This is a genomic window from Wolbachia endosymbiont (group A) of Pipizella viduata (assembly GCF_964028555.1).
Classification (GTDB): domain Bacteria; phylum Pseudomonadota; class Alphaproteobacteria; order Rickettsiales; family Anaplasmataceae; genus Wolbachia.
Genome location: NZ_OZ034787.1, coordinates 461,371 through 692,056 on the forward strand (window position 1 = coordinate 461,371; position 230,686 = coordinate 692,056).

A 230,686-nucleotide genomic window follows, 5' to 3' on the forward strand; every position below is an offset into this window, starting at 1 on the left:
AAAAATTAGATATGCTCAGGCTTATAGCTTTAAATATAGCCCAAGACCAGGTACACCAGGAGCAGAAAGAAAAGATCAAGTACCAGAGGAGGTTAAAACAGAACGCCTTCTTCGTTTACAGAAATTAATTAGTAAGCAACAACTTGAGTTTAACCAGAGTATGGTAGGCAAAACTATACCTGCTTTGTTCAGTGATAAAAAAGGCAAACACCAAAACCAAATTATTGGTAAAAGCCCATATATGCAATCAGTGTGCATTGATGATCCTGAAGGGAAGTATAGAGATAAAATAGTAAATGTGAAGGTATTGGAAGCTCGGCAGAATAGTTTGTTGGGGTGTGGTGCAGGATAGCTCTGTTGGACATCCGTCAGAGAATTATTTTGATTGAGAGAAAGTACCCCTATAGAACAAGATAGAAGTACTTCACGTAGTTTATTTCAAGTTTATCAACTATAGCTAAAGTAATTTAGGCTTACCGACAACCGTCATCCCGCTACTTGTTAGCGGGATCTAGAGATACCGTGACGATATGACGGTTAAGCTGAGATACCGCGAATGAATCGCGGTATGACGTGGGATTGTGTTAGCTATAGGGTGTGGGGTGCAGGAATAAGTTTGTTTCTTTTTGCATTTGTAATTTTCTAGAAAGCCCTATATTCTTTGGCTTTATCTGGTCAAAATGAACATGAAGTCAAAGCATTATCCTGATACAGTAAGTAGTCCTGATTTTTCGTCGTTAGAAAAAGAAATCATAAAATTTTGGCAGGAAAATAAAGTTTTTGAGCGGTCAGTTGGAGAACGTTCCAAGGATAATTGTTTTGTGTTTTATGATGGGCCTCCGTTTGCAAATGGACTTCCACATTATGGACATTTACTCACTGGTTTCATCAAAGACGCATTTGCAAGATATCAAACTATGCTTCAAAAAAGGGTTGAACGTAGATTTGGTTGGGATTGCCATGGATTACCGGCTGAGATGGGTGCAGAAAAAGAACTTGGAATATCTGGTAGAACTGAGATAGAAAAATTCGGCATTGAAAAATTCAATAACCATTGTCGTACTTCTGTAATGAGATTTTCATCAGAGTGGGAAAAATATGTCAATAGGCAGGCAAGGTGGGTGGATTTTCATAATGACTATAAAACCATGGATAAATCATTCATGGAGTCGGTCATGTGGGCATTTAAACAGCTTTATGATAAGGGTCTAGTGTATGAATCAGTACGCGTTGTTCCATATAGCTGGGCGTGCGAAACTCCATTATCCAATTTTGAAACAAGGCTTGATAACGCGTATAGAGAAAAGACTAGCAAAGCTGTAACTGTTGCATTTGAGCTTTTAGAAAACCCACAGCAGTTTAAAAGTGTTAAACAAAAATGTAAATTACTTGCTTGGACTACAACTCCTTGGACTCTTCCTAGCAATCTGGCATTGGCGATAGGAAAGGACATCAAGTATTGTGCAGTGTCAGTCCACTCTTTGGTGTCATTCCAGCGCGTGACGCTGGAATCTATTTCTGGATCCCAGTGTCGAAGCACTGGGATGAAAGAAGTTAATGAAAGGAGTTCAGTAAACAGTGAAATTTATATTTTCGCTGAAAGCTACCTAGAAAAATTTATCAGCCACTCTGAACAAAACAATATTCCATATGAAAACTGCAATATAAAACTTAAAGCGAATGATCTTGCAGGCCTTTCCTATAAGCCGCTGTTTGATTACTTTAAAGATACAAAGAATGCATTCCGTGTTTTTGTTGCTGATTATGTTACAGGAGAAGATGGTACTGGCGTTGTACACACTGCTCCTGGATTTGGTGAGGAAGATTTTTACCTTTGCCAAAGCCATGATATTCCAGTTATTTGTCCAATTGATAACAGTGGAAAATTTACTGCTGAAGTTTCAGATTTGGCAGGGGTTCATGTTTTTGATACCAATGATACAGTAATAAAAAAATTGAAAGAACAAGGAAACTGGTTCAAAACTGAACAATATATTCACAATTATCCACACTGCTGGAGAACTGACACTCCTTTGATCTATCGCACTATGCCTTCTTGGTATGTTGCCGTTACAAAATTCAAAAGCAGAATGGTAGAGCTAAATAAGAGAGTTAATTGGATACCAAACCACATTAGAGATGGTCAATTTGGAAAATGGCTTGAAGGGGCACACGACTGGTCAATTTCACGCAATCGATTCTGGGGTAATCCGATTCCTGTGTGGCAATCAGATGATACAAGATATCCAAGAGTGGATGTATATGGTTCGATAGAAGAACTAGAGCGAGATTTTAATGTTAAAGTAGATGATTTGCACAGACCATTTATCGATACTTTAACGAGGCCAAATCCTGATGATCCAACAGGAAAATCAGTTATGCGTCGTGTGCCTGACGTATTTGACTGCTGGTTTGAATCTGGCTCGATGCCATTCGCACAAGTCCACTATCCGTTTGAAAATAAGGAGTGGTTTGAAACTGCAGATTTTATCACTGAATACATAGCGCAAACCAGGGGGTGGTTTTATACGCTCTTTGTATTGTCCACTGCTTTGTTTGATAGGGAACCATTTAAGAACTGCATATGCCACGGTGTTGTTTTGGATGTAAAAGGGCAAAAATTGTCCAAGCGTTTGAATAACTATGCAGATCCCATGGAGGTTTTTGATAGATACGGTTCTGATGCACTGCGTTTTCTTATGCTTTCTGGATCTATTGTTTGTGGTGGTAATTTGCTACTCGATAAAAAAGGAAACTCAATACGAGATGTTCTGAAAAACGTAATAAAACCTATTTGGAACAGTTATCACTTTTTTACCATGTATGCAAATGCAGATGGAATTAAAGCTGAAGTTTGTAAGGATTATCAAAGTACTATTGATCGCTACATGATTTCCAAATGTTTTGAAGCTGTAGAAAGTATCCAAACTTCTATGAAAAGCTATAACTCCCAAGAGGCTTGCAAAATTTTGATGAACTTTTTTGAAGTGCTAAATAATTGGTATATTCGTCGCAGTCGCGAGCGTTTTTGGAAAAGTGATTTGGATCAGGATAAAACTGATGCTTATAATGTTCTATATACGGTTTTTTATTACATACTAAGAGCTGCAGCCCCTTTGTTGCCACTTATAACAGAGAATATATGGCAAGGGCTTAAGTATGAAGAAACATCTGTTCATTTGGCTGATTTCCCACAATTAGAGAAGTTTGATAGTCAGCTCATTGCCAAAATGGATCTAGTGAGAGAGATATGTAACTCTGCACTCTCTATTAGAAACACTTTTAATATACGTATCAGACAGCCACTTGGCAGTATGATCATTTATCATCAGTCTTCCTGTAGTTTTCTTGAAGGTGAGCCGTTTTCTGTCATCCCAGTGCGTGACACTGGGATCCAGTGTGCTGAAAACTCAAATGAGTACCAAGAGATGATAAAAGATGAGGTAAATGTAAAAAAACTGAAGTTAGTAAACAGACTTGAAGATATTGCATCACTAGAGTTAAAACTCAACTTCCCTGTGCTTGGAAAAAGAATTCCGGAGAAGATTAAGACACTGGTTCAATATGTTAAACAAGGAAAGTGGAAACAAGTTGAATCCGGTGTCATCCGAGTAGCTGACACTGGGATCCAGACGCAGATTCCAGCGTCACGCGCTGGAATGACAGAAAGAGGTCTCATATTTTTGGGGGACGAGTCAGAAAATTATATCATAGAAAAAGGCGAATATGAACTATTATTAAAAGCAAACAGTGAATTCTCCTCTGTATTTGATAACAACAAAGGGGTTGTTATCCTAAACACTACTTTAAATGATGAATTGATTCTAGAAGGGCTTGCAAGAGATTTAGTGAGGCTCATTCAGGAAACTAGGAAACAAGCTGATTTTCATATGTCCGATAGAATCAGAGTAATAATCAAAACAGAAGATGAGAAAATTAAGGAAGCAATAAATACGTGGATTGAATATATAAAAGAGCAGACCCTTGCCTTATCTTTGGATATTAATACAGAAATTGGAACTAACTTTTATTCTAAGGAATATCAGGATTTAAATGTTAGCATTGAGCGTTAGATTTTTAATAAAGTTGCAAGATTGTCAGTATTTATGCTATACTTAAGGTAATTGGATAAGGTTATGGTATGAATGCTGTTGTAGGTTGTGAGGAAGTTGTTGACTTAAATAACAATAGTGGTGATTTAGATGCATTAAATGGACAACCTAATTTACAAAGAGAATCTTTTGCTACTTCAGAAAAACAGGAAGGACCTGTTGCTACTTTGGAAGAGCAAGAATCTGTTAGTAATTTAAAAAAAATAGGTGCTGATTTTAGCATTCCACTAAGTATATTTCATTATAAAGGTTACGGCTCCGATTTTTTTACTTCCTGGTATAATATATCAAGCGAAATATTTAAGGAAATAAACAGAGCTTGCCTGGAGAAGAAAGTATTAAATTCAGCTCTATCAGTTTTAATGTTTCCTTATGTTGCTTCTGTTGCATTGGGGTTAGTTATATATAAAACAAACAGTAAAACACAAACCAGTTCAGAGGAAAGTAAAACAAAAAAGAGTGAGGTAAGTACAGCAAAAAGATTGGCATATGGCGTTCTTGCTGCAATTGCAATTCTTGTTGATATAGCTGTGCTTATAGCCTTAATTATTCCTGCAACACCCGCCTTAGCTACTTTTTATCTTACAAACAGAAAGTTATCTCATTCTTTGGTTGCTGCTCTAAAAATAAGTAATGGGTTATATCAGAATGAACACCAGAATATTGAAGTGTCTTTTCGTGAAATAGATGCTGGTAAGTCAGACATTAAGTGGGATATGGAAGTTAAGTTTCCACCGCAATTTGAACAATTACTTAGAGATTTATATGAAGATAAAGATGGTAGTTGGTTTAATGTTGCACGTGATTCAGAACATAATACCATACTGAAATTATCAGCTAATATCAATTTAAAAAACGGCCTTAGGCCTTTACGTAATGAGATCAAGAATGTGCTTGCAATTTCGATTCAGGAATTCGCAAAGACTATGGAAGAGCTAATGAAGCTAGAAGGAAAAGATATTACATATGATAAGCTGAAGGAACTGTTGAACGAATTCAGACTGAAAGTGGTGGATAGTGTAGATTCTAAACTGGTGAATTACTTAATACAAAATGCTTATCGAGTTGCTTTTATACAAGCAATTAAATTTGCACAAAAAAGAAGAGAGGAAAAGGAAGATTTTTCATTAGAAGAAAGACTGAAAGAGGTATTAGTGGAGCAAGAACTGAAAAGCCAAGGTAAGGAATTGCCGACTGAAAAGGAAATGATACTAGAAGATCTAAAAAAAGCAGGAGCAAAAGTACCAGATGACTTGGACGATAGAGGGCTTCCTATGTTTAAAGCAAAATGGAAACAGCTTATAAAAGAAGGGAAAATAGCTGAAAGGACAATAATTAATACTTATGAAGATATGTACCCTCAAGAAACAAAGAAAGCTCTAGATAATGCTGAAAGAGAGATTAAGGATTTAAGAGAAATAGGACAGAAAAGATATAATGGGATATGTGAAAAATTAAAAGAGATGCATAAAAATAGGAAAAACGGTAACTTAAAAGATGGTGCTTTAAAAAGGAAATTAGAAGATCTTTTTAAATTTGAATATGATGATCAAAAAGTTGAGGAAAGGCTAATAGAATCGAGAATAAGGACTATTAAAACTCTACTGAGTAAGTCAGATAAAAAAATAAAGCAATGTGAATTAAATGAAACAAGGACTTCGGATAAAGTGAATGACTTTGTAGAGAAGATGTATTTAGAAATAACAAGATGTAGAATTCAAGAGTTATTTGAAAAGCAAGGGGAAAGTATAAAGAATGTAGAAGATAATAAGGACATGCTATTCAATGGAGAAGATGAAAAACGTCTAGTAAACAAGATTGTTTCTTATCGAAAAGAAATTGGAGAATATTTTACGCAACCTACAAGACTGAAGGAAATAATAGGAAAGCAGAATGAGGATTTGGATGTTGAGAAAAATAGTAAAGAAGAGAAATCTTCAAGTATGGAGTTAATAAAGTTATGCTTGCAAAATAACCAAGAAATTTTAGAAGCATTAAAACAATTAGAGTTAAAAAAAGAAGGATTGTTGATAAATGAAGAAACAAAAAATAATTATAGAGAAGAGCTGGAATCTCGTGAAAAAATAAAATTTGCAATAATAGAAGATAAGTTGTTGGAGGCGCTCAAGGAAGAAAATTTTGATGAAGCAAAAATCAAGGAGTTGCTGGAGAAAGCAGAACTTGAATACTGTTTAGCAGAGAAATGCATCAAATATCCTGTGATTAAAACGAAAGATAATATCAAGCATTTTTGTCAAGATTTATTGTCTCCTTTAATAGACAGACTGGTGAAAAATATAATAAATAGTGTGCCAAAAAGTGGTAAGAGTCCACTTTTGCAACCTGTGAAATCTTTTTGGACATGTTGGGGGTATATTAAGACGGGCTTAGTTACTGCAATGTGCGGGGATGAGAGCACAGAAGGAAAAGCGTTGAGTGTGGCACATGATACTCATAAGGAAATAGAGACATTTCTTCAACATTTTCATTCAAATTATGAAGGATTTGGAGCTTTTTTAGGCAGTGTGTTTTCTGATGATGGAGAGACATTTAAAAATGATGTATGGCCTAAAGTAGAAGAGCATTTGCGTGGAATGTGGAATAGATTTTTTAAGGATGTTGAATTCAAGATTGGGAATAGATTGGATGAAGTAAGTGTGACACAGCAAAAGCAGAACACTATGATTGCGGCTTAATGATGAGTTCTCAAAGTTCCTCCGGTATTTTTATATACCAAATTGACTATAGCACTTGATTCTTTTTGGATCTCTTTTTCAGTTAAAGTGTGGATTGGAGAGCAGAAAGTAACTGACAATGCTATAGACATCTTATTCGGTTCTATATTGTTTCCATGGTATACGTCAAATACTAAAACTTCTGTGATGAGCTCTGAGCTTTTTTTTACCACATTGATTATGTTACCTACTTCCACATCCTTATTTACAATAAATGCAAAATCACGTTTTACACTTTGGTATTTATAATCGATAAATTTCTTTCTACTTACAGGTAAATTTTCAATATTTTCTAGTATTACCTCAAAACCTACAACTTTTTGCTTGATGTCAAAAAGATCTAATATATTAGGATGCAACTCTCCAAAATAACCTGCTACTTTATTCTTAAAAGAGAGAGTGCCTGACTTTCCTGAGTGGTAATGTTCTTTTTCTGCTCTCTCTATCGTTAAATTATCGCAATTGACGTTAAAAAACTCCAAAGCTGCTATGCAATCAGCCTTTGCGTCAAAAACATCTACTTTCCTATCAATATTATAATGGTTTCGCGGTAAATTATTTCCTGTTCTTATTCCACTTAAGACATGTTTAGACTGAGCTTCACCATCGTAAATCGGCCCAATTTCGAAGATTGCAAGATCAGATACTCCATGGGCAATATTATCAGCAGTGACTTGCAATAAATTTGGCATAATACTTGGTCTCATCATATTAAAGTTATTGTTAAACGGATTATCGATGATAAATAACTTATTCGAGTAACCAAATTTTTCAGCTGTTGATTCACTCATAAACGACCAGGTTAGCACTTCATGAAACCCTCTGTTTGTCATCAAAATACGCAAATTGTCGTATGTACTATCTACTTCTTCAACATTATTTGGTAGTGGTTCTTCTTTTATTTTGTCATAGCCGTATATTCTTGTTACTTCTTCAATTAGGTCAGCAGGTATAGTCACGTCCGGTCTCCAGCTTGGTACTTGTACATTCCAATTGCCTTCGGTTTTTTTATCAATACTAAACCCTAGTTTCGTTAAGATATCGAACGTCTCATCAGGTGATACAGATACACTTCCAAACTTGTTTATATCTTGGTAATCAAGGCTTATCTTAGCATCATTCCGGCATGGTTTTTTCTGGATCCCAGTGTCAGCTACTTGGATGACAGAGGTGTATTCTTTATCTAGATTACCGGCAGACACTACGCTTGAGACTTCTCCACCACATAAATCCAAAATCATTTTGGCTGCAAGATTGAGTCCATCAAGGGTAAATCCAGGATCGATTGAACGTGCAAATCTGTAACTAGCGTCTGTGGAGATGCTGAGCTGTCTTGAAGATTTAGTGATAGAGATTGGATCGAGCAAAGCTAATTCCAAAAAAATATTGGTGGTTTCAAGAGTACATTCACTGCACTTTCCACCTATAATTCCAGCAACTCCATGAATATTTTTACTATCAGAATAAATGTTTATATTATTGTCCAGTAAATATTCCTTACCATTTAAAGCAAAGAAGCTTTCTCCATCATTTGCTTTTCTTATTGTAAGTTTGCCATCTACTTTGTTTGCATCAAACGCATGCATTGGACGATTAAAAGATATCATAATATAGTTAGTAATGTCAACTATTGTAGAAATGGAGCGCATTCCTATCGATTCCAATTTATCTTTTAGCCACTTTGGGCTTTCTTGATTTTTTACATTGGCGATGTATATTCCACTAATAAAACTTTCTCCGTCAGTCACTTCAACATCGATTGGTGAATTTATGGAGCTGGTAAGTTGTGGAATGCTTAAAGTCTTTAATGTCCCAATTCCAGTTGCAGCAAGGTCGCGAGCTATTCCATAAATGCCTAAGCAATCTCCACGGTTTGGAGTAACATTTATATCAATTACAGGGTCACAATTGAAAAATTTATCCCCTACTTTATAATCATCGGAAAGCTCGATTATTCCTTCACTTTCCTCTTGAACCAGCGCAAGTTCAGAAGCAGAGCAGAGCATCCCTTCACTTAGCACTCCTCGTATTTTTGTAGGCTTGATTGTGAAATCACTTTCTGGCAATGTGCTACCAAGAGATGCAAGCACAGTTTTCATACCTTCTCTAACATTGTTTGCTCCGCAAACTATTTGTAGAGTTTTACTTCTGTCATCTACTTTACATAATTTTAATTTATCGGCATTTGGATGAGGTGCAACTTCTAATACTTTTGCAACAATAAAACCAGTCAATCTGGAATTATCGATCACATCTTCTACTTCTAACCCTATGTGAGTTAATTTATCGGTAATTTCTTCTAAACTAGCATTGGTTTCTAAGTACTCTAATAACCAAGATAATGTGAATTTCATGGACCTAAAAAGAAGTGAAAAAGTTATTGTAATGTAAAATGTAGTGATTTTAAAGCTTATTGTAGTGAAATGAAAAGTGACTTCTGTATCATGAGCAATGATGCAGAAGTTTTTGTAACTTTATATCTTCTTGATATCACCTTTTAAATCTATCTCCGTAAAGAATTTAAGATTCATATTGTGGTTATCTGCATGGAAGCTATGAATGTAGCCATCTATAGTTAAGTCTCCTATCATATTATGGCTTTCATCTAGTATTTCGCTTCCTATTTGATAATGGCCAGTATATTCGTTAAAGGAACCATCTGTTAGTTTAATGTATCCACTACCAAATTCCTGCTCTAAATTTAAAGGATGATTAGTGTTAATAAAATCTATTTCGTTCATAATAATACCTCACTAAAAATTAAATTATAATTAAAATAAGATGTTAAGTCAAGATATTGAATGATTTAATAAGATTAGTAAGTTTTAAAATACAGAGCTGACTGTAATTAACACTCTAATTACATATTTTGTTAATGTATCAATGTTATAATGATACAGGGCTTTATCTTAATTCTTGACTTTGTCCTATAAAATTCATACTTTATTTACTGTTTATAGTTCAGATTAAAATGGCATTAAATCCACTGGAACAGTTTAAAGTATATACAATAATAGAGTTACCTAGGTTATTTGGGTATGACGTAAGCTTTACCAATTCATCTCTTTTCATGATGATTTCGGTGATATTGGTGATACTCTTTTTGCTTTTTGGAATAAAGAAGGGGTCAGTAATACCAGGATATTTGCAAGCTGCAGTTGAATATGTATATGATTTTGTTGTTTCAATAATAGAAAGTAACACTGGAAGCAAAGGCTTGCAGCACATTCCATTGATATTTACAGTGTTTATTTTCATTTTATCATGTAATTTGGTTGGTGTTCTTCCTTATAGTTTCACGGTCACAAGTCATGTGATAGTCACCTTCGCTTTATCGATGGTGGTTTTTATTTATATAACGATTGTTGGATTTAAAGAAAGGGGAGTAGAATTTTTACGCATATTGCTACCAAAAGGAACTCCTTCGTGGCTTGCACCTATAATAATTATTATTAAGTTGTTTGCTTATTTAGTAAGGCCGATTAGCCTATCAATAAGGCTTGCAGCAAATATGATTGCGGGTCATACAATTATCAAAGTGATAGCAGGGTTTATTGTAAATATGAACATATTTCTCACTCCTGCGCCGTTTTTGTTCATAATTGCATTGATAGGGTTTGAAGTATTTGTTGCAGTTTTACAAGCTTATATATTTACTATATTAACATGTGTATATTTGTCAGATGCAGTAAAGTAATTGACTTCCTTGCAGAATATTTTACAATTATATTATAAAGAAATGTTTAAAGGTAATATATGGATTTAGTAGCTTTAAAATTTATAGCAATTGGTTTAGTTGCGTTTGGAATGCTCGGTGCTGGTTTAGGTATAGCTAATATCTTTTCTGCTATGCTGAATGGGATTGCGAGGAATCCTGAATCGGAAGGTAAAATGAAAACTTACGTTTATATTGGTGCTGCTATGGTTGAAATAATGGGATTGCTTGCGTTTTTACTTGCAGTATTATTAATATTTGTTGCTTAACACATGCCACAGCTTGATGTTTCAACCTTCTTTTCTCAAGTTTTTTGGTTTTTAATTTTTTTCTCTTCACTTTTTTTCTTAGTAAGTTGTTTATTTTTACCAAAGTTAGATGAAATAATAAGCACTAGAAGTAAAAAAGTATTGGATTCTTTTAATAGTTCTGTTCATCTTTTAAGACTCACGGAAGAGCAGATTGCCAAGTATAATGCCGCTTTAAACCAAGCTAGAATACAGGCAAAAAGGATCATAGATGATGCACTTGCTCAGGTAGAAGAAATGAGAGCTAATGTTAAGAATATATTAGAAGAGGAAGACAAAAAAAAGAGCAAGCTTATTGAAGAAAAAGTGGCAGAATTTAAATCTGAATATACTGATCAGTTAAAACAAATGGCTACTAGTATTGCTTTAATTTATTATACTAAATTGACCAATTCTGAAATTGAAGAGGAGTTTGTTGCTGACTTGGTGTCCAAAGAATTTTAGGGGTTTTTATGTCTACATCACTGATTATCGGTCTTGCCTTCTTGGTAAGTTTTGTCCTTTCGTATAAATTGCTAAAGAAAGTGATAAAAAATGCGCTTAACAATAAGCGTAACAAAAGCAAATTTTCAAGTGAAGAAACTGAAAAATTCAGGAAAGATATGTTGGAGTATTACAAAAAATCTTCTGAAAAATACAAAGAATTAGATGCAGAAGTTAATAAAATGATGAATGAAGCACTTGATAAAGCTAATAGTATCATTAAGCACAATAGACAGCAGCTAGATCAGACATTAGATGACAATGCCCATTCTAACTTGAAGAAAGTCACTGACCAAGTTGAAAAAGCTCTTGGAGACTTACAGGCTAACACAGCGAATATAGCTGCTGATGCTGTAAAAAAAATAATGCATGAACGTAAAGATGATAAGCGTAGTAGCGAGGTCATATCTTCATTTTCACGTGACTTAAATAAAAAATTGCATTAGGTTTAATGGAACAATTGCCTATACTTCAAGCTGATAATGTAGAAAAAATTAAGTTTGATTCTAGTTTATGCAAAGAGCAAGAGAAACTTTTTTACTATAAATTTAATATAATTCCTTGGCAAAAATTAAATGATACTACTTTTTTTATGGTGGAAGACACAAGCCGAGATATCAACCGTTGGGTCGAAGCTCATTACGGTATTGACTATGTATTAATAAAAGTGGATAGCGAACAGATTTTAAATCTTCTTAACTCGCACTTTGGTATTTCAGAATTTGCAAGCAACTACTTATATTACAAGAATGCTAATTTTTCAGCTAAAAGCATTAAACTAAGCTCAATATTTTTTGCTTCTTTCTTTGTTGTAACTTCAATTTTAACACTAACAGAGAAATATACATATTTTGCTTTGATGTTGATATTTATAATCGGATGTTCTAGTTATTTATTCAAGTTTATAGCTACAATTTTTAACTTATGTGAAACCTCCAACCAAAAAGTGGATTATAGTAAGCTGAATGAAGAAGATTTTCCTATATATACTATTTTATTGCCTGCTTTTAAAGAAAGTGCAGTGATAGAGCAATTGATCGAAAGCATTGAAAGTTTGGATTATCCAAAATCGAAATTAGATGTGAAGCTTCAGGTAGAAAGTGATGACCAGGAAACGCTAGCAGCTATAGAAAAGTACACTTTACCACAGTATTTTGAAGTAATAAAAGTGCCTCATTCTTTGCCTAGAACAAAAGCCAAGTCATGCAATTATGCTATGAGCTTTGCTAGAGGAAAGTATGCAGTAATATGTGATGCGGACGATAAACCAGACCCATTGCAGTTAAAAAAAGCACTGATTGAATTTAATAAGGGCGACGATAAGCTTGCCTGTGTACAGGCGAAATTAAATTACTATAATTGTGATTATAATTTTCTCACAAAATCCTTTTCTCTGGAGTATATGAACTGGTTTCAATACTTATTGCCTGGATTCCAAAAAATGAACATGCCAATGCCTTTGGGTGGTAGCAGTAATCATTTTTCAGTAAAAATTCTAAAAAAATTGTTTTTCTGGGATGCTTATAGTGTTACCGAAGATGCTGACCTTGGTTTGAGACTTGCGCAAATGGGATATAAAACCAGGATGATTGACTCAGAAACATTGGAAGAGTCACCAATTGCTGTATTTGCTTGGATTAAGCAAAGAGCGCGCTGGATCAAAGGCTATATGCAAACTTATATTGTTCATTTAAAAAATATAAAGTCTCTTTATAAACACACTGGATTTAAGGGAATTTTGCTATTGAATCTTTTTGTTGGCTCTGCAGCTTTTATATTTTTTACTACTCCATTTTTACTGCTTTCATTGATATTAACTAAAGTTTTAAATGAGTTATTTTTGTACTACTTTGTAGTGGTATACGTTACTAACCTGATTCTTTTGGTAATAGCTGTCAAACAGCAAAAGATGCCTTTTTATTTTTATATAGTATCGATATTTTTTCCGGTCTATAGTCTGCTACATAGTGTTGCAGCTTTTCTTGACTTATGGGAATTTATTCTTTACCCTGAGAGATGGAACAAAACTCAGCATGGTTTATGGAACAAAAGCAATCAAAACCTGTAGCTATTTGGCTTTTTCTCTGCTGTATTATGGTAATTCTCATGGTGGGGATTGGTGGATTTACCAGACTTTCAAAAGCAGGATTGTCAATCACGGAGTGGAAACCCATCACTGGAACATTGCCACCACTGAGTGGACAAGATTGGCTACAAGAAAAATTAAAATATGAAACTACACCTGAGTATAAAGCATTCAACTATGGTATGAGTATGGAGGAATTTCAGGCTATATACTTAATAGAATATGTACACAGATTGGTTGCAAGACTAACAGGTTTAGTTTTTGTCCTGCCATTTATATATTTTACATTAAGAAGAAAAATATCTAAAAAGGTAGTAATAAGGCTATTTATGGCATTATTATTTGGAGCTTTACAAGCTTTTGCTGGTTGGTATATGGTTAAAAGTGGTTTAGTAACTGAACCTCATGTTAGCCACTATAGGCTTGCACTTCACTTATTATTAGCATTAATTGTCTTTGCATTATTGTCATATCAATTTTTTGATTACCAAATCAGGCCAAAGCAAACTAAACTTAAGATTAGTAGTGAAACTATATACTACACAGGGATGATTTTGGCCCTAATTGTAATACAAATAATTTTCGGTGCGTTTGTTGCGGGATTAAATGCTGGTTTGATTTACAATACCTTTCCACTAATGGACGGACAAATCGTTCCAGAAGATTTATTTTTCTTACACCCTATATGGCTGAATATCTTTGAGAACAGAGCAACAGTGCAATTTATACATCGAGCACTGGCATTGCTAATACTAGCTTTGGTAGTAATACTCACAGTAAAAAATGCTAGCGTAAAACCGGTATATATTATGTTGCTCTCCGTTATCATTCAGATCATTTTGGGTGTAATTACTCTATTATTGCACATACCAATAGCCATTGCCATAGCTCATCAAGTGTTTTCATTTATCTTGTTTGGGTCAAGTTTATACTTCTTGTGTGATTTAAGAAAGCAGAGCTAATACTATATCACCAATCTGCACATTTTTTCCTTCTTGAACGAGAATATTTTTTATCACCATTGCTGCTTCAGCACATATGATATTTTCCATTTTCATTGCCTCCACCACAAATAAAGGTTGTCCTATTTCCACCTGATCTCCTATATTTACGTGCAACCTAACTAATAAGCCAGATATTGGGGATTTTACAGCATCTGCTGAAATCCCTTCTGTTTCATTATTTAGCATTAACCTACTTAATTCAGCTACATGAGGCTTAAATATACAACACTCAGCTTTCATGCCTGCATGTCTTATGAAGTATTTGCTGCCTTGTTTTTCTACTTTAAATGTTATATCAGCATCATCATTAATTGTAATATATAGTAACTTATGACTTGATTTCCACTTGCCTACTACAGAGTATGTATTGTGGTTATATACTGTTGTTAATATATTATCTTGATATCTTGCACTTACGGAGTACTCATTGTCATTTATATTCACTATGAATAAATCTCTTGCACGGTCACCTGCCATCCGAGTAGCTGATACTGGTGACCCTTCTTTTTTACTAGATTCCAGTGTCACGCACTGGAATGACACCTGAGGTGTTTCATTCACTGCTTTATGATGGTACCTTTCTTCATTTTCCAAATGAACATATAACGCAGTGAAAATAAATATTTTAATATACTCCTCTGTAACAAAATCGCCGTGAAACCCACTAGGGTAATGGTCTGGAATGAATCTCGTATGGAGCTTTGCTGCAATAAAATTTGGGTGATGGAAGATGGATTCTAGAAATTCTATATTATTTGTTACTCCTTCTATATAGCATTCAGACAATGCTTTTTGCATTCTACTGATCGCTTCTACTCTATCTTTTCCATATGTTATAACTTTTGCAATCATTGAGTCATAGAACGTGCTAATTTCTGAACCTGCAGCAACTCCATCATCTATTCTTACATAATCATTTTCATCTGGTTTATCGTAATATTTTATTCTTCCGCTGGAAGGGAAAAATTTCTTCGATGGGTCTTCAGCGCAAATTCTACTTTCTATTGCAGAACCAGTAAGTTTAATATCATCCTGATTGAATCTCAATTTCTCTCCACAGGAAGTTCTAATCATTTCTTCTACTATGTCTATTCCAGTTATAAATTCTGTTACTGGATGCTCAACTTGCAATCTCGTATTTACCTCAAGAAAATAGAAGTTTTGGTCTTTATCTACAACAAACTCAACAGTGCCTGCTGAAAAATAGCCAACTTGCTTTGCCAGAGAAACACATTGGACATACATTTTTTGTCTTACTTCTTCACTAATGAATGGACTTGGCGTTTCTTCCATTATTTTCTGGTTATTCCTTTGTATCGAGCATTCTCTTTCTCCAAGACACACTATATTGCCATATTTATCTGCTATGATTTGTATTTCAATATGTCTTGGTAGTTCTATATATTTCTCTATAAAGATACTGCCATCCTTAAAACTTTTCTCTGCTTCATTTGTTGCTGATGTGAACGCTAGTTCAATTTCTTTTTTGGAATTTACAATTCGCATTCCTTTGCCACCACCGCCTGATGCAGCTTTTAGCATAACTGGAAAACCAATCTCTTCAGCAACGATGGCTGCATGAGCGACATCTTTAATCTTGCCCATATATCCTGGTACTACATTTACTCCAGCCTTTCTTGCCTCTTCTTTTGCCGTTATTTTATTGGCTGTAACTTCTATTGTTTTTGCACTTGGCCCGATGAAATCTATGTTGTGTTTTTGCAGAGCACGTGGAAAATCTGGATTTTCCGCTAAAAACCCATAACCAGGATGAACTGCCTGTGCACCTGTTTCGACTGCTACCTCGCATATTTTTTCGATGTTTAAGTAACTAAGGCAAGAAGGCGAAGGGCCAATATACCTCGACTCATCTGCTTGCCTTACATGCACAGAATTTATATCCGCATCCGAATATACGCATACACAAGATATACCCATCTTATGGGCAGTTCTGATAATTCTGCAGGCAATCTCCCCTCTGTTTGCTATTAAAATCTTACTGTACTTCTTTTCTGTCATCGTATAAATATACTTTCTTAAGAATCACTCTTAAGAAAGTACATTCCTATATAATTGCCTGCAAGTAATTTCTAGCTTCATCAAACACCCAAACCTTCTCCTGCAAGTTGTACATTAGTTTCCACTAAAGTGCTTTCGTTATGCAAGGCATGTATCTCGTTACATGCCTTAACTGACAGGTATGTGACTCCGCCAGAAGCTATTGCAACCATCGAGCTTAGTGCAAAAGTCTGAGAAGATAGATACAGAAAATATAAAGATAAACACAAGGCAGCAATACACGCTATAGCCCCTACTATATATAAACACAGGTGAAACTTCTGATTACATATAAAGCTGTCTTTTATGTCTGCGATTTGCTTAATTTCTTTCTGTTGTGCAGCATCTAAGTAATAAAGAGGAGTTTCCCTTTTCTTATTAAAAGCATGGTCTTTACTGCAGAGCGCATCTTTAATATATTTTTTATTACATTTGAGTTCCTCTTTCAATCTGCTTACTTCTTTCCGATCTCCAGCTTCTTCTGCTTTTGTAATTTTGTTATCAGCTTCCGTCTCTAAGTAATGCACAATCTCTTTTACTGCAGGCAGCAAAATCCCACTCCTTGCTGCTTCATGAAATGGATTATTTCCGTCTTCGTTACGCGCAGTTACGAGAGCAATGTTCTTCTTGCAAATGTCTACAAATTTATCTTTATTTTTTATTTTTGCAGCTAGATGTAAGAGATTATCTACTCTCACTATTTGTTTTGTTTTATCATATGGACCAACATAACAGTAACTAACATTAGCTTCATTATCTGAAAGCAATTTTGCTATATCTACAAGTCCATCCATAACTCACCTCGCTATATTCAACCAATAATAAATTATACAACATAACTTATGAAAAACAAGTAAATCTTATCTCTCAGAATAAATAAATTCTACATTGTTACAAACGTGGATTTTGGGTATCATAGCCTATACTTTACTGTAATAATAACATGCCAGACGTAGTCACGAGATTCGCTCCATCGCCAACAGGGTTTTTGCACATTGGAGGGGCTCGTACTGCTTTATTTAATTGGCTCTACGCGAGGCACCATGGTGGTAGGTTTTTGCTAAGGATTGAGGACACCGACAGAAAACGTTTAACACAAGAAGCAATTGATGCAATTATAGAAGGGCTGAAATGGCTTGGAATAAACTATGATGGAGAAATAATATATCAATCGAGAAGAATAGCTAGACATATTGAAGTTGCAAATCTTTTAGTTGAAAAGGGTAGGGCGTATCACTGTTATTGCCCTGAAGATGAAGTTGCAGAAAAGAAAATAAAAGCAAGAGAAGAGGGCAAGATATACAAGTATAAATGTACTACAAAACCTCCTTCTTGTCATCCCAGTGCTCGACACTGGGATCCAGAAAAAAATATGTGGTCACGCGCTGGAATGACATCGGGTGTGAGGTCAGTTATCCGTTTCAAAGTGCCAGACTCGCAAGAGATCGTCATTGATGATAAAATATACGGCCAAATCAAAGTAAGTAGCGAGCAGCTTGATGATATAGTGATCTTACGCTCTGATAACACTCCAACATATATTTTTGCCGTAGTGGTTGACGATCATGATGCTGGAATAACTGATGTAATACGTGGCTCTGACCATCTCACTAATACCTTTAAACAGATGCTAATATACCAGGCTCTTGATTTTGACATTCCACGCTTTGCACACGTACCGCTTATCCATGGGGAAGATGGGAATAAGCTATCCAAAAGGCACGGTGCCACAAGCGTTTGCGATTATGAAAAGATGGGAATATTGCCAAAAGCGATGCGTAATTACTTGCTGAGACTTGGCTGGAGTCACGGCAACGATGAGATTATTAGCGATGAGCAAGCAATAGAGTGGTTTAATTTAGAAAGTATTGGTCGTTCACCTGCACGGCTCGATTTCAAAAAACTGGAGCATTTGAATAACCACTATATTAGTAATATGAGCAATGAAGATATTCTGACTCTAATGCTTAGAGAAAATACTCTAACTGACAAAAAAAAGGGCTATTTACTGCAGGGACTGACAGAGCTGAAAGAAAGAGCAAACTACCTGACCGAATTATTGGATTTAGCAAAATTTTATATTCAAGATCCGCCACTTGATTTAAGTGAAGAAGCTTGTCAAATTGTCAAATCTAACCTCAATATAATTAAGTTACTCGCATCATTTCTGTCAAAGATCGGTGATGAAAATTGGAATAAGGGTTTTTTATCTTCTCAGATCAAGGAATGTGCAAAATCACATGATATGAAAATAAGCAGTGTATACCACTCATTACGTGCCCCTATAACTGGAGTAATGGATGCACCTGGAATCATCGATATCATGGTGATTCTTGGTAAAGACGAGTGTATAAGAAGGTTACAAGCAATTTAAATGAAATAAGAAAATTCCTTGACAAACTCCGCCAGCCCCCTTACTATGAAAATAAGGGTATTTATGACTCAAAACTTGTTTTTGACCTGCAGGCTCAATGACAAAATTCAGTAAAAAACTCAGGGTATTTATTGGCGGATTACATAAAATTATAGCGGCTGCATGTCTTTTTTATTTTTTCTACATTCAGCCAAATCGCGCTTATTTTAAGCGTTAGCACATTATTACAGCGCCAGTTTAAATTATTATAGGGTCAAAACTCGCACCACGGGGCTTCTTTTGCCTTTTTTTTCGTTTGGTAAATTTCTTAAGGTTTGTAGCTAAAGCAATTTAAGGGACCGAAAATGGTGTTATTCCAGCGCGTGACGCTGGAATCTAGTCTTTATTATGCAGCCACTTATTTAAAGTTAAGTTTCCTGGATCCAAGTAGTCAAGCTACTCGGATGACACCTTGACAATCGTCATCCCGCTACTTGTTAGCGGGATCTATGTGAGATACCGTGAATAAATCACGGTATGACGTAGAAGCTATACTTTTATACTCACCAGCTCAGTGTCCAATCTGGATCCAAGTAGTCAGGGCACTGGGATGAAAGGGGAAGGAGGCTACTTGAATGACATCCTACCTTGTGGACTCAAATCACAACGTTCGTACAGTTATGGTGGTATGATATGGAAAAATCTCTAGCCATAAGACACAAAGCCTAATGGAAAAAACTGCGAACGCCAGTGAAAAACATAGCAATTTTATTTTCATTTGCAGCTTTTATCACATCTTGATCTTTCAGCGAGCCACCAGGCTGAATTATAGCTGTAATTCCATGTTTTGCACTTTCTACTATGCTATCTGGGAATGGAAAAAATGCATCTGAAGCAAGCACTGCACCTTTACATTTTTCACCTGCTTTTTTTACTGCAATGTTCACACTATCTATTCTGCTTGTTTGCCCTGCACCGATGCCAATAGCACAACCATCTTTTGCTATAACTATTGCGTTGGATTTCACATGTTTACATATTTTCCAGGCAAAAATAAGATCTTCCTTTTCTTTTTCTGTTGTAGTGCATTCTGTTACTTGTTCTGCTTTTATTGTGTGGTCATTATTTTCTTGCACCAAAAACCCACCAACAACATTTTTAGTTTGGTATTTCACATTTTGTTGGAAAGATTTATGAATAATCACTCTTAAATTTTTCTTTCTTTGCAAAATTTTTAGTGCTTCATTGCTGACTGAAGGTGCTATCACTACTTCCAAAAATATCTCGTTTAATTTTTCTGCTAGCTTTAAATCTATCTCCCGATTTAAAACTACTATACCACCAAAACTGCTTACTTCATCACACGATAGGGCCTTTTCATATGCCTCCAAAGCATTATCACTAACAGCAGTGCCACATGGGTTATTGTGCTTTATTATCACTGCTGCAGGCTCTTTAAACTCAGAAATTATGTTAAGTGCGGACTCTATATCTACTATATTATTATAACTCAACTCTTTCCCATGTATTTTTTCTAGCGGATATTTGGTAAATTGATTACTATAAAATGCAGCTTTTTGATGGGGATTTTCACCATACCTGAGTTCTTGTACTTTATGTCCATATAGTGCAAAAAACTCTGGCAACTCATTATTTTTACTCTGGGATAAAAACCAACTGTGAATATTAGAATCATAATGTGCAGTGAGAGCAAATGCTTTGGTTGCTAAATGTTTTCTATATTCCAATGTTGTTTCATTGTTATTTTTTATCATCTCAGCTTTTAGTGCTTCATAGTCTTGAATGCTAGAAATAACTGAAGTAAAACAAAAGTTTTTTGCTGCAGCTCTAATTAACGCCACTCCGCCGATATCAATTTGTTCTATAATTTGATCTTCATTTGAGCCGCTACTTACTGTCTCCCAAAATGGGTATAGGTTAGTTATAAGCAGGTCTATTGGCTCAACACCTAGATTTTGCATTTCCGTTTTGTGCTTTTCTCTATTGCAAAGTATTCCTCCATGAATTTTAGGGTGTAAAGTTTTTACTCTACCACCCAGTATCTCTGGAAATTGTGTGTAATCTGAGACCTCTTGTGTTTTTATTCCGGCATCAGATAGTGCTTTATAAGTATTTCCCGTTGAGAGAATTTCTATTTGTTGCTGCATTAAAAACGATGCAAGATCAATTATATTCGTTTTGTCGTATACTGATATTAAAGCTCTTTTTATTTTCATTTTTGTACGGAAAGTTTTTTAAGATTATATCTAAGAAAAGGAAATTTAGCTATTGTATTTCTACACTAATTTAAAGCAGTCTATTCTATAAATTTTTTTACCATGCTTGATTTCAAGCCACGAATAAAATCTTCAATACTGCAAGGATTTCTCCCTTCCATTTGTACAACTTTAGGAATTAAAGTGCCACCTTTTAAACTTATGTGCATATTATCGTTAACAATCTTACCTTGTTCTGAAGCGAGAGCTTCAAAGTCAGCATCAAGTATCCTGATACGTTTATTCTCTATCTTGATGAACGCTTTTGGGTAAAACGCTTTAACCTTTCTATAAGCAACCTCACAAGCATCACTTGCATAAATTTTATAGTCTTCCACTTTGTCAGCGTAACATGCATCATTATCGTTCTGTTTTAAGGGAACCTGTTTTTCAATTTCGTTTAGCACTTTCAGCAGTAAATCACTGCCTAATTCAGACAATTTATCATGCAATGTCTTGTAGTTATCGTTCTTTTCGATAAGAAATTTTTCCTGTTTTAAAATAGGGCCGGAATCTAATCCTTCATCCAATTGCATAATGCTAACCCCGGTTTCTTGATCTCCGGCTAAAATTGTGTGCTGTATCGGAGCTGCACCACGCCACCTTGGTAGTAATGAAGGATGAATATTAATACAACCATATTTAGGAATATTCAAAATTTTTCTTGGAAGTATCAATCCATACGCAGCAACAACTGCAACGTCTGGTTTGAAATTTCTAAATTTTTCTTGCTCTGCCAAAAACTTTAGAGAGATAGGAGTACATACCTCTATGTTACTTTCTTCAGCGATAACATGTACTGGAGATTTCGTTGGCTTCTGTCCACGTCCTGAAGGTTTTGGAGCCTTGGTGTATACTGCTACCACTTCGCTCTTTGATTTCAGTAACAAGCTCAGAGAATTAACAGCAAATCCTGGTGATCCCATGAAAATAATTCTCATGCTTTCAAGTGTTTTTGCTTTAAGAATTCTCCGCTAATTTACCACTTACAGCTTCTACTAATTTGGCAAAATCATCCTTATAATTAACGGCCATCTCAGCAAGAATTTTTCTATTTAAATCAATGCCGGCAAGTGTAAGACCATGCATAAACCTACCATAAGTAAGCCCATGCTCTCTTGCTGCTGCATTAATACGTATTATCCATAAGCTACGAAAATCACGTTTACGGGTTCTTCTGTCTCTGTAAGCATATTGCAGTGCTTTTTCAACTCTTTGTAATGCAATTCTATAACAGCTTTTTGCACGTCCTCTATAACCCTTTGCCAGTTTCAATATTTTTTTATGACGAGCGTGAGTAGTGACTCCACGTTTTACCCGAGCCATTTTATTTTACCTCCATTTTGTTAAATACCATAAGGCATATAAAGCTTAACTATACGCGAGTCAGATTTACCAAGAATCGTTGTACCGCGCTGATTACGAATATTAGATTTACTTCTCTTTACCATGCCATGCCTTTTGCCTGACTGAGTAGAAATGACTTTACCCTTAGCTGTAAGGTGAAAGCGCTTTTTAACAGAAGATTTGGTTTTTAATTTTATTCTCTTCATATTCCAAATAAATTTACAAACACTACTATTGAGTTCTTTAATAGTAATTAAGCATTAGTATAAATAATTTTATTAAAGAATCAAATTAAAATTGTATATTAAAGGAGTTTAAAAGTAATTACGCCCAATATGTGTGTTATACCTTCTTTATTCCCAAGTGGCAACAATACTTGCCTCATTTTAACACTTTCACTTTCTTCCTCTTCATTGATTGGGCATTTACTCTCTATTACAGCATCAAGTTTATCAATAACTGCATCTATTTTATATAGTCGCAAAAATGGTGCATCAATTGCATACTTATTATCAATGCGCGTCTTTTTCTCAAAACCATAGAATTCAACAGCCTTTTCTCCTGCATTTTCACAAATATAACCTTGATCCTTGACTTCAATGATAAAACAATGCTGCCATGACTCCATTATTTCTGCAGTGTCTATTTCGTGCCTTTCTGGCCAATCTCTGTCTGGTCCTTTTATGTCACTCCAGTGCTCAGTTACCACATTTGCTATTCTTTTTTCTTTGCCTACATAAATTTCCATTCCAATTTCCACATATAAAACACAGATATGAGGTAAATTTATCGTGAATATATTGATTTTTCCTTACCACAAGGTGCATATCACTAGAAGTTCTGAGATCTAGAGAGTGGTGGTATTGTAATTGATTTTATTTCCATTGCAGCTTATTATTCATGAATAATCTCAATAAAAATAATGAAGTTAAGTGAGATCAGAGAAAGATTTATAAAATTTTTTTTAAGTAATGACCACGAGCAGGTTTCTTCTTCTCCTTTGATTCCAGAACATGACCCAACGCTCATGTTCACAAATGCTGGTATGGTGCAGTTTAAAAATATTTTTACTGGTGCTCAAAAAACTGAAATGAAACGTGCTGTCTCAAGTCAAAAGTGCCTAAGAGCAGGCGGTAAACACAACGATCTTGAAAATGTTGGCTATACAACTCGGCATCACACATTTTTTGAAATGCTCGGAAATTTTAGCTTCGGTGATTACTTTAAGGAAACTGCGATAGAATTTGCGTGGAAATTTATCACTAAGGAGTTATCTCTTGATAAAAACAGACTATCCATAACCGTCTACCATACTGATGATGAGGCGTACGAGATTTGGCGTAAGATAAGTGGCTTTTCAAGTGATAAAATCATAAGAATTACAACGGATGATAACTTTTGGAGTATGGGAAGCACTGGTCCATGCGGTCCATGTTCTGAAATTTTTTATGACCATGGGAGTCCTAATTTACAAGATGACGATAGAATTGTTGAAATCTGGAATCTGGTATTCATGGAGTTTAACAAAGATGAAGAAGGTAATTTACACAAATTGCCAAAAAAATGCATCGATACTGGAATGGGTCTTGAGAGAATAGCTACTGTAATGCAAAATGTCCATGATAACTATGATATTGATCTATTTTCTGCTCTGATCAATAAATCTCAAGAGTACTGTGGAAGAACGGAAAATAAAATAGCGCATAAGATCGTAGCAGATCATCTTCGCGCGGCTGCATTTCTCATCGCAGAAGGAGTGCTTCCTGGAAATGAGTCCAGGAATTACGTATTACGCAGATTAATTAGGAGAGCCGCGCGTTATATCCACCTGCTTGGATATAATGATTCTCTACTCCATCGCATTTTTCCGGCGCTGATAGATAGCACGAGTTCGGCTTATATGGGAGATGTTTATCCTGAATTAGTCAGAGCCAAAAGCTTAATAGAAACGACGTTAAAATCAGAGGAAGAAAACTTTAAAGACACTTTGATGAAAGGTATCAATCTTCTGGAGAAATTCACTACAGATTTAAAATCGGGCGATACTTTACCTGGAGAATCAGCATTTAAGCTATATGACACCTATGGGTTTCCTTTGGATATTACACTTGATGTTTTAAAAGAGAAAAAAATAAATTTTGACCAGAAGGGTTTTGATGATGCAATGGGAGAACAAAAAGAGAGAGCACGTGCTAAATGGGCTGGATCTGGTGAAAAATCTGTTGAGCAAGTATGGTTTGATTTGATCAATAAATTTGGCAAAACAAAATTTGTTGGTTATGAGTTCAATGAAGTAAGTGATGCGAAAATACTAGCTATAGTTTCCTCTAAAAATGAAGTAATTGATTCTGCAAAGGAGGGAGAAAAGATAACCATTATACTTGATAAAACACCTTTTTATGGCGAGTCAGGTGGACAGGTGGGGGATACTGGAAGTTTCATTGTCCCTTCTGTCATCCAAGTAGCGGACACTAGGATCCAGAAAGAAGAAAACACGTGGTCACGCGCTGGAATGACGACAGATCGCATTGCTGGAAGTATGGTTATAGTGGAAAATACCAATAAGATTAATGACCTATGTTTGCACAGATGCATAGTTAAATTCGGCTCAATTTATAAAGGTGATGTAGTTACAGCAAGCATCGAAAAGGAAAGAAGGCAACCCTTAAGAAGAAATCATTCGGCTACGCATCTTCTGCACTTTGCATTGAGGAAAATCTTGGGTGATCATGTCACTCAAAAAGGTTCCCTAGTTGCACCAGATAGACTGAGATTCGACTTCAGCCATAACACTCAAGTGACTCAAGATCAGTTATTCTGGGTAGAGGATATGGTAAACTCTCTAATCAGAGAAAATCTTTCTGCATCTACAAAAATTCAAAGCATGAATCAGGCAATAGACGAAGGAGCCATGGCGTTGTTTGGTGAAAAATATGGTGATCAGGTTAGAGTTGTAAATATTGGAGATTCGAAAGAGCTATGTGGTGGCACGCACGTTGAACATACTGGAGAAATTGGTTTATTTAAGATAGTAACAGAAAGTTCTGTTGCTTTTGGAGTGAGGAGAATTGAAGCTTTAACTGGTCAGGAAGCAATCAATTATGTACGTGATAATGAAATTAACTTAAAAAAAGTTGCAGAATTCGTAAAAGTGCCAGTAAGTGAAATAACAAGCAGATTAAGTGTTTTAAGTCAAGAACACAAAAAATCCGAAACCAAAATAAGAAACCTATATAAAAAGCTTGTGAGTGCAGAGAATATAAAAAGCATTGAAATAAATGGAATAAATTTTATAAGCCACACTTTCACTGATATTCCAGCAAATGTAATAAGAGAGTTTGTTTTGCAGCAACAAAAACCAAAAACGGTAATAGCTTTCACGGCAACAGAAAAAGATAAAACAGTCTTGATTATTAAAGTAAGTAAAGACTTAATCAATAAGATTAGCGCAAAAGAACTAATATCAATAGCAGTTGAAAAGAACTGTGGTGGGAATGCTGAACTTGCACAAACAGGCTGTGATAGCAATAAAATAGATAATGCTATTACAGCCATTTATAGCAAAATAACTGCTTCTAAGCACTCTACATCATACCGCCGCGGTATCTCTAGATCCCGCTAACACGTAGCGGGATGACGAGATGCTGCCGCGAACCGTCATACCGCCGCAGACCGTCATACCGCGATTCATTCGCGGTATCTCATCCGCTAACACGTAGCGGGATGGCAGCAGTCCTACGTCATGCCGCCGCGAACCGTCATACCGCCACAGACCGTCATACCGCGATTCATTCGCAGTATCTCATCCGCTAACACGTAGCGGGATGACAGCAGTCCTACGTCATGCCGCCGCGAACCGTCATACTGCCGCAGATCGTCATACCGCGATTCATTCGCGGTATCTCTTAGCATAGATCCCGCTAACAAGCAGCGGGATGACGGTTGTCATAGTGTCATGAAAGTAGCTGACACTGGTTTCTATCCAAGAGGGTGTCATCCGAGTAGCTTGACTACTTGGATCCAGAAAACTTAACTTTAAATAAGTGGCTGCATAATAAAGACTAGATTCCAGCGTCACGTGCACAACTTTACGAACGTTGTGATTTTGGCCCATCAGGAGGGTATCATCCCAGTGCTTGACACTGGGATCCAGGAATTTTAATTGTAAGTAAGCATACTGAGTTGATAAGTATAAAAGTAGCTAGAAAATAAACATTTTTGATGAGATTATATGGAAAACTGGATTCCAGTGTCAAGCACTGGAATGACAAGAAGAGGGTACTTGGATAAGAGGCATTGCCCTTCTGGTAGGCCCAAATCACAATGTTCGTACAGTTATGCGTTATGCGCTGGAATGACAACGTAAGGTAAATTTTTCAACATCTAAAAATTACAGAATTTAGTCTGTTTAATTAAGTGTGAACTGTTACACGAAAATTTTGTAAACAGATTAATATGCCCTGTTTTTGCTATTCATCTAAAAATGGAGCCATAGAGTACGTTGATGAGCATAAGCAAATTTTAATGCAAAAATTACTATCAGAAAATAGATTATGCAAGAGGTCTAATTATTCTGCCGCAATTTTGCTCTATCACACTTGCCACATTTAATATTCCAGCTTCGTCATAATAATTTCCAATCACTTGCAAGGCAAGTGGTAAACCCTCATTGGAAAGCCCAACAGGAACAGAAATAGCAGGCAATCCTGCAAGGCTTGCTGGCACGGTAAACACATCATTGATGCACATAATTAGCGGATCTGGCTTTTCATTTAAGCCAAAAGCTTCTGTTGGAGCAGATGGCACAAGTATGTAATCTATTTTTTCAAACGCTTTTATAAAATCATTTCTGATTAATGCTCTAATGCACTGCGCTTTTTCGTAATATTCATTATAATGACCTGAAGAAAGCGCATAAGCGCCAATTAAAATTCTTCTTTTCACCTCTTTACCAAAACCTTCTGCTCTTGTTAGTGAATACATTTCTTCAAGGGTATCAGCATCAACCCTTAATCCATAACGCACACCATCGTAACGAGCAAGATTGGATGAAGTTTCAGCAGAACAGATTAAATAATAGACCGGTATTGCATATTTAGTATGTGGCAGAGTAATGTCAACAACTTCAGCGCCATTTTCTTTTAAATAGGAAGCAACTCTTTCCCAATTATGAACTATTTCCTCTGAAATTCCATCCATCCTATATTCTTTTGGTATACCAATACACTTATCCTTGACATCACCATTTATAAAGCTAGAAAATTTAGGCACTGGCTTTTCGCTCGATATTGAATCTTTTTTATCATAGCCACAAATTGCTTCCAGCATTAATGCTGAATCAGAGACAGAACGAGTAATGACTCCTGCTTGATCCAGAGAACTCGCAAATGCAATCATACCAAAACGCGAGCATCTTCCATAAGTTGGCTTTATTCCAACTACTCCACAATAAGCTGCTGGTTGGCGTACAGATCCACCGGTGTCGCTTCCTAACGCTCCAGCGCATAAAAATCCAGCAACCGATGCTGCAGATCCACCAGATGATCCACCAGGAACAACTTTTTCCCCATCACTTTTTCTAATCCACACATTTTCAACAGGGCCAAAATAGCTGTTTGTGTTCGCAGAACCCATAGCAAATTCATCCATATTAAGCTTACCGAGCATGGCTGCTCCACTTTTTAAAAGCAAGTCAGACACCGTAGACTCGTAAGTCGGAACGAAATTTTCCAGCATTTTTGAGCATGCTGTTGTTTTTATTCCTTTTGTACAGAATAGATCTTTGATGCCAACTGGTATACCCATGAGCGGCGAGATTAAATCATCCTTTTGCCTAGAGAAATGTTCATCTGCAGCTTTAGCAGCTTTCATTGCTATCTCTGGGGTTTTTGTTATAAATGCATTTAATTTCTCATTTTCAACCGCACTGATGTGCGCCTCCACGAGTTCAACAGAGGAAAAACTCCTTTTTTTGAGCCCGTCATGCATTTGTGTAATACTTAACTTTTTTAGTTCATTCATCAATATTTAATTTTTAGCAAGACATTAATTATAACATGGCACGATAAAAAATCCATACATTTATAGTTACAGCTAGAAATATAGCTAAGAACCTGTACATAATTGATGCTCAGAGTGTGAAGAACGCAGATACTGCTGAAGAAAAAGGCTATGACGCTGGTAAAAAAATCTCAGGGCCATATCGCAGTTGATACTCAAGATTTACCACATGCAATTTATGTAACAACTGCAGGAACAACTGACTGCAGCAGTGCTGTGAGAATGGTCAACAATGCAAAAGAAAACCTTTCTGGAGTTAAAAATATACTGGTTGATGCGGGCTATACAGGAGAGAATTTTGCAACTCAAATAAAAGATATTATTGGTGCAACTGTTGAAGTAATAAAGCGAAGTGAGTTTGAACAGGCTCTTACAAAGTATACAAAAAACGTTTACAATCAACGTTCAACGTGATAAATTAAAGACGGTTTATTCCTCGGTAGCTCAGTGGTAGAGCAGTTGGCTGTTAACCAATTGGTCGCTGGTTCGAATCCGGCCCGGGGAGCTCTTCTCTGTGAAATTCTAGTGTTAATCTTATATGGGCATTAAATCAGTTGTTTTATGTATACTAGATGGCTGGGGAAATGTAGTAGAAAGCAGTAAATATAATGCTATTAGCAACGTAAATCCACCCTGTTGGCAATATATTAGCTCTAATTATCCAAAATGCAGTTTGTCCGCCTGTGGAACTGATGTTGGGTTACCTGGTGGTCAAATAGGTAATTCAGAAGTTGGCCATATGAATATTGGCAGTGGTAGAGTAGTAATGCAAAGCCTTCAGCGCATTAATCAAGAGATTGGAACAATAGAAAACAATGTAAATCTACAAAGTTTTATTAGTAATCTAAAAAGTAAGAACGGAGTATGCCATATAATGGGATTAGTGTCAGATGGAGGTGTTCATTCGCATCAAAAGCATATTTCGACTTTAGCAAATAAAATATCACAGCATGGAATCAAAGTGGTGATACATGCATTTTTAGATGGCAGAGACACATTACCAAATTCAGGAAAAAAATGCATTCAAGAATTTATAAAGAGTATAAAGGGAAATGACATAAGAATTGCTACTGTTTCTGGGCGTTACTATGCTATGGACCGTGATAACAGGTGGGAGAGAACAATTGAAGCTTATGAGGCTATCGCATTTGCAAAGGCACCTCGTCATGATAATGCAGTATCGTTGATTGATGAAAATTATCAAAATAACATAACTGATGAGTTTGTCAGGCCCGCAGTAATAGGTGACTATCAAGGTATAAAACCAGAAGATGGAGTGCTGTTGGCTAACTTTCGTGCTGATCGAATGATACAATTAGCAAGTATTTTACTAAACCAATCAGGTGTCATTCCAGCGCGTGACGCTGGAATCTATGGTCAAACTACTCGTACGACAGAAGGTCGTAAACGAAAACCATTTTCTTCAATTCTAAGTATGATGAAGTATAAAGAAGATCTTAAAATTCCTTATATTTTTCCTCCTATATCTTTTGCTAACACTTTAGGACAAACAATAGAAGACAATAAATTGCAACAATTACGCATCGCCGAAACCGAAAAATACGCTCATGTGACTTTCTTTTTCAATTGTGGAAAAGAAGAACCTTTCTCTGGTGAAGAAAGAATACTCATTCCCTCACCAAAAGTTCAAACTTATGATTTGCAGCCCGAAATGTCAGCCTTCAAGCTCACAGAAAAGCTTGTAGAAAAAATTCACTCCCAAGAATTTGCACTGATAGTTGTAAATTACGCTAATCCTGATATGGTAGGGCATACAGGTAATATAAAAGCAGCCGAGAAAGCTGTGCTAGCTGTAGATGATTGTCTTGCGAAAGTGCTGAGTGCTGTTAAAAAGTCAAGCAACACTGCATTAATTGTTACTGCAGACCATGGTAATGTGGAATGTATGTTCGATGAAGAAAATAATACACCTCATACAGCGCACACTCTAAATAAAGTGCCATTTATTGTGTCTTGCGATAATCTAAAACTAAGAGACGGAAGGTTATCTGATATTGCCCCTACTATTTTACAGCTACTTGGAATTAAGAAACCGGATGAAATGACAGGCAGTTCGTTGATTTCTTGCATTACCCTCTGTCATTCCAGCTAGGCAGCGTCATGCGCTGGCAAATAGATGTGTTTTAACTTAACCCAACTTTTAAATTTTTCGCTGTTAGTACTAATGATTCATTAAAGAAGCTGTCTATATCACCAATATTACCTATACTTTTTGTACTGATAGATTGGTCAATTCTTTTAACTAGATTAGATAAAACTTTATTAGGGCCAATTTCAACAAATTTGTTAATGCCACGGCTTGCCATATACAAAACCATTTCTCTCCATTTCACTCTGCTTATGACTTGTTTAGCAAGTAAAGCTTTTATAACTTTGGGATCACTCTCCTCTTTAGCTGTAACATTTGATATCAAAGGAACTATAGGACGGTTTATTTTAATACCCTCCAAAAATTCCAAAACTTTTTCATCAGCAGGTTTCATAAGAGATGAGTGAAAAGGTCCACTAACCTGTAACTTAACTAATCTCTTGATGTTCAAGTTCTTGAGCAAATCGGGTAATATTTCAAGACCCTCTCTAGTACCACTTATAACCACTTGTCCGCCACCGTTATCGTTTGCAATTTCACAAATTCCGTCAATTTGAACTGATTTCAATATATCTTCCACTTCATTTATCTCTGCTCCAAGCAATGCAACCATTCCCCCTTCACATTTCAAAGAAGCTTCATGCATTGCTTCGCTGCGAACTTTCAGCAGCTTGATTGCAGACTCAAGAGTCAATGCCCCTGCAGCACATAGCGCTGTATATTCACCGACTGAATGCCCACAAACATATTTAACATTATGACCAGAAAAAAGAGATTCACCAAACACATGCTCGATAACACGTAGCGTCGCGATTGACACTGCCATTATAGCTGGCTGAGCGTTTTCTGTAATGGTTAATTCTTCAATAGGACCGTTGAAGATTAAATGAGACAGCTTTCTACCCAATATGCTATCCACTTCATTAAATACTTGTCTTGCAACGGAAAACTCACTATATAAGCTCTTTCCCATTTCTACAAACTGAGAGCCCTGACCAGGGAAAGCGAAAATCATGATAACTATTATTTATTCCTTATTAAATATACTACTTTATTTATTTTTTGTCAATATTTTAGAATAATGATTGACTTAGTGAATTAAGTTCACTAGAATATTAGCTGACTAAAAGTTTATAAGCAACAATGGCAGAAATTGATTATCATAAGGTTACTATAGTCATGACAGATGGTCAAGAGTTTAAAACTCGTTCCACTTATGGAAAGGAAGGTGATAAGATAAAACTTGATAGGGATCCTCTCACTCACCCTGCATGGACTGGAAGTTTGACAAGCGGGTCAGCAAGTAAAACTAGCAAATTAGCTAAGTTTAACGATAAATATGGGGATATTTTCTAGTTTTTCGCTTCTTTTTCAGAGTGAAGCATGCATAAATACAAAAATATAGGCTATATCGCTTCTGAGTCACCAAAATCGCAGGAAGTATCTAAACTATTAAAGAAACTTAATTTTATCAATATAACAGAAGAAAATAAGTTCGAAATCGATCTATTGATAGTTGTTGGCGGTGATGGCTTTATGCTACGCACCTTGCATAATTACGTTATAGAAAACAAAAACACACACGTATACGGAGTAAACACTGGCAATGTTGGGTTTTTGATGAATAAATGCTTTAGCCGCAGTGAAGATTTAATTGATCATATAGAGCACGCAACTTCAACTCAGTTAACTTTACTAAAAATGGAAGCAACAGACACAAGTGGCAAGAAATACAACTATATAGCGGTAAACGAAGTGTATGTTTTTAGGAAAGCAAACCAAATAGTAGAGATGAATATTACTATTAATGATAAACTAAAAGTAGAAAAATTTAGAGGGGATGGAGTAATATTATCTACTCCCACAGGCAGCACTGCATATAACTTCTCTGCCGGTGGCCCAATCTTGCCACTAAATTCAAACTTACTTGCACTGACCTCCATCAATAGCTATTACCCAAGGCATTGGAATGGAGCACTAATCTCAAATGATACGATCGTACAAATTGACATTAACGACACAAAAAACCGTCCAGCGCTTGTAGTATCAGATTACAAAGAGTTTCATAATATATCACAGATAAAAATACAAAAAGACCATGAGAACACAATCACTCTGCTTTTTGACAAAGATGACTCACTCAATGAAAGGATCTTTGATAGACAATTCCTATATTAAGCTTTTCTAGAGTTATCCATAAACTGGTATTTACTATATCTTAATAACTATAGCGTAATTAACCAGCATAGTAATTAATTTTGGAGGATAAATATGCCAGGAACACAAGATCAAGATACAGTAAAAATGCTTTCTTATATACCAATAGGTGAAGATGGCAAAAAAGCTCCATCATCGCCTGGAGAAGGAGAAAATCCTATCTCAAGTGTAATGAATGCAGCACCACTGATTCCGCCAAAAAATCAAGCTTTACTTAGTCCTAATACTACAGGATCAGAAGAACATGCCTATGCAGAGTTGAATTTACCTCTTTCAGAAGAATCAGTCCACGGTGGATCAGGAGAACCTATTTATGCAGTTATAAATCCGAGTAATAAAACTCCCAAAGAGAGTTGTGATAGTGGAATAAGCTATGGAATGAAAAGATCAGTTTCACAAGGAACGGAATTTAGTGACCCTTGGGATAGGGAAAAAAGTGAGAAAGATATGTTAGAAAAATTCAATAATAGTTTAACTCCTTCTCTACTTGAAAGTGATGATACCGATAGTGAAATGGATTCAGAAATTCCTTTAATCAGCCCAAGCAAGAAAACAAACAGATTCTTGCCAAGGGCAAAATATGCTATGCAGCAGAAGGGTTTTGTAATTTTTGGTGCAAGTGCTATTATACTCAGCACATCTGCAGCTTTAGTATATTTACAAGATAAAGCAAAATTTATTGCATTTTTTACAAACAGCCCAAAATATATCACTATACCAGTTATCGCACTTGCTGCGTTGCTTGCAATTAGTCCAATATTTTTTGCAATAAAACAGTTTAGAAATACTGAAGAACATTCCATTCAAAAAGAAGATGCGAATGAAATTTTAGCTGATGTGTTGGAGCATCAGCCAAAAAATAAAGCTATAAAATCTGTAAGACTGGAATATAGCAATGGCACTCATTCAAATTTTGTACTTAATGCTTGGGAAGCTAAAAACAACTTCATTAACATTGACGAAAAAGTAGTTGGTAGAACTAATAAAATAGAATCAGTAATTAACAATAGGCCACTATTTACTGCATTACTGACCGGTGTAGTTGCTGCAAATATAGCACTTCCTTTATTGCTGTATGCGGAAGGTGGTGTTAATAATATACAAAAATTTTACCAAAACCCTTTGACTAATAACATAGGATTATCATTACTTATAGGTTCTGGTATACTTGCATTATCAATTATATGTCTTGGCGTGCATTATTATAGAAAAACAAATTGCACTAACCTTATATATTCTCAGGAAAAGATTGACACTGAAAGCGTTAACAAGAAATTCATTGAAGAAATAAAACAAGAAAGAACAGAGGTTCTTGGAGAAAACCACAGTAAAGACGCTAAACGCAGCAGCTTAACGCTTGAGCAAGTTGTAGTCCAATCTCATAATTGTAAGGATGTTGTTTATAGTGTCGGTTAATAAAATGCATGATATAGCTAGTGCAACTCTACGTCATACCTCCGCAGAATAATTAACCGTCATACCGCCGCGGTATCTCAGCCGCTAACAAGAGATCCCGCTAACACGTAGCGGGATGACGAATATACCGCCGCGGTATCTCTTAGCCGCTAACAAGTAGCGGGATACTTAACCATCATCTACACCGTCATACCGCGATTCATTCGCGGTATCTCGCTAACACGTAGCGGGATGACAGCAGTCCTACATCATATCGTCACGGTATCTCTTGGCATAGATCCCGCTAACAAGCAGCGGGATGACGGTTGTCGTTTAGCTACAAACGTTAAGAAATTTACTAAACGAAAAAAAAGGCAAAAGAAGCCCTAGTCATTGTCTATTTTCAGTATTGGCGTTTTTTAAGCCTTAAACACTGCAATTTAGCTGCTTTTAAATGCAACTAACCTTAGTTTAAATGTTTAAGAAATTTACCAAGCAGAAAAAAAGGCAAAAGAAACCCCGTGGTAATTAGTGTTCACTCTCTAATCCTGCAAATTGGCGTACTATACTGTCTTAAACGACTTATAAGCGCGTTTCAGCTTATGTAGGTAAAAACCCAGAAATGTTGTGAAGACATAAGGTGCACATAGTGCAAAAAATTAAAAATAAGACGCCAACTACGTTGTTTTTTTGCTGTTTAATCTGCACAGATGAAGATAACTGAATACCTTCAGTTTCATGATATGTATAACAATGTTACAAAAAATAATATCATAGAATTCAATAGGATAATTCCTAGAAAACCCCTACATACTAAAAAAAGCAAAATGCTGTTAAAATGAGCTTAAGAATAAATAGCAAACATCTAACATAACAATTCTATTTGTAAATCAGGTGAGACTTATCCTATAGAAAGCTTTCGAACTACGCAAGCGTATCTTTTGCCTTTAGTATTTCTTTAAACCTGCTGCAAAAGAGTAGGAATGGTTATAAAATAGGGAGGTATAGCAAGAGAATAGAGAGGGAAGATGAGCTTAAACTACCATAATCTAAAAGAACATCCGAGAAATTTTCGAGATGTAACAGGTTTGAAAATAGAAGAATTCGAAAAGGTTGTAGAAAAAGTGCGCCCAGAGTGGGAAAAAGTTCAAGAACAGAAGAAATGCCATGGAAGAACGTCAAGATTGCCTGTATTGGAAGATAAAATACTCTGTATAATTCTATAGACCTGCTGCAAAAGAGGAGATATTTAAAGAGAGATGTAGCAAGAGGGAATGAGCTTAAATTATCAAATTAACGTTATTCTACTTTACCTCACTAGCATTTTCCTTACCTTGAGCCTTACTATTACTCACAAATATAAACGTTCGTTACATAGCTCTTAATATGTCTACAGAGACGAAATTTCCCGAATTATTTATAATGGACCCTTACGATCACATTCTGGGGACGTACATCAGAAAACTTTTATATTATTAGTTTTGTAGTAAAATTATATGAGTACATCGTATCTATTAAATCAGAAGCTTTATGGATTACAGATTGAGAGCTTATTTGTTTGGGGTTATCTGGTTTATACTTAGCTTACTTAGTAGTGTAGCTAATGATACTATATCAAAATATCTAAGTTTACATCTTCAGAGTTTTGAAATAATTTTTTTCCGCTTTCTGTTTACCACTATTACCCTTGTACCTTTTATGTTTTACTATGGAATAGAAGCTTTTAAAACAAGTCAAATATCTATTCAAATAACTAGAGGAGCACTGTTGTTTTGTGGAATGGTCTTATGGACCTATGGATTGAGTACTTTCCCCATAGTAACTGCAACGATTATAAGTTTTTCTATACCATTATTTGTTATATTTCTTGCAATCCCTTTACTAAACGAAAATATAATTTGGCAAAGATGGATAGTAACTATTATTGGTTTTGTTGGTATTGCTATTACTATCAAAGCTCATAGTGAAGACTTTAATCCTAAAATTCTTATTTTTATTGTATCTGCATTAATCTTTGCTATATTAGACATACTTAATAAGAAACTTGTGATAAAAGAGTCAGTAATAAGTATGTTATTTTATTCAGCTCTAATGACAACTGTTTTTTCTACTCCACCTTTGTTATTTTATTGGCATATGCCTTCCTTGTTGGAATTAGTATTACTGCTGATTTTGGGAATTAATTCAAATCTAATTTTGCTCTTTATGTTAAAAGCTTTTACTCTTACTGATGCTACTGCACTTGCACCTTATAGGTACATAGAGCTAATAATTTCTGCAATAGTAACATACGTTATATTTAATGAATTACCTGATAAAAGTGTTTTACATGGTACTTTGATATTAATACCGTCAACCTTATTTATAGTTTACTCGGAAGGTAAGGCAATTAAGAAAAATAATGTAACAACAAAAGTTTATGACTCTCATTGTTAATGGTATTTATTTTAGATGCTAAGCTATATTTTTAAGGTGATAATAAAATGCACATAACTATTATAGGAGTAGGGTATGTAGGCTTAGTATCTGGTACAATGTTATCGGAGCAGGGCCATAAAGTTGATTGCATTGACATAAATACTGAGAAGATTGAACTTTTGAAATCAGGGAAAATTCCTCTATATGAACCTGAATTAGCAGATTATTTAGAGAATAATATAAAGTCACAAAGGATAAGATTTTTCGATTCGTATTTTCAAATAAATCCCAATACAGAAGTAGTATTTATAACTGTAGATACTCCATCAGACTCCCTAGGAAATGCAAATTTAAAGAATGTATATAATGCAGTAAGTGAAGTTTCTGAGAGAGTTAATCAAGATTGCTTAATAGTGATAAAGTCAACTGTTCCTCCTGGTACTGCAGAAAATATATATAATTATTTATCTAATAAGGGCTATAACTTTGATTTGGGGGTTAATCCAGAGTTTCTCAAGCAAGGCTCTGCAGTATCAGATTTTTTATACCCAGATAGGATAATAATAGGAGTAAAAACTAAGCTAGCTAGGGCAAAACTAGAAGTTATATATAGATCATTTATAGATAAGAATATTCCGTTAATAGTCACTGATACAGTTACTGCTGAAATGATTAAATATGCTTCTAATGCTTTTCTAGCAACAAAGGTTGCTTTTATCAATGAGATGGCAGATTTATGTGAGCTATTAGGAGCAGACATTGACCTTTTAGCTAACAGTATGGGAATGGACCATAGAATAGGTAAGGAATTTCTCAAAGCTGGTCCAGGATTTGGAGGATCATGTTTTCCTAAAGATTTATCGGCCTTAATAAGGCTTGCTGAAGATCACAATGTCAAGCTACAAATTTTAAATTCAGTTAAGGAATCTAACTATAATCATATAACAAACATTGCTAAAAAGGTAGAATATCTATTAAATGGAGTCCAAAATAAAAAAATAGCAATATGGGGGCTAACTTTTAAGTCTGGTACTGATGATGTAAGAAATAGCCCAGCTATAGATATTGCACAATTGTTAGTGAATAACAAGGCTAAAATTACTGCATATGACCCAATGGGGATGGATAATGCTAGGCAAGTTCTAAAGGATATAGAGTACGCGGACAATGCTATAGGGGCTGCAAGGGACGCGGAAGCCTTGTTATTGTTAACGGAGTGGAAAGAATTTAAAAATCAAGATTTTGCAAGTTTAAAGAGTATTATGACTGCACCTAATGTTTTTGATTTCCGTAATTTATTAGATAGCGAGCTGTTACTAAGATATGGTTACCATGTTTATTCCTTGGGTAAAAAATCTATCTACAAAGTTTAACTGTTGAGAAATATTTTTTACACCGCTTTACTTAGTTTTTTAAGGTCTTTGCTTGATAATATGGAAAAGCAAACGAGTGCAACAACAGAGCAAATGGAAAAAAATGAAAACATAATACTGTTACCACAGTGCTTAACAAGTACTCCTAAGAGCACGCATGAAAATATTGAACTTGCAATATACCCAAATAATCCTGTTAAGCTTACAATTGCACATACATTATTTTGTGAAGCAATTTCTACAGCTATAACACCTGTCAGTACTTGAACTCCAAATATAAAGAATCCTGATAAGATTGCACCAAGGTTCATAAGAATTATGTTTTGACCAAAGTTCATTGCAATAAAAGTGAGTGCTATACCCAACATGTAAAGTAATGCCAGCAAGCTTCTATTTTGAAAGAAGTACATATCACTAATTCTTCCTGTGATTAAAGTTCCAAGGATTCCACCTAAATCATATACACCTGTTATTAGTGAGGATTGTACAAGAGAAATTTGTAATTTATCCCTTAAAATTATAGGAAACCAAAAGAAGATTCCCATTTTTATAATATAAGCACAAAAAGTAGCACAACATAGAAACCATATGGAACTTGTTACCTTGATACCTATTTGAGATTTATGCACCTTATAATAGGTAGTAAAGTTGGCACTTTCTTTGTAATATGCTTTTAATATTATATAAATTCCAAAAAGTAAGCATAAGAGACCAGAGTACAAAAATGCACTCTTTGCATCATACATTTTTATTATACTTGGTAATACAATTAAAGTAATACAAGAACCAAGTTGCTGAGATGCGCTCATAACTCCCCATGATGATGCAATTGAAGAGAGGCTAGAGTTTGTAACCATAAACTTGGTAATAGCTGGCCAACCTAACCCTTGTGTCCAAGCTAATAATATTAATGTTAACAGTAATAAAGTTAGATTATTATATGATAAAGTTATACCAATGGTTAATAATCCAGTTGCAATATTGCATAGCCCAAACATAAATAGTGGATTATTTTTGGAGTCCATGACTATTCCATTAACGAATTTTGATACTCCATAAAAAAAAGAAAAGCAGGCAAAAAAATAGCTTAATTTTACATGGTCAGTATCTATTAACAGTGGTAGAGCAATTGGTATACTTTGTCTTGATAAATAAAGCAGCATATATCCACAGAAGAATAGTAAATATTGAAAGAAGACAAAGTTCACACCTATTCCCAAATAGCTCTATGCAGATGCCAGCATAATACTATATTGGTATAATATTATTTGACAAGAAGTTTGCAAACAATTAGTGCAGAAAATTACTTACTTAGTATCTTTCTTATAGCAGATACAGTAATATTAATATCTTCATAGCTTATATCTCTATGTGTTATAGCTCTGATTTTACCTTTGATGTTAGCCATTCTAATTCCATAATTTGTTATTAGTACGTTTATTAATTCTTGAGTAGATATACAATTATTACGTAATGAGAAATACGCTATATTAGTTTTATATAGGTCAATATCAATTATAACTTGATCTATGGAGTCTAGGCCTTCTATAAGGTGCTGCATTTTTTTATGATCTTCTTCTAAAGAATTTACATTATTACGTAGAGCATATAAACATGCAGCTGAAATAATGCCAGCTTGGTGCATACCTCCGCCAATTTGAAACTTATAGTACCAAGCTTTTTCAATAAACTCTTCACTTCCAAGCAATATTGCGCCCATTGGAGCACCTAATCCTTTACTAAAATCAATGAATACCGAATCAAAATAACTTGCATACTCTTTTGGAGATATTTTAGTATGAGCACAAGCGTTGAACAGTCTTGCTCCATCTAAATGAGTGAATACGTCATTCTCTTTGCAGAGACTTGAGATCTCTTGAATATATTCTAAAGGCCACACAGCTCCACCACCAAAATTTGTCGTTTGTTCGATAGAAACAAGCCCAACTCTCGGAATATTTCTTAAACTAGGACGAGTAATAAACTCAACAATTTGTTCTCCAGTAAATATTCCTCTCGTACCTTTGATGGGCAAAGGAGTGGCATGTGCCTGGGCTGCGATCAAGCCAGATTGTACTATGAGCGGATGTGAAGTTTCATCAAGCAGCAAGTAATCACCAGGTCTTTGAATGTGTACTTTATAAGCAATTACATTGGACATCGTTCCTGAAATCAAAAAGATTCCTGCAGGTTTACCTAATATTTTACATGCGGTTGCCATTAATTCGTTCACAGTTGGATCTTCACATGCAGCTTCGTTTCCAACTTTTGCTTTAGCCATCGCTTCCCTCATTTTAGCTGAAGGGTCAGTGTTTGAATCGCTAAAGAAATCTATTTTTATTCTCATATTAAATTTAACACAACCTCCTTTATAATTTCAGCAGCTTTCATGATGTCTATTTCCTTTGTGCCAAGATGGGTAACTGCTCTTATATGAGACTCGAGCCAAGGAAAAAGCAATAAACCATAAGCTTGGCACTTACTCAAGAAAACCTCATTAGTTACATTTAGTGCTTTTATACTAAAGCTTACTATATTAGTTTCTGGATAAGGTCGTACCAGTTTTATGTGTGGAATTTCTTTAATCTTATCTGCAAACAATTTAGCGAGCTTATTATCTTCTTTAAGCCTAGAGATATTATTCTGTAGTACGTATTTTGCTGCATTAGCACAATACCCTATCTGATGATAACCACTACCTAGCCAAACCTGTAGCTTTTTAGCCCTTTCAATTATCTCTCTTTTACCCATAAGCATTGAACCAAAAGGAGCGCCAAGTCCTTTAGTAAAAGAAAAGCTCATTGTATCCACATATTTAGCATAATCTGCTAAAGCAATATTTGTTTCGATATGAGCATTAAATATTCTTGCACCGTCTAAATGAAGATTTACATTGTGAGCTTTTAAAAAGTGATATAACTCGACTTGTTTTTCAAAAGGATAAATTTTACCATTAAACCCATTTATACTATTTTCTATAGAAACAAGACTCACCTGAGCAAAAATTTTATACCTCGGCTTAGAATTAATAGCATATTCTACTTCATCAACATCTAAGATTCCGCTATTATTTCTAATACAATTAAATACGATATTATTTACTTTTGCATTGCCTGCGCTATCGAAAAAATTAACGTGATAATTATAATGAGTTATTAGTTCATCACCAGGACTTGTTTGACTGGCAATGGCTAATCTATTTGCAAGCATACCGCTGGTTACAAATAATGCTTCTTCTACTTTGAATAATTGTTTGCAATATTCTGATAAGTCATTACAGCTTTTGTCTTCACCATAAGCAAAATCTCCAACAGTTGCATTACTTATTGCATGTATAACGTTGGAGCTCTGCAGAGTTGTAGTGTCGCTTCTCAGATCAATAATTTTTTCCATCTTCTTTTTTGCCATTCAAACAACCAATTTGAGCATTCCAAAGTTCTTTATAAAGACCGTGTTTAGAAACTAGTTCAGCGTGTTTACCATCTTGGACAATTTTTCCTTTGTTAAATACTATAATTCGGTCCATGTGTAAAAGTGTAGAAATACGGTGTGCTATAGTAATCGTAGTTTTATTTTTCATCAATTTGAATAAACTCATTTGAATTGTTTTTTCTGTTATAGAATCTAACTGACTAGTTGGTTCATCGAGAAATAATATTGGAGCGTTTTTTAAAAATGCCCTTGCTATTATTATTCTTTGTCTTTCTCCTCCAGATAGTTTGATGCCTTTTTCTCCGACTGTAGTTCCATATTGATCTGGTAGAGTCATAATGAAATCGTGAATACTAGCCAGCTTTGCAGCTCTCATTATTTCTTCGATAGTAGATTGAAGTCTACCATATATGATGTTTGCTAAAATAGTATCATGAAATAACAATGGGTCTTGAGGTATTACAGATATTTGTTGCCTCAAAGAACTCTGTGTAACTTCTGATACTATTTGATTATCAATCTCTATATTACCTTTTTTAACATCAAATAGCCTTAGGATTAAGTTTATAAAAGTAGATTTACCACCTCCAGAATAACCAACTAGACCTACCTTTTCGCAAGGATTAATGGTAACTGAGAAATCTTGAAATAATGGCTCCTGACCTTCATAAGAAAAAGAAACATTGTTAAACGTTATTCTTCCACTTAATAAATTTAATTCTTTAGCATTTTCCTTATCTTGAATTTCTGGTACGGTATTCAAGATTGGCAATGCATCTGAAACTTTGCCGAAATGAGTAGAAAATTGGGTAAGATTTCTAGTTAGATGGTTAAGAAACTCTATAATCGATATATTAATTCCAAGTACAAGGGCAATATCTCCTATTGCGATCTTGTTCAATTGATAATCATGAATTAAAAAATACAAGTTTACTGCTTGGAGTATATCAAATGAATAGCCATATATAAACCAAAGCCAAAAGTATGCCCATTGTAATTTTCTCTCTGCAATAGTTCTTTTCTTGCATATTTGAAAAAATTTGTGTCTCTCATGTGCTTGCTGAGAAAATAACCTTACTGATATAACATTTAAAATACTATCTGCTATACTAGCTATTACTTTTGAATTTTGTTTAGAGTAATTATCAGCTAGTTCAGTAAGTACACGAAAGCTGAAAATCGAGACTAAAATAAAAATGCTTACCCAAGTGAATGTAGCGATTGCAAACTTTATGTTTACTAATGATAAGGTATAAATAGCTAAGACTAATGCTATACTGTAACCGAAAAAACAATCTATAAGCAATCTTATTAACTCTATCACACTATCCATTAAGCTACTGACCTTATGTACTAAGCTTCCAGATAAATTGTTCTGATAATAGGAATGGTCTTGTTGGAGTAGCCTACAAAAAGATATATCAGCTATTTTTTGACGCATTAAGGTAAACATTCGAATGTCAACAAAATAGCCATAGAATCTAAAAGCAGTAGTGATAAGTAATGCCATGCCAAGATAAGCGCTTACAGGTAATAAAAGATTTTCAATTACATTACCTTCCTGATATTTTACAGCTGTATCTAGAATATTTTTTACTAAATACTTTCTAAAAGACAAATCAACAGCTACCACCAGAGCAACTAAAGACATTATAAGTACATTAAGCTTGAATTTAGATACTATATTCAAGATGAACATCAATACACATTTGAAGCTATCAACTCTACTTCTGTTCATTTACAATGCTAGCTCCACTACTTTGACTTTTTTATTGAGAAATACAAGTAGTGAAAACCATAAATTTTTGTATATTTTTCCTGAGATGTCTCCAGCATCATGTAGTGCTGATGCTTGATTTAGAATAAGCAGCTTATATAAATCTCGCTTAGCCTCAGTAGTGTCGATCTCAGAGATATTTTTAGTTGTGTCTGCAATAAAGGCTAACCAGCTCTTGATAAGTTCTTCCATGTTTTTTGCTTTTATACTTTCCTGGTAGCCAAACAATGACAAGCATTCTCTCAGTATAGATTCTGTTAACTCACCACAATTGAGTATACCAAAAACTGAAGGCTGAGGTTTTGGCACATAGGGAAGGTCTTGATCTTTTATAATCCACCTTGTTACATAAGCAAATCTATCTTTAGCATCTGTATTCTTATCACTACCATGCCATAACCGGGAATCAAAAACTATTGCATCTCCTGCTGAAATAGGTAGTGACTTAATTTTGTAATTTTCTCGGTTATTTGAGTGCTGATCAAAAAAATATGGGTACCAAAAATCAACTAAAGGCTGTATTTCCCATTTATGACTGTTTTCTATAATTTGTAGTGCACCTGAAGTTTCACTGACATTATTCAAAGCTAACCAAACGGAAAAGTGGTAAGGATCATTAAAACTATAGGAGATGTCTTGATGGAAGGGAACTGCATCTATTAAATCAGCAGTTTTACATATAACATTTGATTTTTTCTGCAGTATATGACACTGAAGTGATTTTTCAAGGTAATTTTTAATAATTTTATCTAATGCTTGAGAGATAATTCTAGTTACTTGAGATGACGTGCCCCATCTGCCGGTACAGTTTAAGTAGTCAGAAGTTGAAACACTTAGTTCTTGGGATAGCTTTGATATCTTATTTGTTATATCACTTAAAGACTGAGTTATTAGCTCTAAAGGAACCAGATTTTTGATAATAAAAAAACCATTTTTTTGTAATGTTTCCATATGATTAACACCTGACATCAATAACTGATAAGTAATCTGTTAAAGATATAACAGCAAAAATTTTGAATCCTTTTACTTGTTTGAGTATTTTTTCCCAATCGCTTAATGTTCTTAGTTTACCTCCTGTTTCAACCATTACATTAATATCTACAGAGCCTCCAGCTGGAGAGCGGTAATCTAAAATAGTTTCTATCAATAAAACACGAGATATTCCTTTGACCAATTTTAAATAAGATAATACTTTATCATCATCATAATGCTGTAGAAAGCGGCAAAAGACACCTAATTCATAATTTGTAGCTGATAGTTCTTCCTGAGTTATAAGTTTGACTTTTAAATTTTCTACTAACTGTCTTGGCACTTTATGTTCGTTATATAGGCCTATGGAACCTTTATTGTGTATATCAGAATAAGCAAGAAATAAAGAGTGTACACCAAATAGCAATATATTCTTAGCACCATCTATATTAATCCTAGAATTAAACTCTTTAGTATCAAACCTAGAATATCCTAGCAATGCTTGGTAAAACGCTATTTTCTTATCTTCTGATGCTTCTCTTTCCTTAAAAGATTCAAATGAAGAGATTGACTTCTGTTTTAGTATATCGGCAATCTTTAACCAATTCTTTTCAGCGGCAACTCTCGCCCACATTATTGATGCTTTTGGCAAAAATGGTATTTCCTTAAAACACTTACCTTTTAATGATAGTTGCCACAAGTCGTTGTTCTTATCATAATCAATAAACCCTACTTCCCACAACGCCCTTAACAGCCTTTCTAGATTTGGTACGATAATGTTTAACTTTTTAGATAAAACCGGCATAGTTGCAGGTAAAATATTTAACAAATCAAGTTCAATAGCAACGCTTGTTAGGTACGTTTTCCAAAAGGCTGAAAGTTCTGCAGAAATCCTATGCACTTGAGATTCTTTACCTAAATCAAAAATACTAAACTTTACATTTCCGGTAATATCGATTTGTCCTAACACACCTTCAAAAGTTTCAACTTTTGCCATGCCATTATAGAATGCTTCTACCATTTTAAATCTCTGCTGGTAAACAGGATTACCATTAATATCTATATGAAACCAACCATGTTGATCTTCTGCAATAGAATATCCTTTATGAAAAACATTAAGTTTTTTATACCATTTATTATGTACTAACTTTCCATGATGATTAATATGTGTAGCTTTACCATCCTTATAGACTACAGCGATACCATCCTTAAAATCTCCAACATAATCATATTCCTCCTGATAAATCCTGTTGCCATTTAAATTAATATGAAAACATTTATCATGTCTTCTAACTATACAAGCATCTTCCTGATAATTTCCAATCCATTGATACGACTGTTTGTATACTCTACATCCAGATGAATCAATATGGTAACACCCTGTATCATCTTCTACGGCCGCTCTATTAAAGTAGAATCCAAAAGTTTTTAGAAATCTATTATGATAAACTGCTTCTCCTCTTACATTGATATGATAAGCACCTGTCTGATCATAAACCGGTGCAAGACCGGGCTCATGAAATTTACCAACCTTTATAAACCTATTTTCATACAAAGGATTTCCTAGTAATTCGTGAAAGCTCTCACACGGTGAAATTTTAATAGATTTAAGATTATCTTTGATTAATTGATCAAAGGTTTTCTCATGTTGCATGTTTTGCATAATTTATAATTTAAATAATTCTTTTGTAAGCTTAGGTACTCACTACTCTGCCATATTTCCTCGAGTTTAACCTCATTAACATTACCAAAATTTCCTAATGTCTTACGGAGTTCATCTGGAGCACAGCAAGGACTAAACTTTCCTTCATTGTTTATCCATGCTTCTTTACCTAAAAATGGGCATTGACCACCTGGAGCCAAATCCTTAATACCTTCTTGAGAAAGGATTGTGAAATTTTCTAATTTTATCTTTTTACCATTTGGCAATAGCATATTATCTCTAAGTTCGTATAACCTTCTCACCTCCGTGTTCCATCTACTAATTGCTAACTCATCTCTTCTCATAGATAGATCCTTAATTTCCTCAAAATGTGCCCAAAGATGATGTCCTTTAACTCTATCTATGCCGTTTTTTATGGCCATCTTAACTATGTCATAGAGTTCATGTAAATTACTTTCCAAAAATGTTAATTGTAAAGTAACGGTACACCTTTCACCTGTATCGCTAAAGTATTTATCTCTAACTTCAAGGAAAGTTTTTAAGTTTTCTGTCACTACTTCCCATTTTGAACCTTTCATGATTCTTTCATGAGTTTCTTTAGTTGCCCCATTCCAGGAAATCTTAACATCAGATAAAATTGGTACCAATAGTTCAGCCCATTTTCTAGCTCCTTTAATGGGAAAAGAACCATTGGTCGTGAGGTTAAGCTTCAGGCCGAACTCATGGCACAAATTGATTATTTCATCAAAGCTTTTGTACATTAAAGGCTCACCCATAGTAGAAGGAATGATTTCCCTTAAAGGTGTACCAGCTGCTTCTTTAATTACTTTTCTGATAGTTTCTATTGATAGTATCTTAGGTTTTATTCCTTTAGCTTTCTTCTCTTCTTTAACTTTACTGTATGGTGAAAAACATTCGCACATTATACAAGAAAAATTGCAGTAATCTGGATTAGTATCAAAAGTAATTCTCCAAGGACCGGGTTTAACAGCTACTGATTTGCCTTTCTTTTCAATAGCATTACGGTAAATCTTGTTAAGTTTTTCAGTATGCTCACTTATAGAAGGTATATTTCCATTTTCAGTATAAGGATAGCCTTTTTGGGTAAGTTTATTGTATAACTCCTGATTTGTAGATAGGACTTGCATTTTTTCTGATAAACTACTTGCATCTCTGTGCTTAAACAATAGTCCATCTCTTACATATTCTGCCATGCCACCATAATCGGCTGTTATAACTGGTATTCTAAGTTGCTGTGCTTCATGTATTACTAACGGTGAATTTTCACCCCAAATTGAAGGAACGACTATTGCATCAACTTTATTAAATACGTCAGTAACTATATTCTTATTATCATAACTTCCCATCCACTCTATTCTTTCTTTAACAACAGGTGAAAACTGATTGGCAATCGCTTTTAAGGCTTTAGTTTCTTCTCTTGCTGCTCCCCAAATTCTAAGTTTTACTTTAGATGATAAGTGAGAAAAAGCTTTCAATAATAGATCAATACCTTTTTCGGGAGTATGAGTACCAATATAACCGAAAATAAACTCTTTTTCTTGTGCTCTATTTCTATTCTTAAGACGATTGAGATCAAAACCATAATCAAGATAAGAAATTTTGTTTATCGGAACATTAAAATCCTGAGTAAATTTGTCCATCAAGAATTTCGATGGGGAAATAAAGTAATCTATATAGTCTATTATTTTCCTTGTGTGCTTCATTCTAGTTGCAACCCATTGTTCCCAATAATTTATGTCTAAATTCAGGAATTCTTTATCTCCTGTAAAATATCCTTTGTAACATTGGGTTGCACATTTTTGATCCTTTTGTCCATCACAAAGCCGTAACAAATCTTCAGAATTGCGTTGAATAAACCTTCCTCTTGGACACATTAACCAAAAGTCATGTAGCGTAAAAATTGTAGGTATATTTTCTTTAAAAGCAATTTCTGGTAAAGTAATTGATAGATGATTAAGATGACCAAAATGTATAAGATCTGGCTGAAAGTTATCTATTACTCTTTTAAATTGTATATCTACTTCTTCATTGATAAATTTGTAACGATATTTAGCTATGGGTATATTAATTAAATGCAGTAAGATTCGAGAATCACTACGATCTAGGACTGTAGTGTAATAAAAATCAGGTAAAAAGCTATTTTCATACCTAGTAAATACTTGTACCTCATTGTTATTTGCTAGTTCATGAGCAAGAGTTTGGCTATAAACCTCTGAACCAGCACTATAATAAGGAGGGTAACCATGAATAACTTTTAATATTTTCATATATTACCATATCTATATTGTTAGGATATTCTTGTGTATTGTTTTGTAGACTTTTTATAAATTTACTTAATCCTACTTCTAATGAATGTTTTGGAGACCAACCAAGTAGCTCTTTAGCTCTAGTAAAATCACCATAGAACTTAGTTACGTCAAAATTTCTTGGAGGATAAAAATCAATTCTAGAATCACTTTTCGTGACTTTTAATATTGTTTTTGCTAAGTTTTCTAAAGTACATGGGCTATTAGTAGTAAGATGAATAGCAGGAAGAGAAGATTTTTCGCTTTGTAAATATTTAACAGTTAAGCATATACCCTCTATAACATCATCCAAATAGGTAAAATCAAAAACACATTCTTTACCTTCTATTTTAATTGGATCACCTCTTAATGCATTAATACAGAGTGCAGGAATTACTCTACTGTTATGATCTAGTAAACCACCGTATACATTTGAAAAGCGTAATATTGCTACATTAAAATCTTTTGAACTTGTTATTTGTTCCTCAATAAATGCTTTACCTTTGGCATAATTATTTATTGGATCGATACTAGCAGATTCTGTAACTGGCAGTTCCTTCTGCTCTCCATAGACTTCCCTACTACTTGCATATATAAACCATGGTTTATTTGAAAGTGACTTAAATAACCCTAAAAACTGCATTGTACCATCAACATTAATTTTTCTACACAGTTCAGGATAAAGTTCACCATGTATAACTCGAGAAATTGCAGCCAGATGAATAATTCCTGTACACTTAGCAAGTAGTGGTACTATATCTTCTGAAAAAAAACTGAGTGGATTGTTGTGAAACCTAATATCACAGCTTATTACTTCATGGCCCTGGTTTTCTAACTTTTTCACCAAGGTTGACCCTATCAAACCTGCAGCACCTGTTATTAATATCCCCATGTATACCCTCTCACTACAACTAGGAAAATTTGTCGTACCAATTATCTTACAAGTAAGAATCAAAAGGTATTATAAAACCAGTATAAAACAAATGTCAACTTAAATTAATGAATAAGAAAATGTAGTTATGAAAGAAAAGTTGGCCGCCTTTTTTTTTGAAAATAGTGTTCGGCTTTAATCAAATCCTCTTTATTATTTACTCCCATTGCTTCTCTTTCATCAGAAACTACATAACCTACACTCAAGTTATTGTTTGCTGCAATGGGTACTATATCATTAAGACAATATTCATTGGTCGAATTATTAAATTTTATTTCTTTTACTAAGGTAAAAAGATCTTTAGCATATGAAACTATTATTCCAGAGTTTGCAAGAAGCATTTTATCTCCATTTTTTAGGATTTTTTGAACATTTCCGTAATTATCAATTACTAATCTTCCATATTGTTCATCTTGACTATTGAATCCAAGAAGAACTAAATTATTATACTTTAAACAATCAGTCATTTTCATAACTGTATCACTAGATATAAAGGGAGTGTCTCCATACTGTATTAAAACTATGTCTTGATCAGATAACTCCTCCAGATTTTCTAGAGCAATTTTAACTGCAGTGCCAGTACCTGTAATATCTTCTTGAATTATTAGTTTTATATTGTATTGATCTATTATACTTTTTAGGGTATCAAACTTTTCTAAATCTTTTAGAAGGGAGTTGTTAACAACAATTGATAAGCTTTTTAGACTCAGCAATTTTGCATTAGAAATTATATGTTCTAAAAGAGTAAGATTTCCCACTTGGTGCAACGCTTTTGAATATTCAGAATTCATTCTACTGCTCTTTCCTGCTGCTAATATTATCAAAATGTTACTCATACATGACTTAGGGATTGATTAGATAGTAAGTTAATTTATAATTAATAAGATGTAAAGCCCACTATAATTTTCTAAATGATCTAGATCTTGGCACCCTCATTAGAGTTTCATTTAAGAGAGCTATAACTTCAAACTCTTTACTCTATTTTCTACGCTGACATCTTGTAAACTCTGATCTGGACTTTTTAATATTTCTAATAATCTACTTGCAAGGTTTAAGTGTTTATTAATTACTGCAACCTGGACTAATGACTTGCCTTGATCATCACGAGCATTTGTTACAGCTACGCGCTCATCAGGTTTTATTGCTTTCAGCTTACTGATAATTTCAACATTACCATTTTTTGCATTCTCAAATAGCTCTTCTACTAATTTCAATAGGTTAGTAATATTTTGGTCTCGAGAAAGATCAAGTGGTGCTTTACCTTCTTTATTCTTGATGTTATAAATTGCACCATGTTTTAATAAAGATTTTACAACTTCCAAGGAGCCACCTTTAGCTGCAACATGAAGTGATGTAGTACCACTAGAAGTAGTTTTAGCATTAACAAAGTCATTTAATTTATCACGACTGATATGTTGTAACAGAACCTCAACAATTTCTTTGTAACATTTGGAAGTAGCAGTGTGTAATGGTGTATTACCTTTATTAGTAACTTGACTAACATTAGCTCCATTTGTTAGTAAGATGTTTACAATATCTATGTGTCCATTGCTAACAGCGTAATGCAACGGTGTTCTTCCATCAATATCTTTATCGTTGGCATCAGCTCCATCTTTTAACAGACGCTGAACAGTTCGTATATCACCTTTACTAGCAGCAATGTTGATATCTTTCTGCAGATGCTGGAGAACCTCTGATGCTTCGCTACCCTCAAGCTTAAATCTAAAATTAATCATCTCTATCTTTTTTAAAATATCTAAAACACTCGGATGACTTGGTCCAAAAACAGCTTTTCTTTGATCAAAACTTTCTCTGTAGACTTTAAGTGCGCTGATCCATTTCCCTTGAGCAAAAAGTACATTTGCTATGTTGTATTGAGTATTCAAGGTTTCTGGGTGATTTTGTTGTAAAGCTTTTTTCTGGATATTTAAAACCTCTTGAAAAGCTTTCAAGGCTTCATGATATTTATTTTGATTGAAGAGTACCCCAGCAATGTTATGTAACGTTCTCAAGGTATCAGCATGATTAATACCTAAAATTATTTTCTTCTTTTCAAAAACCTCTTTATAGATTTTTAAGGACTCTTCGTATTTACCTTGGTTAGCTAGTACCATTGCTATATTATTTTTGGCACTCACAGTGGCTAGATCATGTGTACCTAGTGTTTCTTTCCTCTTTTCAAAAACTGCCCTATTGATATTTAACGCTTCTTCATATTTTCCCTGTTTATCTAATACTAATGCCATGTGAAACTGAGTATTTAAGGTATCTGAATGATTTGACCCTAGTATTTCCTTTTGTCTCTGATAGACTTCTTGATAAATATTAAAAGCTTCTTCATCTTTCCCCTGTCTATGCAGCACTAAAGCGATTGTACTTCTTGTACTTAAAGTATCCTTATCGTTTAAATCCAGCATTTCTTTTTGTTTCTGAAAAATCTCTTTAAGCATATTTAAAGCTTCTTGGTAAATTCCTTGCTTATATAGCACTTTGGCTATATATGTCTGAATATCTAAAGTACCAGGATTGTCTGGTCCTAGTATTTCTTTTCTTCTTTCAAATGCGCTTCTGAAAATACTTAAGGCTTTTTGGTAATTGCCTTGATTCAAGAGCACTAAAGCTGTATCAATCTGAGCGGATACGTCACTTTGCGATATCTGCTTCAACTGCTCGACTTTTGAAAAGTTACTATGTACTGCAGCAACTACTAACGTTTTGTTCTCTCTATTACGAGCACTCATCACTGCTTTTACTGTATCAATATCCTTTATCTTATTTAGGTCATTAATAACTTGAGCATTACCATCTTTAACCTTTTTAAATGATTCACTGACTAGTTTAAATAAGCTAGTTATACTTTTATCCACAGTAAAATCTGATGGTGTTTTCCCACTGTCAGAGACAGCATTGTATACTGCACCATTAGATAATAGGGCCTTTACAACTTTTAAGTGAGAGAACTTAGCAGCATAATGCAGAGGAGTAAACCCCTTGTTACCAACCACATTAGGATTAGCTTTATTTTGTAATAGAATATTGACAACTCCATCATAGCCCTTCCATGCAGCATAATATAATGGTGTTACACTATCAGCATTTTTGGCATTAACAAACGCTCCTGCTTTAATGTAATTCTCAACCTCTGAAGAGCTATTACGTTTTACAGCCTCAAATAATTTCTCAGTTGATGCTAATAGATTGATAACGTCTTTATCGTTAGTCATTTCTAATGGTCTTCTACAAAGCTTGTCAACAGCGTTATAAACTGCACCATTTTTTAATAAAACTTCAATAACGTCTTTATAACCAAAATTAGCAGCAATATGCATAGGGGTTAAGCCATTAGTATCTTTAGCATTAACGTCAGCACCTTGTGCTATCAAATACTTTACAACTTCTAACCGACCTTTCATTGCAGCATAGTGTAGTAATGTCTGGTTAGCTGTACCAAGCTCATTAATACTCAACCCCTTGCTAAGGAAAAACTCTACGGTATCTTTATAACCTTCTCTAGCTGCAATGTGTATAGGCTTTGATCCAGAGGCATTTTTAGCATTAATATTAGACCCTTCATCTACTAGACATTTTACCATTTCCAAGTTACTTTCCTGTGAAGCAATGTGCAGTATAGTCCAATCATCATTGCCTTTAGCATTCATATCTACTTTTTTATACTGCAGTAACATTTTAACCACTTGCAAATGACCATGTGCAACTGCTAATTCTAAAGGTGTTCTGCTCTTATTGTCCTTAACATTAACTTTTGCTCCATTACTTAATAGGACTTCAATAACATTAACATGGCCGTGTCCTGCAGCTATATGTAGTGGAGCACCTTCAACATTTACAAAGTTAACGTTAGCCTTGTTTGCTATCAAAATTTCAGCAACTTCTTCATGGCCTTCTTGTGCCGCAAGATATAATGGTGTTGTACTATTAATAGTCATAGCATCAACATTGGCTCCCCTTGCTATCAGAGCATTTACTATTTCCTTGTGGCCTCTTTTAGCAGCCAAATGTAATAGTGTAGCATCTTCAGGACCTTTCATATTAGTACGGGCCTTGTTTTTTAGCAAAATCTCTACAATATCCCTATAACCAGCGAGCACTGCTAATGATAAAGGTTCACCACCTTCTGCATTAACACTAGCTCCATTTTCTACAAGAACTTCAACGATTTCCTTATGATTATGCTTAATAGCAGAAAGCAATGGTGTTAGGTTGTTACTCTTAACATTAACATTGGCTCCATTTGCTACCAGAATCTCAACGATTTCCTTATGACCTGCTTCCACAGCTACATGTAATGGTGTACTGCCTGCAATACCTTCCGCGTTAACTTTAGCTTTATTTTTTATTAAAAGATTAACAACGTCTTTATGGTCTTCTACAACAGCTGCATGTAACGGTGTAAGACCATAATTAGCTTTAGCATTTACTTCAGCTTTATTTTTTATTAGGAAAACAACAGCATCTCCACGGCCATTTAGAGCAGCTGAATGTAATGGTGTCATACCATCATTAGTTCTAGCATCGACTTCAGCTTTATTTTTTATCAAGAGATCAATAACATCTTTGCTACCGTTCATAGCAGCTGCATGTAATGGTGTACTACCCTTAATGTCTTGAGCTCTAACTTCAGCTTTATTTCTTATTAGGAGTTCAATAATATCTTTGTGACCTTTCAGAGCAGCTACATGTAATGGTGTTAGATTATTATTGGCTTTATCATTGATTTCTACTCCATTTTTTATTAAAAGCTCAGCAACTGCCTTATGACCACTCTCTGCTGCATAGTGTAATGGCGTAGCATTATTTTTATCTTTAGCGCGAATGTTAACCCCATGCTCAAGAAGAGCAACAACTATCTTCAAGTGGCCACTCTGCACTGCAAAATGTAGTGGGGTTATACCTTCCACAGTGGCAATACTAGCATTTGCCTTATTTGTCAGTAAAGCCTTAACAATTTTCTCATGTCCATCTTTTGCTGCGTAGTGCAAAGGTGTGTTATTATAGGTTTTGTCAACAACATTAACATGAGCTCCATGCTTCAATAAAATATTAGCTATCTTTTCATGACCGTTTTCTATTGCATAGTGTAATGGTGTACAACCATTTATGACACTAGCATTAACATTTGCCCCTTTCAGAATTAAAGCGTTTACTATTTCCAGATGGCCATTAAACGCCGCTGCATGTAATGGTGTCCAATCTCTGTCATTTCTAGCATTAACGTCTGCCTTATTTTGAAGTAAGAAATTAACTAACTCCAGGTGACCACTTTCTGCAGCTTCATGCAATGGAGTAAAGCCACCCATGGCCTCATTAATATCAACATTCGTATCTTTTTCTAGTAGAACCTTAGCAACATTAACATGATTATTTCTTATTGCATAATATAAAGGTGAAAGACCACTCATATCTTGAGTAACAGTACTGGCTTTATTTTTTAATAAAACCTCAACAGTATCCTTGTGACCATTTTGGGCTGCAATGTGTAGTGGTGTTTTGCCATGATTATCTGCATCATCAACATATAAACCAGCTTCCCCTACAAAAAACTTCACAATATTTTTTCTTCCATGTGCAGCAGCGATCTGTAGTGGGCTTTGACCATTAATATCTTTAACATTAACGTCTAAATTTTGATTAAGAACAAATTTTACAATTTCAAGACTAGGTCCCTTAGCAGCAAAATGTAATGTAGTCCATAAGTTAATACTTCTAGCATTGATGTCTGCTCCTTTTTTGAGATAACTCTTTAAGTCTTCGAGATTCCCTTCTTCCAATGCGACAAACATTCTTTCCTGATTAGTAATAGTAATAAGACCTTGATCGTATTTATCCTTCAATTTGGAAGGATCGTCTCTCACTAACTTGCCAACTTTTTTCTTACTTTTCATTATGTTTTCTGAAGTAAGTTTTTTAGCGTTTAAGATAACTGCTATTGAGGGATCAGATAACAATACATCAACCAAGGCATTATCGTGTGCTAAGTGATTACGCAAACATTTTCCAGTTAGTAAAGGAGTATTCTCATCTAAGAAAAGTAAATTGTTTTCTAGATAATTCTTTGAGCTGCCTAAGATTGACATTATATCCAGAACAAGCATTTCTACTACTGCTTGCAATTTCTTATTACTCTTATAGGAAGGGAGTTTTTCAATTAATTTACCACTCAATGCGTTATTCCTTAAAATACTTTTCAGTTCAGATAGCTTCAGTGTAAGTTGGTTATTATATTTTTCTTCTGTTATATTGTAAGTCTTCTTTTGTTTGTATGCAGGAATAAAAGAACCTTTCTCATTCAACTTTTCTCTTAATTCCTCAATCCATTTGATATCACCTGTTCCAAATTCAGCAATATAAAAAATTTCGTAAGTTAATCTATTTACTTCATCAAGGTTGTCTTCTTGTATTCTTGACTTAACACTATGAGAAATCTTCTTCGATAGCTCAGCAATCTCTTTAAGGCTGTGAGATTCTATTCGGGGAACAATATTCTCTAATGTTTTATTAGCACGAAATTTCATTCCCCTAATAACGTTATGGTCAATCTTATTATCACTAAAGCCAATACTTAAACTCTTTAATAATGCAAACCCTGTAATATAATCAGTTCTGATATTTTCTGATTGAGTTCCTGCACAATTGATTATGTTATTAATTTTATTAAACAGCTCTTGCTCGTGACTTGTCTTTTCAGTTACACTATTGCTTAGTTCTGCAATGAGCTTTTTAAGCTTTTCGTGTTCCATTGTTACAAAGTTTCCTGAGATTATTTCATCTAATTTAGCGTTGCTAAACGCTTCGGTGACTTCTTTTATCTCATCCAAGTTCTCACTATTAATAATTTTTTTTAGAAGCATTCTGATAGTTTTAATTTTGTTGTCATAAAGAATACTAGTAATCACATCACCAACTTTCTTAGTGTCATTTTGAACACCAATAAAAAAATTAACATCTGTATTTTCCTCAATCTCTGTTCTTTTAGAGAGTGAATAAGCATGTGATAGTGAGTTACGTAAATCTATAATGACTTCTCTTGTGTTCTTTGGTAATGATAGTAGAAGAAGCTCGCTTGTAGTGCTAGATAACTTGGGAGATTCTAGAGTGTTTTTTAAATATTCACCAATAACCTGTAAAACCCTTGTAATAATTAACCGTCCTTCCCTTTCTTTAGGATTAGCTGATAATGCCAACTTTATATAATCACTTATTTTCTCTAAAGAATGAATATCCCTAATTTGTTGATAATCGCTATACAACTCTCCAAATTGAGGATAATTGCTAACGATCTCTGCAACAACCCTCTCACGTTTTAACTTCGGGAGATCAGCAAATTTACCAATGTCCACACCTTCTATAATATCTTTTTCTTCTTTAAGTTTCTTTGCAAAATTTTCCAAGTGGTCTAGTATTTTACTTTTATTCAATGTGGCATTATAGAATAGATTCATTTCCTGTCGTTTTATGTGAGAAGAAACAAAACTGATCAAACAAAATTCCATTTCTTCCCAAGGTAGTCTATCGTAGGTTGATTTCAACTGCCGCTTTAATATATGAATATTTTGTGCAATAAATTTTGCTATGAATAAAAACTTTTCATCTACTTTTTCTGTGTTTGAATACTCTGCCTTTAACAGGCTAATATTTTGAAGTACTAACTCAATCCGCTCTCTTATGTTATTAAGATAACTCTTCACATTCTGATCTTGTCCAGAAGCACTAGAGAAAAAACGGAGGTTTATCAACTTATTTTCAACAAAAATTTCTATCTCTTCTGACAAGAATACGTTCTTTAGTTTTAATTCCTCATAAGCTCGTGAAAGAATTTCATCTAATTCCCTGAAATGAACAGCAAAATAATTACCTGGCCATTTATTAATGAGTGTATCAAGAAGTTCAACATTACCTGAACGTATAGAATAATAAAACGCATTATGGCATGTTTCATCCTCATCATCTGGTAATATAGTAGTTTCTCTGATGCCAACAGATAAATTACTGAGAATTTTACTATTACTGCCAAGTAGGTATTCTAAAATCTTTACCTTATTATGTTTACAAGCTAAGATAACTAAGTTAGTACTCTTAACAGGGTTGTTAGCATTATCATAATAGTCTCTCAAAGTTACTTGATCTTCTGCATCACTTATGTAATCAATAAAGTTGCTTAATTTTTTTAAGCTATCGACATTACCATCTGATATTGCCTCTTCGAGTTCAGTTAAAATCAGGAGATAAAGTTCTTTAGCTTTTGCTTTTCTGCAGTAGAGTTTTTTATATTCTCTAATAAACTCCTCTTTTGATGTGTAAGAACGTGATAGAAACTGTTTATCTTCTTGATAAAAGCTGGTTTGTTGTTTAGATACATGCATAAGCTCTCTCTGAGATATATTTACACCAGTATTAGAATAGCAAAGTTTACTTAATATGGCAAAAATTAAAATAGCATCTTTTGTTAATAAAATATTTTTGAGAGAATATCTACTAATCCTGCAATTTCAGGACGAAAAGCCTTCACAACATTTGGTTTTGGGTGTGGGAAGTGTGTTGGTTGTTTAAATTATTAGTAACACCTACTAATAATAACCTGTTTGAAAACAACAAAGAGAAATGATGATTAACTTACATAAAAAAGCACTAAGTTTAGTGTTTTGGCATTATAGCAATCTCTCATGTATCACCTCTCTGGAACCATACGACTAATTGTTGTTCATAAAAATCTAGTACTGACAAAAAATATATTTATTCTAATCTTGCACGTTTGGTATCATTACTTATAGAAGTTTCATAAAGTCTTGTACTCGTTTCTACGAGATTATTTAAGAAACTTAAAGATTGAAAAGTACGCTTATTGGAATCATCAAACGCTACTGTAAAGTTTAACAAGTTATCATTAGATAGATATTCAGTTATATTATATGTAGAATCATGGTCCAGAATAATTTTCTTTTCTTTGGCATCTTGATCTGCTACATCTAATTTAGTATAAAATTGTATCTTACTTAGCTTATTTAATAAATCTGCTCTTTCTAAAAAAGGTTTTACCTTATCTAATATGATATCATTATATATAGGATAGCGTATGGAATAATCAATTTTTGCTAGTCTTACAGATAATTGATTATTGTATAGTACATGTATGTTGAAGTTATTTGTAACAAATTCATATAGTGGAAGGCTATCTTTTATTTCATCTGTTTTCATTTGAAGAATTTCACAAACACAGTCATCTAGATAACTTGATAATTTACTGTAATTACTGCATCCTTTATAAGGAGATAAGTCAATAATTTTTCCGTAATCCTTATTGAAGTTCCTTACTAAAGTAAATTTAATCAACAATTTAGCGCATGCTAGATCACTTACAGCGTTATCTAAAGATGTGGAACAATTATCATAAAGCCGTCGTTCACGATTTCTTATGTTAATATCAGCTCCATATTCTAATAGTTCTTTAACTACTCCCAGATTTTTACCACTTTTTTTTACAGCATGGTTCAGTGCAGTATTGCCTTTACGGTTTGTTGCATTTACATCAGCACCATGTTTCAGAAGTTCTCTAACTAATTCTAATTCCTTCCCCATTGTTATAGCAGAATGTAGTGGAGTTTCACTATACATGTTTCTTGCATTAACTTCAGCACCACCTAATAAAAGCTCTTTAGTAATTTCTACACTACTAGTAGTATGAAGTAACGTATCTCTATTCCTTTCTACTCTAAGGTTAGCATCAGCATCTGCAGACAAAAGAGCTTTAACTTTTTCTAAGTTTCGTTCATAGACTGCTCTTTCTAATTCCTTGTTAATACTATTATTTAGCATACTTTTACAATCCTCCTAAATTTCACTATTTTGTAACAAAATTTTTGTATATTTTCTAGATCTTGGCACCCTCATTAGAGTTTCATTTAAGAGAGCTATAACTTCAAACTCTTTACTCTATTTTCTACGCTGACATCTTGTAAACTCTGATCTGGACTTTTTAATATTTCTAATAATCTACTTGCAAGGTTTGAGTGTTTATTAATTACTGCAACCTGGACTAATGACTTGCCTTGATCATCACGAGCATTTGTTACAGCTACGCGCTCATCAGGTTTTATTGCTTTCAGCTTACTGATAATTTCAACATTGCCATTTTTTGCATTCTCAAACAGCTCTTCTACTAATTTCAATAGGTTAGTAATATTCTGGTCTCGAGAAAGATCAAGTGGTGTTTTACCTTCTTTATTCTTGATGTTATAAATTGCACCATGTTTCAACAAAGACTTTACAGCTTCAAAAAAGCTATTTTCAGTAGCAACATGCAACGATGTAGTGCCTTTAACTATTGTTTTAGCATTAATAAAATCACTCAATTTATTGTGGCTTACACGTTGTAACAAAGCTTCAATAATTTCTTTATGACCTTTGGAAGCAGCAGTGTGTAATGGTGTATTACCTTTGTTAGTAACTTTAGTAGCATCAGCTCCATTTGCTAGCAAGATATTTACAACTTTTATATGCCCATTATTAACAGCATAATGTAATGGCGTTCTTCCATCCACGTTTTTCGAATTAATGATTGCTCCATCTCTAATGGAACTCTCAATTCCTAAATAATTATTATCTTCTATAGCCTTAAATAACTTCTCAGTCAATTTTAGTAATTTTATAACTTCTGGGTTTCCTCTTCTTTCTGCAAAGTGTAATGGTAAAACATATCTATCTCCTTCAGCTCCAGCATTAAAGTATGCTCCGCTCATAAGTAGAGACCTAACTATATCTAAATTACCAATTTGTGCCCCTAAGTGTAAAGGCGTAGCATTTTTATCCATTTTTGCATTAACATCCGCTCCATTTATAATAAGAGTTTTAACTACCTTAGGATGACCATGTTGAGCTGCAAGATGTAGGGCTGTGCCTTTATTTTGATTTTCTTTTACATTTACATCAGCACCATGTTTCAATAGAACGGTTGCTATCTGATCATAACCTTTTTCTGCTGCAAAATGTAAAGGAGTCCAATTTGTGTGATCTAGAGCATTAACTTCTGCCCCTTTTTTTAAGAGCAATTCAACCACCTCTAAATGATCATGGTCTACTGCAAAGTGTAGAGGTGTAGTACTTTTAACTGTTTTAGCATTAATGTCTGCTCCTTTATTAAGCAAAGATTTAGCAACTTCTAAATTACCATCATATGTTGCACAATGTAGAGGAGTCCAACTTCTGTTATCTAGAGCATTAATATCTGCTCCATTTTCAATCAAGAAATTCATTATTTCCAAGTGATTATGTTCTGCTGCCAAATGTAGAGCTCTTCTACCATCATCCATCTTTGCATTTATATTTGCTCCTTTTGCAATTAAGCTCTCTACTATTTTTAAAGAAAAACCATTATATGCTGCATTATGTAAAGGAGTCCAATTCTGATCATCCACGGTGTTAATGTTTGCTCCATTTTTAATTAAAAAATCACTCACCTCGAAATGACTTTGCTGAATTGCTAGATGCAAAGGTGTAAAACCTTCGTTTTTTTTAGCATTAACATTGGCTTTTTTCTCTATTAGTAGCTTCACTACTTCTAAGTGACCATTCTGAGATCCTATATGTAAAGCTGTGGAATTATCGTGGCCTTTAGCATTAACATCAATTCCCTTTACGAGAAGAAGAGACTTAACTACTCCAAAGTGATTACGTTCTGCTGCTAAATGTAGAGGTGTAAGATTCTCATAATCCTTAGCATTAACATTAGATTTTGCTTTTAGTAAAATGTCTACTAACTCTAAAAAGCCATTTTGAGACGCTAAATGTAGAGGTGTAATCTTATCATCTGTTTTTGCATTAACGTTTGCTCCCGCTTCAAGCAGAACTTTAACTATATCTAACCTACCAGTTTGTGTTCCCAGATGTAAGGGTGTAATGTTTGCATCAACTTTACGATTACCTATGCCTGAAGATCCAGCGTTAATATTAGACCCTTGTGAAATAAGAGCTTTAACTACTTCGAGGTTACCATTTTGTACTGCAGAATGCAAAGGTCTTGCTCGATCATTATTTACAGTATTAACATCTAATCCCTTTTCAATAAAAACATTTACTATATCTAGATGACCATTCTCTGCTGCTAGGTGTAAAGGTGTATTAAGTTTATCTGTTTTAGTACTAAGATCTGCTCCATTTGCAATCAAGGTATTGACTATATCTAAATATCCTTGCTGGGACGCAAAACTTAAAGGTGTAAAGCCTAGAATGGCCTTATGGTTTACATCTGCTCCATGAGCAATAAGAAAGTTAACCATCTCTAAGCGATTTTTTGCAATTGCAAAATACAGTGGCGTAAAGCCATCGTACTTAATCTCTGAGTTAATATCTAAACCTTCTCCTAATAAAGTTTTGACTAAATCCAACTGACCATTTCCTGCTGCTAAATGTAGCGGTGTAAGACTAAGATGTTTCTGAATTTCATAATTTTCATTTAAAAACTCTACAAAAAATTGCAGCTGATCCAGATTATTAGATATTCTATTAGTAAACATAAAGGCCTCGCATGAAGAATTTATGTAAATATAGTATCTACAAGTTTTTAAGCAAGATAAATCTTCTTCTTAAAAAAGATACTGTAATCCAACCTGTATGCTTATAACTTTTTTATTTGATCATGGATAGATTAGGTGTCTCATCTGCAATAGAGACACCTGCCTTAAGTAGTTACATCAATTTTCTCTGTTTTTGCCCCTTTTTTTTCTGATGAAGATGTCTTCATTCTTCTCAGTAGCCAATATTCTTTTTAAAGTATAATCGTTACGTGCACCAAGGAACTTAGAAAGAACAATAGGAAATCCACTTAAAAAGCATTAATAATTATACATAATTCTAATGATCTTCATGAAAGGGCTTAGAATAGAATTTAATAGACAATCTGATTTTAATTGATATTAAACTGATCAGACTGAGAGTTGAAAATATGGCAATAATTCTTTTAGACACAAAAACTATAAATCGTATAGCAGCGGGAGAGGTAATAGAAAGGCCAGCGAGTGTAGTAAAGGAATTAGTAGAAAATGCAATAGATGCTGGAAGTTCAGAGATAGAGATCAAAATAGAAAGTGGTGGACGTAACCTTATAACTGTGACAGATGATGGAAATGGAATAGAAAAGGACGACTTAGAACTAGCATTTATGAGGCATGCCACTTCAAAATTAAGCGATAGTGAGTTAATAGAAATCAAGCACCTTGGGTTTAGGGGAGAAGCTTTACCTTCAATTGCAGCAGTAAGCAGAATGAAATTATCGTCTAAGGCAAGTGGAGCAAAGGAAGCATGGTCTATAAGGTATGAGGGAGGAGAAAAAATAAGAGAGATTACCCCTTGTTCTTTGTTGCAAGGTACATATATTGAAGTTCGTGACTTATTTTTTGCTACACCAAATAGACTAAAGTTTCTAAAAACCGAAAGGGCAGAAACACAAAGTATTGTTGATATTGTGAATAACTTAGCGATGATTAATTATAGTATTGGGTTTACTCTCACTTCTGGTAATAAAAAGCTCTTAAAATATGTTAAGCAAACTTCGCTGTTCAACAGATTATGTAAAATAGAAGAAGAATTTCAAAGCAATTCACTGGAAGTTAAAGAGGAAGAAGAAGGCATCAAACTTAAGGGACACATCTGTAAACCTAATGTCAATCGTGGCAACTCAACTCAGATTTATACGTTTGTTAATGGAAGGCCAATAAAAGACAATCTACTTGTTGGTGCAATTAGATATGCGTATCACGATTTTATTCCAAACAATAGGTATCCTTTTGCAGTGTTGCATTTAGAAGTACCATATGACCAAGTAGATGTAAATGTGCATCCAAATAAATCGGAAGTAAGATTTCAGAATAAAAGGCTAATATATGAAATAGTGAGAAGAGGGATAATAAAAACACTATCAACGAGATTTGCAGCGGGTGATCAAGGTATTGAAGAGGAGCTAATTTTTAATGATAGTAAAAGCCAAGAGCAGGTTGATAGTCAAGAGAAAAAAGATCAAAAAGAGTTTTATGAAAAGAGACCAAGTCTTTTAGAAAATCGTCTAATGAAAGAATTCAATGCACCAGATGAAAGAAGGCAAAGCTTACCAGAAACTTTTAAGTATGGAGAATCCCCACCCCAAAAGGGAACGATGGTTTTAGAAAGGAAGCAAATTGATTTGGTAGAGGATCATCCCCTAGGATATGCACGTTGTCAGGTCCACAATACTTACATTATTGCTGAGGCTGGAGATAAGCTGATTATAGTAGATCAACATGCAGCCTATGAGAGGTTGATATACGAGTGCTTAAAGCAAAAATCAAGCATAAAAAGACAAAAACTTCTTCCTGAAACAGTTGAAATTAAAAACCAAGCTGGAATGGGGATGGTTAAAACTTATAAAGATGAGCTTTTTGAAATGGGTTTTGATATTGAAATACAATCAGAAGATAAAGTAACGATAAAAGAAATACCTGCAATCTTGGGAACAATAGATATAAAAGAGATGCTAGTTGATATAGTAGATAAGTTAATGGAAATGGAAGATACGTTGCCAATAGAGGATAAGGTGAATAAAATATCAGCCACAATCGCTTGCCATGGAGCAGGAAGAAAAATGAAATTGGAAGAGATGAATGAGATACTAAGACAAATTGAGAAAACTCCATATTCTGGTCATGAAAGACCAACTTATATAGAAATGAAACTAATTGATATAGAAAAATTGTTTGAAAGGAGATGAGTTCAGTTTGTCAAAAAGGTTCCCAATTAAGTATACGTAACAGCTCTTCTGGTTATGGAGTATAAAATGTGAAAAAAGAGAATAAATGCTCTAATTTTTTAGATTACAAAGTAATAGGACAGGAAGTAAGAAATCGTAGGTTAGCAAAGGGATATACTCAAAAAGATTTAGCAAAAAAAATCGATACAACATATCAGGTAATACTGCAATATGAAAAAGGAACACGCAGAATTTCAATTAAGAAGTTATATGAATTAGCAGAAGCATTATCAACAACTGCTAGAGATCTAGCTTGCGGACAAGAAGTATCAAATGAGGAAAGGTATGAGGAAGAAGAGATATTAAATCTAGTAAGAAGACATAAAGAGATTAAGGACCAAGAATTACGTGAAACGTTTTATTTATTAACTAAATTCATCCGTATTAGTGAGGAAGAAAGTGGAAAGGCAGTAAAAGTAGAGGTGGCAAAGGGTTTAGTTAAGGAAGGAGTTTCTGCTCATGTTATCTCTCAAACGACCAGTTTATCTATTGATGAATATGATAATGATGAGAAAAAAATTTCTATTCCGTATAAAGTAGGTCAAAGAATAAAAGAATGGAGATTGATACGAGGATACACTCAAGAAGATTTAGCAAGCAAAGTGGGCGTAATAAATCAAAGAATATATGAATATGAACAAGGACGAGCTGCTGTTTCACTTGAAATGTTAGATGAAATAGCAAAGATGCTATTAATTAATATTACAGATCTGCTTCCAGAAACAAGAGAAAATGAGAATAGTGAAGTGGAACTATCAAGGTTAATAGAAGAATACAAAAAGATTAAAAGCCAAGAATTACGTCATGTACTAATAAAATCTCTGTTTGAAAGCATACAAGTTTGCAAAGAGAAAGTGAAGAGAGTAGAAAAGATGAAAATTGCAAAGAATTTAGTTAAGGAAGGAATTTCTATCAATATTATTTTAAAAACAGTGGGCATCTCTTTAGACGAAATTCAACAAATTTAAAATAAAAAATCAGTATCTATTAATATCTTTACTTTTTGATGAAAAAATAAGTAAAAAAGATTGAAAAATTGATTTGACTTCACTCAAAAGCTATGGCCTTATGCCAATGCTGACAAAAAACAGCAGTAAATATATAAAAACATTTTGTTATTAGTGAAGGGTAATTTTTATGAATAATAAGGAAAACAGTAAAGATCGTAGAGAAGAAATAGAATTCAGAGCATTAGAAAGCAACGGTAAAGCACTACTTGATCGTGAAGTAATAGAAACGTTTCTAAGTGCAGTGCATGACAGGGAAGAAGCTCGAATTATTGCTAGAAAGCTAATAGATAGTTTTGGAATAGGAGGAGTTTTAGGCCAGGAAATAGATGACTTGAAAACTATAGAAGGGATAACTGACTCTACAGTAGCAGTAATTTTATGCCTAAAGGAAGCTGCAAAGAGAGTACCAAGAGAAGAGTTAAAGAAAGGACCTGTAATGGATAACTTGGAAACCATAGTAAAATATTTGAGGGTGAGTATTGGTTATTCAGAGGAGGAAAAGATGAAAATAATATATTTTGATCAAAAGTGCCGTTTAAAGGGGGAAGAAGTGTTCACTGGTACAGTGGATAAGGTACCTTTTTACATAAGAGAAGTAACAAGAAAGGCATTAATAAGAAAAGCGACGTCAATAATAATATCGCATAACCACCCAGAAGGAAGGTTAAAGCCATCTGATGAGGATGAAGCTGTAACTAAAGACTTGGCTAAAGCTTGTCAGACTATAGGGATTAGGTTGCTGGATCACATTATCATCACAAGTGTTGGGTATTTTAGCTTTAAAGAGCAAGGACTGTTATAAAGCAGATGTTTGAAGATTTTCATGAGTTGTTTAACTACTTGAATGAAGAAAGTATTTGCAATCACATTAATCATTGCTTATAATTAATGAGAAAATATATATTGAATTAATAATAAAGTAATAAAGTCGGTTATAGACTTAGTAAAGTATATTTAATAGCGGAGGCTAATATGGTTAATAAAATAATTGTACCTTTTGATGATCAAGAAGGAGGTACTTACGAGTTAAACATTGATCTTGATAGATTATCAAAAGGTGAGGTGTTAAATGCTATTGTAGGAATTGGTCGTACTAAGGAGCAATCCACCTTTGTAAGCAAAATTAATAAGGCTAAAAAGCCTGAAGAAATAGCACCTTTCCCTGGTAGAGAAGTTCGCGAAAACAAAATCAACTATGGGAAAGGATTTGACTATGTTTATGGCACAAAACCTGTAAGTGATCAAGAAGATAAAAATCCATTTGCTTCAGCTTTGAAAAAAATAAAGCCAAGTGCAGAAAAGTTGAGCTGGTTTAAGAGTGCTGTGGTAAGAGCAAAAAGTCCAAATGAACTGCACAAGGTTGTAGACGAAGCACTAGCTGCTGGAGCAAGGCTAAATGCATGTAATGATGGAGAGTGGAGCCTCGCGGAATATGTGATACTGGGCACACATTTTCATAAATTTGATAAGGCTGATCGTAAAAAGCTAATACGTAAATTAATGCTAAACGGTGCAGAGTTTCATGATACTTTATTGGAGAATAAATTGATAGGTGAAATCTATAATGAGCTACAACCAGAAGTTCAGCCACATATAGATGAGAGACTAGAAGAACTAGAGAAAGCTGGCGAAAGTGCTGTGCAAGAAGGAGAATTAATAGATGTTGAAATAGATAATACAACATCGTATATAGAATTTTCTGGGGATAGCAAGGTAGAGGTAGCCAAAATACTGGAAGCAAAAAGAGAGCTAGGAAGTAATATTTTAAAAATTGGCAATGATGCAGTTGAGGTTAAAAGTGAGAAGGGAGGTATAAGAAACTATATCGATATGTCAGATGGAAGCTCTATTATATTAGAATTTCCTACAAGCATTGGTAAGCTAGATATTATATTGTACCACGATGTAAAAAAATATGATCAAGTACAAGTCAGAGTAGAAAATAAGGAAATGTGGTCTAAATTACAAGAAAGAGGCGAAGAAATAGGAAAAAATTGTCTTTTTGCTGGAGTAAAACTTAAAGAAGCAGTAGAAAAGGGAAGTTTTATGAGATGTGGCATATGGAATAGCAAGCAGCTTATGAAGGAGGTTGATAGCCCAAGTGAAAAATTGTCTTCATGGGTAGATAAAGTACGTGAAAATAGTAAAGAAACTTTTAGGGGGCTTTAATTCATTTATTTTAAGGTTCCAGAGTCTACCATTATATCTGGAGCCTTTGAGCTATAGTAGAAAATATTATATGTATGGTTCTTTGTATGGAAAAAAGTCTAGACTGTGAGGTAGGGCAAAAAGTAAAAAATTGGAGGTTAGAGAGAGGGTATACTCAGAAGGATTTAGCGGAGAAGGTTGGTGTAAAGTACTGGGCAATACTGCAATATGAAAAAGGGAGTCGTAAAATTCCAATTAAGAAATTATATGCTATAGCAGAAGCATTATCAGTAAATGTTAAAGGTCTAGTTTGTGGAGAGACGCTACCAAATGAAAAAAGATATTTTGAAGATGAAGAAATATTAAATTTAGTAAAGGGTTATAAAGATAAAGAATTAAGCGAGGTATTTTATTTATTAACCAAATTTATTCGTTTGAGTGAGGAAAGAAGCAGAAAAGCGGTAAAAATAGAAGTAGCAAGGGGTTTGATGAAAGTAGGAGTTTCTGCTCATGTTATCTCTCGAACAACTAACTTATCTATTGGTGAGTATGAGGAGAACAAAATTCCGGTTCCATACAAAGTAGGGCAAAGGATAAAAGAGTGGAGATTGATACGAGGATATACACAAAAAGATTTAGCGAATAAAGTTGGCATAACAAATCAAGGAATATACGAATATGAACAAGGGAGAGCTGCTGTCTCACTTGAAATGTTAGATGAAATAGCAAAGGTATTATCAATCAGTATCATAGATCTACTTCCCGAATCAGATGAGGATAGTGAAGCGGAAGAAAAGCTATCAAAGTTGATAGAAGAATACAAAAAGATTGAGAGTCGGGAATTACGCGATATGCTAATCAAGTCTTTATTTGAAGGTATACATGTTTATAGAGAAAAGGTCAGAGAGGAAAAGAAGATTGAAGTTGCAAGGAATTTAGTGAAAGAAGGAATTTCTGTTGATATTATCTTGCAAACGACAGGCTTATCAAATTATATGATTGAGAAATTTTTGTGATTTCATAAAAACTTAGCCAATAGTGGATTTTTTTGTGATAGAATATATGTTTGCTTCTGTAGGAAAAACAGCTTTTAGAGGATTTATCTATGATAATTCAGAGCATATTGGCTCAGTAAGCTACGAGCTGGGGAAAAAAATAGAAGGTTGTAGGATAGTACAAGGGTATACTCAGGCAAAATTAGCAAGCAAAATTGGTTTAACATATAAGGAAATACATAACTTTGAACTAGGGTGCAAGGCTATTACAATCAAAGAATCGTATATAATAGCAGGAGCATTGTCAGTTAATGTTATAGATCTACTTCCAGGACCAACAGTACTAAGAGAAAACAGTTGGTATGAAGATGAGGATAAAGAAATAGTCTATCTAACAAAAATACATAGAGAAATTAAGGATCAGGAATTACGCAAGAAGCTGTATCCATTAGTAAGGTTTGTATATATTAGCGAGAAAATTAGCCAAGAAGAAGCGAAAATAGAAGTAGCAAAGAATCTAGTGAAAGAAGGAGTTTCAGTTGATATTATTTCCCAAGTGACTCGCTTATCTACTTATGAATATGATGATATAGAGAAAGAAATTTGTACTGATTCTATACTCTACAAAGTGGGGAAAAGGATAAAAGAGCAGAGATTAATACGGGAATACACTCAGGAGGACTTGGCAAATAAAATCGGTTCAACACCTAAAGAAATACACGACTATGAACGAGGATATACAGACATTCCAATTGAAATATTATATAAGATAGCAAAGACATTATCAGTTAACATTAAAGCTCTTGGACTAACAGAATATGAAAATGAGCCAGTTTTTGGGTTTATAGGTAAATGCGAAAAAATTGAGGATCAAGAATTACTGGATACGGTAGCCAGATCTTTATCTGAAGGAATGCAAACTGGTAAAGAAAAGGTTAAAAAAGCAGAGAAAATCAAGATTGCAAAAGATCTAGTTAAGGAAGGTGTTGCTATTGATATTATTGTGCGAGCAAGTGGCCTAACTGCTGATGAGTTGGGTGAGTGTGAAAATTGAATGTGTTTAAGATATAAGTAAAGTTAGTTAATGATTTAACCAGCAGAATTTGCTAACCAACTTTTTTGGCTCAGTTGAATTTTGCTTGGTATAAATTAAGATATGAAATCGCAAAGTTTATCTATTAATTTCTGGTTGTCCTCTATCATTGCATTTGCCTCTTGCTGAAGAGATTTGATATTTTTGAGTGTAATATTGTCCATCTCAGTCGATGCTACTTTCAATTGCGATTGTATTCTTATATATTTATCGTCTATTACTTGTTCTAGTTGATAATCAACGCAATCCAATCCAGAGGCAAACATCACATTCAGTAGTGGCTTGATCCACCCTATTTTGCCAAATTTCCTTGAGTTAGCATACTTTATACTTCTATCTGTTCCACCAGTGCCTATTGATAGCAGTATAATCTCATCATTTGGAAATAACCTCTTACCACTTGCATATGCACAAGCCGCTGGATTATTTGCAAACACTCCACCATCTATCAATACTCTCTCTGTTTGGCTAATTTTCAGACGTTTTGGTGTGAAGTACGTTGGAGCAGCTGTTGTAGCTCTGAGTGCATCTTTCAACTTAATGTTTTTTTCTTTCCAACTTTTGAAGAAAAACTCACAACTATTGTGAATGTCATAACTGGTGAGTAGTAGATTACTCGCAACATCGGCCATAGTACTTTCACCAAAGTATTTGTTGAGAATAAATTCCATATTTCTATATGAGTACTGAGAACCACTCAGCCAAGAAGCAATTGATTTTCTCCAAAATGATGATTGAAAGATATATGCTCCATACTCTTGGTAAAGTTCAACCAAATCATTGGCAGAGTATTGAAGTTTATTGCTTTTACAAAGTCCAGCAACAATAATCCCACCGGTTGAGGTTCCTGCCATTAAATCAAAAATCTGGGAAATTGGCTTTTTTGTCCTAGATTCAATTTCTGCTAGAATAATGGCAGGTATTATCCCTCTAATGCCACCTCCATCTACAGATAAAATGTACTTTGTCACTGTAAAATTTATTTGTGTTTGTGAATAGCTTCAAGTTCGTTGACTTCTTCAGTGAGGTTTTTCACTCTCTCTTCAAGTCGATAGACTATTTCGATTAGTTCTTGGTTTTTTTCTACAAATTTATCATGGATATGTACACGTAGGTCGAGTTTTGCCAACCACCAGATTAACCCTACAGTCTGTACAACTATTGTTATTATTACCGCTATTGGGATTTTTTGCTTTTTCATGTGAAAATATTAACTTGTTATGGATAGTTTTGGAAATTTATATGCAGATTATAGAAAACTTACAGCTTTAGTGATTACTTTTTGTTGATTCGTATCGGTCCTCTGCTTCTGCAAGTAGCTTAATGATTTCATCATAAGGTTTGTCCTTATTATGCCGTGATCTTAATACAGCAATTTTCCTTGGTGTTTTTCCATCTGTATCTCTAATGGTAGGGTCTGAACCTTTGTCTAATAAAAATCTAATTATCTCCAATTTGCCTTCATATGTAGCTGCATGTAAAGGTGTCCATCTTTCATATTTCGTAGCATTTATATCAACTCCTTTTTCTACTAGGAATTTTACAACCTCTGCACATCCCTCTTCTGCAGCATAATGTAGTGCTGTTAATTTAGGGATCTGCACATTAATATCTAATAGATTTTCTACTAAGAATTTTACAGTCTCTAAGTTACAATTTTGAGAAGCAATGCGTAATATCGTTTTATAATTATCTGCAGCCTTTGCCTTCATGTAGGAATAGGTAGCAATAATACATACTATTACTGTTATAAGCCACCAAAAATGCAGCTTGTTTTTTGTATCTTGACCCAATTTATCCATATTCAACATCTTTTTAATATTAAATAGATCATTTACTCATTTTTTATTAACATTACTTACTCAAAGATGCTGACAACATAGTAAGGTAACCTGAGCTATTTAAAGTATGCTCCGCTCTATTAACTATCCATTCACCATCTACCGCTTGGTTAAAGTCTATAAGATCAAGTTTAGCTTCTGCAAAAATTTGAGGATTACCAGGCATAGTTATATCTAAAGCTTCATTGTTACGCTTCAATTGTTTCAACTTGGCATTTGCTGCACTCAGCGCTGACTCTGCATTAGAGTAAAGTTCCAGCATAATATAACTTGGCTCGCTACTACCAACTGTTTCTTTAATAGTTTCGCCCTTTTCATAGCTATGCCACTTTGCCACTACTGAATTATACTTATCACGTACGGTAAAATGTACTTTCCAGTTAATTGTATCTTGAGGTCTAATAGTCGTTGTTCCTAAAGCTTTTCCTGTGGCTGATTTTGCCATATTCTTTGAAATAAACAATATATACCCACCAGCTAATTTTGCCATTGCTTCACGCTCTGTTGCGATCTTTGTTAACAGACTTATATCACTTTCATCTGCCTGATTAATATGGGGTATCAATACATTCTTAAATTCCTTAGCGACTTTGTATCCATATCCATGTTTTTGGGCTATTTCTTTTACTAAGTTTTCTATGGTAATTTGGCGCCATTCTTTTGATACTTTTGCCTTCAAAGATATTCTTAAATTTGTTGCATGAGCTTTGATTAGTAGAGTCTTAGGTGGACCCTGTATAGTCACTTCGTTGACTGTATATATACCCATTGGAAAGATTCCAAATTCCTTATAACCTAGTGCTATGTTCAATTCATTCGGAATATCTATGTCTTCATCCCTGTAATTAACACACACTTCAACTACATCATCTATTATTCCTGATTCATCTGTAAGGTGCAATGATATAACTCTATCTTTAATTGATTCACATTTATCTATTATAAAATCTGGCTGCATTTATTCCCAGACCTTTAATTTTGACTTTTGTACTATTTTCTTAATAGTAGGAAGCTTTATCTTTAATCCTGCAGGCAAAAAGCTTCCGTATTCTGCCAAACCTAAGTTCTCTGCTAGTACTAATTCCACTACTCCATCAGTAAATCCGTAATGTTTCCAGCAAATCAGATCTAACATCTCATTTTCTTTACTCACATAGTATACAGTCATCTATAGCTTTTTAAACTCAAACTAAATTCAACTTTTCTTGGTAGTCCATTAGGTAAAAAATACATCTGCTTTTCTTCTAACCTAGTAATTACGAATTGTCCTAAAATATTACCTAAACTATCTACTAAAATATGTGGTTTTTCAGCTTCTTTCACACTCTTTAATTGATTTAGCCCGTTGAGATTATGCAGATAAATCATTCCTTCTAAATCTATATTTTCTACACCTTGACCGATATTTTGTAATAGTGGCATATTTTCAATACACTCAATCGTGCTCCAACGATTTTCTTTGCTATACTTTAAACTTGTGGGAGCAAACTTATACGGACCAAGAGATAGCATCAATAAAATGTCTCTACCGTATCAAATAAAACATCACGTGACTTTTCTCTTATCCTTTTTATTACTTCATCTGCAAGACTACGAACATCTTGGTTAGGTTCTGCTTTAATGCTGATAGTGTAATTATTAGTGATGTTCTGAGTTTTATTTTGTTCTTTATTTTCAAACTTACTCCTTGCAAATATCTTATCGCTCTCTGTAAACTTTTTCTCCTCAATAAGGCTTTTGACTCTGAAGCTATTTTTATTTCTCTTTGAAAATTCTTTAATTATACTGTTACCTAGCACAGGATTTCCACTGTTGAGAATATTACTCTTTATGGGAGTATGGACTGCTTTTATTTCAGTTTTTCTTTTTTCAAATTCTTTCAGTGGGCTATTTTCCAATACTTTTCCAAATACACTTTCCCCTATCCATGAAAAAGCTTTTCCTATAGGTTCAATGAGTGATTTCCACAAGCTAGAGAAAAAGTCTTTCACCTTTTGCCAGTTAGCTATAACAAGAGCTGCACCAGTAACAAGTCCAGCAACTAAAAGTCCTATAGGGTTAGCGAGTGTTATTGCTCTTAGTCCTGTTACTACTGCAGGAAAAACTGTAGCTGATAAAAATGAAAATACTCCAAGTAGGTTTGCTTTCAGACTAAAAATCGTACTTCCTAGCAATGTAAATCCGTATCCTAGTCCTACTGCTACAATTTTTAAACTTATCAAGGATGCTACAGTACCCATGATCGCCGTGGTTAAAGTTGGATATTTTTCTGCAAACTCTGCTATATATCTAGTTTTTTCTTGTAAAAATTCAGCTATAGATTTTAAAGTAGGCAACATCACTGAGCCCAGGTTCATACCAACTTCAGCTATTGCATTTCGAAGAAGTCGTAATTTATTAGCTGTAGTGTCTGCACGATTTTTGAATTCTTCTTGTAGAGAGCTCTTGTACTTTTCTGTATTAGCCAATAACTTTATTGCATCCTCATACTTATTAAAACTTCCAGCTAATAATGCAATATCATCTTGATATTCCTGACCAAAAAGTTTCATAAGGATTGTAGAACGTTCCTGGTTATCCATTTTCTTTAGAGTTTGAAAAAAATAGAGTAATGCTTCTTCGCCGTTTTCGCTTATTCTTTGTACTATTTCTTCTGCAGTTATTCCCATTTGCTCTAATGCTGCTTTAAAATCCCCTCCTTGTTCTTCAGCAGTCTGAAGTTTACTAAGTAGAGCATTTATAGCAGTTGCAGCTTTTTCAGGTGTTTTACCTAAGCTAATGAAAGCATTTGCTAAACTACTTGTTTTCTCGATATCCAAACCAAACTGCTTTGCAGTACCACCAACTATTGCTAGAGTTTCAACCATATCTCTTGCTTTAGCAGCAGTGTTATCTGATAAGTGGTTGATCACATTACCAACATGTTCCATTTTACTAACATCAATGCCATAAACGTTAGAGAGTTTAGCTATAGAATCACCTGCTTGCTCTGCAGACATATCAAATGCTGTAGACATTTTTGCCACTGTTTCTGTAAACATAAAAAGATCTTCTTTCTTGATACCAAGTTGACCACCACTTGCAGCTATTTGTGCCAGTTCTGCGGCTGATAATGGTATAGTGCGTGACATCTCTTTTAACTTCTTTGCAAATTTAGTTGCTTCATCCGTTCCTTTTTTAAAATCTACCACTTTTGTAACATCAGCCATAGCACTTTCAAAGTCAATCGCAACTTTAACTGGAGCTGCAAGCGTTAGCCCTAGCCCAATAGTCTCTATAATTTGTGACTTAAAATGTGCTTTGCTTGCTAAAAAACTTTGGTGACTACGTATTGCAGACCCAAGCTTACCATACTTACCTTTTAGCACTTCAATAGAAGAACCAAGTTTATATTGATCACTTACTAATGACTTAATATTTCTTCCACTTTTCCTTACTTCTTCATTAAATGAATGCAAAGCATCTCTCTTTTTCAAATATGCTTCTTTTGCTTTTGTTGCAGAAAACTTAGCTTTATCAAATTCAGCTTTTAAAGTTTTGCTCGGTTTCTCTATTGCTTTCATTTGTTTAGCTAAAGATTTTACTTGATCTTCAAAGCCCTTCCACGACCTCCTGCTAGTCAAAACATCACTACCCCAACTGCTTAAATTTTGATACTGATTTTAAAGATGAGTCAAGCTTTCTTATGTTCTCACCAAGATGAGTAAGTTGACTACTACTGCCCTTTATTACAGTATTAAAACTGCCATCAAGTACTGCACCTATTTTTATCGATAATACTGACATTTGAACTCCCTAGCTAATTTGCTCCATAAAATAAATTCACTAATCTCCATATCAAGTATTTGTTCAACTCCGCCTCCTACAACAGAGCTGAACATTAATACTTCTGACCTCAAGTTCTTTGAATAACTGGTGAAAAAAAATCCTTGAGCACCTCTTGTACTTTAACATAATCAGCAATATCTAACTCCTCAATTGATTCTTTTGCCACTGATGTTAAGTTCGCTGTCAGAGTGACTTCTTTACTTAAATCACTACCATTTAGACGATCTATGGCAAGATAATCCCTAACTTTTGGACGTCTAACGGTAAGTTCTGAGACAGAAATTCCATCAACTGTAATTGGGTTGTTTAGTGTTATAGTTTTCATAAAATTCTCCTAAAAAATAAAATATTTTTACACTTTTAAAGTTATTTTAATATGCTTCTCCTTAAAAAATAAAATTTCAAATAAGTTTTCATATTCCTAAAACCGTTTGCAGCAAGGCCATTTGATCAACGCCATTTATCTTTCTTATCATATTTTCAGCATCGATCTCTATCAGCTCATTGCCACCTATGGTAAGTTTATAGTAATGAGCAGCTACAGTACACTTCAGCGTTGCTTTTTCAGCAGGTTTCCAGTTACCAAAATCAAATTCTTTAAAAATGCCTCTTAAATTGATTATTACTGCTTCAATATCATTACTTCCACTACCTTGCATTCCACCACGGAGCATCAAAGCTACTGAATTTCCATTTATCAACCCAAATAGCCGAAAGAGCTCTGTATCGTATTCAGCAAAAGTGAAATCTGCTTCAAGCTTTTCCATGCCCATATCAATATTTACTGGAATATCCATACCACCAGCTCTGTATTCTTCAGTTTTTATGGTAAGCTTCGGCAAGGTTATTTCATCAATTTTCCCTGCATAACCACGACCATCAACAAATACGTTAAAATTTCTCAGTATTTTCGGTAACACTTTACTTGCTCCTAACTTATTATACTATTATTTACAAGATGAGACCTGAATATTATTTGCTCAGCCGGATATGGTGGTGTAAATTCGAAATCAAAATATACTTTCCCGCTTGCAATATTTGCCGGTGTATTGAGCTCTGGTGTTGTATAACATTTTCCGCTAATAATTGCTCCTTGTGCTTTTAAACTTGCAAGATAAGAATTCACCCCCTCAATTACATCATCTATATAAGTTTTGGTGATATTTCGATCAACTGCCCAGAGATGAGCTCGAAGTAAACTATCATTAATTAAATCTGCAGTCCTTCTCACTGACAAAAAAGCCCATTTTGAGTCATTTGAACATGTTCTATTTCCCCAAAGCCTATAGCCATTTTGATGAATTATCGTTGTTACTTCATTTTCATTTAAGTGGTTTGCTCTGCAATTTGTATTACCGAGAGTAAAATCAATAGGCCTGCTTGTTCCAACAATACCGTTTATTTCTTTATTTGAAGGTGAGTGCCAGAAGCCTTGCTCGCTGTCTATCTTAGCTATTAAACCAGCTACAAATGGACTCGATGGCAAGATTTCTTCTTTTCCTTCAATAAATAACTTAATCCATGGGTCAACCACGTAAACTCTTGAGCTGCCTACACTTTTTCTCCATTTTATTGCTTCTTCATCATTAGTATTTGGTCCATCTGCTACTATTATGCTTCTCAGCTTTTCTGCTATAGGAATTAATGCTGCAACCACTGGATTTTTGCCATCTTCTGGTAGTTGGTGAGTAAACTGAGGTGCAATTAATATTCTTGGCGCAACATGAACTATGCTTTCACTGCTGAGAAATGCCTCAATTCCCTGATATTCTCCGGTTTCCTCATCAACACCGCCAATTATATTCTTCAGCGTCTCTTCTTCTTTTAATTTTGGATCACTTTCTTCAACTCGAATAACTACTACTGTTGCACCAATTTGGGAAAATACTCCATTTACTGCTGAAAAAAGAGTCCCCTTTTTGCCAAGTTTTACCGCTTCTTTTAAGCTTCCTGCTATCAGTACTGGCTTATTCAGTGGAAATTTTTGCCCATCTGCTTCAGGTGCAGTACCAATTACACCTATCACTGATGATTTAGCTGTGCGTACTACCTTGGCCCCTGAGGTTACCTCAATAACATTTACACCATGTAAAAATTGCTCTGTCATTTTTTTTGCATTCTTTGTTTAAAATCATTGAGCAAAGCCTGTAGCTCTACTTCACTTTTAGCTTCTTCAATTTTCCTCTTCGCCATGTCTTCCAACTCCTCGCATTTCACTATCGCTTTTACTGCTTTTTTCACTTTTTCCTCGATTATCCTTGCCATTTCGATAACTGTAATACCACGGACTTTTGCTAAAGGTTCTATAATTTCTTTATCCTTTTCATCTATAGATTCTGGTGCTGCTAGAATGCTTTTTGCGGCTTTCGCTTGTATCGCATACGACTTAGACTTCTGGTGAGAATGTCCTGTGTATTGGTTAGTATAGTTATCATAATAAGCACGAAGATTAGAAAGTGCAGAAAATTTCGCATTTTGCAATAACTCCAATTCAATATCTTCTTGATTCCGCTGAGCAATTTCTCCTCCTTCTGTTAAACAATAGCTTTTTTGCCAATCAAAATCTTTTGGCGCTTCATACCAATTTTTACCTTTTGGCTTGCTTTCAAGTATTGTTGTTTCTACTTGTTTATCATTTTCAAATCTAATGTAGATAGACATTGTTTGTTACCTCCAAATCTCATGCGTGTTAGATAATCCTGGACATTGCCAAGCCCTTAGCGTTCTCTCTACATCTATCTCAAGCCCTGTAGTTAAAAAATTGCTCCGAAAGTTATAAATACTCCACCTCATAAACCAACTGTAATGGTGATAATCAGATGTGTAAAAATATGGCGATGCGTAAAATAAAATTGCTACTGTCTTATTTGCTGGCACAGTAATATTATTTGAACTACTAAATACTGCAGAATTAGTTGAGTAGTTGTAAATATTTGTCCAAGTTATTCCTGAGATTGCCGATTTATTAGTATTAACGTGACTAGGTGTTCCTACGAATAACCCCGCTCCTTCATATCCTGAACTCCAACGTGATGAACCACTAAAATGAAGCGTTCGTGTTTTATCGCTGTTTGTAGTGTTTTTTACAAATATTACTCCAAGTAGTGCATATGGGTAACTGTATTGATCTGAGCTGTGACTACGACGTAAAAATGCTTTTCTGTACAGAAATTTACCGTTACTTCCTTGTAAGAAGTACAACTGTGGTGGATGATAAAAACTAGAATACGTACAATCATAAGTATTACTACCTGCAAGGAGCTGCAGCATATAGTCGGTTTTTGCTGTATCTTTATACCACTGCCCTAATTCTGTTTTGAAATAGCCATTATCATCAGACCAACCATAGTCATTATATCGATTAAGAATGCCAAACAGAAAAGGTAATGATTCAGGTTCAACCATATTGCGCTTTCTTATCTCTTTTATAATTGATGACCCATTTGGCACATCATTAATCGAGTTAAATTTAGTTGTAAGGATTTTTAATTGGTCTTCTCTAGTTTTTATTTCTTTCATAACTGATGAACCAGTTGGTATATCGCTTATGGCTTTAAGGCTATTTAATGTGTTTCTTATGCTATTTAGATCTCCGGCATTATTGATGGTGGCAACATGTGAATCTTTTCTGCTATCAAGTAGTGATAAATTTGTAATTCCTTTTTCATCTATTTTCTTTAATGACTTTCCTTCTAATTCAGAGATTGCTGCTAATGCATTGTTTTTACTACTATCTAATTTATTTAAATGACTTGTGCTACTGTCAAGAAGTTCTTTTAATTTTATGTCAGTCATCTGTACAATATCAAGTACTGTACTTTGCCCAGCAATAGACTCTAGAGATTTTGCGAGATATGCGAGTTGATCAGGGGTAGCATTTACAGATAGATCTTTCAGTCTCTGATGCAATGCATAAACTACTTCTTTGGCGATAGTCATCTGTTATTACTCCAAAAATTCAAAAAATTCTCAAAATTCAGTCGTTCAAATGCTTTTTGAAGATCGTTGTGTTTACTTTCCCTCTCACTCATATCTTCATCTATTTTTTCTACCGCTTTGCGAATACGTACCACATCTTGCACAGCAATATTCTCTGGATGTGGTAAAGGATATCCGCGCCTCGTTTCATTATTTGGCATTTTTTTACGTTATAACAATCCGCAAGTTTTTTACCTTTGGCCGATAGACAACCGTTCCACTTAAAACTAATTTTATCCTTGTCTCATTGCCATTAAAGTTTGTCAGCACATGAGTTCTCTCTACCCAATTTTCTCCAATTGGTTTTCCTGATGTTAAATTTACTAATTGCCAATCCACATTTTTTTGCACATATGCTTTAACATCTGCAGTGCCAGGTATCAGCGCATCATATGTTATGGTAATCTTAGTGTTAGCTCCTGCTGTAATGCTTCTTGTAACATAATCTCCAGACTCTGAAAGATTACCCATAACTAACTGTAACCCAGGATAAAGAACTGGACTTTTTTCTCGCCCTCCTTTTAGGCTTGCTTTTACCGTTAATTCCCCATTTATTCTTTCACGCAGTGCGAGCGGCAAATTATCAGACAAAAAATTTTCTTTTCCTTCTTCATCTGTTAAAATAAATTCTACATTGGTATCAAATGCTACTTTTTCGACGTTCGTCAAAACAATTAAATCTGATACGTTATTTGCAGTAACCTTGCCAAGATCAATAATGTGAGAAACTTCGCTAAATTTTGCAGCCAAAAGCCGAAACGTTAAATCTAAGTTCTGATGTGGAGTCCAAGTACTTGCGTTGCTAGATGAGAGTAATACTCCTACTTGATATGGCTGACTCGTTACCCAACGGCTATTTACTGCATCATATTTGCCAAGTTCTGCTATTTTTACTGCAGTACCCTGATCATCAGTAAGCAGTACTATTGCATACTCTCGTCCTGCATGGCAAAACACTGGTGACCAAGTAATACGTGTTGCTGTGCCATCCACCTTTATATCTCTTGGCTCAATATAACTTTCAGCAATGACAGTCTGCGAGGGCATTCCCACTGCTGTTTCTCTAATCTGCACAACAACACGTTTTTTGCCTTTATTTACAAACCATAGTTCCACGCCTCCTATGTGCCTACTTTCATTTAGAGTAAATGTTTGCGCTAAAGGATCAACTCTTCTTGCCGCGATAACTCTTCTTCTTTCCTCTATGGTAATTGTTTTTTTACCAGTATAAGTTGCTTCTCCATAACTGCCTTTATCACCGAAGAACTGCACTAACTTAGTTCCAGCAGGAATGTTTCTTGGTACAGTAAATCTTCCTTTTATTTTTCCTCTGTTATCAGCAATAAATGTTGCGATCATGTTTTTCTTTCAAATATTTTCTATGCTTGAGGTTGAATAAAAATTCCATCAAACTTTAATTCCTTAAGCTTTTCACCAGTTGCAAAACCCTCAATCTCAAAATTTTGAGTTGCTTCTCGCATAAATTCAGTTTCGTATGAGGTACTTGACAGCAGCTCTGTTGTTTCTTTAACATTAAATACTCTGGTTACTGGACTTTTCCAATTTGTTTTTACCTCCGTCCAGTGATCAATATTTTTATTTAAAGTAATTTGTGCTGGTACTGGATCAAAGGCTTGATACGGATTAATTTTTTCTCCTGTAGTCTGTAAAAGCTGCTCCAGTACCGGTTCAAGTTCATACGGCAACAAATAAGTTTTTTCTCCTCCATCAATATCAGCAATCGTTACATCTATTGGTAAAATTAATTCCTTGTTTACTATCGCTGCAGACTGCGAAATTCCTTGATCACGCATATCATCATCGAAGAACGAATCAACAAATACTCCTTTTTTCGTTGTAGGTTCTCTTGAATTTGCATCACTGCGTAAACGTTCCTCTGCAACCAGCGCATAAAGATCATTTATTCCTTTTTTCATTGCTTCAAGCTCATTCATCGGTACAGCATGAATAGCATTATTCACTATTTTTACCCCTTCGCCTTTCTTCCACGTCTGATGAATGTAGCAGAGCAAAAGTTGTCCAGAGGGCGCTTTAGGCATCGATGGTCGCCAAGAATGGGAAATTCCTTTTATTCTCCTTACCACCCCTTTGCTATCGATAGTAATTAAATCAAAGCGGGGCATTTTCCAGGTATAATCAATCAAAACCAAGCTGTTATCAACTGCTCCTTTTACTTTACACCCCTGCTCACTTATATCTTCAGGACTTACATGAGTGCGACAGCGGTAAGTTATTTGATAACTACTTCCAGGAGCTGGTTCTTTGCCGGGTAATGACCAATCAATATTTCCTGCGTTTAGTTTATAATCTACACTATTTTCATAAATAACATTACCTTGTTTAATTTGAATAATTTCAAGTACTGCAGAGTCAGGTATTGGATCAACAGCTCCTGAATATGAACCATGAGTAATGGTAATGGTTTTTTGAACAGTTATATCTACTTTTTTAATTTCACTTATTGGAAAATCATTCACCTTCAGTTCCATTACTCTTTGGCTATTTGGCTGAAAAGTATGTGGTTCTGATTCAACTGATTTTATATCTGGATCTTCATCAAAAGAAATGCGAATACTGTGAGGTAACTCAATCTCATAGCCATCAACATGAGCTTTTCCCTCATTAATTACAAATATTTTTTTTCCTCCTTCCCCCTCTTCCTTTTGCAGGAACATTACTTCAAGGCCATTTACAACGTAGGAACCATTTGCCTCTTTGTCATAACGAGCAAGAGCAGTAGTTACTATATTTGCTTGTGGTGGCGGTGAATGTTCTATCAATACTCCATTTTCAATATTGTAAATTGGGTAAAATTCGCCATTTGTAGAGTTAACAGTAACACTTTCTACTTGGTATCCCCAAATGGTGGAAACTTTAAGCCTTGCAGCTCCTACTTCCTGATAGTTTCTTGTACCAATAGCAGGATCACGAAGATTTTCGTCCTCAAGTTCTGTAATGGTAGATTCTACGTAATAAACACCTATACGCACTGTGGTACTCAGTGGAATAACAAACTCTTTTGCCTCTACTTTTCTCACCGCTCCACGAAGATAGATTTTTCCTGACTCAAGTGTAACTTTACCAGTTTCTCTATCTATAATACAATTGCTTCCTGTTATAACATCGCCATCACGAAATATTGCATCGCCTATGCCTTTAAGCTTAGAGAGAGCATATTCTTGCGTCTCGTTTAATTCTGCTGACTGTAGACCTCTTCCTGCTAGAAACAAGCTTTTTTCGTATTCTTTGTCAGGATTAAAGCGGTTATAATAGCTATTTAAGGTCATCTTTTTTCTCTTTTTCTAAAATGTCACTACAAACGAAAAAGTTTCCCTGGTTGCTGAAGTCCTAATGAGCGGTACTGTATGTTCTAAAACTAATAAGATCCCTGGGTCTTCTATATCTTGTGGTTCAAAATACCTTTGTCCAGGAGGCAATTTTTCTTTTACCCTTGTACCAACCATAACTCCTAGTTCCCTTATCACTTGATTTGCTGCATCCGTGAAATCGAAAGTAAATTTAAGGTACAAATTATTGGTTGGTACATTTGAGGACCTAAACCTCCCTGTTGGAGTCAAAAGCTCTCCATTCTCATCACCTGTGCAAAAGAGAACCTCATCTGCAGTACGTCTGCCAAGTTCATTCAAGAGCTTTATAGAATTTATAGGTTCAGGTGGTGTGCTTTGAGTATATTCTACAGTAACTGCACTATTTGCCGTGATAGAGCTATTTTCCGTAAGTTTTATTACACCAGTACTGCTATCAACTGTATAGTCTATACTTGGCTGATAAATTATTTTTCCTGTAAAAACCCTTACATCTTTAATAGTGTGGTGATCTAGAGCTATTTCACCCTCAACAAAAACTTTTTCGACCTGATGGCTACTTTCCCAATTTGAGTCACCACTGCCCCAGGCAAGATGTAGAGACTGCTCTTTTATACTTGCTGCTATTGCTGCTCTTCCTGACTGTGTGAGAATTGACATTTTTAATTAAGTCTCCTATATTATATATGTACGATGACTTCAAAATTCGTCCGCAAAAATCAAAATATTTTTTTATATCAGAAAAATTTTTTAGGAGAATAGCTCAGCTCCACAGCTAAACTTTCCAACACCACGAGCAAATGGTCCGCTAGGAATGTCAAGCCATTTATCTTCTTTTGAACCAGTAGCCATTCCCTTAACCAGCTTCCGTGCTTGTAACAGCTCTTGAACTATACGCTCCATTCTATCTCTTCCTATACTGTGAAACTCCTCAGGTAGTCTATGCCGCTGTTTATACACTCCTGTACTTCCTGTATGGGTAAATGGATGTCCAGAAATTGCTGCTCGTGTAATTGCAGTTATAAGATGCTGCTTTGAATCTTTTTCGTTCATATTTTTTATTCTTAATCTTTCAGTTATGTCCTCTAACAATCCTGTTTCTTCATTTCTTAAATAAGTGCGTAAAGTGCGATCAGCCAAACCGTTTGCTTTAACAATTGCTCCATAAAATAATGCGTTCTGTCTTACAGATTCTCCTATTGATTTAAAAATTGTCAGTTTAGCTGTATCTTCCACAGACCAAAAAGCGTATGAACACCTAACACCATTAACAAGAGCAGATGTACCTCTAATGGCATCACGTGCTTGCTCAACAGTCGATATAGGTTTTTCACTTTTTGGCTTTCTCATATGATGGGCAGTAATTATTGATGCTCCAGTGCTACCTGCTAAATCAGATAATAAAGACATCAAATAATCGCCTACGGCTGGGTCAGTATTTAAATCAGCATGCACGAATGATGCAAGTGGATCAAATACGATTAATTTTAAGTCTTTTATTTTATTAAGTTGTTTTGTTATCGATTCAAATTCAGGAGAAGTCTCTATAACTTTACCTGAAACACTCTTTATGATTGTAAGTGATCCACTAACATTTGGTAATGGTACAATAAAGAGCCTATCTTTATATTTTAATCTTTCGCATTGCGAATCAAGACGCTCTAAACGACGATGTATTTCACTCATATCATCTTCTGCTGAGAAAATTACCACAGATCCATGTTCAGTAACTAAAGGACCAAAACCACATGGCTGATCTTTTCTACTCGCAACTTTCAGTGCTAAATCAAGCAGAAGCATACCTTTACCAGTATCTCCCATTGCAGCTAGAATAGATGTCACTCCTAAAGGAAATAACCCTTCAACAAGAAACTTTTGCTCTGGTACTGGACCTATAAAACGTTCCACACTCCATTCTTGAATATTAAGAAATTGCTTAACGATGATTTTTTTCGAGTTATTTTCAATGAATTCAGGAATATTCATCTTTTCTTCTATACCATCAGCTGAATCCCATCCTTTTGGTTTATTCTCCGGTATTTCAAGAAGAGTAAGTGATAAAACACCAAGAAAAGTAAGCTTTTTCACAACTTTCTCAGCATATTGTTTACCTGGCTCATCATTGTCTGGCCAAATAATAACATGCTTACCCTTAAGTGGTGACCAGTCTGTTTTTTCTATTGGTGCATTTGCTCCTAACATTGCAGTTGTGGCAGTCATACCTTGCTCTATCAGAGCATCTGCACACTTTTCACCTTCAACTAAAATCACCTTATCAGATTTCATGATACCTGGAATATTATATAAAGGCCTGGTCTCTGGTAGAGTAAAACTAGACCTTTTTACATCAAAAGGAAGATATCTTTTTCCTGAATCAGTGTTATAACGATAAACTGTAACAATCACTTGATCACTTTCATCGTAATAGTTCCATGATGCCGTTGGTTGCCCCAGAGTGTTATTTTTTTCCGAATAACCAATCCACTTAGCAATATCTTCTATCGTATCAGTAAATTGATTTTTTCCAGTAACAGCAGCCCAAAGATCAAAAATATCTCCTCCTTCTTCGGTAGAAAAATCATGCCATAATCCGGCTTTACTGCCAGTTAACTCCACTATCATACTTTGTCCTTTATTGCCTTTTAGATCACCTACATAGAACTTATCACCACGAAAAGTTCCTCTTGGCAGTAAATAAGAAAGACATGACCTTATATTTGATAGGAGTTGAGTTCTTAACTGTTCTTTCTTCCCTAATAATTTATAATGTCCATTTCTTTGTGAACAATAAATATCCATACCTACCTGAAGAATTTTTATGTTCTAGCTATAACGTTAGCAGATTTCCAACATCCATTAATCTTATTGATGAATTTTGTTGGTATAGATCTACCGTTTCTAAGTTCATATACTACTTGTAAGATATTTGTACGTTTATTGGGTTGAAATATTACTATTCCAGATGTATAAAAACTTCTTAAAGCGTTAGCACCAACGAGAGCTTGAAATGGATTCTTTTCCAATGTAGAGGTAGATACTTTTTTGGTGTGATTTGTGATGATTATTCCAGCCATAGGATTAATCTTGGAACGTAGTTTTTCTATTGCATGCTGCAGACCATAGTTAACGGAATTATAAGGAGAATCAATCACAACTAAATCAAACTTTTCCTCTACCATATTTTTTATTTTTTCTATACCTTCTTCATTTAAGGTCAAATTCATCTTGTTCGTCACAATTAAGTTTTCTGTTGCTAAATGAGGAAGTTTGTTGAGTTGTTGTATACGTTCTCTAATGTAATCATATTCCATTTCGTTTTGTAGATAGAATATTTTTAGTGGTCTTGTAGGCTTCATGCCAAGAAATGATCTTCCTGCTGCCAGATGTACTAATAGAGAAAGAAGAAAATGACTTTTGCCAATCTTTGGAGTACCACCTATGACCAAAAGACCACCTGGTGTCAAAATTCTTGGGCCTATTATATCTTTTGGCATTGGTGATTTATCGTTTAAGTAATGGTTTACAGAAAATGCTTTTTCTTCGTTTTGTTTTTCTTGTAATATGGAACTTCTTTCATCTTTACCGTTCAACCATGTTTCAGCAGAATCTATATTACCTTTAACTAAAGTCCAAAGGTCTATTATATTTCCTTTCTTTTCTTCGATCAGGTTGTACCAATTTCCTGCATTTTCTCCTTCCATTTCAACTATTATCTTATTTCCATTTCTACTGCCAATATAGAATTTATCTTGGTAAGATTTGCCTTCAGGTAACAAATAAGATAAACAATCTTTGATGTTATTAATTAATAATGATTTTATTTTCAAAGCATTTTTAGATGAAAAATCCATAAAATTCTCCTTGTTTATTCCAAATTTGTTCAACATATTTTTTAGACGTTTAAAGTCAAGATTAGCCAGCTCACAAACAGTTTCAAAAGGTCGTGAGCGAATCCATTGACAAGCCTCTTTTTTAAGTTTAGGGTTTTTTCCTGCTGCATCCTGAATAGCTCTAGTAATAACAGCAGCCCACAACTTTCCTTCGTCATACTTCAAAATGGCAACCAATCATCTTGAAAACTTTTTTGTAATTCTGGAGTAATAACTGTAGTAATCCTATTTTTATCTCCGTATGTATTATTAGTTTCAACGCCTACTTTTACTGTAAACTCTAAATCGTTGAAATCAGCTATAGAGTTTATTCTTCTAGCGGTAACTGCTTTCTCTGAAGTGTCATTTGCATGAATATTTCTGGATGATTCCAAAATACTACGCAGCATAGAACGTCCAGATTCTCCCCAGATGTCTTCTTCACCTTCTGCTTTGCCATTTTTGATACCTATAATCTGAAAAATCTTGCGTTTTGCATATGGGCCTTCAGTGACGGTAAATTCTACATTTAAATAGATACTGCCAGTAGTGTAGTTTTTAGTGAACCAATTTTCATAACCTCCAGGCTTTATTGCCATTTTTACCTTGACTATTGTACCTTTTGGTATTAAACTGCTTTGCAGTTTCGCGTTATTAAAATCAGTTAAAAAATCTTGTAGCATACGCTCTCCTATAAGTTGACTTTAAAGTGAAAATTAGCTATTCCATTAGCTGCCAATGACCATTTATCTTATCGACAAGTTTATTTTGCACGCGTTCACCATTACGAAGCTCAAATACTATCTGGCGTACACTACTTTCTTCATCATGAGCAAACATCACCATACCAGTACTGTAAAATCCACGTAAAGATCCAGCACCACTTAGGCCTTGGAATGGATCTTCTTCGAGCATCTTTTTTGATAATTTTTTTGTATGATGAGTAAGTACAATACAAGCATCTGGATTGACAGCACTGCGTAGCTTTTCAAGAGTCTTTTGCAGAAAAAACAGCATAGCACTATTGTCATTTTCATTTCCATATTCACTGCTAAAGATGTTACGTAATGGATCTATGGCCAAAACATCAGGTTTAAAGCGTTCATTTACAATCTCCTTAATTTCACTTATTTCATCATGATTAAATGATAAGTGCACTTTTGGCGTAATGATTAAGTTGTTAGCAGCTACATTCAAAAGTTCATTATCAAGTTGTTGCAAACGTTCTTTCATATATTCATATTCAATTTCAGTTTGCATGTAGAAGATTTTCAAAGGTCTATTTGGTGTCATACCGAGAAATGATCTACCAGCAGCCATGTAAACAAGCCAAGAGATCAAAAAGTCGCTTTTGCCAATCTTAGGAGGGCCACCAAATACTAACAAACCTCTTTTAGTTAGAATTCTTGGTGAGATTATATCCTCTGGTATTGGCGATCGATCGTCCAAGTATTCTTTCACACTGAAAAAAGGAATTTTTTGACCAATAGTTAAAAAGTTTTGTAGCATATAATAACCTCCTATATGTTGGGCGTGACAGGTTGAATTGCAAAAGCTTTAGTTTTAATTTTTGTAAGAAGTTTTCCTAGATGCGGTTCTTCAACCATATTAAGGCAACCACTTCGATCTTTAGCAGGATATCCCCAAGAATTAATCGTCTGACAGACAAATGAACGAATTTCTGTACCATCATCTTTCTTGATTCCAACCATGCTAATTACTTCATCAACAATGCCAGGAATTTCACTTGCGGTTTTAGCACCTTCACATTGAGGTAGCCAAGTCGAGCGATTGAAATCATCAAGGTATTGCCCAAGAGTTCCAACTATAATGATGTCTTTATTTGGAATATGTTGAAACTGATTGAGCCAAGCCATCATTTCTTGAGCAAGTAACCCGTAAGCAGCTCTCATATCTTGTTTTCCTGATCTTTCAGAAAAAGCTTCAGGTTGCATTTTTGCCCATAAAAGACATAAACGCGAGGCTACTGTAATACTATCGATAAAAACACATCGATACTTGAGAAACTCCGAAGCAAGCTCTTTGTATTTACTGGATACATGCTCATAGTGTCTTTGGCTATATGCTGAGTCAGATTTTAACGCAGGATTAGGACCACCTATGAGACATGCAATATCTCTTGCCTCATTCCAAGTACGAATACTTACAGAATCCCCTTGCCAATCTTGAACAGCAAGTAAACCTGCCTCAAAATCAAGACAAAGTGTTGGTTCATTTATGGTCTTTAAGAGACTAGTTTTACCTATACCATAAGGACCAAAGATGACCATTTTTATACCTGTTTGAACTTTTAGCCGTTCATTGCTGTTCATTATTTTCATTTTTCTCCCAGTACCTAAATATATATGTACGATGACCTAGGCAATTCGTCCGCAATTTGCAAAAAAAAAATTTTGAGCAAATATAATCGAGAGCTTATAACTTCTCTAAAACTGAGAATTTATCGCGTATTCGTTCTAGTGTGCGATAGATAGTTGTCTTTGGTATTTTGGTTATTACAGAAACTTCAGTAATAGTAAATACCTTAAGTAATTGACATAAATTACTATCTTTTTCAGACAAAGTTGAAATTATATTATTTATATCAGTGCGAATTATCGCTTCGATTTCCGAGTTCCTATGATCTGGAATATCGTCGTTTATATCATCAAAAGTTATATTACGTTTTAGACACAACTGATTGCGTAACATATTGCGAGCACAATAATTAGCTAATCTAGCAACGAAAGTACTAAAACTACTTCTTTTCTCATCGTGCTGGTTCAGATATTGCCAAACCTGACAAAAAAGCTCTTGTTCTATATCTTCGAGACTTTCGTTAATAAAACAGCTTTTGGATTTAAGGCGCGAAGCTTGAAATCTCACATGTTTAACAATTGTAGAATCGATTCCTTGATAAGAATTCTTCATAAAAACTCCAAAAGTTTCATGAATAGAGATTTTTACCAAGACTTTGTATGACTAATTTATTATAAAAAAGTAGTAATAATTTTTTTATCTAAAAGAATAAAATCTTTAAAAATTAAAATAAGATTTAAACGTTTTGATACACTACTGAAGCTACTTTTTCATAGGTAAAAAACTACCAATTTCGTACCTAATTTCTGAGTTACTAATTAGTATTTCAGAAAGCAGTGATCGTTAAGTTATTGATAATATTGTCTTTTTTATGTTCTATTCCTAAAAGCCGTTTCTAAAGTTAAGTGGCTAAAATCGGCCAGTAAAGAGGGTTTACGGATTACTGAAGTCTTATATATATTATATATATATTTAAATACAGGTAAAATATAATATATGATAATATAATAATATAAATATTGGCGTAATATAAGTTATGTAAAATAGTTATTAAGATAAGTAAAGATGAAAAAAACTCAAATGGCAGGATATGAAATTTTTTTTAATTTTTTTTCAAAATTGCGGACGAATTTGCGAGTCATCGTACATATATATTATACAGGGCATTGAACTTTAATTACACAAAGGAGTTTTTGTACGTCAATCTTAACGCTAGATCTCGGCAAGCAAACAGGCTGGGCAATTCTTACAGATGGAGTAATTGAAAGTGGAAGCAAAAGTTTTCATGGTAGCCGTTTCAGTGGAGGTGGAATGTGTTTTTTAAGTTTTCACAATTGGCTTAATTCTTTGAAACATGAGTTCACTGCAGTGTATTTTGAGGAAGTAAGAAGACATCTAGGAACTGATGCAGCTCATTGCTATGGTGGTTTTCTTGCAGTGCTGTCTGCTTGGTGTGAAGAGAACAATATTCCCTACCAAGGTGTTAATGTTAAAACTATAAAACGCTTTATAGCAGGCAAAGGTAATGCAAGTAAGAGTGAAGTTATTGAAGCGATACGTGAAAAAGGTTTTTCACCTAGAGATGATAATCAAGCAGATGCTTTGGCATTAATGTTCTACGTTATGAATCTTAGTAAAGATTTTAACACATTAAAAATACCGTAAAAGTGGGTCCTTTCGGCCATACTGGCGGGTTTGGTGGTGCTGACCTCAGGCCTTCTTTAGCGTCAGAGATATTTTAAATATTAACTTTTTAATTATCAAGGATTTAAATTATATGAATTTAGCAATCCACTATTATCCTACTCGAAATCTAGTCGAATATGAGCGTAATCCACGTAAAAATGACGATGTAGTCAACAGAATGTGTGCTTCTATTCGGGAATTTGGCTTTCGTATACCAATAGTTGCAAAAAGCGATGGAACTGTGGTTGATGGTCATTTAAGACTTAAAGCAGCAAGAAAACTTGGTATGGAAAGTATTCCAGTGGTCTTAAGTGATAATCTAAATGAACCACAAACCAAAGCTTTTCGATTACTGGCAAATCAATCAGCTAACTGGGCAAAGTGGGATAATGAGCTTTTGAAAGTAGAAATTCAAGAATTAGAAGATTTACAGTTTGATCTTAAAATGACTGGATTTGAGCTAGAAAAAGTTCAAAACTTTCTTGATGATTTAGATGGTGAAGAAGAAGATCTTTCTGACTTAGTTGTTGATGACAAAAAAGTAGAAATAACAAAACCAGGTGATCTTTGGATTTTAGGTGATCATCGAATCTATTGTGGTGATAGCTCTGTAGTTGAATCATATAAAGCGCTGTTAGATAAAATGGCAGATATTACTGTTTGTGATCCTCCATATAACGTTGACTATGGTAGCAGTCAAGACAAAAAGATATTAAACGATAATCAAGGTGAAAAGTACGAACTTTTTCTCTATGACATCTGTTCCCATATTTTAGCATATACGAAAGGAGCAATTTACATCTGCGTATCATCATCAGAGTTTTCAACGTTGCAAAAAGCATTTGAGGAAGCAGGAGGGAAATGGTCAACATTTATCATTTGGGCAAAGAATCACTTTACGCTAGGCAGATCTGATTATCAGAGACAATACGAAGCAATGCTCTACGGTTGGAAAAATGGCAATAAACGTGATTGGCATGGAGGTAGAAATCAAAGTGATCTATGGTTTTATGATAAGCCAATACATAACTCACTGCACCCAACAATGAAGCCAGTAGAGCTAATGGAGAAAGCAATAGTTAATAGCAGCAGACCTGGGGATACTGTACTTGATCCATTTAGCGGTTCTGGCAGCACACTGATTGCATGTGAGAGAACAGGAAGAATTTGTAGAACAATAGAGCTAGATTCAAAGTTTGTAGATGTAACCATAAAACGTTGGCAAATATACACAGGTAGGGAGGCAATTCTTTCTGGTACTGGTAAAACTTTTGCAGAAATTCAAGAAGAAAAACAGTAAGAAAAAAGTGGAAGGGATAATGCAAACAGAAATTTAGTAAGCCTGAGTAGTTGTAATATTAATTTACTGGTATATACCGTATTTTAATGAGTTTAGCGTAACAAATAACTTTGGATTAAATGTGATGCACTCAATGAATCAAGCAAAGACGTCAGCTGGAGTAGTAACGTCGCAAACAAGTAATGAAACATCGTTGTTTTCTGAAGAAGTAGAAAATAATGTTTCAGATTCTACACTATCTGTTAAGAAGAGAATTGAATTGTTTGAAAAAGGTACGAAGCAAACACCTATTATTAAGGAGAAACATATGAAGCAAACTTGTGGTAGTCACGATCTGAAGCAGTGCAACACTGAATACAAGGCAGCTTTTTCGAATGTGATTAGAAATGGTAGTGATAGCAGTATTACACTAGAAATGGACGAGGCAGGTGCTGATCAATTTGATGCACTTTCATCATTAGATGAGGGTGAAGACATAGAGGACGAATTTAATGCAGTTTGTGAGGCAAATGGAATAGGATATAACGGTGGATATTATCCTGATCAGTTTAATGTGGCATTCAGCACATCTTCCAACTGCCAAACATATGACAAAATAGATGTGCATGAAGAGGATAGAAAATCAGGGGATAAGCCAAAGTCATCACCTAAAATCGTACAGCAGGACAATAGTAGGAGTGTGGCTCCACCTTCACCTAGAACAGCAAAAAATCATGTGTCAAATGTTATACAGTCTATTGCACCATCAAAATCATCATTAGAAGTAAAATCATATAACGAGGAAAATATAGAGGAACTAGTTAATGCTGATCCTATTTATTCAGAAATAAACGAAGAACTAGCTAATGGCGAGCCTATTTATTCAAAAATAAACCAAGATACAAAATCTCCAAAAAAGGTTTTAGAAGGGAGTGATAGTGGAATAAGTGGTAATAGCTTTGGAGTACAAAGATCAGATCTACAGAAACTGAAAGATAACTCAATATCTGATAGAGAGGGAGCATCAGAAAGGTCATCTATTGACACACTTAGTGATATATCTTCAAATATTTTGCTACATGAAAGTGATCAAACAAATAGTGGAGGAGTGAATTCAGAAACTCCATTAATTAAAAAAGAAAAGAAAACAAATAGAATTTTGCCAAGAGTAAAATATACAGTGCAGCAGAAGGAATTTATAATTTTCGGTATAGCTGCTGTTGCACTTAGCGTTTCTGCAGCTTTGGTATATTTACAGAATAAAGCACAATTAATTGCATTTTTTGCAAACAGTACCATCTATGTGACTATACCAATTCTAGCTGTTGCACTATTGGTTGCAATTAGTCCGATATTTTGTGGAATAAAGCAATTTAGAGATATTGAAGAGTGTCAAGTAGGGAGAAAGAATGCGAATGAAACTTTGAATCAGGTGCTAAAGTATCAACCAAAAGATAAAGTAATAAAATCAGTCAAACTGGAATACAGCAATGGTACTCATTCACATTTTACACTTAACGCTTGGAAGGGTAAGAACAATTTCATTAATATTGACGACAAAGTCATTAGTAGAAGAAATAAAGTAGAATCAGTAATCAAAGATAGGCCATTATTTACAGCATTATTAAGCAGTTTGGTTGCTGCAAATATAGTATGGCCTTTATTACTGTATGTGGAAGGTGGTATTAGTAGTGTACAGAAGTTTTACCATAATGCTTTGATTAATAACGTAGGGCTATCAGTACTTGTAGGCTCGAGTATACTTGCACTATCAATGATATGCCTTGGAGTACATTACTACAGAAAAACAAATTGCACAAATCTTGTATATTGTGAGGAAAGAGTTGAACCAGAAAAAGTTAATGAAAAGTTCATTGAGGAAATAAAGGAAGCAAGAATAAAAGTGCTTGAAGAAAACCATAGTAAAGATGCTAAATGCAGCAGTTTAACGCTAGAGCAAGTAGTGGTTGAATCTCATAACTACAAAGATGTAATTTATAGTATTAGTTGAAAATAGCCAAATTTCACCATATAAAAAGAAAGCAGCTATAAACCGGAGTACTTCGCTTGATGTTAGTAAAGTATCTCTAAAACATTGGAAAGTATAAACAGGTAAGGAATTGCTGATATTGGCAAAACCTTTTCAGAGACTCAAGAAGAAAACTCGTAAAAAATAGGCAAAAAAAAGTGAAAATCACGCAAACAGAATGGGCAAAAGAACTAGGATTTTCAAAGCAATATGTCTGTTATTTAGTAAGAAAAGGAATAGTTGAGTTGGAGGATGGTTTGGTAAATAGAGAACAAGCAAATGAAGCGGTGGCAGCAATAAGAGATCCAAGTCAGCCACTTAGGAGGAAAAATCCAGAAAACGAAAATACAAGTAACCTTTCCACGATGTTGCTAAAAACTAGAATAAAAAATGAAATGGAACGAGGTAAACTGCTTGAGGCGAAAGCTAAAGCTGAGATAGGAGAACTTGTAGCAGTAGAGGAAGTAAAAAATGAAGCATTTAATGTAGCAAGAGTTGTCCGTAATAATTTACTTAATATTCCGAATAGAGTTTCAGCACTACTTGCATCATTGAGTGACACTGAAAAGATTCATATGGCGCTCACTGAAGAGATTACAAACTCACTTGAAGAATTATCTAACACTAAATTTTAATAATGTCTGCTCACTTAAGTTTAGAATTAATAAAGTGCCTCATTAATCAACCTGGATTAGATGTTAATGTTAGAGGATTAAATGGAAAAACCCCACTACATTGCGCTATAGAATTTGACGAATTAAGCATGGTAGATCTGCTACTCACGAAGAAGAACATTAATCCTTTCGTAGAAGATAATGATGGTAAAACATCTCTTGACTATGCTAAAGAAGGGAAAAAAGCAGAAATATTACAAGCGCTAATTAATAACAAATACGGGTCAGAACAAGATAGCTTACTTCATTTGGCCGCAATGATAGGTGAAGTTAATGCAGTGAGATATTTGATCAGAAAAGGTATTGACGTTAATGCACGAAATGCTCTGCATCATACTCCATTACATCTAGCAGCAGGCATAGGACATGGAAATGTTGTCAAAATTTTAGTAGAAGAAGGAAAAGCTGAAATAGATGTCTTTGATGCACGAAATCAGACACCAATGCACTATGCAGTTAATAATAAAAAGTTGGAGATAGTAAAGTTACTGCTGAAGCTTGGAGCAGATGTAAATAGCGCGCGCATAGGACAAAACTCAATGAAATTGTCACCTGTTCATATAGCTGTAAGTAATACTAATTACGATGAAAGAGACTTATGTCTTGATATTCTCAAATGCTTAATAAAGGAGCCTAATGCTCAAGTCAATTTGCAAGACTACGAAAATAAAACACCACTACATTACGCTGAAAGACTTAAAACAATAGAAGTTTTACTAACGCGAGAAGATATAGACCCTCTGGTAAAAGACGATAGCGGCAAGACACCATTTGATTACGCTAAACCTGAGATAAAGAAGGCTTTGGTGAGTAATAAATACGGTTCTGAAAAGAATAGTCTACTCCATTTAGCTGCACAAAGAGGAGAAATTGAGATTGTAGATGCAATTTTAAAAGAAGAAATCAATATTGATATTGTAAATAATAAAGGTCTATCACCGATTTACCTTGCTGCTGAAAAAGGGCATTTACATGTAGTAAAGTTATTGCTGAAAAAAGGAGCAAATTATACACCTGTTTTGCACTTAGCAATCAAATCAAACAATTTAGAGTTACTTAAAGTTTTGTTTACTGAAAAAAATGGGTCTTTGCTCTGCAGAGATACCGTTGTTAATTTTCCAACCCTTCATAATAAATATATAGCACAGAGAGAAATAGCAGATAAAAGGACGAAAAAACATAATAATATTATCTGCATCTATACTACAGTCAGCGCAACAGCAGTAGCAGTATATATAGGGTTGATAACAACAACAATAAGCAGTGCAATCATTTTTGCAACAATAACAGGGATATTTGCGCTTGTTATAGCAATAATGATAAGTGAGGTGAGCAAAAGATATATAGAAAACGAATTTTAGAAAAAGGTGTTTATGGAATTGGAGGAGTGTGGAGGAATAAACTCTACTGTTAACAATATTGAGATAGAACCAATTATGAGTAGATGCAGACAATGATATACGCTAGAGCTTTTTCTGAAGGTTTAAGACCAGATCCGCAGCTTAAAGTATCAGAGTGGGCAAATGAGTATCGAGTTTTAGCAGCAACTGCAGCATCAGAGCCAGGTAAATGGAGAACGGAAAGAACTCCTTATTTAAAAGAAATCATGGATTCACTTTCTCCGTCCTCACCAACAGAAAAAGTAGTATTCATGAAAGGAGCGCAGATTGGGGGAACAGAAGCTGGTAACAATTGGATTGGCTACATCATAGATCAGACTCCTGGTCCAATGCTGGTAGTACAGCCAACAGTTGAAATGGGAAAACGTTGGTCAAAAGGAAGATTTGCGCCGTTAATAGAGAGTACGCCATGTTTAAAGAGTAAAGTAAAAGACCCAAGGTCAAGAGACTCAGGCAATACTGTACAAAGTAAGGAATTTCCAGGTGGAATTGTAGTAATAACTGGAGCAAACAGCAGTGTAGGACTGAGATCTATGCCAGTAAAGTATCTCTTTCTTGATGAGATTGATGTGTATCCAGGAGATTCAGGAGGAGAAGGAGATCCAGTACTGCTTAGTATTGCTCGAACTAATACATTTGCACGTCGAAAGATTTTTTTAGTATCGACACCAACGATTCATGGAATAAGCAGAATTGAGAAAGAATTTGAAGCAACAGATAAGAGATACTTTTTTGTACCATGTCCACATTGTAATTATTACCAAATATTAAAATGGCCACAAATTAAATGGGAAGATAAAAATCCAAATACAGCACACTATATATGTATAGAATGTGGTGAAAAGATAGAAAATCATCAAAAGACAGAGATGCTTGAACGTGGAGAATGGAGACCTACTAATAGAGTAAAAGGTGAGAAAAAAGGATTTCATCTTTCAAGTCTTTATAGTCCAGTTGGGTGGTATAGCTGGACTCAAGCAGTAGAAGATTTTCTCCATGCAAAAGAAAGTGAACAATTACTAAAAGTTTGGATAAATACCACCTTAGGAGAAACTTGGGTAGATAAAGGAGAAGTACCAGACTGGAAGCAATTATTTAACAGGAGAGAATTTTTTCCCGTAGGCACAGTACCTAGGAGAGAAGTGGTACTTACTGCAGGAGTAGATGTCCAAAAAGATCGGTTAGAAGTAGAAGTTGTAGCCTGGGGAAAAAGCCGCGAAAGTTGGTCAATAGACTACCGAGTATTTGAAGGAGATACAGGAGGTAGAGAAGTATGGAAAAAGCTTTCGGAGCTCCTCAATCATCATTTTATCGGTAAAAATGGGCTTGAATATATGATAAGTATGATGGCAGTAGATGCTGGATATGCAACGCAAGAAGTATATAACTGGGTAAGAGGTCATCAAGGATCTGGAAGAGTAATGGCAGTCAAAGGTGTAAATAAAGCCCTAGTGCCACTTAGCAGCCCAAGTAGAGTAGATATAACAGTTGGTGGTCAAAAGCTGAAAAGAGGAATAAAGCTATGGCCAGTAGGAGTATCGATATTAAAGTCAGAGCTTTTTCAATTACTTAATATTTTAAAAGAAGAAGAAGGAAAAGCTCTACCTGGATATTGTCATTTTCCGGAGTATGCACCTGAGTATTTTAAGCAGCTAACGGCAGAGCAATTAGTCAGCAAAGTAGTAAAAGGATATACAAAACAAGAGTGGCAAAAGGTAAGAGAAAGAAATGAAGTACTAGATTGCCGAATTTATGCAAGAGCTGCATCTATTGCGCTTGGAATCGATCGTTGGCCAGAGAGTAAATGGAATAGTTTAAGTGAAAAACCAGAAAGTAAAAAGCCTAAAAAAGTAAGACAGAGTAAGTGGTTGGAAAATGTATAACGAAGAGTATTTGTTTCAAGTTGAACAAGCAATAAAAAAACTGCAAAACGGAGAGCGAGTAGTATCAATTGCATATGGTGACCATGTAGTTCGGTACGGGGAAGTTCAGATAAAAGATTTATTGAACTTAAGACAACGTATTAAAGCTGAACTGAAAACCGTAGCCAAAAGAAAGATTATTTTTTCAACAAGTAAAGGAATTTTATAAATGCTACTAAAAACCTTCAAACAATTATTCTACAAGCCAAAAATCAAAAGTTCTGCTTGGGATGCAGCAGGCTTAGGGAGAAGATTTTTTCACTTTCAACCAGAGTTAGGAAGTATAAACAATTTGCTGTCTCAAAGCCTTGAAACTTTACGTAGTAGATCACGTGATATGGTGAGAAAAAATCCATATGCAGCAAATATCATTGATACAATAGTAAGTAACTCTATTGGAACAGGAATAAAACCACAATCAAAAGCAAGAGATGGAGAATTTCGAAAGAAGGTGCAAGAATTATGGCTAAAATGGACAGATGAAGCAGACAGTAACGGAGTAAGTGATTTTTATGGATTACAAGCTCTAGTATGCAGAAGTATGATAGAGGGAGGAGAATGTTTTGTACGTTTAAGAACGAGAAAGCTGGAAGATAGATTTTCTGTACCATTACAACTGCAAGTACTTGAGTCTGAACATTTAGATAATAAAACAAATCAAACTTTAAGAAATGGTAATGTAATAAGAAACGGGATTGAGTTTAACAGGCTTGGGCAAAGAGAAGCATATTACTTATTTAGAGAACATCCAGGAGAAGGGTCATTTGGCGAATCAGTGAGAGTACCAGCAAACGATGTTTTACATATCTATAAACCACTGAGACCTGGGCAAATTAGAGGAGAGCCATGGCTTTCGAGTATACTGCTAAAGCTCTATGAACTTGATCAATATGATGATGCAGAATTAGTGAGAAAAAAGACAGCAGCGATGTTTGCAGGGTTTATTACAAGGCTCGATCCTGAAGCAAATATTTTAGGAGAAGGTGAAAGTAATGAGCAAGGAGTAGCACTATCAGGTTTAGAGCCAGGAACAATGCAGCTTTTAGACCCAGGAGAGGACATAAAATTTTCAGAGCCATCAGATGTTGGAGGAAGTTATGAAGCATTCATGAGACAGCAACTGAGGGCAATAGCAATAGGCACAGGAATAACATATGAGCAACTAACAGGAGATTTAACCGGTGTTAATTATTCATCAATCAGAGCAGGATTAATAGAGTTTCGTCGTAGATGCGCTATGCTGCAACATAACATTATGGTATTCCAATTTTGCAGACCAGTATGGAGTAGATGGCTAGAACTTGCCACTTTATCTGGAGAGCTTTCTACAACAGATAATCAAGTATTTAAAGATGTAAAATGGATACAACAGGGATTTGATTGGGTGGATCCACTGAAAGATCAGCAAGCACAGCAAATGGCAGTAAGGAATGGCTTCAAAAGTCGAGCAGAAGTAGTATCAGAAATGGGTTACGATGTAGAAGAAATTGACCAAGAAATAGCAGAAGATCAAAAGCGAGCTAATTCTTTTGGACTTTGTTTCGATTCTGATGTTAATCATAAAAGGGGAGGAAGTGGTGTGGATAAATAAACCAGTAATGGTAGAGAGAAGAAGCTTTGAACTACTATCATTATATAACAGCAAACAACCTATCTTTAAGAACTTAAAGCATTTTCATATAAACCCAAAAGGAATAGCAATAATACGTATTTATGGAGTTTTGACAAAAAAAACAGAAGCTTTTGATCATATTTTAGATATGACTTCGTATGAAAATATTCATGAAGAGATAGAGAGCGCTTTAGAAGATAAAAGCATAGAGACGATTCTACTTGACATAGACAGTCCAGGAGGGGAAGTAAACGGTGTCTTTGACCTAGCTGATTTTATTTATGAATCAAGAACAAAAAAGAGAATTATTGCAATAGCAAATGATGATGCATATTCTGCTGCGTACGCTATAGCCTCTAGCGCTGAAAAGGTATTTGTGAGTAGAACTTCAGGAGTAGGAAGTATTGGAGTAATAGCAAGTCACATAGATCAAAGTAGGTTTGATGAAAGGCAAGGTATTAAGTATACCACAATCTTTGCTGGTAGTCGAAAGAATGATTTAAACCCACATGAGCCAATGACGTCTGAAAGTCTGGGAAGCTTACAAAAAGAAGTAGACCGACTATATGAAATGTTTTTGCAGCTAATAGCAAGGAACAGAGGTCTTTCAATTGAAAAGATTCGATCAACAGAAGCAGGTCTATATTTTGGCGAGAAAGCAGTAGAAATAGGTGTTGCAGATGGAGTTACAACATTTTTTGAATTTATCAATAATCATAGGAGTGTTAGTATGACAACTAATGAGTTAACTGATGAAGGCTACGAAAACTGTCGTAGAGAAATTTTAGAGATAATAAGATTATGTAATATGTCAAAGATGCCAGAAAAGATAGGAGAATTTATTGAGCAAAGCGTAAGTGTTGAACAAGCCAGGGAAGTTTTAATGGAACTGCTAGCAGAGCGAACGAAGAAGACAGAAATACTGAGTGCAATACCACAGAATTCAGGAGAAGATTTAATGATACAGGTAGCAAGAAGTCGTAGGAGTTAAAGTATTTTTATAACCGCCGTATATAGCATTGATAAAAGCGGCGGTAAGAAGTTAAGGAGAGAAATTTATGAGTTGTATAAGCGAACAAAATAATCTAGGTGACTTATTAAAGTATGAGGCATCAAGTCTATATTCAAGAGACCAAATAACTGTAGCGAAAGGTCAAAATATTAAACTTGGTACAGTAGTTGCCAAGAAGACAGATGATGGTTTTATTAGAGTGCTGAACCCCACTGGAACAGACGGCACACAAACAGCAGTAGGAGTAATTACAACCGATATACATAGCAAAGATTCTGATATGAAAGGAGTAATTATTACTCGCAGTGCAATGCTAGCAGATCATGCAGTTGTGTGGCCAGCAAATATCACTGAAGAGCAGAAAACTGCAGCAATAAAGCAACTTGAAGGACGAGGGATCATTATCCGCAAGGGAGCTTAAAAAAGCTATTAAAAACACAAAAGGGGGAAAAGAAAAAATGCAAAATCCATTTACAAATACAGCATTTAGCATGACGGCACTAACAAATGCGATGAATATATTGCCGGTAAATTATGGACGTGTTGAAAATTTAAATTTATTTCCAAGTAGATCAGTAAGGTTTAGACATATTACCATAGAAGAACATAATGGAGTTTTAAGCCTATTGCCAACACAAGTACCCGGAGCACCAGCAACAGTAGGAAAAAGAGGAAAAAGAAAGGTAAGAACGTTTACGATTCCACATATTCCACATGATGATGTAGTGTTACCAGAGGAAGTACAGGGAATAAGGGCATTTGGATCAGAGAGTGAACTTAAAGCGCTGGCAGATGTAGTAACGGATCATTTGCAGCTAATGAGAAACAAACATGCAATAACGTTGGAGCATTTGAGAATGGGAGCGCTGAAAGGAATAATTTTAGATGCTGATGGGTCAGAATTATTAAATTTGTACAACGAATTTGAAATAACACCAAAAGTAGTAAATTTTGCACTGGGAACAGCAACAACAGATGTCAAGCGTAAGTGTCTGGAAGTACTCCGGCATATAGAAGATAATCTAAGTGGTGAATATATGACCGGAATTCATGCCTTGGTAAGCCCTGAGTTTTTTGATGCACTAACTTCTCATGCAAAAGTAAAAGAAGCATATGAAAGATGGCAAGAAGGTGCGGCGCTAAGAAATGATATGAGGTCAGGATTTGCGTTCTGTGGTATAATGTTTGAGGAATATAGAGGACAAGCAACTGACCCTGAAGGAACGGTGAGAAGATTTATAGAAAGAGATACAGGACACTGTTTTCCAGTAGGAACAGCAAGTACATTTACAACATATTTTGCACCAGCAGACTTTAATGAGACAGTAAATACTCTTGGACAGCCACTCTATGCAAAACAAGAGCCAAGAAGATTTGATAGAGGAACTGATTTGCATACGCAGTCAAATCCTCTGCCAATGTGCCATCGTCCGGCCGTTTTAGCGAAAATAGTAACAACATAGTAGGGTCCCCACATAGAAAACTCTATTTATGACCTTAAAAATATACCATAAAAATATAAGATATGCAATATGTTTAAAATAATATGTAAAGACTTTTAGAGAAAATGGTATGCAGGAAAATATAAAGAGATTATTAAAAGATTGTCTTATCCATTTAGGAGAAGTGGCTTTATATAAATCAAAGGATAAGTCATATATGGTAAAGGTATTAAAGCAACAGCCAGATAAATTATACGAGATAGGTGAAGGACAATTTGTAGGAGAAACTTTATTGCTGGAAGTAAGTGTGTTTGATGTATTAAAGCCAATGGTAGGAGATATTTTTGTTATTGGTAACTGTAAGTATAAGATGCACTCACCACCACTTAGAGATAAATCTGGAATGATCTGGCGAATCGAAGCATCTGGGGTGTAAAATGTCTATTCATATAGAAGTTAATAGTAATGAGGTAATAGAAAGTGTAAATGCTAAAAGAAGAAAAATAGAATTAGCAATAGTGAGAGCATTAAACAGAACGGCACTATGGTTAAAAGCGCAAGCAGCTAAGGAAATCAGTGAGGAAAAGAAGGTAAAATTAAGTTTGATAAGAAAGAGATTAAGAATTTTTAAGGCGAAAACTAGCAGATTAGAAGTGTTAATTAGAGCAAATCTCTATGACATTAGAGCATCGACAATTGGCAAAATACAAAAAACAAGAAGAGGATCGAAAGTAGGAAAGCATGAGTTTATAGGAGGATTTGCAGCAGTTATGCCAAAAGGAAATAGCGGTATTTTTAAACGTGAAGGAAGGGCAGCATTGCCAATAAAGGAAGTTAAGTTGCCACTGAAACCTGAGGCTTCAAGGATAATAGGGAATCTTGTTAATTATGAAGTTGAAAAGGTATTTGAAAAATATTTTATACATTACATGAGTTAAATTATATGCATGACAAAGTTCTGGAAAGATTTACATCAAGCAATTTGCAGCACACTGAAGGAAGAAATACCGGCTATACAGACATGTGAAATTTATCCAGCAATAAGAAAAGAATTATTAGCGCCAGCGGTATTTGTGGAACTTAGTGGCTTTGAAAAAGGACATGATCCAGGAACAGAAGAATTAGCGCTGAAAGCAAGATTTGAGGCGAGGATTGTAGTTGATGGAACAGTAGAGGATTCCTCGGTAGTTGTTAGAACATTAGCTGCTGAGGTTGCGAGAGTAGTAAATAAGAATACTTGGAATATGAAAAATATTTCACCAGGTGAATTTATATCTGCAGAAATTGACGGATTTAGGCCAGAATTGGATGCTTATCTTGTGTGGCTAGTTGAATGGTTTCATGAGGTACGCGTGGGTAAATCAGTATGGTCAACTGGCATAATGCCACATGTTATTGAGATAGGTGAAGTGCATGTTAGACCATAGTTTTGCAATTTCAGAGCTAAATAGAAAATTAGCGAATATTATCCGTATTGGATTGGTGAAAGAAGTAGATTATGAAAAAGCAAAAGTAAGAGTGAAAATAGGAGATATTGTAACAGATTATCTGCCATGGATAACAAGCAAAGCAGGAAAAGATAGAGATTGGTCTCCTCCAGATATCGATGAACAAGTAATGGTATTTTCTCCTCTTGGTGAACTATCATTAGGAGTGGTATTAGGAGGAATATATCAGGAAAAATACTCTGCACCAGAGAATAAAAAAGAAATAAATAGTGTGAAGTTTCAGGATGGAACAAGATTATTATATGATAAAGAGAAGCATCATTTAGAGATTGAAGTAGTAGACAAAATAACACTGAAAGCTGGGGAATCGAGCATAGAGATGACGAAGAGCGAAATAAAACTGAAAGCAGATAGAATAAACCTTAATTAAATGAATAAATCGGTTGTACGAGTAGGAGATTATTGTGTAGAAGTAACACCGCATTTTTGCATTAGTGGGAGTAACAATGTTTTTGTAAATGGTAAGCCAATGTGCAGACAAGGAGACAGTTTTAGTGAAGGAAGAGCATTAACTGAAGGATCAAAAACAGTTTTTTCAAATGGTCTTGGTATAGGAAGAGTAGGAGATATAGTTTCATGTGGGTTTAAAGTAATAAAAGGCAGTGAAAACGTGTTTGCAGGCTAAAAATGAAAGGGATGGACTCCAAAACAGGAAAAGAATTAGAAGGAATAGAACATCTGAAACAATCAATAATTGATATACTGACCACTCCTATTAACAGTAGAATAATGAGGAGAGATTATGGGTCAAGACTATTTGAATTAGTAGATAAGCCAATAAATAGAGATTTAACTTTGGAAATCTATTCAGCAGTAGCAGAAGCTCTACAAAGGTGGGAGGAAAGATTTAAGCTAGAAAAAGTAAAAATGACAGAGGTGAAAGAAGGAAAAGTAACGCTTGAACTAGAAGGATTATACTTACCAAGCGGGAAAAACATTCATTTTGATGAAATTGTAGTTTAAAGATGCAACAGCTAAATATTGTAGAAAAGCTGAGTTATGAAGAAATCTTTTCGAGAATGAAAGAAGAGTTAGTCCGTAGAGATGAAACCTTTTCAGGATTAGTAGAATCGGATCCAGCAATGAAGGTATTAGAAGTAGCAGCATCGAGAGAGTTGTTACTCAGACAAAGGATAAACGAAGCTGTAAAAAGTAATTTATTAAAATTTGCAACGGGAGAAGATCTTGATAATTTAGCTGAGTTTTATGGAGTGGAGAGACAAAAAGAAGAAGATGATGAAAGACTTAGAAAGAGGGTAAAAGCAAAAATAGCAAGTTGGTCAACAGGAGGAAGTAAGGAATATTATAAATATCATGCACTGTCAGCAGATAGTAGAGTACAAGATGCATTAGTAGAATCACCCATACCAGGGAAAGTACAAATTTCAATTTTATCAACAAAGTTATCTACAGCATCAGAAGAACTACTTGAAATTGTAAAAAAGCAGATTACTAGAGATGATATAAGGGTATTAACAGATGCAGTAACAGTGATTGGTTGCAATATTATGGAAATAGATATTCACAGCAGAATGAGCATAAGTCCTGTAATATCGAAGGAGGAAATCAAGAAGCAGTTCATTAAGAAGTTTGAAGCAAATAGAAGGCTGGGATGGAATGTTACAAGATCTTGGATAATAGCAAATTTGTTTGTAGAGGGTGTAGAAAACGTAGAATTAATCGAGCCAAGAGAGGATGTTGTGGTTCTGGGGAATGAGTGTGCAGTGCTTGGCTACGTCAAGTTAGATAGGATTTAAAACGTATTTTTTTGTTTTGTGGAATCGAAAAAGTTTCACCAGTGAGGGGATTGCGTGCAATAAGTGGTTTAAGGTTTACTGGATAAAAATGACCAATGTTAGGGAGACGAAAGTATTGATTTTCTTCCAGAAGTTGTAACTTGTTTTTTAAAGTATGGATAATATGGTTAAATATTATGGAAAGTGTTTTCGATATTAAGAACATCTTTATTTTTGATCAGTTCTGCAATGATCTCTTGCTTACTCATAAGCTACCTAAATAAAGGAAATTAAAGCAACTTGAAAGAAAAGACAAATGAAAAATTTATTACCACCAAACGCAACAAAGCAAGAACGAGCACTGGTTGATGCAATCGATTACAAAGTTGATCCAAGTTGCATCAGGGGATTTAAATTTAGTCTTAAAGATGAAATACTGCCGTGGATAATAGAAGAATATGGTTTAGAAGAGATACTGCGTTGGGTAAAAAATAAAAGAAGAGCTATAGTAGAAGGAGTAAAATTTCAAAGACTGCGAGGAACACCTGCTTCACTCAAAATAGCTCTCAAATGGGCAAATATAGAAGATATTACAATTATCGAAGAACCACCTGGTAAACATTTTTTTGAACTGCAGATAGGGATAAAAGATGTTCCAAATGACTTTTTTGTAGATGCGGTTGTAGAGCTTGCAAAACTATCATTACCAGCAAGATCAAGGCTAATGAAGATTTTTAATGACTACTATAACGTTGATAGGTTTATATTAGATGAAAGTATATTCGGCAGCTTATTATCAGACTATTCAGGTAGAAAAGTTGAAAAAGATGGACCAGTGTTATCGTTTGGAAGAATAAATTTTTTCAGTTCTAGAGGTCCGTTAGTAGAGATTGTAGACAACTATTTAAGAGAGCATTATGAACAAACATTTAGTAATGACATATATCGATTAGATGTAGCAGTACTTGGAGAAACAGAGCCTCACACAAAGGATTACAAAGGCATCTATGAAAGGAGTCATCAGTGGTACAATTTAAAAGCACTATATCCATTACCACAAAGTTTATTACCAGAAATAAAGTTTGCGAAAGCGCAAGTTATATTATCGGACAGTTGGAGCTTAGGAGAAATAAACGCATGTTTTCCAGTAAGTAGTGTAGAGGAAAGAGGGAATAAATTTGTATTGGGAAGCGATAAACTTTCAGGGCAACATTGGAGTTTAAAACACAAGCCAATTTTAGAAAGATTCAGCATTATCCATCGTTACAAATTAGAAAATTATACAGATCAGAAGGTCAGAAAATATGTTTTAGCAGAACACAACGTTTACTATAAAAATGACTCAGATTCAGAGCAAAAAGACTCAATACACGAATTAGAAAAGCACATTTTAGTATTTTATCCAGGAGTACTGAAGTGGCACGAACATCGACATTTGCACAGAAGTTGGAAAAATAGTCAAGTAATATGTATAATAAGCTAAGTACTTATATTTAGATCCTCATATATTATATTAATAATAGGTAAAAGTATATGAAATAAAAAGAAAAAGACTTGCTTTCTTATGCTAAAACGGACATGACTTGAATAGCGGCAGGTAAATATAAGAAATTTGTCTGGCGCTAGAAAAGCTAATTTTGTGAGGTATGAAATGAGTTTTAGCAAGAGTAAGTTTTTTAAAGAAGTATCAAGTAACGGGTTTAAAAACATTAATAAAAGAAATGAAGAAGGAGAGACGATCTTGCATCAAGCAGTAGAAATCTCTGATTATAAAACAGTGAGGTTATTAATAAAAAAAGGAGCAGATGTTAATGCAAGAGATAAAAATGGTTATACACCTCTGCACTGTGCAGTATTTGCAAAAAGTTTAGAAAATGTAAAAGTGCTGCTAAGAGAAGGAGCAGAAGTAAATGCCACTCAATATGTCACTGGATGTACGCCACTGCACTCTGCGTGCAAAATAGGAGGAGCAGGAGTTGAAATAATAAAAGAGCTGGTAAAGGCCGGAGCTGAAGTTAATCAACTGAATAAGTACGGTGCAACACCAATGTACTATATCTGGGAAAGTGAAAAGTATCGTCTATGTGATAGCAAAGAGAGTGAAAAGGCGAGTAAATTTTTGAGAGAAAAAGGAGGAATAACAAAAAGTAGAGAACTGACGTGCTATGGAATAGAGGGGCTAGTGGGAGAAATAGCAGACATGTTGAATGGAAGCTACATGCCGGAGCTAAAAATAATAGAGATAGGAGAAATAAGGAGGAGAGACAAATCGCTAATAAAGAAAGAATGTCAAAATTTAGCAAGCAAGATAATCAGCCAAGTGAATGCAATGATAGATGAGGTGGTAAAAAGGAAGGCTTAGGTTTAAAGAAAAGGTGGGGTAAGTTATGGTAAAGCTGGGTAAAAAAGAGGAGTCACTATTAGAGAACTCGTTTAAAAATATTTATGAAAGAGACGAAAAAGGAAGAACAGCTCTACATTATGCAGTAGAGGTAAAAACAGTGAGGTTATTAATCGAAAAAGGAGTAGATGTGAATGCAGCAGATGTAAGAGGACATACAGCACTGCATCTAGCGATAACGGAGAAACGTCTAGAAACAGTTAGAGAATTGATAAAATCAGGAGGGAATGTAAATGCTGAAGAGTATGGCAATAAATGCACTCCGCTGCATCTTGCATGTATGGTAGGAGAAAAAGAAATAGTGGAGGAGCTAGTAAAAGCAGGGGCTGAAATAGAGCAAGCAGATAAATTTGGAATAACAGCGATGGATTATGCGAAAAATAGCAAAGAAATAGCCGAGGTATTAAAGAAAGAAACAGAGAAAATGGAAAGTTTGTTAAAAAAATAAGAGTCGTATCAGAAAGCGCAACAGCAGTTGGTAAAGGAAGGGCTAGACCAAATTTGAAGGCTGTAGCTGATAAAAGTTGGTCTTTTTCATAAGAGTAAATGGATTGATGGAAAAAAGGAGTGGTAAGGCTCCTTGCACTACAAAAACATTTGCAGGAGAAACTATGAGAAAAAGAACATTAACTTGCCGATACGAGCCAGATGAATTAGCGGAACAACATCTAGCAGACGCCTATGAGCTGTTACTAAGGTATGCGGTAAAAAGAAACAATGAAAAGGAGATAAAGAAAAATGATAACAGTGGCCTTATATGCAAGAGTTTCATCGAAGAGTCAAGCGCAGAACAATACAATAGAGAGTCAAATTGCCGAGCTCAAGCATAGAATTGCTGCAGATAAGCATGAGTTATTGAATGAGTATGAATTTAAGGATGATGGGCTTAGTGGGTGGAGTTTAGAACGTGAAGGTTTAGATGCATTACGTGATAAAGTAGGAGAAGATCAAATTGATAAAATTTATATTCATTCACCTGACCGACTATCAAGAAAATCTGCACATCAAATGATATTACTTGATGAATTTGAAAAAGCAGGAGTAGAAGTAATATTCTTAAATCATAAGACTGAAAATAATCCAGAGTCTAAATTGTTATTGGGAATGCAAGGATTAGTGGCAGAATATGAGTGTACAAAGATTATGGAACGTAGTCGTAGGGGAAAACTCCATAGAGCAAAAAAAGGCTGTGTAAGTGTAATTGGCATTGCACCTTTTGGTTATAATCGTATAAAGCATGTAGATAGAGAAAAGACAAAGTTTGAAATAAATGAAGAGGAAGCAAAAATAGTAAAGCAGATATTCATGTGGGTAGGGCAAGAGAGAATAAGTATAAGGGAAGTGATACGTAGACTAAGAGATAAGTCAATTAGAACAAGAACTGGAAAGAAGGTGTGGTGTCCAATAATAATTTGGAAGGTGTTAAGAAATCCAGCATATAAAGGACAAGCAGCGTTTGGTAAATTAAAGAGGGTTGAAAAAAGAGAAAGAAATAAACAAAAGGTTTCTATCTGTCGCACAGATGAGGACAGCTGGATTTATATACCAGTACCAAAAATAGTTGATGAAGGGTTATTTAATAAAGTACAAAAGCAACTGGATGAAAATAGAAAAAGAGCAAGGATGCAGAGAGAGGGAGGAAAAAAGAAATATCTATTACAAGGTCTAGTTGTGTGTCAAAACTGTGGATATGCGTATAGTGGTGCACAATGTGGAGTTGAGGGAAAAAAGTTTAGCTATTATCGCTGTAGTAGTACTATACGTATTACTGATGGTAGGGAGAAGTGTACTAATAAATTGGTCCGTACAGATATGTTAGAAACAGCTATATGGGAAAAGGTGAAAAATTTACTAAAAAACCCAGAGATAATAAAAAATGAGTATCACCGTAGAATTGCAGAAAATAAAAATGATGAATCATCAGATAAGAAGCTTGCAAGAAGGGAAAATCAAATAAAACAAGGCATCGAAAAGTTAATGGAAGACTATTATAGTCAAGAAAATGTAGGAGATAAAGGATATATAAGTGAGGAAGAATTTAAACAGACGATGAAAAGAATGAGGGAACGCTTAAGAGGGATAGAAGAAGAGAAGAAAAAGGTAGTTGATCAAAAAGCAATAGAGAAGGGAATGAACCTTATCATCAACAGTATAAAGAGTCTTTATTCCAGTGTAAAATCTAATTTGGAACAGCTAGATTGGCAAACTAAGCGTGGCATCATTAAAGCATTAGTAGAACGAATTCAGATTGGTTATGACCAGGTAGAAGTGGCGTTTAGAATCGAAGAACCAGCACAGGATGGAGAGATTTTTAATTTGCAACATTGTACTGGACGTCATGATAAGGGCGCTGGCGGAGTTTGTCAAGCAAGTTTTTTCGTTTCTACTTGGGTAACATCTTTGTGTTTTAGGCAACTGCCTTCGAAAACAGATGCCCCGGGTTATTCCAGATTTACTCACTTTCTTTCCCGTGAATTCCCTTTGAAGTCGAGTATTGAAAATTGACTGGAGAGTTGTGGATTACTTTGTATATGTCATAACAAGCCATGGCACTCTCGGCAAAACCACTTAATATTAACTTTAGTTTGCCTGAATAAGTAGCTATATCTCCGATTGCATATATTCTATCTCTACTGGTTCTAAGTGTAGCTGGGTCGACAATTATGCGGCCATGTTCTAACTCTATACACCAACTGTTTATTGGACCAAGATTCATTGACAATCCAAAAAATGGCAGCAAAGAATCAGCGGATATTTCTTTTTCTTCCTTAGAGGCAATGTTTTTTACTATCACTGCGCTCAACTGCCCATTACCTCCTGCTAGTTCGTGTAATTGATATGGCACTACCAGTTCTATCTTTCCATCATTTTCAAGTGATTCTAATTTATTTCTAGTTTCAGGAGTGCAGCGAAATTCCTTTCTTCTATGTATCACATAAATTTTCTTTGCAACTTTAGAAAGTTCTACAGTCCAATCAGCTGCAGAATCACCCCCCCCTGCAATGACTATAGTTTTGTCCTGAAAATCAGAAATTTTATTTACACTGTAAAATACAGATTGATTTTCATATTCTAATATACCACTTAAGGGTGGACGGTTAGGTTCAAACATTCCGTTACCTGCAGCAACAATAACAGCCTTACATTTTACCTCTGTACCTGTGTTAGTTATGATAGTAAAGCTTTGATCACAGTTATTCGAAATCTTTTCCACTTTTTGACTTAAATGGTAAACAGGCTCAAATGGTGAAGCTTGCTCCATTAATTGCTCAATTAATTTTTGGGCAGTAATTACAGGATAACCAGGTATATCATATATTGGCTTTTCTGGGTAAAGAGCTGTGCATTGTCCTCCTGCTTGATCCAAAACATCTATTATATGACATCTCATATCAAGCATTCCCGCTTGAAAAGCAGTGAATATTCCAATAGGCCCTGCACCTATTATTACTATATCGGTTTTCATATTCAGATGGTAATCTATTTATAGATATTAGCTTTCTTCGCTAATAAGGTCAATTTACAAAGGGATGTATTTTTAAAAGATGTAGCTAGATTAGATAAGATTTCCAGCGTTATGAACCACATAGTCTAAATAAGCTCTAAAAATCAGCTAACATCGCGGGATGCTGTGCGGACGGAATGGGATTCGAACCCATGGTACGCTCATCACGTACGTCAGTTTTCAAGACTGGTGCCTTAAACCGCTCGGCCATCCGTCCATTTCTTTTCTATCACAACATTTGATTTTAAGCAATCTATAAAAGCTTTACTTGCCCACGCAAAAATTGCTAAACACACTACTCAATATTTCCTCAACATTAATAATTCCAATCACCGCACCAAGTTCAAATGCAGCAAGCCTCAAATCTTCAGATATCAACTCAATTGGATTATCGATATTAAAACGTTGTAAATGTTCCAGTGCTTTCTGCATGTGACTCCTATGTCTTTGCCGAGTAATCACAGGAGTGTCTCTATCATGCCCAAATTTTTCCTCTGCCTTCTTTTTTATGAGAGAGATCAACTTGTTTTTACCTATTCCCTTTAAAATAGAAATAGGTAGAAAATCTACACCGCCAATCAGTATATTTCTGTCATTAATTGCATCGTCAGCTTTGCTCAATACATAAATAGTATCGCTATTTACAACGTTGCAATTGATATTATAACGTTGTTCAAAAGGAAATAGTTCTATTCTTAGATCAGCTTCAAAAGACCTCTTTTTTGCTCGACTTATGCCTTCTGATTCTATCGGGTCTGAACTCTCACGAATTCCAGCAGTATCAGAGAGAATGATTGGGTATCCGCCAATGTCAATATGAGCTTCAAGCACGTCTCTTGTTGTGCCTGCATATTCAGAAACAATAGCAATATCACGCTTGGCTAAGAAATTAAACAGAGTTGATTTACCGACATTTGGTTCACCAGTTATTACAATATGTAAACCCTCACGCAACCTTTCGCCCCGTCTATTATCATTTAAATGCTCTTGTATCAACTGCACGAGAGATTGCACTTCATTATTAATTTTTTTCAATTCACTTTTTTCTGCCCAAATGTCCTCTGGAAAGTCTATATATGCTTCGATTTTGGATTGTATCGTTATTAATCTTTGCCTCCAATTGCTGTATAGTCTCTCCAATTCTCCCGATATCTGCTTAATCGCTTGTTTAGCTTGCATTTTCGTCTCAGCATCAATTAAGTCTGCAATCCCTTCTATTTGCGTTAAGTCAAATTTACCATTTAGAAAAGCCCTAAGTGAGAATTCTCCAGGCTTGGCCATAACGAAAATTTTTGATAATTCCTCCAAGATGATTTTTATGACTGCCTTGCTTCCATGCACTTGTAACTCTATAACGTTCTCGCCAGTGAAACTGTTTGGAGCAGGGAAATAGATGATTATTCCATTATCTATCAATTGATTGGAATCATCATATAGATCAACTAAAGTAGCAAATCTTGGTTTAATTTCTTTCTTAATATGAAAATGATTTAAAGCTTTAAGCGCGTAGTTGCCTGAAATTCTGATTACTGCAACTCCTGACTTACCCAATACGGTCGATAAAGCGAAAATAGTTTCATTTGTGTTTGTCATTATTTATATAAACTACTTAGCAATATTACACTTAAGAAACCAAAATACCTAATTTGAAAATATTTAAAATTTTTATCTATCTTGCTAGTTTATAGTAATATCATATTAATAAATACATTATATAAAAAACTGCAAAGGTCACTCAGGTGAAAATATTTATTTTGAAAACTGATAATATGATTTATAATTATCAACATAGGTTTTAAATATTTTATGCTCAAGAAATTAGCTTGGTATTGGTCTTTTGTAGAGTTAATTAAAGGGTTTGTTATTACATTAAAATATATGTTTAAGCCAAAGGTTACTTTGAGGTATCCTATGGAGAAGGGCCCTTTAAGTCCAAGGTTTCGTGGTGAGCATGCGTTGCGTAGGTATCCAAACGGTGAAGAACGATGCATAGCTTGTAAATTATGCGAAGTTATCTGCCCTGCTCAAGCAATAGTTATTGAAGCAGAGGAAAGAGAAGACGGTAGTCGCCGCACCACACGCTATGATATTGACATGACAAAATGCATATACTGCGGGCTTTGCCAAGAGGCATGTCCAGTTGATGCAATTGTGGAGGGTCCTAACTTTGAATTTGCTACTGAAACAAGAGAGGAGCTAATGTACAATAAAGAAAAGTTATTGCGTAATGGTGAAGTTTGGGAAGACGCAATTGCACTCAGGTTAAAAAAGAATAGACCGTACTACTGATGTTAAAAATTTATAGCTTTCAAATCATTCCTCTGTTACCCAGATGCTGTTTTTCTGTCATTTCGGTGTTCCTTTTTTTGTCATCCCAGTGCGTGACACTGGGATCCAGGTATAAAAATATTTGCAAATTGTGCAATGGACAACAGATTTTAGGAGCATACGTTAAACTAATTTCCATTATAAAAATAAGATGGATCCCAGTGTCACGCACTGGGATGACAAAGAGAGGGTTAGACAAAAGGGTCGATAAATGATTAAAATTACTTTTCCAGCTGAAAAAAGAATAGAAGAATATGACGATAAAGTCACTGGCTTTGATATATTACAACCGGATGCTTTGAAAGAAGCAGTTGCATTGAAAGTAAACGGTGAGTTGTATGATCTCTCACGTGAAATTGAATCTGATGCAGAGATAGAGGTGATACAACTGAGTGACGAAGCGGGTTTAGATATAATAAGGCATGATGCTGCTCATATAATGGCCCAGGCAGTGAAAGAGCTCTTTCCTAATACTCAGATTACTATTGGCCCAACAATTCAGGACGGTTTTTACTATGATTTTGCTACAGATCGTACCTTCACTACGGATGATCTTGCTGCAATAGAAAAGAAAATGAAAGAGATTGTAAAAAGTAATCACAGATTTGTTCGAGAGGTTTGGACTCGCAAGCAGGCAGTTGATTTCTTTAGTGGTATAGGCGAAAAATATAAGGTTGAAATTATATCCTCTATATCAGAGAGTGAAAACCTAACTGTTTATAGACAAGGCGATTTTGTTGACTTATGCCGCGGTCCACATTCTCCTTCAACTGGCAGAGTCAAAGCGTTTAAGCTTATGAAAGTTGCAGGAGCATACTGGCGTGGTGATTCTAAGGGTCCAATGTTACAGCGAATATATGGCACCGCATGGAGAAATAAGGATGAATTAAACGCTTACCTTGAGTGTCTCAAAGAAGCAGAAAAACGTGATCACCGCAAAATTGCTAAGGATATGGATTTATTTCACATCCAAGAGGAAGCTGTCGGGCAGGTTTTTTGGCATGAACAAGGATATATTTTATATAATGTTCTTGAGTCTTACATCAGAAAGAAGCTAATAAATAATGGCTATTTTGAGGTAAAAACCCCTATTTTAGTAAGCAAGGAACTGTGGGAAAAGTCGGGACATTGGGATAAATTTCGTGAAAATATGTTTATTGTTGATGAATCTGAAAGCAAAAAGCTAGCAATAAAACCTATGAATTGCCCTTGTCATGTGCAGATTTTTAATTCTCACACCAGAAGCTATCGCGATCTACCAATACGTATGGCAGAGTTTGGCACATGCCATAGAAATGAAAGCTCAGGCTCATTGCACGGACTGATGCGAGTGCGTGGTTTTACGCAAGACGATGCACACATTTTTTGTATGGAAGAACAAGTAAATTCTGAAACTGTAAAGTTTTGTGACCTTTTAAAAGAAGTATATTCAGAGCTTGGATTCAATGAAATTTCTGTGAAATTTTCAGACCGTCCAGATATTAGAGCCGGTAATGATGAAGTGTGGGATAGAGCTGAAAAAGCGCTGCTTGAAGCCATTAAAGAAGCGGGCTTGAGTTATGAACTGAGCCCTGGTGAAGGTGCATTTTATGGTCCAAAGTTAGAGTTCGTTTTGAAAGACGCAATAGGCAGAAATTGGCAATGTGGAACATTACAAGTTGATTTTATTTTACCAGAACGTCTGGGAGCTTTTTATATAGGAGCAGACGGACAAAAACATCATCCTGTCATGCTACATAGAGCGCTTCTTGGAGCTTTTGAACGTTTTATCGGAATTTTGATAGAGCATTATGCAGGAAAATTTCCAGTTTGGCTTGCTCCAACGCAACTTGCTATTCTGACCATTACAAATGAAGCTGACGGTTACGCCACAGAAATTAGCAATATTTTAAAAGAACAAGGTGTGAGAGTCAAGACTGATTTGACCAATGAAAAAATTAGTTATAAGATACGTTTGCATAGTTCAAACAAGGTTCCTATATTGTGGATTGTAGGCAAAAATGAAGTTACAAGTAAAACTGTGTCAGTAAGAAATTTAGGATCAGAAAGACAGGAGTCTTTTTCTTTGGAAAAGGCTACTGAATCGCTGTTAAAAAGTATTAATTTGAATTAAGGGAGTTAAAGTTTGCAAGTTAAAAAGAACAATAAAAACAGAATTAATGGATTCATCACAGCTAAGGAGGTACGCTTAGTTGATCATAGTGGTGAAATGGTCGGAATCGTGCCAATAGAACGAGCTTTGGAATTTGCACAGGGTGTTGGTTTAGACTTGGTAGAAATTGCACCTGATTCAACTCCTCCAGTATGTAAAGTTCTGGATTATAGCAAACAAAAGTATGATATAAAAAAGAAGGCAAGTGAAGCAAAAAAGAAACAAAAAACATTAACTATAAAAGAAATTAAACTGGGCCCCAATATTGGTGATCACGACTACGAAACAAAATTGCGTCAAGCAAGAGACTTACTTGCCCACGGACATAAAATCAAAGTTACAATGAGATTTAAGGGCAGAGAGCTTATAAACACTGAAGTCGGACTGGAAAAATTAGAACGGCTAATTAGAGACACTGAAGATATTGCAAAGGTAGAATTGGCACCTAAAAGAGAAGGGAATCAATATTTTTTAGCTCTGGTTGCTAAGTAGCAAGACGGCTTAAGAAGTATAAGTAGAGTTAAATTATCGCTCTCTCTTTGATAACATGGCGAAAATGTCTTATTAATCCTTGAATCGGCCAAGCTGCAGCATCACCAAGCGCGCAAATTGTATGTCCTTCTATTTGAGTTGTAAGGTCAAGCAGCTTATCTATTTCATCAGGCTTAATATCTCCTGCCACCATCCTCTTCATAATCCTCCACATCCATCCAGTACCTTCACGGCATGGTGTGCATTGTCCACAGGACTCATGCATGTAAAAGTGTGATAACCTCTCTATTGCAGCTATTATATCAGTTGATTTATCCATCACTATTACAGCAGCAGTACCAAGCCCTGATTGTGCGGTTCTTAATGAATCAAAATCCATTTCAATAGTATCGCATATAGATTTTGGAATTAATGGCACTGAAGACCCACCAGGTATTACAGCAAGTAAATTATCCCAACCCTCTCGCACTCCACCTGCGTATTTTTCAATCAATTCACGTAGTGGAATTCCGAGCTCTTCTTCAACATTACACGGGTTGTTTACATGTCCTGAAATACAAAAAATCTTAGTACCAGTATTATTTGGTTTACCAAGAGATGCAAACCATTCTCCTCCGCGATTTAGAATATCTGGAACCATGGCTATAGTTTCAACGTTGTTTATTGTGGTTGGACAGCCAAAAAGTCCAACACCTGCGGGAAATGGAGGTTTCATGCGAGGAAAGCCCTTTTTTCCTTCAATTGATTCGAGTTGAGCTGTTTCTTCCCCACATATGTAAGCTCCTGCACCCCTATGGATAAACACATCAAGATCATAACCTGATTTGCAGGCATTTTTTCCAATTAAGTTTTCTTTATAGGCTTCCTCAAGTGCTTTTTTTAGAACTAAATATTCATTATAAAATTCACCCCTGATATAAATATACGCAACTGATGCGCTGATCGCTTTGCCGGCTAGGAGAATTCCCTCAAGTAACTTATGTGGCTCATATCGCAATATATCTCTATCTTTACATGTACCAGGTTCTGACTCATCTGCATTGACTACTAAATATGCTTTTGGGAGATTTTTGGGCATAAAGCTCCACTTAAGGCCGGTGGAAAATCCTGCACCCCCTCGACCTCTCAAACCAGATTTCTTTACTTCATCAATGATCTTTTCTGATCCTAAATCTAGTAACTCCTTTGTTTTTTGCCAGCTACCACGTTTTTTTGCACCCTTAAGTAGTGGAGTTTCTTTACCATTTAGGTTGGTGAATATTTTGTCTTGTTCTTTTAGCATGTTTTTCAAAATTTGTGAGTGATCCCGACGCGATTCGAACGCGTGACCCACTGATTAAAAGTCAGTTGCTCTACCGGCTGAGCTACGGGATCATTTCATTTTTCAGCTATACTAAACATCAATACAGTTTTTATCCGTTTTAATCAAACTAAAATTTTCATGTGTGGTTAAATAAATTATATAATATACTGCGTTAGTGATAATTTAGTTAAAAAATCTATGGATAATTTAAAAAATTTTTAAAGGAAAACTTCTTGTTAATTTTCAGTTCACAGATTTATTTGGATGGTGTGAAGTATAACGCTAAGGAGATAAGAAAAATAGAAAACTGTATATACCCTGCAGAATTTGTGCACTATTATAATGCTTAGCAATAGCCTATAGCTAACACGTCATACCGCCGCGGCGCTAACAGGTAGCGGAATGACGGTTTTTCAAATTGTCAGTAAATCTAAGTTAGTTTAGCTATAACAGATAAATATTTCTTGCATTTCAGCCTGAGTGATTTATGCTTTAAGCAAGAATTGGGGGCATAGCTCAGCTGGTAGAGCATCTGTTTTGCACGCAGAAGGTCAGCGGTTCGATCCCGCTTGCCTCCACCAATATAGGTTCTAGTATATCATAAAGTCAGCTTATTTTAGCCCATTAGTATTTTATACTAGTTCCCTAAAAAATCCCTCTTTCTGTAACTTTTCTTTATGCAAGTAATGTTTGTTATTATAATTCTAATATATACCAATTTAATAATAAATTAATCAATAAATGTTAGAATACTAACAGTTAATTTATTGGTAATGCCTATGAGTGGAAAAAAGCATGTTTTTAAGATGGTACCTGGAAAGTCTCTTGTGATAAGCGAAGGAATGACATGCTATGCAGGCAAAAATGTTCGTTTAGGAACCTCTTTTTCTGGCAGAGATAATGCTGATGTGAGTAGAACATACAAAATTGCTAAACTTGCTTTTATACCGCTGAATGATAAAAGTGAAGAGGTGCTAACACTAAACGTAAACTTCTGTCAATTTCATAACGGAATGTATACTTGTCTTAATGAATCGGGACAAAGTCTGAACGCTAATAACTGGTATAACCGAGATGCCACTAATAATTCTCTTATATACCTTAATGATCAGCTAGTAAACGTAGTAACTAGTGTAGGAGATAACAGTGGAAGGTACAGTAGTGTGGGTTTTCTTGCACAAGCTGTATCGTATCAATACGTAACGCGAGACGAAAGTGGTAAATACTATTTCTCAGATAAAAAAGGAAATATTATCGATTCACCTTACAATACAGCGCTGCAAAAAAACGTAGCACCTTGTAATGCAGGGGAAATAAAGGAAATAGTGAATAATATGTTACTTGATATACCTATTCAACTGCAAAAAATAATTTTTGAACTGAATTCAAATCAACTCCAGATTTTAGCACAGAATTTAACGAATGAGCAGCTGCAAAAAATAATTCCTGAACTAAATTCAAACCAGTTGCAGGTCTTAGCAGAGAACTTAACAGATGGACAATTCCAAGCTTTAGTGGATCATCTAACCAACCACCAATTACAAACCCTCGTTCAGGAACTAAATCCAGAAAAATTACAAATAATAGTTCCTCTTTTAGATAAAAATCAGCTTACAAAACTAGTGGAAAACCTAAATCTAGACCAAGTAAAACAAATTTTCCCTCACCTTAAAATGGGTCAGTTCATGGAGGTTATCAAGACAATAAGCAATGATCAGTTTGTAGAATTAATAAAAGATGCAGATGAGAAAATTTTAAACACTCTTTTTGATGAAGCGTTGAAAGATCGACTTCCAATTCTAGTACACAATTTAGAAGGAGATAGATTACATGATTTAATTAATAAGCTAGACCACAAAAAACTTGCAATAGTAGCTCGAGATTTAACTGATCCTAATAAGATTCAGATGATTATTAAGTCTTTAGTTGATAACCCAGACAAACTTCAAGCTTTTGCTCGCAATATGTCTAATGAGCAATTTAAGGAACTTTTGGATAACGTAGGTGCAGAAGAGCTTAAAGACATCATTCACAAGCTGCCTTATGAGAAAGTGATAGCTGTGATTGGTGATCTTGGCAATCAAGATCAGTCTAAAGTTATCATTGATGCATTAAAAGGGAAACTTGAAGAGCAAAATGAGAAGCTAAAAGGGGTTTATGAGAAGCTAGAAGAACTTCTACCGCCACCTGTGTACAGCGAAGCGTTGGAAAGTTTGCGTTCATCACCCCGTATTTTCCAAGATACTAACACTGAATTTATAGCAGTTGAAGAATACGCTTACCATGAATCTGAGTACTTGTAAGCCAGTGCTTACGAGTTTGGAAAAAGGTTGTCTGATGCGCGTAGCAGCTAGTTTAAATTATTAATAATGTTATGGAGGTAACTCATATGAGAACAGATAAAAGTCTACAAAACAATGTACAAGGTTTTGCAACAGAAAATAATGAGCAAAAAGTTAATACCATTGGGCCTTTCAAGCTAAAAAGCCAGGGGAAAGACTTCACGGAGCAACAACTAGCAAAAACTATAGTAGGTGCTCATGCTCAAAATGCTATTGATGAGATGGTCGATAGTATAAATCAAAACCTCATTAATAAGTTAAATACGATATTAACAGATGAAGAGAAAAAAGTTACAAAACTAATTAAAGATGTTGGTGATCAAGAGAGTGGTTTAGTAAAAGATCTCAGTGATTTAAAACAAGCTTTAGACGATATTGCTCCTCCACCAGCAGCTCCTCCATTACTCCATATTACTGGGGAAGAAAACGGATTGCTTTAATAAAAAAGGTAATAGCTTGCTAGCAGGCTGTTACTCTCTCTACATACTATTTCAATATAGCCAGGTTAAGGAATCTATTTTAAGACTTTCGGCATATAGTTCTCATCATGTTTTGCAAACACCGTATCTGCAAGAAAGGTATTATTATCAAACATTTTACCTTGCACAACAACACCACTTTTTTCTGAAAACATTGGTGGAAGTATTCCCTGGTATTTTACCACAACGCTTTTGTTAAAATCTGTCATTTGAAAAACTACTTCGCTTTCGCTCCGTATCACGCTATTTTCAACAACCATTCCACCAACACGGATTGGCTTTTGATTATTTGGTAAAACTATTGCCTCACTTACTGTATAGAAAAATGAGATATTTTCTTTGAGCGTTGTTAAAATAAAAAAAACTGCACAACTTAAAAAGCAGAAAATTCCTGAAGTTATAAGTAATCGCTTATGTTTCTTCTTCATTATTATCTTTCAGGCTTTCTAGAATTTTTTTACTTTTAGTATAGCAAGAAATGGTAAAAATCAGTTCTCCGGTAATCAACGTAAAACTAATAAGGTAAGCAAAAATTACATATGTATTCATAATGCATTATCAATAAATAACTCACCTGCATCAAAATAAATTAAGCTTCCATCCTTTTGCTGCAACACCAATTTACCACTTTTATCTATATCAGCAAAAATTCCTTCATACAATTTGTCAGCTAACTTTACACTGATTTGCTCATTCATTTTGAATGCTTTTTTTAACCAAATTTCTCTTATAGCATAAAACCCATCAAATAGCCATTGCTTTCTTAGCTTATTAAAATTTATTATTAATTCCTTTAACAGATCCATGTTAGACACAGATTCACCGTAATTGCTAATGCACGTTGTTCCTGGAAGTGGTGCATGATTGACATTAATTCCAATTCCTATAATGAGCCAATTCGAATTGGATCTTTTTTCAAGCAATATTCCACTTATTTTCTTGCCATCGATTAGAATGTCATTTGGCCATTTATGTTGAACGTTACTGTCACTTATAAATGATAGTAACGTGTTGCCAACAGCAAGAGCAGTAACAAAAGTCAATTCTGTCAATTTGCTGACATCCGTTTCTTGGTTAATTATCAAACTCGCATAGAGATTACCCTCTGGAGAAATCCAGCTTTTTCCAGTGCGTCCCCTACCTTCTGTTTGTTTATCAGCAATAATGACAGTTTCATTTGATATTCCTTTATCAATTAAATCTAACGCTTCTTCGTTAGTGCTTGAAACTTCTTTGTAATGATGAATATGAAAGCCCTTAGGGATCACCTTGTCAGCCCTTTAGTTCAATGAGTGAGTAAAACGTACAAGAAAAGAACGAGGTTGATCAGTGAAGCCACTGAAGTGATAATGAATAGACCCTTAGAATAAGCAACCTTATTACCACTAGCTTTATCAAAATACATAACTTTCATGATATTTAAATAATAGTAGCATGATATCACACTCGCTATTACAAGGATCAAAGACAGGCTGATAAAGCCAGAATTTATTAAACTTTTGAATATAAAAAATTTAGCGATAAAACCTGCAAGTGGAGGTATTCCCGACATCGAGAGTAATAGTATAGAAAGATGGAATGCTAAAATTGGTTGCTTTTTTCCTATACCAGACAAGTTTGCGATATTGCAATCATCATCGTCAATTTGTACGAGATATGAGAATAGCCCTATGCTTGTGATGATATATATCACCAGATACATTAAGGCACTATCTGTTCCTGCTTGTGTAAAAATAGAAAGTGAAGCAAATATAAAACCAATGTGACCAATTGAACTGTAAGCAAGCAGCCTTTTTAAGTTTTGCTGACGCAAGGCCCCAAAAGCTGAGATAAGCACAGACAATGCTGAAACGTATAAGAAAATAGGCTGAACATAACTTTTTACATTTACTAACTCTTCATTCATCAATCGAATTAAAAATGTTACAAGTGCAGCTTTTGGGGCCGTAGAAAAAAACGCAGTTACTATGGTAGGTGCACCTTGATAGACATCTGGAGCCCACATATGAAAAGGAGCAATAGCAAGCTTGAAACACAAACCAATAAGGATAAAAACTAACCCAAAAACTGTTCCATAAGTTATCTGATGGTTTTGCAAGAATGAACCGAGCTCAGAGAAATTGACTTGTCCTGTATATCCATAAAGCAGCGACATTCCATATAGCATAATGCAGGAAGATAGTGCACTAAGTGTAAAATATTTCACTCCTGCTTCACATGAATAAGCTGAATCTTTATTAAAGCTCGCAAGAACATACAAAGATATACTCATCAACTCAAAAGCTAAATAAAAAGAAATCAGACTATTTGCTGAAACCAAAGTTATCATGCCAAATAGCGCAAAAAGAATCAGTATTGAAAATTCATATTTATAGTCATATTTTGATAAATTCAGCATCAAAAGTATTAAAATTCCTGTGCTGAGAATTAACCCTTGGGCTGACCTGATGTATAAATTGAGTTTTAACAACGAATTAAAGAGAAAAATTTCATTGTTTTCTGCCGAAATAATTAAAATAATCAAGGTTACCACTGTGCAGCCAAGTGCTAATAAGTTGATAGTTCGGCGGTTAAATATAATTCCAAGCAGTAGCAACACTAACGAGGAGATAATAGAGAACGTTTCCGGCAATATCTGTATATAATTCATAGCGCATTATATTTGACTAACAAATTTGCCATACATGGCTTCAAATAATTCAGTGCAAGGGTTGGGTAGAATCCAAGCAAAATAACAAACACTGCAAGCAGAATTAAGACAGAAAATTCTATGCTATCCAAGCGATTATTTAATAATTTAGAATAGCTAACCCCCCATATTATTTGCTTACATAAATTCAGCATATAAACTGCGCTTAAAATAGTGCCAAGTGCGATAAATCCTGTAAAAAACCCTATGCTCTTAAACATTCCAACCATAGCCAAAAACTCACCTATGAACCCAGATGTTCCAGGTAGCCCTATTGAAGCCATTGAAAACAAAATGAACATAAAACCAAATTTTGGCATTGTATTTACTATGCCAAAATACTTTGCAATCTCCAAAGTTCCAGTTCGAGTATATAGCATTCCAACACACAAAAATAAAGCAGCAGAAATAAGGCCATGACTAATCATTTGAAATATGCTACCCAGTACTCCTTCCTCACAAAATGAAAAGAGGCCAGCAGTAACGATCCCCATATGTGCTATTGAAGAATAAGCTATTAACTTCTTTATATCATCTTGAGCAAACGCAACTAGAGAAGCATATATCACCGCAATAATGCTCAGCACAACAACGAAATTTGAAAAATACAAACTTGCCTGAGGAAGCATTGGAATAGAAAACCTTAAAAATCCATATCCCCCCATTTTAATAAGCAAGCCAGCTAAAATCACAGACCCAGAAGTTGGTGATTGCACATGCGCATCAGGAAGCCAAGTGTGAAATGGAAACATAGGTACTTTTATTGCAAAAGAAATAAAAAATGCAATCCACAGCAATGACTGCACTTCAAGATCAAGGCTTGGCACTAATGTAGCTAATTTTTGTATACTAAACGTTCCAAAAACACTATAGATGTATACCAACCCAAGTAGAAATAATAATGAGCCAGTTAATGTATAAAGAAATAACTTAAACGTCGCATATATCCTTTGCTTCCCTCCCCAAATGCCAATAATAAAGAACATTGGTATTAAGACAGCTTCAAAAAACACATAAAAGCTTATAGCATTCAGTGAAACGAAAAACCCGACTACAAAACTCTCAAGCAGTAGAAATAATGCCATATATGGCTTGAGGGTCGTATAACTCATTTTGCAATTATAGAGCATACAAATAACAAACAAGAAGGTCGTAAGTAGAAGGAAAAGCAACGATATTCCATCCACCCCTATTCCAATATCTCTTACTGGATAGCTGACAAACTGAAAGTCCGCATTGTTATAATCAAATTCTATACAAGCTACAATGCTAAGCAAGAATGGAAGTACAGCAAAAAATAGGGCAAGGAATCTTAGGTGTATAGATTGATGATTAATCCTGATCGAGGATAAAATCAACGCTCCTATCAGTGGAAGCAAGAATATACTAAGTAACAACACCTTCTATTTAATTCCAATAATATATAAAGCACCGATTATTAAAGTAACAAACATAATAAATGCATAATCAAATATATAACCAGTTTGTAACTTTATAGAACTTTTTGAACATTCGTTAACCAACCTTACAACACCATTTGGTCCAAATGAATCAATAGCCTTAACATCAAACTTCCATAGAAGCCTAGATATAAACCTTATCGGTGCAATTATAACAAACTCATACACCTCATCAAAGTACCATTTATTCTGCAAAAACTTAAGTAAAAATTTACTCTTAATTTGCCTAATTACTTGATATTGGTAAATTAGGTACGCAAGTGCTATTCCACTTAGGCTTGCCAAGGTTGGTAGTAATTTTATAAAGAAATTATGAACTCCATGCTCATCAATCACCATTAAACTTGATTTCCAAAACGCATTACTAGTTATGTTCAAAATATTTGCTCCCCACACTCCAGAAAATACCGATCCAAAAGCAAGTATCAGTAATGGTATAAGCATAATCTTCGGTGCTTCATGTATATTAATTTTACTTTGTTTTTGGCTATGGAACACAAGAAGCAATAACCTCCAAGAGTAAAACGCTGTGAAGAATGCAACAACTAAGCTTATTACAAAAGCAAAGCTATCCGTGCTATAAGCATGTTCAATTATCAAATCCTTTGAGTAAAAACCTGCAAATGGAAATATTCCAGAAAGCGCAAGAGACCCAATCCACATGAGAGTGTAAGTGCAAGGGATTTTCTTCCAGCAATTTCCCATTTTCTGAATGTTTTGCTCATGATGCATTGCATGAATTACATTGCCAGCACCAAGAAATAGTAGAGCTTTAAAAAAAGCGTGTGTCATTAAATGAAAAATAGCAACATTGTAAGCAGAAAGCCCACATGCCATGAACATATAACCAAGTTGGCTGCAGGTTGAATAAGCAATTATTTTTTTTATATCGTTCTGAGTAATCGCAACCGTAGCTGCAAAAAAAGCAGTAAGTGCCCCAACAATAACTATTAATTCTCGTGCCACATTTGATAGCTCAAACAATGGAGAACATTTTGCTACTAAAAATATACCTGCTGTTACCATCGTTGCTGCGTGAATGAGTGCAGAAACAGGGGTTGGCCCTTCCATTGCATCTGGCAACCAAACATGTAAACCAAGCTGTGCAGATTTACCCATACAGCCAATAAAAAGTAATATGCATATTATATGAATTATTTTAAATTCATAGCAGAATGCCCTAATGTTCTGTGCGCCAAGAAGATCAGCTGTGTCAAAAACTTCAGTAAATTTCAAAGAGTGAAATGTATAATAAATGAGAAAGATCCCAATCAATAGTGCAAAGTCTCCTACCCTATTCACAACAAATGCTTTAATTGCTGCATTATTTGCAGAATATTTTTGGAACCAAAATCCTATGAGTAAATAAGAACATAGGCCAACCCCTTCCCAGCCAAAAAAAAGCTGCACGAAATTATCGCTTACAACCAGCACAATCATGCAAAACGTAAATAGCGATAGGTAAGAAAAAAACCTCGACTTCCCTTTGTCATGCTCCATATAACCGATAGAATAGAGGTGGACTACTAGTGAAACGGTGGTAATAACAATAAGCATTAAGGATGAGAGAGCATCCACACTAATTGCCCAATTTACTTTTAATACACTTAATGAAAATAGAGGAAATAAACTCAAGTGATAATTTTCAGAGAAGGTGAGAAAAACATACCAAGATAAAACTGCAGATATTCCAATCCCTGCCGTTGTAACTAACTGACTTTTTCTAAAAAGTGCTGCAAATAGCGAACCAAAGAGTGGCAAAAATACTATTAATTTCAGTATATCCATCATACTTTCATTCTTTCATTAAGTTCGCTTGTTCAACATCTATATTGCCACGACTTCTATAATATACAACCAATATTGCAAGCCCAACTCCTGACTCTGCTGCCGCAACAGTCAACACAAACATCACAAAAATTTGCCCAACTATATCATTCATAAAGGCAGAAAAAGCAACTAAATTGATGTTAATCGCCAGCAATAATATTTCTATTGATAACAGTATATTGATTATGCTCTTACGGTTAATGAAAATACCGCACACCCCAATAGTGAACAAAATAGCAGCAACTATCAAAAAATGATTTAATCCTATTTCCATTCTACTCCTTTTCCAAATTTAGCCTTAACCAATTTTACAGATGAAGATTGTGTCAATTGCTTTAATACATTCTGTTTTTTAACTCCTTTTTTCTTGTCCTGCAAAGTAAGAGCAATTGCACCAACAATTGCAACAAGCAGCAGAATACCAGAAAGATGAAAAGCGTACATGTAGTCAGTGTAGAGCAAATTACCGATAGCTTTCACGTTATTGGCATTATAGTTTATAACATTACTTATATTCAGCGTTGAGCTGCGGATTACAAAACTGATAATCAGAAAAAACACAACACATAATATAGCACCAGGAGTGAAATGCTTCGCAAAACCCTGGCGCAACCTTATGTAGTCAATATCGAGCATCATAACTACAAAGAGGAACAACACTGCAACCGCACCGATGTATACTATCAGCACCATCATAGCGATGAATTCAGCTCCAAGGAGAATAAAAAGAACTGCAGAATTAACGAAGGTGAAAATTAAAAATAATACTGCATGCACAGGATTTCCTACACTAATCACACAAACAGCAGATAAAATGCTAAGAATTGCAAAAAAATAAAAGAAAAAAGGCATTGATACTTTAACTGCAACAACAATTACTAATTTAAAGTGACTATCGTAGTAAAGTCAATATTAAATGCCTACCTTATGGATGAACTTGCGATTGTGATTTTAAACATTCGGGAGTAAGTACATTCTTAATTGCAGTACACATACTCATATCAGGATCATTTTGCTTCTCTTCACTTACTTTCTCGCAAAACTTTCCAATACCATAACCCACCAGTGCACCAACTACTGCAGCTGCAATAAACACCACAACAGCAACAATAGCAGGAGCTAAAGTGGCGGCTCCTGCAAGGTATGCTATAGCTGCTCCAATAATTGCACTACCACTTAAAGCACAACAAGTTTTATAGATACTTGTCTTGATCTTCACTTCTGTTTGTGGTTTTGAAGCTTCTTCTATCCGTTCAAGTTTTCTTGCAAGTAAACGTCTACCAATCTCCGTACCATCTGAACTACCACATTTCTCCAAAATCTTCGAAATATATTCTACATAGCTCCCAATAGATTTTATATACCCTCTTAATATGTCTATCTTACCTTCATTGACATATTTTTCAATATTATCAGGGGTAAGCTCATCAAGTATTAGCAAATAGCGGATTTCTGTTTCATTAATTGTTTCAATAAATTGCTCAGAAGGTTTCCCTACACATTTAATATACTTATCTATGATATCGGTATTTTTTTTAGATAACTCTGCAACACCTCGTCCTGATTCATATCTTTTTAATTTATGTTCGTATCTACACAGCAACATGTCCACAACAGCACTTTCCAATTCTTCAAGCGATATTTTTCCTTGGTCATCAGAGTTAGTAGGCATATTTTCTCCTATTTACTATACTTAACATACAATAATTTTAACTAATATTTTCACAATTGTCAAATTTAGGCGTCCATTTTTCTTAAAGTTCAAAGTACACAACAAAAACTTTACAGAGTGCAAGTAGTAAAATTCTTGACAATTTTAATTTATTAACGTATAATATATGTATGTTAGTAATTAATGGCGACTCAAAATGTACAACATATTTGGTTATTTCAAAAGCAACAATAGTTCTAACACACAAAGTGGTAAATTAAATAGTGAAAGTTATCAGTACACTAAAAGAGATTACATGACAATTTACTTCAATAATACACTAGCAAGTTTCAGTAGATCATTGAGAGAATTTAAAGAAAAAGCGTATGGATTTATGTATGATATCGGAACTTGGTTGAAAGAAACATATGAAAACCTCACTGAACGACCTGCAACGCATAACCACTATATCCCGCAAGAAGAATCTCCTATTAAAGTCAAAGAGATAATTGGAAAAAGAGAAGTGGAGGAACTAAACCGTACATATAAGCCATTCCAAACTCCACCTATCCACCCAACAAGCAGAAGTTCTGGTGCCAACACCTCAAATCAAGTTGTTGTTACTCAGCATACACCTGAAACTACTAAAACAAAATAGATGTAAAACCTACGTTTAAAGTACTTGAGTGAAGCATTCTTTAACTGTTCTATTCAATAAAACCTTTACAATATTTCGATCATAGGTTTAACTTTACGAAGTTATAATCTATAGAGCTGCAAATGAACGATTATCTCTCACTGCTAAATCCAGAACAACAATTAGCTGTAACTAACATAGATGGACCGGTTTTAATATTGGCAGGAGCCGGAACGGGAAAAACAAGAACGATCACTTCAAGAATAGCGCACATAATTAGAAACGGTCACGCTTATCCTGATGAAATATTAGCTGTTACATTCACAAACAAAGCAGCAAATGAGATGGTATCAAGGGTACTTGAGCTAACAGGCACAAACATACCATGGCTTGGCACTTTCCATGCAATTGCAGCAAAAATTCTACGTCATCATGCTGAAGTCGTGGGGCTAAATTCCAATTTTACAATTATTGGTGTGGATGACCAATTACAGGTAATAAAAAACATCATGAATGAAATCAGCCCTGATTACCTATCAGAAAAATGTAAGACCATTATGAATATTATTCAGCAATGGAAAGAGAAGTGTTTACTGCCATTCGAAGTGGAAGACGTTCAATCATTTAGGCCAGTGTACGTAACTGCACTCAAAGTCTATCACCAGTATCAGGAAAGGTTAAAATTCCTTAACTCTGTCGATTTTGGTGACTTATTGCTATATAACATACAACTCTTTAATCAAAAGACCGAAGTTCTGTCCTACTACCAAAACAAGTTTAAGTATGTCATGGTAGATGAGTATCAAGATACAAATGCAATACAATATCTTTGGCTAAAATACCTTGCAAAAAAGCACTCAAATATTTGCTGTGTGGGAGATGACGATCAGTCAATATACAGTTGGCGTGGTGCAGAAGTTGAAAACATTTTAAAATTTTCTGATGATTTTAAAAATGCAAAAACTGTCAAACTAGAGTATAACTATAGATCAACATCTCACATACTTGCAACTGCGTCATATGTTATCAATCACAATAAAACTCGGCTAGAAAAAAAATTGTGGACAACAAACGTTGAAGGGGAAAAGGTAAATCTAATAAAATTATGGGACGGAAAAGCTGAAGCAAGGTTCATAAGCGAACAGATATTAAAGCTCAATAAATACAGATTTAGTGACATTGCAGTGCTGGTAAGGGCCACTTTTCAAACTAGAGTTCTCGAAGAGTATTTTATAAAATATTCAATTCCCTACAAGATTATAAGTGGCGTAAAATTCTACGAACGTCAGGAAGTCAGGGATATAATTGCATATTTAAGACTTGTTACAAACAATAACGATGACTTAGCTTTTGAAAGGATCGTAAACCGGCCAAAAAGAAGCATAGGAGCTACAACTCTAAAGAAAATATACACGACTGCTCAGGATAACAAAATTTCTTTTTTTGAGGCAGCAAAAATATTAGTTAATAGTAATCAAGTAACCGAAAGAATTAAACTCTCACTAAATGATTTTTTAAATAAAATTAAAGCTTGGGAAGAAATAGTAAGCGTAAAACCACTGCATGAATTCGTTAAAATCGTAGCAAACCAATCAGGGTATATTGAAATGCTTGAAAATGAGGAGGTAACAGGCTTAGCACGAATAGAAAATGTCAAGGAGCTCATCTCATCTTTAAAAAATTTCGATAATGCCACAACTTTCTTGGAGCATATAAGTCTAGTGATGGAAGTGGATAATATGAATAACGATGACACCGTATATGTTATGACTCTTCATGCAGCCAAAGGACTTGAATTCCCGTGCGTGTTTCTACCTGGTTGGGAAGAGGGATTATTTCCTCATCAAAGATCTTTTGAAGATAAAAGTGGTAAAGCTTTAGAAGAAGAAAGGAGACTTGCATATGTTGGCATAACCAGGGCAAAGGAAAGGTTAATCATTTCATGTGCAGATAGGAGGGAAATTAACAACCAGTGGCAACCGATGCGCACTTCTCGGTTCATTAAAGAATTGCCAAGAGAAAATGTTGAGGTAATCAAGAGTAACGCCTACTGTTGAAGCTATAACTGCAGATAAACATATCTTACAAATCTGAATTACTTCAACTATATGTGTAACCAGACTGCATTCTGTGATTTTTAGCAAAACACGATCTTTCATTTGAGCTTTCTTCAATTTAAAATAAATACAGAAAATTGCTGCCTATAGCTAAACTGACTTAGATTTACCGACAATTTGAAAAACCGTCATTCCGCTACTAGTTAGCGCCGCGGCGGTATGACGGTTCGCGGCGGCATGACGATAACCTCGTCATCCCGCTACTTGTTAGCGGGATCTATGCTAAGAGATACCGCGGCAGCATAGCTATAGCTATCTTCAAAAATATGGTTGAATAATTGTTAATAATAGTGTATAATTATTAATATTTTCAAGCATTTTTGCCATGGCTCTTTCAAAATTTCTCGATCCTCGCAATGATTTGTGTTTCAAAAAAATCTTTGGAACGGAAAAAAATAAGAATATCCTGATCCACTTTTTGAACGATATTTTAGGGTTTACTGAGATAAATGCAATACAAGAAGTTGAGTTTCTTAGCACTATTATGGATCCCGAAGTTGCCTCTGATAAACAAAGTATTGTTGATGTTCTCTGCAAGGATTCTCACGGAAATAGATGTATAGCAGAAATGCAGCTCGCTAGAGACAAGGGCTTCGAAAAACGCGCTCAATTATATGCCGCTAAAGCCTACTCAAGACAATTAGATAAATCTGGCAACTACATTGATTTAAAGAAAGTCTTCTTTATTGCTATATCAAATTTTAACTTACTTCCTGAAGAAGTTGGTTATATTTCTACTCACAATATACGTGATATAAAAACTAACGGCCATTACTTAAAAGATTTTCAATTTATCTTTATAGAATTGCCCAAATTTTCAAAAAGTAAAGTAGAGCAGTTAGAAAGTATAGTAGAAAGGTGGTGTTTCTTTTTTAAATACGCAGAAGAAACAACAGAAGAGGACTTAAAAGAGATAGCAGAAAAAGCGCCAATAATAAAGCTAGCATATGATGAATTAGACAAGTTTCGTTGGAACGAAAAAGATTTAGTAGCTTACGAAGAAAGAATAATGGATCTACGGAAAGAAGAAGCCATTCTTGAATACAGACTTGATCTTGCTGAAGAGAAAGGTATACAAAAAGGTATAGAGAAAGGAAAAATTGAAGGGAAAATTGAAGTCGCAAAAGCAATGCTGGCTAATAATGTTGATGTCAACACTATTGTCAAGTTTACTGGCCTTTCTATTAGTGAGATTGAAGAATTAAGTGGAAATCTGTGAACGGTTACCTATATGTTTTTGCTGGCAAAAATTCTCTAATGGTCTTAAATAAAACTTTCAGTGAGTGATTGTCAGACATGTTGTGCTCTGCTGATTTCATCAAGTATACTTCAACATCGGTTGACTTAATTTTTTCAGCTAAATTCAATGAAGTTTGATAAGGAACATCTTTATCATTAATGCTATGCAATAAGCGCACAGGACAGTTTATATCTATTGCTTCTCTGTTTAAAAGAAGGTTCTTTCTGCCATCTTCGATCAAATTTTTAGTTATTTTGTATGTACAATGCTCTGAAGTAAAATCTATTACACCTTTAGAACCTAGTTCTTCTTTTTGCTTGCCTGACAATTGCTTGAATATCAAATCTTCAGTAAAATCAGGAGCAGACGATATGCCGATTAATGCTACAATTTTTTCTGGAAATTGAAGGGCAATGAGCAGCATCAGCCATCCTCCCATACTTGAACCTATAATTATTTGTTTATCGCTAGTTAATTCACTTATCACTTTAGCACAATTTTCTTGCCAATCACTTATCGTGTAATCAATAAAATCACCACTTGAATGACCGTGACCAAAATAATCAAATAGCACAAGTGCTATATCGTTTTCTTGGCAAAATTTGTAAATAGCAGTTGCTTTAGTTCCATCCATATTAGATGCAAATCCACCAAAAAAAACTACAGAAGCTTTCTTTCCTTGTAGCTTTCGATATGCTATGTGAACATTATTTCCATCATTACAATAATCCATACTACTTTGGCAAAGCAACAGGGTTATCACTCAATTGACGCAAATAACTAACTAGATCTGCAATTTCTTGTGGATTGGAAATACCTGCAAATGCCATACGCGTACCTTTTATATAGGCTTTTGGGTTCTTTAAGAAAGCAAATAGCTCCTCATACCCCCATTTTCCACCTCTTTCAAGCACTGCTTTTGAGTAATTGAATGAGTTACCAAGATGAGCCTTTTTGTTTCCAACTACGTTCCATAAGTTTGGTCCTACTTTATTCATTCCACCTTTCTCAAAACTATGGCAGGCTATACATTTCTTCGCTGCTGACTTGCCTTTTTCAAAGCTAGCATTCTGCATGAGCGCTCCAATATCGAGCGCCACTTGCTCGATTTTTTGCTGGAACTCATTGTTACCAGCAGCTACTATCGTTTGGTGTTCAATCTTATATTCCTCTGGACTATACAGCATATCAACTACGTTGCTGACTATCATAATGATTAGCCCAGAAAGTAAAATCGATGCTGCAATCTTATTAAGCTCCATAGTTAATTTTTATCAATTAATGTTGCTTAAATTATGCAAATATTTTCGCAAATAGCAACCAATTACCTTGAAGCTCGCTAAAGATGAGAGTCTCTAGCTACAAATATTAAGAAATTTACCAAATGGAAAAAAAGGCAAAAGAAGCCCCGTGGTTGGCTAATTACTTACATTATACTTTCAAGTATGGCGTTTTTTTATTCTAAACGCTTAATAACCGCGATTTAGCTGCTTTTTAATGCAACTAACCTTTAGTCATAAATGTTTAAGAAATTTACTAAACAGAAAAAAAGGCAAAAGAAACCCTAGGGTAGCTAATTATTCACTATCCATTTTTTAAGTTGGCGTTTTTTAATGTTTTAAATGCTTTATAAGCGTATTTCAGCTTGTATAGGTAAAAACCTAGAAATTTGATAAAGACATAGAGTGCACATAGTGCAAAAAATTAAACATGAGACGCCAAATACGTTGAGTTTTTTTGTCATTTAATCTGTACAGAGAAGATAAATAAATAGCTTCACTGTCATGATAAGGGGACTGGCGGAGTTTGTCAAGTGGTTTTTGTAGCTCTCATGGTTTTTGGATTCTAACGTCACACGCTGGGATGATACCAGTTGTTACTCAAACAACAGTTATGCAAGAGATCTGATTACATCTAAGCTAACAATGGACCACTAGATATATTACTAACTACGTTGACCTGACTCAATATTTTATTAGTGGGATTGAAATAATTTTCTATAAATTCCTTATATATAGCTGTTAATTTATGTATATCATTTACTAATACGCATTCGTTTATCTGATGTGCGGTTTTGTTGATTATACCAAATTCAATCACTGGACAAACATCTTTGATAAACGCAGCGTCAGATGTGCCACCACTTGTGCTCAGCACAGCATCAATACTGGTAACTTTATTTATCGCATCAAGCATAATATCAGTATTTCTATCAGGAGTAGAGAGGAAAACGTCCCTGCTGCTATGCATAGAAAGTTTATAATCGTTAGTTACACTGGAGCATATTTCATCAATCAGCTTATATAAGCCGTCAGGTGTTTGTGTATCGTTATATCGAATGTTAAAACGTGTAGTTGCTGAACTAGGTATTAGATTGCTAGTATTATTTCCAACATCGATAGTAGTAACTTCGCAATGTGAAGGCTGAAAATATTTATTACCATGATCAAAAGTAGTATTTTTTACCTTACTCAATATCGATATTACCTTATATATTGGATTATCTGCTAGGTCTGGGTAGGCAACGTGTCCTTGTTTTCCATGGCAAATTAATTCAAATGTTACAGAACCTCTTCTGCCTATTTTTATGGTATCACCTAATTTCTCACTACTGGTTGGTTCGGCAACTACACAAAAATCTATCTTTTTTTGCTTACTTTTCATCCATTCCAAAACTGCCTTTGTTCCATATTCTTCCGTGCTTTCTTCAGCACTAGTAATCAATGCACTTATCGAACCATTAAATTGAAACTTTTCTGCAATTAAATTTGCCATAGCAGCAATAAATGCAGCTATTCCGCTTTTCATATCAGCTGCTCCTCTTCCATATAGCATTCCATCTCTAACTTCTGGATTAAATGGACCAAATGCCCAATCTTTTAACTGACCCGGTGGTACAACATCAACATGCCCAGCAAAGCACAAATTTGGTACTCCATTTATATATTTCGCATAAAGATTTTTAACTTTAGTTCCATCATTACCAAATTCTAAAATCTCACAGTCAAAGCCACTTTTCTTGAAGATTGTTGCTATATGCTCTATTGCCCCGCCGTCCCTTGGTGTTATACTCTCAAAAGAGATCAATTTCTTAGTTAGCTCTACAGGGTCAATTTTCATGTCAATCTTAAAATACTTATATTGCTATATTGTAAACACTCTATGCACTATTTAAAACAAATATTACATCAAGCCGAACAAACTTTTCTAAGGGAAGTAATAACAGATTACCACCTTGCTGATGATATCTATAAAATATGCACACGACACGGAAATGACATCTTTCTAGTTGCAGATGAAAATACAGCAAAACTTTTAAACAAAAACGTATTTAATAAAATTTCTCACTTAATTATCCCGAGCAATACCATTAGGCCTCTTGCAAAACCTCATATCATTTCGGATGCTCCCTACATTTTATCATCCCAGTCCTCCGAGACTGGGATCCAGGAAAAAAAATCAGCGTCACGCGCTGGAATGACACCAACCATGGGTACTAATCTTTCACTTGCCTCTCTTGAAACCATAAATCTAGTTAGAAACAAAGCAAAAGACAGTGACTTAATAGTTGCATTTGGTAGCGGCACCGTTAACGACATCTGCAAATATGCAAGCTACCTCGAGAAAAAAGATTATATATCGTTCCCAACAGCCGCTTCCATGAATGGATATACATCCGCAAATGCTTCAATATTAGTAAATGGATACAAAAAATCGTTCAAAGCACATCTTCCAAGAGCGATATATATAGATATAGACATACTTACCAATGCACCACTGCGCCTCACATTAAGCGGATTTGCAGATTTCATTTGCCGTTCGACAGTTCAGGCTGACTGGCTACTATCTCATTTGTTGCTTGGCACAGAATACAATGAATTACCTTTTACACTTGTTCGCGATTTGGAGCAAATTTTGCTAAGAGAGTATACGGCGCTTACTAAAAGAAGTAGAAAAGTGGTTCTATTACTTATGGAAGTTCTACTAATTTCAGGACTTGGAATGGTAATATCAAAAGGCAGCTATTCTGCAAGCCAAGGAGAGCATATGATAGCTCACGCAATGGAAATGGTAACAAGAGATCATTCCTCACTACATGGCGAAAAAATTGCTGTTACGACGATTACCATGGCTAATTTGCAGGAAAAGATATTATCAATACAAAACCCGATTATCAACCCGACCACTTTAGATGTAAAACATATAACTCAGTGCTTTGATAATATCGAATTTGTAAGAACTTTTGAACAGAAGCAAATTATGCAGCAAAAAATCCAAGAGATTATTTGTAAAGAATGGACTAATATTTCCAATTTAATTAAGCAAAATTTACTACCTGCAAAATACCTGCAAAAAATATTTGAAGATCTATCAATTCCGCACTTACCAGAGCACCTCAGTTGGAATAAAGAACAATATTGTAAAGTGGTCGATCTTGCGTTTGCAACAAGAGATAGATTCACCTTTCTTGACTTAGCTAATTGCATAGAAGAAAGTTAAGTTTTGTAGTGAAATTCTATCATTTAAAGAGATCATAGGCCAAAAGCTAAACCCTTTTCACAATCTCTTATCCATTTTCCTCTAAACTATACACCTAAGTGGATATACAACTGAACGTAACCATTCCAAGTAGCTGACACTGGGTCGCACTACTTCACCAATAGCACTATCTTGCTAAACATAGTTTAGTTCGAGTGGCTGAGGAGGGACTTGAACCCCCGACCAAGAGATTATGATCCTCCTGCTCTACCAACTGAGCTACTCAGCCTAATTGAAAACCTTGCTATATATGTGACCTACATGCTTTGTATAATATTTCAAATCAAACAAAGATTCAAGTTTTTCCGAGTTAATAACCTTAAGTAAAGGTTTATCTTGTTTCAATTCGGCCAGAAAATCACTGTTGTTTTGTTTCACTTTCATTGCATTGCTCTGAACAATTTTATACGCCTCTTCCCTCGCCAAACCACTATTTACTAACTCAAGCAATACACGCTGTGAGAAAACTAAACCTTTTGAAGAATTTAAGTTCTTTTCAATGTTTTCCTTATTGATTACCAATTTATCTATCAAATCTGTTAATCGCACTAAAGCAAAATCCATTGTTATACAAGCATCAGGAGCAATGGATCTTTCCACAGACGAGTGTGATATATCACGTTCGTGCCACAATGCAACATTTTCTAACGCAGGAAAAACATAACTGCGTATTAAACGTGAGAGTCCCGTCAGATTTTCACTTAAAATAGGATTACATTTGTGTGGCATAGCAGAGCTTCCCTTCTGCCCAATGGAAAAATGCTCAGAAATTTCGCCGATTTCAGTTCTTTGCAAATGACGAATTTCAATTGCAATATTTTCTATTGAGCTTGCAATCACTCCCAAAACCGAAAAGAACATGGCATGTCTATCACGAGGAATGACTTGAGACGATATGGTTTCAGGTATGAGTCCCATTTCTTTTGCTACATACTCTTCAACAAACGGATCAACATTTGCAAAATTACCTACTGCACCTGATATTTTACAAATTGAGATCTCTTTTTGCGCGCTAATTAATCTCTGATAATTGCGTTTAAATTCAGCATAAAATCTAGCAAATTTTAATCCAAGAGTTGTTGGTTCTGCATGCATTCCATGACTGCGTCCAACACAAACAATATCTTTATAGTCCTCAGCTTTTTTTTTCAATACTGCAAGTAAATTTTTTAGATTCCCGAGTAAAATATCACATGACTCTTTCAACTGCACCGCAAGGCATGTATCCAAAACATCAGAACTTGTCATTCCATAGTGGAGATAACGAACATCAACTCCCGCTTTTTCAGCAACATATGTCAGAAAAGCTATAACATCATGTTTTACAATCGATTCAATTTCGTTGATACGTTCAATATCAAATTCAATAGCACCAGAGAGCTTCTGAGCAACACTATTTGGAATCACTCCTAACTCTGCTTGAGCTTCACACGCTAATTTTTCTGTTTTAAGCCATATATTAAATTTATTATTTTCCTCCCAAATGGAAGACATTTCTTTTTGGCTATAGCGCGGGATCATTAAATGACCCCCGTCTTATCTTTGAACATGCTAGATCCCAGTGTCACGCACTGGGATGACAGAAAAAAAAGGCACTGGAATGACAGGAATAGTTGATATATTTTATTCACTGCTATTTGTTATTTGTATCTTCTTGCTCCACTGCTTCACCTTCTTGTTGCTCAGACTTCTGATTTTGCAACTTTACTTGCCTTAATTCATGCGCATCTGTTTCGGATTTCACGACGTATATAGTAACTGGTACTATTACTTCACTATGCAACTCTATGTTTACTTGGTACTCGCCCAAGTTTTTGATGCTTATTCCACCAAAAGATAAACTACGGTGATCTATCGCATGTCCTTCTTGTAGTAAAACTTTCGCAATTTCACGTGTTGTTACAGAACCAAAAATTTTACCATCCTCTGAAGCTTGCTTTATCAATACCACAAACTTATCATGTAGTGACAATGCAAGCTCTTTTGCTACATTTAATCTTTTTGTATTCTCTTCCTCCAGCAATAAACGTTGTTCTTCTAGTTTTGCTAAATTCTCCTTGGTAGCTTTCACCGCTTTTCTTTGTGGAAAAAGAAAATTACGTGCATAACCTGGTTTAACTTTGACAACTTCACCAAGCTTACCTAAAGTCCTTATATTTTCCTTTAAAATTATCAACATAAATTACCTAAACTTTTTTAGTACAGTAAGGAACAAGAGCCAAAAAACGTGCCCTTATGATCGCTAAGCGTAACTTCCTTTGTTTTTTTGCACATACGCCTGTTAACCTTCTAGGTAATATCCTACCATAGTCAGAGGTAAACTTGGATAATAAATCTGTATTCTTATAATCTATGTCTTCATCTTTAGACGTATCAAGAGGGCAAACTTTAGAACGCCTAAAGCCAGTCCTATTATTTACAGATACGTAGGAATTATTAAAACTATTTCGTCTTTTCATCATTATGCGTTTTGCTCCTCAATTTGTTTATTCATCATATAAGATTTACCTTCAAAAAATTTATCAACCTGCACAGACAAGTGGCGAATAACGTTCTCATTAAGTTTCATTCTACGCACAAATTCATCCAGAATGTTTGCAGTAGAACTTATGCACATTATACAATAATGACCGCTCTTCATCTTATTTATTGGATATGCAAAATCCAAAAGACCCCAATGTTCATACTTGATTAATCCCGATGCTTCAATGTTTTCCAAAAGCATCTCCAATGCTTTGCTCGATTGAGTTGGACCGTTTATTCTAAAATCTTTCAAAATATCTTGAAAAATCTTTATTAGATGTTCTGAAATATTTCTCTTCAAAGCATTTACTGCATTATGGATAAACGCACTTTTAGTAATTTGCTCACTGCCTCCTAGAAATTTTATAAAATCTTGCGTTATTCCTAAATCTTTTAGGTCATCTTTCAACTCTTTATCGATTTTTGACTTCACTTCTTTCAAATTTGAAAGATCTTCTTCCAATTCAACCCATAAAATTTTTGTAAGATCTTCAAAGAAATCAGAGTAAGCAACTAGACCTTCTTTAATGTTTTCAGCACGCGTTTCTAACTCTTGTTTTGTAAGCGTACTATTTTGCCTTTCCATAAGACTCTTGATCTTCTGGAAAATAACATCTGCTTTAATATTTTTCAATGAAACAGCTAGCTCTTGGACCATCTCCTCTACTTCTTGCTGTAATAATCCTTGTTGTGCTATAAAAGTAAATTCATAAAGATTCACTATATCTTCCTTTAATACCGATTAAATATTTCATTATATAAAGCTTTTTTATATAAGCAAGTTATTTGTATTAATTTCTACGCCTTTAATCCAGCTTAAGTTAGATATTTCATAAATAACTTGAGGAGCAATTGAGTATGCACCTGGTAATAAGATGCTCACTTTATGTTTTTCGAGAAGAAGTTTTAGCATTATTTTGGTTCTGCCTTTATCTTTCAATATTGCATTTAATTCCATAGCGGCTTTTTGCGAATCCGTGCACTCAGTGGTGAGAACTAATTCCTTTATTGTAGAAGCGATTCTTTTTGTAAACTCAGATATATCCTTGCCTGCTAATCTTGTCGTATTTTCCGAAGCTTCAAGATCAATTATCACAAATGTTCCTGGTGAAAATAAATCTCTTTTTTCTTCTATTATTTCATTATTATAAAATGCTATTTCAGAAACGTTATGGGGATCAGAAAGTGTGAGTATAACAAACCTTCCACGCTCTGAAGTTCTCATACGTGCATTTAATATTACCCCAGCAGTTTTTGCTGTTCTATTTTCTCCGATAAACCCAATATTTAACTTTTCCAGAAGAATTCTAAATTTTTCAAGTGGATGATTAGTTAAATAAAATCCTAGTGAAAATAACTCATGCTCTAATTTTTCCTCTTCATCAAAATCTTCCACATTCTCAAATTTCGGTTTGAGGACATCAAGACTAGCAAACAAAGCAGCTTGACTTGATTCCCTATCCTGTTTGTTTTTATTTGCAAAGTAAATCAGCATGTCCATTGACTCATATAGCTGCTTTCTGTTCTTATGCACGCTATCGAATGCCCCGGATTTAATTAGGCTTTCTAGCGCTCTCTTATTTATTATATGACCTGAATTTTGAATGAATTCCCATATGTCCTTATAAGCGCTTGAACGTGTGTTCACTATTCCTTCTGCTATAGAAAAACCAACATTCCTCAAGGCAGCAATACCATAACGTATGCACTCACCCTCTATTGAGAATTCAGCTTGAGACTTGTTTATATCAGGTGGAAGAACGGTAACGCCACTAAACTTTGCTGCATGATAAAATAAATTCAGTTTATCTCTATCATCAATATTTAGATTCATTAGTGCTGTAAAAAATTCTAATGGATAATTAGCTTTAAGGTAAGCCGTTTGATAAGATATAACCGCATATGCAGCTGCGTGAGATTTATTAAATCCATAACCAGCAAATTTTGCAACAAGGTCAAAGATATAACTTGCCCTGTCATAATCAACGCCATTCTTTGTTGCCCCTTGGATGAAAAGTTCACGTTGTTTATCCATCTCTTCCTTAATTTTCTTACCCATGGCACGTCTCAGCAGATCTGCTTCCGCTAAGCTATACCCGGAAAGAATACGGGCTATTTCCATCACCTGCTCCTGGTAGATTATTACCCCAAATGTTTCTTTTAACACTCCTTCAAGTAACGGATGAATATAATCTGGCTTTTCAAGTCCATGCTTTCTTGCAACATAAGTTGGAATGTTATCCATAGGTCCTGGACGATAAAGGGAAATTAAAGCGATAATATCTTCAATGCAATCTGGCTTTAATTTGATTAAAGCTTCTCTCATTCCCGAACTTTCAAGCTGGAACACTCCAATTGAATCACCGCTAGAGAGCATCTCATAGGTTTTTTGATCATTCAAAGGAACTGAAGAAATATCGATCTTTTTTTCATCACGATTAATTAAACGACATACATGATCTATTAGTGTTAGCGTACCAAGTCCAAGAAAATCAAATTTTATTAACCCAGCTTTCTCCACATATTTCATGCTGTATTGAGTGATTGGCAGAGCCGAATTTGGATCGTAGTACACAGGAACAAAATTTTCCAACTTTTGATCACATATTACAATTCCAGCAGCATGAGTTGAAACGTGACGATATATTCCTTCAAGCTTTAGTGATATATCAAGAAGCTTTGCAATTACCTCATCACTATCCCGTTCTTTCTGCAGGTTTTGATCAAGCTCTATCGCTTGTGATAAAGTTACAGGATTTACTGGATTAAATGGAACCATTTTAGATATTTTATCCACTTGAGAGTAAGGCATTTGCAATACTCTACCAACATCACGCAATACTGCCCTTGCTTGCAATTTTCCAAAAGTGATTATTTGAGCAACATAACCGTACTTTTTCTGAACATAATCAATAACCAGGTCCCTTTTCTCTTGGCAGAAATCGATATCAAAGTCAGGCATTGATACACGATCGGGATTTAAAAACCTTTCAAATATTAGGCCAAACTTTATTGGATCAAGGTCTGTAATCTGTAAGCTCCAAGCAACAATTGATCCAGCACCAGAGCCTCTTCCTGGACCAACTGGAATGCCATTTGCTTTGCTCCAGCGGATAAAGTCAGAAACTATTAGAAAGTAACCAGCATAGTTCATTGAAGTGATTACACTTAGTTCATAATCTAACCTGTCGTAGTATTGCTTGAAATCGATATCATGTTGTGTGTCATCATCTGGTTTGGTGTCATTCCAGCGCGTGACGCTGGAATCTCTCTGGATCCCAGTATCAAGTACTGGGATGACAGTGGAGGGTGTTCTGGTGACAGAAGAGGATTTTGCAATACGCAGCTTCAATCCTGCAACTGCCTGCTCCCTCAGTTCTTCATTCTCAGTTTTATTTTCTCGACAAGGAAATTTAGGCAAGATAGGCTGCCTGCTTCTTGGCATGTAAGAGCACCGCTTAGCTATCACTAAAGTGTTATGAATTGCTTCGGGAATGTCGCTGAACAGTTCCTCCATTTCTGCCACAGATTTGAAGTAATGCTCGGTAGTTAACTTCTTTCTGTTATTCTCCAGGGCATAACTCCCCTCCGATATGCACGTTAATATGTCATAAGCCTCATAATCAGACCTATTTGGAAAAAACACATCGTTCGTTGCAACCAGTGGTACATTGCGCTGATAAGCAAAATCTATTAAAGCTTCTTCGAGCTCTAGCTCTTTATTCAGCCCATGACGCTGCAATTCAACATATAAATGACCATCGAATGCTGAAAGCAGTTTTTCAACCGTTTCTTTATCTTGCCCCAACAATAGTTGAGCCAAACATCCACCGGTTAAAGCGATCAGACCCATACTTAAATTCAATAGCTCATCAAAATCAACGTAAGGAATATCGCTGTTATTCTTGCGCTTTTTAAAAGACTCACTCACCAAAGTGACTAAATTAGTGTACCCTTGCTCATTTTTTGCAAGCAATAATATAGGTAAATTTTGTTCTGAATGTTTAACTATAATATTGCATCCTATTATTAGCTGTATTCCCCTACTTGCTGCATATTCTGAAAATTCGAGCGAGCCAAACAAGTTGCCTGAATCAGTAATTGCAACCGCTGGCATTTTATTTCGCAAACAAAGGCCTATCAGCTCCTCAATTTTAACCGAGCTTTCAAGCAGCGAATAAACACTATGAACACGTAAGTGTATGAACATAAAAAACTTTAGATCAACAAAAAAGGATAACATTAATTTACCCATGAGAACATAATTTCATGAAAACAAAAGCCTATAAAATTCTAAAATTAAAATACGAAAACTTCCTTGACAAACTCTGTCAGCCCCCTTATTATGATAGTAAGGGTATTTATGACTCAAAACTTGTTTTTGATCTGCGCAGGTTCAACAACAAAAATTCAGTAAAAAACTCAGGGTATTTATTGGCGGATTAGATAAAATTATAGCGGCTGCATGTCTTTTTTATTTTTTCTACATTCAGCCAAATCGCGCTTAAACTAAGCGTCAGCACATTATTACAGCGCCACTTACAGTAATATAGAGTCAAAACTCGCTACTCGGGGCTTCTTTTGCCTTTTTTTTCGTTTGGTAAATTTCTTAAATATTTATGGCTAAAGTAATTTAGGCCTACCGACAACCGTCATCCCGCTACGTATTAGCGGCTAAGAGATACCGCGAATGAATCGCGGGATGACGGTTCGCGGTGGCATCTCGTCATCCCGCTACGTGTTAGCGCTTACTATTACCCACAAATAAAGACATGGTATTGTATTTACTCAAATAATTTAATTTTATTAACCTGAAAGCTTATTGGATTAAAATTATTAAATTAAGAGTTATAATTTTAGCAACTAAAAGCTGTAAATTGCACCATATAAACAGTTATTTCAAGCAAAAGTTATGCCATTAAGAGCTATGCAACAAACATTTATATTTGTGGGTAATAGTAAGGTGTTAGCGGGATCTAGAGATACCGCGGCGGTATAATGGTTAAGTAATTCGTCATCCCGCTGCTTGTTAGCGGGATCTATGCTAAGGAGATACCGCGGCGGTATGACGGTTCGCGGTGGCATGACAATAACTTCGTCATCCCGCTGCTTGTTAGCGGGATCTATGCTAAGAGATACCGCGAATGAATCGCGGTATGACGGTTAAGTAGGGTGTCATTCCAGTCTGGAATCTAGTTCTTATTGTACATTTACTTGGTGTAGAGTTAAGTTTCCTGGATCCAAGTAGTCTGGGCACTGGGATGACGAGAAAGGAGCACTGACATTATAGAGTAAAATGAGATCCCAGTGTCTGGGCACTGGGATGACAAAGAAATAGGCACTGGGATGACAAAAAAGGGGCTACTCGGATGACAAAAAAAGGAGCTACTTGGATGACATCATAGGGGCGCTGGAATGACACCATCACAGAGTGAACCAGCGTCATACACACATCCCTTTGGTGACAATGTTTGTTGATGCAAGATTATACCTTGAAAAAATTAAGTTTTAGTGCTATTAAATAGTTGTAAATTTTGTCCCTGTGGTAGCTTTATGAATGTTGAAAGTAAGAAAATACATGATACTAAAATAAAATTACCAATATTTCTTGATTATCAATCTACTACTAAAGTGGATCCCCGTGTTTTGGAGGTAATGATACCTTATTTTGGTGAGTTCAGTAATGCACACTCTCGCAGCCATTCATTTGGTTGGACTGCTGAAGAAGCAGTGGAAAAAGCAAGGAAATACATCGCTGATCTGGTGAACGCAGATAGCAAAGAAATTATCTTTACCTCAGGTGCAACTGAGTCAAATAATACAGCAATCAAGGGCATTGCTCACTTTTACAAAAATAAAGGAAATCATATAATAACTGTCTGCACGGAGCATAAGTGTGTTCTGGATTCTTGTCGGCATCTGGAAAATGAAGGCTTTAAAGTTACATATTTGCCTGTTAAGCAAAACGGAATTATAGATTTATCAAAGCTTGAGGAAGCAATTACTGATAAAACAATCCTGGTTTCAGTGATGATGGTAAATAATGAAATCGGAGTAATTCAGCCTGTAAAGGAGATTGGTAAAATATGCAGAAAGCATAATATATTTTTCCATACAGATGCAGCTCAAAGCTTTGGAAAAGTTCCAATTGATGTTAATGAGATGTGCATTGATCTTATGAGTCTCTCTAGCCACAAAATTTATGGACCTATGGGAATAGGCGCATTATATGTCCGTAGGAAGAATCCTCGTGTTAGGCTAATACCATTGATTAGTGGTGGTGGACAAGAAAGAGGTATGCGTTCTGGAACAGTTCCAACACCTCTTGCAGTTGGTTTTGGTGAAGCGGCACGTATCGCTAAAGAAGAAATGGAAACAGAAGCAAGCAAATTGGAAGGACTGAGAGATATTTTGTACAATAAGATAAAAGAAGCATTTCCTGATATCGTTTTAAATGGTGATTATGAAAATAGAATTCCTGGCAACCTAAACTTGAGCTTTCCCTATGTTGAGGGTGAGTCTCTCATCATGGCAATCAAGGATTTAGCAGTAAGTTCTGGTTCTGCGTGCACGTCTGCGTCTCTTGAGCCTTCCTATGTCATACGGTCGCTAAATAATGGCCACGACCTTGAGCATTCATCAATTAGATTTGGCCTAGGCCGATTTACAACTAAAGAAGAAGTTTTGTACGCAGCAGATCTTGTTGCTAAAAATATTGGCCGACTGAGAGAAATGAGCCCACTTTGGGAGATGGTACAAGAAGGAGTAGATTTGAACACCGTGAAATGGGACTTTCATTAAATATATCCATTCAGCCAGTCCAACTGCAAATGCACTTTGAAATTACTCTGTAACCATTCACACTTAATTCTGCAATTCTTTGATCTCACTCATAGCTGTACGAACATTCGTTTTTGAAGGTAAATTGCACAGCAAATGGTGTCATCCCAGTGCCCAGAAACTGGGATCCAGAAATTTTGCTTATAACTGAGCTGATGAGCTAAAGGTAGTTGTCTTACGCTAAAACAAACGTTTTTAATTAAGTTGCATAGAAGCTGGATCCCAGTGTCTGGGCACTGGGATGACACCCATAAGTGTTGAAAGTGCAATCACACAAGGTGATTAATGGTATGTAAATCTCCTCTTGATATCAACCTTCGTTGTTGGGAAAGCAGATAAACCACGTCGAAAATTCGCTTAAACCTTCTAACTACAGGCAAAAAGGCGCTTTTTTAATTTATTTTATTACCATTGAAATTTATGCCGTTAACCACCTTATATAATGCCACTTATAGCACTTTCAATACTTATGGATGACACCCCACTGGTGGCCCAAACTACAACGTTCGTACAGTTGTTAGCGCCGCGGCAGTATGACGGTTAAGTATCCCGCTACGTGTTAGCGGCTAAGAGATACCGCGGCGGCATGACGGTTCGCGGCGGTATAATAACTCGTCATCCCGCTACGTGTTAGCGGGATCTAGAGATACCGCGAATGAATCGCGGTATGACGGTTAAGTATCCCGCTACGTGTTAGCGGCTAAGAGATACCGCGGCGGCATGACGTAGAGCTCGCATTAGCTATAAGATTAGCTAACATTCTGCACATCCATAAAAAACAAACCTTCTTTTTCGTCTTGAACGCTAATAATAGCGTGAGTGTTAAGAGGTAAAGGGTCATTTGTATGTCCATGGCCTACCCCTTTCATTGTAAATACAGGAAAGTTAACACTTTTTGCAAGCCTTTCTTTTACAACTTCAACAAGATTATCATTATAACAGTTAACGAAATCCCCAAAGATTACTGCATGTACTCCATCAAAGATGTGGGCTTGCTTTAAGTGATCTAAACTGCGCTCTATTGCGTATGGGTAAACTCTTATGTCCTCTAAAAATAGAATTTTACCTTTCGCATTTATTTGCCAAGCGGTTCCTATACTATTTTCAACTAAAGTCATATTACCACCGATGACTTTAGACTCTAATCTGCCATCTTTTAGTCTAATTCCATTGTTTATCATCTTTAGGTTATCAAATCTGATAGAATCCCGCTTGTTAAGAATTAACTCTTTCAATTTTTCAACAGAGCTTTCAGAAACGGAGCTATTTACTATCATTTCCAACATGGTGCCGTGAAGAGTTTGCCAATCATATTTAGCTTGTAGATAGATGTGCAAGGCAGTTATATCGCTATAGCCTATGAGGATTTTTTTGTTTTGAGCAATCCTTTCTTTTTTATCATTGGGTAACTTTTCTAGATAGGGAATTAACCGAGAAGCCCCTTCTCCTCCTCTGATACACCAAATTATTTTACTATCATTAGTTAGTGCACTAACCAAATCATTTGCTCTGAATTCATCAGAGTTGGAATAAAATGGATTGTCATTACTATATATTTTTTCCGAAATATGGGGATTAAAATCCGAAGCTTCTACATATTCTTTTATAGTAGTCAGATCTGATTCTTTTCCCTTGGAAGAAGGAGCAATAATATCAACTCGGTCGATTGCATGAATACCTGTGTTAGCACATAAAGTGAAAATAAAATATAAAAGGTAAATGATCATTAAAATATCTTATAAAACTCTTTTTTTAGTATATCATCCAATTCAGAGAGTGGAACTTTCACTCCTAGTTCTTCCATTGATGTGACGCCATAACCTTCCAGTCCACAAGGAATAATACCCTTATAGTGAGAGAGATCTGGAAAGACGTTAAGCGCTATGCCATGATAAGTTACCCATTTTCTTAAGCGAATACCAAAAGCTGCAATTTTTTTTTCTACTCCATTGTTATTCACCCAAACACCTATTCTATCCTCTTTAAATTCTCCAAGTATATTAAATTGCTTTAAAACATTTATTATCCACTTACTTAGGTCTCTAATATATAGCTTTATGTCGCATTTATTTCTTTTTTTAAGGTTTAACATTAAATATATGATGCGCTGTCCTGGACCATGATATGTGTGTTTACCACCCCTTCCTGTTTTATATATAGGAAATAGTTTTTCAACAATATCATCATCTGTTGCACTGATTCCTGCAGTATAAAGTGGAGGGTGCTGGAGTAGCCATACCAATTCGTCTGCTGAATTATTGTAAATTTGTTGAATTTTTTCTTCCATAGATTTTACGGCACAGTTATAATCAATAAGCTGATTAGATATTAGCCATTCTGTCATATTCTATTTCTTTTTTTTTAGTATAGCAGTTCGTTTTTTCCTGTCATTCCAGTGTGTGACACTGAGCGCAGCCTTTCTTATTCCTAATATACTTAATACTAACTTCTGTGCTATTTCTCCTTAACAAACATAGTACATGACAAATGTTTAATTGTTTGTCAACACAGGTCCTCTTTACGTATAGGCAACTTTTTTTATTGAAAAATTCAGAAAAATGTTGTATAATTATTAGTAGATTTTAGGTAAAACATATGGCAAACTCAAAATTTAGCATAACTTTCAACAACGAAATTTCAGAGTGTCTTGCTGGACTAGCTAAAATAAGAAATAAGTCCATTAAAGAACTAACAGAGAAGCTAATACAAGAAGCAATTGAAAATGAGGAAGATAAAATACTAATTGAGCGTGCTGCTAAACGTAATGTTTCAGGTGTAAAGAAAATTAGAAGTGAGGATGTAGACTGGAATACAATATTATCTTCATAGAAAGCGTTCTTGAGAAAGACCTTCCAGCTCTTCCAAAAACAATAAGATTAAGGATCATAAATGCGATAAATAAGCGCCTTACAATTGATCCCATTAACCTTGGTGAGCCATTATATTACAGATTTAAAGGACAAAGAAGATTAAGGGTAGGTGATTATCGCGTTATCTATTCCGTAAATATTATAAAATATGAAGTGGTTATCACAGAGATAGGACACAGAGAAGATATTTATAAGTAAGTACATCATATAAACATTAAATATATTTTTACTCCTTCCTGATTCATTTTCTACCTTAGGTGGCTTCGCTCAGCTCAAAAAAAAAGCTCATTCTTTTTGCTACCCCTTATTGTGCCTGCCATTTAACTACTGTGTAGAGATTGCTCTCAAACATAATGTTCGTACGTTAGTATATCCTTCCTGTGACACCAATTGATATAATTCTACCACAAATTCAATTTTTTAGGAGGCACATATGAATTTCAACATTTTTCAAAGAAAGAAAAGCAGTGAATATTCTGCTTTGCAGCTAATGATGGAACCAAGTTGGAGTAAGCGTGATTATGTAAGTTTTGCTGAGGAAGGTTACATAAAAAATGTTATTGCCTTTCGAGCAATTAATATGATTGCAAGTGCTGCATCTTCGGTACCTTTTACTCTCTGCCGGCTTACTGAACAGGGAAAATCGCAACTAAAAGCCCATCCATTACTGAAATTACTTTATTCTCCTAATCCAATGACATCAAAATCGGAATTTATTGAGGGGATTGTAACTTATCGGTTAGTTAACGGCAATTCTTATATATTGATGTTTGAGTCGCAGAACAATAGAAAACCACCAACAGAGCTTTATCTTCTGCGTCCTGATAGGGTTGAAATTGTTCCAGGGAGAAATAACGTTCCTTATATCTATCGTTATACCATAAATAACAACGGTTATGACTTTAAAGTTGATAAACTAACCGGACGTTCAGCAGTGTTGCACCTAAAGACCTTTAACCCTTTGAATGATTGGTATGGATTATCACCAATTGAGGCAGCTGCATACAGTATAGATCAGCATAATCAGGCGGGTGCTTGGAATCAAGCGATGTTGCAAAATGGGGCAAGACCAAGTGGTGCAATAGTTGTGAAATCAGCGAAGGACGGGAGTGGTGGAAGTTTAAGTCAAGAGCAGTACCAACGCTTAAAAGAGCAAATAAATGATCATTATTCAGGTTCTGTCAATGCTGGAAGACCGATATTGCTTGAAGGAGGCTTGGAGTGGAAAGAAATGAGCTTATCACCAAGGGATATGGATTTTATTGAGTCCAAACACAGTTCAGCTCGTGATATTGCCCTGGCTTTTGGCGTCCCGCCGCAGTTGCTTGGCATACCAGGTGATAACACTTATAGCAATTTAGTCGAAGCACGCTTATCCCTCTGGGAACAGACGGTTTTACCAACGCTAGAAAATATTATCTGTCACCTGAATTCTTGGCTAACACCAAAATTTGGCGAGGATCTGTGCTTGTCGTACGACAAAGATGCAATAGAAATTCTCATGGAAAAGAGGCAAAAGTTGTGGAAATACGTAGAAAACGCAAGCTTTATGACACTCAATGAAAAAAGGGAAGCATTTGGCTTGCCACCACTGCCAGGTGGTGATGAGTTAGGTTAAGTTTGATCCGTTCAGTTGTGCGGCTAAAAGACAACTTAAAAGAGTTTAAGTTTTTGCTTTGTAATTTGTAAAATATTAAAAAAATCAGCCAAATTACACCATATTTAGTCTATTTTATCCTATAGTTTTGGGTTTACCGAGGGTTCGTCATTCTGCTACATGTTAGCGCCGCGGCGGTATGACTTAGGGTTGCACTAGCTATAGCAACTTTGTCTGCGCAACCATTTTCTACCGCACCATTGAACAGATATGCTTGAAGATATCTGTTCAGATGAGTTTATTGTCTCCTAAACCGTACACGCCTAACAAGCTACCGCTAGAGCTTGTGAAAAATTCTCTATTTTTATTCCCTTTAATTTACTGGATAAGTTGTCTACAAACAAATCTGATTTAGTGCAGATCTGCTCTATTTTTTTAGGAGATAAAGAGGAATCTAATTGATTCGCTATACCAGACACTCCATTTAAAACTACTCCAGCACCATATGGTACATATGACACAGTATATATAGCACCTGACGTAAGATCTAGTAAGTTCTGAGAAGAAGTGGTAATTTTATACCCTACTGTGTTTTTATCTTCTCCTTTGCATTTTTTAAGCACTTTTGATCCACCATGAGGAATATAAGATATACCAGCTATACCATATGAAGCCCCATTTAAGGCGTACGATACAACTACCGTTGTTGCTGATAGCGCTTTAGCTTCATATTTTGCAGTATAAAGCAATGGCTTAAGGGCATAAGAAATAGTTTTACCTTGTGATTCAGATTCAAGCAACGAATTTAGTTCTTCTTGTGTTGCTGTACATTCGAAAAATTCTTCCTCATCGATTTCTGCAAGATCAATCTCTTCAAAACCCTCATCAATATCTACAGGAGTCACTGTTTCTTTTATAGGGCTAACTTCTACATTACTTCCAATAATACTTGGATTATTAGAACTTCTGCCAAAAAGATTCGAAAACATACTAAACATTTTTTTTTACCTACAACTTAACGCTCATATCAATATATTAACCTAATATTAACCAGGTGTCAAGCACATATGACTCTTATAAACAGATGTTAGTAAATTAACTATTCCTCTTGCCAACCAGAGCGATGAAGATTTGGTCTACATCAAAACTCATCTTAGGACGCCAAATAGGGCCATCCAAATGCATATCGATATAGATTGGATTACTATAGTTTGGTGGTATGAAAAAGAACCTGAATATAGAAGCTAAAGCGAAGTTAGATAAGGTTAAATTAGAAGAGATCGACCCTGATGCTTGATCAATCCCGAATTGTAAACTAGTTGAACATATACCACTCTTAATACTTGCTTTTCCGCTAATATTTTCAAAAAATGTACTGCCATTATATATATCAACATAAGCAAATGTGGAAATTTCAGACTTATTCTTACTGCTTAACAAATTAGCGATAAATGAATTGAAATCTACATTAGTAACTTCTATTCCCTGCGCTTGTAAGTTTACATCTCCTGATAAGCTATTAGCCCAATCATGAAAACTTTTTCCTTGAGTTTTGATTGCACCACTTAAGCTTATCTGACCATTTACATTGTCAATTCCTATAACCTTACCAATCTTTTTAGTGTCCAAATTTACAATAGAAAATCTTGTATTCATTGAGTCTGATCTTAAATAACCCTGAAAAAACACTTGCCCGTGTTCTAATACGTAACTTGCCTGCCTGATAGTGATAACGTTGTTTCTCATTACCGCATCCAAATTAAAATCTTTCAAAACATTCTGCTCGGTTTTAAATTCTGCAGTATTGATTTGCACATTTGCATCAAAGCCTTCTTTGTCATCCAAAAAATCAAGCTGCTTTGTTGACCATTGAATTTGATCTATCTCATTTCTTGAATTTCTTTTTACCTCTACTAAATTTGGTAATTTAAAGATATTTCCATTAAATTTATTGCCCGTAAGGTTCACATCTAATAAAGGTTTGGCGTATTTTTGATCTACTAATATTTTTGCATTACCGGTAATATCGAAATCTTCTCCAGATAGTTTTATTTTATCTGCAACGAGCTTACCTTTTTCCATTTTCAGCAAAAAATCCAAATTTTTAATTTTCGTATCATTCAATGTAAGGTTATTAACACTGGCCTTTATATTTGCATCATACTGAAAATTTTTCAGCCGTTGCATTTTAGATAAACTGCTAAATGATGAATGATAATATTTGTCTGCATCAAGATTATGCATGCTAAATTTACCATCAATCACACTGCGTTTTTTTGTGTGGCTTACTCTAATTGACCCTTGCAAGGATTCCTTATTATTTAGCAGTCTAATGTCTGAGATAGATAATATTCTTGGTGCAAGGTGCAGTTTAGAACTTAGTGTAAATTGATTTTTCTGGTTTTCTTTCATCTTTATAGAAGGGAAAAAACATGAAATGAACGACTCAAAATCATTTCCTTCTACTAACAAATCACCGTTGAATTCAGATAGGACATTATTGTTTGAGATCTCTCCTGATAAGTAAGATATATTATTGATTCCAGGAAATTTAAGAAGCGTATTAACTTTTACTTTGCCATCAGTGGATTTTAGTACAGCACGGAAATTGTCCAATATTTTGTTTTGATATTGAATGTTAGAAGCTTCCATATTAAAATTTAAGCTCAAGTTCTTTGGCACAACTGCTCTAAAGCATTCCAGAAGGTCTTTCATATTCGTTGTTCTTTGTGAATCATTTTGTATGGAATCTAAGTCAACTTTGCTGAAGCTAATATTGAGATTAGTGTGATCGCCTTTTCTATCATTTTGTATTGTACCACTGGCTTGCATGCTTTTGGAATCAATTTTCAAGTCAGTTACCGTAAACTCATTTTCATCGAGGTTGATATTAGATGATATCTCAATATTGTCACTAGGAATAACACAAGAGAGAAAGCTAAGATTAATGATTTTTGCTAAATCACTCACAGAACCGGAACTATTATTAATCGTTAGTGTTAAATTACCCTGGAGTTCTTCTTGATTTCTATTACCTGTAAATAGCAAATTTACAAAATTTGATTCAACACTAATGTATGCATTCTTTTTTGTGATATTAACCTTTCCTGAAAAATCGTAATTATTATCACCTACCTTTACTTTACCAGAGAATTGCCTATTTTTTTTTACAGCAACTTCCTTTATATTAACAATGCTGCTATAATTAGCGAAATCATTCTTAAAACTTACTTGGCTGTCTTTTATTACTATATCGACTGTGTTACCACTGGCTTTTGTATTTATAATATTAATTAAATTTTCTTTATTGCTTTTCATGCCAAACAATGTGATTGACTTTGGTTGCAACGAGAATAAAAGCAACGATAGGAACGATGGCCTTATTTCAATTTTTCTTACACTAATTAAATCTGATAGCTTTTGCTCTTTATTTTCGTTGTATTGTATATATACATTATGAATAGTGAGCTTTGGAGTAATGAGTGAAACTTCAACTTTCCCTCCAATATGCACTTTAGCATCATACTTCTCCTCTAACTCTTTTATGATATATTCCCTGTAGTCACTCCAATCCTTAAAAACTGCGGCAACATGAAGAAGGACTAATACTAAAGAAATTGATAATATGGCGTATAAAGAAAGTTTCATAGTAGACCTCTCATTCCGGCATCTCTTCGTCTTGTCATCCCAGTGCGTGACACTGGGATCCATCTTATTTTCATCATGAGCATTATTTCAGCGTATGCTCCTAGAATCTGTTGTCTATTGCATAATTTGCAAATATTTTTATATCTGGATCCCAGTGTCAAGCACTGGGATGACACCGTTTGCTGTTCCTTTAGCAAAAGATCTAGTTTATACATATTTCAAATTATTCAAATTTCCTCTAAACATTAAATAGAGAATACCAAAATAAACAATAACACTCAAAGCTATTAAAGTCGTTAAATAAACAATACGAGCCAATATTTTATCAAAAAATAATCCTGCCAACAAAGAATTAAAAATATAAAGGGCTATTGACATGACTACCGTTGCTACAAAAATTTTCATGATATTTAACAATAACGCTTGGCTAACCTTATACATTTTATTTATTGTTAAATAACTAATTAATAGAATGGAGTTTATCCAAGTGGAAACGGAAGTAGCGATAGCAATCCCCGTGTGCTGATACTCGTTCATTAACAAAAGGTTTAGCACTACATTAATTCCAAGGCACATTAGTGAGAACATAGTTGGTATTTTTAGATTGCCTTTAGCAAAAAACGTGGGTAGCAATACTTTATTTATAATAAATGCAGGTAAAGAAAGAGAAAATGCTATTAACGTGGGAGCAGTTTGCTGCACTGCATAATGATCAAACCGGCCGTAAGAAAAAAGCGTAAGTAAAATTATGTCGGGAATAATAATAAAGGCAGCAGTTGTTGGCATAATTAACATTAATCCTATGTTGAGAGCCTTGTTCTGTATTTTGACTATATTTTCAGTATTATTTACCTGTTTTGAAATTAAAGGAAGAAGCACTGTACCGATTGCAGTACCGATTATTCCCTGCGGTAGTTGATTTAGTCTATCGGCATAATATATATAGGACACCGCATTTGGTATAAAACTCGCCATGATTGTGTCAATCCATACACTTATTTGAGTTACACAATTGTTGATAATTGCAGGTATCACACGCTTAAAAAACAACCTTACTTCATTGCTTAATTCAAGGCTAAAAGAAAAAGCTGCCTTTAACTTGTATGCACTAAATAGTATCAAAAGTAGCTGGAAAATTCCTCCTATAAGGACAGCTATAGAAAGGTTGTGCGCTGGAGTTTTTATGTAAGGCACAAACAAACTGATGATTAAACAGAGATTCAAAACGATTGGTGCAATAGCTGTTGAAGCAAAATGCTGCTTTACTTGCAGCATTCCACCAATAAGTGATGCAATTGAAACAAAGATTATGTAGGGCATCATAATTCTTGATAAAGTAACAGTAAGGGTAAACTTACTTTGGTCAAATCCAGGAGCAAAAATTTGAATCATATAAGGGGAGAAAGTTTGCATGATAAGGCAAAAAATTACTAAGATAATAAACGTAATGGATATTACACTACTTGCAAAATTAAATGCCTTTTTATCATCGTGTGATTCTATTGAATATAACGGTATAAAGGACGTGGTAAATGCTCCCTCTGCAAAAAATGCGCGAAATAGATTGGCAAAACGAAACGAAGAAAAAAATATGTCTGCAAGAGAGTTTGCACCAATAACCGTAGCAATCAATACATCTCTTATTAACCCTGAGATCCTTGAAATAGCCGTAAAAAAACTAAATGTGAAAATACTTTTAAACATACCACTACTTTATTAGTATCAATACAATTAACTATAATAGTAAAAGTATCAATGAAAATATTTATTGGCTAAACTTAAAACCCTCTACAAAAGGAGAGTTAAATAATCAATTGACTATTTGCGCTCGTATGTTAGATATTTTATATCTTGGCGGGCGTAGCTCAGTTGGTAGAGCGTCAGTTTGTGGTACTGAATGTCGCCAGTTCGATCCTGGTCGCTCGCCCCACTAAAATTTTCTGCTTTACAGAAATATGAACAAATGGTAATATATCAATTAATTAGGGAGGTTGTATGGATAAAGGAGATTTAATACTTTTAGGTGTAGCATCAGTAATAGGTGCACTTACAGGTTTGGGATTGAGTTTCACAGCTTTGTCACCTTTGGTTATAGGTGGAATTATTGCTGACGTTCCTGTAATATTATTGACTGCATGTGATATATGCGAAGGAGAATGCTCCAAGAAAGATCTTTTCAATATGGCCGTTTTAGGAGTTGCAAGCGCTGCAATTGGAGTTGGCCTTGCTGCAGCCGCAACTGCTATTTTTCCTGGTGCAATGCTTGGAATGGGCTCTGCAGCTTTAGTAGGTGCAACAATAGGAGTAATAGCGCCAATTGCAGGGATATTTGCAATCATAGCTACATCATTTGCTGCTAAAAAAGTGAATGAATATATTATTTCTCCTATAGTTGAGTGTTTTTCTTTAAAAGGGAAGGGGTACGAATCACCTTAAACCAATTAAGTAAGGTTTCTGCTTTCTGTTATTCTAGTGTGCAGCATATAGCTGTACGAACATTTGTTTGCAAAGGCAGTGTGTTAAGTGTTATAGCCGGTTTTGCCTCAAACACAAAGGCAGTGCCTGGACTCTTGCTTCAATGTTAAACAAAATACCATAGAATTCAAAATGCAAAAAAAAATGTTCAACATTGTATCAGAATGGTGCTATATTGGGCCTTAACTTGACGCGTATGCTTTTTTGAACATTCCCTAACCTCAATTTATATTGAAATACCTTTATTGGTATCTTTTTCTTGTTGTGACTCAGCAATACGTTTAGTCCAATCCAGTGGCCTTTTATTTCTGTTACCTAATGCAATTCTATTGCGATCATAACTATCAGTGTGTTCCGTTAAAGTATCTTTTCTTTCTTCTTCTATTACTCCAATTTTCAGTTGTGCTTCATCTTTCTCTAGTAATTTATATAGATTACTATTTTTATCTACAATTGAATTAGTGTCATTGTTTTCTTGTTCTGCCACTGTTTTTATGTCTGTTGAACTGTCTTTTAACAATCCTGCTGCTAATAAATGTTCTTTGGTTTGTTCACTAATTCCTTTTTGATCCACCGGTTTTAGTGGGAACTTCTGAGTTTCTTTATCTAACTTACTGGTAAATTCCGTAAGTAGAGTGTCATCTCTTTGTTCAACATTCATTAGGCTCGCTTTTAACTGTCCAGGATTTACTTGAGATTGTCCATGATTGGCATGAGTTGGAGATGAATAGCCCGAATCGTTTGTTTTTACATCTGTTGAACTGTCTTTTAGCAATCCTGCTGCTAATAAATGTTCTTTGGTTTGTTCACTAATTCCTTTTTGATCCACCGGTTTTAGTGGGAACTTCTGAGTTTCTTTATCCAACTTACTGGTAAATTCCGTAAGTAGAGTGTCATCTCTTTGTTCAACATTCATTAGGCTCGCTTTTAACTGTCCAGGATTTACTTGAGATTGTCCATGATTGGCATGAGTTGGAGATGAATAGCCCGAATCGTTTGTTTTTACATCTGTTGAACTGTCTTTTAGCAACCCATCTTCTTTATCTTGTGACAGTTTATCAGTAGGATCAACTTGCCTTAATCCTCTATTATCTTGCTGTGATCTATCTCTGATTTCTTTAAGAAGATTTTCAGGTGGAGTTTGGTCACTTTGTTCAATGTTCTCTAAGCTCCTCTTTGGCTGCTCAGGATCTACTTGAGGTTGAGCATGAATTTGAGGTGAATAGCCCGAATCGTTTGTTTTTACATCTGTTGAACTGTCTTTTAGCAACCCATCTTCTTTATCTTGTGACAGTTTATCAGTAGGATCAACTTGCCTTAATCCTCTATTATCTTGCTGTGATCTATCTCTGATTTCTTTAAGAAGATTTTCAGGTGGAGTTTGGTCACTTTGTTCAATGTTCTCTAAGCTCCTCTTTGGCTGCTCAGGATCTACTTGAGGTTGAGCATGAATTTGAGGTGAATAGCCCGAGTCACTTTTGCTATTGGGTTTTGGAACAGAAAGTGGCTGTTTACTTTCTTCCCACTCAGCATCACTAGCACCACGGTTATCACTGTCATGTTCATGTATATTTGAATAAGGCAAGTAAGGAACTTTGTCCTTTAATGTTTCTAATATAGAAGACGTTGATTCATTTTTCCTGCCTCCTTCCATTGATGCTCCGCTACCATCAACAACACCAGTGCGCCGTAAGCTGTTTCTCTTGAAATTTCTGATGTCTTGTAATAGATCGCCTTTGCTATTTCCTTCTTGTTGCTGGGTTTTAGGTTGTTGCTGATTATTAGGTGTTTGCTCACTTCTATCTGGTTTTTGGCTTCCAGGTACAGCATGTCCAAATGTAGGATTGTCATACCGTTCATCTTCTTGTCTATTATCTTGATTGTGGCTTACAGACTTGGTGAAAGTAGAACTGTCCGAAGGATCAGAAGTTGCACCTTTTTGCTGATTATTAGGTGTTTGCTCATTTCCGCGCAAGCCATCTGGTTTTTGGCTTCCACTCCCTTGCTCATTGAAAACATCTTTTTCAGGTGTAGTTCTAAGTGGTGGCAGCGAAGGGGTCTGAGACCCAATTTCTCGATTCATATGAGTAGCTTGGTGTTTTTGAACAGGTTTTTTGACCTCTTGCTCAATATCTCTACTGTTACTTTTTATTGCGATTTCAGATGATTTGTTAAGGACTTGATTGTCTTTTCCGTCATGTTGCACCTCATTCACTTTTCCTTTTTCCCTGAATTTTATTTCATGCAAGAATAAACCACCTATTTTTACATCTTGATTCGCTTCTAACCGTTCTAGAGAAAAATCATCACCTTTAACAAGGTCTACACCGTTAGCATCAATCTTAATTTTGATCTTGCATTCTTCCCCTTTCGCGTACCATTTCAGAGTCATCTCATATGAACCATCGGTTACGACATAATGTCTTATTTTTTTCCCTCCTTCCTCGGCAACAAAACCATGCATTCCGCTCTTTCCATCACTATGCAACGTTGAAAATCCCGAGATTCCATTCTTCTGACAAAAATCACTGTTTAAAAATTCGCTGATTTTGAACTCTTTCTTGTTATCCTCCAGTGTAATACTGGCATGATTACCGTATATTGAAACTTTTTTATCTTCAACATCATCATTAATGTTATTAGCACTAGTAATATATTTATTCAACTCTTCTTTAGCTTTATCTTCAAGCTCTTGTCTAGCTGTCTTGTTGCATTCCTGAAGAATAACTCCACATGCTTTATTTTTGTTTTCATCTTCGTCCCAATTCCAGTCGGCGTGTTCTGTTAAAAACTTTACTGTGTTAAAATCAACTCTAACATTATAAATTAGGTCGTCTTCCTTTTTTATTTCATCAAATAAAGGAAAAAATTCTTGAACGCGCTCATTATAAATGTGTTTTTGTTGTATATTGTTAGTATTCATATACCCCTCACTAATAACCCTCTGCCTTTAGTTCTAGCTAATACTAGCTAATATAATTATCACGAGCATTGGTTGAATTTTTATTAAGGAAGGTTGTGTTGTTACTCAGATGGCAACTTTTAGTTGGCGCCTAATTTTAAATATCTGTTGCTCATAGTGAATACTTCTGGATCTTTAGAAGTTAGCTTGAGTATAGCAAGTATGTTGATAAACAACAAAGCAGCAATCGAGATATCAGCGACATCCCATAGCAACCGGACTTTACCTATCGCACCAAGCGGAATGATCATGGTAAAAATTACAATCCAGATTTTAGTGTATTTATTATCCATAGACACATAGCGTATTGTCTGTTTTGAGCAAAAAAACCAAGTAAAAATAGTAGTAAAGGCAAAACAAAACATTATGGCCATAATTAAATAGTCAATATAGGGCCAATTCATAGCTTTTCTAAAAGTAAATATGCACATGTTAGTACTCTCTAAATCAGTGACCCAAGAATCTGTGACAAGCAGTACCATTGTTGTAATAAACACTATAAATGCAACTATAAAAGGCGATATTATTGTAATTAGACTCTGCTCAATAATAAATTTATTATTATTTTTCTTAGGAACAATTGAAGAATGTACGATTCCTTCGAGGCCAAGCCCTATATCTGTTGCAAAAATACCTCGCAAAGTTCCGACTTGAATAATAGTCAACATTTCTAAAATCAAACCTAGAGATAAACCAGAGTTAAAGCTACTAGCTGTCAAAAAATTGCTTGTTATTAATTTTAGAGAAGGAGGGATATTTTCACTAAACTTAAATAATATGATACCGCAAAGTGTGAGGTAACTTACCGTCATTATCGGTATCATAGCCGATATAAAAATTTTAATTTTTTTTAAGCTGAGAACTGCAACAACAAAAAATATTATGGCCATTACAATGCCACCAATGACTACAGGCACATCTATCATGTTAAGTGGTATTGATAGAGAATTTACCTGAACAAGGTTACCAACTGTTATTGAAACCATCATCATAACAACCAGAAACACAATTGTAGCTTTTCTAGAATTAAATGCATCAGCCATGTAGACTACAGGGCCACCTATAAACCGTCCGTTCTTTTCCTTTCTGGTTTTTATACTTAGATAACAAGTGACATATTTTATCACAGAAGTGATAACAATAATTATTGCCATCCATAAAATAGAGCCCGGTCCTCCGGTTTTTAGAGCAACAGCAGTTCCTGAAATGTTTCCTACTCCTAAATTTCCCCCTAAGATTGTAAACAGGGCGGCTATAGAAGAAAATTTATTTTCCCCTCTTTTAACTCCAATGAGTGAAAGGGCGTACGGCAATCTAAATATCTGTAGCCATTTTAGTTTAACCGATAGGTAAACACCAGCAACTAGCATGAGTAATATTGTTGGCAGTAATAAAACAAACTTTACTGTATCCATCTGTAAAAGTGAGATTTTTATTTAAGTATACAACAAAAATTGAAAATACCTAACCTATTTTCTATTAGAGTTCGTATGACTTCGTTCCTGTCATCCTAGCGCTCCTTTCTTGTCATCCCAGTGCGTGACACTGGGATCTAAATTTTTTATGCGAAACCATTATGTTTATATACTTGTAGGCCCAAGTTCCTCACATAGTGAACAAAAAAGTAAATGAGATTCCAGTGTCACGCACTGGAATGACACCTACCCCATGAGAACCCTATTTTTCATACCACTCATTTATAAGTTTATTGATATCAGAATCTATAAAATCCTTTAGTGGTTGCCTGGTTTTTATCTCAACATTTTTAGGGATGCACCTATCTTTACATATCGCATAATTTATATGGAAGTTAAGGTCAATATACCCTTGATTTGAAAACACATTCATCTTAAAGGGAAATAATACCATATCCTTATATACGTTACTGATAAATATCTCTCTTCCTACTTTATCTCTATGTTCCTTTGGAGTAGGCCAGTAAATATCTATGTTTAATGTGTTACCCTTACAATCAAAAGAAGTGGGAAGACCGAAATCTCCAGGATCTTTATAATATATGTGCCAGCCTGGTTCTACTGTAACCTTTATTGCACCTTTAAGAGTGAGGTTTGCTTCATTTATCTCGCCAATAAGTAAATCAAATTTTGCAATTTCCTCGTCAGCATATAGTTGAGCGCAAGAAAAAAATAAAAACAATATTAAATATATATATATTTTCATTAAGTTAAATTTCTCCTTTTATAGAGAAAGTGATTTAGATTTTAATTATTATATTTAATAGCATTATATAGATTATTTATTAATATAGCATTATGCTATAGCTAAACTGACTTACAACAATCTAAAAAACGACAAATTCGTCATTCCGCTACTTGTTAGCGGAATCTATGCCGAGATACCGCGAATGAATCACGGTATGACGTAGGATTGCTGTCGTCCTGCTACGTGTTAGCGGATGAGATACCGCGAATGAATCGCGGTATGACGGTTCGCGGCAGCATGACAATAAGCTCGTCATCCCGCTACGTGTTAGCGGGATCTATGCCAAGAGATACCGTCAATGAATCGCGGTATGACGTGTTGCTTGGGTCAGCTATAGTATAAATATACTAGGGATTATAGGTTTCTTATGCTGCCTTTTTGTTATTAGACAACCACAATATAAAGGGGTGAAACGGATGCAAACAGTAGTGCCTTTCTGCACCAAACGTATTACCTTTAACGAATAGTAAAATGTGAGATTTTTTGGAACTACCGTGGAGCAATTGCTCCACGGCTTCACTCTACTCAGAATCCACCCATGCCACCCATTTCTCCTGCGCCCATAGGAGATGAAGCATTTTCTTTGCTTGGTACATCAACTATCATAGCTTCAGTAGTAATCAGCACACTCGCAACAGATATCGCTGTTTCAAAAGCAATACGCACCACTTTTGCTGGATCAATCACACCAGCTGTAAATGCATTAGCGTAATTCATAGCCTCAACGTTGTATATAAGCTCTTTATCATTCTGCTTAATCAAATAGTCAATGATAACAGCAGATTCAAGACCAGCATTTTTAACTAACCTTCTAATTGGAGCACTGAGAACTTTCTTGATAATGTTTATGCCTATTTGCTCTTCGTCACTTGCACCTTTTAATTTGTCGAGAACAGATGAAGCATAAAGAAGTGCAACTCCACCACCTGGAACTATGCCTTCTTCAATTGCAGCTCTTGTTGCATGCAGCGCATCTTCAACTCTATCTCTACGTTCTTTAACTTCCACTTCAGTTGCTCCACCAACTTTTAGCACAGCAACACCACCTGATAATTTCGCTAAACGTTCTCTTAGCTTTTCTTTATCATAATCAGAAGTTGAAGTTTCAATTTGAGATTTGATCTGCTCGATTCTAGCTTTCACACTGTCAGAATCGCTATTTTCGCTGACAACTGTGGTATTATCTTTAGTAATTTTAACATTTTTAGCAGTACCAAGATCATCAAGTGTCAGATCTTCCATCTTGATTCCAAGTTCATCTTTTATGACGTACTTAGCACCAGTCAAAGTTGCTATATCTTCGAGCATTTCCTTTCTTCTGTCACCAAAACCTGGAGCTTTTACTGCAGCAACTTTTAAACCACCACGCAATTTATTGATAACTAAAGTGCTTAATGCTTCACCTTCGATATCCTCTGCAATAATAACCAAAGGTTTACCAGATTTAACAACAGCTTCAAGAATAGGAAGTAAAGGTTGAATAATATTTAATTTTTTCTCTGTAATTAATAGATAAGGATTATCAAGCTCCACGATCATTTTTTCATTATTTGTAATAAAATACGGAGAGAGATAACCGCGATCAAATTGCATGCCAGTAGTCAGCTCAACTTCTAACTCTTTTGAACCTTTACTTTCTTCAACAGTGATTACACCCTCTTTTCCAACTTTTTTCACGGAATCAGCGATACTGTTACCTATATCCTTATCACCATTTGCAGAGATTATCGCAACTTGCGCTACTTCATCCATTTTCTCTAGAGAAATTGTACGAGACATTGATGCAATTTCCTTTAATATTACATCTTTTGCCTTCTGTATTCCGTTTTTAATACCAACACGATCGTTTCCAGCAGCAATTGATTTTGAAGCTTCCATGATCATGCTGCTAGTTAATATTGAGCACGTTGTTGTACCATCACCAACTTTGTCGTTACATTGAGAACAACTTTGGGCAAAGATGCTTGCTATTACAGCATTTAGTGGTTTTTCAGGCTTGATACCCTTCATCACCTTATAACCATCTTTTGTAATTTCTGGTGCTCCATAGGGCTTATTAATCCCTACTGTTTTTCCTCTAGGTCCCGCAGTTATTGCTACCGTTGAATCCACTATTGCTGCGACTTCACGAAAGGCTTCTTGTAACTGCTCACCTGATACTACTACATTAGTCATTTTTATCACCTCTTGTTAATAAAAAATTTAGAAAACTATAATAAAACCATTTACAATGCGCCATGTTGCGCTTTGTTTCAATTTAGTAAAATAAAGACTGCTATTTAATGACAGCAAGTATATCGGACTCTTTCATCACGATAAGCTTTTCATCATTATGTTCTATTTCTGTACCAGCCCATTGACGATAGAATACTTTATCACCAGCCTTTACAGTTAAAGCTATGCGTTCGCCATTTGAGTTGCGTGAACCTTCACCAGTTGCTACAATTTCACCTTTAGTAGGTTTCTTTTCAGCACTTGATGGAAGCATAATTCCACCCTGCTTTTCCTCGCTAATAGGCTTGATCAGCACGCTATCATCCAATACATTTAAACTTACATTTGACATTTGCTTTTCCTCTCAACAAATTAACCTATAACTTTATATATATACTCGTAAGTTAGATTTCAAGGGCTGGAGCTTGTAAAATATGCACACCATTATAAAATATGTACGCCAAAAGCAGTTTCTAAAAGAGCCTAATGTTATATAATAAGATTTAGATTTATTTATGGAGATTTCATGAGTTATATACCATTCTTAAGTCGTGGTGTGATAGTGCTATATGGGCCTGACACTAGAGATTTTCTGCAGGGCATTATAACCAATGATATTAATAAGCTAGATAGCCAAAAAGCTATTTACTCTTTATTGCTTAGCCCTCAGGGAAAATACCTATATGATTTTTTTCTTATTGAATATGGTAGATATATTTTCTTAGAGTGCGAAAATGTGCACTTACAGCAAATAATCGAGAAACTAGATTTACTTAAAACTTATTTGAGAGTGAAAATTAAAGACATTAGTGCACTATATAAGGTTGGAGTTTTGTTTGATACTAAGTTGGCGGAGTGTAGTAGTAAGTCACAAGTTATTTTTCAAGATCCAAGGCACAAGCTGCTAGGAATGAGGATCATACATAAAGATGAAATAAAAGAACCGGTTGGAGATTTTATTCAGTATGAAAAAGTTAGAATTAAAAACCTTGTCCCAGATGGAGCAAAAGATATGGTACAAAATTCATCGTTCCCATTGCAATATTTAATCGATAAGGCAAACGGTATAAGCTTTAATAAGGGGTGTTACGTAGGTCAGGAAGTCGTAAATCGAATGAGCAGACAAGAAATATTCAGAAGAAAACTTTATCTTGTTGAGGGGGATAACGCACTTCCAGATATTGGCACTAAAGTGACAAATGAAAATAATGAGGAAATAGGGGAACTGCGCTCTAGTGTAGACAACATTGGACTTGCATTGCTTAATACTCAAAAAAGTCATGCAAATTTATATGTCGATGGGGTTAAGTGCGTTAAGACGTTGTATAATTAAAGTCTTAAGGTAGCGCATATAGAAACGAAAAACTTATTTTATGGCCTAGCGTCACGCACTAGAATGACATCATTTACGATGTAACATTTATTACTTTTGCAGATACAATTTACATGCTATAATTGGATCTTCATAGTTGGTAAATTGGAGTGCAAAGAAGTAAAATTAAAGTAGAAATAAAAAGATTATCACACGGAGAAGACTTGTCTCTTCCATGTTATGCAACTACGCAGAGTGCTGGTATGGATCTTTATGCTGCATTGAATGACTCTGCTGTTTTAAATCCACTTGAGAGATTACTTGTTCCAACTGGAATTGTGATTGCAATACCAAACGGTTTTGAGGGGCAAATCCGCCCACGTTCTGGTCTTGCTGCAAAACATGGAATTACTGTCTTAAATTCTCCGGGCACTATAGACTCTGATTATCGAGGTGAGGTGAAGATTTGCCTAATTAATCTAAGTAATCAGTCGTATGAGATAAAAAGAGGAGATAGAATTGCACAAATCCTTATTTCTCCTGTATCTCAGGTAATTTGGGATGACAGAGAAGAATTCTGCACAGAAGAAACCGGTCGCAATGCAGGGGGCTTTGGCTCAAGTGGCAGGTAACTTACGAAAAAGCTTGACTATGGTGTCATCCCAGTGCTTGACACTGGGATCCAGGAATTTTACTAAGTTGGTAAGCATAAAAGCAGCCATTTTATGTTAAAATACAACGTTTTGATGATTATGAAAAGGCTGGATTCCAGACTGGAATGACACCACCTGCCACGCAAATTGCAATGTTCATACAGCTATGTGTCAGCTACTCGGATGACACCCTGTGTTTGCTGGCTATAATTGCTAAGGATTTTTATTTAATTTAACTGCATCTTTTGCCTTATCCAATAACCCATTAATAAAACCAATTTCGCTTGGTTGATCAAGTAAATCAGATGCAATGTTAGTATATTCATTAATGACAACTGGAACTGGCGTATCACAATTAGCTAACTCACATATTGCAACACGCAAAATAGATAAGCTTATAAGATTTAACCGTGAAAGGGACCAGCTTGGATGTAAATAAGACTCTATTATTTTATCATATTCTTCACTGTTTTTTATAACCTTATATAACAAGTTTTCTAAGAACTGATGTTCAAATTCTTCACATTCAAATATATCTTTCAACTTACTTATGTAGTCCTTAAGTTCACAATTTTCCAATTTAAAAGTGCTTTTGTTGTAACCTACAAAAATATTTGAATAAGCAACTTGTACAGCAAGAAATCTTGCCGTACTTCTTTTTATGCGCCACTTTTTATCTACTGGTTTTTCCTCCATTATTTTAATTTATTGTGTAAATCTATCATATGCAAAACAGTTGAGGCTGCATGGCCACCAACGTTCTTTTTGTTTTTGTCAGCTCTAACTAGTGCTTTATCTTTGCTGTCAGCGGTAATTATGCCCATACCAAGGGGCATTACATAATGCATGATAACTTCATTTAAGCCTTCGATTACTCCTTTACAAACATATTGATAATGATCAGTTTCACCGCGAATCACGCACCCAAGAGCTAAATAACCGTCATAATTAGCATTCTTGCTTTTTACTGCAAAGAGAATTGTAGCTGGTATCTCAAATGCACCAGGAACTTCAATTATGTCATAGCTTGCATGACTTTCTTTTAATCTATCAACTGCACCTTCAAGCAAAAGGTTTGCTATTTCAGCATAATAAATTGAATTAACTATTAGTATTTTCGACATTTACTACCACTTTTTTCGTTAAAAACAACTTTATTAATGATTGTTGAATTAAAGTTATAATATTACTAAATATCCAATATATTACCAGGCCGGCAGGAAAAGAAGAAAAAATAAAGACAGAAATGTAAGGTAAAAACTTCATAACATTTACTTGAATATCATCTTTATTGGTTTGATCTTTCTCACTTAGCTTCTGCTGAATTATCATGGTGGCACCGAAAATTATAGGTAAAATGCCTATAGAAATAGGAAAGTTATAATTAAACAACCCAAATAATGTAAAGATGTTCGTTGGGTCAGGAGCTGAAAGATCCTTAATCCATAAAAAAAAAGGAGCATGTCTCATCTCTATAGTAACAAATAATACTTTATATAGAGCAAAAAATACCGGTATTTGTATTAGCATGGGAAAAATGCTCGACATTGGGTTTACATTGTTTCTCTTGAACAACGCAATTGTCTCTTTGTGCTGCTTTAAGCTGTCATTTTTATACAACTCTTTTATACGAGTTAATTCAGGCTGCAGGCTTTTCACCTTGAACATCGAAATATATGATCTATTAGATAAGGGAAGCATCAAAAGTTTGATTACTAAAGTCAGCAATAATATTGCTAAGCCAAAATTTTTTAAAACGAAGTTAAAATATTCAAGCAGTAAAAACACTGGCTTGGTTATAAAATAAAGAACACCAAAATCTACAGCTTTATCAAACAAAGGTATATTGAGAGTATCCTTATAAGAATCCAGTAAATTCAACTTTTTTGCTCCAGCAAAAAAATAATTCACATTAGAAACACTTGCGCCAGGAAGTATGCTCTTATAAGGTTTGACAAAATCTACTTGAAATTTATCAATATCATTAGCGTTAGTATGCTTAATGCTTACATTTATTTTATCGGATTTCTCAGGTATGATGGCTGTAAGCCAGTATTTATCAGCAAAACCAAACCAATTTTTTTCACTCGTGCTTGCTTTTATTAAATGTTTTTTGGAAATATCCTTATATGTCCACTCCTCTAGTTTATTATCAAATGCACCCAGTACTCCTTCATGGGATATCCAATAAGATTCGTTGATATTGTCACGTTTACGGTTAATTCTACCATAAGGAACCAAAACTACATTATCTTTTGTATTGTTTTCAATAATTTGCTCAACTTTAAACATGTAGTTATCGTCAAGGCTAATTTTCATTCTAAATAAAATGCCATTTTCATTATCCCAAAATAAATTGACCTCTTTTTGATTGAGTTTATCTGCTTGCCAGACTGTTTTAGAATCTGGAACTTTAATCTTTTCATTCGGATCGAGCCACCCAAATTCTGCGAAATATACATCTTTTGATTCTGCAGGTGACAGTAACACCACTTGTGGAGAAGAAGAACTCGGTTCTAAGTGGTAGTTAGTTAAGATTAAGTCATCAAACCTTGCACCTTTCAAAGAAATTGATCCTTTAATCATGTTATTGGTTAAACTAACCCTCTGTTCTCGAGTGGAATTAATAATTTCAGAACGATTTTGGTGTATTATAGGAGCAAGGTCGTTAAAAGATTCGATATGTTCAATATTTTCAATCAATGGCTGGTTTTGGTTTGCACTAAAAAAATTATCATAAATAATGCGCCAAGATACCATGATCAACATGGAAAGGATAGCTGCTAAAATTAAACTTTTTGCTTCTGACATGAAATTAAATCAAACATATCTTCTTAAAGTGTATATTAAATATTGTACTAAAACAATAAAATTTACTTATTTTTAATAATAACTTTTAACGCTAATCTTTAAAATTTGTTTTAATAGCTTCAAATTTTAACAATATGAACGCGGTGAAAAATCTAGTTATTTGGTTACTAATAATAGCTGCCACTTCAATGCTTATTGATTCACAAAGGGACAAACTAAGCGACAGATTTCTCAGTACTTTTTTACCATATAAAGGGAGAATTCAGAATAGTGGTCAGAATAGTGGAAGTATCGAATTTACGAAATCATACGATGGACACTTTTATATTCAGGCTCAGGTCAATGATCGCAATATAACGTTTTTGCTTGATACCGGAGCAACCGATATTGTTCTATCACAAAAAGACGCATTACATGTTGGTATTAACTTACAAAACGTTCAGGATTTTAAAATATATGAAACTGCTAAAGGTCAAATAAAAGCTGGTGTTGTTCACATCCCTCAGGTTAAAATAGGGAATTTTTTAGTTAATGATGTACAGGCGAGCGTTAACACTCATTCTATGTCTTATTCACTACTTGGAATGAGCTTTTTAAGGTATTTTCATTTCACTATAAGAGATAATAAGTTGATATTATACCGCGACTAAACACTTCTACAATCTACTTATCAAAGCTCTGTAGGTTAATATAGGAGCAGAAATAAATATTGCAGAACAAGTGCCAATCAAAATACCAAAAAAAATGATCAAGCTGAAGTCTCTCACTGCATCTGTGCAGATTAATGTCAAAGGAAGAGCAGCAAGAAGGGTTGTACCCGAGGTTAATATAGTGCGAAATAATGTAGCGTTGATACTTGCATCTACTATCTCACTCATCCGCCCACTTTTACCACTCTTGCAATACTCTCGAATCCGATCGTATATAATTACTGAGTTATTGATTGAATAACCAATGACAGTGAGGAGAGCTGCAACTGATGAAATATTAAACTCAATGCCAGTTAGGCTAATAAAACCAATAGTTAAAATCACGTCATGAATCAGTGCTGTTATTCCACTGAATCCACATTGCCAATTAAATCTAAACCAAACGTAAAAAAATATTCCAACAATCGCGATCAACATGGATAACATTCCTTCAAATATTTGTGTTGAGCTTATTTGTGGGCCAACATAGTCTATTTTACGATAGCTTATTGAGCTACCTAGCTTTTCTTCTAGTATGCTTTTTATCTTTTTGATTTTATCTTCATCTCCTTCATCTTTAAAACGCATGACTAAATTATCACCCGCTTTTGAACTCTGCACTGTAAAACCATTTTCTTTTAATGCATCGAGAATAGAGTGATTCTCATCTGAAGATTTTATCTCTATCAAAATTCCGCCTGCAAAGTCTATGCCTAAGTTCACTCCACGCAGCACAACAGTGAGCATTGAAAAGATGATAAAAATAATGCTAACGAGTGCAGTCAAATCCCTATATTTACTAAACTTGATATCGAGATTATCTGGAATGAGTCTAAGTGCCATGCTATTTACTTAAAATAATCACTTGAATTTTATATACTTTTCAAAAAATTCACTAGTTTATTCTGTGATTGGACTTCTCTGTCATCTGAGTAGCTGACACACAACTATACGAACATTAGACTTCTTGCATAACCCAAACTAAGCAGAAAAAAGATACAAGGTGTCATCAAAGTAGCTTGACACTGGTTCCTTTATGACGGCAGTGTCCCTATGATGTCATGCAAGTAACCTCTATGATGTCATTCAAGTAGCTGACACTGGTTTCCATCCAAAAGGGTGTCGTCCCAGTGCCCAGACTACTTGGATCCAGGAAACTTAACTCTACACTAAGTAAATGTACAATAAGAACTAGATTCCAGACTGGAATGACAGCGGTTCTACGTCATACCGCCGCGGTATCTCACATAGATCCCGCTAACAAGTAGCGGGATGACGAATTACTATACCGCCGCGAACCGTCATACCGCCACGAACCGTCATACCGCGATTCATTCGCGGTATCTCTAGATCCCGCTAACAAGCAGCGGGATGACGGTTGTCAAGGTAGTACCTTCCCCCGTCATCCCAGTGCCTTCTTCTGTCATCCCAGTGCCCTTATAATGAGATCCCAGTGAGTGACACTGGGATCTCATTTTACTTTATGACGGTGTCATCCTAATACCTTCTCCTTTCATCCCAGTACTGGGATGACACCCTACTTAACCGTCATACTGCCGCGGTATCTCTTAGCCGCTAACACATAGCGGAATGACGAAGTTATCGTCATGCCACCGCGAACCGTCGTACCGCCGCGAATCGTCATACCGCCGCGGTATCTCATCTGCTAACAAGAGATCCCGCTAACACGTAGCGGGATGACGGTTGTCGTTTAGCTATAAATATTAAGGAATTTACCAAACAAAAAAAAGGCAAAAGAAGCCCTAGTCATTGTCTATTTTCAGTATTTGGCGTTTTTTAAGTCTTAAACACTGCAATTTAGCTGCTTTTAAGTGCAACTAACTTAAGCTATAAATGTTTAAGAAATTCACTAAGCAGAAAAAAAGGCAAAAGAAACCCCGCGTTAGCTAGTTGTCACTCTCTAATCCTGCAAATTGGCGTACTATACTGTCTTAAACGACTTATAAGCGCGTTTCAGCTTGTGTAGGTAAAAACCTAGAAATATTGTGAAGACATAAGGTGCACATAGTGCAAAAAATTAAAAATAAGACGCCAACTACGTTGTTTTCTTGCTGTTTAATCTGCACAGATGAAGATAACTGAATACCTTCAATACCATGATAAGGGCGCTGGCGGAGTTTGTCAAGGAAGTTTTTTCGTTATAGTATAAAGGAGTCCTATTAAAATCTTCTCAATAAAGGAAAAGCAGCAAGGAGCGAACCAAAAGCGATGAGAAAGGATCCAAGCCAGATTATAGACATTCCAGGTTTATAGTTCACTTTAGCTGCGATTTTGCTCTTACTCTTATCAATCTCACCGATTACAACATAAATATCAGAAAATAAATTGTGGTAGATACTGCTTTCAACATTTTTCTGACCTTCCACAAGGTAAAATCTATATTCAGGGGTTATCTCACCCAATATCTTATTATTCAGCAAATTCCTAATATCCATTGTACCTCTCACTGCATGGAAATTTTTTTCTTTTATTAGCTCAATATTTTGCAAAGTAACTTTAAATTTATTGACTGTTATGCTATCCCCTATTTTTAAGTAATTTTCTTTTTTCTCCTGCCAACCAACTGAATAAGCTATACCAAGCACTAAAATTGCCACTCCAGCATGAGCTGCCATCATTGCATAGTAGGATTTAGAAACTTTTCTTGCTAATAAAATTGATTCACCAAATGCTACCTTAAATAAACAAATTCTTTTACTATATGCTTCTAAAACAAAGATTAATAATGCTATGGAGATAGTAATTGATAGCACAATTATTAGCTCCATGTGAAAGATAAACGGCAAAATAGCTGCAGCACTACAGAATGAAAATCTGTATTCACGAAATATTGGCAATAGACTATTTCCCTGCCAACGGCAGTATTGCCCGATCATGGTGAGCACTAGAATAGCCAGTGCAATAGGATTAAATAAAGAATTGTAATATGGTGCTCCAACTGAAATTAATTCACCGGTTAAATACTCAAGCACTGTAGGGTATAAAGTGCCAACGAACACAATGAAAAAGGCAGTAATAAATAATAAATTGTTCATCAGCATCATCGTAAGGCGTGAAAAGAATCTTCTACCCTCTGTCACTTGAGTAGCAGATTTCTTTCTGGATTCCAATGTCGAGCACTGGAAAGATGTGCGATTTTTTCTCGTAAACACTACAAATATTACTAAGCTACTGACTGTAATTACACCAAGTAGAGCTAATATATACAGTCCATACCTTGAGTCATCTGCAAACGTGTGCACTGAGGTGAGTATTCCTGAGCGGACTAGAAATGTTCCAGTTACACTCAATATAAAAGTTGTAAGCGTAAGTAAAATAGCGAAATTCCTTAAAGTATTGAAATTTCGTACAACGAGCAACAAATGTGTCAGCGCCACTGCAATTAGCCACGGTATCAAAGAAACGTTTTCCACTGGATCCCAAAACCAAAATCCACCCCACCCAAGTTCGCGATATGCCCACCAGCTACCCAAGCTGATGCCCAAAGTGAGCAGCGACCAAGAAATAAGTACCCAAGGCCTGACAATTTTAGCCCAAACATTTCCTTCAGTATTTGCAATTAATCCAGCTATAGAGAGCGAAAAAGGAACGCTAAATCCAAGGTACCCCAAATATAATATCGGTGGATGAATAGCAAGGCCTATATCTTGCAATATCGGATTAAAACCCAATCCATCTTTTTCAACGCTTGGCATTTTAGTGAAGGGGCTGGATTCAAGTAAAGTGAACAGTAAAAAACAAAAGCAAATCAAGCCTTGGGTGATCAAGGATACTTTCTTCAATTTACTGTCGTTATCAGTAAAAATACCCATCAGAAATAGGTAAAAGGTAAGCACTAATGTCCAAAGCAACATAGACCCTTCTTTATTTCCCCAAACTCCACAAATCTTATAGATCAAAGGTTTTGTTGTGTGTGAGTGGTAATATACGTTTTCGAGTGAGAAATCATTTGTAATGTGGCAGTAGATCAAAATAGCCATTGATGTTGATACACAAAAAAATATGGCAGTGGTAATAAACCGACAAGAACTAAGCGGTAAAAACAAATATGTCAAAGACAATAAGCAGGCTACCAATAGCAATATATTCCCAAGTTCAGGCATAAAAAATTATAGTTTTTATATAAATAATATTACTGATGACAAGTTAGAAATTAAAGTGTTAATTGACGCTTGCTATTGATGCTAGCATAATGCCCCCGTAGTTAGCTGTGCTAGTATTAATTAAAAATTAAATATTAAATCTTTATACTTTTATAGATAGCGTTAATATTGAGGTAACATTGTAGGTACAACTAAGATTAGTAAATTTCCATTCAATATAAAAGGTAAAGTGGCAAAACAACATGCCGAACCAATAGTTGAAAAAAATCTCTATACTATTTTAGGATTCAAAAGTAGAGAAGATTTTGAAAATAAGACAAGTAAGCTTGTTAATAAAAAAGTTTGGCAATCATTTGTTGACTGCTTTGCAAAAGAAATAGATTATGCAGCAACTGAAAAAGTTGTAAAAAACATCGTTTGTAACATTGCAAAGAGTGATCAAGGTAATGCTTTTACCAAAACTGAACATCTGATATTAAATGAAAAGCAAGATAATAAAAAGAGAGAAAAAGCGATTAGAAAAACTGTTGGTATTTTGAGAAAAATCAATCCAGAAAAAGCCTTCAATGAACTTTCAGTAATAAAAAAACAAGCTGAAGATTTTTTACAAACCGATTTTTATAAAGCTCAGAGTAAACCACTTCAAGGATTTGCTCCATCTGGTGGACAGCTCTTTGCGGAAGTTCTGAAATATATAGAAACACTAGAAAAATTATCCGAAGTAAAAAGAGAAGGGCTAGTTAAAGATTTCTTGTTAAATCATGTTAGTTCATTGAATAAAAAGTATCCTAAATCACAAGGTAAAAGGGAAGATGCTATAACAATACTATCAAGTAATGAGTTGAAGAATTTTTACAATAAAGGAATATTACAACCAATGGTATCTTACAAAGAATGCAGAAACCTGTATGACAAAATGAACCAAATGAAAAATGAATCCAAAAGTATAATTAAAAGAGAAGGACGGGAAGAAAATTTGAAGAAAATAGATAAGTCGATAGTCAGTGCAATCAATGACATAAAAAAACATAGAGAAGCAATCCTTAACTGTAAAGACTTTCAAAGTTCTTACATAAAAGAGAAAAAAGAACATCCATTTAGAGGCAACGCATGTCAAAAAATAATTGATATATATCAAGAGAGAATTGCTGGATATCAGGAGAAAATTCGTCAAAATTTAAACCAAATAAAAGCGATATTAAAAAGTGCGCCGCAAGAAATGGATGATGTGGAAGAATTAGAGGAAATAATCGATGGTATGAATGAAGCGAAGCAGTGTGATGAAAATTTTGACTCAGCTTTGATTTGTTTATCGAACATACAGAATGAGCTAGATATTCAACTGGAAAATCCTTCAACAGAGCTAAGAGTTTTTCATATTAACGTTAAAACTGAAGTAACTCGGTTATAAGAGCCAAATTTTTGGGACAATTTTAATTCAAGACAGCTCTCGCAACTTTAGTCTGCGTTTTTATTTGGTTGTGTTTTGTTAAAAAAACTTTAGATTTATTTTATAATCGATACTCAAATATAATGACTCAAACTTGGAATTTGTTGCAAACAGGGCAAAAAGAAGGCTATAAAATTGCGTATACTAATGCTCGTATTATCGACCCGGAAACTAAACTTGATATAAAAGGTTCATTATTGACTGAAGGGGATAAAATTATTGACTTTGGTGAATCATTATTTTCAACAAGTGGGGTCGATGAAACAATAGACTGTAAAGAGCTTGTTCTAATGCCAGGCCTTATTGACATTCACGTACATTTTCGTGAACCAGGCCAAGAACATAAAGAAACTATATATACAGGCAGCAAATCTGCAGCTGCGGGAGGCGTTACAACTGTAGTTTGTCAGCCGAACACTGTTCCAGCAATTGATAGCGTTGTTTTGGCTAAATATTTGAAATATAGAGCACTTGAAACTTCACATGTAAACGTTGAATTTTACGCTAAAATCACCACTTCGGAAGAAAAGTTGACTGAAATGGCACTTTTAAAGGAAGCAGGTGCGGTTGGGTTCACTGATGATGGCATGCCAGTTATGAACCCAATGATTATGAGACAGGCGCTGCTTTATTCAAGTATGCTGGGTGTTCCTATTGCTCAACATGCAGAAGATTTAAATTTATCAGCAGGTGGTGCAATCAATGAAGGTAAAATTTCTGAAGAATTGGGAGTAAAGGGAATCTTGAGTGCGTCAGAATCGGTTATGGTAAATCGTGATATACTGCTCATGAAAGATATGGAAAATGTGCACTACCATATTCTACATGTCTCTTCAAAAGATTCACTTGATGCTATTAAACGTGCGAAAGATTTGGGATTAAATGTTACATGTGAAGTAACCCCTCATCACTTCACTTTGACTGAAAATATAGTAAAACAACATGGAGCAATTGCAAAAATGAACCCGCCGCTTCGCACTGAAGAAGATCGTTTAGCTATGGTTGAAGGTTTAAAGACAGGTGTGATTGATTGCATTGCAACCGATCACGCTCCGCATGATCGTAATTCTAAAGATCTTCCACTTGAAAATGCTGCATTTGGTATTGTTGGCCTTGAAACAATGCTGCCCCTTTCACTTGAACTTTACCACAGTGGGCAAATGGGTCTACTTGATGTGCTTGCAAAATTGACATATAAGCCTGCAGATATAATACACGTATCATGTGGTCGTATACAAAAAAACCTTGCTGCAGACTTAATTTTAGTTGACCTCAATCATGAATGGGAAATTAAAACTGACAACTTTGCTAGTAAATCAAAGAATTCCCCTTTCGATGGGCGCAAAGTAAAAGGGCACGTGGTACGTACTGTTGTGTCTGGCAAAACTATATACTCACAGAAAAGTTAGTTATCATACCTTATCTGTTCCAATTTGTTATCACCAGAATGGGCTAAGTGCACCTGAATTTGAAGTACATCGCATGACATATTTTTAACACTTAATTAATAATGAAATGTTACTTATCTTTCCCTAATCTATAAAGTTATTTTGTCTATCAATCTGATTCCAAAACAGCAAAATTGTTGTATAATGTTACTTTGAAGTTTTATTTTCAATGCACAAGTTTGCAATACTCTTTTCTATACTGTTTGCAATAGTTGCTTACTATTTAAACAGTGAGATTATATTTGAAATAGCAAAGCTGTTTAGTGACATATTTGTTAGTTTGTTGAAATTAATAAGTTTACCTTTAGTTTTTCTATCAATAGTTTCCACAATTTCAGGACTTAAAGACTCAATCGAAATTAAAACCTTAGTTAAGAAAACACTATTTTATACGCTGTTTACAACTATTATAGCTGCGTTTGTTGCATTATTGTTTTACCTGCTAATAGATCCAGTGAAAAAAAATTTCATATGTAACACGATAGGAAGTTTGGATAATAACAATTACAGTTACTTTTCATACTTAAAATCACTCATTCCTTCGAATTTTGTGCAAGTTTTTCTTGAAAATAACGTTATTGGTAGCATATTGATCGCTTTTTTGATGGGTGGAGCTATTGTTTCACTTTCAAAAGAAAAGCAGGACATATTACATCAAATATTCTCTGCACTTTTCGATACGTTACTTAAAATTGCTCAGGGGTTACTAAAGCTTGTTCCACTTGCTGTGTGGTCTTTTATTACATGTTTTTTGCACGAATTAAAAGGTGGTAGCGAGTTCTACAGTCTTTTATGGTATTTTGTTTGCATAATGTCTGCAAATTTTGTGCAGGCATTTCTGATTTTACCGCTACTTATGTGGTATAAAGGCATATCACCAATTCAAACGCTGAAAGGGGTTATGCCGGCACTCACACTTGCGTTTTTTTCTAAATCATCCAGTGCAACATTGCCAACAACTATAGACTGTGTGCAAAATAAGCTAAAGGTGCCAAAGAAATTGTCGTCCTTTATTTTACCAATATGCACAACAATTAATATGAATGCATGTGCTGCATTTATACTAATCACTGTAATGTTTGTTGCAGAGATGAATGGATGCGCATTTTCCTTAAGCGAAATGTTTATATGGATTTTTTTAGCAACTAGTGCAGCAATTGGTAACGCTGGAGTGCCGATGGGGTGCTATTTTATGGCAACCAGTTATCTGATGTCGATGAATGTTCCTCTGCATATTATGGGACTGATTTTGCCTATTTATACAATCATCGATATGTTTGAAACTGCAATAAACGTGTGGTCTGATATTTGTATCACTCAGATAATTAATAAAGAATGTAATAGTGAAACTTAAAAAATGATATTAAATGAAAACAACCTAATAATAAAAGAATTTAAAGAAGCAGAAGCAATTTTGCATGGGCATTTTGTTTTATCATCCAGGCTGCATAGTGACACATACATACAGTGTGCGAAGATTTTTGAAAATCCAAGCAGAGCCATGAAAGTTTGCGCATTATTAGCAGATAAAATAAAAAAAGAATTAAATAGCTCCATAGATTTAATATTATCTCCTGCAATTGGCGGAATAGTTGTAGGTTATGAGATTGGCAGGCAGCTTGGAATAAAGACAATGTTTTGCGAGCGCGTTAATGGCAAGTTTGAATTACGCCGTGGATTTAAGATCAAAAAGGGTGAGAAAATATTACTTATCGAGGATGTGATAACCACAGGCAAATCTTCACTTGAAGCAGTGAAATGTGCAGAAGGGGAGGGAGGTAAAGTCATTGCTGAAGCTTCTTTAATAAAGAGGAATAGTGAAACGAAACTGCCTTTTCCTGTCATATCTTTGATTGAACTGAACATCCAAAACTACAGCGAGGAAGAACTTCCAAGTGAATTAAAACAACTCCCCATAACAAAACCTGGGAGTAGAGAATATTTAACAAAGTAATCCTATAATATCTTGGAAACACAGCACTTATACACAGCTTTAGTTATTTACTCCAAGTGTATTTTATGTATACTTATTACTAAATTAGTTTTGAAATGATAGAAAATGAACGAATTTAAATCGATCCGTAATATAGCAATAATCGCACACGTTGACCACGGTAAAACTACTTTGCTTGATAACATGTTAAAACAAAGTGGCACGTTCCGTGAGAATCAAGAAGTTCAAGAGCGAGTTATGGATAGTGGCGACCAAGAACGTGAGCGCGGAATTACAATACTTGCAAAATGCACATCAATAATGTGGGGTGATGAAAAAATCAATATTATTGATACGCCAGGGCACGCAGACTTTGGTGGAGAAGTAGAAAGGGTATTGTGCATGGCAGATGGTGTGTTGCTGCTGGTTGACGCTGCGGAAGGTCCCATGCCACAAACTAAATTTGTGTTGTCAAAAGCACTAAAAGCAAATTTGAAGCCAATTGTGATAATCAATAAGGTCGACCGACCAGACAGCAGAATTGATGAAGTATTAAATGAAATATATGAGTTATTTTTTAACCTTGATGCAACCAACGAGCAGCTAGATTTTCCAGTGTTGTATGCTTCAGGTAGAAATGGTTGGTGTGCTAAGGAGCTTTCTGATGAAAGAAAAGATTTAAGCCCATTATTTTCAACGGTTATAGATTATATAAAACCTTCTGTTTATGATCAAAATGCCCCTTTTGCTATGTTGGTCACTCTACTTGAGTCTGATAAGTTTCTTGGCAGAATATTGACAGGAAAGGTTTATCAGGGCGTTGCAAAAGTCAATTCAGATCTTAAGGTACTTGATCTGGACGGTAAAGTAATTGAACGAGGGAGATTAACTAAGTTGCTCTCATTTTCTGGCTTGAAACGTATTCCAGTAGAACAAGCTGTGGCGGGAGACATAATTGCAATTGCAGGGCTTGAGAAAGCTTCAGTTTCTGACACTATAGCAGTACCAGAGGTTACAACTGCAGTAAGCTCAACTCCAGTTGATCCGCCGACGATGGCGATTACTCTGAGTGTTAATGATTCACCTTTTGCCGGACAAGAGGGAACAAAGCTTACCTCAACCGTTATAAAGGATCGTTTATATGCAGAAGCAGAAACAAATGTTGCAATTACCGTAACTTTGGCATCAAGTGGTGAAGCGTTTGAAGTAGGTGGACGTGGTGAGCTACAGCTTGGAGTGTTAATTGAAAATATGAGGAGAGAAGGTTTTGAGCTTTCAGTATCACGCCCTCGCGTGCTATTTAAGGAAGAAGATGGCAAAAAACTTGAACCTATAGAGGAAGTAGTAATTGATGTAGATGATGAATATAGTGGAATCATCATGGAAAAACTCAGCTTCCGAAAAGGTGAAGTGACTGACATGAGACCTTCTGGTAATGGTAGGACAAGATTAACGTTTTTAGTGCCATCAAGAGGATTAATTGGTTATCAAGGAGAGTTTTTAACTGATTCTCGGGGCACAGGCATAATTAACCGTTTATTTCATAGTTATGCTCCACATAAAGGTCCAATTTCTGGAAGGCGCAATGGAGTTTTAATTTCTACAGATAAGGGTGAGGCTGTGGCGTATGCAATTTTCAATTTGCAAGACAGGGGAATTATGTTTATCAAGCCACAGGATAAGGTATATTGTGGCATGGTTGTCGGCCAGCATAGCCGTGACAATGATTTGGAGATAAACGTGCTAAAAGGTAAGCAATTAACAAACGTAAGAGCTTCAGGTAGTGATGAAGCCATAAAACTCACTCCTCCAAAGATAATGACACTGGAGGATATGATAGCGTATATAGATGATGATGAATTGGTGGAAGTAGCTCCAAAATCTATACGTTTACGCAAGAAATTCCTTGATCCAAATGAACGTAAGCGTGCAGGAAGGGCAAAGAATAAGGAGTAGAGGTTTCTTTTTGCAGGTAATTTTCGTAGCAGCGTACTATCTCGCTTGTCAAGCGTTTAAAACATAAAAAACGCCAATATTTTAAAGCGGATAATAACCACGGGGCTTCTTTTGCCTTTTTTTTCATTTGGTAAATTTCTTAATGTTTGTAGCTAAAGTAACTTAGGTTCACCGACAACCGTCATCCCACTACGTGTTAGCGGGATCTATGTTAAGAGATACCGCGAATGAATCGCGGTATGACGGTTCTTGGCGGTATATTCGTCATCCCGCTACGTGTTAGCGGGATCTATGTTAAGAGATACCGCGAATGAATCGCGGTATGACGTGGGACTGCTGTCATTCCAGTGCTCCTTTTTTTGTCATCCCATTGCGTGACACTGGGATCTAGAAAAAAAGAACCAGTGTCAGCTACTTTCATGACATCATCATAAAGTAAACCAGTGTCAAGCTACTTGGATGACAGGAGAAGGGGCTACTTGGATGACAAGAAAGAGGCTACTTTCATGATACTGTCATAAAGTGAACCAGTACTTGGCTTGTGTTCTAGGCAAAACCTGCTATAACATTTAACATACTGTTTCCGAAACGAATGTTCTGCACTGGGATCTGCTATGTAAGAGGTCTAATGATCAACGAAGAAATTGTAAGAGAGAACTTAAAAAAAGTCATAGAGCAAAAAAGCGGCAAAGATGTGATCGCTCTTGGCATAATATCCTCAATCATTATTAAAGGCGGGGACATTGGTTTTGCGCTTGAAGTTGCCGGTAACACGCAAGCAAACGAAGAATTAAGAAGAAATTGTGAGCAAGCTGTTAAAGCTATACCGGGGGTGACAAAAGTGATCGTGGTTGCTACTGGTCAAAAACAAACTGGGCAACAAAAAGCTAAATTACATATCGAAGGAGTGAAAAATATAATCGTTGTGGCCTCTGGTAAAGGCGGTGTGGGCAAGTCCACAGTTGCGCTAAATCTTGCTCTCTCATTAGCAAAGTTGAAACATAAAGTTGCGCTGGTTGATGCAGATATATATGGTCCTTCAATTCCTAAAATGCTTAGCACTGAAAAATTAAAGCCAGAAATACAGGGTGGAAAAGCAATACCTATAGAAAGGTATGGACTGCATACTATTTCAATCGGCTATTTTGTTGACAAGGATCGTGCAGCAATATGGCGCGGACCTATGATCACAAAAGCACTTTATAATCTGCTCATGGGAACAAAATGGTCCGATATAGAGTATTTGATAGTTGATACACCACCTGGAACTGGCGATGTGCATTTAAGTCTTATGAAAAATTTTAACTTAACCGGGGCGATAATAGTTTCAACTCCACAGGAGCTCTCTTTAATCGATGCTCGCAAAATTTATGATATGCTTAAAAAGCTCAGTATACCGATTATTGGCATTGTGGAAAACATGAGCTATTTTACTCAAAGCGGCTCAGAAATATACATATTTGGAAAAGACGGCGCAAAAAGAATGTCTGAGGAGCTGGGCATCAAACTATTAGGCAGGATTCCTCTGGATCCACAAATATGTCATGCTTCTGATTGTGGAAATCCTTTAATGCTAAGTGAAGATTTGGCAGAGATTTATGAAGACATTGCTAAAGATGTTATAGCTAAAGTGGCTTAGGTTTACCTACAATTTGAAAAACCGTCATTCCGCTACTAGTTAGCGGAATTTATACCGCGAATGAATCCACAACTGTACGAACATTGTCTACCAGAAGGGTGTCATCCCAGTGCTTGACACTGGGATCCAGGAATTTTATTAAGTATAAAAATAGCTGTTTTATGTTAAAATACAACGTTTTGATGATTATGGAAAGGCTGGATTCCAGACTGGAATGACATCATCCTTTTTTCTGAATTCCAGTGTCAGCTACTTCCATGACATCATTATAAAGTAAAATGAGATCCCAGTGTCACGCACTGGGATGACAAGAAAGGGCTACTGGGATGACAAGAAGAGGGCTACTGGGATGACAGGGGAGTTGCCTTTTTTCTACTTAGTTTGGGTTATGCAAGAAATCTAATATGATTACTTCTATGCTTAGCCATTTTCAAGACAGGTTCTAAGAGACTTAATTTGTATATAGGAAAACCTTAAAGTCTTTTACTCATAGTATACAAAGTTTGTTTAAACTATTTTCAAAATAGATAAAATATAATTTTACAATTAGCATGAATAAAATGAATTATGATGTAATCATTTCAGGTGGTGGGTTACTTGGTCTTATTACTGCAATTGGCCTCAGTTGTGACTCTGTGTCTGTAGCTGTAATTGAAAAAAATAGTCTACCACGTATAGTAGATGACAACCGAGCATTTGCTATTTCTCAAGGCTCGAAAAAAATATTGGAAAAATTAGGGATTTGGCAGTTTATAGAAAGCGAAGCTGAGCCAATACTTGATATATGCATATTAGATGCGGTTACTGTGCATTACAATCATAAAATGGTTGGTGAAGAACCAATGGGTTATGTTATTAACAATGCTACTATATGGAATGCAATCAACAATAATTTTCTGAATAAACTAAATATATACTCTCCACATTCCTATAAAACAATTGCTTGTGATTCAGGATATGTGGAAATTATTCTTGATAATAACCAGGAATTAATATCATCGCTACTTATCTGCGCTGAAGGCAAAAACTCTAAACTACCAGAGTTATTTTCTATACCGACAGTGAAATTTGATTATAAACAAAGTAGCATAGTATTTAATGTAAAGCATGAACTGCATCACCAAAACTTAGCTGTAGAGCGTTTTTTTCCTGGCGGTCCATTTGCAATTCTACCAATGAAGGGTGGCTATACTTCTTCGATAGTTTGGACAGAAAAATCTGGAATTTCAAAAATGCTAATGGATCTGTCTGAAGAAGAATTTATTATAGAGCTCAAAAAAAGATTTGGTTCTTATTTAGGAGAGATAAAATTAGAGGGTGAAAGAAAACTTTATCCTTTAAGTTTTGTTTTCGCAAAAAAGTTATATAAGGGTAGAGTTTTGCTTATCGGTGATGCAGCACATTCAATTCATCCAGTTGCAGGTCAAGGGCTTAATCTTGGAATTAGAGATGTAGAAAGTGTTATAAAGCACATAGTTGCTGCAAAAGCATCTGGTATTGATGTTGGCAGTAGTTATTTATTAAAGAAAATTTCACGTAACAGATACTTTGATAATTTTACAATGGCGCTTGCAACTGATGGATTAAATAGGATGTTCTCCAACAGAATATTCTGCGCTAAAGCACTAAGAAATCTTGGCTTGATTGCAGTTGAAAATTCAAATTTTCTCAAAAAAAGCTTCATTCGGCATGCTATGGGATTTATATAAACTACTATTTTATAGCTAATGCAAGTCATACCGCCGCGGTATCCACAACTGTACGAACATTGCAATTTGGGCCTACCAGGAGGGTGTCATTTTCCTGTCATCCAAGTAGCTGACACTGGTTCCTTTATGACGGCAGTGCCCAGACACTGGGATCCAGCTTCTATGCAACTTAATTAAAAACGTTTGTTTTAGCGTAAGACAACTACCTTTAGCTCATCAGCTCAGTTATAAGCAAAATTTCTGGATTCCAGACTGGAATGACACCATTTGCTGTGCAATTTACCTTCAAAATGAATGTTCGTACAGTTGTGCGCAGTATCTCTAGATCCCGCTAACAAGCAGCGGGATGACGAATTTGTCGTTTATCAAATTGTAGGTAAACCTAAGCCACTTTAGCTATAACAAGCAGCGGGATGACGAATTTGTCGTTTATCAAATCGTTGGTAAATCTAAAGCTATAGGCATTAAGCACGATAAAGAAAATCATTTATAATCGCTATAGCAACTAGTGTAGACACTTGACGTTCCTTGTGATTTGATAAATAGAGGTTTTTATATGATTTTACAACAAGGGCTTCTGGATGACATTGAAAGTAAATATTACCGTGCTTATCTTCAATAGCCTCTATTACCCCATCACTGGAAAATGCTGCAACTTTATATCCAAGTAACTCCAATTTTCTTCTATTTTCTGGTGTATTACTTACTGCCCCTGAATGAGCATCTGGAAAATATGTTGAAAACCAGCCATTTTCATTAGGTATTAAGAATTTAGCTACTAATTCCGCTAAACGACTGTTTGGAACGATCTTTATATGCTGGAGAGGTGCATCCTCTTTATGTGGATTAGATGCTGATTTTAAATGAGATCTTCGCTTCTCTTCATCACTCACAACACTCACTACTTCAATTCCCTTTGCATTCATTATGCCTTCACATATGCCAAGTAAATGAATTGCAGGGTTATCATCCACTATTTTTGCAATTGCTTCAGTAACAAGCTGGCGACAAGGAGTGGGTGCTGAGTGTAAATTATCCGGAATAAATATTCTATTTATTTTGTGCTCTTTAATAAACTTTGCAACTTCAATTTTTATTCGGTCTAATGTCAGCTTCTTTGCCAATGTTTCATCTTGTTTTGCGAGATTAAGTGACTCTGTCTGAATTTTTTTAAGGCTAATTATCTTATTATAATCAATCAGTACAGTCTTAACCCCAAAGTTATTAAACATCTCGTAGATATTTTGAGATAGCCCAAGCTCATATGGGTATGTCTCTTCTTCCGTTTTCAACAAACCAACAACTATGTCATTATTTACTGTATTTTCTGCCGTCAAGGCAGTTGACGCTGGTTCTTCTTTTCTGGTTACATGTTGAGATGCCGGTTTTTCACTAACGCCAGCATAAGTAATATTGCTTAATAATAGAACTATAATTAATAAGATGTTAAATATTCTACTATAACATTTATACATATAGTTTACCTTCTCAACACTTATATTAATACCATAACATATTATAGAACGTTTTATAACAAAAAGGCAAATTTGCCAAGAAAGAGAAGGTGGCCTGAGCAGGAATCGAACCAGCGACACAAGGATTTTCAGTCCTTTGCTCTACCAACTGAGCTATCAGGCCAACTGTATACTTTCATTTTTAGATAAAAAATGTTATTATGTCTATCAAAAGTTTTTAAAGTAGTTTATATAAAAATAAAGGATGAACATTAATAACAGAATAGGAATCTACCCTGGCACATTTGACCCTATAACTTTTGGGCATATTGACATAATCAAAAGAGCGTGTAAACTAGTCGATAAATTAATAATAGGAGTTGCAGAAAACGTTAATAAGCATGTTGCCTTTGACACAAAGCTACGCACAAGCATGGCTGAAAGTGAAATCAAAGGGCTAGGAATTGATGCAGATGTTATATCTTTTAATGGGTTGCTAGTGAAGTTTGCCAAAGAGCAGAATGCTTCTGTTATTATTAGAGGATTAAGAGCAGTATCGGATTTTGATTACGAGTTTCAAATGAGTTGGGTAAATTATAAACTTCTTCCTGAAATCGAAACCATATTTCTTCCTGCTTCTGAAGATACTCAATTTATCTCATCAAGTTTTGTAAAGGAAATAGCAAGATTAGGAGAAGATGTTAGCAAATTTGTATCAAAAGGCGTTCAAAACGAATTGATTAACCTGAATAGGATAAAAAATGGAGAATAGTGCTTGTTGTTTTTTATTTCTGAATGGGTATATTCAATATATAAAATGTTATAAGCTAAAGGAGTAGCATGTCAAAAGTGAGGGTTAATAATAGAAAAGTTTGTTGTCATGGTGATGAGAATAATGAGGGTTCCGGCCATCCATTAATATATTTAGATATGGGAGAAGAAGAGGAAATAGCCTGCCCTTATTGTGAAAAGACGTTTGTCCATGACTGTACTGTAGAAGCGGTTGGGGAGCTGACTAGGGATGAACTCTAATGGCACTTTATTTCTTCTGCAGACTTAGCTTATGTAAATAGCAAGAAGAGGGGCAGTAAAAATGAAACTATCCATACGATCGAGCACTCCTCCATGGCCAGGTATCATACTTCCACTATCTTTAACACCGTAAGCTCTTTTAACAAGCGACTCAGTGAAATCGCCAAGTTGCGCTAGAATAGCGATTGCAAGGCCAATGATTGGAGAATAAAAAATTGAAAATAGACCAAAAAATATTGATCCAAAAATTGTGCACACTACTCCAGCTAAAATCGCACCAAGAAGTCCTGTCCAAGTTTTTCCAGGGCTAAGAATTGGGCAAATTTTAGCTCCACCAAAATTCTTACCAAATAGGTAGGCAGTAATGTCAATTCCCCAAATGGTTAAGACGAACCATACTAATGCGTATTTTCCCTGTGGTAGGTTATATAAATATATTAATGAGGCGCTTGGTAGTGCAATCAATAATAATGCGAAAACGTATAAAATTTTGTTTCCTTGGGTTAGATTATACCATTCAAAAGAAGATAAAACTGCTATTGAAAAAATCAATAGGTAAAACGATAAATCACTGAAATATGTAGCAAAAGAAAATATGAATAATATTACTATTGAGGACAATATTCTAATTATAAAATTATTATCTACCATATTTTTTCTCTCTTTTTGTATAATCTTCTAATGCTTTGCTCAAATCTTGACAAGAAAAATCAGGCCATAAAGTATCACAAAAATATAATTCAGCATAAGCTGCTTGCCATAATAAAAAGTTGCTTAACCTTTTTTCGCCGCCAGTGCGAATTAATAAATCCAATTTTGGCAGATCTTTAGTATATAGAAATTTTTCAAATTCCTCTTCTGATACATAAGCAATATTTTCTTTTATAATATTGCTTATAGCTTGTGTAATTTCTTGCTTTGCTCCGTAACTGACTGCCACAGTGAGTAATAAACCATCGTTCTTATGTGTCATTTCTTCTGCTTTTTTAATTTGATCCAATATTTTACTGGATAACAGACTTAAATTGCCAATAAAATTCAACTTAATGTTACAGTTGCAAATGAAATTGACTTTATCTTCATTAGTTAAAACGGAGTAAAATAAATCAAATAGACAGTCAGTTTCGTTTTTGGGTCTAAGCCAATTCTCCATAGAGAATGCATACAAAGTTAAGTAGGGTATGGTTAGGTCCGTACAATACTTGGCAATATCGTATGCAACTTCACTGCCCTTTTTATAACCATCAATTTTTACCTTTCCTTGATTGTTCGCCCATCTACCATTACCATCCATAATAATTGCTAAATGTTTCGGTAAAGATTCTTGATTCAACATTTAAAGTTCACCTAAACCACCCGATATCATCTGAGTGCTTAACATATCACTGTACAAAAATAGTGATTTAGTAGCAATCTCTACTTGAAAGGTGTCATCCCAGTAGCCCTTTTTCCTGTCATCCCAGTGCGTGACACTGGGATCTAAGTATAAAAATATTTGCAAATGATGCAATGAACAACAGATTCTTGGGGCATATGATGTCCATGATGAAAATAAGGTAGATCCCAGTGTCACGCACTGGGATGACAGGAAAGAGGGAAATGGATAACAGATTCTTGGGGCATATAATGTCCATGATGAAAATAAGGTAGATCCCAGTGTCACGCACTGGGATGACAGGAAAGAGGGAAATGGATAACAGATTCTTAGAGCATATAATGTCCATGATGAAAATAAGATGGATCCCAGTGTCACGCACTGGGATGACAGGAAAGAGGGAAATGGATAACAGATTCTTGGGGCATATAATGTCCATGATGAAAATAAGATGGATCCCAGTGTTACGCACTGGGATGACAGGGAAAAAAGGCACTGGGATGACAAAAAAGAGGACACTGGAATGACATCATTTACTGTATAATACTGTGCAATATTGCAACGTTCATACAGTTGTGTGTCGACTACTTCCATGACACCTTTGCATATAATTTTTTCTTTTTCACTACTGAAGGTTTCTTTCATATTACCTTAGTGATGCAATATATCCTTTTCTTTGATGGATAATTCACCATCAATCTTTTTTATATTATCATCAGTAATATTTTGTATTTCCTTCTTAGCACCATGAAAATCATCTTCTGAGATCTCCTTATTTCCCTTCATTTTCTCTATTTCTTCCATAACATCTCTGCGTATATTTCTGATGGCAATCCGCGCATTTTCAGAAAACTGATGCAATAATTTTACTAATTTTTCACGGGTTTCTTGTGTTAAATCCGGAAGAGCTATACGTATGGTATTGCCCTCAACAACAGGATTTAAATTCAAGTTGGCATTTAATATAGCATTTTTCACTTCACCTACAACATTAATATCCCAAACTTTAATTGATAGGGTTTTGTTATCTATAACTGAAACGCCTGCAACCTGATTTAACTTTTGATGTCCACCATAGATATTTACAACTATACCATCAAGCAACGATGCGCTAGCTCTACCAGTGCGTACGCCTTTAATATCATCATGAAAGGACTGAATAGTTTTTAGCATTCTTTCTTTTGTTTTAGCTTTTATTTCATTTAACATAAATTACCTACTGTTTACAATCTGAAACTATAGTATAAGTACCTTGACCCTTAATAATATTAACTATTTTTTCTCCCTTCAAAGAAAAAACTATAATTGGAATAGAATTCTCACGAGCAAGTGAAATTGCTGATGCATCCATAACTTTTAAATCACGAGTCAATAAATCCGTGTAAGAAAGCTTATCATACATTACAGCATCCTCATTTTTTTTCGGATCAGCGGAGTATACACCATTTACTTGTGTACCCTTTAGAATAACATCACAATTCATTTCAACAGCACGTAAGGCTGCAGCTGTATCTGTAGTAAAAAATGGGTTGCCTGTGCCTGCTGCAAAAATTACCACTCTACCTTTTTCTAAATGACGAATAGCTTTCCTTCTTATGTAAGGTTCACATACAGTGGCCATGGGTATTGCAGATAATACCCTAGAAGCTACTAAATTTTTTTCTAAAAAGTTTTGTAAAATTAAAGCATTGATTATAGTTGCAAGCATTCCAATATAATCACTGCTTGCTCTTTCACAGCCACTTAAAGACGCAGATGCGCCACGAAAGATATTACCACCACCAACAACAATACATACCTGAACTCCAAGCCTGTTAACATCAGCTATATCTTTGCATAATTGGCTTATTATTCCCATATCATGGCCAAAAGACTGTGACCCCATCAAAGCTTCACCAGAGATCTTCAATAACACTCTAGAGTATTTTACTTTATCTGCTAAGGAAGACATTTCTTGCCATTTAGTTTGCACTGCCCAAAACAAGTAACTTGTAATCAGATAATTTAATAGCACTCACCTCGCTTGATTTTATAAAATCAGAAACCTTCATTTTATCATCTTTTATGAACTTTTGTTCTAGTAAAACAACTTCTTCATAGTACTTAGCCATTCGTCCATCTACTATTTTTTTTGCTACTTCTTCAGGTTTATTTAAGCTCCTTACTTGCTCTTCAATTATAGAACGTTCATTTTTCAACTTCATTTGATCTAAATCATCTATAGACAAAGCTTCAGGCTTCATAGCAACTATGTGCATCGCTATTTGTTTTCCAATTTCCTGTAACTTTGCCTTATCACCGGGTGATTGCAATGCAACTAAAGCGCCAGTTTTACCTAAACCACGTACATCACCGTGTACATAACCAGCAACAACTCCATCCTTAGTCTCTAGGTAACAAAGCTTGCTCAACTCTAACTTTTCACCAAGAACTGACGTACCATTCATAATAGCTTCCTGCACTGTGCCAATGCTTTCATACTTGGCATTTTTTAACTCATCAACGCTGATACAGCGTTCTTGATGAGCAATTGATGCTAAATTTGAAACTAACTCTATAAATTTCTCATTCCTTGCAACAAAATCGGTTTCGCAATTGAGTTCAACCAATGCACCATAATTTTCAGTCAAACACATAGCAACGAGCCCATCTGAAGCTACTCTATCAGATTTTTTGTCAGCTTTAGCAAGACCTATTGTACGCAACTTATCAACGGCTTTCTTGATGTCACCATCACATTCTTCTAATGCTTTTTTACAGTCACTTAAGCCAAGCCCTGTCCTATCACGTAATTCCCTTATATTATCTGGATTCATCTTCATTTGTTACTACCTCCCTTTCTTCTTCTTTGTAAACTTTACTACGTTTCCTTTTAGTTTGCACAATACTATCTTCTTTTTCTTGAATAAACTCATCACCTTTTATATTATCAATCTTAACTCCAGATCTTGCTAGACTAGACTCTATTCCAGCTAATATAGAGTCGGTAGCTAATTTACAATAGAGCTCTATTGATTTTCTTGAGTCATCATTTCCAGGTATTAGATAAGTAATATCATCTGGATCAGAATTAGTATCAAGTATTGCAACTATTGGAATTCCTAACTTTTTAGCCTCCTTAACCGCAATATGCTCTTTATTAGTATCAATGATGAATAAGATATCAGGAATTGCTCCCATTTCTCTAATACCACCAAGCGCCTTATCAAGCTTTTGCTTTTTCTTTTCAATGTTCCCCAATTCTTTCTTTGTTAAAATGCTATCCTCGTCATTTAATATTTTCTCATATTGCATCAAGGTTTTTATCGAAGAAGAAACAGTGCCCCAATTAGTAAGCATACCACCAAGCCATCGATGATTCACATAATATTGACCACAACGAATCGCTTCACTTGCAATAATATCAAAAGCTTGAAACTTTGTACCAACAAATAGAATGCGACCACCTTGAGATGCAACGTCATATAAAGCCTTCATGGCCACCTGTAGCAATGGTAATGTTTTTCGCAAGTCAATTATATGTATACGATTTTCTTGATGCACTCCATATATGTATGGAGCCATTTTTGCGTTCCAGCGACTAATTTTGTGACCAAAGTGTACACCAGATTCGGCTAAATCACGCACAGTGACTTCAGGCAAATTTATCATATATCATTCCTCCAAATAGTTTATCTTCCATGGCATAACCCTAATGGGACTACTTGTACAAGCCATGTGTGAAATTAAATTATTTACATAGTAATAGAAAAGACAGCAAAGCGCAAACAAAAAATATTGACAAAGGGCAACATGTTTATTAGCTTTAAAGTCGAAGCCCGAAAACGCTAAAAAGAAATTAGGGGGGGTGTAGCTCAGTTGGTTAGAGCGCATGCCTGTCACGCATGAGGTCGTGAGTTCAAGTCTCATCACTCCCGCCATAGTGGTTTTAGCATAGTCTAAAATCCGCAATATTATTGCCGGTATTTAGAAACGTTTTCACCAGACTTGACATGGCATGGTATTGTAATTAATACTTAAATAGGTTTGTTTTTATCATTAACAATTAGGATTAAATATGCTCATTTCTGAAGTTTTTGCAGCAGATGCAACTAGCAATGCATCAAGTATCGGCGCATCTTTTGCTAGTTTTATTCCATTGATTTTAATATTTGTGGTATTTTATTTTCTCATTATTCGCCCAAACCACAAAAAACTAAAAGAACAGTGATAAAAAGAATAAAAATCAACCACCAGAGGAAAGTAAAAAGGGAAAAGATGATAAAGGCAAAAATGCTGCATAACTTTAAAAGAAAGTTCATTTGGTGATCCATTTGTGTGCGGAATATTTGGTGTAGTAAGTAGCGGTGATTCAGTAATACCAACTTTACTAACTGGGTTGCAAAAATTGGAATATAGGGGATATGATTCCTCAGGTATAGCAATCATAAATAACGAAGGCGAGATAGAAGTCAAAAAATCAGAAGGTAAAGTTAAAAGATTGTATGAAGTTGTTGATGAAAGCAAGATGTCTCACAGTACAGTTGGTATAGCACATACTCGCTGGGCTACACATGGAGTTCCAGGCCTTAAAAATGCTCATCCCATTCATACAAATAATGTTGTTGTTGCTCATAACGGCATAATTGAGAATTACAATCTGCTAAAAAAGGGTCTAGAAGAAAGGGGAATGTTATTCCATACTGATACTGACACAGAGATCATACCAAATATGCTAACCTTATATCTGGATGAAGGATTGTCGCCAGTTGATTCTCTATTTAAGTGTTTAAACAACTTACATGGCTCATTTGCCTTGGTCTTATTATTTGCAGAATATCCAGATGCCTTATTTGTTGCGAAGAGAAATTTGCCTTTAGCAATAGGCTATAACTGTAACACAGTGTTTGCTTCATCTGACTCTAATGCTTTAAGTGCATTTGTGGAAAGAATATCATATTTGGAAGATGGTGACATTGCAGTGATAAAATCTAGTGGAGTTAGTATATACAACAACGGTACACAAGTTAAACGTAGTATAGAAAATAGTAGTCCAAGTGATTTTCTAATTAGCAAAAATGGGTATCCCAGCTTCATGTTAAAAGAGATTTTTGAGCAACCGCGTGCATTAAACAAAACAATAAATCAATTTTACAAGCAATATAAAGAGGTCAACAAAAAATTGTTTTCTGAGCGGAGTTACATTACTATAGTTGGATGCGGGTCATCTTATTTTGCCGGGCTAATAGCAAAATATTGGCTGGAAAGTGTCGCTCAAGTTCGAGTATATCTAGAAATCTCATCAGAATTTAGGTATAGCAACGTTAAGTTAGAAGAAGGCAGCATTGGGTTATTCATCTCTCAATCTGGCGAAACTGCAGATACCATAGAAGCGCTGCGTTATGCGAAATCACAGAAGCAAACAATCATTAGTATAACTAACACATTTAACAGCAGCATTGAAAAGATCTCAGATATTGTGTTACATACTCTTGCTGGGCCAGAAATTGGTGTTGCTTCAACAAAAACCTTTTCTGCGCAACTTGCAACTTTAGCATGCTTTGCCGTGGAGCTTGGAAAAATAAAAGGTATACTGGGTGGAGAGAGAATAAAACAGCTAAGCAGTGCTATCAATTCTATTCCCGAGTATGTTGAGCACGTTTTGAATGTGATGCAAATACAACATATATCGGGCAGTATATTAGAACACAATAACGTTATTTTAATCGGCAGAGGAAGTTCATACGGAGTTGCAATGGAAGGCGCATTGAAGATAAAAGAGCTTTCATACATTAATACCATTGGCATTGCAGCGGGAGAAATGAAGCACGGTTCTATTGCTTTAATAGACTCTACTGTGCTTGTTATAGCAATTATCCCTTATGATAGTTTATTCTTTAAAACGCTATCTAATATACAAGAGATTATTGCAAGAAAAGGCAAAGTAATTGCCTTCAGTGATAAGCAAGGAGCGCCATTCCTAAGGGGAGTTTGCGCAGATGTGGTGCAACTTCCAGACACTGATAATTTTATCTCTCCTATCATCTATAGTGTTGCTATGCAATTCCTTGCTTACTATACTGCAGCAAAAAAAGGGTTAGATGCCGATTGTCCAAGAAATTTAGCTAAGTCTGTCACGGTTGAGTAGTCCATTTAAAGTTAAAGCTAGACTTCTAATTAAGGTAACCGTTCACTCAATGGCGTCAACTTAAGGAAAAATGTCTGCGATTGTGTGTAAAATTTCTCTCTAAATTTTTTCGCATTAAATTATCTAAAGAGTGAAGAAAAAACGCTGTTGTTTCTGTAAAAAAGTTTAAAATGTGTCCTTTTTAGGTGAAACATGCAAAAAGGAAAAAATCTTATTCTACAAATTAAAAATACAATATACTCGAAAACTTTTCAGAAGATCCATTGTGTTGGAAAAAAAGTTTCACACGCACAAGAAAACTTCCTTTTACGACAGTATTAGACTTCCTGCATAACCAATAACGAACTTTTATTGGGAATAGAGACGAAAAAACCTACTTGACAAACTCCGCCAGCCCCCCTTATCATGGTATTGAAGGTATTCATTTATCTTCAATCTGTGCAGATTAAACGACAACAGACTCTTGTTTCAATGTTAAACAAAATACCATAGAACTCAAGAAGACAATTCCTAGAAAATTTCTACATCCAAAAAAAGGCAAATCGTCTTAATGCTGTTTCAATGTAAAAGATAAGCTAAATTTTTACAAGGAAAACATTTCAAGCAGCAAGACACCTTTGATTGAAAAAGAGCACCAAATTTATGGAGCGAGCAACTGCAACTACTACAACTAAATCAATAAATCTTAATAGGGGAAAAACATTATGAAAACGTCAAAACTGACATTAGTATGTGATATATATGAGTTAACAAATAAAGATGGAAAGAATATTCAAAAGCTAGCAAGAGAAATAGAGGAAGGGAAAAGTATTGCTGGAAGGTTCAGAAATGGAATATTTAAAAAATCCAGCTATAACGCAAGCACGATTCTTTTAGCGAAAATAGCTTACAAATATCAGGGTAGAGAGGAGACGTTGTCACTACTACATTATGCTATAAGTCATAAGAATAATCAAGCTGTAAAAGATCTTTTGGAAGAAGCCAAAAAACAAAAGCTATTAAAGGAAGTTCTGAATGAAGAAATGACCACAAAACATTCAGATGGTCGGGAAGAAAATCATACAATACTGACAGATGCTATATCACGTAGAGACAATGACATTACGAGAGTAGTGTTAAAGATCTCTGAGGAAAATGGTATTTTGAAAGATATTCTAAAAAAGAGAATAATTATAAAACATTCAAATGGCAAGGAAATGACTTACACCCCATTTACCTATGCTGAAGCACGTAAAAATAGTGAAGCTGTAGAAGAAATCTTAAAATTCTCCGGAGAACTTGTTAATAGGAGAGCAACCCAGAAGCCCACTGTTGTAACAGCCAAAACTACTACAGCTAAAGATGAAAATAGTAAGGAAGTGCATGAAGTATGTAAATATAGTGTAATAAATATAGAGCATAAAGATGCTACTCACGTAATTGATAAAGCTACAGAAACTGACACTAAATTATGTAATATAAATAGTGAAGATCTTCAACCTATATGTGAAAGCAGCGAAGAAGTGCAAAATGATTCAACTACTGTAGAGCCAACTTCCGTTGATAGAGCTGACAGGCCATCTTCGGCTGAACCATGTTTTGATGCTACAGACAAAAAAGACAAACCGTTAACGCAACAAAGGCAAGCAATCATATTTGGTAATGTTGATGCGGCATTACTAGTCTGTGGTATTGTAGCTTGTATATTGAAAATGTATGCCATAGCAGTGATTGGGGGAATTGTTGGATTAGCGTGTATAGGTTTTGCACTGTACAATTCGTTCAAGCCAAATACCAAGCTCGAGAAAGTGGAAGATGTGGAACAACCTATTATCCAATCTCCTTTGAATCCAACATAAAAGTGTATATTCAAAAAATCATAATCATCAAGAAAATAATTTCTTAAGAAGAATCTCTAAATTATTAACTCAATATTTATTTCCCTGCTATTTCTCCTTACCTTGAGCGTATGAGGTTTTGAATAGCTCCCAAAAATCACTTCTGCAACCTAGTATTGCCACTACAGGTAGAAACTCCTTCAAGACTAGAGTTAAGAGTAGGTAATAGTACATTAAAAAATTCTATAATATCTTGCTTGTTTTGTGCAATAGCTAAACCCATAGGGGTATTTTTATAATTATCTTCAACATTAATATTAGCCCCTTTTTCCACAAGAAACTTGGCTGTATCTAAGTGACCATAAGAAGCAGCAAAGTGCAAAGGTGTTGCACCATTCTGGGCTTGAGCATGAATGTTGGCCTCCTCAGTTTATCTCTTCTCCTTTCAAGCCAGCTATAGATATGAAGCATTCCCAACCTTCTAAAGCTATTACAGCTCAAGGTATTGATACAAATGGTACACTTCTTTTATTAGATGTATTTATAAGAAAAGTTACAGGCCAAAAGTATATTTCTAACGATATAAGGAGTATTTCTGAACAGGAAGCGCAAATTTATGCATTACCTATTGCAAAAGAATTTGAACAAGCATTAGAGAGTGCTGCTATTGAGTCAGGAATACCAGTTACAAATCTAAAATTTAATCCTGTAGAAGTATTCTTAAAGGTGGCCGGGCAAATAAGAAGTGGTAAATTCTCTGAAATATCAAAAACCTTATACTCATCTGCAAAAGAAGCTTGTCCAGAGTTTGAACAAACTGGTGAGTTTCTAGTTCATGTGAAAAGCCATCTAGAAGAGTTTTTGGCTAAAAAGGAAACTGTATTTCTACAACAAAAGCAGACTGCAGATCAGCCAACATCTAGTGTTTCAAGGAAAGTAGTTGCAATGGAGCCATCTAAAAAGCCTGATACCTTCTTAAGCGATACATCAGTAGCTAAAGGCATAAAGCATGTTTTAGGGCTATGAAATCCCTCTTTTGTGAAGAGCTTAACAAAAATGGTTAAAAAGTATTTTCTTCCTGAAGTTGTTTTATTTCAGCTTTAGGAAGGCCAGTAGATTCAGCTATTAAATCGACAGATACACCAGCTTTAAGTAGGTTTTTAGCCACTGCTATTTTAGCCTGTTTTTCGCCCTCTTCTCTGCCTTTTTCATGACCGATTTGGATGCCTTTTTCAGTAGCATCATCAACTTTTTGAGCGAGAACAGCCTGTTCATCAAGAATACGTTTTATTTCCTGTTCATAGGCAATAAATTCTTTTTCTGACCAGTTGAATCTATTTAGCTCTTCATAGGCCTTTTTAATTATTAGATCGCTACCTATTATTTTTTCCAGCTCTTCTTCACTAGTCTTATCTGCATATTTAAAGAAGTATATCCATTTCTCAACTATACTCTCTAATTGGTCTTCCTTCGTTTTTGGAAATTTTGGCAATTCAATAAATATGAAGTAAAAATCTTTTAGATCGTGTTCATTAGTATCTTCATCCCGAATAGTATGCTTTGATTTATACTCAGATTTATTAGGAAACAGTACACAATCTGCTATAGCAATGAAGATAATTTCCTTAAGGTCTTGGTATTGATCACCTTTATCAGCTTGTCTTGAATAGGCTTTAGCAGCATAGTATTGGGCACGTTTTTCAAAGCCTTTAGTTTTAGCGACCTGCATTTCGACGATCACTTGCACCCCATTTTCATCTCTGCAGAGAACATCAACAATACTTTGCTTTTTAGCGGCGATATCAGGGTCTTGAATAGTACTTAAAAACTCTATATCCTTTATTTCATTTTTACCAGTGAAGCCAAGAATATCATTGAGGAAGTGAATAAGGATACCTTTATTTTTTTCAGTACCAAAGATACGCCGAAATGCGACATCATTCTTCGGATCGAGAAACTTAGAAAAGGCCATAACGAACTAACCTAAAAAGCATTAATAATTATACATAATTCTGAAAAAATATTCAACTTCTTTATTTTTAGTTTATTTTTTTAAGTTTTGAATGCGTTGATGAAAAAAATGTCTCCCATAGGTGGCTTTAGAATACTACTATGCACCTTAGAGGTCCTTTTGTAGATCTTTTTATAATCCCCTCATAAAGTGCCTAAAAACCCCGGCAAATGAATTCATGGATTTAGTAGCTATAAAGAGCTTTAAAAATACTTATTTTTGGTGTAAGAGACTAACCTGGCGATGAAATTAAGTAGTTATGCCCCCAAAATTGAAGTTATACATATAAAGGCCATTCTGAACTGGTCTAAGTGTTTCTTTTATGATGAAAAAGCCATTCTTTCTCAGTTAAAATTTTAACACCTAGTTCTAAAGCTTTTTTATACTTTGACCCAGGTTTTTCACCGACAACCAAGAAGTCCGTTTTAGGCGATACATTTGAACTCACAATTGCGCCTAAAGATTCTGCCTCTGCTTGCACTTCCTTTCTTTCCCTTGTCAACAGCTTGCCAGTAAAAACTACTGTTTTGCCATTAAAAATGGAATTGCTAGTATTAGCAACCACAGGCAGAATATTTAACTGAGCAGCAAGGTCATTTACCATTTCAATATTATCCTCATCAGAGAAAAATTCCTCCAAGGAAGTTATAGTTTCTTCGCCTATGCCTATTATGCTCATTAATTTATCAGGAGCTTCTCTATCATAAGGTAATTGAGCCATAACTTCATACCAACCATCATAAGATTTGTAATGGTTAGCTAGTATTTTTGCTACGTGTGGTCCTACAAGTCTAATTCCCAAAGAAGTTATAAACTTTTCAAGCGTTACAGTTCTTCTGCTGTTGATTGAGTTCAATAAATTAGATATTGATTTTTCACCCCATCCCTCTTGTTCACTTAAGTTGAAATTTTTGAGTTTTTCTTCGAGAGCAAAAATGTCAGATATTTTCCTTATCAAACCAAGGTCATAAAGGAACTCCACTTGGGTACTGCCAAAACCTTTAATGTCAAGAACTTCCACAAAATATTTTAACTTTCCTATTCGCTGTGCTTGGCAACCGTTTTCTCCGGAACATCTAGCTGTAGCTTCATCTTTAAATATATCTACTGCACTTCCGCATTCCAGGCAAGTATCAGGAAATATAAACTTTGGTGTATTCCGAGAACGAGACTTTTTATCCACTTCTACAATGCGGGAAATAACATCTCCAGCTCGTTCTACTACTACGATATCACCTTCCCTTATGTCTTTGCGCTTAATTTCATCTTTATTATACAGATTTGCCCTAGTAATGAGAACCCCTCCTATATTTATCGGAACTAATTCTGCAATTGGTGTCAGCACACCTGTTCTGCCTACTTGTACTGATATTTTTTTTATTTTAGTTTTTCCTTGAGCTGCAGGAAGTTTGTGTGCTATAGCCCCGCGTGGTGCTTTGTTGGTATTTCCTAATCTATCATGTAATTTCAAATCATTAACCTTGTAGACTACGCCATCGATATCATAGCCTAAATTATGACGATTACTATAGATTTGATTGTAGAACTCCAACATTTCATCTGCATTGTTTGCTAAAAATTTATACTCATTAACACAGAATCCTAGCTCTTTTAACTTGTTTAATACTTCAAATTGAGTCTTTTCTGCTCCACCAATTAAAGAATAGGCAAAGTACCTGAGTACTTTCGCCGAAGTATTTATCGAGTACGCATTTTAAATCAGGCTTTGGTTCTTATTTTACAATAATTAACATAATGATAATAAATTATTAAATGGTAAACTACTATATTTATTCTTCAACTTATTATACAATGGATGCAGTAGCTGGAGGTTTAACATTACTACCCTCAAGTAAACTTGAAGGCCTATTACAACTAGCTGGAGGTTCAACTAAATTTGAAGGTCTGTTACAGTAATATATGATTGTAGCTGCAACTAGACAACAAGCTCCAACTGCTATTCCTACCATTAGCATTTCCAAGTAAACTGCAATAGCTATCCCTGTAGCAACTCCGGTTATTGCTAACATAGCAGCAGCTATCACAGGCAACTTACTTTTTGCATTTTGTGGAGCAGGGTTGTTTTTGTCTGGATAACTAGGTTGTTTGCTGTTACCTTGAACATTATTTACTCGGTTAGAGTCTTTACTAGCTACTAAAGGTACCCCTGTTGGTATTAGTTTTGGTTGTGTATCTTTTTTACCACTATTCTTATCTAAACTTTTAGGTGCAGCTAGTTGAACAGATGGTGCAGTACCATCTTTATTAATAAATTGTTGAACAGTAGCTTGTAACTGAATTTCACTTGAATCACTATGATTATCATTACTAATAACGGAAGCTGCTACATCATCTCCAACTGATATATCTTGAGCAGTTTGTGCAGCAAGTTCTTCTGATTTCTTGGGAACTATAGGAATTGCTTGTTGAACAGGAGTTTGTTTATCCTCACCATCGCTACTGATAATAGAGGTTGATTGATCATTTATAGTAGTGCTACCGACTTCTACATCATCACTTTGAATATTAGAAACAGAATCACTTGGTTGTTGATCGTTGCCATGAGTATTATTTTCTTGTTCTAAGGCTGGTGTTTTAACAGTAGAAAAATCATTAATAGCATTAGCTAGAACTGAATTTTCTTTATTAAATAGCACTTTTAGACTTTCTTCATTAATCAAATGTAAATCAAGTTCATAGGTATTACCATTAGGGAGAGAAAGTTCAGCCTCTCGATCAGACTTTTTAAAAATTTGAGCAACACTCTGAACATTATTGAGGAGAAAAATTTTAATTGTTCTGTTGTTAGGCAAATTCTTTAATGCCTCAATAGTACCAACAGTCCCTCCACGAGGAACAACCTGTTGAGTACCCAAAGTTGCAACACATAAAGCTCTACTTGTACTATTACCTATAGAAAGCACTACACTTTCCTGCTGCGGTGTTGTTTGATCATTACTTGTAGAAGCTTGACTTACTATAGCCACATCATCTTCGATCAATGTAACTGGAGGAGTTTGTGCAGCAAGTTCTTCCGGAACTATAGGGATTGCTTGTTGAACAGGAGTTTGTTTATCCTTACTATTGCTATTATCCTTAAAGGTTTTCGATAGCCTCGGACTAATAGTGTTTCCACTGAGATAATAATTATTGTTAACAAAAAAAGCAATATCAGGAACGTTAACTTTTAACCCTTCACCTCTTTCATGTCTAGGTAAAGATGGCATCACAAAGGTTATAAACCCGTCTTCAACAGGTTCAGAATCCTCATAAATTACTACTTTCTGTTCATTACTAGATCCAGAATATTTCATCATTTCAGAAAGTGAAGCATCTTTATGTTTGTTCTTTACTTGTTTAAAATATTGTTCATCACCATTTGAATGGGTATTTGGAATGAGGTAACTTAGTGCAGTGAATACATTATACAATACTGTAGCAAGGTAAGAAGGATAATAGTATATAGATACGTTATTATCAGACTTAAATTTGTCAGGTTCAATATTTATAATAAGATTGCGATATATGTCTAATGAATGGGCATAAGAATCACTAGTTACCCTTAATTGTTCACCCACGTGCTTATAACCCATAGAACCAGATGGTAATGAAGGTATGAAATCTGATTGATTAACTACTCTAATAGTTTTCTTTCCAAGGCGCTCTTCATAAACCTTAGCAGCAGAAGTGTCAAAAACCCTTGGAGAAGCAAAAGTTGCAACATGCAAATCTTCTGCACCCTCTCTTACACTTAAACATAGAGCAGCTATGGTGGCAATGGCACCTCCCATACTATGACCTGTAAGGTTAATTTTAAAATCTTTAATTTCTAACTTTTGATCATTAGCATGTCCTTTTAATCTCTCATAAACACTGTCCCAAGAATCCTTAAATAAAGAATAAAAACCTGAGTGGATTTTTCCACCTTCAGGCAAAAGCTCACCTGAACTAGTCGAAATCATTTCAGCATCTTTCATGTAGTCAAACCAATTACGACTACCGCGGTAAACTATAGTTATTTCCTTATCTTTTATAAAAACGTAACCAGCATGTCGATATTGTTTACCATCATTCACGTTATAAAACTGAACAATTTTATATCCTTCTTCCTTAAGTTTAGCTGGAACTTTATAAGATCTTTCCTCTAACTCAGAAAACTTTTGACTATTAAGGTTATAATCACTAACATAATAGCCTATCTTAACAAAATTGATGATTTCTAATAACTTCTCTTGGCTAAATCTTGCAATTTCAGTTTTATTTGGTCCTAAAATACCTGGCCTTTGCTCTTCTTGAATATCAGTTATTTCAAATTCATCTTGTTCTAGATTTGAATAATATCCATTAAGTTCCTCATTAAACTGACCGGCAACATTATTATCTACACTTATAAAAGTATGACAAGCGTTTTGATATCTTTGTTGGATGGTTAAAAACTCCACTCCTGAATTTTCAGCGAGTTTCAATATAAAATTTGTGTACACATTTTGAATAATTGAGGAATGTTTTTCACGTATAACATTATCTAAAATAGTAACTAGACTATTTTGCAAGAAGGTCTGCCTATCTGTATCGCCTGAAAATTTGGGATCATTTTTAATTAAATCTAGTACTTTTATTATAAAATCTGTACTGCCAGTACATGAGGCGGCTTGCAAAACTAGGTCATAAATTTTTTGTTTTTTTTCCTTACGTCCATTACCTGCACTATCAATATTTTTTAGAACCTGGTTTTTAATTTGTTCAATAATTTTCTCATCTGCAAATGCTTCTTTATAGATTTCTTGAATTATTGAACCTTTCTTTTCAATACGTTCTCTGCACAAGTACTCAACAATTGAAACATGCTCCTGGCTTATTGCAGTTTCTAAAAAAGTAACAATACACTTTTTTAATAGATCTTTTTTAGCCTGATCATCAATATATCTTTCAAGTGAATCCAGTACTATCTTCATAAAGTCTTTATTTTTAGCGAGAGATGCTGTTTCAAGCACGCCATATAAAGGGTTAAAGCTACTTGTTTGCAACACTTGTTCAAGATCTCCTAAGACATCTTCTACAAGAACTGAGTTCAATAAATTCTGCTCTTTTCTTAGCGCTATAATTGAGAAAAAGCCAATCTTATTAGGTTCAACAAGTTGTACAACCTGATTTTTTAATTCAATATAAAGGTCAGGAAATCTCTCTATAAAAGCTGCAATATATTTTTGACTGCCAATAAGTAGAGGTAAAAGACTCAAATTTCCTTCAGCAAAAAGTATGTCCTGGTATTTTTCTGCAAGTTTGTCATTAGCTGCAATTGCCAGAAGTAACAACTCTTTTGCCGAATAATTACAGTTATTTTTTTCTATATCATGCCTGCGAGAAAGTATATTGCTAAATATATACGAATGATCGCCTCTAGATTGTCTTTCTTCAAAGCTTCCTACCCTTTGGTCTTCTAATTTTAAACCAAGGTGATCTATACAAAAATTTTTGAATCTTTCAACATCGAGATCAGCAACAAATAAATCTTCATAACTTTTAATATTTTCTACAACCTCATCTAGTTTTTTGAAATTATTTTCGTTCATTGCGTCATTTAGGATATCTATAAGAGCCTGAATGCGTGATATACTCGGGAGCATTTGAGCATCTTTGGTAATAAGAAGAGACTTGAGATCTGGATCAGTATTTGCAAGAATAGCGTTCTCTAGGCTTAGATCATCATTGCACGTGGCCCCACTACTAAGTGGAATAGCTGGTGCCACTTGATTTCCACTGCCTAAAATTCCGGACTCTTCTTCTACTTCAATATCTGAACCTTCAGAATGGTGATGCTCCTTAACTTCAGCTTCCTCTTGATTTACATTAACCCAACTTGAATCTTCAGTTGGCAAACTTGCAGTACTTGATGTTAAAGAATTAGTTTGAATAACCAATATATTACCCCTATTAATATAACTTCTTAAGTATACCACTAAACATTAATTTTGCCAAGCAAACCTTTTAACCCCAATTCTGTATGGTCACAGAGAGTGATGAATTGTAAATAAATTAGGAGCACTGGTTACATATAAATTCATAAGGTTTTGAGAGTTTTAAGTCTTTTTGTATAGTCTTGGTTGCACTTTTATGCAGCTTAACATAAGTAAATTTGATCTATAGCAACAAACAAATGCTTATTTTAACTTATTTCTGTTGACGTTTTATAGTAGTAATTGATGTTAAACCGTTCTAAAATTGGTAGCTTGCTCTGAAGAAACACTATAGTTGTTTAAGGTGGGTTTGATATATTTAGAAAAATTATCTATAAGATTAATATTAAATTTATTTATATTGAAATATACGATTTTATAAAATGACTATTTATGGAAGAACATGGTGGAGTAAGAAGTGGCTTCAATGCCTTGGTGGAGTTGACTGCGATAATCGATTACAACGTGGTAGAACCTATGCCAATGATGGGAGAGTCTCTGGTATTAAAATTAATAGTAATGTAATCGTAGCTAAAGTTTATGGTTCGGGTCAATCATATAGAGTTGAAGTTATACTAAGAGAATTCAATGCTTCAGAGAAGCATGCCATTCATCAAATTATAAAAACTTCACCAGCTATATTATCTCGGTTAATAAACAGACGGTTACCGAGCAGCTTACTTGATAAACTCAATGATTCTGGCATTAAGTTGTTTCCCTCAAAATGGAAAGAAATAAAAACAATCAGCTTGTTTGATAAACTCAATAATTTTTACACTAAATTGTTTTCTTTAAAATGGAGAGAAGTAAGAACGATCGATTTGCTTGATAAGCTCAATGATCTTGGTACGAAATTGTTTACTTCAGAGCGGAAAGAAATAAATGCAAGATGCAATTGTCCTGATTGGGCTGTACCTTGTAAGCATATTGCTGCTGTAATTTATCTTATTGCTAAAGAGATTGATAGAAATCCTTTATTGGCTTTTAATATTCGTAATTGTAACTTACTAGCATTCATCGATGATTTTTGGGATGGAAAATTAGGAGATGTTCAAAAAATCTTAACGCTTGATGATGTATTTAAACCATGCGATCAAGCAACTTCCAATCAAGTAATTTTAGATAACATTGACTTATCAACTATTCCTGACCTTGCTAATTGTGTTTGCAGTATTTTGACGAATAATCCGCTTTTTTTTGAGAAAAACTTTTGCCATACCTTGCAAACAGCTTATAAGCATTGGCAAAGATATCCCACAGGAAATCAGTCTTTTACAGAAGAAGAACTGTTTATTGAGAAATGGGTGCATATCGAACATTGGCAAACATTTCAACTATTTATTGATGATCGTTATCAACTGATTCAGGTAAACAATGGTATAAGTAAGTTATTTGCAACCGATAAAAATTTACCAAAAAATGTAGCACAATTTTTAAACGACATTCCTAATTCGTTACTTCACAGGCTTAATCCTGAACTTCGCTTCATGCATATGATTTCACAGTTTGCACATATGCTGATGGAAAAGTCAGCGCTAATACCACAAGTATTACAAAACAAAAGAGAAGAAATTATAATGAGATGGATTCCTGCGTTGTTTAATGAATCAGTTAAGGAAATTCATAGCAAGATATCATCTATTTGTCCGCCTCTATTGGTGCAGTACAAGGGACGTGCTATAGAACCAGAGGAACAGGTAAATGTTGCTACTTCTCTCATCCTTTTAGGATATATAACAAACAATTTTCCTGTATCACTTGATGAATATAAATATGTGAACATCTTTAGACTGTTTTTCACTGGCAAGTATCAAAAGTTTCATGGACTAATCGACAAAGAAAAATCGCAAATAATTAATGTCTGGTTGTCACACCTTTGTAGTAGTCAAAAAAAGCAGAGATATAGGGCTTTCTGAAGGGAGGCTCTTGAAATTAAAACCAAAAAGATACAGTTTTACATAGCCCATTTCAATTGTCTCTACTGCAACCCAATTCTTTAAAACGTTTTAGAGGATTGTTATAGCGTTATTAGTGATTTGGATAGAGAGATAGCACCTTTATCAAAAACCCATGTAACCTCTTTAAAATCCCGACAAACAGTTATTTCCAAAATGGAAACAACTCAAATAGCGAAGACTTCTGTTGTAAAAAACGTAATTAGCTGCCTTAAAATTATTTTAACTTTTTTTCACATTTTTTGGACGAATTTCTGAGAATTTACGTATATATATTACATGCATATATTTGCTGTCTCTAGATGAAAATTTCCAGTTATGTCAATCCTAACACTCGACCTCGGCAAGCAAACCGGCTGGGCAATTCTTACAGATGGAGTAATCCAAAGTGGCAGTGAGAGTTTTCACTCTAGCCGTTTCAGCGGAGGTGGCATGTGCTTTTTAAGTTTTAGTAATTGGCTTAATTCCTTGAAAGACATTTCTACAGTGTACTTTGAGGAGGTAAGGAGACACCTTGGAACTGATGCTGCGCATTGTTATGGTGGTTTCTTTGCTGTTTTAGCTGCTTGGTGTGAAAAGCATCATATACCTTATCAAGGTGTACCTGTCAAGACGATAAAACGTTTTATCACCGGTAAAGGCAATGCAAGTGTGGCAAAGTAGTGTTAACGGCAGGGGTTGATGTACAAAAAGATCGTTTAGAGGCAGAAATTGTAGCATGGGGAAGAAATCGAGAAAGTTGGTCAATAGACTACCAAGTATTTGAAGGAGATCCGGGAGGAGAAGAAGTATGGGGAAAACTTTCGGAATTATTAAATCATCATTTTATCGGTGAAAATGGTCTTGAATACATGATAAGCATGATGGCGGTAGATGCTGGGTATGCAACACAAGAGGTATACAATTGGGTAAGAGGTCATCAAGGGTCAGGGAGAGTAATGGCAGTAAAAGGGGCAAACAAAGCGCTAGTGCCACTGAGCAGCCCAAGTAGAGTTGATGTAACAGTTAGCGGACAAAAGCTAAAGAGAGGAATGAAGCTGTGGCCAGTTGGAGTATCGATATTAAAGTCAGAATTGTTTCAGTTGCTGAATGTTTTAACAGAAGGGGCGCCGGGGTATTGTCATTTTCCAGATTATACACCTGAGTATTTTAAACAGCTAACCGCAGAGCAACTAATTACCAAAGTAGTAAAAGGATATACCAAACAAGAGTGGCAAAAGATAAGAGACCGAAATGAAGTACTAGATTGCAGAGTTTATGCAAGAGCAGCATCGATAGCACTGGGAGTAGACAGATGGCCAGAGAGTAAGTGGGAGAGTTTAGTAGGTGAAAAAACTAAAAAGCCTAAAAAGGTAAGAAAGAGTGGATGGCTGGGTGAGAAGAATGTACAGCAGTGAATATTTAGCCCAAGTTGAAGAAGCGATAAAGAAGCTGCAAAGCGGGGAAAGGGTTGTCTCAATTGCATATGGTGACCATGTAGTTCGGTACGGGGAAGTTCAAATAAAGGATTTATTGGAGCTCAGGCAACGAATCAAAGCAGAGTTAAAAGTTGCAGGTGTGAAGCCGAAGAGAAAGATTGTTATTGCAACGAATAAAGGGATCATATAATGATAAAAATCGTTGAAAGGAACACTATGACAAAAATTATAGGAAAAGAATATACAGAATTTTTAGAGCAGTTGAAAGATCGTATTGCAACAAGCCGTTATAAGGCAGCAAGAACAGTAAATAAAGAACTGCTACTGCTTTATCATTATATTGGAACGCGGATTCTAGAAAAACAAAAGATTCAGAGTTGGGGATCTAAAGTAATTGAGCAGTTAAGTAGAGACTTAAAGGCTGAATTCCCGGAAATGAAAGGTTTTAGCACGAGAAACTTGAAATATATGCGTCAATTTGCAGTGGAGTATCAAGATATTGAATTTGTGCAACAACTTGTTGCCCAATTGCCGTGGGGACATAATGTATTTCTAATGGACTTAGTTCAGGACAAAGAAGCGAGGCTATTCTACATAAAAGAAGCTATTGAACATGGCTGGTCACGTAACATTATGGTGATGCAGATAGAGCTTGGTCTACATAAACGTCAAGGGAAAGCGATTACTAACTTTGAAGAAAAATTACCATCTCCACAATCCGATCTAGCACATTACACATTAAAAGATCCATATATTTTTGATTTTTTAAGTATAGGTAAGGATGCTCACGAAAGAGAAGTAGAAAAGGGACTTGTAGGGCATATGGAAAAATTTCTGTTAGAACTCGGTGAGGGATTTGCATTTGTTGGTAGACAATTTCATTTAGATGTTGGTAATAAAGACTTTTATATTGATTTATTATTCTATCATTTAAAGTTACGTTGCTTCATAGTAATTGAACTAAAAGATAAAGATTTTAAACCAGAGTATGCAGGTAAAATGAATTTTTATCTTTCCGCAGTTGACGATTTACTGAAGAACTCGACAGATCAACCTTCTATAGGGTTAATCTTATGTAAATCTAAAGATGATGTACTTGCTAAATATACACTCAAAGACATAAATAAACCAATAGGATTAGCGGAATATCGAATAACTGAAAATCTACCAGAAAACATCAAAACAGCTTTGCCAACAATAGAAGAGTTAGAAGCTGAATTATCGAAAGTTTCAGATAAGGAAAAGTAATGCTACTAAAATCATTCAAGCAATTATTCCGCAAACCACCAAAGTCTAAAGGTTCAGCATGGGATGCATCAGGTTCAGGAAGGAGATTATTGCACTTTCAACCAGAGTCAGGAAGTATAAATAGCTTACTTTCCCAAAGCCTTGAACACTTACGCAGTCGGTCTCGTGATATGGTAAGAAAGAACTCCTATGCAGCAAACATAATCGATACGATAGTGAGTAATTGCGTTGGAACAGGAATAAAACCGCAATCAAAGGCGAAAGATGCAGAGTTTCGGAAAAAAGTGCAAGAATTATGGCTGAGATGGACAGATGAACCAACAGGACCAGAGCCTGCGATGATAATGTTTTTCATTTTTACCTCATATGAACCACCTAACGCTAGGCTTACCATAATATGAGATATAATGCAACAGTTTTTTTATTTAGAAATAGACTACTGTGGTGATTGCTGTGCTGCTACAAAACGCTCATATTCTACTTTTGCCATTTTAGTACTGGGTTTAAACGCTTCATATGTAATACGACCAGCTGCAAGTGCTGCTACTGTAACTAAAGCTGCTGTGCCTATCATACGTGGTACATCTGGTGTAATGCTACCGGTTGCAAAAAGTGTTATTGCCGCCACAGCCCCTAGTAACAGTGTTGAATAACGAACAAAGAGGCCTCCATTGCGTGCTTTTTCAAATTGTGCTAAATACCCATCACCAGACCCAGGTGAAAGCTTACTATTACCCACAAATAAAAACATAGTATTGTATTTACTCAAATAATTTAATTTTATTAACCTGAAAGCTTATTGGATTAAAGTTATTAAACTAAGAGTTATAATTTTAGCAACTAAAAGCTGTAAATTGCACCATATAAACAGTTATTTCAAGCAAAAGTTATGCCATTAAGAGCTATGCAACAAACATTTATATTTGTGGGTAATAGTAAGAGGTGAAAGGAGCCATGCACGCCCGTATACATAGCTATATACTGGAGTTTCACTATTTTTATCCTTCACCCAAGGATCTGCACCATTTTGTATGAGAAGCTGTATTATAGATTCACTACCACTAACTGCAGCATAATGTAAAGGAGTAAATTCCCAGATATCTTTTGTATGAACATTTGCGCCGTTTTTTATTAGAATCCTTGCTGCTTCTAGCTGATTACTTTTAGCAGCTGCATGTAAAGGAGTATGGCTATGCTTGCCATCAACATCTGCACCACTTTCTATCAGAATTTTTATTATGTTCGTATGGCCATGTTTAGCAGCCACATGCAGTAATGTACCTTGCCAACTAGCAATATTAGTAGTAAATTGGCAGTCTAATGAAAACTTACTTTCTTTCCATACATTATATTCTTCCTTTGCTAATGCTCCTTCAAATCCACTATCTAGTTTGCTTTTCTCTTCTAGTTTTTTCTTTATCTTTTTAACTATATTATTCGAGTTTAAATCTTGATCATTATTTAATACTTCCAGTATTTCATGTAGCGGCTCCATAATCACCCTCCCTCTTTAATTAAATAATACATTATGACTACCCTGTAGAAGAGAGTCAATTAAAAAGCATTTGAGGCAAAACTTTCTACAAATTAAATTATGTAAAAAAATGTTTGCACATTATGTAATTGTTCAATATAAATGGCATTAATTGTCAAGATAAGGTGTTTTATGCAAGCTGCAGAGCAAAAAACAGAACAGCAAATATTATCAAAAGAACTAAGAGAGGATAAAAGGCTACAGTTAACAAATATAACTGAAGAGCAAAAAGCTGCAGCAATAAAGCAACTTGAAGCACGAGGAATCATCATCCGCAAGGGAGTGTGGAACGTATGTACAATCCATAGAATATTAAGAAATCAAGCATACAAAGGAGAAGCGGCATTTGGTAAGTCGAAGGTAGGGCCAATAAGAAAAGCAGTGAGGGCAAGATGGAAAGTGCGCAAAAGGAACTATTCTGTTTATCGTACTGATGAGGAGAATTGGATAAAAATAACAATACCAAGGATAATTGAAGAGGAATTATTCGATATAGTACAAAAACAACTTGATGAAAATAGAAAGAGATCAAGAATACAACGAAGTGGAAGAAGGCACCTATTACAAGGACTAATGGTATGTCAGTGTTGCAAATATGCCTACTATGCAGCAAAAAACGCTAAGGGAGGAAGGAGCTACTATCGTTGTACTGGTACAGGTGCAAGCCGTTTTGGCGGGACTAGAGTATGTAGCAACAAATCAATACGCATGGAGATACTAGAACCAGTTATATGGGAAGAAATGAAGAAGGTATTGAAAGACACGGATAAAGTTGCAAAAGAACATCAACTTATGCTTTTAGAACATAAAAATAAGCAACCAAATGATGAGATTGAAAAAGAAATAAGCAAATTAGAACAAGGTATCAAAAGACTAAATTATGTCTATGTTCGAGAACGCATAACTCAGGAGGAATATAATCTAGAAGCTGAGGAAATAGAGAAGAAGTTAAAAGCAATGAGAAACCAGAAGGAAGAGGTGGTTGATGAAAAGGAACTACAGAGGGAAATAGATTTTATCATAAGTAGTATAAAAGGTTTTGCCTCTGTAGTTGAATCAGAACTTGGTCAAGCAGATTGAGAGGCTAAGCTTAATATAATTAGAGCATTAGTCAAACGCGTTGAAATTGATCACGATAATATACATATAGTGTTTCGATTTCAAGAATTTGCCCTGGCGGAAATGCAGAAAAAAAATGTTCAACATTATATCAGGAGTCCAGTATTACGTAATTGGCGTCTTATTTTTAATTTTTTGTACTATGCGCACCTTATGTCTTCACAACATTTCTAGCTATATAAGCTGAAACGCGCTTATAAAGCGTTTAAGACAGTATAGAACGCCAATTTGCAGGATTAGAGGGTGACAACTAGCTAACACGGGATTTCTTTTGCCTTTTTTTCTGCTTAGTAAATTTCTTAAACATTTAAACTAAGGTGAGTTGCATTTAAAAGCAGCTGAGTCGCGGTTATTAGACGTTTAAAACATAAAAAAACGCCAATGTTTTTAAATAGATATTAACCGGGGTTTCTTTTGCCTTTTTTTTTATTTGGTAAATTTCTTAAATGTTTATGGCTAAAGTAATTTAGGCCTACCGACAACCGTCATCCCGCTACGTGTTAGCGGGATCTATGCTAAGATACCGTGAATGAATCGCGGTATGACGTAGGGCTGTGCTAGTATAGATCCCAGTTTTAGCTACTCGGATGACACCCTTCCTAGTGGAGATTTTTCTCAAACCACAATGTTTGTGCAGTTTTTGAACTCACGTGTTCAACTTTATTTTTTTCCATTTCTCTATAGCTTGGTAATGTAGAATTTTTTATATGCAATCCGGTACATACTGCAACCAAAGCAGCTACAATACCGCAAATTGCTGCACCAGCCGCAAATGGAACCATTACAGCAGCAGCAATGAATAATCCTGTAATAACAACTCCAACAGCATCTTTCGTTAATGAGGTGTAAAAATTTTCCTTGCTTTCTTTATATTTAGCTTCTTTTTCATTTGGCACAGAAAATTGAGCATCTACGAAGCCGTTAGCTTTATTATCATTATTTGGTGTGGCAGTTTGGTCAGTCCTTGTTGATACAGGCGTTTTATTTTCGTTATTATGATTTAGCTGGCCATTTGGTGTATTTACAGGTCTACTACCAATGTTCCCATTACTGCTGCAAGGTTTTGCTCCGTTTTTTTCTACATTAGGTGTTTCTGGTACAATAAAGTTTAAAAGCACCTGAGTAATTTCTTCTTGTCTATTATTTATAGCCAACTCTACAGCTGCTTGTCTGCTTTCATCATTTACATAACCTAAAAATACCCCAACTTCTTGGACATTACCTTGAACAATAGCAGAATTCAAGGCATGCAATTTTTCTTCTTCATTAAATTTGCCACTATCCAAAAGTACCTTAACAACGTCAGCTTGTTTTGTTATTGCAGCTATATCCAATATAGTCCTGGAAGCAGTATCTGTAAGATGGATTACAGCATCTAAATCTGTAAACAATTTTACAACATCTAGAAATACGCTACGATCGCCGGTAATATTGGACTCTCTTACAGCATTTGCAAACGAGTCAAAAATTGCCGGATTTGTTTCTCTCCCTTGTATTAGTTGCTCATAAAGTACTTCAGCAGTCATACCAGGGTTTATGAAGTCACTAGAATCTACTTCATTGCTGCCTGCTCCATTTTCTTCTACATCAGGTTCTCTTTCCTCATTTACCTCTGTAGTTATCTGTTCTTGTTGAGGAATCTTGAACCCATTTCTAAGAAAAAGATCCTTAACGCATGGGTTGTTATTTTCGGTTGCATGTTTTAGAAGTAAGTCTCCTAATAAATTGTCTCCTTCACACTTATCTTGAAAATTAACTTCTTTCCACTTTGGTTCCTTTTGCAAATCTTTAAGACTAGCAATTCCCTTATCATCATATTTTACAATTGTAGCTATCTTTCGATACAACTCTCTAATATCATCATTACTATATGTTAGTTTATTATAGCAACTTTCCCACAACCAGTCAAGACATATTGCAGTTTCAAGCAGCATGATATATATTGAATATAGTTCTTAAAGCAAATGATGGAAGATTTAGCCTATAAATTAGTTAAAGTGACCGAAGCTGCAGCACTTGCTGCATATAAACTAGCAGGCTTCGGCGATGAAAAAAGGGCTGATCAAGTTGCAGTTGATGCAATGCGTACAGTATTAAATTCAATGGAAATAAATGGTACTATCGTAATTGGTGAAGGTGAGAGAGATTCAGCACCAATGCTATATATTGGCGAGAAGGTTGGCACTGGAAATGGTCCTGAAATCGACATTGCTGTTGACCCACTTGAGGGTACCACAATTTGCGCTCACTACAAACAGGGGGCAATGTCCGTTCTTGCTGCAACGAAAAAAGGTGATTTTTTACACGCACCTGATGTTTATATGGAAAAGATAGCAGTAGGAAAAAATCTCCCAGAGGGTGTAGTCTCACTAAAAAATAGCATTGAAAAGAATCTAGACAATTTAGCCAAGGCAAAAGGATGTAAAGTAAATGATCTTACAGTAACTATACTTAATCGTGAAAGGCATGATAAATTAATAGTGAAAATCAGGAAGTTAGGAGCAAAAGTTAAACTAATAGATGATGGTGATGTTGCGGCCGTAGTTTCACTAGTAAATGGCAATCACGATATGTATATCGGAATAGGAGGGGCACCAGAAGGGGTGCTTGCGGCTACAGCGCTGAGTTCAATCGGTGGACAGATGGAGGGAAGATTAATATTTGACACAGATCAGTTAAGAGAAAGAGCAAAAAATTTAAATATTGATGACCCAGAAAAAATCTACACCATAAAAGATATGGCAAGAGGTGAATCAGTGTTTATTGCAACTGGAGTAACAAGCGGAGAACTTGTGGATGGAGTTGAATTGAATCATAATACCTATTCAACTAATTCTTTAATAATTCTACCTAACAAGCTGATAAAGGTGCAAGTTATAAGTTAGGTTAATTATTTTTCAATATATGATGTAAGAGTTAAAGGGAGTGTTAAAATGTTAGATTCATTTTCTCAAGAGAAACTAATTGTACAAGAAGTTCCTCAAGACCGACATAAAAAGAAGGCTGAACCCTTTTCAAAACCTTCTATCTATTGTTTCTTAAACCACTCTGCTGAACGGAGACAGTTTAGGCTGTTATGCCTGGCGGCTTTGTTGGAATAAGTTTTTCAACATTGCTAACAATAAAATTGATTGTATCGTCAGCTACCTTATCGAATTTATCATTTATCTCTTTTCCTATTTTTTCATTTTTAACATATTCGTGTAGAGCTAAAGCAGTTATAGCTGCACATGCTGCAATTAAGCCAGTTTTTGCTATAATGAGCATTGATAATCCTCCTGCAAATATAAATGTTAATCCAATAGCTAGGTTTATAATTTTACTTTGTGTTGTTTGTTGTGCTGCCTGATTCTGATCTACTTTTTCTTTTTCAAGAGCGTTTGATATTGTTTTTGAGAAAATTTTTACCGCGATTGTTGCAATTGCGATCATAGCTAATCCTATGGCTATTTTTGCTAAGAGAAAAAATGATGGGAACACCATCGCAAAGAATAGTAAGCCAGCTCCTACAATTAGTAACTTATTTTTAGGTTGGATTTCATTTGATATAATAAACCTCCATTTCATAACTGCCGGAGTATACCTAATATAAAATACGGAGATAGTCAACATATTTTATGAAAGGGCACGTTAAAAGTTTTTTTCATGTTGTTCTTCGCCGCCTCGTGGTTAAATTTGGAATTTTAGAAAGAGTTACGTATTATTTGAAATTCTTGTATACTGTTTTGAATCAGTTAAATAGATAATGAAGTGCAGGACGCAGTTTTAATTTTACAAGATGGTAAATGCTTTTGGGGAAAATCAGTAGGTAAAAAAGGCAAGTGCATAGGTGAGGTCTGTTTTACCACTGGTATGACCGGTTATCAGCATACTATAACTGATCCTTCTTTTGCTGATCAAATTATAACGTTCACTTTTCCTCATATTGGTAACATTGGAATAAACCATAAAGATAATGAAGGAGAGAAAATTTTTGCAAGTGGTGTGGTTATGCGTGAACTTTCTTCTATGTCCCACCCTTCTTCATATATCAGTTTAAATGATTGGTTAGAGAAAAATAACGTGGTTGGGATATCAGGAATTGATACTAGAGCTTTAACGAGACATTTGAGAAAACATGGATCTCAAAGTGGAATGATATGCCCGTCAAGCGAGACGCATGTGTTGGACAAATTGAAGGAATACAAATCTGTAAATGGGATAGAAATAACCAATAAAGTCAGCTTGCATAGTAATTTTAAAAGTGACCTTAATGCAAAATATAGGGTTGTAATCGTTGATTTTGGCGTAAAAATCAGTATAGTTTCACGCTTAATAGAACTTGGTTGTACAGTTGAATTAATCAGACCAAGCACAGGTTTTGCTCAAAAAGTGTTGAGTATGAATCCAGATGGTATAGTGCTTTCAAATGGTCCTGGTGATCCGCAAGAAATAGGAGAAAGTGTAGTTTCAGAGATAGACATTATTATAAAATCTAAAATACCAATTTTTGGCATATGCATGGGTCATCAATTACTTGCGATTACTTTGGGAGCAAAGACCATCAAGATGGATATTGGTCACCGAGGGAGTAACCATCCAGTTTATGATGTAATTAGTGGAAAAGTTGAGATCACTAGCCAAAATCATGGTTTTGTTGTTGATTCAGCTTCTCTTCCAAGTAATGTTGAAATTACTCACATTTCTCTATTTGATAATAGTGTAGAGGGGATAATGATGAAGGATTACTTAGTCTTTTCTGTGCAATATCATCCAGAAGAAGCGCCAGGTACGCATGATTCGCATTATTTATTTAGACGTTTTATTGGCAATATTGTGTTGTATAAAATGAAATCTGCATGATTTTAATCAGGGTAGGTTTTATTGCTTGATTTTTTAATTTTAGGCGTTTAGTATTAAATACAATAAAAGCTTGAGTTAAGGTACTAAAATAGCGTTCTCTTAACAAATTTTTGTGGAGGAGTGACCGAGTGGTTAAAGGTAACAGACTGTAAATCTGTCCGCATTGCGTACGTAGGTTCGAATCCTACCTCCTCCATTGTGCGGGTATAGCTCAATGGTAGAGCTCTAGCCTTCCAAGCTAGTGACGTGGGTTCGATTCCCACTATCCGCTCTTTTTTTTTGTTGTATTTTTATAAAATCAACATATTATTTATTGATGTATTTGTATTTTAGGTAGAAAAGTTTAAATTATGACAGCAGTAGTGGAAGCATTTGGAAAGCCGCATGTAAATGTGGGAACAATAGGACATGTGGATCATGGGAAGACAACGTTAACAGCGGCGATAACAAAGCATTATGGAAATTTTGTAGCGTACGATCAGATAGATAAGGCGCCAGAAGAAAGGAAAAGGGGGATAACGATAGCAACAGCGCATGTTGAGTATCAGACGGAAAAAAGGCATTATGCACACGTTGATTGTCCTGGACATGCTGACTATGTAAAGAACATGATAGTAGGTGCAGCACAGATGGATGCGGCGATATTGGTAGTGTCGGGGGTTGATGGGCCAATGCCACAAACAAGAGAGCATATATTGCTAGCGAAGCAGGTAGGTGTTGGATATATCGTGGTGTATATAAATAAAGCTGATGTTGCTGATGCTGATATGATAGATTTGGTAGAAATGGAAGTGAGGGAATTGCTGAATAAATACGGATTTCCAGGGGATGAAGTGCCTGTGGTAGTGGGGTCTGCATTGAAAGCGCTGGAGGATGACAGTAGCGAATATGGAAAGAAATCAATAGATAAATTGATGGAAAAGTTAGATGAGTATGTGGCGGTTCCACCAAGGCCTGTGGATTTACCATTTTTATTGCCAATCGAGGATGTATTTTCGATATCGGGGCGAGGAACGGTGGTAACAGGAAGGATAGAGAAGGGAGAGATAAAGACGGGAGAAGAGATAGAGATAATAGGTCTGAAAGCGACGCAAAAGACGATATGCACAGGTGTAGAAATGTTTAAGAAGTTGCTGGATAAGGGGAGTGCAGGACTCAATGTAGGAATATTGTTAAGAGGAACAAAAAGAGAAGAAGTGGAGAGAGGGCAAGTATTAGCAAAACCGGGGACGATAACGCCGCATAGAAAGTTTAGGGCGGAGGTTTATATATTAAAGAAAGAGGAAGGAGGAAGGCATACACCATTTTTTGCGAATTACCAGCCACAGTTTTATTTAAGGACAACGGATGTAACTGGGAGCATAAAATTGCTAGATGGGAAGGAGATGGTAATGCCAGGAGATAATGTGAGTGTAGAAGTAGAATTGCAAGTACCGATAGCAATGGATAAGGGATTGCGTTTTGCGATAAGAGAAGGCGGTAGAACTGTTGGTTCTGGTGTTGTTTCTGAAATTTTGGAGTGAGAGTAATAACTAAGATGAAGCAAGATATATATATTAACATTAAGGCTTTCGATTGTTCTTTATTGGAGGAGTGTGTTCGAAAATTTGTTGATGAATTAAAGCGGTCCAATGCAAAATTATCTGGTCCGATTGCGTTGCCAAGAAAAGATTCTAAATTTATTGTTAATAGATCTCCTCACGTTGATAAAAAATCTCGTGAACAGTTTGAAATGAGAACTTCTAGGCGTTTGATTGTTTTACATGATCTTACTCCTACTATGATGCAGATGCTTACAGGTTTATCTTTTTCTGCTGGCGTAGAAGTGGATTTAAAAGTCAAGGAAGTTAAGGTTTAGGAGAAGGAAATGAAGAGAATAAATTCGCTGAGGAGAATTGGTTTATTAATGATGAATATTGGTTATACTGCTATGTATTCTGACAATAGTCGCATGGCTGTAACTTTATTGCATCTCAGCGAAACTTATATTGTTGATATAAAAGGACAAGATAAATGTGGCTATAATTCAGTCATTTTAGGCACAGGAGATTTTAAAAATATAGCAAAACCTCAGTTGGAATATTTAAAGAAAAAGGGTATAAATAATAAATGTAAGTTATACGAAAGTAGATTAAATGACCTGTCGGGAATAGAATGTGGTAAAAAAGTGGGAATCAATCATTTTGTGGTTGGTCAATATCTTGATATTACGGGTTATTCTATAGGTAAAGGATTTGCTGGTGTGATGAAGCGGCATAACTTCAGTGGGCTTAGGGCATCTCATGGTGTTTCTATTGCTCACAGATCACAAGGTTCCACTGGTCAATGTCAGGATCCTGGTAGAGTATTCAAAGGAAAGAAAATGGCTGGTCATTTAGGTAACAGCAGAATAACTGCACAAAATATGAAGATATTATCCATTGATCATGAAAATAGTATAATTGCTGTGAAGGGTAATAATGTTCCTGGGTTTAAAAATTCCTATGTTTTTGTAAGAGATGCAGTTAAAAAATCTTTACATAAAGATGTTCCTTTTCCGGTAGGTTTACTGTTAGATGTAAATGATGATGCTAGTAATTTGGTAAGTTAGTTATGGAATGTAATTTAGTTAATCTGTCTAATAATAATGTAGGTACTGCTCAGCTCAATCCTTTGATATTTTCTGCTAAGCAAAAATTGAGTATTTTGCATGATATAGTGAGATGGCAATTAGCGAAGAGAAGAGCTGGTACTCATAAAACAAAAGGTATCAGTGATGTCTCTGGTACAACAGCTAAACCTTATGGTCAAAAACGTACCGGTAGGGCAAGACAAGGGAGCTTGCGATCTCCTCAATTTAGAGGTGGTGGGATTATTTTCGGCCCTGTTGTGAGGAGTCATACTTATTCTCTTAATAAGAAGGTACGCAAATTTGGTTTAAAAATTGCTTTATCTCTAAAGTATTTAAATAATCAAGTGATTATTCTGGATAATTTAAATATTGATGTGAAGAAAACGTCTGAAATGTGTAAATGTATTAAAAATTTTAAATTTTCTTCCTTTTTGATAGTTGATGATTATGGAGATGATTTGTTGCGTGCTGTTAGAAACTTGCATTATGTAGACTTAATCAAACCTATTGGGTTAAATGTCTTTGATATATTGAATCACGAATGCGTGATGTTGACAAAGGATACTTTAAAGCATCTTGAAGGTAGATTGTTATGATCAAGTATAATAATATAATAAAATCTCCTATAATTACAGAAAAGGCCTCTTTTTTGAGGGAGAAGTTTAATAAATATTCTTTGTATGTTTTTGTAAATGTAAATAAGCGTCAAATAAAGTTGGCAATAGAGTCTCTATTTGATGTTAAAATTTCTTCTATAAATGTTGTTAGAATTAAGCCTAAATATAGGCGTTTCAGGGGTGTGATTGGTTGTGAAAAACAGAAAAAGAAAGTTTATTTTTCTTTGATAGATGGTCAAAAATTAGATATAATGAGCGTTTAATATGGGTATGAAATTTTTTAATCCTGTTACTCCGTCTTCTCGTGGGACCGTGTTAGTAAGTAAAGTTGGTTTATCAAAAGATGAGCCAGAAAAGTCTCTTACATCCGGTAAAAAGTCCAGTGGTGGAAGAAATAATTATGGTAGAATTACAACTCGTCATAGGGGTGGTGGTCACAAAAAAAAGTATAGAGTTATAGATTTTAAGCGTAATAGAAGTGGTCAGGGTATAGTTGAAAAAATAGAGTATGATCCAAATAGAAGTGGGTTTTTAGCGTTAATATCATATAAGGAAGATGATATTAAGTCTTATATATTAGCTCCTCAAGGTATGAAGCCTGGTGATATTGTTACAGCTGGAAATGATGCTGATATTTTGCCAGGTAATTGTTTGCTACTCAAGTATATACCTGTTGGTTCTTTCGTTCATAATGTTGAGCTGAAGCCAGGTAATGGTGCTGCGGTTGCTAGAGCTGCTGGTTGTTATGCGCAAATCGTTGGTCGTGATGGCCAATATGTTTTATTACGACTCAGGTCTGGTCAAATTAGGTTGATTTTATCTTCTTGCAAGGCTACTATTGGTGTAGTATCTAACCCTGACCATAAGAATAGAAAGCTGGGTAAAGCTGGAAGAAGTAGGTGGCTTGGAATTAGACCTACTGTGCGTGGGGTTGCAATGAATCCGGTTGACCATCCTCATGGAGGTGGGGAAGGAAAAACCTCTGGTGGTCGTCATCCTGTTACTCCTTGGGGTGTTGCAACAAAAGGAAAGAAGACTCGGAGGAAAAATAAATCTAGTGATAAGTATATAAAACAATTGAAAGGTTAGTTTATGAGTAGATCTGCGTGGAAGCCTCCTTTTTGTCATCCTTCTATATTAAAGTCGGTGAATAATGCTTTAAACAAGGGGTTTGTTAACATGGCTATAAAAGTTCATTCCAGGGCTTCTGTAATTCTTCCTAATTGTTTAGGTTTAAAGTTTGCTGTTTATAATGGTAAGGATTACATTCCTGTTAATGTTAATGATCAGAATATGATAGGTCATAAGTTTGGTGAATTTTCGCCCACTCGTAAATTTACTGGGCATAGTGGTGATAAAAAGGCGACAAGAAGGTAATTGATATGAAAAACAGAGATGTAATAGTTAAAGCTGGTTCTAGGGTTTTAAAATCAACTCCTCGTAAATTGAATTTGGTTGCTGGTTTAGTACGTAATAAAAAAGTTTCTTTTGCCACTGTGCAATTAAGATTTTGTGAAAAGAAAGCTGCGGGTCTTATAAGGAAGGTATTAAATTCTGCGATTGCTAATGCTCAATATAATTATGGATTGGATATCGATAATTTATATATAAAAGAAATTTCAATAGGTAAGTCTCTTACTTTGCGTAGGGTATGTCCAAAAGCTATGGGTAGAGCTAATAGAGTTAGTAAACGTTATAGTAATATAACTGTAAAATTGGGAGAAATTATATGATTCATAAAAATAGAAAATTAATAAGGAAAGTGCAAAAGTATGGGAAACGTTAATCCTAAAGGATTTAGGTTAAAAATAATTAATACTTGGTCATCTGTTTGGTATGCTGAGAAGGGTTATAAACAAGGGTTGCATCAAGATTTATCTATTCGCAGTTATATAAATGAATCTTTTAAGCATGCTGGTGTTTCTAAAGTAATTATAGAGCGTACAATCGATTTGGTGTCTGTAATAATACATTCTTCTAGACCTGGAGTGATAATAGGTAAGAAAGGCTCAGATATTGAGAAGATAAAGCAAAAAATAGCTGAAAAAGTAAAAAATAATGTGGAAGTGAATGTAGTAGGAGTTAAAAGGTCTGAAATAGATGCAGTTTTAATATCAAGCAGCATTGCACAACAGTTAGAAAAAAGGGTTTCATTTAGAAGAGCGATGAAAAAAGCTATTCAAAGTTGTTTGAGGATGGGTGCTAGAGGTATTAAAGTAAGTTGTTCTGGGCGCCTTGGCGGAGCTGAGATAGCTCGTACTGAATGGTATAAAGAAGGTCGTTTGCCTTTACACACTTTACGTGCTAATATAGATTATGCTTTTTGTGAAGCAAAAACTATATATGGTATTATAGGAGTTAAGGTTTGGGTTTATATTGGTAATTAAGGTATATTGAGATGTTTGTTCCCAAAAAGAGTAAATATAAGAAGGTATTTAAGGGGCGAATTAAGGGTAATACAAAAGGTGGTAGCACATTATCTTTTGGAGATTATGGCTTAAAAGCTGTAGAAGCAGGTAGGATTCAGTCTAAGCATATTGAAACTGCAAGGCGTGTAATATCTAGAACATTAAAACGCTCTGGTAAAGTGTGGATAAGAATTTTTCCTGATACCCCTGTTAGTAAAAAGCCGGCAGATGTACGTATGGGTAAGGGAAAAGGTAGTGTTGAATTTTGGGTGTTTAAAGCTAAGCCCGGTAGAATGTTGTTTGAGATTAGCAGTGATGTTCCCATACATTTAGCAAGATTGGCGCTTGAAAAGGCAACCGCTAAGCTTCCTATGAAGTGTAAATTTGTATCTAATCATAATTAAATGGAGTTGCAATGGATATAGCTGACATTGAATCGAGGTCTTCACAAGAATTGCATGAAATTCTTGTGAATTTGAGAAAAGAGTTTGTTAATTTGGTTTTTCAAAAGAAGTTGGGGCAGTGCAACAATATTTCGCGTTTTAGCTTAATAAGAAAGAGCATAGCTCGTATTCTAACTACATTAAATAAAAGAAGAAGAGAGGAAAAGAATGCCTAAAAAGGTTTTTTGTGGTACTGTAACTAAGGCTAAGTGTGATAAGACTGTAAAGGTTTCGGTATTACAAGTGTATAAGGATGAGCTGTATAAAAAGGTTATAAAAAAATACAAGAAGTATACAGCACATGATGAGAATAATAGTTGTAAAGAAGGGGACAAGGTTTTAATACAAGAACACAAGCCTATTTCTACTACTAAAAAATGGGTTGTTGTTAATAGCTCACATTGAATAGGATATTTATATGATTCAAAAAAATACATTGTTGGAAGTAGCTGATAATTCTGGTGCGCGTGCAGTGCTTTGTATTGGTTTATTGGGTGGTAGAAAGTCTGCATCTATAGGTGACACAGTTATTGTATCTACTAAATCTATTACTCCAAGAGGGAAGGTTGAGAAGGGAAAAGTATATAGAGCAGTTGTGGTGAGGGTGAAAAGCCCTATTAGAAAATCTGATGGTTCTGTAATTCGTTTTTCTAGCAATGCTGTAGTTTTGATTAACGATCAAGGTGAACCACTTGGCACTCGGGTATTTGGTCCGGTAAAAAAGTTATCATCTGGTTCTTTTATGAAGATAATGTCATTAGCTGTTGAGGTTTTATAATGAGTGCTAAAATAAAAAGTGGTGACGACGTTATAGTTTTAACTGGTAGAGATAAGGGAAAAATTGGTAAAGTGATTAAAGTTGTGGCATGTGATGCTAAAAAGAAAGTAATTGTTTCTGGGGTAAATGTACATAAGAGACACACTAAACCAAAAGCTGGTAGTAGTGGTGGTATATTAAATAAAGAGTTAGCTATTGATATATCCAACGTTGCAACATTGGACCCTAAATATAAAACTCCAACTAGAGTGGGGTTTAAGGTTATAGACGGTAGAAAAGTGCGTTTTGCAAAAGTTTCTGGAGAAGTGATAGATTAGGTTGATATGTTTAAAGAATTGTATAAAGATAGCATAGTAAAGTCCTTAAAGGATAAGTTTAATTACGGCAATATCATGCAAGTGCCTAAACTTGTCAAGGTGTGTATCAATATGGGCGTTGGAGATGCTGCTACAGATAGTAAAGCAATAAATGAACCACTTGATAGCCTATATTTGATTGCTGGGCAGAAGCCTTTATCAACTTTTGCAAAAAAATCTATTTCTGGCTTCAAGATCAGAAAAGGTGCTACAGTAGGTTGCAAAGTAACTTTGCGTAGAGATAAAATGTATGAGTTTTTAGAAAGATTGATATATATTGCTTTGCCAAGGGAAAAAGATTTTAGAGGATTTAGTGTGAAGCAATTTGACGGTAATGGTAATTTTTCCTTTGGTATAAAGGAACATATCTCGTTTTTAGAAATAGACTATGATAAAATAAGTAAAATTAGAGGTATGGATATTAATATTATAACAAGTGCAGTTAGTGATAAGGAAGCAAAGGAATTATTACTGGCTCTTAAATTTCCTTTTTTTGATTAATTGAGAGGAGAAATATATGGCAAAAAAATCTATGATAGAAAGAAATCTTCGCAGAATAAAGCTGTGCGATCAATATAAAGAAAAAAGAGAGAAATTGAAATCTATAATAAATAATAAGAATTTGTCTATTGTAGAAAGGTTTACAGCTCAAAATAAATTAATTAAAAAATTGCCTAGAAATTCTTCTAAAACCAAAATTAGAAATAGGTGTGCTTTAACTGGGAGACCAAGAGGAGTATATAGAAAATTTGGTTTATGTAGAATTGTTTTGCGTGATTTATGTTCTTTTGGGCAAGTTCCAGGAGTTACAAAGTCTAGTTGGTAAATATAATATAAGGAGTATATTGTGGCGTTATCTGATAGTATTGGTGATTTTTTAACAAGGATACGTAATGCTCAATTGGCAATGCATAGAACAACAAGAGTGTTGTTTTCTAAAGTGAATTCTTCTATACTGAAGATTTTAAAAGATGAAGGGTATATCCTTGATTATGAAAAGCAAGTTGTAGATAATTTACCTTCTTTCATTGTAAAATTGAAGTATTATGAGAAGTCACCTGTAATTAGTGACATAGTTAGGGTGTCAAAGCCTGGTTGTCGTTGTTATTCTAAGTATAAGGACATTTCTAAAGCATATAATGGTCTTGGTATTTTTATTATATCGACACCCAAAGGAGTGATGACTGATTATAATGCACATAAGTTAAAGGTTGGTGGAGAAGTTTTGTGTCGTGTGTTTTAAATAATAGGAGAAATTCATGTCTCGTATAGGTGCTGCTCCTATCAATATTCCTGCTGGTATTTCAGTTGAATATAATAATGGTAGGATGTTAATAAAGAGTGCTAAGGCTGAAAAAGAGCTTAGCTTAATCAGTGATGTTGTGTGCCGGATTGTTGATAATCAGCTACTCCTTTCTGTGGATCAAGATAAAAATGATTATGATGAAATAAAGCCTATGTGGGGCACTTATAGGAGTAATATTAATAATGTTATTAACGGCATGGTTGATGGTTTTTCTGTTAATCTTGAGATTAATGGTGTTGGATATAAGGCAGAGTGTGATGGTAAGTATTTGACTTTGTATCTTGGTTATAGCCATAATGTTAAATATAAAGTTCCTAAAGATGTTGAGATTAAGTGCATAAAGCCAACTCACTTAGTAGTTAGTGGTATGGATAAGCAAAAAGTCTATATGGTGGCATCTGATATATGCAGGATTAGGAAGTACGATCCTTATAAAGGTAAGGGTATTGTAATAAAGGGTAAATTTATGTTGCGTAAAGTTGTAAGTAAAAAGAAGTAATTAAGATGAGAAGGTTATATAATTTTTTAAGTAACTATGAAAAAAGGAAGTTGCGTAATAGAGCGAAGCTTGACAAGAGCGCTGAACGTTTGCGTATATCCATATTTAAATCTAATAGGCATTTTTATGTCCAGTTAATTAATGATGTAAAAGGAGTAACTCTCACTTCAGCTTCTACTTTGGATGCTAAAATTAAGGATGTATGTAAAGGAAAAGTCAATGCTGAAACTATAAAACAGGTTTCTTCTTTAATGATTGAGCGCTTATCTGGTCTGAAATTAGAACAAAAGCTAGTATTTGATCGTGGAGCGTATAAATATACAGGATTAGTTTCTCAATTTGCTGAGGCTTTAAGAAGTTCTGGATTTGAGTTTTAGAAGGTTTTGAATATGGCTATAAAGAATTTACAAAATAATAATGATTTATCAGAGCTTTTAGTTTCGGTACGAAGAGTAACAACGGTTACCAAAGGTGGCAGAAGATTTTCATTTTCAATTTTGGTTGTTGTTGGCGATGGGAAGGGTAGGGTAGGATGTGGAATAGGTAAGCACGCAGAAGTTGCTGAAGCAAGAGTCAAAGCTGTAAATGCTGCAAAGAAATCGATGATTAGAGTGTACTTGCGTGAAGGTAGAACTTTGCATCATGATATTAAAGCTAAATTTTGTTCTGGTGAGATAGTTTTAAGAACCGCAAGAGCCGGAACAGGTATTATTGCTGGTGGAGCGATTAGATCAGTTTTTGAGGTGTTAGGTATAAAGGATGTGGTAGCTAAATCCACTAGATCAAATAATCCTCATAATGTTATATGTGCGGTATTTAAGGCTTTTGATAGTATGTTATCTCTTCGTCAGGTAGCAAGTAAAAGAGGCAAAAAGATTAGCGAGATAGTTGGAAACAGGTAAAGTATGAATAATGCTGTAAAATTAAACTCTATATTTACTAAGTTATCTAAGAAAAAGAAGCCTAAGTTGCTGGGTAGAGGTATCGGTTGTGGTAAAGGTAAAACATCCGGTAGAGGGCATAAAGGGCAAAAGGCTAGAAGTGGAGTTTCCATAAATGGTTTTGAGGGTGGACAACAGTCTATATATACTCGTTTGCCTAAAAGAGGTTTTAAGCCTGTACGTAGGAACATATATTCTATAATTAATGTTGGCGATATACAGCGCTTAATGGAAGCTAAAAAAATAGTGAAAGACTCTGTTATAGATAAGGAGAGGCTGTATAGATTAGGTTTTATAAAGTCTATTAAGGATAAAATTAAACTTCTTAATAAAGGTAAGTTGAGCGAAAAATTTGTGTTTCATGTTGATTTTGCGTCAGAAGCTGCAAAAAAATCTGTAGCTTCAGTTGGTGGTAGTGTGGAAATACTATCGTAAATCATGGGCAATAAATCCGCATTTAATAGCTTGGATCCTACGTTGTTATATAAAGGTGATTTATTAAAACGTATATTTTTTACGCTAATAGCTTTAATTTGCTATCGCTTGGGTACTTATGTGCCTATTCCTGGAATTAATCTTGATGTAATTAATGATATATTTCCCAAAGAGGGCTCAGGTGTTTTTGGAGTATTTAATTTATTTTCTGGTGGTGCATTGGCTAGAATGACAATTCTAGCATTGAACGTTATGCCATATATAATGGCTTCTATCATTATTCAGTTGCTTTCTTCTGCGATTAAAGGAATGAAGGAAGTTAAGAATGATGGAGAGTCAGGCCGTAGAAAGATGAATTCTTATATACGCTACCTGACCATAGTAATTTGTGTATTTCAATCAATTCCAATTTTGGTTGGATTGGAAGGGATGAATAGGGAAGGGGTATTGGTTGTAATCGAACCTGGTGTTATGTTTCGTACAATAGGTGTTTTCAGCCTTTTAGGTGGAACTATGCTTTTAATATGGCTTGGTGAACGAATCAGTGCTAGCGGTATAGGCAATGGTATCTCATTAATCATTTTCACGGGCATAATATCAGAGTTACACAGCGCTTTGTCATCTCTGTTAACGTTAAATAAAAACGGTAGCGTATCGTTATTTATTATCCTTTTTGTTTTGGTATTGTTTTTTTTGCTGCTAGTCTTAGTCATTTTTGTAGAGTCTTCTTATAGAAAAGTTATTGTTCAACATCCTAAAAAGCAATTTAAAAGATTACATAATGACGATTTTACTTATATTCCATTGAAGATTAATTTATCTGGTGTAGTACCAACCATTTTTGCTAATGCAATTTTATTGACACCTATTTCAATTGCAAATTTCTATAAGGGGCACGCTTTTTCTGATTTTATTTTAAATTACTTTATGGCAAATAAAGTAGTATATATTGTAGCCTATTTGGTGCTGATAGTATTTTTTAATTTTTTCTATACCAATTTTATATTTAATCCAGAGGAAAACGCAGATTTTCTTAAAAAAAATGGTGGTTTTATACCTGGTAGAAGGCCTGGGAAACATACTTCTGATTACCTTCAAGATATAGTTTTTAAGTTGACATTCATTGGCTCTGCGTATTTGGTAGTCATATGTACTGTACCTGAAGTTATGAGATATTATTATGATATACCATTTATTTTTGGTGGGACGAGTCTACTGATTATAGTGAACGTTATTACTGATACTATTATGCAAATACAATCTTATATTTTTTCGAATAGGTACGATAGCTGGATAAAGAAATATGAGTCTAAAACGAGGAAAGTAAGATGATCATTACGATTTTTGGTCCTCCAGGTTCTGGTAAAGGTACTCAGTCAAGCCTGTTAATAGCAAAATATAGTTTAAAATTAATTTCAGTGGGGGATTTATTAAGGAATATTATATCTGATGGCAGTGAGTTAGGTAAAAAAATAAAGGGTACCGTGGAATCTGGTAATTTAATTCAAGATGAAATTATATGTGGATTATTGCATGAACAGCTTGCATTAATGGATGATAATTGCTTATTAGATGGTTTTCCGAGAAATTTAAACCAGGCTCATTTTTTGACTCAAGTTTTGCAAGAAAAATATAATAGGGATGTTGATATTGTAATTGAACTGCAGCTTGACGATAATATTGCAATCGATAGATTAAAAAATCGTCTCGCGTGTTTGGACTGTAAAAGCATATATAGTGTATCTTCTTTTAAGAGTACTACTTGTGCTAAATGTAAAAGTACGAGGTTAGAGAAAAGAATTGATGATGCTGATATGTCTGCAATTAATAAGAGAATAAGTGAATATCACCTTCAAATGAAAGGTTTACGCGAGTATTATAAAGGCAAATTATTAACAATTGACGCTAATTTGAGTGTTGATGAGGTAACGCAAGAGATTGAAAGTAAAATTTCTTGTAATTTGGTTTGACTCTGAGTTGTTTTATGGTATAAATTAAGAGTTGTTATTAATAAAGTATCGAGGTACCAGTGGCACGTATTGCAGGCATAAATATTCCAGTGAGGAAATGTGTTCCTTTTGCATTAACTTATATATATGGTATAGGTATTGCTACTGCGAATGTAATTTGTCACGCTTGTGAAGTTGATAAGCGCAAACGTGTTTCAGAATTACGAGATGAAGATATAGAAAAGATCAGCAGTTTCATTAGACAAAATTATGTTATAGAAGGTGAGCTCAGAAAAGAAGTGGCTATGAACATAAAATCTTTAGTGGAAATGGGATGCTATAGAGGAGTGAGACATAGAAAAGGTTTACCTGTGAGAGGGCAAAGGACTCATACTAATGCTAAGACTCGTAAAGGTAGATCTCGGTTGCCTATTGCTGGGAAAAAATAAAATTTATTATTATTGTGAGTTTTAATGAAAAAAGTCAAAACGGTTGGTAAGAGTACAAAGGAGTTTATTACTGGTGTTGTTCATATTCGTGCAACTTTTAATAATACTTTTGTAAATGTAACTGATGTTCATGGTAATACGCTATGTCAAACTTCTGTGGGTGCATTTGGTTTTTCAGGTTCGAGAAAATCCACACCTTATGCTGCAGGTAAGGCTGCGGAGGCTGCTGCGAAGAATGCAATGGAGAGATTTGGTATGAAGGTTGTCTCTGTAATAATTCGTGGTCCTGGCTTTGGTACCGAAGCTGCGGTTAAAGCACTTCAGAGCTGTGGGTTGACTGTGACTTCAATTGCAGATAAAACCGCAATTCCTCATAATGGGTGCAGGTTAAGAAAAAAAAGAAGAGTATAGGATATTTGAAAAGGTTGTTTTATGTATAATAATAATAATGTTTCTCTCTGTAGCAATTTAGATAAATTGATTAAACCTAGTTCAGTTAAGGTAATATCAGATGATTCAAGTGAAAAAGGTGATATAGTCCTAGAACCGTTGGAAAGTGGTTTTGCTTTAACATTAGGTAATGCATTAAGACGTGTAATGTTATCTTCTCTTAAAGGTAGTGCTGTTTATGGAATAAAAATTGAAGGTGTAACTCATGAGTTTACTTCAATTCAAGGGGTAAGAGAAGACGTAACTGATATAGTATTAAATATGGGCATGTTGAGGTGTAAATTAAATGATACTTCTAATAAATGCTTAAATTTAAACGCTAAAGGGCCTTGCCAGGTATTAGCTGGGATGATAGAAACTGATGATCAATGCTCTATTGTTAATAAAGATTTGTTAATATGTACGCTGGGGCAAAATGTAGAGCTTAACATGACCATATATGTGGCTAGCGGAAAAGGTTATCTTCCTGTAATTAAGTATAAAGAAAATGAACTTTTGAAGCTTATGAGTGAACAGGATTTAATTGGTTTTATTCCAGTTAATGCTTTGTATAGCCCTGTCAACAGGGTTTCGTACAGGGTAGAGAATAGTCGTGTTGGCCAAGTGACTGATAAGGATAAGCTGATATTGTCAATTGAAACTGATGGTACAATCTCTCCAAGTCAAGCTGTTGACTCTGCTGCAAGAATATTACAGGAGCAACTTCAGCCCTTTATTAGTTCTGATGTAAGTTATAAAAAATCGCAGGTTTCTTCGTCTAGTGGTGCTAAAGATTTGGGTTATGACCCTGTCTTATTGCGTAAGGTAGATGAAATGGAATTATCTGTCAGGTCTCATAACTGTCTGAAAAACGAAAACATCACTTATATAGGTGATCTTGTGCAAAAGACAGAAGGTGAAATGTTAAGAACTGCTAATTTTGGCAGGAAGTCTTTGAATGAGATTAAGGCAGTTTTGGCTAATTTTGGCTTGTCTTTGGATATGAATGTGCTAAACTGGCCGCCTAAGGATATAGATGAGTTGGCTAAACAACATACTGATGAAGATTAGGTGATATATGAAACATGGAATAAAAAAACGTAAACTATCTTGTTGCACTGAACATAGATTATCGACGTTAAAGAATCTATCTATCTCATTAATTAACCATGAGCAGATTGTAACTACTTTACCAAAAGCTAAGGAACTTCGTCCATATGTCGAAAAGTTTATTACAATTGCTAAGAATAAGAATACTTTACATGGTAGAAGACTTTTGCTTTCACGCCTTCATAATAGTAAGTTAGCAGCTGATAAGTTATTAAACGTCTTAGCCAGCCGTTATCAAGATCGTAAAGGTGGGTATTCTAGAATAATAAAATTTAGCACTCGAAAGGGTGATTGCGCTTCAATGGCAGTGATAGAACTGGTTAATAGGGCTATTGCAGCAAGAGGTAAGGTTTATAGTAAAAATAGAGAAGGAGGCAAAGTAGTTACACAAAGTTAATTGTTATCATAATTGTTCTTCTTATGGTAAGTAGGTTACTTTGGCGAATTGTTAGTTTTGGCATATTTAAAGATGAAATGGTATAATGTTATAAAACGCCGTTACCGTTGTAAGTTCGGTGAAATTGACTTAATTGTATCTAAAAAAAAGGAGCTGATTTTTATAGAAGTTAAAACAAGTTTACTTGGAAAAGAAATACCGATATCTCATCTTCAATGTCAGTCTATTATAAATTCTTCTAAGTATTTCTTAAGTACAAACCTTAGTTTTTTAGATTATTCAGTCAGATATGATTTATGTTTTCTTTCCTTAAAGAGAGGACCTGTTTATATAAAAAATGCTTGGATTGAAGAATGGAAGGTTTGTAGCTGAATTAATTTAGATTTACTGGATTTAATATGAAAAAGACCCAATACAATAATTTAGTTTCATCTTACGCTAGCGTGCTGTTTCATGTCTCAGGAAGCAGGTTAGGTATTATAAGGAAAGAAGTAGAATTTTTATTGGCTTTTTTTAAGGATCAACGTGATGTTTTTGTGTACCTATCTCATCCTATGATTTCTTTTGCACACAAAAAAGAAGTGATGCTTTCTATAAATGAGCACTTGAGTGAAAATTTAGTAAAATTTATTATGGTTATATTTGCAAACAAACGCTCTAGTTTATTGATCCTTATATTAGAAAAATTCTTAAGTCTTGCAAAAGAAAATGAAAATGAATTCGAAATTACTATAAAGTCAGCAGAAGCTTTAAAGGAATCTGATATAAAAATAATTACTGAATCTTTGAGCTTTCTTGGTAAAATAATAAAAGTAAGCAATGTGGTTGACCCTTCTATACTAGGTGGCTTCGTAGTTAGGTATGGTTTTAATTTGATCGATGCTTCGCTAAAAAGTTACTTAGATAGGTTAGTTGACTTAAGTAAAATGGAAATATTAAAAGTAAGGAATTTTATATGAAGAACAGTATGAATGTTTCTGAGATAGCAAGTGTAATAAGGGAAAAAGTTGAGACGTTTGATAATCCTATAAAGCGGGAAAATATAGGTGAAGTAATTTCAGTAACAGATGGTATCGCATTGGTTTATGGGCTGGAAAAAGCAAAATTCGGTGAAAAGGTATTTTTTGCAAGCGGTGTAGAAGGAATAGTTCTTGATTTAGATCATGATACGGCTGGAATAG

At 35.1% G+C, this 230,686-nt stretch carries 216 protein-coding genes, 10 tRNA genes and 7 pseudogenes (2 of these 233 running past the window's edge); 130 read left to right on the forward strand and 103 right to left on the reverse strand.

Features of this window, described 5'->3' with window-relative positions; genetic code table 11:
- The 3 genes from miaB to ABWU50_RS02115 all read left to right on the forward strand — a co-directional run.
- Positions 1-352: the 3' portion of a tRNA (N6-isopentenyl adenosine(37)-C2)-methylthiotransferase MiaB gene (miaB, locus tag ABWU50_RS02105; RefSeq protein ID WP_264688421.1), read on the forward strand. It extends 968 nt beyond the left edge of the window; only the last 352 of its 1,320 coding nucleotides appear in the window; the start codon falls outside the window, past its left edge; the stop codon is at positions 350-352.
- A 334-nt stretch (positions 353-686) separates the two neighbouring features.
- Positions 687-4,073: an isoleucine--tRNA ligase gene (gene ileS / locus ABWU50_RS02110; protein WP_353276324.1), complete on the forward strand. Its 3,387-nt coding sequence runs from the start codon at positions 687-689 to the stop codon at positions 4,071-4,073.
- A 68-nt stretch (positions 4,074-4,141) separates the two neighbouring features.
- Positions 4,142-6,808 carry a hypothetical protein gene (locus tag ABWU50_RS02115; protein ID WP_353276129.1) on the forward strand — a complete coding sequence of 889 codons (2,667 nt, stop codon included), beginning with the start codon at positions 4,142-4,144 and terminating at the stop codon, positions 6,806-6,808.
- On the opposite strand, the gene pheT is transcribed toward ABWU50_RS02115, so the two are convergent.
- Positions 6,805-9,201: a phenylalanine--tRNA ligase subunit beta gene (pheT, locus tag ABWU50_RS02120; RefSeq protein ID WP_353276130.1), complete on the reverse strand. Its 2,397-nt coding sequence runs from the start codon at positions 9,199-9,201 to the stop codon at positions 6,805-6,807. The genes ABWU50_RS02115 and pheT overlap by 4 nt on opposite strands.
- A 120-nt stretch (positions 9,202-9,321) precedes the next feature.
- Entirely contained in the window at positions 9,322-9,588 is a 267-nt protein-coding gene (locus ABWU50_RS02125; protein ID WP_353276131.1) for a hypothetical protein, read from the reverse strand.
- 230 nt (positions 9,589-9,818) lie between these two features.
- Here ABWU50_RS02125 and ABWU50_RS02130 point away from each other — a divergent pair, with 230 nt between their 5' ends.
- Genes ABWU50_RS02130 through ABWU50_RS02155 form a run of 6 tightly spaced genes read left to right on the forward strand, consistent with a single transcriptional unit; the run spans position 9,819 to position 14,401 of the window.
- Entirely contained in the window at positions 9,819-10,544 is a 726-nt protein-coding gene (locus ABWU50_RS02130; RefSeq protein ID WP_253309466.1) for a F0F1 ATP synthase subunit A, read from the forward strand.
- A 59-nt stretch (positions 10,545-10,603) separates the two neighbouring features.
- Positions 10,604-10,831 carry a F0F1 ATP synthase subunit C gene (locus tag ABWU50_RS02135; RefSeq protein WP_250294934.1) on the forward strand — a complete coding sequence of 76 codons (228 nt, stop codon included), beginning with the start codon at positions 10,604-10,606 and terminating at the stop codon, positions 10,829-10,831.
- A 3-nt stretch (positions 10,832-10,834) separates the two neighbouring features.
- Positions 10,835-11,314, forward strand: coding sequence for a hypothetical protein (locus ABWU50_RS02140; RefSeq protein ID WP_353276132.1), 480 nt, complete (start codon positions 10,835-10,837; stop codon positions 11,312-11,314).
- An 8-nt stretch (positions 11,315-11,322) separates the two neighbouring features.
- The gene (locus ABWU50_RS02145) at positions 11,323-11,799 is read left to right on the forward strand and encodes a hypothetical protein (protein ID WP_064125097.1); all 477 of its coding nucleotides are present in this window, start codon (positions 11,323-11,325) and stop codon (positions 11,797-11,799) included.
- Positions 11,800-11,813: 14 nt separating this feature from the next.
- Positions 11,814-13,421 (forward strand): glycosyltransferase family 2 protein, encoded by a 1,608-nt coding sequence (locus ABWU50_RS02150; protein WP_353276326.1) that lies wholly within the window; start codon positions 11,814-11,816, stop codon positions 13,419-13,421.
- On the forward strand, positions 13,370-14,401 hold the full coding sequence (locus ABWU50_RS02155) for a COX15/CtaA family protein (protein WP_353276133.1): 1,032 nt from the start codon (positions 13,370-13,372) through the stop codon (positions 14,399-14,401). The genes ABWU50_RS02150 and ABWU50_RS02155 overlap by 52 nt, the downstream gene beginning before the upstream one ends.
- Here the strand turns inward: ABWU50_RS02155 and ABWU50_RS02160 are convergent.
- Complete coding sequence (locus ABWU50_RS02160; RefSeq protein ID WP_353276134.1) at positions 14,384-16,462, reverse strand: acetyl-CoA carboxylase biotin carboxylase subunit; 2,079 nt, start codon at positions 16,460-16,462, stop codon at positions 14,384-14,386. The genes ABWU50_RS02155 and ABWU50_RS02160 overlap by 18 nt on opposite strands.
- 80 nt (positions 16,463-16,542) lie before the next feature.
- Entirely contained in the window at positions 16,543-17,295 is a 753-nt protein-coding gene (locus ABWU50_RS02165) for an ankyrin repeat domain-containing protein (protein ID WP_353276135.1), read from the reverse strand.
- Between the two features lie 149 nt (positions 17,296-17,444).
- Between ABWU50_RS02165 and gltX the strand changes: the two genes are divergently transcribed.
- Positions 17,445-18,875 carry a glutamate--tRNA ligase gene (gene gltX, locus ABWU50_RS02170; RefSeq protein WP_353276136.1) on the forward strand — a complete coding sequence of 477 codons (1,431 nt, stop codon included), beginning with the start codon at positions 17,445-17,447 and terminating at the stop codon, positions 18,873-18,875.
- 553 nt (positions 18,876-19,428) lie between these two features.
- Positions 19,429-19,563, forward strand: a complete 135-nt coding sequence (locus ABWU50_RS02175) for a hypothetical protein (RefSeq protein WP_353276137.1) — start codon at positions 19,429-19,431, stop codon at positions 19,561-19,563.
- Between the two features lie 16 nt (positions 19,564-19,579).
- Here the strand turns inward: ABWU50_RS02175 and purH are convergent, their stop codons facing one another.
- From purH to ABWU50_RS02200, 5 genes are all read right to left on the reverse strand, one after another.
- Positions 19,580-21,091, reverse strand: coding sequence for a bifunctional phosphoribosylaminoimidazolecarboxamide formyltransferase/IMP cyclohydrolase (gene purH, locus ABWU50_RS02180; protein ID WP_353276138.1), 1,512 nt, complete (start codon positions 21,089-21,091; stop codon positions 19,580-19,582).
- Positions 21,092-21,171: 80 nt separating this feature from the next.
- A complete protein-coding gene (gene fmt / locus ABWU50_RS02185) occupies positions 21,172-22,071 on the reverse strand; it encodes a methionyl-tRNA formyltransferase (RefSeq protein WP_341822358.1) in 900 nt (299 codons plus the stop codon).
- 19 nt (positions 22,072-22,090) lie between these two features.
- A complete protein-coding gene (gene rplT / locus ABWU50_RS02190) occupies positions 22,091-22,456 on the reverse strand; it encodes a 50S ribosomal protein L20 (protein WP_064125369.1) in 366 nt (121 codons plus the stop codon).
- A gap of 20 nt (positions 22,457-22,476) precedes the next feature.
- Positions 22,477-22,683: a 50S ribosomal protein L35 gene (gene rpmI, locus ABWU50_RS02195; protein ID WP_064125368.1), complete on the reverse strand. Its 207-nt coding sequence runs from the start codon at positions 22,681-22,683 to the stop codon at positions 22,477-22,479.
- A gap of 98 nt (positions 22,684-22,781) precedes the next feature.
- Complete coding sequence (locus tag ABWU50_RS02200; protein ID WP_253309455.1) at positions 22,782-23,225, reverse strand: PAS domain-containing protein; 444 nt, start codon at positions 23,223-23,225, stop codon at positions 22,782-22,784.
- A gap of 174 nt (positions 23,226-23,399) precedes the next feature.
- On the opposite strand from ABWU50_RS02200, the gene alaS reads away from it, so the two are divergent.
- Entirely contained in the window at positions 23,400-26,099 is a 2,700-nt protein-coding gene (gene alaS / locus ABWU50_RS02205; protein ID WP_353276139.1) for an alanine--tRNA ligase, read from the forward strand.
- Positions 26,100-26,708: 609 nt separating this feature from the next.
- A complete protein-coding gene (locus tag ABWU50_RS02210) occupies positions 26,709-26,843 on the forward strand; it encodes a hypothetical protein (RefSeq protein WP_341814139.1) in 135 nt (44 codons plus the stop codon).
- Between the two features lie 185 nt (positions 26,844-27,028).
- Here ABWU50_RS02210 and gatA read toward each other — a convergent pair whose 3' ends face one another.
- A complete protein-coding gene (gene gatA, locus ABWU50_RS02215) occupies positions 27,029-28,498 on the reverse strand; it encodes an Asp-tRNA(Asn)/Glu-tRNA(Gln) amidotransferase subunit GatA (RefSeq protein ID WP_353276140.1) in 1,470 nt (489 codons plus the stop codon).
- 89 nt (positions 28,499-28,587) lie between these two features.
- Between gatA and ABWU50_RS02220 the strand changes: the two are divergent.
- The 3 genes and pseudogenes from ABWU50_RS02220 to gpmI all read left to right on the forward strand — a co-directional run.
- Positions 28,588-28,903: pseudogene (locus ABWU50_RS02220) on the forward strand (transposase); the annotation flags it as partial.
- Positions 28,904-28,970: 67 nt separating this feature from the next.
- Positions 28,971-29,042, forward strand: a tRNA-Asn gene (locus tag ABWU50_RS02225).
- Between the two features lie 33 nt (positions 29,043-29,075).
- Entirely contained in the window at positions 29,076-30,650 is a 1,575-nt protein-coding gene (gene gpmI, locus ABWU50_RS02230; RefSeq protein ID WP_353276141.1) for a 2,3-bisphosphoglycerate-independent phosphoglycerate mutase, read from the forward strand.
- Positions 30,651-30,681: 31 nt separating this feature from the next.
- Here the strand turns inward: gpmI and fabD are convergent, their stop codons facing one another.
- On the reverse strand, positions 30,682-31,662 hold the full coding sequence (fabD, locus tag ABWU50_RS02235; RefSeq protein WP_353276142.1) for an ACP S-malonyltransferase: 981 nt from the start codon (positions 31,660-31,662) through the stop codon (positions 30,682-30,684).
- A gap of 128 nt (positions 31,663-31,790) precedes the next feature.
- Between fabD and rpmE the strand changes: the two genes are divergently transcribed.
- From rpmE to ABWU50_RS02265, 6 genes are all read left to right on the forward strand, one after another.
- Complete coding sequence (rpmE, locus tag ABWU50_RS02240) at positions 31,791-32,003, forward strand: 50S ribosomal protein L31 (RefSeq protein ID WP_353276143.1); 213 nt, start codon at positions 31,791-31,793, stop codon at positions 32,001-32,003.
- A 27-nt stretch (positions 32,004-32,030) separates the two neighbouring features.
- Positions 32,031-32,825, forward strand: a complete 795-nt coding sequence (locus ABWU50_RS02245) for an NAD kinase (protein WP_353276144.1) — start codon at positions 32,031-32,033, stop codon at positions 32,823-32,825.
- A gap of 93 nt (positions 32,826-32,918) precedes the next feature.
- On the forward strand, positions 32,919-34,280 hold the full coding sequence (locus ABWU50_RS02250; RefSeq protein WP_353276145.1) for a hypothetical protein: 1,362 nt from the start codon (positions 32,919-32,921) through the stop codon (positions 34,278-34,280).
- 1,007 nt (positions 34,281-35,287) lie between these two features.
- A complete protein-coding gene (locus ABWU50_RS02255) occupies positions 35,288-35,485 on the forward strand; it encodes a hypothetical protein (protein ID WP_155968442.1) in 198 nt (65 codons plus the stop codon).
- 304 nt (positions 35,486-35,789) lie between these two features.
- Positions 35,790-36,695, forward strand: coding sequence for a DMT family transporter (locus tag ABWU50_RS02260; RefSeq protein WP_353275339.1), 906 nt, complete (start codon positions 35,790-35,792; stop codon positions 36,693-36,695).
- Positions 36,696-36,742: 47 nt separating this feature from the next.
- Positions 36,743-38,050: a UDP-glucose dehydrogenase family protein gene (locus ABWU50_RS02265; protein ID WP_353275341.1), complete on the forward strand. Its 1,308-nt coding sequence runs from the start codon at positions 36,743-36,745 to the stop codon at positions 38,048-38,050.
- A 17-nt stretch (positions 38,051-38,067) separates the two neighbouring features.
- Here the strand turns inward: ABWU50_RS02265 and ABWU50_RS02270 are convergent, their stop codons facing one another.
- From ABWU50_RS02270 to ABWU50_RS02315, 10 genes are all read right to left on the reverse strand, one after another.
- Positions 38,068-39,213 (reverse strand): MFS transporter, encoded by a 1,146-nt coding sequence (locus ABWU50_RS02270; RefSeq protein ID WP_353275342.1) that lies wholly within the window; start codon positions 39,211-39,213, stop codon positions 38,068-38,070.
- Positions 39,214-39,353: 140 nt separating this feature from the next.
- Positions 39,354-40,397, reverse strand: coding sequence for a threonine aldolase family protein (locus tag ABWU50_RS02275; RefSeq protein WP_353275344.1), 1,044 nt, complete (start codon positions 40,395-40,397; stop codon positions 39,354-39,356).
- Positions 40,394-41,443 carry a threonine aldolase family protein gene (locus ABWU50_RS02280; RefSeq protein WP_353276328.1) on the reverse strand — a complete coding sequence of 350 codons (1,050 nt, stop codon included), beginning with the start codon at positions 41,441-41,443 and terminating at the stop codon, positions 40,394-40,396. Before ABWU50_RS02280 ends, ABWU50_RS02275 begins: the two co-directional genes overlap by 4 nt.
- Positions 41,427-43,220, reverse strand: coding sequence for an ABC transporter ATP-binding protein (locus ABWU50_RS02285; RefSeq protein WP_353275346.1), 1,794 nt, complete (start codon positions 43,218-43,220; stop codon positions 41,427-41,429). The genes ABWU50_RS02280 and ABWU50_RS02285 overlap by 17 nt, the downstream gene beginning before the upstream one ends.
- Positions 43,221-44,210, reverse strand: coding sequence for a phytanoyl-CoA dioxygenase family protein (locus ABWU50_RS02290; protein WP_353275348.1), 990 nt, complete (start codon positions 44,208-44,210; stop codon positions 43,221-43,223).
- A gap of 4 nt (positions 44,211-44,214) precedes the next feature.
- The gene (locus ABWU50_RS02295) at positions 44,215-45,891 is read right to left on the reverse strand and encodes a WG repeat-containing protein (RefSeq protein ID WP_353275349.1); all 1,677 of its coding nucleotides are present in this window, start codon (positions 45,889-45,891) and stop codon (positions 44,215-44,217) included.
- A complete protein-coding gene (locus ABWU50_RS02300) occupies positions 45,852-48,179 on the reverse strand; it encodes a glycosyltransferase (protein ID WP_265017293.1) in 2,328 nt (775 codons plus the stop codon). Before ABWU50_RS02300 ends, ABWU50_RS02295 begins: the two co-directional genes overlap by 40 nt.
- The gene (locus ABWU50_RS02305) at positions 48,136-49,089 is read right to left on the reverse strand and encodes an NAD-dependent epimerase/dehydratase family protein (protein ID WP_353275352.1); all 954 of its coding nucleotides are present in this window, start codon (positions 49,087-49,089) and stop codon (positions 48,136-48,138) included. Before ABWU50_RS02305 ends, ABWU50_RS02300 begins: the two co-directional genes overlap by 44 nt.
- A 125-nt stretch (positions 49,090-49,214) precedes the next feature.
- A complete protein-coding gene (locus tag ABWU50_RS02310; RefSeq protein WP_182183378.1) occupies positions 49,215-49,964 on the reverse strand; it encodes an NTP transferase domain-containing protein in 750 nt (249 codons plus the stop codon).
- A 120-nt stretch (positions 49,965-50,084) separates the two neighbouring features.
- Positions 50,085-57,509 (reverse strand): ankyrin repeat domain-containing protein, encoded by a 7,425-nt coding sequence (locus ABWU50_RS02315; protein WP_353276146.1) that lies wholly within the window; start codon positions 57,507-57,509, stop codon positions 50,085-50,087.
- Positions 57,510-57,564: 55 nt separating this feature from the next.
- Between ABWU50_RS02315 and ABWU50_RS02320 the strand changes: the two genes are divergently transcribed.
- Entirely contained in the window at positions 57,565-57,696 is a 132-nt protein-coding gene (locus tag ABWU50_RS02320; protein WP_353275988.1) for a hypothetical protein, read from the forward strand.
- 183 nt (positions 57,697-57,879) lie between these two features.
- Here ABWU50_RS02320 and ABWU50_RS02325 read toward each other — a convergent pair whose 3' ends face one another.
- Together ABWU50_RS02325 and ABWU50_RS02330 are read right to left on the reverse strand one after the other, a co-directional pair.
- Positions 57,880-58,959, reverse strand: coding sequence for an ankyrin repeat domain-containing protein (locus tag ABWU50_RS02325; RefSeq protein WP_353276147.1), 1,080 nt, complete (start codon positions 58,957-58,959; stop codon positions 57,880-57,882).
- A 95-nt stretch (positions 58,960-59,054) separates the two neighbouring features.
- On the reverse strand, positions 59,055-61,655 hold the full coding sequence (locus tag ABWU50_RS02330; RefSeq protein WP_353275353.1) for an ankyrin repeat domain-containing protein: 2,601 nt from the start codon (positions 61,653-61,655) through the stop codon (positions 59,055-59,057).
- Between the two features lie 428 nt (positions 61,656-62,083).
- Between ABWU50_RS02330 and mutL the strand changes: the two genes are divergently transcribed.
- The 6 genes from mutL (at position 62,084) to ABWU50_RS02360 (ending at position 69,126) form a co-directional block, all read left to right on the forward strand.
- Positions 62,084-63,880 carry a DNA mismatch repair endonuclease MutL gene (gene mutL, locus ABWU50_RS02335; protein ID WP_353276148.1) on the forward strand — a complete coding sequence of 599 codons (1,797 nt, stop codon included), beginning with the start codon at positions 62,084-62,086 and terminating at the stop codon, positions 63,878-63,880.
- A gap of 68 nt (positions 63,881-63,948) precedes the next feature.
- Entirely contained in the window at positions 63,949-64,887 is a 939-nt protein-coding gene (locus tag ABWU50_RS02340; protein ID WP_226079672.1) for a helix-turn-helix domain-containing protein, read from the forward strand.
- Positions 64,888-65,056: 169 nt separating this feature from the next.
- The gene (locus tag ABWU50_RS02345) at positions 65,057-65,731 is read left to right on the forward strand and encodes a RadC family protein (protein ID WP_250777646.1); all 675 of its coding nucleotides are present in this window, start codon (positions 65,057-65,059) and stop codon (positions 65,729-65,731) included.
- 170 nt (positions 65,732-65,901) lie between these two features.
- A complete protein-coding gene (locus ABWU50_RS02350; RefSeq protein ID WP_213863739.1) occupies positions 65,902-67,098 on the forward strand; it encodes a hypothetical protein in 1,197 nt (398 codons plus the stop codon).
- A gap of 86 nt (positions 67,099-67,184) precedes the next feature.
- Positions 67,185-68,093 carry a helix-turn-helix domain-containing protein gene (locus tag ABWU50_RS02355; protein WP_006013992.1) on the forward strand — a complete coding sequence of 303 codons (909 nt, stop codon included), beginning with the start codon at positions 67,185-67,187 and terminating at the stop codon, positions 68,091-68,093.
- Positions 68,094-68,139: 46 nt separating this feature from the next.
- Complete coding sequence (locus ABWU50_RS02360; RefSeq protein WP_226079678.1) at positions 68,140-69,126, forward strand: helix-turn-helix domain-containing protein; 987 nt, start codon at positions 68,140-68,142, stop codon at positions 69,124-69,126.
- Between the two features lie 95 nt (positions 69,127-69,221).
- On the opposite strand, the gene ABWU50_RS02365 is transcribed toward ABWU50_RS02360, so the two are convergent.
- The 23 genes from ABWU50_RS02365 to ABWU50_RS02475 form a co-directional block, all read right to left on the reverse strand.
- Positions 69,222-70,136: a patatin-like phospholipase family protein gene (locus ABWU50_RS02365; RefSeq protein ID WP_019236454.1), complete on the reverse strand. Its 915-nt coding sequence runs from the start codon at positions 70,134-70,136 to the stop codon at positions 69,222-69,224.
- 8 nt (positions 70,137-70,144) lie between these two features.
- Positions 70,145-70,366 (reverse strand): hypothetical protein, encoded by a 222-nt coding sequence (locus tag ABWU50_RS02370; protein WP_108783956.1) that lies wholly within the window; start codon positions 70,364-70,366, stop codon positions 70,145-70,147.
- A gap of 67 nt (positions 70,367-70,433) precedes the next feature.
- The gene (locus tag ABWU50_RS02375) at positions 70,434-70,967 is read right to left on the reverse strand and encodes an ankyrin repeat domain-containing protein (RefSeq protein WP_155968672.1); all 534 of its coding nucleotides are present in this window, start codon (positions 70,965-70,967) and stop codon (positions 70,434-70,436) included.
- A 52-nt stretch (positions 70,968-71,019) separates the two neighbouring features.
- A complete protein-coding gene (locus tag ABWU50_RS02380; RefSeq protein WP_353276149.1) occupies positions 71,020-71,964 on the reverse strand; it encodes a phage tail protein in 945 nt (314 codons plus the stop codon).
- Positions 71,965-72,174 (reverse strand): tail protein X, encoded by a 210-nt coding sequence (locus ABWU50_RS02385; protein WP_006015620.1) that lies wholly within the window; start codon positions 72,172-72,174, stop codon positions 71,965-71,967.
- Positions 72,171-72,518 carry a phage tail protein gene (locus tag ABWU50_RS02390; protein ID WP_039950887.1) on the reverse strand — a complete coding sequence of 116 codons (348 nt, stop codon included), beginning with the start codon at positions 72,516-72,518 and terminating at the stop codon, positions 72,171-72,173. Before ABWU50_RS02390 ends, ABWU50_RS02385 begins: the two co-directional genes overlap by 4 nt.
- Positions 72,518-74,629 (reverse strand): phage tail tape measure protein, encoded by a 2,112-nt coding sequence (locus ABWU50_RS02395; protein WP_353276150.1) that lies wholly within the window; start codon positions 74,627-74,629, stop codon positions 72,518-72,520. The genes ABWU50_RS02390 and ABWU50_RS02395 overlap by 1 nt, the downstream gene beginning before the upstream one ends.
- Positions 74,630-74,636: 7 nt before the next feature.
- The gene (locus ABWU50_RS02400) at positions 74,637-74,792 is read right to left on the reverse strand and encodes a hypothetical protein (RefSeq protein ID WP_353276151.1); all 156 of its coding nucleotides are present in this window, start codon (positions 74,790-74,792) and stop codon (positions 74,637-74,639) included.
- A gap of 109 nt (positions 74,793-74,901) precedes the next feature.
- Positions 74,902-75,159, reverse strand: a complete 258-nt coding sequence (locus ABWU50_RS02405; RefSeq protein WP_264375233.1) for a phage tail assembly protein — start codon at positions 75,157-75,159, stop codon at positions 74,902-74,904.
- 88 nt (positions 75,160-75,247) lie between these two features.
- The gene (locus ABWU50_RS02410; protein WP_108783961.1) at positions 75,248-75,754 is read right to left on the reverse strand and encodes a phage major tail tube protein; all 507 of its coding nucleotides are present in this window, start codon (positions 75,752-75,754) and stop codon (positions 75,248-75,250) included.
- A gap of 11 nt (positions 75,755-75,765) precedes the next feature.
- Positions 75,766-76,941, reverse strand: a complete 1,176-nt coding sequence (locus tag ABWU50_RS02415; protein WP_264376938.1) for a phage tail sheath subtilisin-like domain-containing protein — start codon at positions 76,939-76,941, stop codon at positions 75,766-75,768.
- Positions 76,938-77,495 (reverse strand): hypothetical protein, encoded by a 558-nt coding sequence (locus tag ABWU50_RS02420; RefSeq protein WP_264376937.1) that lies wholly within the window; start codon positions 77,493-77,495, stop codon positions 76,938-76,940. Before ABWU50_RS02420 ends, ABWU50_RS02415 begins: the two co-directional genes overlap by 4 nt.
- A gap of 6 nt (positions 77,496-77,501) precedes the next feature.
- Positions 77,502-78,773 carry a hypothetical protein gene (locus tag ABWU50_RS02425; RefSeq protein ID WP_264376936.1) on the reverse strand — a complete coding sequence of 424 codons (1,272 nt, stop codon included), beginning with the start codon at positions 78,771-78,773 and terminating at the stop codon, positions 77,502-77,504.
- Complete coding sequence (locus ABWU50_RS02430) at positions 78,770-78,973, reverse strand: hypothetical protein (RefSeq protein WP_108784583.1); 204 nt, start codon at positions 78,971-78,973, stop codon at positions 78,770-78,772. The genes ABWU50_RS02425 and ABWU50_RS02430 overlap by 4 nt, the downstream gene beginning before the upstream one ends.
- A 4-nt stretch (positions 78,974-78,977) precedes the next feature.
- Positions 78,978-80,171 carry a hypothetical protein gene (locus ABWU50_RS02435; RefSeq protein WP_353276152.1) on the reverse strand — a complete coding sequence of 398 codons (1,194 nt, stop codon included), beginning with the start codon at positions 80,169-80,171 and terminating at the stop codon, positions 78,978-78,980.
- A gap of 20 nt (positions 80,172-80,191) precedes the next feature.
- Positions 80,192-82,120 (reverse strand): DUF4815 domain-containing protein, encoded by a 1,929-nt coding sequence (locus ABWU50_RS02440; RefSeq protein ID WP_264375358.1) that lies wholly within the window; start codon positions 82,118-82,120, stop codon positions 80,192-80,194.
- Between the two features lie 15 nt (positions 82,121-82,135).
- Entirely contained in the window at positions 82,136-82,819 is a 684-nt protein-coding gene (locus ABWU50_RS02445) for a hypothetical protein (protein ID WP_353276153.1), read from the reverse strand.
- A gap of 90 nt (positions 82,820-82,909) precedes the next feature.
- A complete protein-coding gene (locus ABWU50_RS02450; protein ID WP_353276154.1) occupies positions 82,910-84,958 on the reverse strand; it encodes an AAA family ATPase in 2,049 nt (682 codons plus the stop codon).
- Between the two features lie 17 nt (positions 84,959-84,975).
- Positions 84,976-86,226: an AAA family ATPase gene (locus ABWU50_RS02455; RefSeq protein WP_353276155.1), complete on the reverse strand. Its 1,251-nt coding sequence runs from the start codon at positions 86,224-86,226 to the stop codon at positions 84,976-84,978.
- A complete protein-coding gene (locus tag ABWU50_RS02460) occupies positions 86,211-86,711 on the reverse strand; it encodes a hypothetical protein (RefSeq protein WP_353276156.1) in 501 nt (166 codons plus the stop codon). The genes ABWU50_RS02455 and ABWU50_RS02460 overlap by 16 nt, the downstream gene beginning before the upstream one ends.
- A gap of 37 nt (positions 86,712-86,748) precedes the next feature.
- Positions 86,749-87,537: an AAA family ATPase gene (locus tag ABWU50_RS02465; RefSeq protein WP_226079816.1), complete on the reverse strand. Its 789-nt coding sequence runs from the start codon at positions 87,535-87,537 to the stop codon at positions 86,749-86,751.
- 11 nt (positions 87,538-87,548) lie between these two features.
- Positions 87,549-88,370 (reverse strand): ATP-binding protein, encoded by an 822-nt coding sequence (locus ABWU50_RS02470; RefSeq protein ID WP_265017278.1) that lies wholly within the window; start codon positions 88,368-88,370, stop codon positions 87,549-87,551.
- 94 nt (positions 88,371-88,464) lie between these two features.
- Positions 88,465-88,959 carry a sigma-70 family RNA polymerase sigma factor gene (locus ABWU50_RS02475; protein ID WP_019236463.1) on the reverse strand — a complete coding sequence of 165 codons (495 nt, stop codon included), beginning with the start codon at positions 88,957-88,959 and terminating at the stop codon, positions 88,465-88,467.
- A 591-nt stretch (positions 88,960-89,550) separates the two neighbouring features.
- Here ABWU50_RS02475 and ABWU50_RS02480 point away from each other — a divergent pair.
- The 18 genes from ABWU50_RS02480 to ABWU50_RS02565 all read left to right on the forward strand — a co-directional run bounded on the left by ABWU50_RS02480 (position 89,551) and on the right by ABWU50_RS02565 (position 104,668).
- A complete protein-coding gene (locus tag ABWU50_RS02480; RefSeq protein WP_265017690.1) occupies positions 89,551-90,012 on the forward strand; it encodes a crossover junction endodeoxyribonuclease RuvC in 462 nt (153 codons plus the stop codon).
- A 112-nt stretch (positions 90,013-90,124) separates the two neighbouring features.
- Positions 90,125-91,333: a DNA modification methylase gene (locus tag ABWU50_RS02485; RefSeq protein ID WP_264731064.1), complete on the forward strand. Its 1,209-nt coding sequence runs from the start codon at positions 90,125-90,127 to the stop codon at positions 91,331-91,333.
- A gap of 133 nt (positions 91,334-91,466) precedes the next feature.
- On the forward strand, positions 91,467-93,323 hold the full coding sequence (locus tag ABWU50_RS02490; protein ID WP_353276157.1) for a hypothetical protein: 1,857 nt from the start codon (positions 91,467-91,469) through the stop codon (positions 93,321-93,323).
- Positions 93,324-93,499: 176 nt separating this feature from the next.
- On the forward strand, positions 93,500-93,976 hold the full coding sequence (locus ABWU50_RS02495) for a hypothetical protein (protein WP_264731067.1): 477 nt from the start codon (positions 93,500-93,502) through the stop codon (positions 93,974-93,976).
- Between the two features lie 2 nt (positions 93,977-93,978).
- Positions 93,979-95,376: an ankyrin repeat domain-containing protein gene (locus ABWU50_RS02500; protein WP_410542067.1), complete on the forward strand. Its 1,398-nt coding sequence runs from the start codon at positions 93,979-93,981 to the stop codon at positions 95,374-95,376.
- A 92-nt stretch (positions 95,377-95,468) separates the two neighbouring features.
- A complete protein-coding gene (locus ABWU50_RS02505; protein ID WP_353276331.1) occupies positions 95,469-97,298 on the forward strand; it encodes a phage terminase large subunit family protein in 1,830 nt (609 codons plus the stop codon).
- Positions 97,291-97,506: a gpW family head-tail joining protein gene (locus ABWU50_RS02510; protein ID WP_353276158.1), complete on the forward strand. Its 216-nt coding sequence runs from the start codon at positions 97,291-97,293 to the stop codon at positions 97,504-97,506. Before ABWU50_RS02505 ends, ABWU50_RS02510 begins: the two co-directional genes overlap by 8 nt.
- Positions 97,507-98,928 (forward strand): phage portal protein, encoded by a 1,422-nt coding sequence (locus ABWU50_RS02515; RefSeq protein ID WP_353276159.1) that lies wholly within the window; start codon positions 97,507-97,509, stop codon positions 98,926-98,928. It begins immediately after the preceding gene.
- The gene (locus ABWU50_RS02520) at positions 98,915-99,940 is read left to right on the forward strand and encodes a S49 family peptidase (protein ID WP_265016752.1); all 1,026 of its coding nucleotides are present in this window, start codon (positions 98,915-98,917) and stop codon (positions 99,938-99,940) included. The genes ABWU50_RS02515 and ABWU50_RS02520 overlap by 14 nt, the downstream gene beginning before the upstream one ends.
- A 67-nt stretch (positions 99,941-100,007) precedes the next feature.
- Positions 100,008-100,382 carry a head decoration protein gene (locus ABWU50_RS02525; RefSeq protein ID WP_265016753.1) on the forward strand — a complete coding sequence of 125 codons (375 nt, stop codon included), beginning with the start codon at positions 100,008-100,010 and terminating at the stop codon, positions 100,380-100,382.
- 37 nt (positions 100,383-100,419) lie between these two features.
- Positions 100,420-101,424 (forward strand): major capsid protein, encoded by a 1,005-nt coding sequence (locus ABWU50_RS02530; RefSeq protein ID WP_264688463.1) that lies wholly within the window; start codon positions 100,420-100,422, stop codon positions 101,422-101,424.
- 109 nt (positions 101,425-101,533) lie between these two features.
- Positions 101,534-101,839: a hypothetical protein gene (locus ABWU50_RS02535; protein WP_264687793.1), complete on the forward strand. Its 306-nt coding sequence runs from the start codon at positions 101,534-101,536 to the stop codon at positions 101,837-101,839.
- A gap of 1 nt (position 101,840) precedes the next feature.
- Positions 101,841-102,341 (forward strand): phage tail protein, encoded by a 501-nt coding sequence (locus ABWU50_RS02540; RefSeq protein ID WP_265016755.1) that lies wholly within the window; start codon positions 101,841-101,843, stop codon positions 102,339-102,341.
- 9 nt (positions 102,342-102,350) lie between these two features.
- Complete coding sequence (locus ABWU50_RS02545; RefSeq protein WP_264687795.1) at positions 102,351-102,830, forward strand: hypothetical protein; 480 nt, start codon at positions 102,351-102,353, stop codon at positions 102,828-102,830.
- Positions 102,817-103,281: a phage baseplate assembly protein V gene (locus ABWU50_RS02550; protein ID WP_065095149.1), complete on the forward strand. Its 465-nt coding sequence runs from the start codon at positions 102,817-102,819 to the stop codon at positions 103,279-103,281. Before ABWU50_RS02545 ends, ABWU50_RS02550 begins: the two co-directional genes overlap by 14 nt.
- A complete protein-coding gene (locus ABWU50_RS02555; RefSeq protein WP_253303343.1) occupies positions 103,282-103,536 on the forward strand; it encodes a PAAR domain-containing protein in 255 nt (84 codons plus the stop codon).
- 2 nt (positions 103,537-103,538) lie between these two features.
- The gene (locus ABWU50_RS02560; RefSeq protein ID WP_264687797.1) at positions 103,539-103,874 is read left to right on the forward strand and encodes a GPW/gp25 family protein; all 336 of its coding nucleotides are present in this window, start codon (positions 103,539-103,541) and stop codon (positions 103,872-103,874) included.
- Positions 103,875-103,876: 2 nt separating this feature from the next.
- Positions 103,877-104,668 carry a baseplate J/gp47 family protein gene (locus ABWU50_RS02565; protein ID WP_353276160.1) on the forward strand — a complete coding sequence of 264 codons (792 nt, stop codon included), beginning with the start codon at positions 103,877-103,879 and terminating at the stop codon, positions 104,666-104,668.
- Here the strand turns inward: ABWU50_RS02565 and ABWU50_RS02570 are convergent.
- A complete protein-coding gene (locus ABWU50_RS02570) occupies positions 104,649-104,873 on the reverse strand; it encodes an HU family DNA-binding protein (RefSeq protein WP_353276161.1) in 225 nt (74 codons plus the stop codon). The genes ABWU50_RS02565 and ABWU50_RS02570 overlap by 20 nt on opposite strands.
- A 90-nt stretch (positions 104,874-104,963) precedes the next feature.
- Between ABWU50_RS02570 and ABWU50_RS02575 the strand changes: the two genes are divergently transcribed.
- The 5 genes from ABWU50_RS02575 to ABWU50_RS02595 all read left to right on the forward strand — a co-directional run bounded on the left by ABWU50_RS02575 (position 104,964) and on the right by ABWU50_RS02595 (position 109,553).
- The gene (locus tag ABWU50_RS02575; RefSeq protein WP_353276162.1) at positions 104,964-106,130 is read left to right on the forward strand and encodes a phage tail protein; all 1,167 of its coding nucleotides are present in this window, start codon (positions 104,964-104,966) and stop codon (positions 106,128-106,130) included.
- Positions 106,131-106,298: 168 nt separating this feature from the next.
- Positions 106,299-107,009, forward strand: coding sequence for an ankyrin repeat domain-containing protein (locus ABWU50_RS02580; RefSeq protein WP_262986233.1), 711 nt, complete (start codon positions 106,299-106,301; stop codon positions 107,007-107,009).
- Positions 107,010-107,034: 25 nt separating this feature from the next.
- Positions 107,035-107,496 (forward strand): ankyrin repeat domain-containing protein, encoded by a 462-nt coding sequence (locus ABWU50_RS02585; RefSeq protein WP_182182953.1) that lies wholly within the window; start codon positions 107,035-107,037, stop codon positions 107,494-107,496.
- 106 nt (positions 107,497-107,602) lie between these two features.
- A complete protein-coding gene (locus ABWU50_RS02590) occupies positions 107,603-107,878 on the forward strand; it encodes a hypothetical protein (protein WP_017532679.1) in 276 nt (91 codons plus the stop codon).
- Positions 107,787-109,553, forward strand: a complete 1,767-nt coding sequence (locus ABWU50_RS02595; protein ID WP_353276163.1) for a recombinase family protein — start codon at positions 107,787-107,789, stop codon at positions 109,551-109,553. The genes ABWU50_RS02590 and ABWU50_RS02595 overlap by 92 nt, the downstream gene beginning before the upstream one ends.
- Here ABWU50_RS02595 and ABWU50_RS02600 read toward each other — a convergent pair.
- The 3 genes from ABWU50_RS02600 to mnmE form a co-directional block, all read right to left on the reverse strand.
- Positions 109,501-110,514: an NAD(P)/FAD-dependent oxidoreductase gene (locus tag ABWU50_RS02600; RefSeq protein WP_353276164.1), complete on the reverse strand. Its 1,014-nt coding sequence runs from the start codon at positions 110,512-110,514 to the stop codon at positions 109,501-109,503. The genes ABWU50_RS02595 and ABWU50_RS02600 overlap by 53 nt on opposite strands.
- Positions 110,515-110,682: 168 nt before the next feature.
- Positions 110,683-110,770: transfer RNA gene (locus ABWU50_RS02605), tRNA-Ser, on the reverse strand.
- A 47-nt stretch (positions 110,771-110,817) separates the two neighbouring features.
- On the reverse strand, positions 110,818-112,146 hold the full coding sequence (gene mnmE / locus ABWU50_RS02610; RefSeq protein WP_353276165.1) for a tRNA uridine-5-carboxymethylaminomethyl(34) synthesis GTPase MnmE: 1,329 nt from the start codon (positions 112,144-112,146) through the stop codon (positions 110,818-110,820).
- A 213-nt stretch (positions 112,147-112,359) separates the two neighbouring features.
- On the opposite strand from mnmE, the gene nuoI reads away from it, so the two are divergent.
- From nuoI to infC, 4 genes are all read left to right on the forward strand, one after another.
- Positions 112,360-112,842 (forward strand): NADH-quinone oxidoreductase subunit NuoI, encoded by a 483-nt coding sequence (gene nuoI, locus ABWU50_RS02615; RefSeq protein WP_038199316.1) that lies wholly within the window; start codon positions 112,360-112,362, stop codon positions 112,840-112,842.
- Positions 112,843-112,907: 65 nt separating this feature from the next.
- Entirely contained in the window at positions 112,908-113,096 is a 189-nt protein-coding gene (locus ABWU50_RS02620) for a hypothetical protein (protein ID WP_187297136.1), read from the forward strand.
- Entirely contained in the window at positions 113,093-114,994 is a 1,902-nt protein-coding gene (thrS, locus tag ABWU50_RS02625; protein ID WP_353276166.1) for a threonine--tRNA ligase, read from the forward strand. The genes ABWU50_RS02620 and thrS overlap by 4 nt, the downstream gene beginning before the upstream one ends.
- Before the next feature lie 12 nt (positions 114,995-115,006).
- A complete protein-coding gene (gene infC, locus ABWU50_RS02630) occupies positions 115,007-115,525 on the forward strand; it encodes a translation initiation factor IF-3 (RefSeq protein WP_265026521.1) in 519 nt (172 codons plus the stop codon).
- Between the two features lie 28 nt (positions 115,526-115,553).
- On the opposite strand, the gene nuoF is transcribed toward infC, so the two are convergent.
- Both nuoF and ABWU50_RS02640 read right to left on the reverse strand, forming a co-directional pair.
- Positions 115,554-116,807: an NADH-quinone oxidoreductase subunit NuoF gene (gene nuoF / locus ABWU50_RS02635; protein WP_353276167.1), complete on the reverse strand. Its 1,254-nt coding sequence runs from the start codon at positions 116,805-116,807 to the stop codon at positions 115,554-115,556.
- A 19-nt stretch (positions 116,808-116,826) separates the two neighbouring features.
- A tRNA-Lys gene (locus tag ABWU50_RS02640) sits at positions 116,827-116,899 on the reverse strand.
- A gap of 434 nt (positions 116,900-117,333) precedes the next feature.
- On the opposite strand from ABWU50_RS02640, the gene ABWU50_RS02645 reads away from it, so the two are divergent.
- The 3 genes from ABWU50_RS02645 (at position 117,334) to ABWU50_RS02655 (ending at position 119,610) form a co-directional block, all read left to right on the forward strand.
- Positions 117,334-117,409 (forward strand) — tRNA-Ala (locus ABWU50_RS02645).
- 198 nt (positions 117,410-117,607) lie between these two features.
- Positions 117,608-119,131: a magnesium transporter MgtE N-terminal domain-containing protein gene (locus ABWU50_RS02650; protein ID WP_353276168.1), complete on the forward strand. Its 1,524-nt coding sequence runs from the start codon at positions 117,608-117,610 to the stop codon at positions 119,129-119,131.
- An 86-nt stretch (positions 119,132-119,217) separates the two neighbouring features.
- Positions 119,218-119,610 (forward strand): hypothetical protein, encoded by a 393-nt coding sequence (locus tag ABWU50_RS02655; RefSeq protein WP_353276169.1) that lies wholly within the window; start codon positions 119,218-119,220, stop codon positions 119,608-119,610.
- A 74-nt stretch (positions 119,611-119,684) separates the two neighbouring features.
- On the opposite strand, the gene ccmE is transcribed toward ABWU50_RS02655, so the two are convergent.
- From ccmE to ABWU50_RS02700, 9 genes are all read right to left on the reverse strand, one after another.
- Positions 119,685-120,077 carry a cytochrome c maturation protein CcmE gene (ccmE, locus tag ABWU50_RS02660; protein WP_353276170.1) on the reverse strand — a complete coding sequence of 131 codons (393 nt, stop codon included), beginning with the start codon at positions 120,075-120,077 and terminating at the stop codon, positions 119,685-119,687.
- Positions 120,061-120,198, reverse strand: a complete 138-nt coding sequence (locus ABWU50_RS02665) for a hypothetical protein (protein ID WP_182158513.1) — start codon at positions 120,196-120,198, stop codon at positions 120,061-120,063. Before ABWU50_RS02665 ends, ccmE begins: the two co-directional genes overlap by 17 nt.
- Positions 120,195-120,917 (reverse strand): biotin--[acetyl-CoA-carboxylase] ligase, encoded by a 723-nt coding sequence (locus ABWU50_RS02670; protein ID WP_353276171.1) that lies wholly within the window; start codon positions 120,915-120,917, stop codon positions 120,195-120,197. Before ABWU50_RS02670 ends, ABWU50_RS02665 begins: the two co-directional genes overlap by 4 nt.
- Positions 120,918-120,934: 17 nt before the next feature.
- On the reverse strand, positions 120,935-122,299 hold the full coding sequence (locus ABWU50_RS02675; RefSeq protein WP_353276172.1) for an NADH-quinone oxidoreductase subunit N: 1,365 nt from the start codon (positions 122,297-122,299) through the stop codon (positions 120,935-120,937).
- Positions 122,296-123,738 carry a NuoM family protein gene (locus ABWU50_RS02680; RefSeq protein WP_353276173.1) on the reverse strand — a complete coding sequence of 481 codons (1,443 nt, stop codon included), beginning with the start codon at positions 123,736-123,738 and terminating at the stop codon, positions 122,296-122,298. Before ABWU50_RS02680 ends, ABWU50_RS02675 begins: the two co-directional genes overlap by 4 nt.
- A gap of 3 nt (positions 123,739-123,741) precedes the next feature.
- The gene (gene nuoL / locus ABWU50_RS02685; RefSeq protein WP_353276174.1) at positions 123,742-125,589 is read right to left on the reverse strand and encodes an NADH-quinone oxidoreductase subunit L; all 1,848 of its coding nucleotides are present in this window, start codon (positions 125,587-125,589) and stop codon (positions 123,742-123,744) included.
- Positions 125,590-125,593: 4 nt separating this feature from the next.
- A complete protein-coding gene (gene nuoK, locus ABWU50_RS02690) occupies positions 125,594-125,902 on the reverse strand; it encodes an NADH-quinone oxidoreductase subunit NuoK (protein ID WP_019236815.1) in 309 nt (102 codons plus the stop codon).
- On the reverse strand, positions 125,893-126,480 hold the full coding sequence (locus tag ABWU50_RS02695; RefSeq protein WP_353276175.1) for an NADH-quinone oxidoreductase subunit J: 588 nt from the start codon (positions 126,478-126,480) through the stop codon (positions 125,893-125,895). The genes nuoK and ABWU50_RS02695 overlap by 10 nt, the downstream gene beginning before the upstream one ends.
- A gap of 73 nt (positions 126,481-126,553) precedes the next feature.
- Positions 126,554-127,300, reverse strand: coding sequence for a hypothetical protein (locus ABWU50_RS02700; RefSeq protein ID WP_353276177.1), 747 nt, complete (start codon positions 127,298-127,300; stop codon positions 126,554-126,556).
- 196 nt (positions 127,301-127,496) lie between these two features.
- Here ABWU50_RS02700 and ABWU50_RS02705 point away from each other — a divergent pair, with 196 nt between their 5' ends.
- The 3 genes from ABWU50_RS02705 to ABWU50_RS02715 all read left to right on the forward strand — a co-directional run bounded on the left by ABWU50_RS02705 (position 127,497) and on the right by ABWU50_RS02715 (position 131,252).
- Positions 127,497-127,937, forward strand: coding sequence for a hypothetical protein (locus ABWU50_RS02705; protein WP_353276179.1), 441 nt, complete (start codon positions 127,497-127,499; stop codon positions 127,935-127,937).
- 122 nt (positions 127,938-128,059) lie between these two features.
- A complete protein-coding gene (locus ABWU50_RS02710) occupies positions 128,060-129,973 on the forward strand; it encodes an ATP-dependent helicase (RefSeq protein WP_353276181.1) in 1,914 nt (637 codons plus the stop codon).
- A gap of 385 nt (positions 129,974-130,358) precedes the next feature.
- Positions 130,359-131,252, forward strand: coding sequence for an Rpn family recombination-promoting nuclease/putative transposase (locus ABWU50_RS02715; RefSeq protein WP_353275402.1), 894 nt, complete (start codon positions 130,359-130,361; stop codon positions 131,250-131,252).
- Positions 131,253-131,256: 4 nt separating this feature from the next.
- Here ABWU50_RS02715 and ABWU50_RS02720 read toward each other — a convergent pair whose 3' ends face one another.
- The 3 genes from ABWU50_RS02720 to dapE form a co-directional block, all read right to left on the reverse strand.
- The gene (locus tag ABWU50_RS02720) at positions 131,257-132,006 is read right to left on the reverse strand and encodes an alpha/beta hydrolase (RefSeq protein ID WP_353276183.1); all 750 of its coding nucleotides are present in this window, start codon (positions 132,004-132,006) and stop codon (positions 131,257-131,259) included.
- A gap of 1 nt (position 132,007) precedes the next feature.
- A complete protein-coding gene (locus tag ABWU50_RS02725) occupies positions 132,008-132,535 on the reverse strand; it encodes a c-type cytochrome (protein WP_253309627.1) in 528 nt (175 codons plus the stop codon).
- Between the two features lie 652 nt (positions 132,536-133,187).
- The gene (dapE, locus tag ABWU50_RS02730; RefSeq protein WP_353276185.1) at positions 133,188-134,393 is read right to left on the reverse strand and encodes a succinyl-diaminopimelate desuccinylase; all 1,206 of its coding nucleotides are present in this window, start codon (positions 134,391-134,393) and stop codon (positions 133,188-133,190) included.
- A gap of 42 nt (positions 134,394-134,435) precedes the next feature.
- Here dapE and ABWU50_RS02735 point away from each other — a divergent pair, with 42 nt between their 5' ends.
- Complete coding sequence (locus ABWU50_RS02735) at positions 134,436-135,773, forward strand: iron-containing alcohol dehydrogenase (protein ID WP_264735520.1); 1,338 nt, start codon at positions 134,436-134,438, stop codon at positions 135,771-135,773.
- Positions 135,774-135,968: 195 nt separating this feature from the next.
- Here the strand turns inward: ABWU50_RS02735 and ABWU50_RS02740 are convergent.
- From ABWU50_RS02740 to dnaE, 6 genes are all read right to left on the reverse strand, one after another.
- A tRNA-Met gene (locus ABWU50_RS02740) sits at positions 135,969-136,041 on the reverse strand.
- Positions 136,041-137,333, reverse strand: a complete 1,293-nt coding sequence (purB, locus tag ABWU50_RS02745) for an adenylosuccinate lyase (RefSeq protein ID WP_353276188.1) — start codon at positions 137,331-137,333, stop codon at positions 136,041-136,043. Before purB ends, ABWU50_RS02740 begins: the two co-directional genes overlap by 1 nt.
- Positions 137,334-137,445: 112 nt before the next feature.
- Positions 137,446-137,991, reverse strand: coding sequence for a 50S ribosomal protein L9 (rplI, locus tag ABWU50_RS02750; protein ID WP_353276189.1), 546 nt, complete (start codon positions 137,989-137,991; stop codon positions 137,446-137,448).
- A gap of 7 nt (positions 137,992-137,998) precedes the next feature.
- Positions 137,999-138,274, reverse strand: a complete 276-nt coding sequence (gene rpsR / locus ABWU50_RS02755; protein WP_353276191.1) for a 30S ribosomal protein S18 — start codon at positions 138,272-138,274, stop codon at positions 137,999-138,001.
- On the reverse strand, positions 138,274-139,056 hold the full coding sequence (gene rpsF / locus ABWU50_RS02760; RefSeq protein WP_353276193.1) for a 30S ribosomal protein S6: 783 nt from the start codon (positions 139,054-139,056) through the stop codon (positions 138,274-138,276). Before rpsF ends, rpsR begins: the two co-directional genes overlap by 1 nt.
- 48 nt (positions 139,057-139,104) lie before the next feature.
- Positions 139,105-142,545 carry a DNA polymerase III subunit alpha gene (gene dnaE, locus ABWU50_RS02765; RefSeq protein ID WP_353276333.1) on the reverse strand — a complete coding sequence of 1,147 codons (3,441 nt, stop codon included), beginning with the start codon at positions 142,543-142,545 and terminating at the stop codon, positions 139,105-139,107.
- A gap of 1,343 nt (positions 142,546-143,888) precedes the next feature.
- Between dnaE and ABWU50_RS02770 the strand changes: the two genes are divergently transcribed.
- Entirely contained in the window at positions 143,889-145,136 is a 1,248-nt protein-coding gene (locus ABWU50_RS02770; protein ID WP_353276195.1) for an IscS subfamily cysteine desulfurase, read from the forward strand.
- Positions 145,137-145,924: 788 nt separating this feature from the next.
- Here the strand turns inward: ABWU50_RS02770 and ABWU50_RS02775 are convergent.
- Positions 145,925-146,902 (reverse strand): LD-carboxypeptidase, encoded by a 978-nt coding sequence (locus ABWU50_RS02775; protein ID WP_253309636.1) that lies wholly within the window; start codon positions 146,900-146,902, stop codon positions 145,925-145,927.
- Positions 146,902-147,519: a lipoyl(octanoyl) transferase LipB gene (lipB, locus tag ABWU50_RS02780; protein WP_353276196.1), complete on the reverse strand. Its 618-nt coding sequence runs from the start codon at positions 147,517-147,519 to the stop codon at positions 146,902-146,904. Before lipB ends, ABWU50_RS02775 begins: the two co-directional genes overlap by 1 nt.
- Before the next feature lie 251 nt (positions 147,520-147,770).
- Between lipB and ABWU50_RS02785 the strand changes: the two genes are divergently transcribed.
- From ABWU50_RS02785 to ABWU50_RS02795, 3 genes are all read left to right on the forward strand, one after another.
- Positions 147,771-148,004 carry a DUF6290 family protein gene (locus ABWU50_RS02785; protein WP_010081986.1) on the forward strand — a complete coding sequence of 78 codons (234 nt, stop codon included), beginning with the start codon at positions 147,771-147,773 and terminating at the stop codon, positions 148,002-148,004.
- Positions 148,005-148,069: 65 nt separating this feature from the next.
- Complete coding sequence (locus tag ABWU50_RS02790) at positions 148,070-148,243, forward strand: type II toxin-antitoxin system RelE family toxin (protein WP_353276335.1); 174 nt, start codon at positions 148,070-148,072, stop codon at positions 148,241-148,243.
- Between the two features lie 235 nt (positions 148,244-148,478).
- A complete protein-coding gene (locus ABWU50_RS02795; RefSeq protein WP_353276198.1) occupies positions 148,479-149,663 on the forward strand; it encodes a phage portal protein in 1,185 nt (394 codons plus the stop codon).
- A gap of 302 nt (positions 149,664-149,965) precedes the next feature.
- Here the strand turns inward: ABWU50_RS02795 and ABWU50_RS02800 are convergent, their stop codons facing one another.
- The 4 genes from ABWU50_RS02800 to murJ all read right to left on the reverse strand — a co-directional run bounded on the left by ABWU50_RS02800 (position 149,966) and on the right by murJ (position 154,994).
- A complete protein-coding gene (locus tag ABWU50_RS02800) occupies positions 149,966-150,640 on the reverse strand; it encodes a hypothetical protein (RefSeq protein ID WP_353276200.1) in 675 nt (224 codons plus the stop codon).
- 97 nt (positions 150,641-150,737) lie between these two features.
- Complete coding sequence (locus tag ABWU50_RS02805) at positions 150,738-153,290, reverse strand: AsmA-like C-terminal region-containing protein (RefSeq protein WP_353276202.1); 2,553 nt, start codon at positions 153,288-153,290, stop codon at positions 150,738-150,740.
- Positions 153,287-153,505, reverse strand: a complete 219-nt coding sequence (locus tag ABWU50_RS02810) for a hypothetical protein (protein ID WP_182182675.1) — start codon at positions 153,503-153,505, stop codon at positions 153,287-153,289. The genes ABWU50_RS02805 and ABWU50_RS02810 overlap by 4 nt, the downstream gene beginning before the upstream one ends.
- Positions 153,498-154,994, reverse strand: a complete 1,497-nt coding sequence (gene murJ, locus ABWU50_RS02815) for a murein biosynthesis integral membrane protein MurJ (RefSeq protein ID WP_341822730.1) — start codon at positions 154,992-154,994, stop codon at positions 153,498-153,500. The genes ABWU50_RS02810 and murJ overlap by 8 nt, the downstream gene beginning before the upstream one ends.
- Positions 154,995-155,144: 150 nt before the next feature.
- Here murJ and ABWU50_RS02820 point away from each other — a divergent pair.
- Both ABWU50_RS02820 and ABWU50_RS02825 read left to right on the forward strand, forming a co-directional pair.
- A tRNA-His gene (locus ABWU50_RS02820) sits at positions 155,145-155,220 on the forward strand.
- A 65-nt stretch (positions 155,221-155,285) separates the two neighbouring features.
- Positions 155,286-155,726, forward strand: coding sequence for a hypothetical protein (locus ABWU50_RS02825; RefSeq protein ID WP_353276204.1), 441 nt, complete (start codon positions 155,286-155,288; stop codon positions 155,724-155,726).
- Between the two features lie 265 nt (positions 155,727-155,991).
- On the opposite strand, the gene ABWU50_RS02830 is transcribed toward ABWU50_RS02825, so the two are convergent.
- The 5 genes from ABWU50_RS02830 to ABWU50_RS02850 form a co-directional block, all read right to left on the reverse strand.
- Positions 155,992-158,688, reverse strand: a complete 2,697-nt coding sequence (locus tag ABWU50_RS02830; protein WP_353276206.1) for a hypothetical protein — start codon at positions 158,686-158,688, stop codon at positions 155,992-155,994.
- A gap of 119 nt (positions 158,689-158,807) precedes the next feature.
- Entirely contained in the window at positions 158,808-160,142 is a 1,335-nt protein-coding gene (locus ABWU50_RS02835) for an alanine/glycine:cation symporter family protein (protein ID WP_353276208.1), read from the reverse strand.
- A gap of 262 nt (positions 160,143-160,404) precedes the next feature.
- Positions 160,405-160,908, reverse strand: a complete 504-nt coding sequence (locus ABWU50_RS02840) for a protein-disulfide reductase DsbD domain-containing protein (protein WP_353276210.1) — start codon at positions 160,906-160,908, stop codon at positions 160,405-160,407.
- Between the two features lie 567 nt (positions 160,909-161,475).
- Positions 161,476-163,125, reverse strand: coding sequence for a chaperonin GroEL (groL, locus tag ABWU50_RS02845; RefSeq protein ID WP_353276212.1), 1,650 nt, complete (start codon positions 163,123-163,125; stop codon positions 161,476-161,478).
- Between the two features lie 100 nt (positions 163,126-163,225).
- A complete protein-coding gene (locus tag ABWU50_RS02850) occupies positions 163,226-163,516 on the reverse strand; it encodes a co-chaperone GroES (RefSeq protein ID WP_353276214.1) in 291 nt (96 codons plus the stop codon).
- Between the two features lie 174 nt (positions 163,517-163,690).
- On the opposite strand from ABWU50_RS02850, the gene ABWU50_RS02855 reads away from it, so the two are divergent.
- Positions 163,691-164,497, forward strand: a complete 807-nt coding sequence (locus ABWU50_RS02855; protein ID WP_253309649.1) for a YgfZ/GcvT domain-containing protein — start codon at positions 163,691-163,693, stop codon at positions 164,495-164,497.
- 149 nt (positions 164,498-164,646) lie between these two features.
- Positions 164,647-165,108, forward strand: coding sequence for a dUTP diphosphatase (gene dut, locus ABWU50_RS02860; protein WP_264688252.1), 462 nt, complete (start codon positions 164,647-164,649; stop codon positions 165,106-165,108).
- A gap of 234 nt (positions 165,109-165,342) precedes the next feature.
- Here dut and nusB read toward each other — a convergent pair whose 3' ends face one another.
- The 3 genes from nusB to yidC are packed head-to-tail and all read right to left on the reverse strand — an operon-like array spanning position 165,343 to position 167,940.
- Positions 165,343-165,825 (reverse strand): transcription antitermination factor NusB, encoded by a 483-nt coding sequence (gene nusB / locus ABWU50_RS02865; RefSeq protein ID WP_353276216.1) that lies wholly within the window; start codon positions 165,823-165,825, stop codon positions 165,343-165,345.
- Entirely contained in the window at positions 165,825-166,253 is a 429-nt protein-coding gene (locus tag ABWU50_RS02870; RefSeq protein WP_264736115.1) for a 6,7-dimethyl-8-ribityllumazine synthase, read from the reverse strand. Before ABWU50_RS02870 ends, nusB begins: the two co-directional genes overlap by 1 nt.
- The gene (yidC, locus tag ABWU50_RS02875; protein ID WP_264732069.1) at positions 166,231-167,940 is read right to left on the reverse strand and encodes a membrane protein insertase YidC; all 1,710 of its coding nucleotides are present in this window, start codon (positions 167,938-167,940) and stop codon (positions 166,231-166,233) included. The genes ABWU50_RS02870 and yidC overlap by 23 nt, the downstream gene beginning before the upstream one ends.
- 134 nt (positions 167,941-168,074) lie before the next feature.
- Here yidC and ABWU50_RS02880 point away from each other — a divergent pair, with 134 nt between their 5' ends.
- A complete protein-coding gene (locus ABWU50_RS02880) occupies positions 168,075-168,590 on the forward strand; it encodes a TIGR02281 family clan AA aspartic protease (RefSeq protein WP_353276219.1) in 516 nt (171 codons plus the stop codon).
- 6 nt (positions 168,591-168,596) lie between these two features.
- On the opposite strand, the gene secF is transcribed toward ABWU50_RS02880, so the two are convergent.
- The 3 genes from secF to ABWU50_RS02895 form a co-directional block, all read right to left on the reverse strand.
- Positions 168,597-169,472: a protein translocase subunit SecF gene (gene secF / locus ABWU50_RS02885; protein ID WP_353276221.1), complete on the reverse strand. Its 876-nt coding sequence runs from the start codon at positions 169,470-169,472 to the stop codon at positions 168,597-168,599.
- A gap of 503 nt (positions 169,473-169,975) precedes the next feature.
- Complete coding sequence (locus ABWU50_RS02890; RefSeq protein WP_353276223.1) at positions 169,976-170,104, reverse strand: hypothetical protein; 129 nt, start codon at positions 170,102-170,104, stop codon at positions 169,976-169,978.
- Positions 170,105-170,809: 705 nt separating this feature from the next.
- Entirely contained in the window at positions 170,810-172,753 is a 1,944-nt protein-coding gene (locus tag ABWU50_RS02895) for a heme lyase CcmF/NrfE family subunit (protein ID WP_353276225.1), read from the reverse strand.
- Positions 172,754-172,931: 178 nt separating this feature from the next.
- Between ABWU50_RS02895 and ABWU50_RS02900 the strand changes: the two genes are divergently transcribed.
- From ABWU50_RS02900 to ubiH, 7 genes are all read left to right on the forward strand, one after another.
- Positions 172,932-174,164: a hypothetical protein gene (locus ABWU50_RS02900; RefSeq protein WP_353276337.1), complete on the forward strand. Its 1,233-nt coding sequence runs from the start codon at positions 172,932-172,934 to the stop codon at positions 174,162-174,164.
- Positions 174,165-174,286: 122 nt separating this feature from the next.
- A complete protein-coding gene (locus tag ABWU50_RS02905) occupies positions 174,287-175,612 on the forward strand; it encodes a dihydroorotase (RefSeq protein ID WP_353276227.1) in 1,326 nt (441 codons plus the stop codon).
- A gap of 208 nt (positions 175,613-175,820) precedes the next feature.
- Entirely contained in the window at positions 175,821-177,005 is a 1,185-nt protein-coding gene (locus ABWU50_RS02910) for a dicarboxylate/amino acid:cation symporter (RefSeq protein WP_353276229.1), read from the forward strand.
- 3 nt (positions 177,006-177,008) lie between these two features.
- Positions 177,009-177,605, forward strand: coding sequence for an orotate phosphoribosyltransferase (pyrE, locus tag ABWU50_RS02915; protein ID WP_353276231.1), 597 nt, complete (start codon positions 177,009-177,011; stop codon positions 177,603-177,605).
- A 105-nt stretch (positions 177,606-177,710) separates the two neighbouring features.
- The gene (gene typA, locus ABWU50_RS02920; RefSeq protein WP_353276234.1) at positions 177,711-179,540 is read left to right on the forward strand and encodes a translational GTPase TypA; all 1,830 of its coding nucleotides are present in this window, start codon (positions 177,711-177,713) and stop codon (positions 179,538-179,540) included.
- A gap of 628 nt (positions 179,541-180,168) precedes the next feature.
- On the forward strand, positions 180,169-181,179 hold the full coding sequence (locus ABWU50_RS02925) for an Mrp/NBP35 family ATP-binding protein (RefSeq protein ID WP_353276236.1): 1,011 nt from the start codon (positions 180,169-180,171) through the stop codon (positions 181,177-181,179).
- 560 nt (positions 181,180-181,739) lie between these two features.
- Positions 181,740-182,888 (forward strand): 2-octaprenyl-6-methoxyphenyl hydroxylase, encoded by a 1,149-nt coding sequence (gene ubiH, locus ABWU50_RS02930; RefSeq protein ID WP_353276339.1) that lies wholly within the window; start codon positions 181,740-181,742, stop codon positions 182,886-182,888.
- A gap of 464 nt (positions 182,889-183,352) precedes the next feature.
- Here the strand turns inward: ubiH and ABWU50_RS02935 are convergent, their stop codons facing one another.
- A complete protein-coding gene (locus tag ABWU50_RS02935; protein WP_353276238.1) occupies positions 183,353-184,363 on the reverse strand; it encodes a gamma-glutamyl-gamma-aminobutyrate hydrolase family protein in 1,011 nt (336 codons plus the stop codon).
- A gap of 90 nt (positions 184,364-184,453) precedes the next feature.
- Positions 184,454-184,526, reverse strand: a tRNA-Phe gene (locus ABWU50_RS02940).
- Between the two features lie 81 nt (positions 184,527-184,607).
- On the opposite strand from ABWU50_RS02940, the gene coaD reads away from it, so the two are divergent.
- Positions 184,608-185,114, forward strand: coding sequence for a pantetheine-phosphate adenylyltransferase (gene coaD / locus ABWU50_RS02945; RefSeq protein ID WP_253309665.1), 507 nt, complete (start codon positions 184,608-184,610; stop codon positions 185,112-185,114).
- A 68-nt stretch (positions 185,115-185,182) separates the two neighbouring features.
- Positions 185,183-185,374 carry a zinc-finger domain-containing protein gene (locus ABWU50_RS02950; RefSeq protein ID WP_341820626.1) on the forward strand — a complete coding sequence of 64 codons (192 nt, stop codon included), beginning with the start codon at positions 185,183-185,185 and terminating at the stop codon, positions 185,372-185,374.
- Between the two features lie 24 nt (positions 185,375-185,398).
- Here ABWU50_RS02950 and ABWU50_RS02955 read toward each other — a convergent pair whose 3' ends face one another.
- Positions 185,399-186,025 (reverse strand): phosphatidate cytidylyltransferase, encoded by a 627-nt coding sequence (locus tag ABWU50_RS02955; RefSeq protein WP_264732170.1) that lies wholly within the window; start codon positions 186,023-186,025, stop codon positions 185,399-185,401.
- Positions 186,015-186,710, reverse strand: a complete 696-nt coding sequence (uppS, locus tag ABWU50_RS02960) for a polyprenyl diphosphate synthase (protein WP_015589050.1) — start codon at positions 186,708-186,710, stop codon at positions 186,015-186,017. Before uppS ends, ABWU50_RS02955 begins: the two co-directional genes overlap by 11 nt.
- 320 nt (positions 186,711-187,030) lie before the next feature.
- Between uppS and ABWU50_RS02965 the strand changes: the two genes are divergently transcribed.
- A complete protein-coding gene (locus ABWU50_RS02965; RefSeq protein ID WP_353276241.1) occupies positions 187,031-187,276 on the forward strand; it encodes a hypothetical protein in 246 nt (81 codons plus the stop codon).
- A gap of 124 nt (positions 187,277-187,400) precedes the next feature.
- Here ABWU50_RS02965 and frr read toward each other — a convergent pair whose 3' ends face one another.
- From frr to rpsB, 4 genes are read right to left on the reverse strand one after another with little or no spacing between them, the layout of a single operon-like run.
- Complete coding sequence (gene frr, locus ABWU50_RS02970; RefSeq protein ID WP_164224746.1) at positions 187,401-187,958, reverse strand: ribosome recycling factor; 558 nt, start codon at positions 187,956-187,958, stop codon at positions 187,401-187,403.
- Between the two features lie 7 nt (positions 187,959-187,965).
- Positions 187,966-188,700, reverse strand: coding sequence for a UMP kinase (gene pyrH, locus ABWU50_RS02975; RefSeq protein ID WP_353276341.1), 735 nt, complete (start codon positions 188,698-188,700; stop codon positions 187,966-187,968).
- Positions 188,701-188,710: 10 nt separating this feature from the next.
- Complete coding sequence (gene tsf / locus ABWU50_RS02980; RefSeq protein WP_264732175.1) at positions 188,711-189,571, reverse strand: translation elongation factor Ts; 861 nt, start codon at positions 189,569-189,571, stop codon at positions 188,711-188,713.
- On the reverse strand, positions 189,552-190,400 hold the full coding sequence (gene rpsB, locus ABWU50_RS02985) for a 30S ribosomal protein S2 (protein ID WP_353276243.1): 849 nt from the start codon (positions 190,398-190,400) through the stop codon (positions 189,552-189,554). Before rpsB ends, tsf begins: the two co-directional genes overlap by 20 nt.
- A gap of 192 nt (positions 190,401-190,592) precedes the next feature.
- Between rpsB and ABWU50_RS02990 the strand changes: the two genes are divergently transcribed.
- The 5 genes and pseudogenes from ABWU50_RS02990 (at position 190,593) to ABWU50_RS03005 (ending at position 194,714) form a co-directional block, all read left to right on the forward strand.
- Positions 190,593-190,669, forward strand: a tRNA-Asp gene (locus tag ABWU50_RS02990).
- Positions 190,670-190,806: 137 nt separating this feature from the next.
- Positions 190,807-190,953: pseudogene (locus tag ABWU50_RS02995) on the forward strand (preprotein translocase subunit YajC); the annotation flags it as partial.
- Between the two features lie 111 nt (positions 190,954-191,064).
- Entirely contained in the window at positions 191,065-192,876 is a 1,812-nt protein-coding gene (glmS, locus tag ABWU50_RS03000; RefSeq protein ID WP_353276245.1) for a glutamine--fructose-6-phosphate transaminase (isomerizing), read from the forward strand.
- A 192-nt stretch (positions 192,877-193,068) separates the two neighbouring features.
- Positions 193,069-193,205 (forward strand): annotated as a pseudogene (locus ABWU50_RS06840) (IS4 family transposase); the annotation flags it as partial.
- A 375-nt stretch (positions 193,206-193,580) separates the two neighbouring features.
- On the forward strand, positions 193,581-194,714 hold the full coding sequence (locus tag ABWU50_RS03005; RefSeq protein WP_353276247.1) for a hypothetical protein: 1,134 nt from the start codon (positions 193,581-193,583) through the stop codon (positions 194,712-194,714).
- A gap of 136 nt (positions 194,715-194,850) precedes the next feature.
- Here ABWU50_RS03005 and ABWU50_RS03010 read toward each other — a convergent pair whose 3' ends face one another.
- Positions 194,851-195,075 carry an ankyrin repeat domain-containing protein gene (locus ABWU50_RS03010; protein WP_353276249.1) on the reverse strand — a complete coding sequence of 75 codons (225 nt, stop codon included), beginning with the start codon at positions 195,073-195,075 and terminating at the stop codon, positions 194,851-194,853.
- Positions 195,076-195,077: 2 nt separating this feature from the next.
- Between ABWU50_RS03010 and ABWU50_RS03015 the strand changes: the two genes are divergently transcribed.
- Positions 195,078-195,719, forward strand: a complete 642-nt coding sequence (locus ABWU50_RS03015; protein WP_353276251.1) for a latrotoxin-related protein — start codon at positions 195,078-195,080, stop codon at positions 195,717-195,719.
- Between the two features lie 34 nt (positions 195,720-195,753).
- On the opposite strand, the gene ABWU50_RS03020 is transcribed toward ABWU50_RS03015, so the two are convergent.
- From ABWU50_RS03020 to ABWU50_RS03030, 3 genes are all read right to left on the reverse strand, one after another.
- The gene (locus tag ABWU50_RS03020; protein WP_353276253.1) at positions 195,754-196,665 is read right to left on the reverse strand and encodes an Rpn family recombination-promoting nuclease/putative transposase; all 912 of its coding nucleotides are present in this window, start codon (positions 196,663-196,665) and stop codon (positions 195,754-195,756) included.
- A gap of 346 nt (positions 196,666-197,011) precedes the next feature.
- Positions 197,012-198,406, reverse strand: a complete 1,395-nt coding sequence (gene ligA / locus ABWU50_RS03025; protein WP_353276343.1) for an NAD-dependent DNA ligase LigA — start codon at positions 198,404-198,406, stop codon at positions 197,012-197,014.
- Between the two features lie 103 nt (positions 198,407-198,509).
- Positions 198,510-202,625: a lipase family protein gene (locus ABWU50_RS03030; RefSeq protein ID WP_353276255.1), complete on the reverse strand. Its 4,116-nt coding sequence runs from the start codon at positions 202,623-202,625 to the stop codon at positions 198,510-198,512.
- Between the two features lie 419 nt (positions 202,626-203,044).
- Between ABWU50_RS03030 and ABWU50_RS03035 the strand changes: the two genes are divergently transcribed.
- From ABWU50_RS03035 to ABWU50_RS03060, 6 genes and pseudogenes are all read left to right on the forward strand, one after another.
- Positions 203,045-204,577, forward strand: a complete 1,533-nt coding sequence (locus ABWU50_RS03035; RefSeq protein WP_353276257.1) for an SWIM zinc finger family protein — start codon at positions 203,045-203,047, stop codon at positions 204,575-204,577.
- A gap of 357 nt (positions 204,578-204,934) precedes the next feature.
- Positions 204,935-205,267, forward strand: a pseudogene (locus ABWU50_RS03040) (Holliday junction resolvase); the annotation flags it as partial.
- A gap of 5 nt (positions 205,268-205,272) precedes the next feature.
- Positions 205,273-206,013: pseudogene (locus tag ABWU50_RS03045) on the forward strand (terminase gpA endonuclease subunit); the annotation flags it as partial.
- Positions 206,000-206,224, forward strand: a complete 225-nt coding sequence (locus ABWU50_RS03050) for a gpW family protein (RefSeq protein WP_253309098.1) — start codon at positions 206,000-206,002, stop codon at positions 206,222-206,224. The pseudogene ABWU50_RS03045 and the gene ABWU50_RS03050, both read left to right, overlap by 14 nt.
- A gap of 26 nt (positions 206,225-206,250) precedes the next feature.
- On the forward strand, positions 206,251-207,282 hold the full coding sequence (locus ABWU50_RS03055) for a YhcG family protein (RefSeq protein ID WP_353276259.1): 1,032 nt from the start codon (positions 206,251-206,253) through the stop codon (positions 207,280-207,282).
- A pseudogene (locus ABWU50_RS03060) lies at positions 207,282-207,599 on the forward strand (phage portal protein); the annotation flags it as partial. The gene ABWU50_RS03055 and the pseudogene ABWU50_RS03060, both read left to right, overlap by 1 nt.
- Positions 207,600-207,718: 119 nt before the next feature.
- Here the strand turns inward: ABWU50_RS03060 and ABWU50_RS03065 are convergent.
- Positions 207,719-208,051 carry a hypothetical protein gene (locus ABWU50_RS03065; protein WP_353276261.1) on the reverse strand — a complete coding sequence of 111 codons (333 nt, stop codon included), beginning with the start codon at positions 208,049-208,051 and terminating at the stop codon, positions 207,719-207,721.
- A 126-nt stretch (positions 208,052-208,177) separates the two neighbouring features.
- Entirely contained in the window at positions 208,178-208,777 is a 600-nt protein-coding gene (locus tag ABWU50_RS03070; protein ID WP_353276263.1) for an ankyrin repeat domain-containing protein, read from the reverse strand.
- Between the two features lie 249 nt (positions 208,778-209,026).
- Between ABWU50_RS03070 and ABWU50_RS06845 the strand changes: the two are divergent.
- Both ABWU50_RS06845 and ABWU50_RS03075 read left to right on the forward strand, forming a co-directional pair.
- Positions 209,027-209,101: pseudogene (locus ABWU50_RS06845) on the forward strand (head decoration protein); the annotation flags it as partial.
- A complete protein-coding gene (locus ABWU50_RS03075) occupies positions 209,099-209,896 on the forward strand; it encodes a recombinase zinc beta ribbon domain-containing protein (RefSeq protein WP_410542068.1) in 798 nt (265 codons plus the stop codon). The pseudogene ABWU50_RS06845 and the gene ABWU50_RS03075, both read left to right, overlap by 3 nt.
- A gap of 638 nt (positions 209,897-210,534) precedes the next feature.
- Here ABWU50_RS03075 and ABWU50_RS03080 read toward each other — a convergent pair.
- Positions 210,535-211,869: an ankyrin repeat domain-containing protein gene (locus ABWU50_RS03080; RefSeq protein ID WP_353276267.1), complete on the reverse strand. Its 1,335-nt coding sequence runs from the start codon at positions 211,867-211,869 to the stop codon at positions 210,535-210,537.
- Positions 211,870-211,902: 33 nt separating this feature from the next.
- Here ABWU50_RS03080 and glpX point away from each other — a divergent pair, with 33 nt between their 5' ends.
- Positions 211,903-212,820, forward strand: coding sequence for a class II fructose-bisphosphatase (gene glpX, locus ABWU50_RS03085; RefSeq protein WP_353276345.1), 918 nt, complete (start codon positions 211,903-211,905; stop codon positions 212,818-212,820).
- Between the two features lie 181 nt (positions 212,821-213,001).
- On the opposite strand, the gene ABWU50_RS03090 is transcribed toward glpX, so the two are convergent.
- Positions 213,002-213,502: a hypothetical protein gene (locus ABWU50_RS03090; protein ID WP_253309092.1), complete on the reverse strand. Its 501-nt coding sequence runs from the start codon at positions 213,500-213,502 to the stop codon at positions 213,002-213,004.
- Positions 213,503-213,685: 183 nt separating this feature from the next.
- Between ABWU50_RS03090 and carA the strand changes: the two genes are divergently transcribed.
- The 33 genes from carA to atpA form a co-directional block, all read left to right on the forward strand.
- The gene (gene carA, locus ABWU50_RS03095; RefSeq protein ID WP_253309091.1) at positions 213,686-214,777 is read left to right on the forward strand and encodes a glutamine-hydrolyzing carbamoyl-phosphate synthase small subunit; all 1,092 of its coding nucleotides are present in this window, start codon (positions 213,686-213,688) and stop codon (positions 214,775-214,777) included.
- A gap of 114 nt (positions 214,778-214,891) precedes the next feature.
- Positions 214,892-214,973, forward strand: a tRNA-Tyr gene (locus ABWU50_RS03100).
- Positions 214,974-214,977: 4 nt separating this feature from the next.
- A tRNA-Gly gene (locus ABWU50_RS03105) sits at positions 214,978-215,048 on the forward strand.
- A 79-nt stretch (positions 215,049-215,127) separates the two neighbouring features.
- Positions 215,128-216,300, forward strand: coding sequence for an elongation factor Tu (gene tuf, locus ABWU50_RS03110; RefSeq protein ID WP_264329094.1), 1,173 nt, complete (start codon positions 215,128-215,130; stop codon positions 216,298-216,300).
- A 14-nt stretch (positions 216,301-216,314) separates the two neighbouring features.
- Entirely contained in the window at positions 216,315-216,635 is a 321-nt protein-coding gene (gene rpsJ / locus ABWU50_RS03115) for a 30S ribosomal protein S10 (RefSeq protein WP_096616846.1), read from the forward strand.
- 9 nt (positions 216,636-216,644) lie between these two features.
- Complete coding sequence (gene rplC, locus ABWU50_RS03120) at positions 216,645-217,367, forward strand: 50S ribosomal protein L3 (RefSeq protein ID WP_353276269.1); 723 nt, start codon at positions 216,645-216,647, stop codon at positions 217,365-217,367.
- A 2-nt stretch (positions 217,368-217,369) separates the two neighbouring features.
- The gene (gene rplD / locus ABWU50_RS03125) at positions 217,370-217,984 is read left to right on the forward strand and encodes a 50S ribosomal protein L4 (RefSeq protein ID WP_353276271.1); all 615 of its coding nucleotides are present in this window, start codon (positions 217,370-217,372) and stop codon (positions 217,982-217,984) included.
- Positions 217,981-218,268 (forward strand): 50S ribosomal protein L23, encoded by a 288-nt coding sequence (locus ABWU50_RS03130; protein WP_064124642.1) that lies wholly within the window; start codon positions 217,981-217,983, stop codon positions 218,266-218,268. Before rplD ends, ABWU50_RS03130 begins: the two co-directional genes overlap by 4 nt.
- Before the next feature lies 1 nt (position 218,269).
- Positions 218,270-219,094 (forward strand): 50S ribosomal protein L2, encoded by an 825-nt coding sequence (rplB, locus tag ABWU50_RS03135; protein WP_353276273.1) that lies wholly within the window; start codon positions 218,270-218,272, stop codon positions 219,092-219,094.
- Between the two features lie 3 nt (positions 219,095-219,097).
- Entirely contained in the window at positions 219,098-219,382 is a 285-nt protein-coding gene (gene rpsS / locus ABWU50_RS03140; RefSeq protein ID WP_006279181.1) for a 30S ribosomal protein S19, read from the forward strand.
- Between the two features lie 5 nt (positions 219,383-219,387).
- Positions 219,388-219,738, forward strand: coding sequence for a 50S ribosomal protein L22 (gene rplV / locus ABWU50_RS03145; protein WP_096616838.1), 351 nt, complete (start codon positions 219,388-219,390; stop codon positions 219,736-219,738).
- Positions 219,739-219,777: 39 nt separating this feature from the next.
- Positions 219,778-220,392, forward strand: coding sequence for a 30S ribosomal protein S3 (gene rpsC / locus ABWU50_RS03150; RefSeq protein ID WP_253309088.1), 615 nt, complete (start codon positions 219,778-219,780; stop codon positions 220,390-220,392).
- Between the two features lie 11 nt (positions 220,393-220,403).
- A complete protein-coding gene (gene rplP, locus ABWU50_RS03155; RefSeq protein WP_353276275.1) occupies positions 220,404-220,817 on the forward strand; it encodes a 50S ribosomal protein L16 in 414 nt (137 codons plus the stop codon).
- Positions 220,818-220,828: 11 nt separating this feature from the next.
- Positions 220,829-221,032, forward strand: coding sequence for a 50S ribosomal protein L29 (gene rpmC / locus ABWU50_RS03160; protein ID WP_006279350.1), 204 nt, complete (start codon positions 220,829-220,831; stop codon positions 221,030-221,032).
- A complete protein-coding gene (gene rpsQ / locus ABWU50_RS03165) occupies positions 221,025-221,261 on the forward strand; it encodes a 30S ribosomal protein S17 (RefSeq protein WP_182320424.1) in 237 nt (78 codons plus the stop codon). Before rpmC ends, rpsQ begins: the two co-directional genes overlap by 8 nt.
- Before the next feature lie 13 nt (positions 221,262-221,274).
- Positions 221,275-221,634 carry a 50S ribosomal protein L14 gene (gene rplN / locus ABWU50_RS03170; RefSeq protein WP_006279348.1) on the forward strand — a complete coding sequence of 120 codons (360 nt, stop codon included), beginning with the start codon at positions 221,275-221,277 and terminating at the stop codon, positions 221,632-221,634.
- A complete protein-coding gene (gene rplX, locus ABWU50_RS03175; RefSeq protein WP_182182782.1) occupies positions 221,634-221,951 on the forward strand; it encodes a 50S ribosomal protein L24 in 318 nt (105 codons plus the stop codon). Before rplN ends, rplX begins: the two co-directional genes overlap by 1 nt.
- Before the next feature lie 6 nt (positions 221,952-221,957).
- Positions 221,958-222,491, forward strand: a complete 534-nt coding sequence (gene rplE, locus ABWU50_RS03180; RefSeq protein ID WP_010962750.1) for a 50S ribosomal protein L5 — start codon at positions 221,958-221,960, stop codon at positions 222,489-222,491.
- A gap of 16 nt (positions 222,492-222,507) precedes the next feature.
- On the forward strand, positions 222,508-222,816 hold the full coding sequence (gene rpsN, locus ABWU50_RS03185; RefSeq protein ID WP_064124653.1) for a 30S ribosomal protein S14: 309 nt from the start codon (positions 222,508-222,510) through the stop codon (positions 222,814-222,816).
- Positions 222,817-222,837: 21 nt separating this feature from the next.
- Entirely contained in the window at positions 222,838-223,233 is a 396-nt protein-coding gene (gene rpsH, locus ABWU50_RS03190) for a 30S ribosomal protein S8 (protein WP_064124654.1), read from the forward strand.
- A gap of 16 nt (positions 223,234-223,249) precedes the next feature.
- Entirely contained in the window at positions 223,250-223,795 is a 546-nt protein-coding gene (gene rplF / locus ABWU50_RS03195; RefSeq protein ID WP_353276277.1) for a 50S ribosomal protein L6, read from the forward strand.
- Between the two features lie 5 nt (positions 223,796-223,800).
- Positions 223,801-224,172, forward strand: coding sequence for a 50S ribosomal protein L18 (gene rplR / locus ABWU50_RS03200; protein WP_250294835.1), 372 nt, complete (start codon positions 223,801-223,803; stop codon positions 224,170-224,172).
- 12 nt (positions 224,173-224,184) lie between these two features.
- On the forward strand, positions 224,185-224,697 hold the full coding sequence (gene rpsE / locus ABWU50_RS03205; protein WP_353276279.1) for a 30S ribosomal protein S5: 513 nt from the start codon (positions 224,185-224,187) through the stop codon (positions 224,695-224,697).
- Between the two features lie 3 nt (positions 224,698-224,700).
- The gene (rplO, locus tag ABWU50_RS03210) at positions 224,701-225,171 is read left to right on the forward strand and encodes a 50S ribosomal protein L15 (RefSeq protein ID WP_353276281.1); all 471 of its coding nucleotides are present in this window, start codon (positions 224,701-224,703) and stop codon (positions 225,169-225,171) included.
- Positions 225,172-225,174: 3 nt separating this feature from the next.
- Positions 225,175-226,503, forward strand: a complete 1,329-nt coding sequence (gene secY / locus ABWU50_RS03215; RefSeq protein WP_253309081.1) for a preprotein translocase subunit SecY — start codon at positions 225,175-225,177, stop codon at positions 226,501-226,503.
- On the forward strand, positions 226,500-227,141 hold the full coding sequence (locus tag ABWU50_RS03220) for an adenylate kinase family protein (RefSeq protein ID WP_353276283.1): 642 nt from the start codon (positions 226,500-226,502) through the stop codon (positions 227,139-227,141). The genes secY and ABWU50_RS03220 overlap by 4 nt, the downstream gene beginning before the upstream one ends.
- 59 nt (positions 227,142-227,200) lie before the next feature.
- Positions 227,201-227,569, forward strand: a complete 369-nt coding sequence (gene rpsM, locus ABWU50_RS03225) for a 30S ribosomal protein S13 (protein WP_007550179.1) — start codon at positions 227,201-227,203, stop codon at positions 227,567-227,569.
- A gap of 24 nt (positions 227,570-227,593) precedes the next feature.
- A complete protein-coding gene (gene rpsK, locus ABWU50_RS03230) occupies positions 227,594-227,980 on the forward strand; it encodes a 30S ribosomal protein S11 (RefSeq protein ID WP_353276285.1) in 387 nt (128 codons plus the stop codon).
- 21 nt (positions 227,981-228,001) lie between these two features.
- Positions 228,002-229,069, forward strand: coding sequence for a DNA-directed RNA polymerase subunit alpha (locus ABWU50_RS03235; protein ID WP_353276287.1), 1,068 nt, complete (start codon positions 228,002-228,004; stop codon positions 229,067-229,069).
- A gap of 7 nt (positions 229,070-229,076) precedes the next feature.
- The gene (gene rplQ, locus ABWU50_RS03240; RefSeq protein WP_353276289.1) at positions 229,077-229,505 is read left to right on the forward strand and encodes a 50S ribosomal protein L17; all 429 of its coding nucleotides are present in this window, start codon (positions 229,077-229,079) and stop codon (positions 229,503-229,505) included.
- A 48-nt stretch (positions 229,506-229,553) separates the two neighbouring features.
- Positions 229,554-229,877 carry a YraN family protein gene (locus ABWU50_RS03245; RefSeq protein ID WP_353276291.1) on the forward strand — a complete coding sequence of 108 codons (324 nt, stop codon included), beginning with the start codon at positions 229,554-229,556 and terminating at the stop codon, positions 229,875-229,877.
- Between the two features lie 26 nt (positions 229,878-229,903).
- Positions 229,904-230,464, forward strand: a complete 561-nt coding sequence (gene atpH / locus ABWU50_RS03250; protein WP_353276293.1) for an ATP synthase F1 subunit delta — start codon at positions 229,904-229,906, stop codon at positions 230,462-230,464.
- Positions 230,461-230,686, forward strand: the 5' portion of a protein-coding gene (gene atpA, locus ABWU50_RS03255; RefSeq protein WP_353276295.1) for a F0F1 ATP synthase subunit alpha. It continues 1,316 nt past the right edge of the window; 226 of the gene's 1,542 nt are visible here — the first part of the coding sequence; it begins with the start codon at positions 230,461-230,463; the stop codon falls past the right edge of the window. Before atpH ends, atpA begins: the two co-directional genes overlap by 4 nt.

Excerpts from the sequence above, each read along its gene's own strand:
- ABWU50_RS02160 (WP_353276134.1), bottom strand. The coding sequence starts at position 16,462 with ATGACAGAAAAGAAGTACAGTAAGATTTTAATAGCAAACAGAGGGGAG.
- ABWU50_RS02585 (WP_182182953.1), top strand. The coding sequence starts at position 107,035 with ATGGTAAAGCTGGGTAAAAAAGAGGAGTCACTATTAGAGAACTCGTTT.
- ABWU50_RS03005 (WP_353276247.1), top strand. The coding sequence starts at position 193,581 with ATGAAAACGTCAAAACTGACATTAGTATGTGATATATATGAGTTAACA.
- nuoF (WP_353276167.1), bottom strand. The coding sequence starts at position 116,807 with ATGCTAAAAGAACAAGACAAAATATTCACCAACCTAAATGGTAAAGAA.
- ABWU50_RS02370 (WP_108783956.1), bottom strand. The coding sequence starts at position 70,366 with ATGAAAAAGCAAAAAATCCCAATAGCGGTAATAATAACAATAGTTGTA.
- ABWU50_RS02720 (WP_353276183.1), bottom strand. The coding sequence starts at position 132,006 with ATGGATTATTGTAATGATGGAAATAATGTTCACATAGCATATCGAAAG.
- ABWU50_RS02440 (WP_264375358.1), bottom strand. The coding sequence starts at position 82,120 with ATGACCTTAAATAGCTATTATAACCGCTTTAATCCTGACAAAGAATAC.
- rpmE (WP_353276143.1), top strand. The coding sequence starts at position 31,791 with ATGGCAGAAATTGATTATCATAAGGTTACTATAGTCATGACAGATGGT.
- gpmI (WP_353276141.1), top strand. The coding sequence starts at position 29,076 with ATGGGCATTAAATCAGTTGTTTTATGTATACTAGATGGCTGGGGAAAT.
- secY (WP_253309081.1), top strand. The coding sequence starts at position 225,175 with ATGGGCAATAAATCCGCATTTAATAGCTTGGATCCTACGTTGTTATAT.
- ABWU50_RS02475 (WP_019236463.1), bottom strand. The coding sequence starts at position 88,959 with ATGAAGAATTCTTATCAAGGAATCGATTCTACAATTGTTAAACATGTG.
- ABWU50_RS02360 (WP_226079678.1), top strand. The coding sequence starts at position 68,140 with ATGTTTGCTTCTGTAGGAAAAACAGCTTTTAGAGGATTTATCTATGAT.
- mnmE (WP_353276165.1), bottom strand. The coding sequence starts at position 112,146 with ATGACAAACACAAATGAAACTATTTTCGCTTTATCGACCGTATTGGGT.
- ABWU50_RS02530 (WP_264688463.1), top strand. The coding sequence starts at position 100,420 with ATGCAAAATCCATTTACAAATACAGCATTTAGCATGACGGCACTAACA.
- ABWU50_RS02535 (WP_264687793.1), top strand. The coding sequence starts at position 101,534 with ATGCAGGAAAATATAAAGAGATTATTAAAAGATTGTCTTATCCATTTA.
- ABWU50_RS02735 (WP_264735520.1), top strand. The coding sequence starts at position 134,436 with ATGCACTATTTAAAACAAATATTACATCAAGCCGAACAAACTTTTCTA.
- ABWU50_RS02290 (WP_353275348.1), bottom strand. The coding sequence starts at position 44,210 with ATGGAAACATTACAAAAAAATGGTTTTTTTATTATCAAAAATCTGGTT.
- rpmC (WP_006279350.1), top strand. The coding sequence starts at position 220,829 with ATGGATATAGCTGACATTGAATCGAGGTCTTCACAAGAATTGCATGAA.
- ABWU50_RS02835 (WP_353276208.1), bottom strand. The coding sequence starts at position 160,142 with ATGGATACAGTAAAGTTTGTTTTATTACTGCCAACAATATTACTCATG.
- ABWU50_RS02540 (WP_265016755.1), top strand. The coding sequence starts at position 101,841 with ATGTCTATTCATATAGAAGTTAATAGTAATGAGGTAATAGAAAGTGTA.
- ABWU50_RS02910 (WP_353276229.1), top strand. The coding sequence starts at position 175,821 with ATGCACAAGTTTGCAATACTCTTTTCTATACTGTTTGCAATAGTTGCT.
- rplO (WP_353276281.1), top strand. The coding sequence starts at position 224,701 with ATGAATAATGCTGTAAAATTAAACTCTATATTTACTAAGTTATCTAAG.
- rplC (WP_353276269.1), top strand. The coding sequence starts at position 216,645 with ATGAAGAGAATAAATTCGCTGAGGAGAATTGGTTTATTAATGATGAAT.
- ABWU50_RS02255 (WP_155968442.1), top strand. The coding sequence starts at position 35,288 with ATGAGCTTAAACTACCATAATCTAAAAGAACATCCGAGAAATTTTCGA.
- ABWU50_RS02210 (WP_341814139.1), top strand. The coding sequence starts at position 26,709 with ATGGAAAACTGGATTCCAGTGTCAAGCACTGGAATGACAAGAAGAGGG.
- rplR (WP_250294835.1), top strand. The coding sequence starts at position 223,801 with ATGAGAAGGTTATATAATTTTTTAAGTAACTATGAAAAAAGGAAGTTG.
- ubiH (WP_353276339.1), top strand. The coding sequence starts at position 181,740 with ATGAATTATGATGTAATCATTTCAGGTGGTGGGTTACTTGGTCTTATT.
- ABWU50_RS02300 (WP_265017293.1), bottom strand. The coding sequence starts at position 48,179 with ATGAAAATATTAAAAGTTATTCATGGTTACCCTCCTTATTATAGTGCT.
- ABWU50_RS02380 (WP_353276149.1), bottom strand. The coding sequence starts at position 71,964 with ATGCAGCCAGATTTTATAATAGATAAATGTGAATCAATTAAAGATAGA.
- tsf (WP_264732175.1), bottom strand. The coding sequence starts at position 189,571 with ATGAAGATGAATCCAGATAATATAAGGGAATTACGTGATAGGACAGGG.
- ABWU50_RS02510 (WP_353276158.1), top strand. The coding sequence starts at position 97,291 with ATGTATAACGAAGAGTATTTGTTTCAAGTTGAACAAGCAATAAAAAAA.
- ABWU50_RS02805 (WP_353276202.1), bottom strand. The coding sequence starts at position 153,290 with ATGAAACTTTCTTTATACGCCATATTATCAATTTCTTTAGTATTAGTC.
- ABWU50_RS02570 (WP_353276161.1), bottom strand. The coding sequence starts at position 104,873 with ATGTTCTTAATATCGAAAACACTTTCCATAATATTTAACCATATTATC.
- groL (WP_353276212.1), bottom strand. The coding sequence starts at position 163,125 with ATGACTAATGTAGTAGTATCAGGTGAGCAGTTACAAGAAGCCTTTCGT.
- ABWU50_RS02385 (WP_006015620.1), bottom strand. The coding sequence starts at position 72,174 with ATGACTGTATACTATGTGAGTAAAGAAAATGAGATGTTAGATCTGATT.
- ABWU50_RS02270 (WP_353275342.1), bottom strand. The coding sequence starts at position 39,213 with ATGCTGCTTTATTTATCAAGACAAAGTATACCAATTGCTCTACCACTG.
- nuoK (WP_019236815.1), bottom strand. The coding sequence starts at position 125,902 with ATGGAAATAGGATTAAATCATTTTTTGATAGTTGCTGCTATTTTGTTC.
- ABWU50_RS02390 (WP_039950887.1), bottom strand. The coding sequence starts at position 72,518 with ATGCTATCTCTTGGTCCGTATAAGTTTGCTCCCACAAGTTTAAAGTAT.
- ABWU50_RS03020 (WP_353276253.1), bottom strand. The coding sequence starts at position 196,665 with ATGGCCTTTTCTAAGTTTCTCGATCCGAAGAATGATGTCGCATTTCGG.
- rplN (WP_006279348.1), top strand. The coding sequence starts at position 221,275 with ATGATTCAAAAAAATACATTGTTGGAAGTAGCTGATAATTCTGGTGCG.
- ABWU50_RS02250 (WP_353276145.1), top strand. The coding sequence starts at position 32,919 with ATGCCAGGAACACAAGATCAAGATACAGTAAAAATGCTTTCTTATATA.
- ABWU50_RS02350 (WP_213863739.1), top strand. The coding sequence starts at position 65,902 with ATGGTTAATAAAATAATTGTACCTTTTGATGATCAAGAAGGAGGTACT.
- ABWU50_RS02695 (WP_353276175.1), bottom strand. The coding sequence starts at position 126,480 with ATGCCTTTTTTCTTTTATTTTTTTGCAATTCTTAGCATTTTATCTGCT.
- ABWU50_RS02275 (WP_353275344.1), bottom strand. The coding sequence starts at position 40,397 with ATGAGAATAAAAATAGATTTCTTTAGCGATTCAAACACTGACCCTTCA.
- ABWU50_RS02135 (WP_250294934.1), top strand. The coding sequence starts at position 10,604 with ATGGATTTAGTAGCTTTAAAATTTATAGCAATTGGTTTAGTTGCGTTT.
- dnaE (WP_353276333.1), bottom strand. The coding sequence starts at position 142,545 with ATGTTCATACACTTACGTGTTCATAGTGTTTATTCGCTGCTTGAAAGC.
- ABWU50_RS02710 (WP_353276181.1), top strand. The coding sequence starts at position 128,060 with ATGAACGATTATCTCTCACTGCTAAATCCAGAACAACAATTAGCTGTA.
- rplB (WP_353276273.1), top strand. The coding sequence starts at position 218,270 with ATGGGTATGAAATTTTTTAATCCTGTTACTCCGTCTTCTCGTGGGACC.
- ABWU50_RS02320 (WP_353275988.1), top strand. The coding sequence starts at position 57,565 with ATGGCAAAAATTAAAATAGCATCTTTTGTTAATAAAATATTTTTGAGA.
- ABWU50_RS02450 (WP_353276154.1), bottom strand. The coding sequence starts at position 84,958 with ATGGATATTTATTGTTCACAAAGAAATGGACATTATAAATTATTAGGG.
- ABWU50_RS03050 (WP_253309098.1), top strand. The coding sequence starts at position 206,000 with ATGTACAGCAGTGAATATTTAGCCCAAGTTGAAGAAGCGATAAAGAAG.
- rpsQ (WP_182320424.1), top strand. The coding sequence starts at position 221,025 with ATGCCTAAAAAGGTTTTTTGTGGTACTGTAACTAAGGCTAAGTGTGAT.
- ABWU50_RS02490 (WP_353276157.1), top strand. The coding sequence starts at position 91,467 with ATGAATCAAGCAAAGACGTCAGCTGGAGTAGTAACGTCGCAAACAAGT.
- ABWU50_RS02305 (WP_353275352.1), bottom strand. The coding sequence starts at position 49,089 with ATGGGGATATTAATAACAGGTGCTGCAGGTTTGATAGGGTCAACCTTG.
- ABWU50_RS03090 (WP_253309092.1), bottom strand. The coding sequence starts at position 213,502 with ATGAAATGGAGGTTTATTATATCAAATGAAATCCAACCTAAAAATAAG.
- ABWU50_RS02785 (WP_010081986.1), top strand. The coding sequence starts at position 147,771 with ATGGCAAACTCAAAATTTAGCATAACTTTCAACAACGAAATTTCAGAG.
- ABWU50_RS02655 (WP_353276169.1), top strand. The coding sequence starts at position 119,218 with ATGAGAACAGATAAAAGTCTACAAAACAATGTACAAGGTTTTGCAACA.
- rpsS (WP_006279181.1), top strand. The coding sequence starts at position 219,098 with ATGAGTAGATCTGCGTGGAAGCCTCCTTTTTGTCATCCTTCTATATTA.
- atpH (WP_353276293.1), top strand. The coding sequence starts at position 229,904 with ATGAAAAAGACCCAATACAATAATTTAGTTTCATCTTACGCTAGCGTG.
- ABWU50_RS02345 (WP_250777646.1), top strand. The coding sequence starts at position 65,057 with ATGAATAATAAGGAAAACAGTAAAGATCGTAGAGAAGAAATAGAATTC.
- rplF (WP_353276277.1), top strand. The coding sequence starts at position 223,250 with ATGTCTCGTATAGGTGCTGCTCCTATCAATATTCCTGCTGGTATTTCA.
- ABWU50_RS02245 (WP_353276144.1), top strand. The coding sequence starts at position 32,031 with ATGCATAAATACAAAAATATAGGCTATATCGCTTCTGAGTCACCAAAA.
- ABWU50_RS02425 (WP_264376936.1), bottom strand. The coding sequence starts at position 78,773 with ATGACTATCGCCAAAGAAGTAGTTTATGCATTGCATCAGAGACTGAAA.
- ABWU50_RS02840 (WP_353276210.1), bottom strand. The coding sequence starts at position 160,908 with ATGAAAATATATATATATTTAATATTGTTTTTATTTTTTTCTTGCGCT.
- rpmI (WP_064125368.1), bottom strand. The coding sequence starts at position 22,683 with ATGAAGAGAATAAAATTAAAAACCAAATCTTCTGTTAAAAAGCGCTTT.
- ABWU50_RS02265 (WP_353275341.1), top strand. The coding sequence starts at position 36,743 with ATGCACATAACTATTATAGGAGTAGGGTATGTAGGCTTAGTATCTGGT.
- ABWU50_RS02575 (WP_353276162.1), top strand. The coding sequence starts at position 104,964 with ATGAAAAATTTATTACCACCAAACGCAACAAAGCAAGAACGAGCACTG.
- ABWU50_RS03130 (WP_064124642.1), top strand. The coding sequence starts at position 217,981 with ATGATCAAGTATAATAATATAATAAAATCTCCTATAATTACAGAAAAG.
- gltX (WP_353276136.1), top strand. The coding sequence starts at position 17,445 with ATGCCAGACGTAGTCACGAGATTCGCTCCATCGCCAACAGGGTTTTTG.
- ABWU50_RS02465 (WP_226079816.1), bottom strand. The coding sequence starts at position 87,537 with ATGCTACAAAACTTTTTAACTATTGGTCAAAAAATTCCTTTTTTCAGT.
- ABWU50_RS02130 (WP_253309466.1), top strand. The coding sequence starts at position 9,819 with ATGGCATTAAATCCACTGGAACAGTTTAAAGTATATACAATAATAGAG.
- ABWU50_RS02795 (WP_353276198.1), top strand. The coding sequence starts at position 148,479 with ATGAATTTCAACATTTTTCAAAGAAAGAAAAGCAGTGAATATTCTGCT.
- thrS (WP_353276166.1), top strand. The coding sequence starts at position 113,093 with ATGATTAAAATTACTTTTCCAGCTGAAAAAAGAATAGAAGAATATGAC.
- ABWU50_RS02590 (WP_017532679.1), top strand. The coding sequence starts at position 107,603 with ATGGAAAAAAGGAGTGGTAAGGCTCCTTGCACTACAAAAACATTTGCA.
- ABWU50_RS02355 (WP_006013992.1), top strand. The coding sequence starts at position 67,185 with ATGGAAAAAAGTCTAGACTGTGAGGTAGGGCAAAAAGTAAAAAATTGG.
- ABWU50_RS02260 (WP_353275339.1), top strand. The coding sequence starts at position 35,790 with ATGGATTACAGATTGAGAGCTTATTTGTTTGGGGTTATCTGGTTTATA.
- ABWU50_RS02775 (WP_253309636.1), bottom strand. The coding sequence starts at position 146,902 with ATGATCATTTACCTTTTATATTTTATTTTCACTTTATGTGCTAACACA.
- gatA (WP_353276140.1), bottom strand. The coding sequence starts at position 28,498 with ATGAATGAACTAAAAAAGTTAAGTATTACACAAATGCATGACGGGCTC.
- ABWU50_RS02500 (WP_410542067.1), top strand. The coding sequence starts at position 93,979 with ATGTCTGCTCACTTAAGTTTAGAATTAATAAAGTGCCTCATTAATCAA.
- ABWU50_RS02525 (WP_265016753.1), top strand. The coding sequence starts at position 100,008 with ATGAGTTGTATAAGCGAACAAAATAATCTAGGTGACTTATTAAAGTAT.
- ABWU50_RS02890 (WP_353276223.1), bottom strand. The coding sequence starts at position 170,104 with ATGAGATCCCAGTGTCACTCACTGGGATCTCATTATAAGGGCACTGGG.
- ABWU50_RS02330 (WP_353275353.1), bottom strand. The coding sequence starts at position 61,655 with ATGTTTACTAATAGAATATCTAATAATCTGGATCAGCTGCAATTTTTT.
- ABWU50_RS02855 (WP_253309649.1), top strand. The coding sequence starts at position 163,691 with ATGAGTTATATACCATTCTTAAGTCGTGGTGTGATAGTGCTATATGGG.
- mutL (WP_353276148.1), top strand. The coding sequence starts at position 62,084 with ATGGCAATAATTCTTTTAGACACAAAAACTATAAATCGTATAGCAGCG.
- ABWU50_RS02405 (WP_264375233.1), bottom strand. The coding sequence starts at position 75,159 with ATGAAAACTATAACACTAAACAACCCAATTACAGTTGATGGAATTTCT.
- ABWU50_RS02420 (WP_264376937.1), bottom strand. The coding sequence starts at position 77,495 with ATGTCTATCTACATTAGATTTGAAAATGATAAACAAGTAGAAACAACA.
- ABWU50_RS03035 (WP_353276257.1), top strand. The coding sequence starts at position 203,045 with ATGACTATTTATGGAAGAACATGGTGGAGTAAGAAGTGGCTTCAATGC.
- frr (WP_164224746.1), bottom strand. The coding sequence starts at position 187,958 with ATGTTAAATGAAATAAAAGCTAAAACAAAAGAAAGAATGCTAAAAACT.
- ABWU50_RS02880 (WP_353276219.1), top strand. The coding sequence starts at position 168,075 with ATGAACGCGGTGAAAAATCTAGTTATTTGGTTACTAATAATAGCTGCC.
- ABWU50_RS02935 (WP_353276238.1), bottom strand. The coding sequence starts at position 184,363 with ATGTATAAATGTTATAGTAGAATATTTAACATCTTATTAATTATAGTT.
- ABWU50_RS02905 (WP_353276227.1), top strand. The coding sequence starts at position 174,287 with ATGACTCAAACTTGGAATTTGTTGCAAACAGGGCAAAAAGAAGGCTAT.
- rplX (WP_182182782.1), top strand. The coding sequence starts at position 221,634 with ATGAGTGCTAAAATAAAAAGTGGTGACGACGTTATAGTTTTAACTGGT.
- ABWU50_RS02315 (WP_353276146.1), bottom strand. The coding sequence starts at position 57,509 with ATGCATGTATCTAAACAACAAACCAGCTTTTATCAAGAAGATAAACAG.
- ABWU50_RS02310 (WP_182183378.1), bottom strand. The coding sequence starts at position 49,964 with ATGAGTAACATTTTGATAATATTAGCAGCAGGAAAGAGCAGTAGAATG.
- ABWU50_RS02665 (WP_182158513.1), bottom strand. The coding sequence starts at position 120,198 with ATGAATACATATGTAATTTTTGCTTACCTTATTAGTTTTACGTTGATT.
- rplQ (WP_353276289.1), top strand. The coding sequence starts at position 229,077 with ATGAAACATGGAATAAAAAAACGTAAACTATCTTGTTGCACTGAACAT.
- ABWU50_RS02200 (WP_253309455.1), bottom strand. The coding sequence starts at position 23,225 with ATGGAAATTTATGTAGGCAAAGAAAAAAGAATAGCAAATGTGGTAACT.
- secF (WP_353276221.1), bottom strand. The coding sequence starts at position 169,472 with ATGGCACTTAGACTCATTCCAGATAATCTCGATATCAAGTTTAGTAAA.
- ABWU50_RS02705 (WP_353276179.1), top strand. The coding sequence starts at position 127,497 with ATGTACAACATATTTGGTTATTTCAAAAGCAACAATAGTTCTAACACA.
- ABWU50_RS02700 (WP_353276177.1), bottom strand. The coding sequence starts at position 127,300 with ATGCCTACTAACTCTGATGACCAAGGAAAAATATCGCTTGAAGAATTG.
- fabD (WP_353276142.1), bottom strand. The coding sequence starts at position 31,662 with ATGATTTTCGCTTTCCCTGGTCAGGGCTCTCAGTTTGTAGAAATGGGA.
- ABWU50_RS02950 (WP_341820626.1), top strand. The coding sequence starts at position 185,183 with ATGTCAAAAGTGAGGGTTAATAATAGAAAAGTTTGTTGTCATGGTGAT.
- ABWU50_RS02115 (WP_353276129.1), top strand. The coding sequence starts at position 4,142 with ATGAATGCTGTTGTAGGTTGTGAGGAAGTTGTTGACTTAAATAACAAT.
- rpsK (WP_353276285.1), top strand. The coding sequence starts at position 227,594 with ATGAAAAAAGTCAAAACGGTTGGTAAGAGTACAAAGGAGTTTATTACT.
- ABWU50_RS02545 (WP_264687795.1), top strand. The coding sequence starts at position 102,351 with ATGACAAAGTTCTGGAAAGATTTACATCAAGCAATTTGCAGCACACTG.
- ABWU50_RS02850 (WP_353276214.1), bottom strand. The coding sequence starts at position 163,516 with ATGTCAAATGTAAGTTTAAATGTATTGGATGATAGCGTGCTGATCAAG.
- ABWU50_RS02580 (WP_262986233.1), top strand. The coding sequence starts at position 106,299 with ATGAGTTTTAGCAAGAGTAAGTTTTTTAAAGAAGTATCAAGTAACGGG.
- tuf (WP_264329094.1), top strand. The coding sequence starts at position 215,128 with ATGACAGCAGTAGTGGAAGCATTTGGAAAGCCGCATGTAAATGTGGGA.
- nusB (WP_353276216.1), bottom strand. The coding sequence starts at position 165,825 with ATGGAGGAAAAACCAGTAGATAAAAAGTGGCGCATAAAAAGAAGTACG.
- ABWU50_RS02295 (WP_353275349.1), bottom strand. The coding sequence starts at position 45,891 with ATGCAAAACATGCAACATGAGAAAACCTTTGATCAATTAATCAAAGAT.
- ABWU50_RS03220 (WP_353276283.1), top strand. The coding sequence starts at position 226,500 with ATGATCATTACGATTTTTGGTCCTCCAGGTTCTGGTAAAGGTACTCAG.
- nuoI (WP_038199316.1), top strand. The coding sequence starts at position 112,360 with ATGCTCAAGAAATTAGCTTGGTATTGGTCTTTTGTAGAGTTAATTAAA.
- ABWU50_RS02375 (WP_155968672.1), bottom strand. The coding sequence starts at position 70,967 with ATGGATAAATTGGGTCAAGATACAAAAAACAAGCTGCATTTTTGGTGG.
- pheT (WP_353276130.1), bottom strand. The coding sequence starts at position 9,201 with ATGAAATTCACATTATCTTGGTTATTAGAGTACTTAGAAACCAATGCT.
- ABWU50_RS02725 (WP_253309627.1), bottom strand. The coding sequence starts at position 132,535 with ATGGAGCTTAATAAGATTGCAGCATCGATTTTACTTTCTGGGCTAATC.
- ABWU50_RS02650 (WP_353276168.1), top strand. The coding sequence starts at position 117,608 with ATGAGTGGAAAAAAGCATGTTTTTAAGATGGTACCTGGAAAGTCTCTT.
- ABWU50_RS02550 (WP_065095149.1), top strand. The coding sequence starts at position 102,817 with ATGTTAGACCATAGTTTTGCAATTTCAGAGCTAAATAGAAAATTAGCG.
- typA (WP_353276234.1), top strand. The coding sequence starts at position 177,711 with ATGAACGAATTTAAATCGATCCGTAATATAGCAATAATCGCACACGTT.
- nuoL (WP_353276174.1), bottom strand. The coding sequence starts at position 125,589 with ATGATGGATATACTGAAATTAATAGTATTTTTGCCACTCTTTGGTTCG.
- yidC (WP_264732069.1), bottom strand. The coding sequence starts at position 167,940 with ATGTCAGAAGCAAAAAGTTTAATTTTAGCAGCTATCCTTTCCATGTTG.
- ABWU50_RS02415 (WP_264376938.1), bottom strand. The coding sequence starts at position 76,941 with ATGACAGAGCAATTTTTACATGGTGTAAATGTTATTGAGGTAACCTCA.
- rplE (WP_010962750.1), top strand. The coding sequence starts at position 221,958 with ATGTTTAAAGAATTGTATAAAGATAGCATAGTAAAGTCCTTAAAGGAT.
- ABWU50_RS02955 (WP_264732170.1), bottom strand. The coding sequence starts at position 186,025 with ATGGTAGATAATAATTTTATAATTAGAATATTGTCCTCAATAGTAATA.
- fmt (WP_341822358.1), bottom strand. The coding sequence starts at position 22,071 with ATGAGAATTATTTTCATGGGATCACCAGGATTTGCTGTTAATTCTCTG.
- ABWU50_RS02895 (WP_353276225.1), bottom strand. The coding sequence starts at position 172,753 with ATGCCTGAACTTGGGAATATATTGCTATTGGTAGCCTGCTTATTGTCT.
- ABWU50_RS02870 (WP_264736115.1), bottom strand. The coding sequence starts at position 166,253 with ATGTCGAAAATACTAATAGTTAATTCAATTTATTATGCTGAAATAGCA.
- ABWU50_RS02280 (WP_353276328.1), bottom strand. The coding sequence starts at position 41,443 with ATGGAAAAAATTATTGATCTGAGAAGCGACACTACAACTCTGCAGAGC.
- ABWU50_RS02825 (WP_353276204.1), top strand. The coding sequence starts at position 155,286 with ATGGATAAAGGAGATTTAATACTTTTAGGTGTAGCATCAGTAATAGGT.
- ABWU50_RS02555 (WP_253303343.1), top strand. The coding sequence starts at position 103,282 with ATGAATAAATCGGTTGTACGAGTAGGAGATTATTGTGTAGAAGTAACA.
- ABWU50_RS02715 (WP_353275402.1), top strand. The coding sequence starts at position 130,359 with ATGGCTCTTTCAAAATTTCTCGATCCTCGCAATGATTTGTGTTTCAAA.
- ABWU50_RS02810 (WP_182182675.1), bottom strand. The coding sequence starts at position 153,505 with ATGTATAAACTAGATCTTTTGCTAAAGGAACAGCAAACGGTGTCATCC.
- rplI (WP_353276189.1), bottom strand. The coding sequence starts at position 137,991 with ATGTTGATAATTTTAAAGGAAAATATAAGGACTTTAGGTAAGCTTGGT.
- ABWU50_RS02145 (WP_064125097.1), top strand. The coding sequence starts at position 11,323 with ATGTCTACATCACTGATTATCGGTCTTGCCTTCTTGGTAAGTTTTGTC.
- rplD (WP_353276271.1), top strand. The coding sequence starts at position 217,370 with ATGGAATGTAATTTAGTTAATCTGTCTAATAATAATGTAGGTACTGCT.
- ABWU50_RS02770 (WP_353276195.1), top strand. The coding sequence starts at position 143,889 with ATGAATGTTGAAAGTAAGAAAATACATGATACTAAAATAAAATTACCA.
- ABWU50_RS02460 (WP_353276156.1), bottom strand. The coding sequence starts at position 86,711 with ATGCTACAAGATTTTTTAACTGATTTTAATAACGCGAAACTGCAAAGC.
- ABWU50_RS02140 (WP_353276132.1), top strand. The coding sequence starts at position 10,835 with ATGCCACAGCTTGATGTTTCAACCTTCTTTTCTCAAGTTTTTTGGTTT.
- ABWU50_RS02565 (WP_353276160.1), top strand. The coding sequence starts at position 103,877 with ATGCAACAGCTAAATATTGTAGAAAAGCTGAGTTATGAAGAAATCTTT.
- ABWU50_RS02400 (WP_353276151.1), bottom strand. The coding sequence starts at position 74,792 with ATGTCAGTATTATCGATAAAAATAGGTGCAGTACTTGATGGCAGTTTT.
- uppS (WP_015589050.1), bottom strand. The coding sequence starts at position 186,710 with ATGTTGAATCAAGAATCTTTACCGAAACATTTAGCAATTATTATGGAT.
- ABWU50_RS02600 (WP_353276164.1), bottom strand. The coding sequence starts at position 110,514 with ATGAAAACCGATATAGTAATAATAGGTGCAGGGCCTATTGGAATATTC.
- rplP (WP_353276275.1), top strand. The coding sequence starts at position 220,404 with ATGTTTGTTCCCAAAAAGAGTAAATATAAGAAGGTATTTAAGGGGCGA.
- lipB (WP_353276196.1), bottom strand. The coding sequence starts at position 147,519 with ATGACAGAATGGCTAATATCTAATCAGCTTATTGATTATAACTGTGCC.
- rpsB (WP_353276243.1), bottom strand. The coding sequence starts at position 190,400 with ATGATAAATTTGCCTGAAGTCACTGTGCGTGATTTAGCCGAATCTGGT.
- coaD (WP_253309665.1), top strand. The coding sequence starts at position 184,608 with ATGAACATTAATAACAGAATAGGAATCTACCCTGGCACATTTGACCCT.
- ABWU50_RS02165 (WP_353276135.1), bottom strand. The coding sequence starts at position 17,295 with ATGGATGGACTTGTAGATATAGCAAAATTGCTTTCAGATAATGAAGCT.
- ABWU50_RS02470 (WP_265017278.1), bottom strand. The coding sequence starts at position 88,370 with ATGAAAATAATGAACAGCAATGAACGGCTAAAAGTTCAAACAGGTATA.
- ABWU50_RS02485 (WP_264731064.1), top strand. The coding sequence starts at position 90,125 with ATGAATTTAGCAATCCACTATTATCCTACTCGAAATCTAGTCGAATAT.
- rpsN (WP_064124653.1), top strand. The coding sequence starts at position 222,508 with ATGGCAAAAAAATCTATGATAGAAAGAAATCTTCGCAGAATAAAGCTG.
- murJ (WP_341822730.1), bottom strand. The coding sequence starts at position 154,994 with ATGTTTAAAAGTATTTTCACATTTAGTTTTTTTACGGCTATTTCAAGG.
- ABWU50_RS02430 (WP_108784583.1), bottom strand. The coding sequence starts at position 78,973 with ATGCCAAATAATGAAACGAGGCGCGGATATCCTTTACCACATCCAGAG.
- rplV (WP_096616838.1), top strand. The coding sequence starts at position 219,388 with ATGAAAAACAGAGATGTAATAGTTAAAGCTGGTTCTAGGGTTTTAAAA.
- purH (WP_353276138.1), bottom strand. The coding sequence starts at position 21,091 with ATGAAAATAAAAAGAGCTTTAATATCAGTATACGACAAAACGAATATA.
- ABWU50_RS02595 (WP_353276163.1), top strand. The coding sequence starts at position 107,787 with ATGATAACAGTGGCCTTATATGCAAGAGTTTCATCGAAGAGTCAAGCG.
- ABWU50_RS03055 (WP_353276259.1), top strand. The coding sequence starts at position 206,251 with ATGACAAAAATTATAGGAAAAGAATATACAGAATTTTTAGAGCAGTTG.
- rplT (WP_064125369.1), bottom strand. The coding sequence starts at position 22,456 with ATGGCTCGGGTAAAACGTGGAGTCACTACTCACGCTCGTCATAAAAAA.
- ABWU50_RS03080 (WP_353276267.1), bottom strand. The coding sequence starts at position 211,869 with ATGCTGCTTGAAACTGCAATATGTCTTGACTGGTTGTGGGAAAGTTGC.
- ABWU50_RS02325 (WP_353276147.1), bottom strand. The coding sequence starts at position 58,959 with ATGCTAAATAATAGTATTAACAAGGAATTAGAAAGAGCAGTCTATGAA.
- ABWU50_RS02445 (WP_353276153.1), bottom strand. The coding sequence starts at position 82,819 with ATGTCAATTCTCACACAGTCAGGAAGAGCAGCAATAGCAGCAAGTATA.
- glpX (WP_353276345.1), top strand. The coding sequence starts at position 211,903 with ATGGAAGATTTAGCCTATAAATTAGTTAAAGTGACCGAAGCTGCAGCA.
- alaS (WP_353276139.1), top strand. The coding sequence starts at position 23,400 with ATGAAGTTAAGTGAGATCAGAGAAAGATTTATAAAATTTTTTTTAAGT.
- ABWU50_RS03070 (WP_353276263.1), bottom strand. The coding sequence starts at position 208,777 with ATGGAGCCGCTACATGAAATACTGGAAGTATTAAATAATGATCAAGAT.
- pyrE (WP_353276231.1), top strand. The coding sequence starts at position 177,009 with ATGATATTAAATGAAAACAACCTAATAATAAAAGAATTTAAAGAAGCA.
- ABWU50_RS02560 (WP_264687797.1), top strand. The coding sequence starts at position 103,539 with ATGAAAGGGATGGACTCCAAAACAGGAAAAGAATTAGAAGGAATAGAA.
- rpsE (WP_353276279.1), top strand. The coding sequence starts at position 224,185 with ATGGCTATAAAGAATTTACAAAATAATAATGATTTATCAGAGCTTTTA.
- ABWU50_RS02925 (WP_353276236.1), top strand. The coding sequence starts at position 180,169 with ATGATCAACGAAGAAATTGTAAGAGAGAACTTAAAAAAAGTCATAGAG.
- ileS (WP_353276324.1), top strand. The coding sequence starts at position 687 with ATGAAGTCAAAGCATTATCCTGATACAGTAAGTAGTCCTGATTTTTCG.
- ABWU50_RS02155 (WP_353276133.1), top strand. The coding sequence starts at position 13,370 with ATGGAACAAAACTCAGCATGGTTTATGGAACAAAAGCAATCAAAACCT.
- purB (WP_353276188.1), bottom strand. The coding sequence starts at position 137,333 with ATGATCCCGCGCTATAGCCAAAAAGAAATGTCTTCCATTTGGGAGGAA.
- ABWU50_RS02125 (WP_353276131.1), bottom strand. The coding sequence starts at position 9,588 with ATGAACGAAATAGATTTTATTAACACTAATCATCCTTTAAATTTAGAG.
- ABWU50_RS02800 (WP_353276200.1), bottom strand. The coding sequence starts at position 150,640 with ATGTTTAGTATGTTTTCGAATCTTTTTGGCAGAAGTTCTAATAATCCA.
- dapE (WP_353276185.1), bottom strand. The coding sequence starts at position 134,393 with ATGAAAATTGACCCTGTAGAGCTAACTAAGAAATTGATCTCTTTTGAG.
- ABWU50_RS02830 (WP_353276206.1), bottom strand. The coding sequence starts at position 158,688 with ATGAATACTAACAATATACAACAAAAACACATTTATAATGAGCGCGTT.
- ccmE (WP_353276170.1), bottom strand. The coding sequence starts at position 120,077 with ATGAAGAAGAAACATAAGCGATTACTTATAACTTCAGGAATTTTCTGC.
- pyrH (WP_353276341.1), bottom strand. The coding sequence starts at position 188,700 with ATGTCTTCCTTAGCAGATAAAGTAAAATACTCTAGAGTGTTATTGAAG.
- rpsC (WP_253309088.1), top strand. The coding sequence starts at position 219,778 with ATGGGAAACGTTAATCCTAAAGGATTTAGGTTAAAAATAATTAATACT.
- ABWU50_RS02515 (WP_353276159.1), top strand. The coding sequence starts at position 97,507 with ATGCTACTAAAAACCTTCAAACAATTATTCTACAAGCCAAAAATCAAA.
- ABWU50_RS03235 (WP_353276287.1), top strand. The coding sequence starts at position 228,002 with ATGTATAATAATAATAATGTTTCTCTCTGTAGCAATTTAGATAAATTG.
- rpsJ (WP_096616846.1), top strand. The coding sequence starts at position 216,315 with ATGAAGCAAGATATATATATTAACATTAAGGCTTTCGATTGTTCTTTA.
- ABWU50_RS02285 (WP_353275346.1), bottom strand. The coding sequence starts at position 43,220 with ATGAACAGAAGTAGAGTTGATAGCTTCAAATGTGTATTGATGTTCATC.
- ABWU50_RS02675 (WP_353276172.1), bottom strand. The coding sequence starts at position 122,299 with ATGAATTATATACAGATATTGCCGGAAACGTTCTCTATTATCTCCTCG.
- rpsR (WP_353276191.1), bottom strand. The coding sequence starts at position 138,274 with ATGATGAAAAGACGAAATAGTTTTAATAATTCCTACGTATCTGTAAAT.
- ABWU50_RS02435 (WP_353276152.1), bottom strand. The coding sequence starts at position 80,171 with ATGATCGCAACATTTATTGCTGATAACAGAGGAAAAATAAAAGGAAGA.
- ABWU50_RS02505 (WP_353276331.1), top strand. The coding sequence starts at position 95,469 with ATGATATACGCTAGAGCTTTTTCTGAAGGTTTAAGACCAGATCCGCAG.